Here is a 227,874-nt window from a genome sequence, read left to right on the forward strand (position 1 = left end):
GTGGGGGCGGCTCGGGGCGCGGACCACCGGCTCGACCGGGCGATCCGGGGACTCCTGGTGGAGCTGGCGGACATGGAGGGCATCGAGGCGCGGGCGCGGCGGCTCACGGAACGGCTCGCGCTGGTCCTGCAGGGCGCGCTGCTCGTGCGGTGGGCGCCGCCGGAGGTCGCGGACGCGTTCTGCGCGGCGCGCCTTGGCGGGGACGGCGGGGCGGCCTTCGGAACACTGCCGCACACCCTGGACCTGCGGACGGTGGTGGAGCGGGCGCGGGTGGAGATCTGAGGGCGGGGCCGGGCCCGGGGGCTGGCTCGGGGGCTGGCCCGGGGGCAGCCGGCCCGCCGAGGTCGTCGTCGCCGGCGTCACGGCCGCGACGGGCGACCGCGACGCGGAGCCCTCCGGAAGCCGGGAAGCTTCGGCCGGGCCTGCGGACGCCCGAGACCGACAGCCGGGGCGCCTCGTACCCCCTAGGCTGCCAAGCCGTGCGGCGGGGCGCCGTCGCGCGCGTACCAGGGGGCCTCAGGGGGTCGCCGCGCAGCGGAGGAGCGGGGGTGGTGCTGCGCCGACACGGCACCACCCACCGCTCGCACCACCTTCGCCCAGGGGGCCGGTGGCCGACCAGAGTTGCAAAGGGTTGCAGGATTACCCGAACCGGGCCTCGCCGGGCGGTCCCGAACGGCACGATGGGCACCGACACTCCGGACATCTGCCCTGTGCAGAACCGATACAGCACCCGGGTGGCTGGGAGAGACCGATGAACAACACGCAGCTCGACATGAAGCGCCTCGCCGCCATGGACGCCGCCCAGGCCACCCGGCTGCTCCACCGGGTGCGCGAGGCGATCCTGGCCGGCCGTACGCCCCCGATCGCGCCCCGTCCGGTGATCGACGCCTCCTGGCAGCGGATGGCCCGGCTCGGGCTCGACCCCGACCAGGGCACGAACAGTGTGCTGCTCCAGCGGGACGAACTGGAGGAGCGGCGGCGGTCGACGCTCCTCTCGGAGGTCATGCAGACGCTGAGCGGCGGACTCGCCGGCATCGCCGACACCTCGCTCCAGATCATGGTCGTCACCGACGAGCACGGCCGCGTGCTGTGGCGGCAGGGGAACACGGCGGTGATGCGGCAGGCCAACGGCATCTGTCTGGAGGAGGGCGCGGCCTGGACCGAGCACACCACCGGCACCAACGCGGTCGGCACGGCCCTCGCCATGGGCCGGGCGGTGCAGGTGCACTCCGCCGAGCACTACGTCCACACCCTCCACAACTGGACCTGCGCCGCCGCTCCCGTGCACGACCCGCGCGACCGCCGGCTGCTCGGCATCGTGGACGTGAGCGGCCCCGCGTCCACCTTCCATCCGGCGATGCTGGCCCTGGTCGACTCGGTGGCGCAGCTCGCCGAGGCCGAGATGCGGGAGCGGCACCGGAGGTCGGTCGAGCGGCTGCGGGCGGTGGCCGCGCCGATCCTGTGCCGGGTGGGCGGGCGGGCCGTCGCGGTGGACACCCACGGCTGGACGGCGGCGGTGACCGGGCTCGCGCCCGTGGACCGGATCCCGCTGCCGAAGTCGTTCCGTTCCGGCCGGCTGTGGCTGCCCTCGCTCGGGGTGTGCGCGGTGGAGCCGCTGCCGGGGGGCTGGCTGCTGCGGGTCGAGGAGGAGACGCGGGCCACGGAGCCGGGGGCGGAGGCGGCGAGCCGGGTGGTCCTCGATCTGCGCCGGCCGCGCCGCTGGACGGTGTCCGTCTCGGGGGCGGCGGGCAGTTGGCAGCAGGAGCTGAGCCCCCGCCACGCGGAGCTCCTCTATGTGCTCGCGGCGCACCCGGACGGGCGGACGGCGGCGGAGCTGGCGGAGGACGTGTTCGGTGACCGTACGCGCACGGTGACCGTACGGGCGGAGATGTCCCGGGTACGCCGGAACCTGGCCGGTGTCCTGGCGCACCGCCCGTACCGCTTCCGGGAGGAGGTCGCGGTGGAGGTCCTGCGCCCGGAACTGCCGGCGGACCTGCTGCCCCACTCCCTGGCACCGGCGGTACGGTCGGCCCGGCCGGGCCCGCCCGCGCAGGGCTCGTAGGGTCTCCCAACGGCGGGGCACACGCGCCTGAAGGCCCGGTCGTGTGACCGGGCCTTCGGGCGGGCGTCAAGGTGGCGCTGTCACGCGTGGCAGTCCGGGAGGCGGCCGTGAAAGGCGACCATCTCGCCCAAGACCCCGGCCACGTCCAGCGGACCGGCCGCCGGCCCGGGTGTCGAAGGGCAGGTAGGCCCGGTCCGGGTCGTCGCTGTCGCTGACCAGCCCGCCGGACAGGTGCGCGGCCCAGCCCCAGGGGTCGAGGGCCGAGCCGACGCCGCCGGTGACGACGAGCGGGGTGCCGAGCCGGCGGGACCTCCGGGCGTGGCCCAGCGCGTCCAGGCCGCCCGCCTGTTCGGCGACCAGCGCGGCTCCGGGGCCGCGCAGCTTGTGCCGGGCCGGGGCCCTGGCGTCCGGTGCGTGGTGTCCGCACGGCCGGTCACGGGCCGTCCACCGGGCCGGGGCCGGTCCGCTCGCGGTGTTTCACCCGCTTCCACCACTGCGGGTTCTCGCGGTACCAGGTGACCGTGGCCTCCAGGCCCTCGTCGAAGGGGACGAGGGGCTCGTAGCCGAGCTGTTCGCGGATCTTGCTGTCGTCCAGGGCGTAGCGCAGGTCGTGGCCCTTGCGGTCGGCGACCCGCCGGATCATGGACTCGTCGGCGCCGCACAGTTCGAGGAGCCGCCGGGTGAGGTCCAGATTGGTGGTCTCGTTGCCGCCGCCGACGTTGTAGATCTCGCCCGCGCCGCCGTGGGCGAGGACGAGCTGCACCGCCCGGCAGTGGTCGTCGACGTGCAGCCATTCGCGGATGTTGCGGCCGTCCCCGTAGAGCGGCAGGGGGACGCCCTCCAGGAGGTTGGTGACGAACAGCGGGACGAGTTTCTCGGGGTGCTGGTAGGGGCCGTAGTTGTTCGAGCAGCGGGTGATGGAGACGCCGAGCCGGTGGGTGCGCCAGTAGGAGCGGGCCACCAGGTCGGCCCCCGCCTTCGAGGCGGCGTACGGGGAGTTGGGCAGCAGGGGCCGGCTCTCCGTCCAGGAGCCCGTCTCGATCGATCCGTACACCTCGTCGGTCGAGACGTGGACGACCCGCTCGACTCCGGTCTCCACGCAGGCGTCGAGGACCGTCTGGGTGCCGCCCACGTTGGTGCGGACGAACTCGGCCGCGGACTCCACCGAGCGGTCGACGTGGGACTCGGCCGCGAAGTGGACCAGTGCGTCGTGGCCGGGGAACACGTCGAGCAGGAGGGGGAGATCGCAGACGTCGCCGTGGACGAAGTCCAGGCGGGGATGGTCGGCCGGGAGGTTCTCCCGGTTGCCGGCGTAGCTGAGTTTGTCGACGACGGTGATCCGCGCGTCCTCGTAGCCGGGGTAGCCTCCCGCCAGCATGGTGCGCACGTAGTGGCTGCCGATGAAGCCGGCGCCGCCGGTGACGAGCAGTCTCATGCCGCCACCTCGATGTGGGTGTGGTCGCCGATCACGAGGCGGTGGCCGTCACCCTCGGCTCCCGTTCCGATGACGGCGTTACGGCCGATCAGCGAGCCGCGCAGACCGGTCACCGCGGTGATGGAGGCGCCGTCCATGACGATGGAGTCGGTGAGGGTCGTGTCGCGCAGCCGGCAGTCGCGGCCGATCGAGGTGTGGGGTCCCACCGTGCTGTTCGCGATCTCGGTGCCGGCTCCGATGACGGCCGGCCCGGTGACGGTGGAGCCCACCAGACGGGCGCCGGCCTCGATCACGACGCGGCCGGTCACCACGCTGGCCGCGTCGACCTCGCCGTCGATCCGCGTGGTCTGTTCGCCGAGCATCGCCCGGTTGCAGGCGAGGACCTCCTCGGCCCGTCCGGTGTCCTTCCAGTAACCGTCGTACTCGCTCGCGGTGACGCGGGAGCCGTGGGTGACGAGCCACTGGACGGCGTCGGTGATCTCCAGTTCGCCGCGCGCTCCGGGTTCGATGGCGGCGACGGCGTCGTGGATGGCGGCGGTGAAGAAGTACACACCGATGAGCGCCAGGTCGCTCCGGGGGTGTTCGGGCTTCTCCACGAGCCGCAGCACACTGCCGTCGGGGGCGAGTTCGGCCACCCCGAACGCACGGGGATCGCGCACCTTGTGGACGACGACCTGGGCGTCGGGCCGGTCGACGGCGAAGTCGGCGGCGATGCCGGCGATGCCGCCGGGGAGCATGTTGTCGCCGAGGTACATCACGAAGTCGTCGTCGCCGAGGAAGGGCCGGGCGAGGGCCACACAGTGGGCGAGGCCGAGCGGCTTCTCCTGGGGGATCAGGGTGACGCGCAGTCCCAGGTGGGCCCCGTCGCCGATGACGTGGGCGATCTCCTCGGCCCAGTCGCCGACGATGACGCCGACCTCGGTGACGCCCACCGCCCGGACGTTCTCGAGGACGTGCTGGAGCACGGGCTTGTTGGCGATGGGGATGAGCTGCTTGGGCATCGAGTAGCTGAAGGGGCGCAGACGGGTGCCCGCTCCGCCGGACAGCACCAGGGCCTTCATGACCGGATCCCCTCGGTGAGAACCTCCCGCAGGGCGGAGATCACCTTGTCCTGGACGTCCTCGGAGAGCGAGGGGTACATCGGGAGGGAGAAGATCTCGCCGGCCAGCCGCTCGGTCACGGGCAGCGAGCCCTCGCCGTACCCGAGGTGCCGGAAGCCGCTCATCGTGTGCACCGGCCAGGGGTAGCTGATGTTCAGCGAGATGCCGTAGCCCTTCAGCCGCTCGATGATCTCGTCGCGGCGGGGGTGGCGGACCACGTAGACGTAGGGGACGTGGTCGTTGCCGTCGTTGACGCGGGGAAGCCGGAGCTCGCCCCGTCCGACGAGGTCCGCCAGGCCCTCCTCGTAGCGGCGGGCGACCGCGCGGCGTCCCTCGACGTAGCTGACGTAGGTGGTCATGGTGACCCTTCTGCGAGTGGTGGTCCGGAAGGGGACCGGCCGCTGGTGCGGTCGTCGGCGGGCCGCGGCGAGGCTCCGCCGGGCGTCGCCCGGCGGCCCGGCCCCCGCCGTCGCCCTACCAGCGTTCGGCGAGGAGGTCGGGGCCGGGCGGGGTGCCCGGCAGCGGGTCGTGGCCGGCCCGCAGCCCGTCGAGGGCGATGGCGATGACGCGGTGACGGGCGTTGCTCGCCGCCCCCGCGAGGTCTGTCCTGCCCTGCCCCTCGAACTGCTCGACCAGCGAGGACTTCCCGAGCTGCTCGATGAGCAGGGAGATGTCCACGGTCGTGGCGTCCGCCCGCAGCACCCCCGCCTCGTGGGCCCGCGCCACCAGCGCCCGCGTCAGCTCGTCGGACCTGGTGAACTTCTCGGCCATCTCGTCGGTGACCCGGATCGTGCCGGCCAGCGGCCCGAGCGCGCCGCCGCTGAACTCGATGGCGGCGGTGACGTAGTGGACGAGCCCCTCCCAGGGGTCGTCCTGGGCGAGCCCCTCCTCCGCCGCCTGGATCCACTGTCCGAGCGACAGCGCGCACAGGTGCTGGAACAGCTCCTCCTTGGTGCGGTACCGCCGGTAGAGGCTGGCGATGCCGACACCCGCGCGGGCGGCGATCGCCGCCACGGACGTATGGGCGCCGTCAACGGCGAGAACCTTCTTGGCGGCCTCCAGGAGGGCGCGGTCGTTGCGTTCGGCTTCTGCGTACCGGGGTGCTCGTCGGGCCATGCGCCCACTGTAGCCACTTGCGAAGCGAATCGCTCCGTTATACATTCCAAACGAAGTGAAGCCATCCGTTTGGAGGGGCGCCGTGCTGTCCGTAGTGATGGAGGAGTTCGGAGGACCGGAGGTCCTGCGGGCTCGACGTGTCGAGGATCCGGTGCCGGGACCTGGTCAGTTACTTGTCGACGTGGCGTACGCGAGCGTCACCTTCGTCGAGACGCAGGTGCGCTCGGGCAACGGCCCCTTCGGCCGTCCCCCTCTCCCCCGCGTGCCGGGCAACGGCGTGGGCGGCCGCGTCGTCGCCGTCGGACCGGGCACGGACCCCGCCCTGGTCGGTACGACCGTGGTCACCACGACCGGCGGCGAGGGCGGCTACGCCGAACGCGCTCTCGCCCGGGCCGACGAGGTGGTGCCTGTTCCGCCCGGCCTCGACCTCAAGGACGCGGTCGCGCTGCTGGCCGACGGCCGCACGGCGCTCCTGCTGTTCCGGCAGGCGGAGGTCAAGCCGGGCGAGAAGGTCCTCGTGGAGGCCGCGGCCGGCGGTGTCGGCAGCCTCCTCGTGCAGCTGGCCGTACACGCCGGCGCCCGTGTCATCGGAGCCGCGCGCGGCGAACGCAAGGCCGAGCTGGTCGTCTCGCTCGGCGCCGCCTACGTCGACTACTCGCGGGAGCAGTGGCTCCGCCGGGTCCGGGACGCGGCCGGCGGCGACCTCGACGTCGTCTTCGACGGAGTGGGCGGCGCGATCGGCACCGCGGCGGCGGGCGCCCTGGGCGCCGGGGGACGCATCAGCCTCTACGGCATGGCGAGCGGCGCGGACGCCGAGCTCGAGGAGGACGACCTCGCCGCCCGGCGGATCCGTACCCTCGGGCTCTTCGCCGCACCGGGCCCCGCCGAGACCCGCGCCTACATCGGTGAGGCCCTGCGGCTGGCGGCGGACGGCGTGCTGCGGCCGGTCGTCGGCCAGATCTTCCCGCTCGCCTCCGCGGCCGAGGCACACGCCGCCATCGAGGCACGGGCCACCGTCGGCAAGACCCTGCTCGCCGTCGGCGACCCGGACTCCGGCCGATGAGCGCCGCGCCCCGCGTCCCGCCGGAGCGGGCCGGCGCGAAGGAATGGACCGCGCTCGCGGTCCTCGGGGTTCCGGCCGTCCTCGTCATGATGAACATGTCGGTGCTCTACCTGGCGCTCCCGACACTCAGCCGGGACCTGGACCCCAGCGGCCCCCAACTGCTGTGGATCACGGACATCTACGGCTTCATGGTCGCCGGCGCCCTGATCACCATGGGCACGCTCGGCGACCGGATCGGGCACCGCCGGATCCTCCTCGCCGGGGCGGTCGCGTTCACCGGCGCCTCGGTCTTCGCCGCGTACGCGGACAGCGCCGGCATGCTCATCACCGCACGGGCGATCCAGGGCGTCGCCGCGGCCTCCCTCGCGCCCTCCTCGCTCTCCGTGATCCGCGACCGCTTCCGCGATCCCGGGCAGCGGACCCTCGCCATCACCATCTGGATGATGAGCTTCATGGGCGGCGGGGCGCTCGGTCCGCTCGTCGGCGGTGTCCTCCTGCAGTACTTCTGGTGGGGTTCGGTCTTCCTGGTCGCCGTACCGACCATGCTGGTCCTGCTCCTCACCGTCCCGTTCCTGGTACCGGAGTTCCGCTCGGCCGGGTCCGGGCGGCTCGACCTCGTCAGCGTCGCGATGTCCCTGACGGCCCCGCTCGTGATCGTGTACGGGATCAAGAGCCTCGCCGCGGACGGCGTCGGTGTCTCCTCGCTGGGCTTCATCGCCGCCGGTCTGGTCATCGGCGCGGTCTTCGTACGGCGCCAGCGGCGGCTCGACACCCCGCTGCTCGACCTGTCCCTCTTCCGGGTCCCCGCGTTCGCGGTCTCGGCCGGAGGAATGATCGTGGTCGGGATGCTCCTCTTCGGGACGAGCCTCCTCACCTCGCAGTACCTGCAACTGGTGCTGGGCTTCGAGCCGCTGGAGGCGGGCCTGTGGCAGCTGCCGACCGCCGTGGGCGGCACGGTGGTGGCCCTGTGGGCCTCCGGTCTCGCCGCCCGTTTCCAGCCCGCCGTGCTGATGAGCGCGGGCGCCGCCTTCGCCGTCCTCGGGCCGGTCATGCTCACCCAGGTCGACGGCGGTCCCGGCTTCGTGGTGGCCGGCTCGCTGCTGCTCTTCGCCGGACTCACGCCGTTCATGGCCCTGGGCACCGGCCTGGTCGTGGGCTCCGCACCGGCCGAACGGGCCGGCGCCGCCTCGGCCATCTCCGAGACGGGCGCGGAACTCGGCGGCGCGCTGGGCATCGCCACCCTGGGCAGCGTCGCCACCGCCGTCTACGGCGGCTACCTGGCCGACCATCTGCCCCGGGGCCTGCCGACGGAGCTGGCCGGCCCCGTCGGCGAGACGCTGCCCGCGGCCCTGGAGGCCGCTCGACAGCTCCCCGGGGCACTGGGCACCGCGCTGGCCGACACGGCCCGCGCCGGGTTCACCCACAGCCTGCACGTGCACGCACTCATCCTGATCCCGCTGCTCCTTGCCCTCTCCGCGCTCACGCTCACGCTGCGGCGGCGCGGCGGGGAGCCGGCGGAGAAGGAGGAGAAGGACCGGACGTCCCCCGACGACCGAGCCGCCGCTCCCGCTCCGGTCGCCGACTGAAAGGAGACCTGCTCATGCGGGTCGAGGTGTACTTCGACATCCTGTGCCCCTGGTGCTACATCGGGAAGAGGAGACTGGCGACCGCGCTCGCCGGACGCGAGGACGTGGACGTCGTCTGGCGCAGCTTCGAGCTCGATCCGGAGGGCAGCCCGACGGCGGGTCCGACGGCGGCCGAGGTCATCGCCCAGTACCAGAGCACTCCCGAGCGGGCCGCCGCGCGGGTGCGCCACATCCAGGCACTCGGCGAGGCCGAGGGACTGCGGCTCACCGTGACCCCGGTCGCCGCGCCGCACGGGCTCGTGATGCGATGGCTCCATGCGCATCACACTCACCACCTGGTCCCTCGAGCAGACCTCGCCGTCCGATCTCCGCCCCTCCCCCGCCCCCGAGGGTGGCGAGATCACGATCGCGCGGGCCGAGGTCCCCTCACCGGAGTTCAGCCGCTTCCTCTATACGGCGGTCGGCGGCGACATCCGCTGGGCCGACCGGCTGTCGCTGACCTACAAGCAGTGGCAGGAGATCGTCGAGAAGCCGGGCGCCGAGATCTGGGTGGCGTACGACAAGGGGACGCCGGCGGGGTACGTGGAGTTGGACCCGCAGGACGACGGTGCCGTGGAGATCGTCTACTTCGGCCTGATCCCGGCGTTCCGGGGGCGCCGGATCGGCGGCCACCTCCTCTCGTACGGGGTGGCCCGCGCCTGGGACCTGGCCGAGCGCTGGCCGGAGCGGGAGGCGACGAAGCGGGTGTGGCTGCACACCTGCTCCCTCGACGGTCCGCACGCGATGGCCAACTACGAGCGGCGGGGCTTCCGGCTCTTCGACACGAAGGTGGAGGAGGTCGAGGAGACCGAGGCCCCCGGCCCGTGGCCCGGCGCCCACTGAGCCGACGACAAAGAACCGTGAAGGGGCCCTGATCAGGGCCCCTTTTGCGTGACCCGCACCACACCGTCTCGCAAAGCGAGACGACTATGTCCGCATTCTGGACGATGCTGGACTGGGTCCAAAGTCCCGTGACACGCTTCCGTCATGTCTGGAACTGGAATTGCCTTGGTGAGTCGGCGGCACGTCGACCTCGGCCGCATGTCCAGCGCCATCTGTCCGGCGCGCTGAGAGAACCAGCACCGCCGCGATCACATTTCAGCACGACTCTGCCCCGCCCTGCTGCGCACTGACGCGCCACCCTCTGACCTGAGCGCCAGTGTGCAGGTCAGAGCCGCCCTCTCGCAGTCCCGAAGGACAAGACGCCATGGCCGCCACCCCGGAAAACCCCACTCCCGCCGCCGCCCGCCGCAAGGCCGGACGCCACCGTGGCGAGGGTCAGTGGGCCGTGGGGCACTTCACCCCCCTGAACGGCAATGAGCAGTTCAAGAAGGACGACGACGGTCTCAACGTACGGACACGTATTGAGACGGTCTACTCGAAGCGCGGATTCGACTCCATCGACCCCAACGACCTGCGCGGACGCATGCGCTGGTGGGGCCTCTACACCCAGCGCAAGCAGGGTCTGGACGGCACCAAGACGGGTGTCCTGGAGCCGGAGGAGCTGGACGACGAGTACTTCATGCTCCGCGTCCGCATCGACGGCGGCCGGCTGACCACCGAGCAGCTGCGGGTGATCGGCGAGATCTCCGAGGAGTTCGCCCGGGGCACGGCTGACATCACCGACCGGCAGAACGTCCAGTACCACTGGATCCGCATCGAGGACGTCCCCGAGATCTGGAACCGCCTGGAGGCGGTCGGCCTGTCCACCACCGAGGCCTGCGGTGACACCCCGCGCGTCATCCTCGGCTCCCCCGTGGCCGGCATCGCCGCCGACGAGATCATCGACGGCACGCCCGCCATCGACGAGATCTACCGCCGGATCGTCGGCAACAAGGACTTCTCCAACCTGCCCCGCAAGTTCAAGTCCGCGGTCTCCGGCTCGCCGCAGCTCGACGTGGCGCACGAGATCAACGACATCGCCTTCGTCGGCGTGCACCACCCGGAGCACGGCCCCGGCTTCGACGTCTGGGTCGGCGGCGGTCTCTCCACCAACCCCAAGCTCGGCGTCCGGCTCGGCACCTGGGTCTCCCTCGACGAGGTCCCGGACGTCTACGAGGGCGTCATCTCGATCTTCCGCGACTACGGCTACCGCCGGCTCCGCAACCGCGCCCGGCTGAAGTTCCTCGTCGCCGACTGGGGCCCGGAGAAGTTCCGCCAGGTCCTGGAGGACGAGTACCTCGAGCGGAAGCTCACCGACGGCCCCGCCCCCGAGCAGCCCGCGGGCCAGTGGCGCGACCACATGGGTGTGCACCGCCAGCAGGACGGCCGCTTCTACATCGGCTTCGCCCCGCGCGTCGGCCGGGTCGACGGCGCCACCCTGACCAAGATCGCGGGTCTGGCCGAGCAGCACGGCTCCGGCCGGCTGCGGACCACCGCGGACCAGAAGATGATCCTGCTCGACGTCGAGGAGGGACAGGTCGACTCGGCGGTCGCCGCCCTGGAGGCGCTCGACCTGCGGGTGAACCCGACCCCGTTCCGGCGCGGCACGATGGCCTGCACCGGCATCGAGTTCTGCAAGCTCGCGATCGTCGAGACCAAGGCACGGGGTGCCTCGCTCATCGACGAACTGGAGCGCCGGATCCCGGAGTTCGACGAGCCGCTGACGATCAACATCAACGGCTGCCCGAACGCCTGCGCCCGCATCCAGGTCGCGGACATCGGTCTCAAGGGCCAGCTGGTCCTGGACGACGACGGCAACCGCGTCGAGGGCTACCAGGTGCACCTGGGCGGCGCCCTCGGTCTCGAGGCCGGCTTCGGACGCAAGGTCCGGGGCCTCAAGGTCACCGCGGACGAGCTCCCCGACTACGTCGAGCGGGTCCTCAAGCGCTTCCAGGCGGAGCGCGAGACCGGCGAGCGCTTCGCGACCTGGGCGGCGCGTGCCTCCGAGGAGGCGCTCTCGTGAGCGAGCGTGCGGCCCCCTTCTTCTGCCCCTACTGCGGCGACGAGGACCTGCGTCCCAACGAGCAGGGCCACGGCGCCTGGGAATGCGCAGCGTGCAGCCGAGCCTTCCAGCTGAAGTTCCTGGGGCTGCTCGCCCCGGCGACTTCGAGGAACACCTCTGGGAGGAAAGACATATGACGGTCACTCAGGACGCCACCGCGGCCGACCTCAAGGCACTCGCCGAGCAGGCCGGCCGTGATCTGGAGGACGCCTCCCCGCTGGAGATCCTCCGGTGGGCGGTCGACACCTTCGGCGATGCCTTCTGCGTCACCTCCTCCATGGAGGACGCGGTCGTCGCCCACCTCGCCTCCCGGGTCCGGCCCGGCGTGGACGTCGTCTTCCTCGACACCGGCTACCACTTCGAGGAGACCATCGGCACCCGTGACGCCGTGGACGCCGTCATGGACGTCCACGTCATCACGCTGACCCCGCGCCAGACCGTGGCCCAGCAGGACGCCGAGTACGGGCCGAAGCTGCACGACCGCGACCCCGACCTGTGCTGCGCGCTGCGCAAGGTCAAGCCCCTCGAAGAGGGCCTGACCCGGTACAGCGCGTGGGCGACCGGCCTGCGCCGCGACGAGTCCCCGACCCGGGCGAACACCCCGGTCGTCGGCTGGGACGAGAAGCGGCGGAAGGTCAAGGTCTCCCCCATCGCCCGCTGGACGCAGGACGACGTCGACGCGTACGTCACGGAGCACGGTGTCCTCACCAACCCGCTCCTCATGGACGGATACGCCTCCGTCGGCTGCGCCCCCTGCACCCGCCGCGTCCTGGAGGGCGAGGACGCCCGCGCCGGACGCTGGGCGGGCCGCGCCAAGACCGAATGCGGGCTGCACGGATGACGGACACTCAGGAGATTCAGGAGAAGCGCGTGACGGGTGCCACCATCTGGCTCACCGGCCTGCCGAGCGCCGGCAAGACCACCATCGCGTACGAACTGGCCGGCCGGCTGCGCGGCGAAGGGCACCGCGTCGAGGTGCTCGACGGCGACGAGATCCGCGAGTTCCTCTCGGCGGGCCTCGGCTTCACCCGCGAGGACCGGCACACCAACGTGCAGCGCATCGGCTTCGTCGCGGAGCTGCTCGCCTCCAACGGCGTGAAGGTCCTCGTGCCCGTCATCGCCCCGTACGAGGACAGCCGCGAGGCGGTCCGCAAGCGTCACGCCTCGGAGGGCACCCCGTACGTCGAGGTGCACGTCGCCACTCCGGTGGACGTCTGCTCCGTGCGCGACGTCAAGGGGCTGTACGCCAAGCAGGCCGCGGGCGAGATCAGCGGTCTCACCGGCGTCGACGACCCGTACGACGAGCCGCGCAACCCCGATCTGCGGATCGAGTCCCACACCCAGACCGTGCAGGAGTCGGCAGCGACGCTCCACGCGCTGCTCACCGAGAGGGGTCTCGCATGACGACCGTCGCTCATGTTCACGACACCACGGACACACCGTTCGCGCTGTCGCACCTCGACTCCCTGGAGTCCGAGGCCGTCCACATCTTCCGTGAGGTGGCGGGTGAGTTCGAGCGGCCGGTGATCCTCTTCTCCGGCGGCAAGGACTCCATCGTCATGCTGCACCTGGCGCTGAAGGCCTTCGCCCCCGCGCCGGTCCCCTTCACGCTGCTGCACGTCGACACCGGGCACAACTTCCCCGAGGTCCTGGAGTACCGCGACCGAGCCGTCGCCCGACACGGGCTGCGGCTGCACGTCGCCTCCGTGCAGGAGTACATCGACGCCGGCAAGCTGCGCGAGCGCCCCGACGGCACCCGCAACCCGCTGCAGACCGTCCCGCTGACCGAGGCGATCCAGCAGCACCGCTTCGACGCCGTGTTCGGCGGCGGCCGCCGCGACGAGGAGAAGGCCCGCGCCAAGGAGCGGGTGTTCTCGCTGCGCGACGAGTTCTCTCAGTGGGACCCGCGCCGCCAGCGCCCCGAGCTGTGGCAGCTCTACAACGGCCGGCACGCGCCCGGCGAGCACGTCCGTGTCTTCCCGCTGTCCAACTGGACCGAGCTCGACGTCTGGCAGTACATCCAGCGCGAGAAGATCGAACTCCCGGAGATCTACTTCGCCCACGAGCGCGAGGTGTTCGCCCGCAGCGGCATGTGGCTGACGGCCGGCGAGTGGGGCGGTCCGAAGGAGTCCGAGACGGTCGAGAGGCGGCTGATCCGCTACCGCACCGTCGGCGACATGTCCTGCACCGGCGCCGTCGACTCCGACGCCACCACGCTGGACGCCGTCATCGCCGAGATCGCCGCCTCCCGACTGACCGAGCGGGGCGCCACCCGCGCCGACGACAAGATGTCCGAGGCCGCGATGGAAGACCGCAAGCGCGAAGGGTACTTCTAATGAGCACGTCCACCGAGCAGCTGTCCGAGCAGCTGGCGGCCACCACCCTGCTGCGTTTCGCCACCGCCGGCTCCGTCGACGACGGCAAGTCCACGCTGGTGGGACGGCTCCTCCACGACTCCAAGTCGGTCCTCACCGACCAGCTGGAGGCCGTGGAGCACGCCTCCCGCTCCCGTGGCCAGGAGGCGCCCGACCTGGCGCTCCTCACCGACGGTCTGCGGGCCGAGCGCGAGCAGGGCATCACCATCGACGTGGCGTACCGCTACTTCGCGACGACCCGCCGCCGCTTCATCCTCGCCGACACCCCGGGACACGTGCAGTACACCCGGAACATGGTGACCGGCGCCTCCACCGCCGAGCTGGCCGTGGTCCTCGTCGACGCCCGCAACGGCGTGGTCGAGCAGACCCGCCGGCACGCCGCCGTCGCCGCGCTCCTGCGCGTCCCGCACGTGGTCCTCGCCGTGAACAAGATGGACCTGGTCGACTACCGGGAGCCCGTCTTCGCCGCGATCGCCGAGGAGTTCACGACGTACGCCTCCGAGCTCGGCGTCCCGGAGATCACCGCGATCCCGATCTCGGCGCTCGCCGGCGACAACGTCGTGGAGCCGTCCGCGAACATGGACTGGTACGGCGGCCCGACGGTCCTCGAACACCTGGAGACCGTGCCGGTCAGCCACGACCTGACGGCCTGCCACGCACGGTTCCCCGTGCAGTACGTGATCCGCCCGCAGACCGCCGAGCACCCCGACTACCGGGGCTACGCCGGTCAGATCGCGGCCGGCGCGTTCCGGGTCGGCGAGGAGATCACCGTCCTGCCGTCGGGGAAGACCTCCACGATCACCGGGATCGACGCGCTCGGCGAGTCCGTGGACATCGCGTGGGCCCCGCAGTCGGTCACGATCCGGCTCGCCGACGACATCGACATCTCGCGCGGCGACCTGCTCGCCCCGAGCGGTGACGCCCCGGCGACGACGCAGGACATCGAGGCGACCGTCTGCCACGTGGCGGACCAGCCGCTCGCCGTCGGCCAGCGGGTGCTGCTCAAGCACACCACCCGCACGGTCAAGGCGATCGTCAAGGAGATCCCCTCGCGGCTGACCCTGGACGACCTCTCGCAGCACCCGAACCCGGGTCAGCTGGTCGCCAACGACATCGGCCGGGTCGTGGTCCGCACCGCCGAGCCGCTCGCGCTCGACGCGTACGCGGACTCGCGCCGTACCGGCTCGTTCCTGCTGATCGACCCGGCGGACGGCACCACGCTCGCGGCGGGCATGGCGGGCGAGTCCTTCGCCACGACCAAGACCGTCACGGTCGTCGAGGACGAGGAAGGGTGGGACTTCTGATGGCCGGTCAGGACGCGTACGCCACCTTCGCGAAGGAGGGCGGCCGGGTGGGCTCCGGCGCCCTCGGCGCGGGCCGGGGAGGTGTGGCGCGATGTGCGTGCTGACCTCGAAGCGCCGCACGCGCGGCGCTACCCCGCACCACCCGCTCCACGCCGAACGACATAGACGCAGACTTCGAAAACGCTGAATCGAGGGGAAAACCTCCCGTGCCTGCCACCACCCGTACCACCCTGCGCCGCGGTCTCGCCGCCGTCGCCGCTCTGCCGCTGCTGATCGGCGCACTCGCCTCCTGCGGCTACGGATCCCAGGCCAAGAACGACGAGAAGAAGGTGGCCGCCGAGGGCGCGAAGCTCTCCGCCGACACCGTACGGCTCGGGTACTTCCCCAACCTCACCCACGCCACCGCGCTCGTGGGCGACCAGGAGGGCATCCTCCAGAAGGAGCTGGGCGGCACCAGGCTGGTGCCCACCACCTTCAACGCCGGTCCCTCCGAGATCGAGGCGCTGAACGCCGGCTCGATCGACATCGGCTTCATCGGCCCCTCGCCGTCCATCAACGGCTACGTCAAGACCAAGGGCACCAACCTGCGGATCATCGGCGGCTCCGCCTCCGGCGGTGTGAAGCTCGTGGTGAACCCGGCGAAGATCAAGACCCTGGACGACCTCAGGGGCAAGCGGATCGCCACCCCGCAGCACGGCAACACGCAGGACGTGGCCTTCCTCAACTGGATCTCCGAGAAGGGCTGGAAGGTCGACGCCGAGAGCGGCAAGGGCGACGTCTCGGTGGTCCGCACGGACAACAAGGTCACCCCGAACGCCTACCTCTCCGGCGCCATCGACGGTGCCTGGGTGCCCGAGCCGACCGCGTCGAAGCTGGTCAGCGACGGGGCGAAGGTCCTGCTCGACGAGTCCGACCTGTGGCCGGACAAGAAGTTCGTGATCACGAACATCATCGTGTCGCAGAAGTTCCTGAAGGCCCACCCGGACGTCGTCGAGGCGTTCCTGCGCGGCTCGGTGAAGACCAACGCGTGGATCAACGCCAACCCGGACAAGGCGAAGGCCTCGGCCAACGCCAAGCTGAAGGACCTCTCGGGCAAGGCGCTCGGCGCGAAGGTGATCGACGCCGCGTGGCCGTCCATCCGGTTCACCGACGACCCGCTGGCGGCCACGCTCCAGGCACAGGCGGGCCACGCGGTGAAGGCCGGTCTTCTGGAGCAGCCCGAGCTCTCCGGCATCTACGACCTGAAGCCGCTCAACAAGGTCCTGAAGGCCGCAGGGCAGCCCGAGGTCTCCGACGCCGGTCTCGGCGCGAAGTAACAGTCCGCAGCTGATCCCCAGGAGGTGACGACCATGGCCACGACCGCGACGATCGCCAAGGCCGAGGACCGTGTGGCGGTGACCCATGCCGCCCGTATCCAGCATGTCTCCAAGTCCTTCGGCGGTCCCGCCGGCGGGCAGCTCGTCCTCGACGACATCTCGCTCGATGTCGCCCCGGGCGAGTTCGTCACCCTCCTGGGCGCCTCGGGCTGCGGCAAGTCGACGCTGCTCAACCTGGTCGCCGGGCTCGACCGGCCGTCCGTGGGGTCCATCGAGACCCCCGGCGGCCGGCCGGCCCTGATGTTCCAGGAGCACGCCCTGTTCCCGTGGCTGACCGCGGGCAAGAACATCGAACTGGCCCTGCGGCTGCGCGGGGTGCCCAAGACCCAGCGGCGGAACGAGGCCGAGCGCCTGCTCGACCTGGTCCGGCTCGGCGGCTCGTACGGCAAGCGGGTCCACGAGCTGTCCGGCGGCATGCGCCAGCGGGTCGCGCTGGCCCGCGCGCTCGCGCAGGACAGCGACCTCCTCCTGATGGACGAGCCGTTCGCGGCGCTCGACGCCATCACCCGGGACGTGCTGCACGACGAGCTGACCCGGATCTGGCGGGAGACGAAGCTGTCGGTGCTCTTCGTCACCCACAACGTGCGGGAGGCCGTACGCCTCGCCGAGCGTGTCGTCCTCCTCTCCTCGCGGCCGGGCCGGATCGCGCACGAGTGGACCATCGACATCCCTCAGCCGCGCCGCATCGAGGACTCCGACGTCGCGGAGCTGTCCCTCGAGATCACCGAGCACCTGCGTGGGGAGATCCGCCGTCATGGCCAGCACTGAAACCAGCACGAAGGCACGCAAGGCCGACGACCTGGCCGGCCTGGAGGCCGGTCTCGACGCCCTGGACAGCGTGCAGATCCAGCGGACCCCGGTCCGTGAGGTCCTGCTCAAGAAGGTGCTGCCGCCGGCCGTCGCCGTCCTGCTCGTCCTCGTGGTGTGGCAGCTGCTCGTCACCCTGAAGGTCACCGACGCGTACAAGCTGCCCGCCCCGTCCGCGGTGTGGGACAGCCTGACCACGATGTGGCTGGAGGGCACGCTCCTCGACGTCCTGTGGACCAGCGTGTCCCGGGCCCTCTTCGGCTTCCTCCTGGCGCTCGCCATCGGCACCCCGCTCGGACTCCTCGTCTCCCGGGTGAAGTTCGTGCGCGCCGCGATCGGCCCGATCCTCGCGGGGCTCCAGTCCCTGCCCTCGGTGGCCTGGGTGGCGCCCGCCGTCCTCTGGCTCGGCCTCAACGACAGCATGATGTACGCGGTGATCCTGCTGGGCGCCGTCCCGTCGATCGCCAACGGCCTCGTCGCCGGTGTCGACCAGGTCCCGCCGCTCTTCCTGCGGGCCGGGCAGACGCTCGGCGCGACCGGCCTGAGGGGCGCCTGGCACATCGTGATGCCGGCGGCGCTGCCGGGCTATCTGGCCGGACTGAAGCAGGGCTGGGCGTTCTCGTGGCGTTCGCTGATGGCCGCGGAGATCATCGCCTCCTCCCCCGACCTGGGCCTCGGCCTCGGCCAGCTCCTGGAGAACGGCCGCAACAACATCGACATGGCGGGCATCTTCCTGGCGATCATCCTGATCCTCGTCGTCGGCATCGCCATCGACCTGCTGATCTTCAGCCCGCTGGAGCGCGCGGTGCTGCGCCGCCGCGGCCTGCTCACGAAGGGCTGAGCCACCCCATGAACAGGCCGGTCCTCCTCGTCATCGCCCACGGCAGCCGCGACCCGCGGCACGCGGCGACCGTCCAGGCGCTGGTGCGCCGGGCCGGTGCGCTGCGGCCGGGGCTGCGGGTGGAGACGGCGTTCCTGGACTTCAACCTGCCGTCGGTCGCGGGGGTGCTCGACCGGCTCGCCGCCGAGGGGGTACGGGACGTGGTGGCGCTCCCGCTGCTCCTCACCCGGGCCTTCCACGCGAAGGCCGACATCCCCACCGTGCTGCGCCAGGCGCCCCTGTCCCTGCGCGTCCACCAGGCGGAGGTCCTCGGCCCTTCGCCGCTGCTGATCGCCGCGGTGGAACGGCGGTTGTACGAGGCCGGGCTCACGCCCGGCGACAAGAGCGCGACCGGGGTCGTCCTGGCCTCGGCGGGCTCCACCGACCCGGAGGCGATCGCGGTGATCGCAGAAACGGCGCGGGAGCTGCGGCGCACCGGTTGGTGCTCCGTGCGGCCCGCGTTCGCCTCCGCATCCCTTCCCCGTACGGAGGACGCCGTGCGGGCGCTGCGTACGGACCCGGGTGTCCGGCGGGTGGCCGTCGCGCCGTACGTCATCGCCCCGGGCCGGCTCCCGGACCGGATCGCGGCGGGCGCGGCGGACGCGGACGTCCTGGCGGACGTCCTCGGTCCCTCCCCCGAACTGGCGGCGCTGCTCGTGGAGCGGTACGACGGCGCGCTCCGTGCCGCGGAGCGCTTGGCCGTGGCGGCCGGTTAGCCGAAGTCGAGTCCGCCGGTGCGGGTCCGCTTGAGTTCGAAGAAGTCGGGGTGGGCGGCCAGGACGCGGAAGCTGTCGAAGAGTTCGGCCGCCCTCTCGCCGCGCGGGATCGCGCGCAGGACCGGGCCGAACCAGACGGTGCCGTCGACGTGGAGCGTCGGGGTGCCGACGTATCCCCCGGATTCCGGCTCCCTGCCGGCGTCGTGGCTGCGGCGGACGTCCTCGTCGTACGCCGGGTCGTGCGCGGCCTTCGCGAGGGCCGCGGAGAGGCCGAGTTCGGCGAGGGACTCGGCGACGACGGCGTCGAGGTCCTTCCGCTTCCGCTCGTGGATGCGGGTTCCGTACGCGGTGTAGAGCGGCCGCAGGATCTCCTCGCCGTGCTGTGCGGCGGCGGCCGCGGCGACCCGGACGGGGCCGATCGAGGCGTCGACGAGCTCGCGGTACCAGTCGGGCAGGGTGGCGCCCTCGTTGTGCAGGTACAGGCTCATGACCTTGAAGCGGAGGTCGATGTCCCGGTGCCGCTCGACCTCCAGGATCCAGCGGGAGGTGATCCAGGCGAAGGGGCAGGCGGGGTCGAAGTAGAAGTCGACGGTGGGACGGGACACGGTCGCGGTGGTCGTCATACCGGTGAATCTAGCCAGCGAGTGGCCTGCTTCCCTGGGCCAATCGGAGGCCCTCCGGGCGGGCCACTTTCGGCCGTCACTCCTCCCGTGTCATCTCCACCAGCTTGACCACGGTGTTCCAGTTGCGGGCCGTGACCACCAGGCCGTTGACGACGGACGGGCGGGTGAGGACGTCGGCAAGCCGGGACCGGCCCAGGCCTTCCGGGACGTGGAGATAGAGGACCCGGTCGCCGAGCGCGAACTCCTCCGGGAGGTACACCTCGCGGTCGATCGCGGCGAAGCGTCCGGGATCGGCGGGCCCCGAGAGGTAGAAGGCGTGGAGCTGCTTGCCCTGGAGTGCGGCGGCAGGGAAGGGGCAGGCCTCGGCGACGGCCGCGAGGTAGGCGCCGTCGCGGACGAGGCAGTCGACGCGGAAGCCGAAGTGCCGTTCGATCGCGTCCTCGACCTGGGTGGTGAGTTCGTCCTCGCCGGCGGCGGAGTCGGTGGTGAAGACGGCGTTCCCGCTCTGCAGATAGGTGCGGGCGTCGCGGTGCCCGAGCCCTTCGAGGACGGACCGGAGTTCCGGCATGGGGACCTTCCGGTGTCCGCTCACGTTGATGCCGCGGAGCAGGAGCGCGTAAGTCTTCGTCATGACGTCACCCTAGGGCGGCCACCGCGCCTCGTGGGGGGCGGCACGGTGGCCGGTTCGAACACTGTCCGATGGAGGGGAGCCCGGAGAAGACCCTTCACTCATCTGTGACTTATTCAACAAGGTTTCGTAATCACGAATCCATCATTTGCGCTGATAGCGGGCGAGCACCCGGTTGCCGTCCTCCACAAGCCGTCTGCGCAGCTCCCCGACGTCGATGGCGCCGCTGTAGTACTCCTGGAAGGCGGGGGTCGCCACCTTGTCCTTCCACTCCGGATAGCCCCGCACCGACTGCGCGGGGGCCGGCCGCAGGTGCGCGGCCACCGCGGCCCCGGTGGCCCAGCCGTCCTCGGCGGTGTGCAGGGAGGGGTGGGCGAGGGCCGCCGTCCCGGTGGGCAGCATCCAGTCGCCGCGCGCGAGCCGCACCATGTTCTCCGGCCGGAGGAAGAAGTCGAGGAACTCCGCCGCCTCCTTCTTGTACGGGCTGTCCTCGGCGATCGACAGGGTCTGCGGGGAGACGCCCTGGGTCGGCCCCGCGCTCCCGGCGGGGGCGGGCAGCACCGTCCACTCGAAGCCCTCGGGGGCCTGCTGCGCTATCTGCTGCCGGAAGGCGAAGCCCAGCGGGACCATGGCGTACTTGCCGGCGAAGAAGCCGGGCAGGGTGTCGGAAGCGCCGCTGCCGAGGGTGGTGCGCGGGGCGGTGCGGTCGGTGACGACCTGGTCGTGGACGGTGCCGGGGACGACGGCGTCGGCCTCGGTGAAGCGGACGGTGACCCGGCCGTCGTCCTCGCGGTGGAAGAGCCGGCCTCCGGCGGAGAGCCCGAGGTTGAGGCTGACGGAGACGGGCTCCTTGAGCGGCCAGGCGACGGCGTACCCGCCGGGGCCCATGGTGCGGGTGAGGTCCTGGGTGACCTGCCGGAACTCGGCCCAGCTCCAGGGCTTCTCCGGGGTGGGGACGCGGACTCCGGAGGATTCCAGGATCTTCCGGTTGGCGATGATCACGCGCGGTTCCTGGAGGAACGGCACGCCGTAGATCCCCTCGCCGAAGGTGGTCGTCTCCCAGCTGCGGGCGGGGATGTCGGCGCGGAGCCGCTCGGGCAGCAGCGTGCGCAGATCGGCGAGGTGGCCGCCGTAGGCGAAGTCGGCCAGGTCGTCGGAGGCGTCGTGGATGATGTCGGGCGCCTCACCGCCCTCGAAGGAGGTGAGGAGCTGGTCGTGGACGGAGTCCCAGCTGCCCTGGACGTAGTCGACCTGGACGTCGGGGTGGGCGGCGTTCCACTCCTTCACCAGCTGACGGTTGGCGTCGACCGACTCCTTCTGCCAGGCGAGGGACTGGAAGCGGAGCCGTACGACTCCGTCGTCGGGGCCCTCGTCCCCGGCGGTGCAGCCGGTGAGGAGCAGGAGGAGCGCGGTGGCCACGGTCAGGATCCGTCTCATGACTTCACCGCCCCGGCCAGCATCCCGCCGGTGATCCGTCTTTGGAGGAGGGCGAAGACGACGAGGGACGGCAGGGTCGCGAGGAAGGCCGCCGCGGCCAGCGGTCCGAGGTCGGCGACGCCCTCGGCGCCGAGGAAGTGGGTGAGGACGACCGGCAGGGTCTGCTTCTCCGGGGTCTTGAGGAGCACGAGCGCGAAGAAGAACTCGTTCCACGCGGTGACGAAGGCGAAGAGGGCGGTGGCGACGATGCCGGGGACGAGCAGCGGGGCGGTGACGGAGACGAGGGTACGGAGCCGCCCGGCGCCGTCGACGGCGGCGGCCTCCTCGAGTTCGGCGGGGACGGCCCGGACGTATCCCATCAGCATCCAGAGGGCGAAGGGCAGCGACCAGACCACGTAGACCAGGACGAGGCCGAGGACGCTGTTGATCAGGTGCAGGTTCTTGAGGATCAGGAAGAGCGGGATGATCACCAGGACGAAGGGGAAGGCCTGGCTGATCACCACCCAGCCGGTGGCGGCCGAGGCGAGCCGGCCCCGGTGGCGGGCCGTCACATAGGCGAGCGGGGTGGCGACGGCCACCGCGATCACGGCGGCGGAGACCGCGGCGATCAGGCTGTTCGCGGCGGCCCCGAGCAGCGGCTGTTCGTCGAAGGCCTGCCGGAAGTTGGCGAGCGTGGGGTCCTTCGGGATCCAGGTGGGGTGGAGCGAGGCCAGCTCGCGGGCGGGCTTGAAGGCGGTGGAGAGCAGCCAGAGGAAGGGGAAGGCGAGGAAGACCAGGTACGCGAGGAGGGCGAGGTACTGGCCGATCCGCGCGGGTCTGCTCGTCCGGAGTGCGCTCACCGGTCCTGGTCCCCTTTCAGCCGGCGTACGAGGGAGAGGGCGATGAGCACCGAGACGGCCGCGACCATCACACAGCCCATCGCGGCGGCGTAGCCGAACTGTCCGTAGCGGAAGGCCTCTTCGTAGGCGAAGAGCATGGGGAGCCGGGTCCGGCCGCCGGGTCCGCCGCTGGTGAGCACGTAGACCAGGGCGAAGGAGTTGAAGTTCCAGATGAGGTTGAGCGCGGTGATGGCGAGGGCGACCGGTCTGAGGGCGGGCCAGGTGACGGCGCGGAAGCGGCGCCAGGCTCCGGCGCCGTCGAGGGCGGCGGCCTCGTGGAGCTCCTTCGGGGTGTTCTGGAGTCCGGCGAGCAGGGCGACGGTGGTCTGCGGCATGCCGGCCCAGACGCCGACGACGATCACGGCGGGCAGGGCGGTGGCGAGGCCGGAGAGCCAGTCGTGGCCCTCGCCGAGACCGAGGTTCCTGAGGGTCTCGTTGAGGATGCCGGCGTCGGGGTTGTAGACCAGCCGCCACATGATGCCGACGACGACCTCCGGCATCGCCCAGGGAACGATGGCGAGGGCCCGCGCCAGCCAGCGGAGGCGGAGGTTCTGGTTGAGGAGGAGGGCGAGGCCGAGGGCGAGCAGGAACTGGGGGACGGTCACGCCGACGGCCCAGACCACGCCGATGCGGAACGAGTCCCAGAAGAGGGTGTCGTGCAGCAGGTCCTGGAAGTTGAGGGTGCCCACCCACCGGGTGGCCTGGGTGCGGCCCGACTGGGCGTCGGTGAAGGCGAGCGCGATGCCGTAGAGCAGCGGGCCGACGCTGAGGACCAGGATGGGCAGGAGCGCCGGGAGCACCAGGAACCAGGCGCCGAAGTCGGGGCCGCGCGGGCGTGCCCCGTGGGCGGAGCGCGGTGTGCGCGTCCCGTCCGGCCGCTTCGTCGCGGTCACCGAGCTCACCGATCCGACCCCCGTCCGCCCTCCCCGGCACCGCCGTGGGAATCCCGCCATGGTCCTGAGGGACCCGGAGGCCGTCAAGGCGACCTGCGTGGTGAGCTGCGTGGATGCGAGACTTTGGCTCAAACGCACAGGTGAGGGAGAGGTCGATGGACGAGGCGCGGGCGCGGGAGATCCTGGCTGCGGCGGAGCTGCCGGTCGCGGAGGCGCGGCTGCTCGCGCTCGGGGAGAACGCGGTCTTCGCCGTGGGCGGTCTCGCCGTGAAGGTCGGCCGGGACGCGGAGCTGTTCGAGCGGGCCGAGCGGGAGGTGGCGCTCGCGGGCTGGCTCGCCGGGGCGGGGATCCCGGCGGTGCGGGCCGCCGAGGAGAAGCCGCGTCTGGTCGAGGGGCATCCGGTGACCTTCTGGCATCGGCTTCCCGCTGCGGTGCGGCCCGCCGAGCCCCGTGATCTGGCGCCGCTGCTGCGGGCCGTCCACGCCCTGCCGGAGCCGACGGGGTTCACCCTCCCCCGCCGTGAGCTGCTCGGCGGGGTGGAGCGGTGGCTGCGGCTCGCGGGGGACGCGATCGATCCGGCGGACGCGGCGTTCCTGCGGGAGCGGCGTGACTCCTTCGCCCCGGCGGCGGCCGCCCTGACCCCGCGTCTGACGCCCGGTCCGATCCACGGTGACGCCCTCCCGCGCAACGTCCACGTCGGCCCGGACGGCCCGGTCCTCGTGGACCTGGAGACGTTCTCCTCGGACCTCCGCGAGCACGATCTGGTGGTCCTCGCGCTCTCCCGCGACCGGTACGGACTCGACCCTGCCGCCTACGAGGCGTTCACGGAGGCGTACGGCTGGGACGTCCGGGAGTGGGAGGGGTGCGCGGTGCTGCGCGGGGCCCGGGAGACGGCGAGCTGCGCGTGGGTGGCGCAGCACGCCCCGGGCAACCCGAAGGCACTGGCCGAATTCGAGCGGCGGGTGGCCTCGCTGCGGGACGGTGATCCCGAGGTGCGCTGGTACCCGTTCTGACATCATGATCCCCGGCGAACCGGCTTGACCGAACGGGGTGTTGTGATGCGTGTGGAGCTGTCCGAGGTGACGCTCGGCGTCGAGGTGAGCGGTGAGGGGCCGGTCGTGCTGCTGCTTCACGGCTTCCCCGACAGTCACCTGCTCTGGCGTCACCAGGTGCCGGCCCTCACGGCGGCGGGCTTCCGGTGCGTCGCGCCCACGCTGCGGGGCTTCGGCGCCTCGGACCGACCCGAGGGCGGCCCGGCGGCGTACCACCCGGCGAAGCACGTCGGCGACGTGCTCGAACTGCTCGCCCGGCTGGAGGTCGACCGCTTCCATGTGGTCGGTCATGACTGGGGCTCGGGCATCGCCCAGGGACTCGCCCAGATGGCGCCGGAGCGGGTGCGCAGCCTGGGCCTGCTGTCCGTGGGGCACGGGGCGTCGGTCTTCGGCGCGGGCTGGGAGCAGAGGCAGCGCTCGTGGTACATGCTGCTGTTCCAGCTGGCCGGGGTGGCCGAGGACTGGCTGGCGCGGGACGACTTCGCCAACCTGCGGGAGATGCTGGCCGAGCACCCGGACGCGGGGGCCGTGATCGAGCCGCTGCGCGCGCCGGGCGCGCTGACGGCGGCGCTGAACATCTACCGCGCGGGTCTGCCGCCTGAGGCCCAGTTCGGCGCGAGTCCGCCGCCCGTGCCGCTGCCGGAGCCGGTCCCGGTGATGGGCCTGTGGTCGACCGGCGACCGATTCCTCACCGAACGCTCGATGTCCGGAACGGGCGAGCACGTCGCCGGTACCTGGCGCTACGAGCGGGTCGAGGAGGCGGGCCACTGGCTCCAGCTGGACCAGCCCGAGAAGGTGAACGAGCTTCTGCTCTCCTTCCTCAAGGAGAACTCCTAGGACTCCTAGGCCTCCTGGCCGACGGGCGCGGCCACCGGGCCGCGCAGCGGCCAGACGGAGTCGACGACCGCTACCGTGTCGCCCTTGCGGCGCAGGAAGGCCTGGAAGTTCTCGGCCCAGGCGCGGTACCAGACGATCTGGCGCTCATGGAGTTCGGCGGGGTGCATCGCGGCGACCTCGGGGTGCCGCTCGGCTATCGCGACGGCGACCCGGACGGCGGCGAGCGCGTCGGCGGCGGCCTGGTGGGCGGTTTCGAGCACCACGCCGTACTCCCCGCAGACCGCTTCGAGGTTCCGCTTGCCGCGCCGGTAGCGGTCGACGGCCCGGTCGATGGTGTACGGGTCGACGACGGGCCCGATGCCGGCGCCGCCGAGGCGCTCGCTCAGCGAGGGCAGTCCGTGGCGGCGCAGCTCGGCGGAGAGGAGCGTCAGGTCGAAGGCGGCGTTGTACGCGACGACCGGAACGCCCTGCTGCCAGTAGCCGGTCAGGGTCTCCGCGATCTCGTCGGCGACCTCCCGCACCGGCCGGCCCTCGGCGGCCGCCCGCTCGCTGCTGATGCCGTGGATGGCGGAGGCCTGTTCGGGGATGCGGATGCCCGGGTCGGCGAGCCAGTCGCACTGCCGGACCACCCGTCCGCCGTGGAATCCGACGATCGAGGCCGTCACGATCCGGGCCTCCAGCGGATCGGTGCCGGTCGTCTCCAGGTCGAAGCCGACCAGTGGTTCCCCATGCCAAGCCATCGGGTCCTCCTTACGTGATCTCCCCCGTGGTGCTGACCACCCTCGCACGCACCACTGACAACGCCGCCGGGTCCCCCCGGCGCCGGACAGGCCCCCGGGGTCAGGAGACCGGCCGTGAGTCGAGCCAGACCGACTCGAACTCCTCCCGGTATGTCTCGAAAAGTCCGTGATCGCCGTCCCGCATGCCCTGCCCGTGGCGCACCACGTTCCGCCCGCCGCCGCGCAGCACGAGGACCGGCGCCTCCATGCCCCGGGCCCGGCGGAGGTAGGACTGCACGACACCGACCCCGTCGGGTCCGTCGCCGTCGACCAGGTAGGCGGTGAAGCGGGGGGTCTCGTCGAAGACGTGGATCTGGAAGGCGCCGGGGTCGCGGAGCTTGGAGCGGACCCGGCGCATGTGCAGGATGTTCATCTCGACGGAGCGGCTCAGCTCGCCCTTCTTGAGGCCGAGTTCGCGCTCGCGGCGCTTGACCGCGCTGCTCGCGGGGTTGAGGAACAGGAGCCGGGTCCGGCAGCCGGACTCGGCGAGCCGCACCATGCGGCGGCCGGAGAAGTTCTGCACGAGCAGATTGAGACCTATGCCGGTGGCGTCGAGGCGGCGGGCCCCGCCGAAGAGGTCCTCGGCGGGAAGCTGCCGCTGGAGCCGCACCCGGTCGGGGTGGACGGAGACCACGTCCGCGTACCGGTCCCCGACGAGGTCCTCGACCGCGTCCACGGGCAGCCGGTCGGCGGACGGCACCCCGGCGCCGCTGCCGAGGATCTCCAGGATGCGGGCGGAGGCCCGCTCGGACTGGGCGAGCACGGTCAGCGAGAGGGCCCGGTTGCGGGAGACCACGTTCCGCGTGACCTCCAGCTCGTCGAGGGCGAGCTCGACCTCGCGCCGGTCGTCGAAGTAGGGCTCGAAGCAGGGCCAGTGCTGCACCATCAGCTCCCGCAGCTGCGGAAGGGTGAGGAAGCTCAGCACGTTGTCGTCGGCCGGGTCGAGCAGGTAGCCCTTGCGCCGTGACACCTCGCGCACGGCGACCGCCCGCTGCACCCACTCCTGTCCCGCGGGGCCGGCCGCGGCCACCACCCACTCCTCGCCGTGCACGGGTTCGTACACGGGCCGGAGGACGGCGGCGACCACGGCGCGGAGCCGCTGTTCGACGAGATTCAGCCAGATGTAGGCCCGTCCGGCGCGCTGGGCGCGGGTGCGGACCTCGCTCCAGGCCTCGGCGCCCCAGTCGAGCTCCGCCCCGATCTCCACGGGCCGGGTGACGGTGACGGTGCCGGGCGGCACGGCGCCCGGAGGCGCGACCGCGCCCGGCGGCGCCTCCGCGGGGTCGGCGGGACCCCCCTCGCGACCCGCATCACCTGGGGGCAGCTCCAGACCTCCCGAGCTCACCCGCGCACCGCCTTCTGCTCCTGGACGCCCGTGTCGACCGGTCCGACAACGATCAAGGAAGGGTACTCCGGGAGCGGGAGGCGGTGCAGCAGGATCGTCAGGCTGCTTGCTCAACTCCCCAGATCCGGCTGCCCGTTCTGGGAGGCGAGATCGGCCGGAGTGAGCGGATTCATAGCGGTTACGTCCCTGGGCGCGAGCTGGAAGCCCTGCCAGTGGACCGGCATGGGCTGCTGGTCCTCGTCCCGGGCTATGTGGTGGAACCCGATGTTGACCCAGACCGACGGCTTGGTCAGCGTCTCGCCGTTGACCCACTTGTCGACGCTGTTGCCCGCGTTGGGCGCGCAGTTCCCGATGTTGTTGCTCGCGAACTGCTCGCAGGCGCGCGCCTGGGTGAAGTAGACGTCGTGCTTGGTGAAGCCGCGCCCGGCGTGGGTGTCGGTGTGGCCGGGCACGATCTCGTACGAGCGGGCGTGGCCGTCGGCGTTCTTGCCGGTGCCGCTGACCACGCGCCACCAGCGCATGTTCTTCGCGTCCCCGGCGAGCTCCTTGGTGACGACGGTGCGCTTGGTCTTCACGGTGGGGCTGCCGTCGCCGGTGGGCGGGGTGACGGTGGAGTCGAACTGCTCGATCCGGTCCTTGGTGGAGCCGTCGAGACCGAAGTCCAGCTTCCAGAAGACGTTGTGGGCGTGGCTGGTGGCGTAGGCGCGGGCGCCCTTGCCGATGGGCCAGCCGCGGCCGTCGGTGGCGTTGTAGTCGACGGGCGAGAGGCTGCCGGTGGCTCCGACGTTGGCGCCGATGGTCCCGTCGGCGGAGAAGCGCCACTCGGAGATGTACTCGTACCAGCCGACCTTGTTGACGGTGTAGACCAGCAGGTCCTTGGACTGGGTCTGATAGACCTTGGTGCCGGTGTCGCTGGCCATGCGGTACGCGTGGCCCCGCGCGCGCGTGGTGGTGCACAGGCCCTTGACCTGGCCGACCTCGGGCACCTTCACGGTGGTGAGGGTGCCGCCGGGGCACTCGGCCGGGTTGAGGTTCTGCAGGCCCCAGCCGAAGCCCGCGCCGGTGAGGTCGTCGTACTCGGCGTTGCCGTCGTCGTAGGGCACGTGGATCTGGGCGAGCCGGGCGCTGTTGAGGACCTTGACGGGCGCGGCGGCGCCGGGCGGCTGGTAGGTGACCTTGTCGAGCGTGAGCCCGGCGTCGGTGTCGTAGCGCCAGCACATGCGCCAGGTGGCGCCGCCTTCGAGCTTCTGTGTGATGCGGTACGCGGCGGAGCAGTCGGCCGGCGCCGGGGGCGCCGGGGCCGCGGGGCGCGGCGTGGCGGGGGCCGCGGTGGCGCCGGAGACGGGTCCGGCGGCGGCCGTGGCGGTGCCGAGCAGGGCGGCCGCGGTCAGGACGGCGCCCCGCCCGCGGGCGCGCCGGTTTCGCTGCGTTGACATGGGAACGTACTCCCTCGTACGGAGATGAGGCAGGAGAGGACCGGTGGCGGCGGTGGTCAGCCGACGCGGGTGACGGTCCTCGCGGAGAGGTCGACGATCAGGTTGCGGGTGTCGATCCAGGCCCCGTTGAGGACCTTGGTGACGAGCCGGACGCAGCGGTGCTCGCCGCAGCGGGCGAGCTGCGCGGGGACGTCCTTCTCGCGGTAGGTGCGGTAGACGTCGCCGTTGAACCAGAGCTGCGTGGTGGAGGTGAGCTCCTTGCCGGTGGCGTCCTTGTAGTCCTCCTTGACGCCCTTGCCGAGCGGGCTCGCGAGGATCAGCTCCAGGGCCTCGCGCAGCTCCTCGGGGTGGGCGGAGGGCTGGACGCCGCGCTGTGAGCCCGACGTCTCCACCTTCCCCGTGTCGAGGTTGACGATCCGGGTGAGGAGCTCGTCCCGCGCGTAGTCGTAGAGGCGGACCTCGGCGCGGCGTGTCGTGTCCCCCGGCACCGGGTCCGCGAGGTCGGTGCCCAGGTGCTGCGGCCCCCGGCCGCCCTCGACGTCCTGCCGGGCGGCGGCGCCGGGCGGGGTCAGCGCCAGGTCCTCGGCCCGTGCGAGCTCGTCGTCGGTGAGCGGGTCGCCGCCCACGCCCTTCTTCCCCTCGGCCGGGGCGGGCGCCACGGTCGCCGGCGCGGGCGGGGTGCCCGTGCTCCGCGCTCCGTCGCCGCCGGAGGTGCCGGCGGGCGACACGCCGTCCCCCGCCCCGCTTCCTCCGCCCCCACCGGTGACGCCGCCGGCCGTGGAACCCCCCACCGGCCTTGGCGCACCTTCCGCCGCCGGGCCTGCTCCCGCCTGGCCGGGCAGGCTGATCGCGACCGCGACGGCGGTCCCCGTCACCGCCATGGCCGCTCCGGCCACCACCTTCCCCAGATGGCGGCGCGCTATTTCGTACACACTTCCCCCTCTTTCCCCCTCTTGGTCTGCGGTCACCCGGTAGGACGGGGCGAAGTCCTAGGAGGTTGCCCCTCTTTCGGGCAGGATCTGGCCGAAGAACACCTCCAAAACCCGGACAGAAGAGGAATAGTCGTATCCATGCAGGTCTGGCCGGGACAGGCGTACCCCTTGGGCGCCACCTATGACGGAGCGGGAACCAACTTCGCGGTCTTCTCGGAGACCGCCCACAGGATCGAGCTGTGTCTGCTGCACGACGACGGCTCGGAGACGGCGGTGGAACTGCGCGAGACCGACGCCTTCGTGCGTCACGCCTATCTGCCGGGCGTGATGCCCGGCCAGCGGTACGGGTTCCGGGTGCACGGCCCGTACGCCCCGGAGCGCGGGCTCCGCTGCAACGCGGCGAAGCTGCTCCTCGACCCCTACGCGCGCGCGGTGTCGGGGCAGATCGAGTGGGGCGAGGCGGTGTACGGCTATCCCTTCGGGCGGCCCGACGCGCGCAACGACCTCGACTCGGGCCCGCACACCATGACGTCTGTCGTGGTCAACCCCTACTTCGACTGGGGCGACGACCGGCGGCCGCGCACCGAGTACCACCACACGGTGATCTACGAGGCCCATGTGAAGGGCCTGACGATGCTCCACCCGGACCTTCCGGAGGAGCTGCGCGGGACGTACGCGGGTCTCGCGCACCCGTCGGTGATCGGGCACCTGAAGGAGCTGGGGGTGACGGCGCTCGAACTGATGCCCGTACACCAGTTCGTGAACGACCACCGTCTGGTGGACGCGGGGCTCTCCAACTACTGGGGCTACAACACGATCGGCTTCTTCGCCCCGCACAACGCCTACGCGTCCTGGGGCGACCGGGGCCAGCAGGTCCTGGAGTTCAAGTCGGCGGTCCGGGCCCTGCACCAGGCGGGCATCGAGGTCATCCTCGACGTCGTCTACAACCACACCGCCGAGGGCAACCACCTGGGGCCCACGCTCTCCTTCCGGGGCCTGGACAACCCCTCGTACTACCGGCTCGGCGACGACCCCCGCTACTACTACGACACCACCGGCACCGGGAACTCGCTGCTCATGCGGTCCCCGCACGTGCTCCAGATGATCATGGACAGTCTGCGGTACTGGGTGACCGAGATGCACGTGGACGGCTTCCGCTTCGATCTGGCGGCCACCCTGGCCCGTCAGTTCCACGAGGTGGACCGGCTGTCCTCGTTCTTCGACCTGGTGCAGCAGGACCCGGTGGTGAGCCAGGTGAAGCTGATCGCCGAGCCCTGGGACGTGGGCGAGGGCGGCTACCAGGTGGGCAACTTCCCGCCGCTGTGGACCGAGTGGAACGGCATGTACCGGGACTGCGTACGGGACCTGTGGCGGGGCGAGCCGCGGACCCTCGCCGAGTTCGCGTCCCGGCTGACCGGATCCTCCGACCTCTACCAGGACGACGGCCGCCGGCCGCTCGCCTCGGTCAACTTCGTCACCTGCCACGACGGCTTCACCCTGCGGGACCTCGTCTCGTACAACGAGAAGCACAACGAGGCGAACGGCGAGGGCAACAGGGACGGCGAGAGCCACAACCGCTCCTGGAACTGCGGCGCCGAGGGCGACACCGAGGACGTGGGGATCGCGGAGCTGCGCGCCCGCCAGACGCGCAACTTCATCGCCACGCTGATGCTGTCGCAGGGCGTGCCGATGCTCAGCCACGGCGACGAGTTCGGGCGGACGCAGGGCGGCAACAACAACGCCTACTGCCAGGACAACGAGGTGTCCTGGGTGCGCTGGCCGAAGGCGGACAGCGAGGCGGAGACCACGCTCCTCCGGTTCACCCGGGCCATGGTGCGGCTGCGCCGGGACCATCCGGTCTTCCGGCGCCGCCGGTTCTTCCACGGGCGGCCGGTGGAGGGCACCCACGACGAGCTGACGGACATCGCCTGGTTCACGCCCGAGGGCGAGGAGATGACGTCCCGCGACTGGCAGGCGGCGCACGCCCAGGCGCTGACCGTCTTCCTCAACGGCAACGCCATCTCGGAGCCGGGCACCCAGGGCGAACGGATCGTCGACGACTCCTTCCTGATGATGTTCAACGCCTCGTCGAAGGAGCTGGAGTTCGCGGTCCCGGACAGCCACGGGGCCTGCTGGCGCACGGTGGTGGACACCTCCGACCCGGAGGGCATGCCACCGCACGAGGGCCCGGAGCTGGCGGGCGGCGAACGGGTGACGCTGGCGCCGCTCAGCCTGACCGTTCTGCGACGGCCGGCCTGAGCTCCCGTACGGGAGTCGTCACCCTGGCCGTCCAGGACAGCAGCGCGCAGGCCACGGCCGCCCCCACCGCCACCGCGAAGGCGGCGGGGGCGCCGTGGCTCTCGGCGAGCCTGCCGGAGACGGCGAGGGCGAGGGCCTGACCGCCGACGATCCCGCTGGTCAGGAAGGCCATGGACTCGGCGAGCCGTGCGGCGGGGACGGTCCGCTCGGTGAGCCCGAATACGGTGATCAGATGAGGGGCGTAGGCCGCGCCGAGGACGACGACGACCGCGTACAGCGCGCCGAGGGAACCGACGAAGAGCAGCGGTACGGAGAGGACGACGAGCCCGGCGGTCGCGGCGCGCCAGCGGGCCGTGAGCCCGATCCGCGCGGGCACCCCCGCCATCGAGAGGCCGACGGCGGCGCTCATCACCCCCATCGCCGCGTAGACGAGACCGGCCTGGGCGGGCGCGCCGAGCTTCTCGGTGAGCGCGGTGATCCCCGCCTGCGAGGCGCCGAACATGGCGCCCTGGAGGACCATCGTGGCGCGCAGGGCGTACGCCGATCCCGGCAGCCGCGTCCGTTCGGCGGCACCCGATCGGGTGGAGGTGCCGGGCGCGGGCGCGAGGGCCCGCGCCGTCGGATGCAGAGCGAAGGCCGTCCCACAGACGGCGAGCAGCAGCGCCGCGAGGAGGAGGGCGGCGGCCGGGTGGGCGAGGGCCGCGGCGAGGCCGACGAAGGCCGGACCGAGGACGAAGGACACCTCGTCGAGGGTGCCCTCGAAGGAGAGGACGGCGCCGACGGTCCTGTCGTCCGCGCCGGAGCGGCGGGCGAGGGCGACCGAGCGGGTCCTGGCGAGCGGCCCTACCTGGGGGACGGTGGCTCCGGCGAGCGCGCCGAGGACCATCAGCGGGCCGGTGGGGGCGCCGCCGAGGGCGGCGAGGACCAGGGCGGTGACGGCGACGGCGTTCGCGAGGGAGGCCACGAGGACGACCCCGCGCTGGCCGTGGCGGTCGGCGAGCCGGCCGATGACGGGCCCGGCGACGGTCTGCCCCGCGGCGAGGGCTCCGCCGGTGAGGCCTGCCGTGGCGAGGGAGCCGCTCGTCTCGGCGACCAGGAGCAGGCTGCCGAGCTGGCACATGGCGGTGGGCAGCCGGCCGAGGAAGGAGACGACCGGCAGGGCGGTACCGAGCAGCGACAGGGTGTCGCGATACATCCGGAGCATCAACCGAACGTAACGCGATGCACACGAACGGATGCATGGGGCGATGACACAGAAGCCCCCGCGCGGGGTACGTACGTTCGCATGACCTCCCTCCCGGCCCTTTCCGCCCTCCCCACCGCGACCTACCGGCTCCAGCTGCAGCCGGAGTTCCCGTTCGCCGCCGCCGAGCGGGCCGTGCCCCACCTCGCGGGTCTCGGGGTCTCCCACCTCCACCTCTCCCCCGTCCTTGAGGCGGTGCCCGGCTCGAACCACGGGTACGACGTCACCGACCACCGGTCCGTACGGGCCGAGCTCGGCGGCGAGGAGGGACTGCGGGCCCTCGCCGCGACCGCGCGGGCGCACGGGCTCGGGCTCGTCGTCGACCTCGTGCCCAACCACATGGCGGCCTCGCCCCGGTACAACCACGCGCTGCGCGCCGTGCTCCGGGACGGTCCCGGCTCGCCGTACGCCCGCTGGTTCGACATCGACTGGCGCGCGGGGGACGGACGGCTGCTGCTTCCGGTGCTGCCCGCCCGGCTCCCCGAGGTGAAGGACCGGCTGCGGGTCTCCGGCGGGGCGCTGTGTCTTGACGGCCAGGAGTTCCCGCTGCGCCCCGGCACGGAGGGCCTGCCGCTCGACGAGCTGCTCGACGCCCAGTGGTACCGGCTCGGCTGGTGGCGGCTGGCCCGCACCGAGCTCACCTACCGCCGCTTCTTCACCATCTCGGAGCTCATCGGGGTGCGGGTGGAGGACCCCGAGGTGTTCACGGCCACCCACGCGAAGATCGCCGAGCTGGTCCGGGACGGGGTGATCGAGGGGCTGCGCATCGACCACCCGGACGGGCTCGCCGATCCGCAGGGCTATCTGGAGGACCTGGCGGCGGCGACCGGCGGCCGCTGCTGGACGGTGGTCGAGAAGATCCTCACCGGGCAGGAGACGCTGCCCACCGCCTGGCCGGTCGCCGGCACCACCGGCTACGACGCCCTGCGCCACCTCGACGGCGTGTTCACCGACCCGCTCGGAGCCGACGAACTGACGGACATCTACCGGGAGTTCGTCGGCAAGGCCGCGGACAGGGGCGGCCACTGGGAGGCGACCGAACGGCGGGCCGCGTACGAGGTGGTGGGGCACGACCTGGCCGCAGAGACGGCCCTGCTCACCCGGATCGCGGAGCGGATCTGCGCCGCCGACCCCGCCCTGCGCGACCACGCCCCCTGGGCGCTGCGCACCGCGATCCGTGAACTCCTCGTCCGGGTCCCGGTCTACCGCCCGTACCGGACGGGCGGCGAGGAGGTGCTGACCCCGGAGGCGGCGCGCGGCGCGAAGGCCGCGTTCGCGGTGCCGGAGGAGGCGGCGGCGGTCGACGTCGTCCGCAGTCTCGCGCTCGGCACGCTCGGGGACGGGCCCGAGCACCGGGCCTTCCGGGCCAGGTTCGCGCAGACCTCCTCGGCCCTGCGGGCCAAGTCGGTGGAGGACACGGCCTTCTACCGGTACACCCCGCTGCTCTCGGCGAACGAGGTGGGCGGCGACGCCGGCCGCCCCGCCGTGTCGGTGGAGGAGTTCCACGCGTACTGCCTCCGGATCGCCGAGGACTGGCCGGGCACCGGCACCGTCCTCTCCACGCACGACACCAAGCGCAGCGCCGACGTCCGGGCGGCGATCGCGGTCCTCGCGCAGTGCCCCCAGGTGTGGGCGGAGCTGCTCGCGGAGGTGGCGGGGGTGCCCGCGCCCGACGCGCACGTGGCGTGGACGGCCTGGCAGACGGCCTTCGGCTTCGGCACCCCGGACGCGGAGCGGCTCACGCCCGCGATCCTCAAGTCCGTACGGGAGGCGGGCCTTCGGACCAGCTGGACCGAACCCGACACCGAGTACGAGCGGGCGGTGGCGGAGTTCGCGGCGGCCGGGCCCGGCCGCATCCCGCTCCGGTCGGCATCGGAGGCCGCCTTCGCCCTGGAGCCGCACATCAGGGCGCACGCGCTCGGCGTGCTCCTGGCGCAGCTGACGATGCCGGGGGTGCCGGAGCTGTACCAGAACACGGAGCGGGAGTACCGGGCCCTGGTCGATCCCGACAACCGTGCGCCGTTCGCGGTCGGTCCTGACGACGACCGTACGGCCCTGGTCCGGGCGGCCCTGCGGCTGCGCCGCGAGCGCCCGGCGGCCTTCGGCGCCCCGGGCACGTACACGCCGCTGACGGCCGAGGGCCCGGCCGCCGCCCACTGTCTGGCCTTCGCCCGCGCGGGCGAGGTGGTCACGGCGGTGACCCGGCTCTCGCTGCGCCTCGGCGAGGCGGGCGGCTGGCAGGACACGGAGCTGGTGCTGCCGGAGGGCCGCTGGGCCGATGTCCTGGACGGCGTACGGGAGTTCACCGGGGGCCCGGCGACGGAGCTGAAGCTCGCGGAGCTCTTCGAGGAGCGCCCGGTGGCGCTGCTCGCCCGGCTGCGCGACTGAACGGCTGAGCGACTGAACGGCTGAGCGCTCCCGGGGGAAACCCGGGAGCGCTCGGGCGATCAGAAGCGGGAGGCTCGCGTGACCTCGCACTTGGTGTACTCGGAACCGTCGCCGGTTCCGGCGTACGGGGTGGTCAGTTCGGCCTTCACGGACGCGCCCGACGCGACCGCGATGCCGGTCTCGACCGCGCTCATCGGGAGGACGTCGCTGCCGGCGCCGGTGAACTTCATCGAGACGATGTAGTCGTAGTCCGTCGCGTCGTCGTTCTTGATGGTGATCCGGCCGACGAGGTTCTTGGTCGCCGGGTCGTACTTGCACTCGTCGATGGTCACGTCGCGGGCCGCCTTGTCGGCGCTGCTGGAGCCGCCGGGCACGGAGCCGCCGGACGTACCACCGGAGGTGCTGTCGTTGTCGCTGTTGTTGTTGCTGGAACTGGAGCTGCCGCTGCTGCTGTTGTTGTCGCAGCCGCCGCCGTTCGAGCCGCGGGCACCCGTCAGGGCGACGACCGCGATGCCGAAGACAGCGATGGCACGGACATGACGCATCTTCATGTTTGAATCCCCGTTGAATGTGGTACTAAAAAGGGCTCCTTGACGAGCGCACGTCACCCTAGCAGCGGTCGGGGGGCCGCTCGCCACTCGTGGCCCCGGCCCCCGGATCAGCCGCCCGGGCGGACGATCAGACTGCGCGGCGCCCGGGTGATCAGACCCGCCGGTGTGGGCCGGAAGCCGTCGGCGAGCCGCAGTCGGGGCATGGCCGTGAACAACGCCCGCAGAGCGTACTCGGCTTCGAGACCGGCGAGGACGACGGCCGGGCAGAAGCCGGAACCGTACGTGAGCTGGCCCGGGTCGTCGCGGAACGGGTCGAAACGGTCGGGCTCCCGGAAGCGCTCCGGGTCGCGGCCCGCCGAGCCGACGAGCAGGGCGACGGACGCACCGGACGGGACGACACCGCCGCTGACCGGGACCTCGGCGCTGGTGCGGCGCACGGCGATCTGCACCGGCGGGTCCCGCCGAAGCGACTCGGTCCAGGCGCGGCCCACCAGGCCCGCGGGAGCGTCACGGAGGGCGGCGACCTGGTCGGGGTCGACGAGGATGTTCCCGAGGAAGGACGCGAGGGCCTTCTCCCGTACGGCGATCTGCCCGCCGCACTCCCCGGCGAGCGCCCCGGCCGCACGGCCGCGCACGAGCCGCATCATGTCGCGATAGGGCACGCCGACGGCGGCGGCGACGGTTCCTGCGGGCAGCCAGTGGCAGAAGTCCGCGACCAGGTCGACCTGTGTCCGCTCGGCAAGCCGGCGGGCCAGGACGTAGGCGGTGCGTTCGGTGACCGACCGCATGGCCTCGACGTCGACGTCGACGTGGGCCCGTGCGCACGGCGGGTCGCCGGGCCGGTGTCCGTGCGTGAAGCGGCTGTCGGTGAGGGCGGTGGCCACGTCCGCGTACCGGGAGAGCACCCAGGCCCGCAGCAGCGGGTCGTAGGTGAGCGGGAACTCCTCGCGGAGGGTCCGGTGGATCCGGTGCGGGTCACGCGAGGCGCCGGGGTCGAGGGGGCTCGGGGCGACGGTCCTCGGTCCGGGCGATCCGACCGCCCGGGGGGCCGAGGGAGCGGCGGAGCCCTTCCGCACGCGCCCCGGCACGGAGACGGGTCCGACGCGTCCGGGGGCCGCGGCGGACGGGCCCGAGCGGGTCCGGAACGCCCCCGATGTTCCGGCCGTCGGCCCCGAAGGCGCCGCGGGAGCCATGGACGGCAGTCGTGTCCAGGGGTCCCCGGCCCCGGGGGACTCCGGCCGGCCGCTCCCTATGCCCTGCTTCGGCTCGTCGCTCATGGCGCCCCCTGTCGATCGGCGGTGGGTGCCGCGGCCGGCAGATCGTGGCGCGCGTCCCCCCAGCCCATCACCGCACGCGCCGCGGCGCCCGCCGCGTACCGCCGAACGGGTGAACGCGCTCAGGGCCCGTCAGGGTGCCGGGCGCTCAGCCGTGGGACAGCCGGAACGACATCTGCCCAAAGCCGACGACGTCCCCCGCGCGCACCACGACCGCGCCCGTGACCCGCCGCCCGTTGACGGTCGTGCCGTTCGTCGAGCCGAGGTCGCGCAGCACCCACATCCCGCTCTGCAGCGAGAGTTCGGCGTGCATCCGGGAGGCGGTCTCATGGCTGAGCCGGAGCCCGTTGACCGGGTCGCGCCCTATCCGCAGGGGGTGCGGGCCGGGCAGGGGCAGCAGCAGCTTCGGCAGCCGCTCCGCGTGCCAGGCGCGCCCGAGCCTCGCCGTGAACGCGGACATCCGCTCGACCACGCCCACCACCCGCCGGGTCCAGGTGCCCTCGCTCCTCAGGTCGGCGGTGAGCAGGTCGAGTTCGTCCGGCCGCCGGGCCTGGAGCGCGCGCTCCATGCGGAAGAGGAACGTGTCGTGCGAGAGGCGGCCCTGAGCGGCGCCCTCACGGAGCAGCCCCAGCGCACGGTCCCGCTCGGCGTCGGTCAGCCGAGGTGAGTTCGCCGGAAGCTCGAAAGGGGTCGTCACACCCGTGATTGTCGGTCCGCCGGGCCCGAAGTGTCCAGAAGGGCCCCGCCAGGGCCCTTCACGGCCGTCGGGCCCGGCCCGGGAACTCCGTACGCGAGGGCAACCCGGCCGCCCGGGAACTCCGTACCCGATCCACAAGATCGCTGCTACGGTCTGCGGTTTCCGGACCAGAGATCCCCAGGGGGAAGTACCACGTGACAACGGCTGACTCGCCCACGCACGACCTCGTCATACGTCCGCTCGCCGGACCCGAGGAACTCGACCTGTTCCTCCGCCTCACCTACTCGCTCGACCACGAGCTCGCCGACGACCTCGCCACCGGCCTCCGCGTCCCCGAGTGGATGTGGGTGGCGCTCGACGGCGACCGTCTCCTCGCCCGCGTCGCCTGGTGGACCAACAAGGCGGGCGGCGAACCGCTGGCGCTCGACTTCTTCGACATCGCCCCCGAACTGTCCGGGGACGAGCGCGCGGACATCGGTCTGCGGCTCCTGGAGACCGCGACGGCCTCGGTCGTCCCGGCCGGTGAGCGGCGTCCCGAGTTCGGGCGTTTCATGCCCGCGGACTGGCGCGAGATCCCGGAGACCCGCTCCGTCCTGGAGTCCCTTTTCGACGTCCTGGAACGGACGGGCGCCCGTCCGCTGGTCGAGCGGCTCCGACTCGAGTGGCGGCCCGGCACCCCCGTACCGGAGCCGAAGGGCCGTCTGGAGTTCCGTCCGGTCCGGGACCGCGAGGACCTGGTCGCCCTCATGACTCCGGTGATGGAGGGCACCCTCGACGCGCACGGTCGGGCCGACCTGGCCTCCGGCCTCTCGGCGCGGGAGGCGGCGGAGCTGCACTACGACGAGGAGTTCGCGCACTACTCCTCGCCGCGTGAGTGGTGGCAGGTGGCGCAGCTGCCGGAGAGCGGCGAGCCGGTCGGCTTCGTCGTCCCCGCGCGCAACAACTACCACCACACCATCGCGTACATCGGTGTGCTGCCCGCCCACCGCGGCCACGGGTACATCGACGACATCCTGGCGGAGGGGACCCGGATCCTGGCCGCCGCCGACGTGCCCCGGATCCGGGCGGCGACGGACCTGGGGAACGTACCGATGGCGGCGTCCTTCGCCCGCGCGGGCTACGTCACCTTCGAGCGCGCGATCAACTACGTGTGGGACGCGCCGGACACCCCGCAGGGCTGACGCCCAGCGCCGGGCGGGCACGCCGAGGGGCCGCGTCGGAGCGCCGGGCCGGCACGCCGGCGGTCCTGTGTCGGAGCTCCGGGCACACCACGGGTCCTGCGCCCAAGCGCCGGGCGTGGCGGGGTCCCGGCTGCCAGGATGGACACGGTGGTCGTGCGCCGGTGCGCAGGGCCGCCGCGTGGTTGGTCCGTCGACGAGGGGATTTCCGTGCTCTTCGAGGTGTGGGCGCCGAACGCCCGTGACCGGGTGACGCTGGAGCTGAACGGCTCCGGCCGTCCCCTGGACCGGGACGCCGAGCGGGACGGCTGGTGGACGGGGGTCGTGGCCGCCGAGGACGGCGACCGGTACGGCTTCGCCCTGGACGGCGGGCCCGTCCTGCCCGACCCGCGCTCCCGCCGGCTGCCCGACGGGCCCGACGGGCTGAGCGCGGTCGTCGACCACTCCACGTACACCTGGCGGCACGACTCACCGCGGCTGCGGCTGCGCGGCGGAGTGCTGTACGAGCTGCACCTCGGGACGTTCACCCCGGAGGGCACGCTCGACGCGGCCGCCGCGCGGCTCGGGGAGCTGGCGGGCCTCGGCATCACCCATGTGGAGCTGATGCCGCTGTGCCCGTTCCCCGGGGTGCGGGGCTGGGGGTACGACGGGGTGGCGCCGTGGGCGGTGCACGAGCCGTACGGCGGTCCCGTGGCGCTGAAGCGGTTCGTGGACACGGCCCACGGGCTCGGCATGGGCGTCGTCCTCGACGTGGTGCACAACCACCTGGGTCCTTCGGGGAACCACCTTCCCGCCTTCGGCCCGTACTTCACGGACACCCATCACACCCCGTGGGGCGCGGCGGTGAACCTGGACGCGCCTGGTTCGGACGAGGTCCGGGCGTACTTCCAGGGCAGCGCGCTCGCCTGGCTGCGGGACTACCGGATCGACGGGCTGCGGCTCGACGCCGTGCACGCGCTGGCCGACACCCGGGCGCTGACCTTCCTGGAGGAGCTGTCGGCGGCCGTCGACGAGCTGGCAAGGGAGCAGGGCCGTACCCACTTCCTGATCGCCGAGTCCGATCTCGCCGACCCGCGCACCACCACCCCCCGCGCCCTCGGCGGGATCGGGATCCACGCCCAGTGGAACGACGACTTCCACCACTCCCTGCACACCGCCCTGACCGGCGAGTCCCAGGGCTACTACGCGGACTTCGCACGCGCCCCGATCGCGGCGCTCGCGAAGACCCTCACGCACGTCTTCTTCCACGACGGCACGTACTCGGCGTTCCGGGGCCGCCACCACGGCCGTCCCGTGGACCGGGAGCGGACGCCCGCGCACCGCTTCCTCGGCTACGCGCAGACCCACGACCAGATCGGCAACCGGGCCCTGGGCGACCGTCTTTCGGCCTCCCTCTCCCCCGGTCTGCTGGCCTGCGCGGCGACGCTCGTCCTCACCGGTCCTTCGGTGCCGATGCTCTTCATGGGCGAGGAGTGGGGGGCGACCACGCCCTGGCAGTACTTCACCGACCACACCGACCCGGAGCTCGCGGAGGCCGTACGGCGGGGCAGGCGGCGGGAGTTCGCGGAGCACGGCTGGGACGAGAACGAGGTCCCCGACCCGCAGGACCCGGTCACCCGGGACCGCTCGGTCCTCGACCGGTCGGAGCGGGAGCGGGACCCGCACAAGCGGCTGCTCGCCTGGCACCGCGAGCTCATCGCGCTGCGCCGCACGCAGCCGGACCTGACGGACCCCGACCTGGCGGGTGTGAAGGTCGCCTTCGACGAGGAGGCGCGCTGGCTGGTCTTCCGGCGCGGGGTGCTGCGGGTCGCCGTCAACCTGGGCAAGGAGCCGGCGGTGATCCCGCTGGGCACCAACGGCCGTGACCGGGTCCTGGCGGCCTGGGAGCCGGTCGAGACCCCGGCGGCGGACGGGGCGCTGCGGCTCCCCGGCGAGTCGGCGGTCGTCCTCACGGACGGCTGAGGCCGCCCGGCTACTCGACGATCGCCATCTCGCGCGGTGTGTGGTTGAAGCGGCGTCCCGCGCCGTCCTCGGTCGCCGTGACGATGTCCTCGATGCGGACGCCGAAGCGGCCGGGGAGGTAGACGCCCGGTTCGATGGAGAAGCACATGCCGGGGACGATCGGGAGCTCCTCGCCCTCGATCATGTACGGCGGTTCGTGCGTGGTGACGCCGATGCCGTGGCCGGTGCGGTGGATGAAGTGGGCGCCGTAGCCGGCGTCCGTGATGACCTCGCGGGCCGCCCGGTCGACGTCCTGGCAGGCCACCCCGGGCCGTACGGCCTCGAAGCCGGCCTGCTGGGCCTCCCGTACGAGGTCGTGGATCCGCCGCTCCTCGTCGGTGGGTTCGCCGACGTGGACGGTACGGGTGGTGTCGGAGCCGTAGCCGTGCTTGAGGCCGCCGAAGTCGAGGACGACCATGTCGCCGTGCTCGATGACCCGGTGGTCGGCCTCGTGGTGGGGGTCGGCGCCGTTGGGGCCGGAGCCGACGACGGTGAAGTCGACCTGGGAGTGGCCGGACTCCAGGAGCAGCCGGGCGAGGTCGGCGGCGACGTCGGTCTCCTTCCGGCCGGCGAAGCGGACCTTCAGGATCTCGCCGTACGCCTGGTCGGCGGCGGCTCCGGCGGCCGCGATCCGGGCCAGTTCGCGCGCGTCCTTGACGGCGCGGAGCATCGGCAGGGCCTGGGTGAGGGAGACGTACGAGGTGCCCGGGAGGGCCTGCTGGAGGCCCAGGAGGTGCATGGCCCAGGTGTTGTCGCTGACGCCGAAGCGGCCGTCGACGTCGAGGAGGGGCGCGGTGACGGCGTACGGGTCCTTGCCGTCGGTCCAGTCGCGCAGGGTGAGGGCGGCGGCCCCGGCGGCCCTCTCGGCGTCGGGCGCCTCCAGGGTGGGGACGACGAGGACCGGTTCCTGTCCGGCGGCGAGGACGAGGACGGTGAGCCGCTCGGTGATCGCGGTGGGCCGGTAGCCGGTGAGGTACACGAGGTCGGGGCCGGGGGCGACGACGACGCCCGCGAGTCCGGCGTCGGCGGCGGACTCGGCGGCGCGGGTCATCCGGGCACGGTAGTCGTCCGCCGTGAAGGGGACGGCCTCTTCCGGGACCGCACCGCTCGGCATGGGGACTCCTGGCATGGGGACTCCTTCTCGGCTCCGCTCGTGTCCCGGACGTACAGCATCCTGCCGGGCGGGCACTCGGCCCGCGACCGGTCAGGTGGTGGGGACCTCGGCGCCGACCGGTCAGCGGCGGTCGGGGCCCTGGGCGATGAGGTGTTCCAGGAGCTCCTGGAAGTCGTCGCCGACGACGATCCGCAGGTCCCCCCGCTCCTGGTCGTGCTCGCTGAGCTGCGTGAGCGTCCCGCCGCGCCACCAGAAGACGTACGGGCTGATGGCGCCCGGCACGTCCTCGTACCCGGAGGCGGCGAAGGAGGCCATCGCGCCGAGGGCCGGGATGATCGAGGTGTCGCGGATGGGGTGGAAGGCGAGCTGGTGCCGGAACGGCATCGCGACGAGGGCGCCGTGCTCACCGAGCGGCAGACCGGTGACCCGCCGGACCACCCCGTCCAGGTCGAGGACGCGGCTCGCGGTGTAGAAGGAGTCGCCGAGGATGATCTCGAAGCACATGCCGTCGGCGTCACGGACGGTCTCGTGCTCCTCGACGGGCAGCCCGCGCAGGTTGCGCAGGGCGCGGTCCCGGAGCTGGGCGTGGTCCCCCAGCCGTTCGAGGGCCTCGTCGGTGAGCATCATGACGCTCTCCGGCAGGTCGAGGGCGAGGATCTCGTAGAGGCCGGGGGCGACGGTCCGCGCGTAGCCGAAGGCGCCCGCGTCGATGCCGTCGCCGCTGACGACGCGCGGGTAGAGCTGGGAGCGGATCTGCTCGGGCGGCAGGGTGTCGAGCGCGGAGGGACCGTCCATGGCGCGGACGACGAGACTGATGTGCCGGTCGATCATGCCGGGCCAGACGCGGGGGCCGCGCCGGTCCTGGTGGCAGACGGCGGCGAGGTTGCCGAGGCCGAAGCGGCGTCCCTTGTCGTCGATGACGTGGTCGCCGTAGACGGTGACCTCCAGGCCCAGTTCGGCGAAGGTCTCCCTGACCTGCCGGCGGAAGAGCGCGGCCTCGCGCTCGGAGAAGTACGCGAACTCGGGGTCCCTCGGTGCGTCGTCGCCGTCCCGCCTGGGTCCTCGTCGCAGCCACCCCACGCCTGCCCGCCTTCCGTCGCCGTTGCGCACAGGGTAGCGACTGCGGGTGTCAGCTCCTGAGCCGTCGGGCGAACTCGGCCACCGGGCCGCTCGGTTCGGCGTGTGCGCCGCTCAGGAGGAGGAGTTCGGTGCGGTGGACGAGCCGGGGCGCGACCAGGGGGACGGCGGTGGCGCCGGGGACGCCCGTCGCCACGGGCAGGGGCAGCAGGGCGAGTCCGTGGCCGGCGGCGGCCAGAGCGGTGAGGGTACGGGTGTCGGTGCCCTCGTAGCGCAGGGCGGTCCGGAAACCGTGTCCCGCCGGTCCACCGTGGACGGCCCGCAGCCGGTCGAGCGGCACGCCGGCGGCGGGCGCGTCCAGCCAGCGGGCGTCGGCGAGGTCGTCGAGCCGGAGTCCGGAGCGCCCGGCGAGCGGATGCGCGCGGGGCAGGAGGACGGCGAGGGGTTCCTCGGCGACGCCGGTCGCGGTGAGCGGGGCGACGTCGGGCAGCCGCAGCGGGTCGCTGGGGGCGGCGATCCCGTCGACGAGACCGGCGTCGGCCTCACCGGAGGCGACGGCGGCGGGCACCCGCTCCGGGGGCAGGCCGCGCAGGGTGACGCCGGTGGCGGGGAGCGCGGCGAGCGTCCGGGCGTGGAGGGCGAGCGGGGAGGCGGCGACGCTCAGGGCCGCGCGGGGCGCGGCCGCGAACCGGTCGAGGTCGGCGCGGGCCGCGTCGATACGGAGCAGCAGGGCCCGGGCGTGCTCGACGAGCCGCTCCCCCGCCGGGGTCGGGGCGACGGGCCTGCGGGTCAGCAGGGGCAGTCCGAGGCCGGCCTCCAGGGCGGCGACGTGCTGGGAGACGGCGGACTGGGTGTAACCGAGCTCGCGCGCGGCCTCGGAGAAGGAGGCGTGCCGGGCGACGGTGACGTACGTACGGAGGAGGTGGGGGTCCATCCGGGCGCCGGCCCTCAGGACCCGTCGGGGGAGGTGAGCAGAGCGCGCGCGTAGTGGGCGAGCGAGCGGTTGTAGCGGGGCAGCAGGGGGGCGAGGGCGCCGAGGGCGAGGGCGGCGGCCTCGCGGTCGCGTCCGGTGTCGGCGAGGGCGAGGGCGAGGAAGGCGTCGACGGCTCCGGCGAGGGCGGTCTCGTCGGAGCCGAGCCGGTCGGCGGGGAGGGCGCGCTCGGCGGTGAGGAGTTCGACGCTGCGGTCGGGCCTGCCGAGGTTGCGCAGGCTGCTGGCGAGCTGGATGACGGCCCGGCGGCGGCGGAGCCCGCTGAGGCCGTGGTCGAGCGCCCGCTGGTAGTACCGGACGGCCTCCTCCGGCTGTCCGGTGGAGTCGTGGGCGGCGCCCTGCTCGAAGAGGGCGGCGGGGTCGTCGGCGGGCCGTTCGGCGGCGAGTTCGGCGGCGCGGGCGCGGAAGTCGGCGGGCTCGTGGGCGTCGAGGCTCTCCCAGAGGGCGGCGACGCGCTGCTCCCAGTCCTGATCGTTCGTCATGACGCTCACCCTATCCACCTGGTCATAAGCGTTCGTGATGGACGATGCGGGAATCATCGTTGGACGTGAAGTGGGGACGGCGCCAAGGATGGTGGCCATGCACACGAACACACTCCCCCGCCCCGTCCCCCGTATCGCTCTGGTCGGGGACCGCTCCCCGCACGTCCGCTCGCACGTCCGGATCCCGGTCCTCCTCGACGCGCTCGCCGAGCGGGACGGTCTCGCCCTCGACGCGTACTGGATCCCCACGGGGGACGCGGAGGCGCCCGGCGCGGTGCGGGGCTTCGACGCGGTGTGGGTGCTGCCGGGCAGCCCGTACGCGAGCGAGGCGGGGGCGCTGGCGGCGATCCGTACCGCCCGCGAGGACGGCGTCCCGTTCCTGGGCACCTGCGGCGGCTTCCAGCACGCGCTCCTGGAGTACGCGCGGAACGTCTGCGGCCTCACCCGGGCCGCGCACGCCGAGAACGACCCGGCGGCCGACCGGGGCGACCTGCTGATCGCGCCGCTGGCCTGCTCGCTCGTGGGCCACGAGGGGGTCGTACGGATCACCCCGGGCTCCCTCGCCGAGCGGGCCATCGGCGCGGAGCGGACCGTCGAGCGGTACCACTGCCAGTACGGCCCCGACACCCGCCACCTGGACACGCTGCGGGCGCACGGCCTGCGGTTCACGGGCGCGGACGAGGACGGCGGGATCCGCGTCGCGGAACTCCCCGCGCACCCCTTCTTCCTGGCGACCCTCTTCCAGCCGGAACTCGCGGGCGACGGCACGCGGCCGCATCCGCTGATCCGGGGGCTCGCGGCGGCGGCGGTGCGACACGCGGCGGACCGGTCGGCCGTGGCGCGCTGAGAGGCCGATCGGTTCAGTCCATCGTCACGACGAGGTGGGCGCGGGCGCGGCTGTCGGCCACCAGGCGGGCGTTCGCCTCGTCCGAGTCCTGGACCCAGCGCTCGGCGTGGGCCCGGTCCTTGCCGAAACGCACGTGCCGTTCCACGAGCCGGGGGACGCGGCGCCGCTCGTCCAGGTCCAGGTACCAGGCCTCGTCGAGCAGGGGCAGGACTCCGGCCCAGGCGCCCTCGCCGTACAGGAGGTAGTTGCCCTCGGTGACGACGAGCGGGACGTCGGGCCCGACGGGGATCGCCCCGGCGACCGGCTCCTCCAGGGCGCGGTCGAAGGCGGGCGCGTAGACGGTGGTGCCGGGCTCGGGGGCGCGCAGCCGGGCGAGGAGCGCGGTGTACCCGGCGGCGTCGAAGGTGTCGGGCGCGCCCTTCCTGCCGGCCCGGCCGAGACGTTCCAGCTCGGCCTGGGCCAGATGGAAGCCGTCCATGGGGACGAGGACGGCGAGCCCGCCGAGCCGGTCGACGAGCCGCGCGGCGAGCGTGGACTTCCCGGCCCCGGGAGCCCCGGCGAGCCCGAGGATCCTGCGGCGCCCGGGCAGGGCGAGGCTCCGCGCGCGGTCCACGAGCCGGTCGAATCCCTGTGCGTCCATGCGGGGGATTGTCGCATCGGGTGGGGGCGGGGGTACGGGCCCCGGGCACGCGGACCCGGCGCGGGAACGGGGAGGGGCGCGAGCACGACTCCGGGCCCCGGGCACGCGGACCCGGCGCGGGAACGGGGAGGGGCGCGAGCACGACTCCGGGCCGCCCCTTCCCCGACCCTCGGTCCGACCCCCCTCCCGTTCCTCTCCGCCCCCTCCCCGACCCTCGGTGCGACCCTCGACGGGACGAGGGTCGGGTCCGGGGCGGCGCGGGTCGACGCGAGTAGTTCCTGCCCGTTCCGCGTATTACGTTGGGGTAATGCCGTCCATCGCACTCGTGACCCTCGTCGTCCGTGACTACGACGAGGCCATCGCCTTCTACACCGACGCCCTCGGATTCGACCTGGTCGAGGACACCGACCGGGGCGACGGGAGCCGCTGGGTCGTCGTCCGCCCGCGCGGCGCCGCGGGGGTCGGGGGCCTCGGCAACGCCGGTCTGCTCCTGGCCCGCGCCAAGAACGACGCCGAGGAGGCCTCCGTCGGCAACCAGACCGGCGGCCGGGTCGGCTTCTTCCTCCACACCGAGGACTTCGCCCGGGACCACGCCCGGATGTCGGAGGCCGGTGTGAAGTTCCTGGAGGACCCGCGCCACGAGCCCTACGGCTCCGTCGCCGTCTTCGAGGACCTGTACGGCAACCGCTGGGACCTCCTCCAGCCGGCGGGCGCGTAGCCCTCGCGCCTACGCCTGCCCGGACAGCCGGTCGAGCCGGTCGAGCTGAGCCGGTGCCAGGTCCAGGTCGGCCGCCGCGACGTTCTCCTCCAGGTGCGCCGCCCTGGCCGTGCCCGGGATCGGGAGGATGACGGGTGAGCGGTGGAGGAGCCACGCGAGGGAGACCTGCGCGGGCGTCGCGCCGAGTTCGGACGCGAAGGCGGCGAGGGCGGCCGACGCGCCCGGCGTTCCTCCGGCGACGGGCCGCCACGGCAGGAAGGCGATTCCGGCCGCCTCGCAGGCCGCGAGCACGGGCTCGTGCTCTCGGTCGAAGAGGCTGTAACGGTTCTGCACACTGGCGACGTCGACGATCTCCCGCGCCCGTTCGAGTTCGGCGACGGTGACCTCGGACAGCCCGATCCGTCCGACCTTCCCCTCGGCCTGGAGCTCCCGCAGGGCCCCCAGCTGCTCCGTGAGGGGCACCCGCGGATCGATGCGGTGCAGCTGGAGCAGCTCGATCCGCTCGACGCGAAGCCGGCGGAGCGCGTGCTCGACCTGGCCGCGCAGGGCGTCCGGCCGTGCGTCGTGCCGCCACCCGTCCGGCTCGGGTGCCGGTGCGATGCCGACCTTGGTGGCGATGAGCAGCCCGTCCGCGTAGGGATGGAGGGCTTCGGCGAGGAGCTCCTCGTTGGCGCCCCAGCCGTACATGTGAGCGGTGTCGATCAGCGTGACGCCGAGCTCGACGGCCCGCCGCGCCACCTGGAGGGACGCCTCTCGGGCGGGCCCTGGCCCGGCCGGCAGGCGCATGGCCCCGAATCCGAGCCTCCGCACGCTCAGGTCCCCGCCGATGCGGAACGTGGTCGGTGTCATCTCTGCTCCCCGCCTCTCGATCAAGAAACCTCTCGATCAACGAACTTCTCGATCAAGATCCAAGGCTAACAACGCGGTTGGCGTGACCGGCGGGCGAAAACCGTTGTCGCACGGCCCGTTCGGCTCCCTACACTCACGTCTCGGCGCACCACTCGGTGCGCCGCGGAGCCGTAAGACCGAGGGGAGAGGACCGTGCGCAGCCATGACGCCGTCGCCGTGTCCTCCTCCCGTGCCCGGTACGACGTGATCCTCGCCTCCTCCGCCGAGCGGTGGCGGCTGCGCGCCCGCCATCGCCGCCCGTGACGACGTCCTCCTCCTGACGGAGGCTCGTCCGGGAATCGCGCTGCCCCGTTCTCCACGCAGCAGCGAAAGGCACGAGACCGTGCGTACCCCTGACAGCACCACCGTCCGCAACCTCGGCATCCTGGCCCACGTCGACGCGGGCAAGACCACCGTCACCGAGCGGTTCCTGTACCTCACCGGCGCCATCCACAAGCGGGGCGAGGTCCATGACGGCACGACCGTCACGGACTTCGACCCGCAGGAGCGGGACCGGGGCATCACGATCTCCGCGGCGGCCGTCAGCTGCGACTGGGCCGGACACCGGATCAACCTGATCGACACCCCCGGGCACGTCGACTTCTCCGACGAGGTCGAGCGTTCGCTGCGCGTCCTCGACGGCGCCGTCGCCGTCTTCGACGCCGTCGCGGGCGTCGAGCCGCAGAGCGAGGCGGTGTGGCGGCAGGCCGACCGGCACGGTGTCCCGCGCCTCGCGTTCGTGAACAAGATGGACCGCGCGGGTGCCGAGCTCGACACCGCCGTCGAGTCGATCCGTACCCGCCTCGGCACCGTCCCGCTGCCCGTCCAGCTGCCGATCGGCCGCGAGGACGGCTTCACCGGCGTCGTGGACCTGGTCCGGATGCGGGCGTACGTGTGGCCCGACGGCGCCGACTCGTACACCGAGCAGCCGGTCCCCGACGGGCTCCGCGACGAGGCCCGGCACCGCAGGCGACGCCTGGAGGAGACGGTGGCGGAGCTGCATCCCGGTGCCCTCGAGGAGTTCTGCGGGGAGGGCTCCGCGCTCTCCGACGGGACGCTCGCGGCGGCGCTCCGCGACCTCACCCTCTCGGGCGAGGCCGTGGTCGTCCTCTGCGGCTCGGCGTACCGCGACAGGGGCGTCGAGCCGCTGCTCGACGCCGTCGTCGCGTACCTCCCGGCGCCGCCGGACATGCCGCCGGTACGCGGGGAGGTGCCGGCGGACCCGGAGGCTCCGTTCACCGCGCTCGCGTTCAAGGTGAGCGCGACCGCCACCGGCCGCATGACCTATGTCCGCGTCTACGCGGGCACGATCGCGAAGGGGGACACCGTGCTCGACGCCGTCACCGGCCGCACCGAGCGGATCGCCCGCATCCTGCGGGTCCAGGCCGACCGGGCGACGGAGGTCGAGGTGGCGCGCGCCGGTGACATCGTCGCCGTCGTCGGGCCGAAGGCCGTCCGCGCCGGTGCGACGCTGTGCGCACCGGACGCGCCGGTCGTCCTCGAACCGCCGACGACCGCCGACCCGGTGGTCTCGGTCGCGGTGGAGGCCCGCCGCGGCACGGACACCGGCCGACTGGCCACGGCGCTCGCCCGGATGACCGAGGAGGACCCGTCGCTTGTCGTACGGTCCGACCCGGAGACGGGCCAGACCGTGCTGTCCGGGCTCGGCGAACTGCACCTGGAGGTCGCGGTGGAGAAGCTGCGGCGCGACCGGGGCCTTGAGGTCACGGTCGGCCGTCCGCAGGTCGCGTACCGGGAGACGGTGACGAAGGGCGTCGCCGGCCTGCTGTACCGCCATGTGAAACAGGACGGCGGCGCGGGCCAGTTCGCCCATGTCGTCATCGACGTCGAACCGCTGCCCGAGGGCGAGGAGTTCACCTTCGCGTCCACGGTCACGGGCGGCCGGGTACCGCAGGAGTACATCCGCGCGGTCGAGGCCGGCTGCCGGGACGCGCTCGTCGAGGGTCCCCTCGGCGGCCACCCGGTGACGGGTGTCCGGGTCACGCTCACGGACGGCGCCACGCATCCGAAGGACTCGTCGGAGATGGCGTTCAGGACGGCGGGCCGCTTCGCGCTCCGCGAGGCGCTCCGCGCGAGCGTGATGACGCTCCTGGAGCCGGTGGCCGAGGTGACGGTCACCGTCCCCGCGGAGTCCGTCGGCGCGGTCCTCGGCGACCTCGCGGCCCGCCGGGGCCGGGTGACGGACCAGACGACCCGCTCCGGTACGGCGGTGGTGGCGGCGACGGTCCCGCTGGCCGAACTCTTCGGCTACGCGTCCCGCCTGCGCGGCCGGACCCAGGGCAGGGGCACGTTCACGACCCGCCCGGCGGGGTACGCGGCGGCGCCGGACCGGGTGTCGGGCGTGTAGTCGACGGGTGCGTGCGAGTCGGCTCGTACGGGGTGACTCGCACGGGCTAACCCGTACGGGCACACTCGTACGGGGTGACTCGTGCGGGGTGATGCCCACCCGCTGGGGGCCGTCCGCCGGGAGCCTCCCGCCTGGGGGCCGCCCCCTGGGGGCCGTCCCGTCGCCGCCGGAGCGGCCGCCTCGGCGGCGCGGGCGGATCCGGTCGACGACACCTGTCGTCGACCGGTGCGCCGGCAACTCGACGATCTCGCCGAGTCCTACACGGCGCCCTTCCGAACGGGATCCTTGGCTTCCGGGTGATCCGGATCATCGGCCGGGGCGGCGGCACGCAGCGCCGCCTCGACCCGCCGGTTACCGGTCATGGTCGCCGTGACGGCGGTCATGGTGAGGAGGAGGCCGGCGGCGGCGTAGAGCGGGGTGCGTACGTCGTAGGTGGTGGCCAGCCAGCCGCCGAGGAAGGCTCCGAACGGGGCGGCGCACATGGCGAGCATGCGGGAGGTGGAGGCGACCCTGCCCATCAGGTGGGCGGGGACGATCGTCTGTCGGAGGGAGGGGCCGAGCACCATCGTGGCGCCCATGCCCGCTCCGCAGACGGCGAGCGCGAGGCCGGCGACGTAGGGGTTCGGGGCGGCGGCGAGGCCCAGGATCGCGAGTCCCTCGGCTGCGGCCGTGCAGGTGAGCGCGGTGCCGGTGCCGAGCCGCCGGCCGAGGAAGGAGGCGATGCCCGCGCCGAGCAGACCGCCGGTGGCCTCCGCCGTGAGGAGCAGGCCGAAGCCGAAGGTGCCGATGCCGAGACGGTCGTGCGCGAAGAGGGCGAGGACGGTCTCCACGGCGAGGAAGGCGATGTTCCCGACCGCCGGGCGCAGCGCGAGCCCCAGCAGCAGACGATCCTGGAACACGTACGAGGCGCCGGCCCGCGCCTGCCGCAGCAGCGACTCACGGGCCTGGGGTACAGGGCGGGGTGTGGCGGGCAGCGACCGTACGAGCAGTGCGGAGAGCGCGAACGACACCGCGTCGGCGAGCAGCGGAAACGCCCGCCCGAGCGCGAGCAGGGCACTGCCCGCGGGCGGCCCCGCGAAGCCGGACGCGGCGGTCTGGGTGCCGCGCAGGCGTGAGTTGGCGCGCTCCAGGAGCGCGGGGTCGCGGCCGAGCAGATCCGGCAGATAGGCCGTGGCGGCCGTGTCGAAGAAGAGCCCGCCGAGGCCGAGCAGGAAGGCGACGGCCGCGAGCAGCGGAACGCTCAGCACGTCGAGCACGGCCGCTGCCGCCGGTATCGCGAGCAGCACCGCACGCGCCGCGTCCGTGACCCACATCGTGCGCCGACGGTCCCAGCGGTCCACCAGCGCACCGCCGAGGACCCCGAAGAGCAGCCACGGCAGCGTTCCGGCCGCCGTGACGACGGCGAGCGCCATCGGATCCCGCGTCAGCGTCAACGCGAGCAGCGGCAGCGCGGCATGCGACACCCCGTCGCCGAGAGAGGACACCGTCTGCGCGGTCCACAGCCGCCCGAACCCGGTCGGCAACTTCCTAACCTCCGAGGTCACTTGGCGTCTCCTTCGGCCTGCTCGCGCGGTGCCGGGTGGAACAGGGCGAAGACGAGTGACGCGTCCGGCAGTGACGGATCGGACAGCTCCCGGTACTCGTCCGCCAGTGCCTGCAGCCGCGCCCCCAGCTCCGCGAACTGCTCCCCGGTGAGCCGCAGATGCGCCATCCGCACGTGCCGCTCGCCATCCGCCGGGGCTGCCTCCAGGTCCGCCACCGCATGCCGCATCAGCACGTCCGGGCCTCCCTCGCCCGGATCCGGCAGCACGATGGACCGCGCGGCCATCGCGTAGTACCGCTCGGTGACCCCCCGGACCTTCCGCGTTCGCACCACCTTCACCAGGCCGGCCCGTTCGAGCAGCCGCACGTGATAGCTGGAACTGCCCTTCGCCAGGCCCACTCGCTCGGCGATCTGCGTGATCGTCGCGGGCTCGAAGCGGAGCACGGCCATGATGCGGTGACGCGTGAGATTGGAGACGGCGCGCAGCTGCTCGTCGGTGGTGACATGGAACGTCTCGGGCAGTTCATCGGCAGGCATGACCCAATGGTCAACACTTCTTGACCATTGGGCAAGAGGATTTCGCCCGGGCTTCCGGATCGGCTGTCCCGCACGTGCTGCGGCTCCGCTCCCGCACCCTCCTTCTCGACCTCGCCCGACCCCGCACCCGGCTCAGCGGACAGGCTCCGCGCGCCGCCGGCGACGCATGACGACCGCCGACAAGACCGACAGGGCCGCGAAGAGCAGGGCGGCGGCTCCCGAGATCACGGCCAGTACGGCCGCCCCGCCACCGCTCACGTCCTCTTCACGGGCGACCACCTGGGGATCGTCCGCCCGGTACCGGACGTCCAGCAGGGTGCCTGCATCGCTGTACCGGCCGCCGCTCCCCATCGGCAGTGCCGCGACCACGGTCCGTCCCCCGGCCTCGAACGAGACCCTGCAACTGCCCGTCATGCAGGGGCCGTTCGTCAGCAGCGTCGCCTGAGCCCGCCGGCCGTCCTGGAGGGAGCGGAGGTGCTGGGCCGCGGGGAGCATCACCAGGCCCGACAGCGCGCCCAGGAGCACCGCGAGCACCAGCGACAACCAGAGGCCGGCCCGCGCGCTCAGGACTCCCTCGGCCGCGTCTTCCCGGCGTGCGCCGGTCCTGCCCGCGTGCGACATGTCCGCCACGTCTTCGCCCCTTCGGTCGTGCCCGTTCTCCGTGCCTGTCTCCTTGAGCACGATAGGCAGGCGATCCGGTGGCGTCGCGGGGCCGTGTCGGCACACCGGTCACAGCCCGGTTGCCCGATCTCGGCAATCAGGGCTGCCCGGGTCCCCACCTCGGGTTCAGTCCGTACGCCCGAGTCGTCTGCCAGGATGCGTGTATCCGCCCTCCACCGCACACGGACCGGGCGGGTACACGCACGACGCGAGGAGCGACATCGATGAGCATCACCCCCGCCGGCTACCTGGCCCACCTGTTCTCCCTCGAAGGCCGCACCGCCCTCGTCACGGGCGGCAGCTCCGGCATCGGCCGTGCCATCGCGGGGGCCCTGGCGCGCGCCGGGGCGAGCGTGGTGATCGTGGCCCGCAAGGAGGCCGAACTGGTCGCGACCGTCGGCGAGCTGACGGCCGACGGCTGCCGGGCCGCGTGGGTGAGCGCCGATCTGAGCACCCGTACGGGGATCAAGGAGGCGGCGGAGCGGGCGGCGGGCGTCTTCGGGGAGCCCGACATCCTGGTCAACTCGGCGGGCATCAACCTCCGGCCGCCGCTGGGCGAGCTGGACGAGGAGGTCTGGGACGCCACGATGGCCGTGAACCTGGAGGCGCCGTTCCTCCTCGGTCAGCGGTTCGGTCCCGGCATGGCGGAGCGCGGGTTCGGACGGATCATCCACGTCACCTCGCAGCAGGCGCACCGCGCGTTCGTGCAGAGCGGGGCGTACGGGGTGTCGAAGGGCGCCCTGGAGTCCCTCGCCCGCTCCCAGGCGGAGGCCTGGTCCCCGTACGGGGTCACCGCCAACACGCTCGTGCCCGGTTTCGTCATGACCCCGCTCAACCAGCGCCTCTCCTCCGACCCGGAGAAGGTCGCCGCCCTTGCCGCCCGCACGATGACCGGCCGCAACGGCCTGGCCGAGGACTTCGCGGGCGCGGCCGTCTTCCTGGCGAGCGCCTCCTCCGCGTACGTCACGGGCCACTCCCTCTTCGTGGACGGCGGGCTCTCGGTCCACTGAGTTCGCCCCGCCCGTCGCCCAACGAGATCCAGCCATCGCGGACGGCGGCGGGCCGACGGCTTTCGGTCATTGTTCGCGGAACCTCTGGCGCACCACGTGGTGCGTACTTGAATGGCTCCACGCGCGTACGGGGTGCGTACGGGAACAATCGGGGGAAGTCATGGATCCGTTGACGGCCATCGCCGCAGCAGGCGTCGCGCTCGTGGTCAAGGGTGCCTTGGAAGCCACGGGCCAGGAGGCCGGGCGGAGCGGCTGGACCGGTGGGGCGCGGCTCGTCGCCCGGATCCGGGAGCGCTTCCGCGGGGACGGCGACGCCCAGGCCGCGCTGGAGCGCGTGACCGAAGCGCCGGACGACGAAACCGGCCGGCAGGACCTGGAGCGGATGCTCACGGCGCACATGCTGCGCGACCGCGACTTCGAGAGCGACATCCGGCAGATGGTCGACGAGGCGGTGGCGGCCTCCGGCCGGGGCGGCCCGCAGGTCAGCGCCGCACTGATCAAGAACGCTCAGATCTTCAACGAGAAGGTCGAGATCAAGGGCGACTGGAACGTCTCGTAACGACGTCCGTCCCCGCTCAGAGAAGGCCGGCCGTGCTCGCGCCGCCCTTCGCCGACCCACCCCGGAAGATCTTGTGCCATGAGCGAGGAACCCACCGCCGACGTGCCGCCCGGTGGTAAGAGTGACCGCTCCGATCCCGCCCCCGCGACGCCCACCCCTTCCGACGCCCCGAAAGGCGCGTCGGAGGGTGAGCCGCGCGCGGGCGCGGCGGAGCAGGACGGCCCGGTCAGCGAGTCCGACGCCCTGCGTTCCCTCAAGGAGGGCTCGGCGTCCGACGACGCCGAGCGGTCCGATGCGCTGAAGGCCGGTGCCATCGCGGACCTCATCGCGCAGCGCCTCAACGCCGACGCCTCCGGCACGCGGATCGGCACGCTCGCTCTCTTCAACGACACGGTCAGTTTCGGTGGCGGCTTCCACTCCGGGGGCGAGCGGCACGGCCGCCCCGCGCACCGGGGCGGCGGGTCCGTGCTGCCGATCGGCGCGGCGGAACTGGTCGACCACACCGAGCTGTTCGTGCAGCCCGAGGGGTACGACTCCGCCCTCACCGTCCTGTGCGAGCGACGGCTCCTCGTCCTGACGGGGCCGTCCGGCAGCGGTCGTGAGGCCGCCGCCGTCAATCTGCTCGCCGAGGCCCTCGCCCTGGGCGGCGCCGAAGGCGGCGGCGCCTGCCACCGGCTCCTCGACCCGGTCTCCGTGCTCGTCCCCGACTGGGAACCGCCGGTCAGGGACAGTGGCTACCTGGTCGCGGTCGAGGACGGGGTCTCCGGCGCGAGGGACTTCGACGCGCTTCCCCGTCGGCTTCCCGCCGTCGTGGCGGCCCTGCGCGCCCACGGCTGCCACCTGGTCCTCACCGGTGGCCAGGACCTGGCGGTGGCCGTGCGCGGCGACGGCGCCGAGTCGGTGGCCGTCCACGCACTCGCGCCCGTCGATCCGGTGGCCGTCCTCGAACGGCGGGTGCTCGGCCACGGCGGCCCGCCGGAGGCCCGTGCCGAACTTCGGGCGATGCTCGACTCCGGCGGAGTCGTCACCGCCCTCCGGGAGATGCCGGCGGCCCGGCACGCCGCACGCCTCGCCGCCGACATCTCCGCCGGCCGGGACGTGGCCGCAGCGGCGGCGGCGCTGCGCGACCCGAGCGACCAGGTCAGGACGTGGTTCGACCGTCACAGGAACCCGGAGGCCGTGGCTTTCGCGCTCGCCGCCGCCGTCCTTGAGGACAGCGGCTATCTCACCGTCGCCGAGGCCGCCGTCAAGCTCCGGGCCGCTCTCACGACCCCCGAACCCGCCCCGCCGGACGTACGGTTCAGGGACCGGCTCGGCGACGAGCAGCAGTGGATCCGCCTCGACGCCGACGGCTTCGGGCCGCCCCGGGTGCGCTACCGGAACGCGATGCTCGGTCAGGTCGTCCTGATCTACGCCTGGACCGGGCTCGACGGCTGGCGCGAACCCCTCCTCTCCTGGCTTCGCCGGCTCCTCGACCACAGTGACCTGGAGGTCCGCGCCCGCGCGGCCGTCGCCGCCGGGATCCTCGCCTGGGCCGACCACCACTACGCGGTGCACCGCTTCCTCACCACCTGGGCGGCGTCGGACTCCTGGCAGCTCCGCCAGGCGGCGGCGACCGCCCTTGGCGTCGCCGGGAGCCGGGACGAGTCGGCCGACGCGGTGTGGCAGCTGCTTCACGGCTGGGCACGGGGCGGCAGCTCGGTCCGGCAGCGCCGCCTCGCCGGGACCGCCGCGAACACGGCGGGCGGGCTCCTCGGCCGGGAGGCGCCCGAACGCGCCGTGGCCGTGCTGCACGACGCCCTCGACCGGGACGACGACTGGGGCACCCTGCCGTCCGTGGCCTGGGGCGGCGTCCACCTCGTGCACCAGGGGCGGGCGAGGGAGCTCCTCGACGCCTATCTGGACTGGTCGGAGCCGCAGGACCTCTCCCCCATGGTCGTCAAGTCGCTCTCCGCGTTCCTCTTCGCGGCGGGACGGCCGTACGAACCGACCGTCGACGGACCGGTGGACGGCGTCTCCGGGGTGCCCCTGCTGCTGAGCGGCCTCCCCGACCACGAGGACGCGCTCGCGGAGCTGTGGGCGCGCGCGCTGGCCCGCCGCCCGATGCAGGAGACGGCGCTCCTCGCCCTGCGCGAGTGGATCGACGTCTACGCCGCCCGCGGCGGCCGGCGCACCCTTGAGGCCCTCAACCGCCTCCTGTGGGACATCTCCCGCAAACGGGGCTCCCACCGCGAGCGGCTCCTTTGGTGGCTCGACGCGTGGTCACGGGACCGCGAGGCCCCCTCCGCCAACGCCGCGCTGCTCCACGCGGCCCTGGCCCGTACGACCTGAGCGACACGCCCCGAGGAAGGGGGAGGAACCGGTGGAAGCACAGACCTACGACCCGGTGATGTCCTACGAGGAACTGCCCAAGTGGCGGCTGACGAGCCCCGTCCGGCCGCCGCGGCCCGGCCGTGCCCTGGTCCTGGTCCGGGACAGCGGCCCGTCCCTGACGATCCGCAGCGGGGAGGAGATCCCGTCCTCGCGCTTCGGCGCGTACAGCGGGATGTTCACCGTCGACATGAGCGAGCACCGGCTCGTGCTCGACATCCCGCTCCTCAGCCGTGACCCCACCTTCTCGTTCCGCAGCCGGGTCGACCTGGTGTGCAGGGTCGCGGACCCCGCCCAGGTCGTGGCGCGCGGCATCCGGGACATGAGCGCGACGCTCTTCGACTATCTGCGCAAGACGCTCCGCGAGGTCGCCCGGGACTACGACATCGCCGAGTTCCACCAGGCGGAGCGGGCGTTGAACGGGACGGTGGCCGGGTTCACCGGCGACGACGCCGTGCGCCTGCGGAACGTGCACGTCGAACTGCTCGTCGACGAGGACGAGATCGCCACCAGCGGCCGCGAGTTCCGGGACGTCGTCCGGGAGACCCGGCTCGCCGGGATGCGGCGCGGACGGCACCTGGACATGATCCGCGAGGAGGGCCTCGACGGCCTGATCGCCGAGATCATGGAGAAGGAAGGCCCCCGGGCGGCCCTCACCTGGATCGAGAAGAACGAGGCCGAGAAGCGCGAGGTGCGGCGCGAGATCATGCGCCTGGTCCTGGAACGCGGCGACTCGGACCGGGAGCCCTTCGAGCAGGCCGAACTGGAGCGGACCGTCCTTGAGGAGGTCCTGCGCGAGGGCGACGGCCTCTTCGACGGGGCCGCCCGCCGCGGACGGCTGCGCGGCTCGCTCGCACGCCCCGCGGACCCGGCGCCCGCGCTGGGGCCGGCACCCGCGAGCGGGGCGCTGCGCGGCGAGGTGGTCCGCGAGGAGGCCGAGGACCCACGGGGCACCGGCACCGGAGAGGCGGGGCCCGCGCGTCCCGGCAGCCGGGTGTCGGGGACGCACGGCGCGGGGCGCTCGGAGGGCTACGGCTCCGCCCGCCGCCCCGGTCGCGCGACGGACCCCGACGCACGGGACCGGGTCGGCGGGGCATCGCGGGGCACCGGCCGCTCCGGGCACTCCGCTCCGCCCGAGGACGAGCCGCTGCCGGACCCCAGCGTGGACCGGGGGCGGGACCGGGACAGGCCGGGACCCGACCCGAGCGCCGGCCGGGACAGGGACGGGGACCGGGATCGGCCGGGGCCGTCAGCGGCGCCCGGCACATCACCGGGAGCGCCGTCGGCGCCCGGGCCGCGTGACCCGGCGTCCGGCGCGACGCCACCCCGGGTGAGCAGGGTGCGGGGCACCACCAAGCGGGACACCCCTCGATCCGGACCCGACAGGGAGCGTTGATGGCAGACCACGACCACGGGGCGCGGCACGCCGGACCCTCACACCGCCCGGAGCCGTGGCAGCACGCGCCCGCGCCGCCCGCGCCGCCGGGACCACCGGGAGGGCTCCCGGTGACGGAACCGCCGCCCGCCTCCGTACCGCACATCGGTCCGGGTCCCATGGCTCCGCAGAGGACGGCACAGGCGCCTGCCGTGCCGGAGGAACAGCCGGTTCCGGTCGAACGCAGGCTGCCCCGCCAGGCCATCTGGTCGACGCCGGGAGGCATCAAGGGATTGCAGGCGCTCTCCGTGTGGACCGAGCAGGTTCCCGGTCACGGCGAGGACGCCGAGCCGTTCGTCGTCCACCACTGGGAGACGCACCAGGGCATGATCGCCGTGTTCGACGGTTCGGGCGGCGCGGGCGCCGCCCCCGTCTGGGAGGGGCCGGACGGCCTCCAGCACACGGGCGCCTGGGTCGGGGCCCGGGTCGCGCGCCTGGCCACGGACTGCTGGTTCCGCGAGCTGGCGCAGGAGACCGAGCCGGTCGGGCCCGAGAGTCTGCACACGTACCTGAACTGGTTCCTCTCCAAGGCACCCCAGCGGCGCAGCAAGATCGGCGGCACCATGCGCCGGCAGCTGCCGACCACCCTCGCCGGAGTGCACTACCGCGTGCACGGCCGGCGGGGCACGGTCGAGCTGCGCCCGCTGTGGGCCGGCGACTCGCGGGCGTACGTGCTCACCCCGGGCGGCGGACTGCACGTCCTCACCCGGGACCACACCCGCGAGAGTGACGCCCTCGAACTGCTCCGCAGCGACCCGCCGATGACCAACGTGGTCTGCGCGGACCGGGAGTTCACCATCGACACGCAGCACATCGCCTCGTTCGACATGCCCTGCGTCCTGATCGCGGCCACGGACGGCTACTTCGGCTACGTGCACACGCCGGCCGACTTCGAGTACCTGCTCCTCAGCACCCTGCGGCAGGCGAACAACGAGTACGAGTGGGCCGATCTGCTCCGCCGGGGAGTCCAGGAGTACACGGGGGACGACGCCTCGCTCGCTCTTCTGGCCCTGGGTCACGGCGACTTCGCGAGCCTGGTCGCCGCCCACGAGCAGCGGTTCTCCGAGCTGACCGAACGGCACGTACGGGGCCGTCCCCAGGTCCTCGACCGCACCTCACCCGGCGGGGGCGAGGGAGGGGCGGGGCAGGAGGACGAACGCGAGACGCACGCCCGCGTCCGCGCCTGGCAGGACCAGAGCTGGCAGACGTACCGCGCCGGATACGAGACCTATCTGCCGCCCGCGGCCGAGGAGTACCGATGAAGAAGGGCGACACGATCGCGGGCTACCGCATCGTCACCGATCCCACCAACGCCAACGGGGGCAAGTGCATCTGGGCCTTCGCGGAGAAGGACGGGGGCCAGTACTTCATCAAGCAGTTCCTCGAACCGAAGCGCCCCCGCGACGACGCCGCCGACTCGAAGAGCGTGCGGATCCGCCGCGAGGTGGCCCGGGAGTTCGAGCAGCGGCACCGCAAGATCATGAAGCGGCTGCGGCCGGACACGCTCGGCGGCGGCAACCTCGTGCTCGCCACCGACTTCTTCCACCAGGGCAGCACCTACTACAAGGTCACGGAGCGGATCGACACCTCCAGCCTGGAGCAGCCCGACGCCCTGGAGCCGCGGCCGAAGACGGTGCTGCTCAAGACGCTCGGAGCGAGCCTCAAGCAGCTCCACGAGACGGGTACGGTCCACGGGGACCTCAAGCCGCTGAACGTGCTGGTCCAGAAGCGGGAGGGAGCCGCGTTCCACTCGGCACGGCTCATCGACTTCGACGACTCCTACGACTCCGGGGACCCTCCGAAGCCGGACGACATCTCGGGCGACTCCGTCTACGGCGCCCCGGAGTGGCGGCGCTATCTCCAGGACGACGGCTCGGCGGGCCCGAAGGACCTCACCTGCGCCGTCGACATCTTCGCGCTCGGCCTCATGACCCATCTGTACGTGGTGGGGCAGCTCCCCTCGTACGACAAGAGGTTCGGCTCGCCCGCGGACGCCGTGAACGCCGGGGAGGAACTCCGGCTCGACGTGCGCCTCTCCGACGAGCTGCTCGGACTGCTGCGCCGGATGACCGACGCCGACCCCCGGGCACGGCCGGACATCTCCGCCTTCATGGCGGCGCTCTCCGACCCCGCCGTGTGCACGCTCCAGCACCGCCGGCCCGGCACGACGGCCCCGGGGATCCCGGCGTCCAGGCCCGAACCTGCGTCCTCGCCCACGTCCACCTCCCCGTCCACCTCCGCGCCCTCCACCGAGGAGCGGCGTCCGAGCCGTATCCGGTCCACCTTCGGCCGGCGGGCGGAGACCGCCGAAACCCCTCCGGCGGCGACGCCCGCCGCCCCCGCGCCCCCGCCTCCTCCCCCTGCGGCCGAGGAGCCGGCGGCGGCGCCCTCCCCCGCGCCGGGCACGTCCCGCGTCCGCATCAACCTCGGCGGCCGCCGCGGCGACCGCCGTACCCCCTGACAAGGAGAACCACCATGAACGACGCCCGCGGGCAGTACCAGGGCAATCTGCAGTACGCCGTCGACATCGCGCTGTGCATCGACGCGACCGGCAGCATGCACCCCGTCCTCGGCACGGTGAAGTCGAGCGCCCTCCAGTTCCACCAGCGGCTCGACGACGTGATGGCCAAGAAGGGGAAGTCCATCAGCCAGCTGCGGCTGAAGGTCATCGCCTTCCGTGACTTCGGCGACGACCCCACGGACGCGATCGAGGAGACCGACTTCCTCCATCTCCCGGCCCAGGCGGGCGAGTTCGAGCAGTTCGTCAGCGGCATCGAGGCCGGAGGCGGCGGCGACTACCCCGAGTCCGGCCTTGAGGCCCTCGCCCTGGCGATCAACTCCCCCTGGGAGACGGGGCTCGACCGCAGGCGCCATGTGATCGTGATGTTCACGGACGCGCCCGCGCACGCCCTCGGTACGGTCGGCGTGGACGCGGCCACCTACCCCCGGCACATCCCCCGCAGCATGGACGACCTCTTCGAGCAGTGGGGCTACGCCCGCAGTCAGACCTCGGTCATGGAGCAGTCCGCCAAGCGTCTCGTGCTGTTCGCGCCGGAGGAGGCCCCCTGGTCCGACCCGATCGCCGAGGAGTGGGACCTCACCCTGCACTTCGCCTCCAAGGCGGGCGAGGGTCTTGAGGAGTTCGAGATGGACGAGATCATCGAGACGATCGCGAACAGCCTGTGAGTCTGGAGTGGGACGGCTTCCACCTGTCCCTGGCGCCTGACGGCCTCCGGTTCCACTGGAGCGGCGGAGGGGCCTTCGACGTCGAGGCGACGAACTGCGTCGCGGCCTCCCTCCGCCCTCCGAAGGAGGCGGGCGAGGCGCACCGGCTCGTCTTCCGCTTCCGGTTCCCCGGCATGGCGGTCGGGACCGAATCGGTCGTGATCCGCGCGGACGTGCCCCCCGGCGAGGTGGAGCACGCCCGGCGCTTCGTGGGCGTGCTCTGGACGGACTACTCGGTACCCGACCAGGCCGGCGCGGACCTGGAGGCGGAGGGCGAGGCTCGGGCCGAGACCGAAGTCGAAGCCGAGGAGGAGCCGGACACCGACTCCGACGCGGGAACAGCGGCGGAGACCGCTCCGGACGATCCTGAACTGGAGCGGGTCCCCGAGGGCCGCGACTGGATCGTCAACCATGTCGGGCCGAGGTCCGAGGAACTCTTCCAGGACGTGATGGCACGCCTGGGGAACAGCGAACGCTAGGAGGGACGACGGGGTGGCGGGCTCTGCCAGATGGAAGTGCAAGGACTGCGGCAGCAACACCGAGGCGGGGCCGACGCCGTGCGGCATCTGCGACTCGGTCCGTAAGGAACCGATCCCGGCGGCCCCCGCCCCGTCGCGCCCGGCGGCGAAACGCCCGTCGCCCGCGCGCCCGTCCGGCGACTGGCAGTGCGCGGTGTGCCGCGCCACCAACCCGTCGCGCCGACTCGACTGCGCCGGCTGCGGCAAGAGCTGGAAGACGAGCGGCGGCCCCGCCCCGAAGAAGACGACGCCGAAGCCGACGACCGCGAAGCCGACGCCGACCAAGGCCACGCCGTCGAAGGCCTCGCCGTCCAAGGCGACACCGCCTGCCAAGAAGGCGGCTCCGAAGAAGGCGGCGCCGAAGAAGCCGACCCCGAGGAGGACGCCCCCGCCGCGCACCGGCGCCACGGGCGGGACCGGCACTCCCCCGACGGGTCTCCTCTACCCGCCGCCCAGCAGCACCGGTTACAGCCCGGCACCCCCGCGGACCCCGACTCCGCCCCCGTACACCCCGCCCGCCTACACCCCGCCCCGCACCCGGCCGCCGTACCGGCCGCCGGCGAAGAAGTCGAACGGCTGCATGATCAGCTGTCTCAGCGTGGTGGGCGGTCTCGTCCTGCTCGGCCTCCTGAACGGAGGGGTCACCGCGATCCTCGGCTCACTCGACGAGGCCGACCCGAAGCCGACGACGACCGCGGCGCCGACCGGCGCCGCCTGCCCGCCCCGTATCGCGGGCACGCTGCCGAGCGGCAAGGGCGCCAGGCTGGTCGAGGCGTTCCGCACGGACTACCACCGGATCACCCTCTGCCGCACGAAGGCGGGGAAGCTGTACTACTACGGCGAGTTCAGGGACGGGCGCGAGAAGGGCATCCCCATGCCGGCGACGAAGACGAGCGACGGGTACGAGGCGAAGAACAGCCCGTACCGGTACGTCATCAGCGGGAGCACCGTCTCCATCTACAAGTCGGGCACCCGCATCGGCCACGAGGAGCTCACCCCGGAACCCTCTCCGAGCTGAGCCCCCGCGTCCGGCACCCCCTAGGCCTGCGGCTCCAGCCGCAGCGAGATCGAATTGATGCAGTAGCGCTGGTCCGTCGGGGTGGGGTACCCCTCACCCTCGAACACATGACCGAGGTGCGAGCCGCAGCGTGAGCAGCGGACCTCGGTACGCAGCATGCCGTGGGAGCGGTCCTCGATCAGTTCGACGGCGGAGCTGTCCTTCGGGTCGAAGAAGGACGGCCAGCCGCAGTGGGACTCGAACTTCTCGTTCGACGTGAACAGCTCCGCGCCGCACGCCCGGCAGGAGTACACACCCTTGGTCGTGGTGTCCGTGTACTCGCCGCGGAAGGCGGGCTCGGTGCCCGCCTGGCGCAGCACCTGGTACTCCGCCGGGGTCAGCTCCGCACGCCACTGCTCGTCCGGCTTCTCGACGTCGTACGCCATGAGCTCGCTCCCTCTGCTGTTGCGACCGCTACTTCGACAGGTGGTCGAGGATCCGCGGACCGAGGTCCGTGACGTCTCCCGCGCCCATCGTCAGAACGAGATCGCCGGGGCCCGCCATTCCCGCCACGACCTCCGGCACGGCGTCCTTGTCGGACACGGGCGTCACGTCGGCGCCCGCCTGACGGGCGGCGGTGATGATCAGCTCGCTGGTGATGCCCGGGATCGGGTCCTCGCGGGCCGGGTAGATGTCGAGGACGACGGACGCGTCGGCGAGGGCCAGCGCGTCGCCCATCTCCTTGCCCAGCTCCTGGGTGCGGGAGAAGAGGTGGGGCTGGAAGACGACGAGGAGCCGGGAGGCTCCGGCGGCGCCCCGCATGGCCTCCAGGTCGGCGGTCATCTCGGTGGGGTGGTGCGCGTACGAGTCGATGACCTGGACGCCCCTGGCCTCGCCCTTGAGCTGCAGGCGGCGGCCGACGCCGGTGTAGGCGGTGAGGGCCTGGGCGAGCTCGGCGGGGTCGATGCCGACGCGGGCGCCGGCGGCGAGTGCCGCGGCGGCGTTGTGGGCGTAGTGACGGCCGGGGACGGAGACGGTGAAGGTGTGCTCGGCGCCGTCGAGGGCGACCGTCACCTCGCTCTTCATCCCGTTCGGGACGATCTTCAGGATCCGCGCGTCGGAGTCCTCGGTCTCACCGACGGTGACGATGTTCAGACCGTCGCGGTCCGCCACCCGGCGGGCCAGCTCGCGGGCGCCCGCGTGCTCGCCGACGACCAGGGTGCCGCCGGGGCGGATCTTGGCGGTGAAGGCCTCGAAGGACTCGTAGATCTCGTCCATCGAGGCGTAGTTCGCGTGGTGGTCCAGCTCGACGTTGAGGACGATCGCGACCTCGGGGTCGTACTTCTGGAAGCTGCGGTCGCTCTCGTCGGCCTCGGCGACGAAGATCTCGCCGTCGCCGTGCAGCGCGTTGGTGCCGGGGCCCGCGAGGTCGCCGCCGATCGCGTACGAGGGGTCCAGACCGAGCTCGGTGAGGGCGACGGCCAGCATGGAGGTGGTCGTCGTCTTGCCGTGCGTGCCGGCGACCGCGATGGCGCGCAGACCGTCCATGAGGGAGGCGAGCGCGTCCGAGCGGTGGACGACGGGGATGCCGAGCTCGGCGGCGCGCGCCAGCTCGGGGTTGTCGGCGCGGATGGCGCTGGAGACGACGACGGCGGAGGCGTCGTCGGCGAGGTGCTCGGCCGCGTGGCCGATGTGCACGGTGGCGCCCAGGGCGCGCAGGGACTCCGCGGTCGCGGACTCCTTGGCGTCGCTGCCGGCGACCTTGGCGCCGCGCTGGGCGAGGATCTTCGCGATGCCCGACATTCCGGCACCGCCGATGCCGATGAAGTGCGGCCGTTCCATGGCGGCAGGGATGGCGGGTGCCATGCGGATCTCTCCCCTGGGTGCGTCTTGTATCTGCTGCCCGTTGCGCGCGCATCGGGCAGGTGTGCGGAAGCCCCCAGCCTAGTGGCTCGGGCCGGGTGGCCCCGGCGTGCCACGGCGGGGCCGGTGCCGTACGGGGCCCGGGTCCGCGCCCCCGTGCGGGGGGGGCGGACCCGGGCCCCGGCTGTCTACTCGCTCACCTGCTCACTGTGGGCGAAGAGCTTGAGCACGGGGACCCCCACCTTGTGGCGGGCCCGGGACGCCCAGTCCCGGTGGAAGAACTCCTCCACGTAGTGCGGGGCGGTGAGCACGATCACCTCGTCCGCCTCCGACTCCTCGACCACCGCCTTCATCTTGTTGAGCGGGTGGTCCTCGACGACCTGGCCGACCGCTTCGCAGCCGGCGTCTCTCAGGGCCTGGAGCGAGTGCTCCAGGGCCTGCTCGGCGGGGACCCTGGCCTCCTTGCCCTCCGGTTCGTCGCCCTCACGGGCGGCTTCCTTCAGTTCGCCCATGGCTACGTCGTCGATGGCACGCAGCAGTACATCGGCCTGGTCACCACGCGGCTGCATCAGAACGATGAAGGACACGCCCTCGTCGCCGTGCAGCGTGGTGACGAACTCCACGTCGACGGACGTCAGGGGCTTCTCGATCATCAGAACGCTTGTGAACACCTCAGGAGCCCTTCTGCGGAAACCATCCTTCCCCGTGCCCGCACGGGGTCTGCGACAGTAAGTGTGCCCAGCGGACGGTAAGCGGAACGACAAATTCCGCGATTGTCAGATCCGAAGGTAGCGGGTGAAGAGGAAGCCGTCCTGCTCCAGCACGGAAGCCACCGAAAAGCGTGTCGGGACGGCCACCGCGGGGCCCCCGGCGATCCTCTGGGCGTCACCCGCCGTCATCGTCGGCGAGAGCGTCAGACACAGCTCGTCGAGGACGTCCGCCGCCACGAACTGACCGAGCAGCCGGGGCCCGCCCTCGGTCAGCTGCCGCCGGAGCCCGCGCTCCGCGAGCACCGCCGTCGCACGGGCCGGCTCCACCCCCGCCCCGTCGCCCGCCACGAGCACCTCGGCGCCCGCCGCGCGGGCCGCGGCGACCCGCTCGGGGGGCGCTGCGGCCCCCGTGAGGACCAGGGTCGGCACCAGCGGCTCGGTGAAGAGCGGCAGCGAGAAGTCGAGGGCCAGGGAGGCGCTGACCACGGCGATGACGGGCGCGGGGCCCTGTCCCGCGGCGGCGCGGCGGGCCGCGAAGGCCTCACGCGCGCGTGCCGGGCGGTAACCCTCCAGGCGTACCGTTTCCGCACCGACCACGACGACATCGGCCAGCGCCCGCAGGGTGCCGAAGATCCGCATGTCGGTCTCGGAGGAGAGCGGCTGGGAGCGTCCGTCGTGCTGACCCGCTCCGTCGAGCGAGGAGACCATGTTGGCCCGCAGCCATGAGCCCCGGGAGGAGAGCTCGGGGTACGCGTAGGCGTCGGCGAGCTCGTCGAGGGACCACTCGGGGCCACCGTCCGCACCGACGGCGGCCGGTCCGGTGGCCGTCCCCCCGCCCGTGGTCTCGTGGGCTGTCATGTCCGTCACAGGGAGCAGTCGTCGCATTCTCGCAGTCTGGCACGGCGCTTACAGTGGGGAACTGTGTCGACCCGTGCCCTCACCGAAGCCCCTTCCGCCTCAGCGGCCCCGCTCTCGCTCTGCTCCCGGGAGCCCCACGTCCCCGCCGACCGTCTCGTCGCGGAGATGGTGCCGCCGCCGCGCTTCGACTCCGTACGGTTCGACACGTATCTCCCCGACCCGAACCAGCCCAGCCAGACGGACGCCGTCAAGGCCCTGAGCCAGTTCGCCGAGGGCCTGGGCGGAGCGCACGCCTCCGGTGCCGGGAAGCGCCGCTGGTTCGCCCGGAAGCCGGCCGCACCCACCGGACCGCGCGGCGTCTATCTGGACGGCGGGTACGGCGTCGGCAAGACCCACCTGCTCGCCTCGCTCTGGCACGCCACGCCCGCCGAGCCCGCACTCAAGGCCTTCGGCACCTTCGTCGAGCTGACCAACCTGGTCGGCGCGCTCGGCTTCCAGCAGACGGTGAAGACCCTCGGCGAGCACCGTCTCCTCTGCATCGACGAGTTCGAGCTCGACGACCCGGGCGACACCGTCCTCGTCTCCAGCCTGCTCGCCAGGCTCGTCGAATCGGGTGTCGCGCTCGCCGCCACCTCCAACACGCTCCCCGGCAAGCTCGGCGAGGGCCGCTTCGCCGCCGCCGACTTCCTCCGCGAGATCCAGGGCCTCTCCGCCCACTTCATGCCGCTGCGGATCGACGGCGAGGACTACCGCCACCGTGGCCTGCCCGAGGCCCCGGCCCCGTACTCCGACCAGGTCGTCACGGAGACCGCGTACGCCACGCCGGGCGCCTCCCTCGACGACTTCCCGCACCTGCTCGAACACCTGGCCAGGGTGCACCCCAGCCGGTACGGCGCGCTGACCGACGACCTCTCCGCGGTCTGTCTCACCGATGTGCGGCCCGTCCCCGACCAGTCGACGGCGCTGCGGCTCGTCGTCCTGGCCGACCGGCTCTACGACCGCGAGATACCGGTCCTCGCCTCGGGTCTCCCCTTCGACCGGCTCTTCAGCGACGAGATGCTGAACGGCGGGTACCGCAAGAAGTACTTCCGGGCGATCTCCCGGCTCACCGCCCTCGCCCGCGACGCCAAGGGGCTTGTCCGGCAGTAGGTTGGTGGCCGTACCCGATCGAAAGGGATCCACCATGGCCACCGTGCGTCACGCCCACACCGTCTGGCAGGGCGACCTCCTCAAGGGCTCCGGCGTCGTCACCCTCGACTCCTCGGGTCTCGGCTCGTACGACGTCTCCTGGCCGGCCCGCACGGAGGAGCCGAACGGCAAGACCAGCCCCGAGGAGCTCATCGCCGCCGCGCACTCCTCCTGCTTCTCCATGGCCTTCTCCAACATCCTGGCCAAGGCCGACGCCCCGCCGGCCCGCCTGGAGACCAAGGCGGACGTCACCTTCCAGCCGGGGAAGGGCATCACCGGCATCCACCTCACCGTGCGCGGAGAGGTCCCCGGCATGGACGCGGACCAGTTCCAGTCGCTCGCCGAGGACGCGAAGAAGAACTGCCCGGTCAGCCAGGCGCTCACGGGCACGACGATCACGCTCACCGCCGAGCTGGTCTGACTATCCGACCTATCTGACCCCAGGTCAGAACAGGCGTCCCACGAGACCGTTGTGGCCCGCATGGTTCACGTGTCACCACCGTGCGTGATACACACATGCGGGTCACGCGTCACACACCTGTCCGCCAACAGGAAAAGTGGGTTGCTCATGTCCGCGACACGACGTCAGATCCTGTCCCGCACCGGCGCCGCCGCCGTCGGGATCGCCTTCACCGGCGCGCTCTCCGAACTCTTCGCCGGCAGCGCCGCCGCCGCCGGAAGCGGGGACGGCTACGGCCCGCTGGTCCCCGACCCGGACGGCCTCCTCGACCTCCCGGCCGGCTTCCGCTACAAGGTCCTCTCCCGGCAGGGCGATCCGCTCCGCTCCGGCGAGGGCCTCGTCCCCAGCAACCCCGACGGCATGGCCGCGTTCGCCGGCCGCCGCGGCCGGACGCACCTCGTCCGCAACCACGAGAACCGGGTCACCGGGAAGATCGGCGTCCCGACCGTCCCCGGTCTGACCTACGACCCGGCCGCCAAGGGCGGCTGTACGGCCCTGGAACTCGACGGCCGGAACAACGTGATCGACGAGCGGGTCGCCATCGCCGGGACCGCCGTCAACTGCGCGGGCGGGCCGACCCCGTGGCGCACCTGGCTGACCTGCGAGGAGACCGAGGACAAGGCCGGCACGAACGGCTACACCAAGGACCACGGCTTCGTCTTCGAGGTCGACGGCGCCGACCCGCACCGCACCGGGGCCGTCCCGCTCACCGCGATGGGCCGCTTCCAGCACGAGGCGATCGCGATCGACCCGGCGAACGGCATCGTGTACGAGACGGAGGACGCCTTCCAGCAGCCCTTCGGCCTCTTCTACCGCTTCCTCCCGCACAAGCCGCTCGGCGGCACCGGTTCGCTGCGCGCCGGCGGCGCCCTGGAGGCCATGCGGGTGCCGGGCGTCGCGGACCTCTCGGTGATACAGGAGACCGGCGCCCGCTTCGAGGGCGTCGAGTGGGTCCCCGTACCGGATCCGCAGGCGGTGGAGACCCCGATCAGGCTCCAGGACTTCGGCCCGAAGGGCATCACGCACGCGCAGAAGCTGGAGGGCTGCTACTGGGGCGGGAACGCCGTGTACTTCGTGTCCTCGTTCGCGCGCGTCAAGGACGGCTCCGGCGCCACGCACTTCGGGCAGGTCTGGAAGTACGAGCCGCACCGGCGCCGACTCACGCTCGTCGTCGTCTTCGGCCCGAGCACCGACATCCAGCTCCCGGGCGAGTCCCCCGACAACATCTGTCTCGCGCCGAGCGGGGGCCTGATGGTGTGCGAGGACGGCGACGGGGCGCAGCACGTCTACGGCGTCAGCAGGAAGGGCGAGGTGTACGCGCTGGCCCGGGGCGCGCGGAACATCGGCACGCCCGAGGCGCCGGAGTGGGGCGAGTTCGCGGGCGTCACCTTCTCGCCCGACCGGCAGACGATGTACGTGAACTGCTACACCCCGGGGACGACGTTCGCGGTCACGGGTCCGTGGTGCTGACGTCGCCGACGTCGCGTCGCGGGCATCCGCCCCTTTGATCGGTTAACTTCCGATCGTGAACACTTCTGTACGAAAGGTGGCGGCGCTCGGTCTTCTGGGCGCCGCCCTCCTCGGTTGCGGCGCACCAGCCGCCGAGACAGCCCCCATGAAGGAGCCGACCGCCGCCGGGAGCCCGCCGCCCCGGGCCGGCGCGACCGCCGCCGCCCCGAAGCCCGCGCGCGTCCCCGCCGCGCCGCCCACCATGGCACCGGGACCCGGCGGACTCACCCCCGTGTACGAGCGCCGCGCCAAGGGCGCGGAGAAGGTCGTCGCGCTCACCTTCGACGCCGACATGACCGCCGACCAGGGCCCCCGGGCCGCGCGCGGCGAACGCTTCGACAATCCGGAGCTCATCGCGACCCTCCGCCGGCTCTCGGTGGACGCGACCGTCTTCATGACGGGCCGCTGGGCCGAGGAGTACCCCGACCAGGCCAGGTCCATCGGCGGCGACCCGCGCTTCGAGATCGCCAACCACTCCTACAGCCACTACGCCTTCGCGTCCCCCTGCTACGGCCTGCCGACCGTCCCCGCACCCGACATGACGGCCGACGTCCAGCGGGCCTTCGACGCCTTCCGTGACGCCGGCGCCGTCAACGTCGTCCCGTACTTCCGCTTCCCCGGCGGCTGCTACGACGACGCGGCCCTGCGCGCGCTCGCCCCGGCCGGGGTGACCGCGGTCCAGTGGGACGTGGTCAGCGGGGACGCCTTCGCGAAGGACGCGGACGCCGTCGCCGAGCAGGTCATCGACGGGGTGAAGCCCGGCTCCCTGGTCGTCCTGCACTGCACCCGCAGCGCCGCCCCCGTGACCGAGCGGGCGATCCGCCGCATCGTCCCGGAGCTCAGGGCCCGCGGCTACCGCTTCGTGAAGGTCTCGGAGCTCATGAGCCGCTGAGGTCAGGACACCCCCTAGGGCCTCAGCCGGAGCAGGCCGTCCGCTCGGCCTCGCGCCACTCGCAGACGGGGCAGAGGGTGATGCCCTTCGTCGACTCCGGGTACTCGGTCGGCTCCTGGCACAGCACGCACGCGGCGAACGGTCCCTCGGCCGCCGGTTCGGGCTTCGGGCCGGGCTCGGGGGCACAGGAGAACGTGGTCTCGCTCATGTCTTCGAGCGTACTCACTCCAGGCGCCCGGTGGCCCGGCAGGCGCTGAACGCCGCCGCCGTCGCCAGGAGCAGGGCGGCCGCGGCGGCGAGCCACGGCGGAGCCGCCGTCGTCGTGCGGGCGCCGGTGATCAGGGCCGTCACGGCGTGCTTCGCGGGCGAGCCGCTGGTCACCAGGGCGAGGAGCGAGCCCAGGACGAGGACCGCGAGCGACCAGCCGGTGGCCCGGACGAACGGCCGGGAGGCCAGCGTGCCGACGGCGGCGCCCGTCAGCACACAGGCCGAGGCGGCGAGGAGACCCGTGGTCGCCGCGGCGATCGCCGTGACGCCCCGCCGGTCACCGGTCGCCGTCACCACGAGGACCGCGACCGCGCCGACGAGCGCCGGCAGGGCGGTCCCGGTGACCAGCGCCGCGAGATGCGCGCGCTCCCGGCCGCCTGCCGCCGCGACCACGCTCCGGGCCGCGGGTGGCTCCTGCGTCAGGCAGATCCGCACGGACCAGGCGGTCACCGGGAGGAGGGCGGCGGCGGTGACGCCGAGCGCGCCGAGCACGGGCTCGCCGAGGGAGATGCCGACGCCGAGGACGGCCGCGTACAGGAGGAGCGGTGCCAGCCAGCGCTGCGAGCGGAGCAGCAGACCCGTCTGGTAGCGCAGGAGCGCCGTCATACCCGTACGCCTTCGGTGGTGAGGTGATCGATGTGCCAGGAGGCCGCGAGGAGCGCCGTGAGCAGGGCGTCGGAGTGGGCGGCGTCCACGGTGAGGACGGTGGTGGTGTCACCGGGCCCCGGCGGGGTGACGACGGGACCGCCGGGCAGCCGCTCCGGGAGCGGCCGGCGGCCGCCGGAGACGGCGATCCGGACGCGGGGCGGGGGCTCGGCCTCCCCGTCGGTCGGGGTGACGTGCTCGTACGCGAGGCCGTACGCGTCCGGCTCCCCCACCTCCCGTACCCGACCACCGCCCACCGCGTACACCGCGTCCGCCTCGCCCGCGAGCCGGCGGGGGTCGTGGTCGACGAAGACGATCGTCGCGCCCGCCGCCCGCCGTTCGCGGACGGCCGCGTCCAGTTCCGCACGCGCGCCCGTGTCGAGGCCGGTCCAGGCCTCGTCGAGGACGAGCAGGGCCGGGTCGGCGAGGAGCGCCTGGGCGACGGCGACCTTCTGGCTGGTGCCCTTGGAGAGTTCCGCCATGGCCGTTCCCGCGTGCTCGGCGGCCCCGAAGCGCTCCAGCCACTCCCCCGCCGCGGTCCGCGCCGCCGCCCGGCCGAGGCCCTGGATCCGTCCCAGGTGGACCAGGTAGTCGGCGGCCATGAACGGCAGGGCGACCGGGAAGCGTTCGGGGACGTACGCGGTGCGGGCCGGGCGGCCCGTGACGCGGCCCTCGCTGGGCGCGTCGACTCCGGCGACCGTCCGGAGCAGGGTGGACTTGCCGGTGCCGTTGGTGCCGACGACCCGGACGAGGGTCGCCGCGGGCAGGTCGAGGCCGACCTCACGCAGGACCCACGGCCCCCGGAGGCCGTGCCGCCGGCCGACGCGCTCCAGCCTCAACCGGCCGAGTTCTTCTGCGGGGTGGCCTCGCTGGGCCGGACGACGACGAAGCCCTGGCCCTCCAGCTTGAGCTGCACCGCCTCGCCCGAGCCGCCGCGCATCATCGAGCCGAGCGACTGCGAACGGTGCAGCGAGGTGCGCAGCTGCTCGCTCCAGCCGACGACGGCGTCCGTGTCGACGTAGACCGGGGCCTGCGGGGAGACGGGAATGACGATCGGGGTGCCCTCGCAGATCAGGGCGACCTTGCCGTAGCCGGAGAAGACGGAGTTGAAGAGGCCTCCGCCGGTCATGCCGGCGCCCTTCACCGTCCTGATCTCGTAGTGGAGGCTGGCGTCGAAGCAGAGCACGTTGCGGCCGTTGACCGAGAACGCGTCGCCCTGCTCGATCTCGACGATGAAGCAGCTCTGCGCCTCGTGCGCGAACCACACCTCGCCCCGGCCGCGCACGGCCATCAGCGCGAGGCCCTCACCGGTGACGGCCCGCTTGAGCAGGCCGCCGATGCCCTGGCCCTTGCGCTCGAACTGGAGGTCGCCGCGGAAGGCGATCATCGAACCCTGGCGGGCGTGCATCTCGCCGTCGACCGTGTACTTGACCGACTTGGAGTTCTGCAGGGTCATGCCCGGGAAGGTGGCGGCCTCGGCGAGATGCTCGCCGGCAAAAAGATCGCTCTTCATGGGGGCATCCTGGCCCGGAAGGGACGATTCCCACAAGAACCGCTCGTCACGGCAGTGGCAGACTTGCTAGGTGAGCAGCAACGACACCGATTCCGCCGGCAGCACCGACCTCCGCGACGCCGAAGTCCCCGACGCCGATCTCCGCGACGAGAAGCCGCAGTTCGTCCTCCCGCTGGTCGTCCGCATCGAGCGGGACGCGCCGCCGGCCCGTACCGACGCGCTCGAGACCGCCGCGCGCGCGGTCCTGGAGATCCTGACCGACGACCGTTCCCTCGGCGAGGGCGAGTGGGCCCGGGTCATGACGGACTGGCAGGACGCCAGGATCCGCAAGGTGGTGCGCCGGGCGCGCGGCGCCGAGTGGCGGCGGGCCGCGGCGCTCCCCGGGATCACGGTCAGCGGTACGGAGGCGGAGGTACGGGTCTTCCCGCCGGTCCCCCTCGACGGCTGGCCCAAGGAGCTGGCCAAGCTCCAGGTCTCGGGCACCGACCTCGACGACCCGGCCGCGCCCGGACCCGTACCGGAGGGGACGGCGGTGCTGTGGTTCAACCCCGGGCTCGACATGTCGGCGGGCAAGGCGATGGCGCAGGCCGGGCACGGGGCGCAGCTGCTGTGGTGGGCGATGGCGGAGGCCGACCGCAAGGCCTGGCGGGAGGCGGGGTTCCCGCTCGCGGTACGGACGGCGCCGGAGGAGGACTGGGCAGGCCTGACGACGAGCGGCCTCCCGGTGGTGCGGGACGCGGGGTTCACCGAGATCGCGCCGGGCTCGTGCACGGTGGTCTCGGCGTTCCCGAACCTCAAATGAAGCTCTGAACGTCCCCCTCCTGGGGTTCGAACGTTCCCGCGAGGGTCATGACGTGGGTGACTGAGGACCGAAGGAGGGGGACATGACGGAACTCGGCATCGGCATCGGCTGGCGTCCCGAGATCGCTGAGGCGGTGGAGGGACTGTCCGGTCTCGACTGGGTGGAGGTCGTCGCGGAGAACATCTGCGCGGACCATCTGCCCGATTCACTGACCCGGCTCCGCGAGCGCCGCGTCACGGTCGTCCCGCACGGCGTCTCGCTCGGCCTCGGGGGTGCGGACCGGCCCGACCCGGCGCGGCTCGCCGCGCTCGGCGAGAAGGCGGTGGCGCTCGGCGCGCCGCTGGTCACGGAACACATCGCGTTCGTACGGGCCGGGGGGCCGCTCACGGCGAGCCCGCTGCTCGAAGCGGGCCATCTGCTTCCCGTGCCCCGGACGCGGGACGCCCTCGACGTGCTCTGCGAGAACGTACGGATCGCGCAGGACGCGCTGCCCGTACCGCTCGCCCTGGAGAACATCGCGGCCCTGATCGCGTGGCCGGGCGAGGAGATGTCGGAGGGACGGTTCCTGGCGGAGCTGGTGGAGCGTACGGGGGTACGGCTCCTCATCGACGTCGCCAACCTCCACACCAACCACGTCAACCGGGGCGAGGACCCGGCGCGGGCCCTGTCCGAACTGCCGGTCGACGCCATCGCGTACGTGCATGTGGCGGGTGGCGTCGAGCGGGACGGGGTCTGGCACGACACGCACGCGCACCCGGTGCCGAAGGCCGTCCTTGACGTCCTCGCGGACCTCGCGTCACGGGTGTCGCCGCCGGGCGTGCTCCTGGAGCGGGACGACGACTTCCCGCCGGCGGAGGAGCTGGCGGCGGAACTGGAAACAATCCGGGGGACCTTGACGGGTACGCCGCGGACAAGGACTCACCGGGGTACGGGTTCCAGCCAAGGGGCGCCGCGCTACGGGGCTGTGCCCACCCTCCCCCAGACTTCGTCCGGGGGGACCCCCACCGCCCCTGCGGAACGTATGCCCACAGCGGTGACGCAGCCGTTGCTCATCGGTGCCGGGGCCCGAGTCTCGGGCGGGGCGATGCCGAGCGCCCCCGTCGAGACGCCCCCCGCACCCACGCGGGCCGCCCGCCAGCGCCTCGGCCTCGCCCAGGCCTCGCTCCTCTCCGCGCTCGTCGCCGGAACCCCCGTCCCCGAGGGCTTCGACAGCCGTCGGCTCGGCGTGCAGAGCCGGGCGCTCGCGGCGAAGCGGGCCGGGGTGGTCGCGAAGGTCGCGCCGGAGCTGCCGGAGATCCTCGGCACGGGCTTCCGGCCGGCGTTCCTCGCGTACGCCAGGTCCCGTCCCATGACCGGCGGCTACCGCCGGGACGCGCTCGACTTCGCCGAACACCTGCTCGTGGCCGGGCGGCCGGAGGATCCGGTGGCACGGCGGCAGCTCACGGAGTGGTGGCAGGACCGTTCCGGCAGCCGTCCGCCGGGCCGCGCCACGCGGCTCGTGCGGGCCGCACGTCACGCACTCGTACGGAGATGAGGTGCCTGTGAACGTCCTGGTCACGCTCTACTACCTGGCCGGTGCCACCGGCATCGCGCTGCTCGTCACCCGGGTCGCCCGGGCCCGCCGGGGACCCGGCGGAGCCGTCCACGACCGTTACGAGGCCGCGTTCCTCAACGGCGGTCCCGCCAGGGTCGTCGACACCGCCCTCGCCGCCCTCCAGGCGGACGGCAGGCTCGCGGTGGGCGGCCCCGGCATCGTGGCCGTCCTCCGTCCCACCGCGTACGACCCGGTGGAGCGCGCCGTGCTCCAGGCGCATGCCGCCGCCCCGCACGGGGCCCTGCACCACCTCCGGCTCGCGGTCATGCGGCACCCTGCGGTCCAGGAGATCGGCGAGGGGCTCGCGGCGCGCGGGCTCGTCGTGCACCTGGCGGTCCGCCGCACCACGGTCCGGTGGTGCGTCGCCGTCGGCCTCACCGCCTTCGTGCTCTTCCCGGTGTCGGCCCTCCTCACCGCCGTGGACTTCGCCACCGACGCGGGGACGTCGGTCCCGTTCATCCTCAAGGTGCTGCCGGTGCTGTTCGCCTGCGTGATCACCGCCTTCGTCTGCGGGTCGCTCTCCGCCCGGCAGATCACCCCGGCCGGCCAGGCCGCGGTCTCCGCGTACGGACGGGCGCACGCCCACCTCGGGGACGCGGGCCTGCTCGTCGCCCTGCACGGGCTGCGGGCCCTGCCCGATCCGGTGCTGCGGGAGCAGCTCGTCGCCGCGGCCAGGTTCTCCGGGCCGGTCCGGCGACGCCGGAGCGGCGGCAGGCGTCCGGTGCGGCACGGGTACGCCGACACGGGCGACGACCTCGCGGCCGCCGTCGTGTGGTGCGCGGGGGTGAGCTCCTGCGGGGGCGGGGGCGGGGGAGGCTCGTGTTCCGGCGGCGGAAGCTCGTGCTCCGGCGGAGGCGCCGGCTGCGGGGGCGGAGGCGGGGGCAGCTCGTGCTCCAGCTCAAGCTCGTGTTCGAGCTCCAGCTCCAGCTCGTGCTCCAGCTCGAGTTCCAGCGGGAGTTCGTGTTCGAGCTCCAGCAGCTGACCGTCCGCCAAGGACGCCGGAAAGGCCCGGAAATGACGCCGGTGCGGCGCGCGTCACGCGCGCCGCACCCGGAGCCGGACCCGGTGTCGCTGGAACGGCAGGCAACGTTCCCGCCTGCCGTCTGATCTTCCGGGTCGAGGGGTGGCGCGCCCGGCCGGGAGCCGGGCCGCCACCAGGTTCGTACGGCCGTCAGGCCAGGCCCGCCACCAGGTCGGCGACGCTCTTGCGGCGACCGGTGTAGAAGGGGACCTCTTCGCGGACGTGCATCCGCGCCTCGGAGGCGCGCAGGTGACGCATGAGGTCCACGATGCGGTGCAGCTCGTCGGCCTCGAAGGCGAGGAGCCACTCGTAGTCGCCGAGGGAGAAGGAGGCGACCGTGTTGGCGCGGACGTCCGGGTAGCCACGGGCCATCTTGCCGTGGTCGGCGAGCATCCGGCGGCGGTCCTCGTCCGGCAGCAGGTACCAGTCGTAGGAGCGGACGAAGGGGTAGACCGAGACGTAGTCGCGCGGGTTCTCGTCGGCCAGGAAGGCCGGGATGTGCGACTTGTTGAACTCGGCGGGGCGGTGCAGCGCCATGTTGGACCAGACCGGCTCCAGGGCGCGGCCCAGCTTGGTGCGGCGGAAGAGGTTGTACGCCTCCTGGAGCTCGTCGCTCGTCTCGGCGTGCCACCAGATCATGACGTCGGCGTCGGCGCGCAGACCGGACAGGTCGTACGTGCCGCGGACGGTGATGTCCTTGGCCGCGAGCTGGTCGAACAGCTCCTGGACCTCGTCGGCGTAACCGCCGCGGTCCTCGGGCAGGACATCGCGCAGCTTGAACACGGACCACAGGGTGTAGCGGATGACCTCGTTGAGGTCCTTCGCCTTCTTACCGGCGTTCGGGATCTTTTCGGGCGCACTCATACGCCTATTCTCGCCCGTCACAGGGAGTGCCCCGCACCGGGGTCGGTCCTTTTCGACGTGGCGATGATCTCCTCCGCGATCTCGTCCGCCGCGCGGTGGGCGGAGGCGACGCAGGCGGGGATGCCGACGCCGTCGTACGCGGCGCCCGCGACCCGCAGGCCGGGGAGCGCGGCGACGGCCTCGCGGACCCGGGCGACGCGGTCGAGATGGCCGACGGGGTACTGGGGCAGGCCGCCGGTCCAGCGGATGACCGTGGTGGCGACGGGGCGCGCCCCGAGCCCGGTGGCGGCGGCGAGGTCCTTGAGGGAGGCGGCGACGAGGTCGGCGTCCTCGCGGTGGAGCTGCTCCTCCTCGCCGTGGCGGCCGACGGAGGTGCGCAGAACGAACAGGTCGGGGGCGCCGTCGGCGACCCAGCGCCACTTCTGCGAGGAGAAGGTGGAGGCCTTGATCGTGTGGCCGTCGACGGGGGGAACGAGGAAGCCGGATCCGGCCAGGGCGGGCATGTCGGAGCGGCGGAAGGCCAGGGTGACCAGGGCCATGGAGGCGTACGCGACGGTGTCGAGCTCGGCGGAGGCCGCGGGCGCGTGCGGGGCGAGGAGCCTGGCGGCGGGCCCCGCGGGGGTGGCGAGGACGACGGCGTCCGCGCTGAGGACCCGGTCGCCGCTGACGACCTGCCAGCCGGTGGGGCCGGTGCGGCGCAGTGCGGTCACGGGGGCGTCGGTGAGGATCTCGCCGCCCGCGGCGCGGATCGCGTCGGCGACCGCGCCCGGCAGGGTGCCGACTCCGCCCTCGACACCGAGGAAGACGGAGCCGCCGAGGCCGGTGGCGGCGCCCGCCGCGTCGGTGGGGACGGCGGCGCCGGCCCGCTGGACGGCGCGGACGGCGGCGGTGAGCGTGGGGTGGCTGCGGGCGGCCTCGAAGAGGGCGGGGACGGCGGCCCGCATCGAGATGCGGTAGGCGTCACCGGCGTACACCCCGCCGAGGAGGGGTTCCACGAGCCGGTCGACGACCTCGTGGCCCATGCGGTCGGCGACGTACGCGCCGATGGCGATGTCCTCGCCGATCTCGGTCGGGGGCAGCTCGCCGTCGCGTCCGATCCGGCGTACGCCCTCGTCGGAGAGGAGCCGGTCGACGGCGTGGGCGTCGCCGGGGACTCCCATGACGTGGCCCTTGGGCATGGGGACGAGCTCGCCGCGGGACCAGACGGACGCGGTGGTGGTGGCGGGGGCCTGGAGCCGGTCGCCGAGGCCGACGGCCCGGGCCAGAGCGACGGCCTCCGGGCGGCGGGCGAGCAGCGACTCGGCGCCGAGGTCCACGGGGGCGCCCGCGATCTCCCCGGCGAGGAGCTTGCCGCCGAGCCGGCTCCCCGCTTCGAGGAGGGTCACCCGGTGTCCGGCGACGGCAAGCCGGTGGGCGGCCGCGAGCCCGGCGATACCGCCTCCGGCGACGACGACATGGGATCCCGTGGTGTCCGCGTTCATGGCACCACTCTCTCAAATCGCCCGCCCGCTCCCGTTCCGAGGCCCGACCGTGACCGCATCGCTACCGCAGGAGGGCAACCCGTTCCGGGGGCCCGTACGTCGAAGAGGCATCGCAGTGGCGACACTCACCACCATCCCTGGGGGGACACGATGCGGAGCGCACGAACGACGGCGAGAACGACGCGCACACGTGCGGCGGCAACGGCAGCGGCCCTGCTCACGGCCGCCCTGGTCGTGACCGGCTGCGGCGCCGACGGCACCGACATGGGCGCGGACGGCAAGCGGGACCTGAGCGCGGCCGCCGGCGCGAAGGGCGGCAGCGGGGCCGAGGCCCCCGGGGCCGCTGACGGCTCCTCGGGCGCCGAGCAGGCCGGGAAGCAGTCGAAGGCGCCCGCCGAGCAGCACGTCATCCGTACCGCCTCCCTCTCGGTGGAGGTCGACGACGTGACGAAGGCCCTGGCCACGGCCCGCCGGGTGACGGCCGGCGCGGGCGGGCGGATCGAGAACGAGGCGACGGAACGGGTCGACGACATGTACGTCACCTCGCGGGTCGTGCTGCGGGTGCCGCAGGAGCGGTACGACACGGTGCTCGCCGAGCTCGCGGGCACCGGGAAGCTCCTCGGCCGCAAGGCGGACGCCAAGGACGTCACCGAGCAGGTGGTGGACGTGGAGAGCCGGATCGCCACCCAGCGCGCGAGCGTGGCACGGGTGCGGGCGCTGATGCAGCGGGCGGAGAAGCTGGCGGACGTGGTGACCTTGGAGGGCGAGCTGAGCCGCCGTCAGGCGGACCTGGAGGCGCTGCTCGCCCAGCAGTCCTCGCTGAGGGACCGGACGTCCCTGGCGACGATCACCCTGGAGCTGACGGAGAAGGAGAAGCCGCGGCCCGAGGAGCCGGAGGAGGGCGGTCCCGGCTTCGGGGACGCCCTGAGCGGCGGCTGGAACGCCCTGGTCGCCGCGGTGACCTGGATCGGCCTCATCCTGGCGGCCCTTGCCCCGTGGCTCGCGGTCGCCCTGATCGCGTTCGTCGTGTGGCACCGCCTGATCCGCCCGCGCCGCGCGGCACGGCCCCGTCCGGCCGCCCCTGCCCTGCCGGACACCCCGCGCAACGCCGCCGGGGCTGCCACGGCTCCCGAACACCCGGAGACCGGCGCGAAGTAGTTTCTTCTCATGACGGAACGACTGGTGGTCATCGGTGGGGACGCGGCGGGGATGTCCGCCGCGTCGCAGGCGCGCAGGCTGAAGGCCCCCGGGGAGTTGGAGATCGTCGCCTTCGAGCGCGGTCACTTCTCCTCGTACTCGGCCTGTGGCATCCCGTACTGGGTCGGCGGCGACGTCGCCTCCCGCGACGAGCTGATCGCCCGCTCCCCCGAGGAGCACCGGGAGCGCGCGATCGATCTGCGGATGCGGACGGAGGTGACGTCCGTCGACGTGCCCGGGCAGCGGATCCGTACGCGGGATCTGGAGAGGGGTACGGAGGCCTGGACGGGTTTCGACAAGCTGGTGATCGCGACAGGGGCGCGGCCGAAGCGCCCGGCGCTGCCGGGGATCGACGCGCCGGGCGTGCACGGCGTGCAGACCCTGGACGACGGGCAGGCGCTGCTCGACTCACTCGACCGGGCGCCGGGGCGGCGTGCGGTGGTGGTCGGCGCGGGCTACATCGGCGTGGAGATGGCCGAGGCACTGCTGGCCCGCGGCTACGAGGTGACGGTGCTGCACCGGGGCGAGCAGCCGATGGCGACCCTCGATCCGGACATGGGCCGCCTGGTGCACCGGGCGATGGACGGCCTGGGGATCACGACGGTCGCCTCGGCGGAGGTCACGAAGATCCTGACGGGTGAGGACGGCCGGGCCCGGGCGGTGGCGACGGAGGACGCCGAGTACCCGGCGGACGTGGTGGTCCTCGGGATGGGGGTGGTGCCGGAGACCTCGCTCGCGCGGGCGGCGGGCCTGCCCCTCGGAGCGCACGGCGGACTCCTGACGGATCTGGCGATGCGGGTCAGGGGCCACGCGAACATCTGGGCGGGCGGTGACTGCGTGGAGGTCCTCGACCTGGTCTCGGGCCGTGAGCGGTACGTGCCGCTGGGGACGCACGCGAACAAGCACGGCCAGGTCATCGGCGCGAACGTGGGCGGTGACTACGCGACGTTCCCGGGTGTGGTGGGCACGGCGGTGTCGAAGGTGTGCGACCTGGAGATCGCGCGGACGGGCCTGCGGGAGAAGGACGCCCGCGAGGTGGGGCTGCGGTTCGTGACGGTGACGGTGGAGTCGACGAGCCGGGCGGGGTACTACCCGGGTGCCGCGCCGATGACGGTGAAGATGCTGGCCGAGCGGCGGACGGGGCGGCTGCTCGGGGTGCAGATCGTGGGCCGGGAGGGTGCGGCGAAGCGGGTGGACATCGCGGCCGTGGCGCTGACGGCGGGGATGACGGCGGAGGCGATGACGGCCCTGGACCTGGGGTACGCGCCGCCGTTCTCGCCGGTGTGGGACCCGGTCCTGATCGCGGCGCGGAAGGCGACGGCGGCCGTTCGGGCGGCGGGATGACCCGAGCGGCAGAGTGACACGCGGTAATGACTTGCACGCGATCCGTCACCATGCGTCACTCTTCGCATGATCCGACACACCGCGCGTGCGCTCTGCGCCGCCTCTCTCGTCATCGCCCCCCTCGCCCTGGCCGCGGCCCCCGCGCACGCGGTGACCTCCTGCACCGTCAACGGGTCCCCCAGGTCCGGCCCGGTCGTGAACGGCACCGCGGGCAACGACTACATCGTGTGCTCGTCCGTGGACCCCGGCGATCAGGTCAACGGCCTCGGCGGCGACGACAACATCGTTCTGACCGGCCAGGCCGCCGGTACCGTCTCCGGCGGCCTGGGCCGCGACTACATCACGTCGCGCTCGAACGTCGTGGTGAGCGGAGTCCTCGCGGGTAACGAGGGCTCCGACTACCTCGTCGTCGACGGCCTGCTCGCCTCCGGCGGCGCCGTCCGGGGCAACTTCGGCAACGACTACCTCAGGGTCAACGTGAACGACGGCACCGCCGACGGCGGCACCGGCTTCGACGCCTGCCAGGTGAACACCGGCAACCCGCCGATCAACTGCGAGTACTGACCTCGACCGCCCCGCGCGCGGACGGCTCGCCTCAGCGGGCCGTCCGCGTGTGCACGTAGTCGACCAGACGGGACAGGGCGTCGGGGTCCATCGACGGCATGACGCCGTGGCCCAGGTTGAAGACGTGTCCTTCCAGGTCCCGCGCGGCGGCGAGCACCTCGTCCGTCTTGGCCTCGACGACCTCGCGTGAGGCGAAGAGCACGGCGGGGTCGAGGTTGCCCTGGAGCGCCTTGCCGGGGCCGACGCGGCGGGCGGCCTCGTCGAGCGGGACACGCCAGTCGACGCCGACGACGTCCGCGCCGGCCTCGCCCATGAGGCCGAGCAGCTCGCCCGTACCGACGCCGAAGTGGATGCGCGGGACGCCGTAGCCGGCGACCGCGTCGAAGACCTTCACGGAGGCCGGCATCACCGAGCGGCGGTAGTCGGCCGGGGCGAGGGCGCCGACCCAGGAGTCGAAGAGCTGGACGGCGGAGGCGCCGGCCTCGATCTGGACCTTCAGGAACGCCGAGGTGATCTGGGCGAGGCGGTCGAGCAGGTCGGCCCAGAGCTGCGGGTCGCCGTACATCATCGCCTTGGTGCGCTCGTGGCTGCGCGACGGGCCGCCCTCGACGAGGTAGCTCGCGAGGGTGAAGGGCGCGCCGGCGAAGCCGATGAGCGGGGTGTCGCCCAGCTCGCCGGTGAGCATCCCGATGGCCTCGGTGACGTAGGTGACGTCCTCGGGGGTCAGGTCGCGCAGCCGGTCGAGGTCGGCGCGGGTGCGGATCGGGTCGGCGACGACGGGGCCGACGCCGGGCTTGATGTCGAGGTCGATGCCGATGGCCTTGAGGGGGACGACGATGTCGCTGAAGAAGATGGCGGCGTCGACCTTGTGGCGGCGGACCGGCTGGAGCGTGATCTCGGTGACCAGCTCGGGCCGCATGCACGACTCGAGCATGGGGATGCCCTCGCGCACCTTCAGGTACTCGGGGAGGGAGCGCCCGGCCTGCCGCATGAACCAGACGGGGGTGTGCGGCACCGGCTCTCGCCGGCACGCCTTGAGGAACGCGGAGTCGTAGGTCCGCGACTGCTGCTTCGTCTGCTGGCCCGAGGGGCGGTCGTTGGCGCTCACGCCCAGAATCTTCGCATGTGGCGGGAAGCCGCTCGTCCGGGCAGGGTGTCCCTCCCTGCACGGAGGGCGCGTTCCGCCTACTCTTCCCCGCATGGCTGCGGCTCAGGGACATTTTTCCGATCATTCCGACGGCGATCGAGGGACGGACGAAACGGCGGACAGTACGGAGACGAACCCGGTGCCACCGGTGTTCCGGCGGGCGGTGGAGGCCCTGCGTTCGGCGCGGTTGCGGCCGGAGATCGAGATCGACCCGACGAGGCCGCCGCAGCGCCTCGCCCCTTACGCGTACGCGGTGGAGGCGGCCGTCGTGGACGGCGAGGAGGACCTGGCGGACGGGCGTCTGGTGCTGCTGCACGATCCGGAGGGGCACGACGCCTGGAAGGGCACGTTCCGGCTCGTGACGCTCGTCCGGGCGGAGCTGGAGCCGGAGATGGCGGCGGATCCGCTGCTGCCCGAGGTGTGCTGGTCCTGGCTGACCGGTGCCATGGAGGCCCGGGGGCTCGCCTACGGTGAGGCGAGCGGCACGGTGACGATGGCGGGCTCGCACTACTTCGGCGGTCTCGCGGACCGCAGGCCGGCGACGCAGATCGAGATCCGGGCGTCCTGGACGCCGCGCGAGGGCCTGGGCGGGGTGCCGGACACCGGGGCGCATCTGGCGGCCTGGTGCGATCTGCTGTGTCAGATCGCGGGCCTGCCGCCCGCGCCGGCGGAGCCGGTGGCGGGAGCGGCGGGGACGGTGTCGGGCGCGGGGATCGTCTCGCTGCCGCAGCGACGGGGTCCGCAGCAGACCTGAGGGGCGTGTTCAAGCCACCTCGCGGGGGTGTCCGAACGGCGGCTCCGGCGCTCCCCCGTGGGGGTGACGGGACGGGGTCCGCTCGTAGGATGATCGATCACGCGTCCGAATTGCCCTAATTGTTACTCACCAAATCGTGATCTTTCCCTAAAGGCGGGCGGCCCAGCTGCCGAAGGAGTGAGTGACCCCTTCACAGCACGGGTTCGCCCCCGGCTTCTTCCCCGAGCCGGCTCCGTCCCGCACCCTTCCCCCCAGGAGGCCTGGTGTCCGTTCTCCTCGAGCAGCCCGCAAGCCTGGTCGCCTACCGCCCGAACAAGCCGACGGCCATGGTCGTCGTGGCCGACCCGCGCGTCCGTTCCACCGTGACCCGCCACCTGTGGGCCCTCGGAGTACGTGACGTGATCGAGGCTTCGTCCATCGCGGAGGCACGTCCCCGCGTCGGCAACCCGCGCGACATCTGCGTTGCCGACGTCCACCTGCCCGACGGCAGCGGCCTGACCCTGCTGTCCGAGACCCGCGCCGCGGGCTGGCCCAACGGCCTCGCCCTCTCGGCCGCCGATGACATCGGCGCCGTACGGAACGCCCTGGCGGGCGGCGTGAAGGGCTATGTCGTCACCGGCACCCGGAACAACATCGGCCACCCCACCCGGCCCGGCGCCGCCCCCATCGGCGCCGCGGCCGCCCGTCTCGGCCACCGCCGCCCCCCGGGTGCCCCGAGCCACCCGGGCGGCTACCGCGAGCTCTCCGGCCGGGAGGTCGAGGTGCTCCGGCTCGTCGCGGAGGGCCAGTCCAACAAGGCGATCGGCGTCTCCATGGGCCTCTCGGCCCTCACCGTGAAGAGCCACCTCGCCCGCATCGCCCGCAAGCTGGGCACCGGCGACCGCGCCGGCATGGTCGCGGTGGCCCTGCGGACGGGGATCATCCACTGACAGACCGGCCCAGGACGAGCAAGCGCCTGTCGACGGAACGTTCCGTCGACAGGCGCTTGCCGTTCACCGATACCCTTGACACGTGACCGACGCCCAAGAGACCGCAGCAGACACAGCACTGCGCACCACCGGGGGCGGCCCCCCGGACGACGATGTCCCTGCGAATGGGCTTCCGATCCCGTTGCTGGAGCCCCGCGAGGGTGTTCCGCCCGTCGTCGAGACCGAGGACGCCCTCGCCGAGGTGATCGCCGCCTTCGCCGCAGGCAGCGGCCCCGTCGCCGTGGACGCCGAGCGCGCCTCCGGCTACCGCTACGGCCAGCGCGCCTATCTCGTGCAGCTCCGCCGCGAGGGCGCGGGCACCGCGCTCATCGACCCCGTGGGCTGCCCCGACCTCTCCGGACTCGGCGAGGCGCTCGCCGGGACCGAGTGGATCCTGCACGCCGCGACGCAGGACCTCCCCTGCCTCCGTGACATAGGCATGCTGCCGACCTCCCTGTTCGACACGGAGCTCGCCGGGCGGCTCGCGGGCTTCCCCCGGGTCGGCCTCGGCGCGATGGTCGAGTCCGTCCTCGGCTACGCCCTGGAGAAGGGCCACTCAGCGGTGGACTGGTCGACCCGGCCGCTCCCCGAGCCCTGGCTGCGGTACGCGGCCCTGGACGTCGAGCTCCTCGTCGACCTGCGGGACGCCCTGGAGAAGGAGCTCGACCGGCAGGGCAAGCTGGACTGGGCCCACCAGGAGTTCGACGCGATCGCAGCGGCCCCGCCCGCCCCGCCCCGCAAGGACCCGTGGCGCCGGACCTCCGGCATGCACAAGGTGCGCCGCCGTCGCCAGATGGCGGTCGTACGGGAGCTGTGGACGGCCCGTGACAAGGTCGCCCAGCGGCGGGACGTCTCCCCCGGCAAGGTGCTGAGCGACGCGGCGATCGTGGAAGCGGCGCTCGCGGTGCCGGTGAACCTGGCCGCGCTGACGGCGCTGCCCGGTTTCGGCCACCGGATGGGCCGCCGTCAGCTGGAGCAGTGGCAGGCCGCGGTGGACCGCGCCAGGGCCCTGCCGGAGAGCGAGCTCCCGCAGCCCGGCCAGCAGGTGGCGGGGCCGCCCCCGCCGCGCGCCTGGGCGGACAAGGACCCCGTCGCGGCGGCCCGCCTTTCGGCGGCGCGCGCGGCGGTCTCGGCACTCGCGGAGGAGCTGAACCTCCCGCAGGAGAACCTGATCACCCCGGACACCGTGCGCCGGGTCTGCTGGGAGCCGCCGTCCCCGGCCGGCGCCGAGGGCGTGGCGGAGGCCCTGGCGGGTCACGGCGCGCGCGCCTGGCAGGTCGAGCTCGTGACCCCGCTCCTGGTGAAGGCGCTGACGGCGACGGCGTGACCCCGTTCGAAGAGAGCCCCCGGCCCGTGTGCGGTCGGGGGCTCCGTCGTCTCGGGACAGGCCTACGGGACCGGGGTGAGGTTTCCGGCGGTGTCCATGGTGAAGACGCCCTGGGTCTTGCCCTCGACCTTGAGGTGCTTGAGCCAGTGCTTCGAGAGGTTGTGCACGTTCTTGTGCTGCATCTCCCACACCACCGAATGCCCCGCACAGGCCAGCTTCACCATCAGCTTGTGCGGGCCCGCGACGGCTTTGTAGAGCGCGGGGACCGAGAAGTTGAGTTCCGGGTTGGTGCTGGGCGGTGACGTGTTCACCTGGCTGTCGTGCTCCCCGTACACCATGAGGACGGGCACGCCGCCGCCGAGCACGCCGCCCTGCGCCGCGGTGGTGTTGTTCCATCCCCACCGGAAGAAGTTCCTGATCCGGTTGAGCCCCTCCGGGGGTCCCCAGGTGTGGCCGACCGGGTCGCACTTCATGATCGCGTCCCACGCCACGTCGGCGATGCCGGCTTCGCGCTGGCCGTCGCAGTGCACCTCGTTGCCCCAGGCCGTGATGAATCCCGTCTTCCCGCCGACGAAGGTCGGGAAGCCCGGAAGCGGCAGCGTGGCCGGCGGGTTCGACGTGCCGAGGGGCGGGAAGATCGGCGCGAGGAGGAAGAGGCTGGAGACCTTCTTCGCGTTCTTGACCGCGTACGGGCCCATCGTGAACGCGGCGGCGGACCAGCCGATGAAGGCGACCTTCTCCGCCTCGCACTCGGTGAGGATGAACTCCACGACGGTGTTCAGTTCGTCCCGGTCGCTGTTCGAGTTGGTCAGCTGGAACGGGTAAGGGGGCGGTCCCGGCGTGAATCCCACCGGCCTCGGCGTCAGCTGGCCCTGCTGGGCGGGGTTGACGTTGCGGGGGTCGTCCATCTGGGGGCGCGGCGAGAGCCCGGAGCCCTGCAGGTCCATCATGAAGACGTCGTAGCCGGCTTTCGCCAGCGCCTCCGCCCAGCTGTAGGACTTGTACGGGAGGTCGAAGCCCGCGAGCACGGGAACGCTCCGGCCGTGGAGCATCAGGACCGGGGTGCGCGTCCCTCCGCCGGGCGTGCCGTTCCGCTCCCGGACGAAGAGTCTGACCGTCTCCCCCTTGTTCGCGGGGACGGTGGACGTGTGGGTGACCTCGTGGTCGGTGGTGACGATCGCCATGGGAGCCCGTTCCGCTCGGTGGGTCCGGGGGCCGCGCCCCGGCCGGACCAGCCTCCGCCCGCCGGGGACCGCGCGCCACGGCACGGTTGCCGCCCTGGGCCCATCGGGGTGTGGGACCCTCCGATCGGACGCATGCGGGATGTGACCTTCGCCGCTTGCCCCCCAGGGGCTGGGCAGCCCGGTTACTCACAAGTAGCATGGGGGAAGCAAGCGCACGCTTAGGCGTGTGCCGCAGCAGCAGTGCCACCCCGCACCCTGGAGGAGAGCCATCGTGCCTCGTACCGTCAGGGACGTCGTCTTCGTCGACGGCGTCCGCACCCCGTTCGGCAAGGCGGGCCCGAAGGGCATCTACCACGAGACCCGCGCCGACGACCTCGTCGTCAAGGCCATCCGGGAGCTGCTGCGCCGCAACCCGGGCCTCGACCCCGCGAAGATCGACGAGGTCGCCATCGCCGCGACCACGCAGATCGGCGACCAGGGTCTGACGCTCGGCCGTACGGCGGGCATCCTCGCCGGGCTGCCGCAGTCGGTGCCGGGCTACTCGATCGACCGCATGTGCGCCGGTGCCCTCACCGCCGTGACGAGCGTCGCCGGCTCCATCGCGTTCGGCGCGTACGACGCCGTCATCGCCGGTGGCGTCGAGCACATGGGCCGTCACCCCATGGGCGAGGGCGTCGACCCGAACCCGCGCTTCGTGTCGGAGAAGCTCGTCGACGAGTCCGCCCTGTTCATGGGCATGACCGCCGAGAACCTGCACGACCGCTACCCGAGCATCACCAAGCGGCGCGCCGACGAGTACGCCGTGCGCTCGCAGGAGAAGGCCGCCAAGGCGTACGCCGACGGCAAGATCCAGCAGGACCTGGTGCCGATCTCGGTGCGCCGCACCGACGCCGCCGCCGGCGAGACCGGCTGGGGCCTGGTCACCGCCGACGAGCCGATGCGTCCGGGCACCACCCTGGAGTCGCTCGCCAACCTGAAGACGCCGTTCCGCGTCCACGGCAACGTGACCGCGGGCAACGCGGCCGGTCTCAACGACGGCGCCACCGCCTCGATCATCGCCTCCGAGGACTTCGCGCGGGAGAACGACCTCCCCGTCAAGATGCGCCTCGTCTCGTACTCCTTCGCCGGCGTCGAGCCCGAGGTCATGGGCTACGGTCCGATCCCCGCGACCGAGAAGGCGCTCGCCCAGGCCGGTCTCTCGATCGAGGACATCGGCCTCTTCGAGATCAACGAGGCCTTCGCGGTCCAGGTCCTGGCGTTCCTCGAGCACTACGGCATCGCCGACGACGACGCCCGCGTCAACCAGTACGGCGGCGCGATCGCCTACGGTCACCCGCTGGCCTCCTCCGGCGTCCGTCTGATGACGCAGCTGGCCCGCCAGTTCGAGGAGCACCCGGAGGTCCGCTACGGCCTCAACACGATGTGCGTCGGCTTCGGCATGGGCGCCACGGTCATCTGGGAAAACCCCCACTGGGAGGGCAAGTGAGCACCACCGCCGAGCTTCTGAAGGGCGCCGCCGAGCTCTTCCCGGACGAGGTCGTCACCAGCGCCCACGTACGGCACTTCGAACTGCCCGCGGGTGCGGGCCGGTTCGCGCTGATCACCCTGGACAACGGCTTCGACCACACCAAGCCGACCACCTTCGGCCCGCAGTCCCTCGCCAACCTGAACACGGCGATCGACCAGGTCGAGGCCGAGGCCGCGAACGGTGAGATCGTCGGCGTCGGCATCACCGGCAAGCCGTTCATCTTCGCCGTCGGCGCCGACCTCAAGGGCGTCGAGCTGCTCAAGAAGCACGACGAGGCGCTCGCCATCGGCAAGGGCGGCCACGACGTCTTCAAGCGTCTCTCCGCGCTCGCCGTGCCGACCTTCGCGTACTACAACGGCGCGGCCATGGGCGGCGGCGTCGAGGTCGGTCTGCACTGCAGCTACCGCACCGTCTCGAAGGCCCTGCCGGCCTTCTCGCTGCCCGAGGTCTTCCTCGGTCTGGTCCCCGGCTGGGGCGGCTGCGCCATCCTGCCGAACCTGATCGGCGCGGAGAAGGCCGTCTCGGTCATCATCGAGAACTCGCTGAACCAGAACCGTCAGCTCAAGGGCAAGCAGGTCTTCGAGCTCGGCATCGCCGACGCGCTGTTCGAGGGCGCGGACTTCCTGGAGCAGTCGCTGATCTGGACGGCCTCCGTCCTGAACGGCTCCGTGACCGTGGAGCGCCCCGCGATCGACCGCGGCGAGGCCTGGGACCAGGCCGTCGCCAAGGGCCGTGCCATCGCCGACTCCAAGGTGCACGGCGCCGCCCCGGCCGCCTACCGCGCCCTCGACATCATCGAGGCCGCCAAGGACGGCGACCTGCAGAAGGGCTTCGACGCCGAGGACCAGGCCCTCGCGGACCTGATCATGGGCGGCGAGCTGCGCTCCGGCATCTACGCCTTCAACCTGGTGCAGAAGCGCGGCAAGCGCCCCGCCGGCGCCCCGGACAAGTCGCTGGCCCGCCCGGTCACCAAGGTCGGTGTCGTCGGCGCCGGCCTGATGGCCTCCCAGCTGGCCCTGCTCTTCCTGCGCCGCCTTGAGGTGCCGGTCGTCCTGACCGACATCGACCAGGAGCGCGTCGACAAGGGCGTGGGCTACGTCCACGCCGAGATCGAGAAGCTGCTCGGCAAGGGCCGCATCAACCAGGACAAGGCCAACCGTCTCAAGGGCCTGGTCTCCGGCGTCCTCGACAAGGCCGAGGGCTTCGCGGACGCGGACTTCATCATCGAGGCCGTGTTCGAGGAGATGTCCGTCAAGCAGAAGGTGTTCGCGGAGGTCGAGGCGGTCGCCCCGGCGCACGCGATCCTCGCCACCAACACCTCCTCGCTCTCGGTCTCCGAGATGGCGTCGAAGCTCCAGCACCCGGAGCGCGTGGTCGGCTTCCACTTCTTCAACCCGGTCGCGATCCTCCCGCTCCTGGAGATCGTCCGCGGCGAGAAGACGGACGACGCCTCGCTGGCCACCGCGTTCGGTGTCGCGAAGAAGCTGAAGAAGACCGCGGTCCTCACCAAGGACGCCCCGGCGTTCGTCGTGAACCGCATCCTGACCCGCTTCATGGGCGAGATCCAGAACGTCATCGACGAGGGCACCCCGGTCGAGACGGCCGAGAAGGCCATCGAGCCGCTCGGTCTGCCGATGTCGCCGCTGGTGCTCCTGGAGCTCGTGGGCCCGGCGATCGGTCTGCACGTCTCCGAGACCCTGAACCGTTCCTTCCCGGACCGCTTCACCGTCTCGCCGAACCTCAAGCGTGTGGTCGAGGCCGGCAAGCGCGGCTTCTACGTCTACAACGCGGAGAACGGCTTCAAGCCGGAGCTCGACCCGGAGGTCGCCGCCCTCCTCGTCCAGGGCGACTCCGTCCTGACCGAGGAGCAGGTCCGCGACCGCGTCCTGGACGCGGTCGCGCAGGAGATCGGTCTGATGCTGGAGGAGGGTGTCGTCGCCGAGGCGCAGGACATCGACCTCTGCCTGATCACGGGTGCCGGCTGGCCCTTCCACCTGGGCGGCATCACGCCGTACCTGGACCGTGAGGGCGTCTCCGAGCGCGTCAACGGCAGGCGTTTCCTGGCGCAGGGCGTGGCGAGCGTCCCGGCGTAACCCCCCGGTACGTACGCGTACGGCCCCGGCACCTTCTCCAGGTGCCGGGGCCGTTCGCCGTTCCGCGGGCGGGTCAGGGGCGGGTTTCACCCTATGGAGCGCCAGCCCTCCAGGAGGAGCCCCTCCGCCGCCGCCTTCTGACGGGTGGTGAGCAGCGAGCTCCCGCCGGCGAGCGCCATCACGACGAGACGCCCGTCGAGGCCCCGGGTGAGGACGGTGTCGAGGTCGCCGCGGGCGTCGCCGGTCTCCGACCACGCGATGCCCCCCTCGCCCTCCCGCTCGCTCGGGTAGGCGGCGAGGGCGAGCCGGCCGTCGGCGGACTGCTGGGCGAGGACCGTGCAGTCGTGGCCGTCGATGAGGCAGCGGGTGACGGAGAGCCGTCCGGTGCCGGCCGCGTCGCCCAGCGGCGTGGGTTCGAGGGAGCGCTCGGGCGACCAGGCGCAGACCCGGCCGTCCTCGTCGAGGTAGAAGAGGGTGGCGTGCCCGGAGGGGCCGGTGGTGGCCGCCAGGGTGCCCATGGTCACCGAGGCCGGGACCAGCTCCTCGCGGATCGGCTTCGCGCCGGGCTCCCGCTGGACGTAGCGGACGAGGCCCTTGGCGTGCGAGCTGTACAGCTCGACGAGGCCGGAGCCGTTGGTGACGGCGGCGGGCGAGGGGTCCGTCCTGGAGCCGAGCAGGTCCCACCAGGGGTGCCAGCCGCCGGCGTCCTTCTGGGCCCGTACGCTCAGACCGCCGCCCCCGTTGCGCATGAAGACGTACGCGCGGCCCTGGGCGTCGACGGCGACCGCGGGGTTGCCGGTCCACGGCCCCTTGCCGTTGGAGTGCCCGATCGGCCGCCAGGCGACCGTGGGGCGGCCCGTCTGGAACTGGACGCTGTGCACCAGCTCGACGTGATCCTCTCCCCCGTCGGCCGGCCGCAGGGCGACGAGGTGGACGTACCGGTCAGGGCCCTGGCCCACCGCGAGGAAGGGCATCAGACCGTCGCCGCCGAGCGAGACGGGCCCGCTCCAGCGGCCGTCCTGCTCCTCGGTCCAGCGCACCACGTCCCCGTCCCGGGGCAGATAGGCGCTGAACCGGCCCTCCGCCCCTCTGGTCAGCCAGCGCCCCTGGAGCACGGGGGCGGTGGAGGAGCCGTGTGAACGGGCGGTGGGGGCCTGGGATCGATTCGCCATGGGGGGATCCAGCACTCCGGTCGTCGGAAGGAGTTCGGGTACGAACCGACTGTAGTCGCCCTTCCGGAGGGTCCCTCCCACGGCTGTCGCGTCACCCGCTCAGTAGCGGGCGTCCGGGCCCTCCCGCCCGAGCCGGCTGTGACCGCGCCCGTACAGGAAGTACACGACGATGCCGATCGCCATCCAGACGGCGAACCGGAACCAGGTCTCGCCGGGCAGGTTGAGCATCAGCCAGAGCGAGGCGGCGATGGAGAGGATCGGCAGCGCGGGCACCCAGGGGGTGCGGAAGGCGCGCGGCAGGTCGGGGCGGGTGCGGCGGAGCACGATGACGCCGAAGGCGACGAGCACGAAGGCGAAGAGGGTGCCGATGTTCACCAGGGTCGCGAGCTCGTTGATGCTGGTGAAGCCGGCGATGATCGCGATGAGCACGCCGAGCAGGATCGTGGGGCGGTACGGGGTCTTGAAGCGCGGGTGCGTGACGGAGAAGAAGCGCGGCAGCAGGCCGTCGCGGCTCATGGCGAAGAACACCCGGGTCTGGCCGAGGAGCAGGATCAGACAGACCGTGGTGAGGCCGACGGCGGCGCCGAAGCTGATGACGCCCGCGTAGAAGGGGTGTCCGGCGGCTTTGAAGGCGTCGGCGAGCGGGGCGCTCACGGACAGCTCCGTGTAGTGCTGCATGCCGGTGACGACCAGGGCGACGGCCACGTAGAGCACGGTGCAGATGAAGAGCGAGCCCAGGATGCCGCGGGGCATGTCCCGCTGCGGCAGTTTGGTCTCCTCGGCGGCGGTGGCGACGACGTCGAAGCCGATGAAGGCGAAGAAGACGACCGAGGCGGCGGTGAAGATGCCCATGACGCCGAAGTTGGTGGGCTCGTAGCCGAACAGCAGCTGGACGAGCGGGGAGTCCCAGTTGGAGCCGCCGCCCTCGGGGGTGACGGCCGGCGGGATGAAGGGCTTGTAGTTGTCGCCGACGATGAAGAAGAGACCGGCGATGATCACGATCATCACCACGGTCACCTTGATCGCCACGACGACCGCGGTGATCCGCGCGGAGAGCTTCATGCCGAGGACGAGGACCGCGGTGAGGACCAGGACGAGCACGAAGGCGAGGATGTCGAAGGTGCCGCCCTCCACGTCCGGACCCTCCATCCACGCCGGTAGGTGCCAGCCGGCGTTGTCCATGAGCGAGCGGACGTAGCCGGACCAGCCGACGGCGACCACCGCCGTGCCGAGCGCGAACTCCAGGACGAGGTCCCAGCCGATGATCCAGGCGGGCAGTTCGCCGATCGAGGCGTACGCGAAGGTGTACGCCGATCCGGCCACCGGCACCGTCGAGGCGAACTCGGCGTAGCAGAGGGCGGCGAGGGCGCAGACGATGCCCGCCGCGACGAACGCGAGGGCGGTGGCCGGGCCCGCGTTCTCCTTGGCGACCTTTCCGGTCAGGACGAAGATGCCGGTGCCGATGATGACACCGACGCCGAACACCGTCAGATCCCAGGCGGACAGGGATTTCCGGAGTGCGTGCTCCGGTTCCTCCGTGTCACGGATCGACTGTTCGACCGATTTGGTCCGGAACATTCCGGAGTTCGCCCGTGGCTGCTGGTCCGTGCTCACCGTCGTACCTCCCTGCCGTGGGGCTGCGGGCCCTGGGGGTGTCTTGTCGATCAGGCCGGGCTCACCCCTAGAGGTCAGAATGCACGCGAACGGGCCGGTCGGCACTCCGAAGAGTGAGCCGACCGGCCCGTGGGTGACGCGGGGTGACGCGAACCGTCAGTCGCGGGCGGGCTCCACGGCCTGCGCGCTGCTCTCGAACCTTCCGTCGAGGCGTGAGACCAGACCGGTGACCTGCCGGGCGATGTCCGGGGCGGTCAGTCCGATCTCGGCCATGACCTCGGCGCGGGAGGCGTGGTCGAGGAAGCGCGGCGGGATGCCGAAGTCACGCAGCGGTACGTCCACCCCGGCGTCGCGCAGCGCCTGCGCGACGGCCGAACCGACACCGCCGACGCGGCTGTTGTCCTCGACGGTGACGACGACCCGGTGACGCTCGGCCAGTGGGGCGAGGGCCTCGTCCACCGGCTTGACCCAACGGGGGTCGACGACGGTCGTGGTGATGCCCTGGCTGTCGAGGAGGTTCGCGATCTCCAGGCACATGGGCGCGAGGGCGCCCACGGAGACCAGGAGGACGTCCGGCCGGTCGCTGCCGGGCTCGCGGAGCACGTCCATGCCGCCGACCCTGCGTAGGGCGGGGACGGCGGGGCCGACCGCGCCCTTGGAGAAGCGGACGACGGTCGGCGCGTCGGTGACCTCGACGGCCTCGCGGAGCTGCGCGCGGACCTGGTCGGCGTCGCGCGGGGCGGCGAGCCGCAGGCCGGGGACGACCTGGAGGATCGACATGTCCCACATGCCGTTGTGGGAGGCGCCGTCGGTGCCGGTGACACCGGCCCGGTCCAGGACGAAGGTGACTCCGCACTTGTGCAGGGCCACGTCCATCAGGACCTGGTCGAAGGCGCGGTTGAGGAAGGTGGCGTACACCGCGAAGACGGGGTGCAGTCCGCCGGTGGCGAGGCCCGCGGCGGAGACCGCGGCGTGCTGCTCGGCGATGCCGACGTCGAAGACCCGCTCGGGGTAGGCCTTGGCGAACTTGTCGAGGCCGACGGGCTGGAGCATGGCCGCCGTGATGGCGACGATGTCCTCGCGCTCCTTGCCGAGCGCGACCATCTCCTCGGCGAAGACGCCGGTCCAGTCGGCGCCGGAGGAGGCGATGGGCAGGCCGGTGTCGGGGTGGATCTTGCCGACGGCGTGGAAGCGGTCGGCCTCGTCCTGGAGGGCGGGCTGGTAGCCACGGCCCTTCTCGGTGAGGCAGTGGACGATCACGGGGCCGCCGAAGCGCTTGGCGCGCGTCAGGGCGGACTCCAGGGCCTCGATGTCGTGGCCGTCGATGGGGCCGACGTACTTGAGGCCGAGGTCCTCGAACATGCCCTGGGGGGCGATGAAGTCCTTGAGGCCCTTCTTGGCGCCGTGGAGGGTCTCGTAGAGCGGCTTCCCGACGACGGGGGTGCGCTCCAGGATGTCCTTGCCGCGGGCGAGGAAGCGCTCGTAGCCGTCGGTGGTGCGCAGGGTCGCCAGGTGGTTGGCGAGGCCGCCGATGGTGGGGGCGTAGGAGCGCTCGTTGTCGTTGACGACGATGACGAGCGGGCGGTCCTTGGCGGCGGCGATGTTGTTCAGCGCCTCCCAGGCCATGCCGCCGGTGAGGGCTCCGTCGCCGATGACGGCGACGACGTGGTCGTCCTTCTTCAGGACCTCGTTGGCCTTGGCGAGGCCGTCGGCCCAGCCGAGGACCGTGGAGGCGTGGGAGTTCTCGATGACGTCGTGCTCGGACTCGGCCTGCGAGGGGTAGCCGGAGAGGCCGCCCTTCATCTTGAGCTTGGAGAAGTCCTGGCGGCCCGTGAGCAGCTTGTGGACGTAGCTCTGGTGGCCGGTGTCCCAGAGGACCCGGTCCTTCGGGGAGTCGAACACGCGGTGCAGGGCGATGGTCAGCTCGACCACGCCGAGGTTGGGCCCGAGGTGCCCGCCGGTCTTGGAGACGGCGTCCACGAGGAACGTCCTGATCTCGTCGGCCAGCTGGTCCAGCTGTTCCGGGGAGAGCCGGTCCAGATCTCGCGGTCCCCTGATACGGGTCAGCAGAGCCACCCGTTCCTCCTTGCGTTTGAGCTGGTCGAGCTTGCCGATTTGTCGAGTCTAATGTTCCGCCCTGGATCGCGGGCATCGGGCCACGGGGTGAGGCGTCACCCTCACGGCCTACGTGCCGCTGATCTGTACGGGCCTGTGCGTGCCGGTTCACTGCTCCGGACGCAGCAGTGCCCGGCGCCGGTTTCGCGGCGCCGGGCAGGTGTGGCGAGCGTTACGCGCGCGGGACGGGTGTCCCGAGAAGCTAGGCGCGTCCCGCCGTCTTCTGCGTCTTGCGGGAGACCGAGTCGATGATCACCGCGATGAGCAGGACCGCTCCGGTGATCATGTACTGGATCGCGTTGGAGGACAGGTTCATCTGGTTGAGGCCCTGGACGATCGACTGGATCACCAGGATGCCGAGGAGCGCCGACCAGACCTTGCCGCGTCCGCCGAACAGGGACGTACCGCCGATGACCGCCGCGGCGATGCACATCATCAGCTGGTTGCCGCCGCCGAGGGAGCGGTCGGCACCGCCGGTCGCGGAGGCGAGGAACAGACCGCCGATGGCGCCCATGGTGCCGGAGATCATGAAGACCGAGATCCGGATCCACGAGACGTTGATGCCGGCGCGGCGGGCGGCCTCGATGCCGCCGCCGACGGCGAAGACCTGACGGCCGTAGGTGGTGCGGCGCAGGACGAAGTCGGTGACGAGGAGGATCACCAGGAAGATCACGAGCGAGAGCGGCAGGCCCTGCTCCTGGTTGAAGCCGTAGGCGGCGACGAGGACGAGGACCGCGAGGACGGCGGTGCGCAGGATCATCTCGCTCTGCGGGCGGTGCGGCAGCTCGGCGGCCTTGCGGCGGCGGGCGTCGCGCAGCTGGGCGAGGTAGAACGCGGCGACGACGGCCACGGCGAGGCCGTAGGCGGCGGCGACGTCGGAGAAGTAGTACTTGGTGAGGTCGCCGACGAAGCTGCCGATGGGCGTCGGGATGGTCGACTTGTCGCCCATGACCCAGGTCTGGAGCCCGGCCCAGCCGAGGAAGCCGGCGAGGGTGACGACGAAGGCGGGCACGCCGATCTTCGCGAAGACCAGACCGTGGAAGGCGCCGAGCAGGGTGCCGGACAGGATGCCGAGGACGATCGCGAGGCCGTCGGGCATGTCGGTGCCGAGGACGCCCCAGACCGCTCCGGCCAGACCCGCCACGGAGCCGACGGCGAGGTCGATCTCGCCCAGCAGCAGCACGAAGACGATGCCGACGGCCATGATGCCGGGGCCGACCGCGTACAGCGTGATCTGGTCGAGGTTGTACGAGGTGATGAAGTTGCCGGTCAGGGCCTGGAAGACGATGCCGATGACGACGAGGCCGACGACGACGGGCAGCGAGCCGATCTCGCCGGAGCGGATCTTGCGCTTGAACTCGTCGACGTAGCCCTTGAAGCCCTGCTCGCGCACGAGGAGGCGGGGGTCGACGGCGGGGATCGCGGCGGCGGCCGGCGCCTCCTCGCTCGTACGGGGGTCGGGCACGGCGGCCTGGTCGCTCGCGGTGGAAGGGGTGTTGCTCACTTCGCTACCTCCGCGTTGCGGGCCTGACGGCGGGTCACGGCGTTGTCCGTGGCACCGGTGATCGCGGCGATGATCTCTTCGTGCGTGGTGGTGGCGACCGGGAAGGTGCCGTTGTTGCGGCCCAGGCGGAGCACCGCGACGGTGTCGGCGACGGCCTTCACGTCGGCCATGTTGTGGCTGATGAGGATGACGCCGAGGCCCTGCTCGCGCAGCCGCTCGACGAGGTCGAGGACCTGGGCGGTCTGCTCGACGCCGAGGGCGGCGGTCGGCTCGTCCAGGATCACGATCTTGGGGTTGCCGACCAGGGCGCGCGCGATGGCGACGACCTGCCGCTGGCCGCCGGAGAGGGCGGCGACGGGGATGCGGACGCTGGGGATGCGGATGGAGAGCGTGGAGAGCAGGTCCTTGGCCCGCTTCTCCATGGCGACCTCGTCGAGGACGCTGCCCTTCTTGATCTCGCGGCCGAGGAACAGGTTGGCGACGACGTCGAGGTTGTCGCAGAGCGCGAGGTCCTGGTAGACGGTCGCGACACCGAGGTTCTGGGAGTCGTGCGGGCGCTGGATCTCGACGCGCTCGCCCTCCCACTCGATGACGCCCTCGTCGATGGGGTGCACACCGGCGATCGTCTTGACGAGCGTGGACTTTCCTGCTCCGTTGTCGCCGACGAGCGCGACGACCTCTCCTGCGTGGACTTCGAGATCGACACCGGAGAGGACCTGAACCGCTCCGAACCGCTTGAAGATCCCGCGCAACGCCAGCACGGGCGTCTGGGACACGTGAACCAACTCCTTCGCCGCCCGCGGGCGGCGGCATGTCGCGCCGCCGGTGCAGCGCCGAAGTTTCGAGGGGGGCTGAGCTCGTCCGGCCCCCGGACCGACAGCGGGGTCTGGGTCGGCCGGGGGCCGGACGGGCGGGGGGACGGATCCGGTCATCGCGCCGGCCGCGGTTACCAGGGGTCTTCACCCTCTGTACGCGGGCCGTGGCGGCGGCCTCCCGGCCGCCCCGTCCGAGGGGCTGCCGGTGGGCCGTACGCGGGATCCGTGACACCGGGCCTCGGGAGGCCCGGCGGGTGGGGTCAGGTGTTACTTGACGCCCAGCTCGGTGCACTTGGCGGCGAGGTCCGAGGTGCAGAGGTCGGCGGCCTTGTAGATGCCGTCCTTGACGACGGTGGTCTGGATGTTGGTCTTGTCGACCACGACCGGCGGGAAGAGCGTCGACGGCACGCCGTCGGTCGCGCCCTGGGCGCCGAGCTCCTTGCCCTGGAGCAGGTTCACCGCGAACTTGGCGGCCTCGGGGGCCAGCTGGAGCGGCGACTTGTAGATGGTGAAGGTCTGCGTGCCGGCGATGATCCGCTGGATGCCCGCGACCTCGGCGTCCTGGCCGCCCACCGGGATGTTCTTGATGCCGGCGTTCTCGAGGGAGGTGATGATGCCGCCGGCCATGCCGTCGTTGGCGGAGTAGACCGCGCCGATCTTGTCCTTGCCGACCGAGGAGATCGCGGCGGACATCTTCTCGCCCGCGACCTTGGGGTCCCACTCGCCGGAGGCCTCGTAGGCGATCTTGCCGACCTTGCCGTCGAGGGCGGCGTGGGCGCCCTTCTTGAACAGCGCGGCGTTCGGGTCCTTCTCGTCGCCGTTGATCATCACGACGTTGGCCGACGCGGCCTTGCCGCCGAGGGCGGCGAGGAGCGCCTGGCCCTGGAGCTCGCCGACCTTGTTGTTGTCGTGGCTGACGTAGGCGTCGGCGCCCTTGACGGCACGGTCGTACGCGACGACCTTGACGCCCTTGGCCTTGGCGTCCTTGACCCAGCCCTCGGCCTTGGTGGCGTCGACCGGGTCGAGCGCGATGACCTTGATGCCGTCGGCGATCAGCTGGTCGAACTGCTGCTTCTGCTTGACGACGTCGGAGACCGCGTTGTTGTACACGACCTCGCAGTCGCCGCAGGCGGCCTTGACGGCCTTCTCGAACTGCGGCTTGTCGAGGGCCTCGTAGCGCGAGGTCTTGTTCTCCGGAAGGAGCAGGCCGATCTTGGTCGAGCTGCCCTTGTCTCCGCTGTCGTCGCCGCCGGCCTGGCCGCAGGCGGCGAGCGAGAGGGCCATCGAGACCGCGGCCGTTGCTATGACGGCACGACGCGTCACTGCGTTCATGTGGGGTTGCCTCCCTGACGAGGCCGCGACGTTGCGGCCGAGGTGGCACGAAGTCAACTCGGCTGCAACGTTGCCGTCAAGAAGTAAATTCTTAACGAGATGACAACGGTGGTGTTCGTTATCTAAGTGAAGGCAAGCCGGGAGACCGGCGCGGCGGCCGGCAGGGCGCTCTCCAACAGGGTCGAATCACCCATTTCGCTCAGTACGAGAGCGAGCGCCCCGAGTACCTCGGCGCGGCCGCCGAGGGCCCCCTGAGCGAGCGAGAGCTGCCGGGCCGCGCTGGGGATCGCGTACCGCGAGACGGAGTCCCTGATGGGCGCCAGGACCAGCTCACCGGCCTCTGCCAGGTCCCCGCCGAGGACCACCCGGCTGGGGTTCAGGAGGTTGCAGAGGTTGGCGATGCCGCTGCCGATGTGCCGCCCGACGTCGGCGATCACCCGGCGGCAGCCGGGGTCGCCCTCCCGGGCCAGCTGGACGACCCGTTCCATGGTCAGATCGGGGCCGTGGCTCGGCTGGAGCAGCGGCAGGACGTACCGCGCGGCGGTGAAGGTCTCCAGGCAGCCCCGGTTGCCGCAGCGGCAGACCGGGCCCGACTCGTCGAGCGTGATGTGCCCGATCTCGCCCGCGGTGCCGCCTGGCCCCCGGTAGACCCGCCCGTCGATGACGAGGCCCGCGCCGACGCCGCTGGCGACCTTGATGTACGCCAGGTCCTTGACGCCCCGGCCGCTGCCCCAGACCAGCTCGCCGAGGGCGCCGAGGTTGGCGTCGTTGTCGACGTGCACGGGGACGCCGAGGCGGCCGGAGAGCTCGTCGGCGGGGTTGATCCCGCTCCAGCCCGGCAGGATCGAGGTCGACCCGAGGGTCCCGGAGGAGACGTCGATCGGTCCCGGGACGCCGAGACCGACGCCGATCACCTTGTCCTGGCCGATGCCGGTGGCCCGGATCAGCCGCTTGACCAGCTGTTCCGCCCGGTCGAAGCCCTCGGCGGCGGAGGCGTCGACGTCGAGCGGTTCGGCCTCCTCGGCGAGGACCTGGTGGGCGAGGTTGCCGACGGCCACCCGGAGGTGGGTGTGGCCGAAGTCGACGCCGATCACGATGCCGGCGTCGCCGGAGAGCGAGACGCTGCGGGCCCTGCGGCCCCCCGCCGAGGTCGGTGTGACGTCGACGGTTCCGCCGTCCTTCAGCTCCCGGACGATGTTGGAGACCGTCGCGGCGGACAGGCCCGTCGCCCGGGCGATCTCCGCCTGGGTGAGCGAGCCGGCCATGCGCACCGCCCGGACGACCCGTTCGAGATTGGCCCTGTGCAGAGACGTCTGCGACCCCGGAGTCTCCATCGACTCACTCACTCCCACCGTTTTCTCCAACATGTGAACTCTAAGGGGACGCTTTCGGCTTGGTCCCCGTCAAGACCTTGAGTGACGGTCGGTCTGTGTCACATGCCGCCGGGGATGCCCGAAGGGCCCCCGGCGCGGGTGCGCGGGGGGCCCTTCGGGTACGGGCGGGAGGGTTACGGGATCACTTGACGGCGCCGGCGGTGAGACCGGCCACCACCTGCCGCTGGAAGATGATGTACGCGGCGAGGACCGGCAGCATGGCCATGACGAGTCCGGCGAAGAGCCCGGACCAGTCGCCCTTGTAGCCCTGGCTGACGGCGAGCTGGACGAGGCCCTGCGAGAGCACCTTCTTCTCCGGCTCGGTGTTGAGCACGGTCGGCAGCAGGTACTGGTTCCACTGGCCGAGGAAGTTGAAGATGCCGACGCTGATGAGGCCCGGCTTGGCCATCGGCAGCATCACCTGGAAGAAGGTCCGGGTGTGCGAGGCGCCGTCCACGAACGCCGCTTCCGCCACCGAGGTCGGCAGGGTGCGGAAGAAGGCGGTGAGGAAGAAGACGGTGAACGGCAGCGAGTACGCGATGTAGACGAGGATCAGGCCGTGCAGCGTGTTGAGCAGGGCCATGTTCTGCATCACGTAGAACAGCGGCACGAGCGCCAGGATGATCGGGAAGCTCATCCCTCCGATGAAGAGGAAGTAGATGAAGCGGTTGCCCGGGAAGTCGAAGCGGGCCAGGACGTAGGCCGCCATCGAGCCGAAGAGCAGGGTTCCGGCGAGCGATCCGCCGACCACCAGGATGGTGTTCAGGAAGTAGTCGCTCATGTGCGCTTCGGTCCAGGCGCGCGACCAGTTCTCGAAGTGCAGCCTGTCGGGCAGCGCCCACGGGGAGGTGAAGATCGCCCGGTCGGTCTTGAACGAGGTCATGACCGCCCAGAGCAGCGGCATCACGACCATGATCGCCCAGATGATCAGAACGCCGTGCGAGAAGACGTTGAGGGTGCCGCCCTCCTTCTTGGACTGCTTGACGGGGGCGGGCGCCGCGGTCTTGGTGACCACGGGCCCCGGACCGCCCGGGGAGTCGGGGGTCTCGACGCCGGTGGTGGTGGTCGTCTTCATCAGAACTCCAGCCGCTCGCGCCGGCCCACCTTCATCACGACGGCCGCGAAGGCCAGCGTGACGAGGAGGAGGGCGACGCCGATGGTCGTGGCGTAGGCGGCCTGACCGTCCCGGAACGCCTTCTGGTACACGTACAGCGGAAGGACGATGGTCGAGTAGTCGGGCCCGCCGCCGTTGGGGCCGACGGTCATGATCTGCACGACGGCGAAGGATTCCGCGCCGAGCGCGAGGATGCCCATGTAGATCCAGCCCGACTGCACGGTGTCCCAGAGCAGCGGCAGGGTGATCTTGAAGAACGTGGTGAAGCGGTTCGCGCCGTCGAGCAGGGCCGCCTCGTAGAAGTCCCGCGGAATGGACGCCATTCCGGCCGAGAAGAGGACGACGAAGAATCCCACGGTGGACCAGACGAGGACGACCATCACGCAGATGAGGGCGAGATCCGGATCTCCGAGCCAGTCGGGCTGGACGCTGCCGAGACCGACGCCCTTCAGAACGGAATTGATGGCTCCGCTGTTGGGGTTGTACGCGAACTGGAAGAGCAGCGCCACGATCGCGATCGACAGCACCTGCGGGAAGAAATACACGATCTTGTAGAAGGACGAGCCCCGCACACCCGCGATGGCCGCGCCCTTACGGCGCCGACCGCCGACATTGAGCATGAAGGCGAAGAACAGCGCGAGCCCGACGGTCACCAGCGGCAGCACCACCGCGAAGGTCAGACTGTGCTGGAGCGACTTCCAGAAGACCTCGTCGTCCAGCATCCTGCTGTAGTTGTCGACACCGACCATCGAGAATTCGGGACTCAGCCCGGTCCAGTCCGTGAACGAGTAGTAGATGGACTGGATGAACGGCCAGATGACGAAGAGCGCGTAGAGCGCGAGGGGGGCCGCCAGGAACCCCACGATGAAACGGTACTTGCCGTGTTGCATTCCTACCGACCCCGATCTTCCCGCGGAGGCGCGCCGCTGCTGTGGCGCGCGAGGGGGCCGGGGCCCGCTCCCGGTCGGCGGGAAGGGGCCCCGGCACTGCTCACTGGTGCTTGTAGTGCTTGATCGAGGAGTCCTTGGCCGCCTCGTCGGCGTACTTCTGGATCTTCTTGATCGTCTCGGCCGGGGTCGCGCGGCCGGCCATCAGCTCGCCGATGCCGGCGACACCGATCTTCTCCTTCTGGAGGGCGACGTACCAGTCCTGGAGGCGCGGGTTGACGACGTTCTGGCCGGCCTTCTCCAGCGCCGCGACGCCGGACTTGAGGCCGGGGGTCAGGTCGATGCCGTCGGTGCCGCCGTTGAGGGCCGTCAGGGACTTCACGGACTGGGTGAAGTTCTTGGAGGACGCCTCGCTGAGCATGATGCGCAGCTGCTCCATGCCGCCCTCGGGGTTCGCCGCCTTCGCCGGGACGATGAAGGGCTCGCCGCCGGAGGCCCAGATGGTGCCGAACGGCATCTTGTCCGAGGCGTCGAGGCCGGTCGGGGCCGAGACGGCCAGGTTGAAGTCGGCCGGCATGGTCTTCGCGGCCTCGTTCTCGACCCAGGAGCCGTTCGGGATGAACAGCGCCTTGCCCTCGGTCCAGGCGGTCTGCGACTGGATGTGGTCGAGGCCGGGCGTGCCCTTGAGGATGTAGCCCTTCCGGACGAGCTCGTAGTACGCCTCGAAGCAGGCCTTGACCGCGGGGTGCTCCCAGGCCTTCGGCTCCAGGTTGTCGATGGCGTCCAGGACCTCGCGGCCGCCGACCTTGCCGATCATCGGGTAGAGCGAGAAGGGGACGTAGTACGGGTGCTTGCCCGCGTACGTCCAGCCGGCGATGCCCTTCTTCTTGGCCTTCTCGCAGACGGCCAGCATCTCGTCCCAGGTCTCGGGGTACTTCGCGTCGAGGGAGTCGAGGAGCTTCTGCGAGTACCAGACGCCGTAGATCGTGTAGGCGTAGTACATGATCCAGACCGGGTCGCCGTCGAACTGGCCCATCTCGACGATGCCGGGCCGCAGGGTGTCGCGGACCTTCTTGCTCGGGTCGTCGACGGAGGGCGCGTCCAGGAGCGGGGTGAGGTCCGCCAGCTGCTTCTGGCCGACGAGGACGCCCATGTCCATCTGCTCGGCGCCGGAGTTGTCGATGAGGTCCGGCGGGTTGCCGCCGTTGAAGCGCGGCTGGAGCGTGGTGGTGATCTTCTGGGTCGGGGTGAACTTGACCTTCGCCTTGGGGTAATTCCCCTCGTAGATCTTGATCGCGTCCTTGGCGTACTGCTGTCCGAATCCGCCGTCGAAGAGGACGAAGTCGAGCGCTGCCGACTCGTTCACCCCGAGCGGGTTCTTGTCGGACTTCGTGCCCTTCTCGACCTTCTCGTTGCCGCTGTCACCGCTGCTCGCGCAGGCGGACAGGAAGCCCATCGTCGGCACCGAGATCAGACCGATGGCGGCAGAACGCTTGATCAGGTCGCGACGGCCAAGGCCCTCACCGTTGTGTGCGGAGGTGGATCCCATGCTCAAGTCCTCGCCTTCATTCAGGACTCAGGCGGTGTACCGGTCGCCCGTACTCGCTCGCCACAGGCGAAGGGCCCCGCCACCGCGGTCATTTGCAGCCGGGTCGTGCAGGCGTCGGGCCGTCGTGTGATGGATACGACAGGCTGGACGCCGACAGGTATAGTCCACTTCCCTTCGACTGAGCAAGATCGAAACCAGGTTTCGGCAGCCATCTTTCCCGAGTTGAGACCTCCGGGATAAGCACGGCGGATCTGCGGCGTTTCGTCCAAGCATTGGTTCGTCGACACCCTTGACAACGCCTCAGGCCTCCCCGTAGTAGGCAGCTTGAGGGCGCGGCCCGTGGCGCCGCGCGGACACGCGCGAACAAGGGGGACATACGGCCGGATCGAAACAGTTGTGTCACAGACCCCCTGCAAAGTAAGGATCCTGTGAGGACGACCGGCGATCATAGGGGGACCGCCGACCTCGTCCGTGTGTTCGGACGCCCGGCGGAACTGCTTTGTCCCTCTCCCCTATGGAGTACTACGTGGCCCACACTTCTGGCCTGAACCGCACGGGCGTCCTGTCCCGTGTCACGGTCGCCGCGATAACCGCCGCCCTGGTCGCCACCACGACGGCCGCGGTGGCGGCCGACGCGCCGCAGCCCACCGCCGCCGGCATCGAGCGGAGCTCGAACGCGACCACGTTCGCGGCCGCCGCCGCGACGCCGACGAACTTCCTCTTCGGCGTCAACAGCGCGGGCACCGTCTGGGGCTACGAGCCGGTCGGCGGGGGCACCATCCAGCGCCTCGCCGACAACTCCGGCACGGGCTGGTCGTCCCACAAGCACTTCAACCAGGTCGACCTGGACGGTGACGGCGGCTCCGACGGCTGGTACGCCGTCCGCAACGGCCGTCTGCACTACGCCGACAACGGCGCTCCCCGCGACCTCGGCGGCGGCTGGAACATCTACAACAAGATCATCTCCGCCTCCAACACCGGCGGCGGCGCGGCCGACGACATGCTCGCCCGTGACAGCGCCGGTGTGCTGTGGCACTACCTGGGCTACGGCAACGCCGCGCTGACCCAGCGCTACCGGGTCGGCACCGGCTGGAACGCGTACACCCAGATCGCCGGCAAGGGCGACCTGACCAACGACGGCAGGGCCGACCTCGTCGCCCGTGACCGTTCGGGCGTGCTGTGGCTGTACAGGGGCACCGGCAACTACAAGGCGCCCTTCACCACCCGCAGCCGCATCGGCAGCGGCTGGAACGGCTACAACTCGCTGGTCTCCTCGGGTGACCTGAACTTCGACGGCAAGGCCGACCTCGTCGCCCGCGACAGCGCCGGCGCGCTCTGGCTGTACAAGGGCACGGGCCGGGCCTCCGCCCCGTACACCACCCGTGTGAAGATCGGCACCTCGGGCTGGAACGGCTTCCGCGAGATGTTCTGATCGCCCCCAGGGCAGTACGAAAGGGCCCCGCTCCTCTTCCGAGGAGCGGGGCCCTTTCGTACTGCCGGACTACCGGACTACCGGACTACCGGATCAGATCGTGTCAGCCACGGATCAGGTTGCGGAGCACGTACTGCATGATGCCGCCGTTGCGGTAGTAGTCCGCCTCGCCGGGCGTGTCGATGCGGACGACCGCGTCGAACTCGACACCGGTGTCGGTGGTGACCTTGACCGTACGCGGGGTCGTGCCGTTGTTGAGCTCCTCGACGCCGGTGAAGGAGAAGGTCTCCTCGCCGGTCAGGCCCAGGGTCGCGGCCGAGGCGCCCTCCGGGAACTGGAGCGGCAGGACGCCCATGCCGATGAGGTTCGAGCGGTGGATGCGCTCGTACGACTCGGCGATGACGGCCTTGACGCCGAGCAGCGCGGTGCCCTTGGCGGCCCAGTCGCGGGACGAGCCGGAGCCGTACTCCTTGCCCGCCAGGATCGCGAGGGGGGTGCCCTGCTCGATGTAGTTGCGGGAGGCGTCGTAGATGAACGACACCGGCGCGTCGGGCTGGGTGAAGTCGCGGGTGAAGCCGCCCTCGGTGCCCGGCGCGATCTGGTTGCGCAGGCGGATGTTGGCGAAGGTGCCGCGGATCATGACCTCGTGGTTGCCTCGGCGCGAGCCGTAGGAGTTGAAGTCACGACGCTCCACACCGTGCTCGGTGAGGTACTTGCCGGCCGGGGTGTCGGCCTTGATGGCACCGGCCGGGGAGATGTGGTCGGTGGTGACCGAGTCGCCCAGCTTGGCCAGGACGCGGGCGCCGACGATGTCGGTGACCGGGGTGGTCTCCATCGTCATGCCCTCGAAGTACGGGGGCTTGCGGACGTAGGTGGACTCGGTGTCCCACTCGAAGGTGTTGCCGGTCGGAATCGGCAGCGCCTGCCACTGGGCGTCGCCCGCGAAGACGTCCTGGTAGGACTTGTTGAACATGTCCTCGCCGATGGCGTTGGCGACGACGTCGTTGACCTCGGCCTCGGAGGGCCAGATGTCCTTGAGGTAAACCGGGTTGCCGTCCTGGTCGATGCCCAGGGCGTCCTTGGTGATGTCCACCTTCATGGAGCCCGCGAGGGCGTACGCGACGACCAGCGGCGGGGAGGCCAGGTAGTTCATCTTGACGTCGGGGTTGATACGGCCCTCGAAGTTCCGGTTGCCGGAGAGGACCGAGGTGACCGCGAGGTCGTGCTCGTTGACGGCCTTGGAGACCTCCTCCGGCAGCGGGCCGGAGTTACCGATGCAGGTGGTGCAGCCGTAGCCGACGAGGTTGAAGCCGACCTTGTCGAGGTACGGGGTGAGACCCGCCTTGTCGAAGTAGTCGGTGACGACCTTCGAGCCCGGGGCGAGGGTGGTCTTGACCCACGGCTTGCGGGTCAGACCCTTCTCCACGGCCTTCTTCGCGACGAGCGCGGCGGCGACCATGACGTACGGGTTCGACGTGTTGGTGCAGGAGGTGATGGCCGCGACCGTCACCGCGCCGTGGTCGATCTCGTAGGTCGAGCCGTCGGGGGCGGTCACGAGGACCGGCTTCGACGGGGCGCCGTTCGGGGTGTTGGCCGGGGCGTCGGAGGCCGGGAAGGACTCCTTGCCCGCCTCGTCGACGTCGTCCACGTAGTTGCGGACGTCCAGGGCGAACTGCTGGGCGGCGTTCGCGAGGACGATGCGGTCCTGCGGGCGCTTCGGGCCGGCGATGGAGGGGACGACCGTGGAGAGGTCGAGCTCCAGCTTCTCGGAGAAGTCGGGCTCGGCGGCCGGGTCGAGCCAGAGGCCCTGCTCCTTGGCGTACGCCTCGACGAGCGCGACCTGCTGCTCGGAGCGGCCGGTCAGCTTCAGGTACTTCAGGGTCTCGCCGTCGATCGGGAAGATCGCGGCGGTGGAGCCGAACTCCGGCGACATGTTGCCGATGGTGGCGCGGTTCGCGAGGGAGGTCGCGGCGACGCCCTCGCCGTAGAACTCGACGAACTTGCCGACGACGCCGTGCTTGCGCAGCATCTCGGTGATCGTGAGGACCAGGTCGGTGGCGGTGGTGCCGGCCGGGAGCTCGCCGGTCAGCTTGAAGCCGACGACGCGCGGGATGAGCATGGAGACCGGCTGGCCGAGCATCGCGGCCTCGGCCTCGATGCCGCCGACGCCCCAGCCGAGCACACCGAGGCCGTTGACCATGGTGGTGTGGGAGTCGGTGCCGACGAGCGTGTCGGGGTACGCCTGGCCGTTGCGGACCATGACCGTACGGGCCAGGTGCTCGATGTTCACCTGGTGGACGATGCCGGTGCCCGGGGGGACGACCTTGAAGTCATCGAAGGCGGTCTGGCCCCAGCGCAGGAACTGGTAGCGCTCCTTGTTGCGGCCGTACTCCAGCTCGACGTTCTGGCCGAAGGCGTCCGCGGTGCCGAACTTGTCGGCGATGACCGAGTGGTCGATGACGAGCTCGGCCGGGGAGAGCGGGTTGACCTTCGCCGGGTCGCCGCCGAGCTCCTTGACGGCCTCGCGCATGGTGGCGAGGTCGACGACGCAGGGAACGCCGGTGAAGTCCTGCATGATCACGCGAGCCGGCGTGAACTGGATCTCCTGGCTCGGCTGGGCCTGCGAGTCCCAGCCACCGAGGGCCCGGATGTGGTCGGCGGTGATGTTCGCGCCGTCCTCGGTGCGGAGCAGGTTCTCCAGGAGGACCTTCAGGCTGTAAGGGAGGCGCGCGGAGCCCTCGACCTTGTCCAGCTTGAAGATCTCGTACGACTCGTCGCCCACGCGCAGCGTGCTGCGGGCGTCGAAGCTGTTCGCCGACACGACAGTCTCCTTCATCAGTGTGCGCGGTTACCGCGCAGCGACAATATGCGGCTGCCGCCGCGTGGTGCCGCCCGACTCCCCGCCGATCCGCTAAGGTAAGACTTAGTTAGGTAACCCTTACCGGGTGGGCGTCCGCGGTGCGCCGTAAGCAGTTATCTCGATGTCGAGATAACTCTAGTGCATCCCCGCCGCTCGGTCATGCCCGGCATGCCCCTGACCGCTGCCATCCAATCGAGGCGTGTGCCAGCGAACCCAGGCGTTTCGACTTCCTTGACAGCGAACCTAGTCGTACGAGGTGACGTGCTGGGGGGTGCTGGGTGGCCGTACCGGTCGGGGCGGATCTTGCGAAGCCGTACGTAGAGCTGTCGTACGTGGATGCGGTAAGCGAGCGTCGACGGCAGCCACTGCTGGACTGCGTAACGGCCCGGTTCGAGGAGGTGGCCGCCGTACGGCCGTTTCGCTGGTCGCGTGGTGAGCGTCACTTCTCCGGCTGGTACTGGGCGGCGACGACCGGGCGGCACGTCGGGTTCGAATCGTGGCTGGAGCGGGACCGGCTTCTGCTGATGGACTTCGATCCCAAGGTGGCGTGGATCGCCTCGCAACCGTTCTGGCTGCACTGGCACGACGGCAAAGGGGAACGTCGGCATGCTCCGGACTACTTCGTACGCCGCAGGGACGGCTCGGCAGTGGTCGTCGACGTCCGCGCTGATGAACGGATCGAGCCGAAGGACGAGGAGGCGTTCGAGGTCACCCGCCTGGCCTGCGGCCAGGCGGGGTGGAGCTTCGAGCGGGTCGGGGTGCCGGAGGCGGTGCTACTGGCAAATGTCCGGTGGCTGTCGCGCTACCGGCACCCGCGGTGCCTGCGCGGACCAGTCGTGGACCGGCTCCGGGAGGTTTTCGCGTTCCCGGCCCCCTGATGGTCGGCGCCGATGCCGCCGGCGACCGGTTGGAGACGCTCCCTGTCTTGTTCCATCTCCTCTGGCTCCAGGAGATGACCGCCGAGGGACTGGCGATCGAGTCGCTGGGGCCGTCCACCATCGTGCGCCTGGCGGATGAAGGTGGCCTGTGACGGGTAAAGGGCGGCGGGTGCCTCCGACAGGCAGGATCGCGGAATTCCCGGAGACCGCGGCTGAACAGGCCCGCTGGTGGGAGAGGCACATTCTGGAGGTTTTGGACGGCTTACCGTCAGATGCTCCTGCGGGGACGGCGCCGCGGCCAGAGTTCGATCCGGCACGGAACTCGCTGGCTCAGCGTGAGCGGGCCAAGGCTGCCGAGCTGACCGCGCCCGGGCACGCGATGACGGCCAGCGGCATCAAGCAGCGGCGCCAGCGCTACCAACGCGACGGGCTGATCGGACTGGCCGAGTCCGCTACCCCAGCACCGTCCCCTTGGCCGACCACCCGGACCTGGCCCTCCGCATCCACGAGACTGCCCAGTCCGGGACCGCGACCATCCGTGACCTGTCCAGACACCACCAACTGCCCTCCTGGACCACCCGCGCCATCCTGGAAATGCCAGCGCCGAGCACCTACAGGTCCAGGAAAGGACCCAAGACGGGGCAGCCAGCCAGACGGCCCGCCCCCGCGATCAACGACTCAACACGAACTCTGATTGACGCCATGCTCGGCCAACGCCTCGATCTCCGAGAGATCTGGAACCGGCTGTTGGACGACCACGACGTCTCCGTGTCCTACTCCTCCATCAACGCCTACTTCCGGTCCCGTCCGCATGTGGAACGTCACACAATTCCCCGTCAGCAGCGTCAGCTTCACGCAAGCGCTCGCCCCTGAGTCTCTCGCGCGCACATAGTGAGCCTTTTCCAACCTCCCGCGCGGGCTGGCAATTGGCCTGACAGACGGGTGCAGACGGGACGGTGCGTCACCCTTTCGAGGCCGGTGGGAGAAGTTGTCCATCGGCCAACAGGCCGTCAACCGGTCTCAGGCCAAGATCCGGGCACTGGTCGAACAAGCCATCGCCACCCTCAAGTCCTGGCGGCTCCTCCGCAAACTCCGGTGTTCAACGACCCGGATCACGAACCTCGTCCAAGCCGTCCTCACCCTCCAACTGGCCAGCTCAGACTAAGTCAGTCACCGAACTCGTATGATCTCGCGGTGAGGATCTGGACGGAGCACCCTGCCAAGGCGGACGTCGAAGCTGTCGTTCGCTGCTACTTCAGCCTGCTCCAATCCGGGAGGATCCCTGAGGCCGAACAGCTCATCGATCACGGCCCGGTCCGTCATGTGCTCAAGTCACTGTGGGCCGGGCCCGTCGAAGCGAGCGCCGCTGGGGGCGAGGCGAGCAGAAGCCCTGCTGCCGACGAATGGGAGCAGGATCTGTCCTGGCTCGGCGAACTCAATCTCGCGGACTTCCACTGGGGCGACACCGGCAGCCATTTCTACGTTGAGATCACCTACCGCGCGCAGATAATCGAGGTGGCTTTGAGCTTCTGGGTAAAGCCTGTCGACGCTGGCTGGGTCATCGCGGGACCGGGCACCCTCTGGTAGGACACACGAAAAAGCGGCACGATCCAGGTGTCGGCGCAATCCTCCCGCTGGCCGACCATCACAGGCTGCCGATCAAGGACCCGACCAGCCCGGGCACCCCGCACTCGCCCCACGCCAGCCCCGTGACCTGCAACCTCAGGTTGGAAAAGACTCAGTCACTGAAACGGCCCTCAGCAACCTCCGTATCTTGGTGCCATGACGGACGAGGATGAACCGAGGCTCTACGTGAACCGCTGGGGCGACACATCAGATCCAGCCCCGGAGCGGCGGGGGCCCCGCCGGGACGCGTGCTCGTGCTTCGACCAGTCCAGGCCGTAACCGCGAGCCCGCGTCGGGTTCCACACCGAACGGCAGGACACCTCCGCCCCGGGCTGGCAGCACCTGCTGGAGCTGGTCGATGAGGCCATCGCCGACGGGCGCGAAGAGTTCCGTCCCCTCACCGAGCTGAGCCCAGAAGAGCGGCGGCAGGTGATCACCCTGCCGCCGAGCATCGCCAGACTGACGGCGGTCAAACACCTGGTGCTCTACGGCGGCAACTTGGTCCGCATCCCGCCCGAGATCGGATCCATGACCAGCCTGGAGGAGTTCACCCCCTACACCTCCTACCGGCTGCACTGGTTTCCCTACGAGATCACGCGATGCCGGAAGCTGACCCGCAGCACAGTGAGCACGCGCGCGTTGTTCGGCAACGAGAAGCTGCGGCCGCCCTTCCCGAGGCTTCAGCCTGCCCAGGGCTCCGTCGCGGACATCGATCTGGAGGACCTGGATCCCCGGCGGTGGGGCGTACCGCCATCCATCGCCAGCGTCCGACTGGGACTGACCAGCCGACGTAACCGCCAGGGCCGCGACCGATCTCACGTGATCGTTTGCCAACAAACTTAGTCGTGTTCGGCGGTGGCGAGCAGGGCATGTCCGGCCGCTGAGGAGCGAGAGTCGAGATGTCAACCAGGGTTGACATCACCTTCGCTGTCAACGTAGGTTGACTTTATGAGCGATGCGACCGATCTCGCCACGCGAGCGGGTGACCGGGATCCCCGGGTCGGACTGCGGGCCGTCTCCGCGCTGCGGCGACTGCTCGAACAGCTGGAGGCCGTCCAGGTGCGCAGTGCGCGCAACCAGGGCTGGTCGTGGCAGGAGATCGCGACCGAACTGGGAGTCAGCCGGCAGGCCGTCCACAAGAAGTACGGGAGGCAGTGATGTTCGAACGGTTCACGAAAGACGCGCGGGCCGTGGTGAAGGGGGCGTTCGGGCACGCGGAGCGGGGCGGCGCGACCGTCGTCACCCAGGAGCACGTACTCCTGTCCCTGCTCGACCGGGAGGACTCCCGGGCCGCGGCCGCGCTGCGCCGGCTCTGCCCGCCGGACCGCCGGCCGTCCCTGGTGGCGGACCTCGCCGAGGCCCGGCGCCGGGCGGGGCTGTCCCGCGCCGACGCGAACGCCCTGGCGGACCTGGGCATCGACGTCGGGGCGGTCGTCGCGCGGGTGGAGGAGACCCACGGCACGGGCGCGCTCGCGGGCGACCGCAAGGACTCCGGCTGGTGGTCGGGCCGTCAGACCTTCTCCCGGGAGGCCAAGACCGTCCTGGAGAAGTCCCTCCGCGTGGCGCTGGCCCGCAAGGACCGGGAGATCGGCGACGAGCACATCCTGCTCGCGCTCACGATGACCGGCGGGGTCGTCGCTGAGGCCCTCGCGGACCATGGCGTGACGTATGCGGCGGTCGACAGCGCGATCGCCGGTCCGTCGGCCTGTTGACCCGCTGACCCGCGCTCGCCGACACGCCGACCCGGCGCCGGCCGGCCCTCACACGCCGGCGCGGGCCGCCGAGCGGCGGAACGTGCGGCGGTACGTGTCCGGGGGGACGCCGAGCGTGCGGTTGAAGTGGCGGCGCAGTGTCGTCGCCGTACCCATGCCCGTGGCCGCCGCGATGCTGTCGAGGCTGTCGCCGCTGGATTCGAGGAGTTCCTGGGCGCGCCGGATCCGCTGGGTCAGCAGCCACTGCAGCGGGGTCACGCCGGTCACCGACCGGAAGTGGCGGCCGAGGTGACGCGAGCTCATGTTGGCCCGGCGGGCCAGGTCCTCCACCGTCAGCGCCTGGTCGAGCCGCTCGATCGCCCAGGGGAACAGTTCGGCGAGCGGGTGGTCGTCCTGGGCCGGCACGGGCGCGGTCACGAACTGGGCCTGGCCGCCCGACCGGTGCGGCGGCACGACAAGGCGGCGGGCGATCGTGTTGGCGTGGGCCGAGCCGTGGTCGAGCCGGACCAGATGGAGGCACAGGTCCATCGCTGCGGCCTTGCCCGCGGAGGTGAGCACGCTGCCGTTGTCGACGTAGAGCACGTCCGGGTCGACCTCCACCAGGGGGTGACGGGTCGCCAGGACGTCGGTGTGCGCCCAGTGCGTGGTCGCGCGGAGGCCGTCGAGCAGCCCGGCGGCGGCCAGTACGAACGCGCCCGTGCACAGCGAGGCGACCCGCGCGCCCGCCTCGTGGGCGGCGCGGACCGCGTCGACGAGCTCGGCGGGCGGGTCCACGTCGACGTCGGCCCACCCGGGGACGATCACCGTGTCGGCGTGCGCGAGCCGGTCGAGCCCGGCGTCCGGCTCGAGCCGGAACCTGCCGAACCGCACGGGCCCCGGCCCGCAGACGGTGAGGTCGTACGCGTCGTCGTCGAACACCTCGTGGGCGATGGAGAGTTCGAAGTGCAGCATTCCGTCGGTGACCGCCAGCGCGACTGTTCCCATGTCCGTAATTGTACGGGGCGTGTCGTTCCGGACACTGGCTCGGGTCGACGGCCCCTGACAGGCTTCTCGTATCGGAAGACGACAGCGGGCGACGGAGGAAGTCATGGATTCGGTACGGACGGTCGCGGTGTTCGGCGCCTACGGGCACACCGGGCGATTCGTGGTGGCGGAGCTGCTGGACCGCGGGTTCGTCCCCGTTCTGTCCGGGCGTGACGCCGGCAAGCTGGCGGAGTTCGCGGCGTCCCGTCCGGAGCTCGCCGGCCTCGAGGTCCGGCCGGCCACGGTCGACGACCCCGCCTCGCTCGACCGGGCGTTCACCGGCGCCGCCGCCGTGATCAACTGCGCGGGGCCGTTCGCCTCGACCGCCGCCCCCGTGATCGAGGCCGCGCTGCGCGCCCGGATCCCGTACGTGGACGTGGCGGCCGAGATCGAGGCCAACGTCGACACGTTCGCCCGGTTCGCGGAGCCCGCCCGTGCCGCGGGCACCGTGGTGGTCCCCGCGATGGCCTTCTTCGGCGGTCTCGGCGACCTCCTGGTCACCGCGGCCCTCGGTGACCGGACGTCGGCCGACGAGGTGCACGTCGCGTACGGGCTGAGCAGCTGGCACCCCACGGCCGGGACCCGTACGGCGGGGGCGGTCTCGCGCGAGCGCAGGGACGGCCGGCACGTCCGCTTCACCGGGGGGCGTCTGGAGTACGGCGACGGGGCCCCGCCCGCGGCCGAGAAGTGGGCCTTCCCGGAGCCGCTGGGGGTCAGCTCCGTGATCGGCGACTTCACCATGGCCGATGTCGTCACGGTCCCCAGCCATCTGGACGTCCCCGAGGTCCGCACCTACATGGCCGCCGGGGCGGCGAAGGACCTGGCCTCCTCGGACACCCCGGCGCCGGCCGCGGTCGACGAGCGCGGCCGGTCCGCGCAGACCTTCCTGGTGGACGTGGTCGTGCGCTCAGGCGGCGAGGAGCGGCGCGCGGTGGCGCGCGGTCAGGACATCTACGCCGTGAGCGCGCCGCTCGCCGTGGAGGCCGTCGACCGGGTGCTTTCGGGGCGGACCAGGACGGTCGGGGTCGCCTCGGCCGGCGCGGTCTTCGACGCGGCCGACTTCCTGGGCGCCCTGTCTGCCCATGTGTCGGTCGAATTGCCGTAGCGCGTACGGAGGCGGGCGGCGGGGGCCGCCCCCGCCCCCCGTACGGGCGCGGAGCGATTGCCGTGGCCGTACGGCGGGTCGAGGATCGGGTCATGTTCAGCGGCGCGCATGTGATTCTGTACACCCGGAACGCCGAAGCGGACCGGGCCTTCCTCAAGGACGTCTTCGGCTTCGCGCACGTGGACGCGGGCGGCGGCTGGCTCGTCTTCAAACTGCCACCGGCCGAGATCGCGGTGCATCCCACGACGGAGGAGCCGAAACACGAGGTGTACCTCATGTGCGAGGACCTCACCGAGACGCTGACGGCCCTGGAGGACCGGGGCGCCGAGATCTCACGCGCCATCACCGACCAGGGCTGGGGACTGCTCGCCGCCGTCCGGCTGCCGAGCGGCACCGAACTCCCCCTGTACGAGCCGCGCCACCCCACCGCACACGGCCTGTCACCCTGACGGCCCACCCCGACGACGATCACCATCTCATATCTGAGATAACGTGACGCCATGGCAGACGACTACCTCGTACGCATCGGCAAGCTCATCCGTGACGCCCGTCAGCACCGCGGCTGGACGCAGACGCAGCTCGCCGAAGCACTGGCCACGAGCCAGAGCGCCGTCAACCGGATCGAGCGCGGCAACCAGAACATCAGTCTTGAGATGATCGCCCGGATCGGCGAGGCCCTCGACAGTGAGATCGTGTCTCTGGGTTACGCGGGACCGATGCACCTCAGGGTCGTGGGCCGCCGCAGACTCTCCGGCGCCATCGACGTCAAGACGAGCAAGAACGCCTGTGTCGCGCTGCTCTGCGCCTCCCTCCTCAACAAGGGCCGCACGGTCCTGCGCCGGGTCGCCCGCATCGAGGAGGTCTTCCGGCTCCTGGAGGTGCTCAACTCCATCGGCGTCCGCACCCGCTGGATCAACGACGGCGTCGACCTGGAGATCGTGCCCCCGGCCGAGCTGGACATGGACTCGATCGACGCGGACGCCGCGATCCGCACCCGCTCGATCATCATGTTCTTCGGCCCGCTGCTGCACCGCATGGACCGCTTCAAACTGCCGTACGCCGGCGGCTGCGACCTGGGTACGCGCACGATCGAACCGCACATGATCGCGCTGCGCCGCTTCGGCCTCGACATCACGGCCACCGAGGGCATCTACCACGCCCAGGTCGAGCGCTCGGTCTCCCCCGGCCGCCCGATCGTACTGACCGAGCGCGGGGACACCGTCACGGAGAACGCGCTGCTCGCCGCCGCCCGGCACGACGGCGTGACCGTCATCCGCAACGCCTCCTCCAACTACATGGTCCAGGACCTGTGCTTCTTCCTCGAGGCCCTCGGCGTACGCGTGGACGGCATCGGCACCACCACCCTGACCGTGCACGGCGTGCCCCAGATCGACGTGGACGTGGACTACTCCCCCTCGGAGGACCCGGTCGAGGCGATGAGCCTGCTGGCCGCGGCCGTGGTCACCGAGTCGGAGCTGACGATCCGCCGGGTCCCGATCGAGTTCATGGAGATCGAGCTCGCGGTCCTTGAGGAGATGGGCCTCGACCACGACCGCTCGGCCGAGTACCCGGCGGACAACGGCCGCACCCGCCTGGTCGACCTGACGGTCCGCCCCTCCAAGCTGGAGGCGCCGATCGACAAGATCCACCCGATGCCGTTCCCGGGCCTGAACATCGACAACGTGCCGTTCTTCGCGGCGATCGCGGCCACCGCCCAGGGCAAGACCCTCATCCACGACTGGGTCTACGACAACCGGGCCATCTACCTCACCGACCTCAACCGCCTCGGCGGCCGCCTCCAGCTCCTCGACCCCCACCGCGTCCTGGTGGAGGGCCCCACCCGCTGGCGCGCCGCCGAGATGATGTGCCCCCCGGCCCTGCGCCCCGCCGTGGTCGTCCTCCTCGCGATGATGGCAGCGGAGGGCACCTCGGTCCTCCGCAACGTGTACGTCATCAACCGGGGGTACGAGGACCTCGCGGAGCGACTGAACTCGATCGGCGCGCAGATCGAGATCTTCCGGGACATCTGAGGGGCTGCCAGAAACGGCCGGTCCGACCTCTCTGACCGCGACGCCGGAAACTGCGGCCACGCCGCGTGGGACTTCTCTGGGACTTCGCGCCCGAGTCGACCCACGCGGCGGGCCGGGTACGGACCCTGGCCGGCACGGCAGGCGCGGAGTCGCCCTCCTCGGCACCCTTCGGGAGGGGCTGCACGACCCACCCGAGTGCGTTCCCCGGACCTGTGCCTCACCAGCGCAGCTGCTGACCGGTACTGGTCGTGGAGGGTGCGGGGTCCGGTCTCTGGCGGCGGGGCGTCGGGGCGGAGCGTCCACTCGCGCGGGCAGTCGCCGTACGCCGCGAGTCTGCGCAGCTTGGCAGCGGGTTTCGGGCCCGAGAAGCCGAGGGTTTCGCTGCTCGACTTCGTGCACTATGTTCTCCTGGCGGCACGAGCCGTCTCGGGCGGGCAGCCCGGCCGTGTCGGTTTCACCGAGAGCAGCATGCTGATCGAATTCGTTCCGAAGGGCGAGGACCTGACGGTCCTGCGCTCGCGGGACCGCGTTCCCGGCTCGTGCGGAATTGCCGACTTCCTGGAAACCGCATTTCGTTGCTCCGCCGATGCCCTCGGCAGCATCGCGGAACCGTATCCCGAATTCCAGCGAAAAACGCACGGAGTTCTGGGGCGCATGGTGGGGGAAATGAACGGGGCAGCACAGTGAGAACGGTCTTCCGGATGCTGGGGGTGCTGGGGCTGGTCCTGATGGTGGGAGCGGTCGTGCACGTCCGCACCGGGTACACGACGGCCACGGTCTCGGGCGACGCCATGCGGCCGACGTACACGCCGGGGGATCGTGTCCTCCTGGAGCGCACCGAGGCCGGGTCGGTCCGGCGGGGCGATGTGGTGCTCCAGCGGTCCGCCGAGCGCCACGGCGGGCTCGCGGTGATCCAGCGGGTCATCGGCGTCGGCGGCGACCGGATCGCGCAGAGGCCCGGAGAGCCGGTGACCGTGAACGGTAAACCGCTGGCCGAGCCGTACGTCAAGGACGGCGACCCCTCGGGCATGGCTCCCGCGTACGACGTGGTGGTCCCCGCGGGACGGCTCTTCCTGCTCGGCGACCACCGGGCCAACGCCTACGACTCCCGGCACTTCCTGGACGACCGGTCGGGCACCGTCGCGGAACAGGCGGTCCTGGCGCGCGCGGTCGACGACCGCTCCGGCCTCGTCGGGGCCGGGCTGACGGCGACGCTCGGGCTCGTCCTCGTCCTCGGCGCGATCGCGACGGAGATCGCCGGGCGGAAGAGACACCCCGTCCGATGACGACGGTTCAGCCGACGACACCTTGGAGGAAGAGTTGCCCTCGATATCCCGCGTCCCCACCTGGGAGCCCCTGCGGCACGACAACGCCGGGCGGCTCGCCGCACCCGGCGGCTACGTGGCGATGAAGAGTCGGCTTCTGCGGTCCGCGGCAGGTCTGGTCGTCCTCGCCGCAGTGAGCGGCTGCGGGACGCAGCCCGTGGCGGGTCCGGGGGCCGGGAGCACGTCCCCGTCCGTGTCCGTGTCCGCGGCGTCAGTGGAAGCCTCCGCGGGCGCCTCGGAGGGCCCGGAGGACGGCCCGGCAGAGCTGCTGGCACGGGCGGAGGCGGCCATGGGCGCCGAGACCGGGTGGACCTTCGCGGTGACGGGCGAGGAGTCGCTTGAGCAGAGCGGCGCGCTGGAAGGGCAGGGCAGCTCCGCCTCGTACTTCGCCACGGTGGAGCGGACCGGCAGCCCGGAGGCCCTGCACCAGAGCGGCACGGTCGTCAGCAAGGGCAGGCGCAAGGCCGAGGAGGTGTTCGCCGTGGACGGCGTCGGGTACGTGCGGGAAGGCGCGCCCGGCACCCCGTGGACCGAGGGGCCCCTGACCGACCCGGAGATCGCCGCCAAGGTGGAGGACCCGTCGGCCGCGCTCGCCTCCTTCACCGCGTACGTCGAGCGGGGCGAGCGGATCGAGGTCACCAGGACGGGCGGCGAGATCAGGCTCCGGGTGCGGATCCCCGCCGCGCACCTGGCCGACCGCACGGAGCGGCCGGCCGTCGCGAAGGCCGCCCGGGAGTTCCGGCCCACCCTGGACAAGCTGCGGAGGGCAGGGGCCACGGCGGGCGAGGAGCGGATCGTACTGGCCGGGTTCGAGGAGACCCTCGTCCTGGACGCGCGCACCTACCGGATGGCCTCCCACCGGTCCTCCTTCGGATTCACCGTCCCGCACGAGGGCGGGCAGCTCCGGTACGAGCAGAAGCTCCGTGCGGACACACGAGGTGTCTTCACCGGCCGGATCGAGGTGCCCGACACCGCCCGTTAGACCTTTCCATCGAGATGCCAATGACGGTGGCGGGCTCGTCCCTGGTGCGTCCGCGGCGCCTGCCGCCGGAACGTCAGTCCCGCCATCTGTCCCGGCACAACCAGGTCAACCGCTCCGAGAAGTGGTGTCGCCAGAGCCACCATGGAAGTCGTCGGTGCGCGATGAAGGACCAGAGGTCGTCATCGGCCTCGTTGCCACGCGGGCAACCGCGCAGGAGATCGAGAGATCGTCGATCAACGGTCCGATGCAGACGGGCGACGTGTGCCAGAGCGACGACACCTTGGCGGCGGACCTCCGGGTCCTCGGCCTCCAGCGCCATGGCGACTCGGGGCAGAATCGCGTCCGCCTCCGGATGGTTGAGAGCGAGCGCGATCACAGCCACCCCGACGAGCGGATCGTCCCGGCCGAACGCGGCATCGACCTCCTCGGGCCGATCGATCCAGCGCAGGGTGGAGCCGTCCTGCCAGTTCAGGACAGGTGCCGGATCGACAGGGCCGCTCTTGTCCGGGTGCACGGCCCGACCCTACCGAGCCTCACCCGCAGAAACCCTGGGCGTCACTAGACGGCGTCCCTGTCGGCCGTTTCGTGGGGTGCTCGGGCGGGGCGGGTGGTCTTGGGGGTGTGGGGGCTGGTTGGTACGAGGGTGAGGCCGAGGAGGGGGGTGGTTGCGAGGAGGAGCCAGGGGGTGGGGCCCGGGTGGGTCAGGAGGGCGCCCGTCGGGGGTGACGCGGCGAGGACCGCCAGGCCTGCCAGGGAGGAGAGGGCGCCGGTGGCCAGGCCCAGGTGGCGTTCGTTCACCAGGTCCGGGAGGAGGGCGCGGGTCGCGGGCAGGATCAGCATCTGGCCGAGGGTGAGGAGGACGGTGAAGGTGACCGCCGCTCCGAGGCCCCCGTACGAGCTGAGGGCCGCCGTCGCGGCGAACGCGGCGGACGTCAGGAGCAGTCCCGCGCGGATCATGGCCGTGCTGTCGAGCCGGGCGGACGCGAGCCGTTCCAGGGGGCCCGAGCCGAACACGACGAGCGCCGAGGAGAGGGCGAACAGCCAGCCGAGGGCGGCCTGGGAGCCGGTGGCGCGGTCCAGTTCGGCGGGGAGGGCCAAGTAGAGCTGGTTGTAGGCGAGGAGGTAGGTCGCGTACGCGAGGGCGAGGCGGAGGAAGCGCCGCTCGCCGAGGACCGCCCGCCACTCCCCCGGGCTCCTTTCCTGGCCGCCGCCGCGCGGCATCAGCCGTACGGCGGCGGCGAGGACGAGGGCGAAGACGCCCGCCCCGGCCAGGCAGGCGGTGCGGAAGTGGCCTTCGCCCGCCCCGTACAGGAGCAGCGCGCCGATGACGGGGCCGAGGAGGGCGCCGGCCTGTCCGCCGGCGGAGAAGCGGGCCAGGGTCCGGGTGCGGCGGGGGCCGCCGGCGCGTTCGACGCGGAGCGCCTCGCGGGCGATCTCGGACTCGACGGCCGGGGAGAAGAGGGCCGCGGCGAAGCCGACGAGGACGACCGCTCCGACCACCGTCCAGGCGCTCGACGCGAACGCAAGCCAGACGAAGCCGGCGATCCGGAGGGCGCAGCCCACCAGGACCAGGGGTCGGGGGCCGTACCGGTCGGTGAGGACCCCGCCGACGACGAACAGGCCCTGCTGGCTGAACGTCCGCAGGCCCAGGACGAGTCCGACGAGCGCGCCGCCGAGTCCGAGGGCGCCGCCGAGGTGGTCGGCGAGGTAGGGGAGGACGGCGAAGAAGCCCACGTTGAAGGCGAACTGGCTGGAGATGAGCAGGCGGGCGAGGGGGGTCACGCGGTGAGCTTTCCGTCGTGCATGGTCAGGACGCGGTCGCAGGTGTGCCGCACCGCCGCCCTGTCGTGGGAGATGAGGAGGCAGCCGACTCCCAGGGTGTCCTGAAGGTCCATCAGGAGGTTGAGGACGCCGGCGCGCAGGGAGGGGTCGAGGGCGGAGGTCGGCTCGTCGAGGACGAGGAGTTCCGGGCCGGTGGCCAGGGCGCGGGCGATCCCGGCGCGCTGGCACTGCCCGCCGGAGAGTTCGTGGGGCAGCCGGTCGCCGTGCGAGGGGTCGAGGCCGACGAGACCGAGGAGTTCGGCGACGCGTGCGGGTCCTTCGGCCCGCGTCCAGCGTCCGTGCACCCGTAGGGGTTCGGCGATCTGGTCGCGGATGCGGCGGCGCGGGCTGAGCGCTCCGTACGGGTCCTGGAAGACCGGCTGGAACCGGGGGCGCAGCGGGCGCAGTTCGCGCTCCGGCAGGGTCGTGAGTTCGACGCCGTCGAACCGGACCGAGCCCGCGTCGGGGCGCAGAAGCCGCAGGACGGCCGCGGCCGTGGTCGACTTGCCGCAGCCGGAGGGGCCGACGAGGCCGACGGTCTCGCCGGCCGCCACGTCGAACGACACCCCGTCGACGGCGGTGCGGTCTCCGTACCGTACGACGAGGTCACGGACCTGGAGCAGGGCGTTCACGCGGTCTCCCCGAGGGGGTGGTGGCAGGCGACCCGGCGCCCGTGGACGGTCCTCGGTGGGGGGTCCTCGCGCCGGCAGAGGGCGGTGGCGTCCGGGCAGCGGGGCGCGAAGGCGCAGCCCTCGCCCGTGGCACCCGGGAGCGGTGGCGCTCCGGCGAGGACGGGCAGCCGGGAGCGGTGCGGCAGGCCGGCCGTGGGGAGGGAGGCGAGGAGGGCCCGGGTGTACGGGGCCGCCGGGCGCTCCAGTACGCGTTCCACGGGGCCGAGTTCGGTGACCCGGCCCGCGTACAGGACGGCCGTCCGGTCGGCGTGGCGGCGTACCGCCTCCAGGTCGTGGGTGACGAGCAGCAGGGCGGCGCCGGCCGCCGCGCACCGCTCCTTCAGGAGCGTGAGGATCCGCTCCTGGCGGTCGGGGTCGAGGGCCGTGGTCGGTTCGTCGGCGACGACGAGGTCGGGCTCGTTGACCAGGGCCAGGGCGATCACGGCGCGCTGGCGCATGCCGCCCGAGAGGGCATGCGGGTACGCGGCGGCGGCCTCCGGTGCGAGGCCGGTGTCGGCGAGCGCCCGACGGGCGGCCGCGCGCGCCTCGCGACGGCCGAGGCCCTGGACGGACCGTACGGCCAGGGCGAGTTGGTCCTCGACCCGGTGGACGGGTGAGAGGGCCGACAGGGCGTCCTGCGGGATCCGGGCGATGCGGCGGCCGAGGTCGGCCGGGGTGACGGGGGTGCCGTGGAGCAGGATCCTGCCGGAGACGGCCGCCGTGCGGGGCGCCATGCCGAGCAGCGCGCGGGCCGTCAGCGACTTGCCCGCGCCGGACTCGCCGACCAGGGCGAAGACCTCGCCCGCGGACACCTCGAATCCGATCCCGCGCACGACCTCGACGCCGGCGGGGGCGGCCCCGGGGAACGAGACGCGGAGGTCGTCGACGGAGAGGAGCGGTTCAGGAGACGGGGGCGGCAACGGAGCGGGCCTTCCTGGGGGTGGTGCGGGAGTTCACGCGGGCCGGGGCGGCGTGGGAGAGGCGGACGGCGAGGGCGGCGAGCAGGGCGAGGGCCACGGCCGGGGCGAGGGCGGCGACGGGGGCCCGTTCGACGTAGTCGGCCGACTCGTCGAGGAGCAGGCCCCACTCGGGCGAGGGCGGCTGGGCGCCGAGGCCGAGGAAGCCCAGCGAGGCGAGGGCGAGGGCGATGCCGGGCAGCCGCAGCACCGCGTGCCGGGCGACCGGGCCCGCCACCGAGGGCAGCACGTGCCGTGTCGCGATCCACCACGGGCCCGCGCCGAGGGCGCGTTGGGCCTGGAGGAAGCGGGAGGCGCGGACCTCCTGGGCCAGGGCGGCCGCGTGGGCCGCGAGCGGCGGCCAGGAGATCAGGGTGACGGCGAGCGCCGCCGTGCCCGCGCCGGGGCCGGTCACGGCGGCGACGAGCAGCCCGACGATCACCGGGGGCAGGGCGTTGGCGATGTCCGAGAGCCCGGCCGCCGTACCCGGCAGGAAGCCGAGCGCGAGGGCGATCACACAGCTCAGCGCGGTCACCGCGGCGGCGGTGCCGACGGTGGCGGCGGCGCCGTGCCCGAGGCGGGCGAGGACGTCACGGCCGAGCGCGTCCGCGCCCAGCGGGTGCGCGGCGGACGGGTCGGCGAGCCGGGAGGCGACGTCGACGGCGTACGGGTCGCGGAACAGGCCCCAGCCGATCACCCCCGCCAGCACGGCGGCCAGGAGCAGCGGGACCGCTGGGGACACCCGCGTCGGCCGGGGCGGCGGCAGGCTCAGGCCCGCCTCGCGCAACGCGGGGCCGAGCAGCCGGCGCCGTACGAGCGAGGCCGCGCCGCCGACCAGGAGGCCGAGGACGAGGAGGGCGAGCACACAGCCCTGGAGCAGCGGCAGGTCCTGCGCCTTCGCCGCGCCGAGCGCCGTACGGCCGATGCCGGGGACGGCGAAGACCGTCTCCACGGCGACGGCGCCGCCGGTGAGCCCGACGACCACGAGTCCGAACTGCGGGACGAGCGGCGGCAGGGCGCGGCGGAGCGCGGCCCGCGTGATCCGGGCGCGGCTTGTGCCGGCGCCGCGCCACAGCTCCACCCACGGCTCGTCGAGGACGGCGGGGACGGCGTCGGCGACGAGCCGGCCGAGGAGCGCGCCCGCCGGGACGCCGAGGGCCAGCGCGGGCAGCACCATGTGGGACGGTCCCGCCCAGCCGGAGGTGGGCAGCAGGCCGAGCCATACACCGGCGACGATCAGCAGCGTGAGGGAGAGCAGGAACTCGGGGAGCGACGTGAGCGCCGCGGCTACGGTGCCCGTCGTCGCCCGGCCTCGTACGAGTGCGGGCGCGGCGAGCAGCGCCCCGACGAGGGTCGCGACGACGAGCGCCGCGCCCATCAGGGTCAGCGAGACCCCGAGGCCGCCCAGGACGGCGGGCGCGACGTCGGTGCCGGAGACCCAGGAGACGCCGAGGTCACCCCGGAGCAGCCCGGCGGCCCAGCCGCCGAGGAGCCCCAAAGGGCCGGCGTCCAGGCCGAGATCGGCGCGGATGGCGGCGAGCGCCTCGGGCGTGGGCGCCTGCTCGGCGGACCGGGCGCGGAGCAGGCCGAGCGCGGGGTCCTTACCGGAGAGCCACGGCAGCAGCCCGACGACGGCCACGAGGAGGGTCAGGGCGACCCCTCGTCCACCGGCGGCCGCGAGGACGGGCCGCCAGGGGGCTGGGGATCCGGCGGGGCGCCGGCGGGACGGGGAGTCGGCGGGGCGCCGGCGGGACGGGGAGTCGGCGGGGCGCCGCCGGCCGGGCGCGCTCGCGGGGTTCATGGGCGGGCCTTCGTCAGGAGGGTTTTGAACGTCAGGGCCTTTGCCATCAGGGCCCGGGCGGCCAGGGTGGTCATCGACGGGGAGCTCACCGGATGTGGGTGTCCACGGTCACGAGTTCGCGTTCGCGCGGGTCGTGCGCGGCGTCCACGACGGTGGACGCGTCGCCCTGGATCACGCGTTCGTGCAGCATCGGCACGGCCGCGTCGGTGGCGAGTACGGCGGCCTCGGCGGCGATCACGGCCCGGCGGCGGGCGTCGCCGGTCGCCGTGCCGGTGGCGGTGGTGAGCGCCCGGTCGACGGCGGGGTCGGCGAGCTGGGCGATGTTGAAGGAGCCGTCGCCCGCGAAGTCGCTGTACAGGTACGCGGCGGGGTCGCCCGAGTCGAGGACCGTGGCGCGGGAGAGGACGAAGGCGTCGAACTTCCCGGCGAGCGCGTCGGCCTCGATGGTCGCGTACTCCCGTACGTCGAGCTTCACGGTGAAGCCGGCCTTCTGGAGCTGCTGCTGGAGGAGCTGGGCGACCTCGGGGAGTTCGGCCCGGTCGGTGAAGGTGCCGATGGTGATCGTGGCGCCCTTGGGGGCGGCGGGTTCCTGGGTGCGGCGGACGGGTGTGCGGAGTTCGGCCGCCCAGGGCAGGGCGGGGCCGAGGAGTCCGGCGGCGACGTCGGCCCGGCCTTCGTACACCCCCTCGACGAGGGCGCGCGCGTCCACCGCCTCGCGGGCGGCGGCGCGGAGGGCCGGGTCCTTGAACGGGCCCTTGCGGGTGTTGAGGTAGAGCGTGTTCGTCCGGGGCATGGGGACCTCGGTGATCAGCTCCGGGTCGAGGAGGCGGGCCTGGGAGACGGGGACGGCCTCGACGATGTCGGCCTCGCCGCTGCGCAGGGCGGCGGCCCGGGCGGTGCCGTCGGGGACGTACCGCACGTCGATGCCGGAGGCCTTCGCGCGGCCGCCCCAGTAGGAGTCGTACCGGTCGAGGGTCGCCGCGGCGGCGCCCTCGGCGCGGACCAGGACGAACGGCCCGGTGCCCGCGCCGACCGGGTTCACCGTCCCGCCCCGGTAGGCCTTGGCCGCGAGGATCGACAGCTGCGGCGAGCTGAGCCGCTGGGGGACGAGCGGGTCGGCGACGCCGGTGGTGACGGTGACGGTGCGGGGTCCTGTGGCCCGGGCGGTGAGGACGACGCCGTCGAGGATCCGGGGCTTGGGCGAGGCCTTGGCCGCGGTGGTCAGGGAGCGGACGACGGCCTCGGCGGTGAGGGGCGTCCCGTCGTGGAAGGTCACGCCCTCGCGCAGGGTGAAGGTCCACGTCGGGCCGGTCTGCCGCCAGGCGGTGGCGAGGGCGGGGACGGCGTTGCCGTCGCGGTCGAGCCGGACGAGGGTCTCGGCGGTCGACCACCGGGACAGCTTGAAGGCGTCGTCGGAGAGCGGGGAGAGGCCGGACCGGGGCGGCTGCATCATGGCGACGCGGAGGCGTCCGTCGTGGCCGGCGCCGGCGCTTCCGTCCCGTCCGGTGCCGCCCGTGCCGGCGAAGCAGCCGGTGAGGAGCGTCGCGGCCGCGGCGGTGAGGGCGAGGGCGGTCAGCGCCCGGCGGCGGGAGCGGGGTGCGGGGCTGTTTCCGGGCAGGCCGGAGCGTACGGGCAGGCGGCGCAAGGGAGGTCCTCGGAGGGCGTGGCGAGCGGGTGTGCGCCGACCATATCAGTATGACAATCGTTTTCATTACGCGGGATCCGCGCCGTCCTCCCGCCGCCACCGCACGCACGTTCCGCCCACGGCGAAGACGCGCCCGTCTCCATCCCGCCGTCACTACAGTCCGATCTCATGACGACTGTCACCACACGCACGGTCGAATACCCGGCCGACGGCCTCACGATGATCGGGCACCTCGCCCTCCCCTCCGGTACCGGACGCCGGCCCGCGGTCCTGATCGGACCCGAAGGGGCGGGCCTCAACGACTTCCAGCGCCGCCGGGCCGACGCCCTCGCCGAACTCGGTTACGTCGCCCTGGCCTTCGACCTCCACGGCGGCGGGCGCTGGTTCACCGACCCCCAGGAGATGCTGGCGCGCGCGATGCCGCTGCTCGCCGACCCCGACCGGTTGCGGGACATCGGCTTCGCCGCCCTCGACGTGCTGCGCGCCGAACCACGGACCGACCCCGACCGGATCGCCGCCATCGGCTACGGCACGGGGGGCGCCGTCGTACTGGAGCTCGGGCGCGCCGGCGTCGACCTGCGGGCGATCGGGACGATCAACGCGCTGGTCACCGGTCGGCCGGGCGAGGCGGCGCGCATCCGCTGCCCCGTGTGGGTGGGGGTCGGGTCGGAGGACCCGATCATGGCCGCCGCGCAACGGGACGCCTTCGCCGAGGAGATGCGGGCCGCGGGCGTCGACTGGCGTCTCACGGTCTACGGCGGCGCCCTGCACGCCTTCCACCACCCGCCGGTCGACCAGGAGGTGGTTCCCGGTGTCGGCCACCACCCGGTGCACGCGCGGCGGGCCTGGCGCGATGTCGTCGGCCTGCTCGAGGAGTGCGTCCCCGTCACGGACGGGACGCCCGTGACGGAGAAGGCGACGGAGTAGGGCAGGCGCTCAGCCGGGCGGCACCATCCCGCCCTTGAGGCGTTCGATGTCCGAGGCCCGGACCTGGATCACGAAGAGCGCGACCAGAGCGCCGACCACGGCGAACACCGCCGCCGTGACGAAGCCCGCGGAGACTCCGGAGGTCAGCACCTCGTCGGCCCACGGGGGCGGGAGCTGGCCGGTCCTGGCGAACTGGGACTTCTCCAGCGGGCCCGCCTGGGAGAGGAACGCGGGGACCTGCTTGTCCGCCTCCGTGCGGCTGGCCGTGCCGAAGACCGTGACCAGGATCGAGAGGCCCAGCGAACCTCCCACCTGCTGCGTGGCGTTGAGCAGGCCGGACGCGGCGCCGGAGTCCCGCTGTTCGACGTTCGACAGCGCCATGATGGTCAGCGAGACGAACATGAAGCCCATGCCGAAGCCGAAGACGAGGATCGGTCCGAGGATGCTGCCGAGATAGGTGGAGTCCACGTCGGTCAGGGTCAGCCAGGAGAGGCCGAGTGCGGCGAGCACCGAGCCCGTCACCATGAAGGGCTTCGGCCCGAACCGGGGCAGCAGGGTGGACGTGAGCCCCGCGGCGACCGCGATGATCGCGCTCACCGGCAGGAACGCGAGGCCCGTCCTCAAGGGGCTGAAGTCCAGCACCTGTTGCACGAAGAGCGTGAGGAAGAAGAACATCCCGAAGATCGCCGCCGCCAGGCAGAGCATGATGGCGTAGGTGCCGGAGCGGTTGCGGTCGCCGAACATCCGCAGCGGCGTGATGGGTTGCCTGGAGCGCCGTTCGACGAGGAGGAACACGGCGAGGAGCACCACCGCCGCGGCGAAGGAGCCGATCGTGTACGGGTCGCGCCAGCCCTCCTGGGCGGCGCGGATGAACCCGTAGACGAGCGCCACCATGCCGAGCGTCGAGGTGAGGGCGCCGGTGAAGTCGAAGTGGCCGGGGCGCCGCTCGGACTCCTTGACGTGGCGGGGGGTGAGGAAGGCGATGAGCAGGGCGATGGGGACGTTCACGAAGAAGATCCAGCGCCAGTCCAGCCACTGGACGAGCACGCCTCCCGCGACCAGGCCGATCGCGCTGCCGCCGGCCGAGACGGCCGCGAACACGCCGAAGGCCCGGTTGCGCTCCGGGCCTTCCTCGAACGTCGTGGTGATGAGGGAGAGCGCGGTCGGCGAGGCGATGGCGCCGCCGACGCCCTGGAGTGCCCGGGCCGCGAGGAGTTGCCATTCGCTCTGCGCGAGTCCGCAGAAGAGCGAGGCGAGTCCGAAGAGCAGCACGCCGAAGATGAAGACCCGCCGCCGGCCCAGGATGTCGCCGGCGCGGCCGCCGAGCAGCAGCAGGCCGCCGAAGGTGAGGGTGTAGGCGTTGACGACCCAGGCCAGACTGGTCGTGGAGAAGTCCAGGGCGCTCTGGATGTGTGGGAGCGCGATGTTCACGATCGTGATGTCGAGGACCACCATGAGCTGGCAGGACGCGATCACGAACAGGGCGATGCCCTTTCCGTCGCTGCCTTTCCTCTGGGTGGCGGTCTGTGCCGGTGTCGTCGGCTGGGGAGTACTCATGGTGGCGCCTCGGGGCTTCGCCTGCTGAGTGATCCGTGGGCCGGTCAGTCCACCTTTCGACACTAAGCCCGGCCCGCACGGGTGACCAGTTGATCAAGCGTGCGCCGTCTCGTCCAGGACAGCGAAGCCGTCGAGTTCCACGAGGGCCTGTTCGTCCCAGAGGCGTACGACTCCGATGACGGCCATCGCCGGGTAGTCGCGGCCCGCCAAGCGGCGCCAGACGCGGCCCAGTTCATGGGCGTGGGCGCGGTACGCGTCGACGTCGGTGGTGTAGACGGTGACGCGGGCGAGGTCGGCGGGGGTGCCGCCGGCGTGCCGCAGGGCGGTGAGGAGATTGGCGAGGGCGGTGGTGAACTGCTCGGTGAGGGTGTCCCCCACGACGGTGCCCGCCGTGTCGAGGGCGGTCTGTCCGGCGAGGAAGACCAGCCGGGTTCCGGTGGCGGTGACGGCGTGGGAGAAGCCGCTGGGCGGGGAGAGTTCGGCGGGGTTGTGCCGGTGCAGGCTCATGGGGACGGCTCCTCCTGGCTCCTGTCGGCGGTGCGCCGGTGGGACGCGTACAGCTCCTTCGCGATGATCGTGCGCTGGACCTCGGTCGCCCCCTCGTAGATCCGGGGTGCGCGGACCTCCCGGTAGAGGTGTTCCAGGAGGTGGCCGCGTTGCAGGGCGCGGGCGCCGTGGAGCTGGACGGCGGCGTCGACGACGTACTGGGCGGTCTCGGTGGCGAGCAGTTTGGCCATGGCGGAGCGCCGGGGCACATCCGGGTCGCCCTCGTCGTACGCGGTGGCCGCCGCGTACACGAGGAGGCGGGCGGCCTCGGTGCGGGTGGCCATCTCGGCGATCCGGTGGGCGACGGCCTGGAGGTCGGCGAGCCGGCCACCGAAGGCGGGGCGGGCGGCGGTGTGGGCGAGGGCGGCGTCCAGGGCGGCCTGGGCCATGCCGACGGCGAAGGCCCCGACGCTGGGCCGGAAGAGGTTGAGGGTGTGCATGGCGACCCGGAAGCCCTGGTCAGGTGCCCCGAGGAGGTCCTCGGGGCCGACGGGGACGCCGTCGAAGGTGAGGGTGCCGAGGGCGTGCGGGGCGAGCATGTCGAGGGGTTCGCCGCCGAGGCCCGGCCGGTCGGCGGGGACGAGGAAGGCCGTGACGCCCCGGGCGCCCGCGCCCCGGGTGGTGCGGGCGAAGACGGTGGCGAAGTCGGCTTCGGGTGCGTTGGAGATCCACTGCTTCTCGCCGTGCAGGCGCCAGCCGCCGCGTCCGTCGGGGACGGCGTCGAGGGCGAGGGCGGCCGCGTCGGAGCCGGCGCCCGGTTCGGAGAGCGCGAAGGCGGCGACGGCCCGTCCGGCGGTGACCTCGGGGAGCCAGCGGGCGCGCTGGGCGGGGCTTCCGAAGGCGGCGACGGGGTGGCCGCCGAGGCCCTGGAGGGCGAGGGCGGTCTCGGCCTCGGTGCAGGTCCTGGCGAGGGATTCGCGCAGGAGGCAGAGGTCGAGGGCGCCCGCGTCGAAGAGCCGGGCGAGGAGGCCCAGTTCGCCGAGGGCGGCGACGAGGGGGCGGTTGACCCGGCCGGGTTCGCCCTTCTCGGCGAGGGGCCTCAGGCGTTCGGCGGCGAGGGCGCGCAGCTCCGCACACCAGGTGATCTGTGCCGTATCGAGCGAGAATGCGGGCATGTGGGCCCTCTCCGACGCCCTCGGGCGTCCTCGTCCCTGCGCCGTCGGGCGTCTGCGTCCCGGCGCCGCCCGGCGCCGTCCTCCGGGTGCTCCCCGGCACCCTTGTCGCGAACCGTTGACTGCCGTCACCAACACGATACGCTCGTGGAGCGACGGGCGACCCCACCACGACAGGGGGACGAACTCATGGAGCTGACACCCTCGGCCCACCTCGACACCTTCGCCCGCGACCGGCTGCCGCCGCCGGACCGGTGGCCGCGTCTCCTCTTCGACCTCCCCGAGCTGGCCTACCCCGACCGGCTGAACTGCGGCGCCGAGCTCCTCGACCGTACGGTGGAACGATTCGGCGCCGACCGGCCCGCCTTCCACGACGGCGAGGGCGGCGTCTGGAGCTACGGGGAGCTCCAGGAGCGGGTCGACCGCATCGCCCACGTCCTCACCTCCGACCTGCGGGTCGTGCCCGGCAACCGGGTCCTGCTGCGCGGCCCCACCACCCCCTGGCTCGCCGCCTGCTGGCTCGCCGTGATGAAGGCGGGCGCGATCGCCGTCACCGTCCTCGCGCAGCAGCGCGCCCCCGAGCTGGCCGTCATGGCGGAGGCGGCCCGCTGCACCCACGCCCTCTGCGACGCCCACGCCGTCGACGAGCTCCTCGCGGCCCGGATCCCGGGGCTCCGCGTCACCCCCTTCGGCGGGGAAGGACCGGACGACCTCCTCGCCCTCGCGGCCCGCCGCCAGGGCCCGTACCCGGCGGTGGAGACGGCCGCCGACGACGTGGCCCTGATCGCCTTCACCTCCGGCACGACCGGGCAGCCCAAGGGCTGTGTCCACTTCCACCGGGACGTCCTGGCCGTCGCCGACACCTTCTCCGCGCACGTCCTGCGCCCGCTGCCCGACGACGTGTTCGCCGGTTCGCCGCCGCTCGCCTTCACCTTCGGCCTCGGCGGGCTCGTCGTCTTCCCCCTGCGGGCCGGGGCGAGCGCGGTCCTGCTGGAACAGGCCGGGCCGAAGCAGCTGCTCGCGGCGATCGAGCGGCACCGGGTGTCGGTGCTCTTCACCGCCCCGACGGCCTACCGGGTCATGCTCGGCGAGATGGCCCAGGGCACCGCCCCGGACGTGGGATCGCTGCGCCGCTGCGTCTCCGCCGGCGAGAACCTGCCGGAGGCGACCTGGAAGGCCTGGTACGCACGGACCGGCCTCCGCCTGATCAATGGCATCGGCGCCACGGAACTCCTCCACATCTTCATCTCCGCCGCCGACGGCGACGTCCGCCCCGGCACCACCGGCCTCCCGGTGCCCGGCTGGCAGGCCAGGATCGTGGACCGCGACGGCCGGGACGTGCCGGACGGCCAGGAGGGACTGCTCGCCGTGCGCGGGCCCGTGGGCTGCCGCTATCTGGCCGATCCCCGCCAGTCCGAGTACGTACGGGAGGGCTGGAACGTCACGGGTGACACGTACGTCCGCGAGCCCGACGGCTGGTTCCGCTACGTCTCACGGGCCGACGACATGATCATCTCGGCCGGCTACAACATCGCGGGGCCGCAGGTCGAGGAGGCACTCCTCGACCACCCCGACGTGGTGGAGACCGCCGTGGTGGGCCGCCCTGACGAGCTGCGCGGCCAGGTCGTCGTGGCGTACACGGTGGTACGGGACGGGGTGCCGCGCGACGCGACCACGGCCTCCGCGCTGCGGGCCTTCGTCCGCGCCCGGCTCGCCCCGTACAAGTCGCCCCGCGAGATCGTCTTCCTCGACGCGCTGCCGCGCACGGCGACGGGCAAGCTCCAGCGCTTCCGGCTGCGGGACGCCCCGTCCGGGCACCCCCTAAAGTGATCACGTGGCCGAGCAGCACACTCCCCGATCCCTCATCGTCTCCCTGTACGGCGCGTACGGTCGTGCGCCCGACGGGTCGCCGGTGCCGGTGGCCGCGCTCATCCGGCTCCTCGCGGTGCTCGGGGTGGACGCGCCCTCCGTGCGCTCCTCGGTGTCGCGCCTGAAGCGGCGCGGGCTGCTGCTGCCGCGCCGGACGGCGGACGGCGCCGCCGGATACGCCCTCTCCGAGGACGCCCTCCGGCTCCTCGACGACGGTGACCGCCGCATCTACGCCCGTACCGAGCCGAAGCTCTCCGACGGCTGGGTCCTCGCCGTCTTCTCGGTCCCCGAGGCCGAGCGGCACAAGCGCCATCTGCTGCGCTCCCGGCTCGCCCGGCTCGGCTTCGGCACGGCGGCGCCGGGCGTCTGGATCGCACCGGCGCGGCTGTACGAGGAGACCAGGAACGCCCTGGAGCGCCTGGAGCTCTCCCCGTACGTGGATCTCTTCAGGGGCGACCACCTGGGGTACGCGGCGACGGCCGGGGCGGCGGCCCGCTGGTGGGACCTGCCGGCGATCGCCGCGCTCCACGAGGAGTTCCTCACGGCCCACGAGCCGGTGCTGCGGGCCTGGCGGACGGCGCCCGCGGGCCCCGAGGACGCCTACCGTGACTACCTCCTCGCCCTCGACTCCTGGCGCCGGCTGCCGTACGCCGACCCCGTGCTCCCGGCGGAGCTCCTCCCGGACGACTGGCCGGGCAGACGCTCGGCGGAGGTCTTCACGGCCCTGCACGAGCTGCTGCGGGACCGGGGCGCGGAGTTCGTGCGGGGCTTCTTCGGGGAGTGGACGGGGGACCGGCCGCCGGGACAGGACACATCTCCCCGCCAGGCCTAGAGTCGTCAGTAGGAGGCATTCCGGCCACCGCGTCATCGTCATCGCGGACCACGGGAACGGAGTGCGGGGCGCGGGACTTCGTACGGTCGGCCGGCCACGGCCCATGGGGGATCAGCCGCGCCGTCCGGCCCCGAGTGCAGGGATCCGATGCGCCATGGCTGACGTGAACGTCGTGTGGACAGGGCTTGAGTGCCAGATCAGGCAAGAAGAGGAAGACGACATCGTCGGCAGCGTCCAGGTGATCCCCGGGACGACTCCGCAACCGCCGCTGAAGTTCCCGGAGACCGGCGAGCTGAAGTTCGGTCCTCCGGGGCTGAGGATCTTCAGCGCCCAGCGTCTGCTGTACTCCGGACCGGCGAAGGATCTCAGCGTGTCGCTCGCACTCGTGCAGGTGGACGCCGGTGACGCGGAGCAGGAGAAGCAGGCCGTCGCCAATGCCATCTCCGCGGCGGCGACCGCGGCCGTCGCCAAGTTCACCGGCGGCGCCGGTGTCGTGCTCAAGCCCTTCATCCAGCTCCTCTCGGAGGCCCTGGTCGAGGGCGTGAGCGACCTCCTCGGCCTCGACGACAACCCGTTCAACCCGGCGGCCGTCTTCATCCCGAAGGACAGGCTGCTGGACGCGAACAGCCGGCGCCGGATCCGCCAGCGCTCCGACGACCCGCGCGTCCTGCACTTCACCGACGAGATCCTCTGCACCGGTACGGACGATGACGGAGACCTGGGGCAGTACGTGATGTACCTGGACGTCCAGCCGGTGGGAACCCCGGGCGGCGGCACGCCTCCCCCCGTGGACGACGGCATCGGCACGCCCACCCTGAGCAGGGGCTCCCACGGAGCAGCGGTGGACAAGCTGCAGCGGCTGCTGAACGCCCATGTGCCGGACCTCCTGCCCCTGGAGGTCGACGGTGACTTCGGTTCCGTGACGGACGAGCGTGTCCGCGTGTACCAGCGCCGGGTCGAGATCGAGGTCGACGGCGTCGCGGGTCCGCAGACCTGGGGCATGCTGACCGGCGGCGAGCTGGCACAGGAGGCCGCAGCCGGGACGCCGGCCCTGAGCAGCGGTTCGCGCGGCCCGGCGGTCCGCAGACTCCAGCGGCTGTTGAACGCCCGCGTGCCGAACGTCCAGGCCCTCGCGGTCGACGGGGTCTTCGGTCCCGTCACGGAGGCCCACGTCCGCAAGTTCCAGGCCCGCCTCGCCATCGTCGTCGACGGCGTCGTCGGTCCTCAGACGTGGAGCGCCCTCTCGCTCTGACGTGCCGGCGCGGCGTCCGGCCGTCAGGCCCTGCCGGTCGGGGGGCGACGGGAGCCCGCGCGGTACGGGGCGGGCCACGGGGCGGCCGGGCCCTGGTAGTCCTGCTCGGCCGCCGCGTGCAGGGTCCAGTGCGGGTCGTAGAGGTGGGGGCGGGCCAGGGCGCAGAGGTCGGCGCGGCCCGCCAGGAGCAGGGAGTTGACGTCGTCCCAGGAGGAGATCGCGCCCACCGCGATCACCGGGACCCCGACCTCGTTGCGGATGCGGTCGGCGTACGGCGTCTGGTACGAGCGGCCGTAGGCGGGGGTCTCGTCGGGGACGACCTGGCCGGTGGAGACGTCGATCGCGTCGGCGCCCCGGTCCGTGAAGGCGCGGGCGATGGCGACGGCCTCCGCGTCGGTCGTGCCACCCTCGGCCCAGTCGGTGGCCGAGATGCGGACGGTCATGGGGCGGCCGGCCGGCCACACCTCCCGTACCGCGTCGAAGACCTCCAGGGGGTAGCGCAGCCGGCCGTCGAGGTCGCCGCCGTAGGCGTCGGTGCGGTGGTTGGTGAGCGGGGAGAGGAAGCCGGAGAGCAGGTATCCGTGGGCGCAGTGCAGTTCGAGGAGGTCGAAGCCGCAGCGGGCCGCGCGCCGGGCCGCGGCCGTGAACTCCTCGCGTACGGCGGTGAGTCCGGCTCGGTCGAGGGCGCCCGGGGTCTGGTTGACGCCGGGCCGGTACGGGAGGGGTGAGGCGGCGACCAGCGGCCAGTTGCCCTCGGGCAGCGGCTGGTCGATGCCCTCCCACATGCGCCGGGTGGAGCCCTTGCGGCCGGAGTGGCCGAGCTGGACGCCGAGCGCGGTGCCGGGGGCGGAGGTGTGGACGAAGTCGGCGATCCGGGTCCAGGCGGCGGCCTGCTCGCCGGTCCAGAGGCCGGTGCAGCCGGGGGTGATACGGCCTTCGGGGCTGACGCAGACCATCTCGGTCATGACGAGTCCGGCGCCGCCGAGGGCCCTGGCGCCCAGGTGGACGAGGTGGAAGTCGCCGGGGACGCCGTCCTCGGCGACGTACATGTCCATGGGAGACACGACGATCCGGTTGCGCAGGGTGAGTCCGCGGAGCCGGAACGGGGTGAACATCGGCGGGGTGCCGGGCGGGCAGCCGAAGTCGGCCTCGACGGCGGCGGTGAAGGCCGGGTCGCGGAGCCGCAGGTTGGCGTGGGTGACGCGGCGGCTGCGGGTGAGGAGGTCGAAGGCGAACCTGCGGGGCGGCCGGTCGACCCGGCCTGCGAGCTCCTCGAACCAGTGGAGGCTGGCGGCGGCCGCGCGCTGGGTGGAGGCGACGACCGGCCGGCGCTCGGCCTCGTAGGCGGCGAGGGCGTCCGGGAGGGCGGGGTGGCGACCGATGCTCCGCGCGAGGGCCAGGGCGTCCTCGACGGCCAGTTTGGTGCCGGAGCCGATGGAGAAGTGCGCGGTGTGGGCGGCGTCGCCGATGAGCACGGTGTTGCCGTACGACCAGTGGTCGTTGACGACGGTACGGAACGCGGTCCAGGCGGAGTTGTTCGAGCGGAGCTCCCGGCCGCCGAGCGCCTCGGAGAAGATCTTCGCGCAGCGGACGGTGGACTCGGCCTCGTCGAGCTCGTCGAAACCGGCCGCCCGCCAGACCTCCTCGCGCATCTCGACGATGGCCGTGGAGGCACCGGCCTCGTAGGGGTAGGCGTGCAGCTGCATCACGCCGTACTCGGTCTCGGCGGTCTCGAAGCGGAAGGCGTCGAAGGCGAAGTCGGCGGCGAGCCAGATGTAGCGGCAGCGGTGGGTGGTGATCCTGGGGCGGAAGTGCGCGGCATGGGTCTCGCGGGTGCCGCTGTGGACGCCGTCGGCGGCGACGACCAGGTCGTGGCCGGCGGCGAGGGCGGCGGCGGGCGGGGCCTCGGTGCGGAAGCGGAGCCGTACGCCCAGGTCGGTGCAGCGGGTGTGGAGGATCTCCAGGAGCCGGCGGCGGCCGAGGGCGGCGAAGCCGTGGCCGGTGGAACGGGTGCGGTGACCCCGGTGGACGACGTCGATGTCGTCCCAGCGGACCAGGTCGCGGCGGAGTGCCTCGTACACGACGGGGTCGGCGTCCCGGATGCCGCCGAGGGTCTCGTCGGAGAGGACGACGCCGAAGCCGAAGGTGTCGGAGGGCGCGTTCCGCTCCCAGACGGTGACGTCGCGGGCGGGGTCGAGCCGCTTGAGCAGGGCGGCGGCGTAGAGCCCGCCGGGGCCGCCGCCGACGACGGCGATCCGCGAGGGCCCGGGCGTGGCCGGTGGCTCCGCCGTGGCTCGCGAGTCCGCCGGCGCCGGCGGGCCTGCTATGGCCTGCGAGTCCGCCGGGGCCGCCGGCCCCGCCATGACCGGCTGACCGGCCATGGCTAGCGGCCCTGCCATTTCGGGGGCCGTTTCTCGGTGAAGGCGGCGTGGAACTCGGCGTAGTCGGCGCCGTTCATCAGGAGTGCCTGGGTGGCCGCGTCCATCTCGATCGAGGCAGCGAGCGGCATGTCGAGCTCGGCGGTGAGCAGGGCCTTGGTCTGGGCGAGGGCAAGCGCCGGGCCGTCGGCGAGACGGCGGGCGAGTGCGGTGGCCCGCTCGGCCGCCCCGCCCTCCTCGGTGAGCTCGGAGAGCAGGCCGATGCGCTCGGCCTCCTCGGCGTGGACGGGGTCGCCCAGCATGAGGAGCCGGGTCGCGTGCCCGAGTCCGACGACCCGGGGCAGCAGATACGCCGCGCCCATGTCGCCGCCGGAGAGGCCCACGCGGGTGAAGAGGAAGGCGAAACGGGTGGTGGGGTCGGCGATCCGGAAGTCCGCGGCGAGGGCGAGGACGGCCCCGGCACCGGCGGCGACGCCGTGGAGGGCGGCGACGACCGGGAACGGGCATTCGCGGAGGGCCCGGACGACCTGGCCGGTCATCCGGTTGAAGTCGAGGAGCTGGGCGGTGTCGAGGGAGAGGGTGGCGCCGATGATCTCGTCGACGTCCCCGCCGGAGCAGAAGCCGCGCCCCTCGCCGTCGAGGACGAGGGCGCGGACGGTCCGCTCGCGGGAGAGCTCGGCGAGGAGGTCACGCAGGTCGGCGTAGGCGCCGAAGGTGAGGGCGTTGAGTTTCGCGGGGCGGGCGAGGGTGACGGTGGCGACGCCCCGGTCGATGACGAGGCGCAGATGCCGCCAGTCCGCGGTGCGGGGCGTGGAGCCGGTGAACGGGCTCATGCGGAAGGGCCTCCTTCCTCCGTTCGGAGGGTATCACCGTACTGTGACTGTCGTCACGAGCACGCGATAGAGGTGGGCATCCGTAGGTCCTGGGCAGGAGGTGACGAAAGACCCTGTCCCTGGGGGAGGGGTGCCCCTGGCGAGAAGAATTGCGCACCGTAAGGTTGAAACCAGGACGTCTCGGGACGCCCCGCCCGCTCGTCCGCACCGCCCGCCCCCACGGGGTGAAGGGAGCCCTGCCCCCATGCCCGAAGCCAGCGGACCCACGGCCGACGTACGCGCGGCCGCCTCCCGGCGCATCCGGCTGCCCCACACCACCGCCGCCGTGCCCATCGCCCGCGCGCTCATCCGTACCGCGCTGACCGAGATCGGCCCCGGGGCCGGCGACCGCCCCGACCGTGACACGGCGGAGCTCCTCACCGCCGAGCTCGTCGCCAACGCCGTCGAGCACACCGGCGGCCGCGGCCCCATCGAACTCGTCGTCGAGCTGCTCCCGGGGCCCGGCGGCTGCCAGATCGAGGTCCACGACTCCCAGCCCGCCGGCCCCGGCGAGCTCGTCTGCCCGGACCCGGAGACCGAGATCGACCCGTGGCAGGAGCACGGCCGCGGGCTCTTCCTCATCCGCGCGCTCAGCAGCGACTGCGGACACCGCCCCACCGCCCAGGGCAAGGCGGTCTGGTTCACCCTGCCGGGGATACCGGCCCAGCGGCGTCCGGGGCCGTGACGGGGGCGGGAGCGACGGGCGCTCGCAGGCGACCGGGCGGCATGGATGGGCGCCCGGCACGCGGAACTAGGCCGCAGGCCCCGCCAGTGTCGCGACCAGGACCGCCTTGATGGTGTGCATCCGGTTCTCGGCCTCGTCGAAGACGACCGAGTGGGCCGACTCGAAGACCTCGTCGGTGACCTCCAGCTCGGTCAGGCCGTGCCGGGCGTGGATGTCCCGCCCGACCGCCGTGCCCAGGTCGTGGAAGGCCGGCAGGCAGTGCAGGAACCTGACGTCCGGGTTCCCGGTGGCGCGCAGCACGTCCATGGTCACGGAGTACGGGGCGAGGGCGGCGATCCGCTCGTCCCAGACCTCCTTGGGCTCGCCCATGGAGACCCAGACGTCGGTGGCCACGAAGTCGGCGCCCCTGACCCCCTCCGCCACGTCCTCGGTGAGGGTGACGGTCGCGCCGCTGACCTCCGCGAGCTTGCGGGCGGCGGCGACGACGTCCTCGGCCGGCCAGTACGCCTCGGGGGCGACGATCCGTACGTCCATGCCGAGCAGGGCGCCGGTGACCAGGTAGGAGTTGCCCATGTTGAAGCGGGCGTCACCGAGGTACGCGAAGGTGACCGCGTCCAGGGGCTTGTCCGTGTGCTCGGTCATGGTGAGCACGTCGGCGAGCATCTGGGTGGGGTGCCAGTCGTCGGTGAGCCCGTTGAAGACCGGGACGCCCGCGAAGGCGGCGAGCTCCTCGACGGCGGCCTGGCTGTCACCCCGGTACTCGATGCCGTCGAACATCCGGCCGAGGACGCGGGCGGTGTCCTTGACCGACTCCTTGTGGCCCATCTGGGACCCGGAGGGGTCCAGGTAGGTGGTGGAGGCGCCCTGGTCGGCGGCGGCGACCTCGAAGGCGCAGCGCGTGCGGGTGGAGGTCTTCTCGAAGATCAGGGCGATGTTCCTGCCCCGCAGCCGCTGGACCTCGGTGCCCGCCTTCTTGGCGGCCTTGAGCTCGGCCGAGAGCGCGATCAGGGCGCGGAACTCCTCGGCGGTGAAGTCCAGCTCCTTGAGGAAGTGGCGGCCGATGAGGTCTGTGGCCATGGGACGCGCTCCTATGGGTACGGTCGGAGGACGGGCGGTCAGGGACGTTGGAAGTGTATACGCACGTCAACATTTATATACAGCCCCCCTGTGGTGACCCGGACCTCCTCCCGCACGGCCCTCCTGTGCTCAGGCGGCGTCCCGCACCACCGGGCAGCTCATACAGCGCGGCCCGCCCCTCCCCCGGCCCAGCTCGCTGCCCGGGATCTCGATCACCTCGATGCCCTGCTTCCGCAGATGTGTGTTGGTCGTGGCGTTCCGCTCGTACGCGACGACCACGCCCGGCTCCACGGCCAGCACGTTGCACCCGTCGTCCCACTGCTCGCGCTCGGCCGCGTGCACGTCCTGCGTCGCCGTCAGGACCCGGATCTCCCGGAGGCCGAGCGCCTCGGCGATGGCGCTGTGCATCTGCTCCGGCGGATGGTCCGTGACCCGGAGGGGATGGCCCTCGTCCGCCCCCGGTTCGATCGTGTACGAGCGGAGCATCCCGAGCCCCGCGTACTGGGTGAACGTGTCCTCGGCGACCATCGTCATCACCGTGTCCAGGTGCATGAACGCACGCCGCTTCGGCATGTCGAGCGCGACGATCGCGCGCGCCGAACCGGCCGCGAACATGCCCCTGGCCAGCATCTCCACCGCCTGCGGGGTCGTCCGCTCGCTCATCCCGATGAGCACGGCGCCGTTGCCGATGACCAGGACGTCCCCGCCCTCGATGGTCGACGGGTAGTCGGCCTGCCCCTCCGACCAGTGGTGGAAGACGCCCGCCTCGGGGCCGGTGAAGAGCGGATGGTGTTTGTAGATCGCCTCGAAGTGGACGGTCTCGCGCTGCCGGGCCGGCCAGCGCATCGCGTTGATCGAGACGCCGTCGTAGATCCAGGCCGAGGTGTCCCGGGTGAAGAGGTGGTTCGGCAGCGGGCCGAGGAGGAAGTCGTCCAGGTCCAGGGCGTGGAAACGGACCGAGGTCGGCTCGCGGTGCGCCGCGAGGAACTCCCGCTTCGTCATGCCGCCCACGAGCGCCTCCCGCAGCGCGACCGCGTCGAGCGAGTCGAACGCCTCCCGTAGGTGATCGGCGGCGAGCGGCCCGTACGCCTTCTCGTCGAAGACCCGGTCGAGCACGAGCGCGCGGGCGGCCGGCACCTCGAGGGCCTCGCTCAGGAGGTCCCCGAAGAGGTGCACCTCCACTCCCCGGTCACGCAGCACGTCCGCGAACCCGTCGTGCTCCTGCCGGGCCCGGCGCACCCACAGCACGTCGTCGAAGAGGAGGGCGTCCTTGTTGGTGGGCGTGAGCCGCTTCAGCTCCAGATCGGGCCGGTGCAGGATGACGCGGCGCAGCCGCCCGGTCTCGGAATCGACGTGGAATCCCATGCGCTCCATCCTGACGGAGCCGGGCGTCCGAGGCCCAGGTTTCGGAGGAGGCGGGGGTGGGCGCCGTGACGATGGCGCGGATCCGGGCACCGACGCCTGGTGGGTGCGGCAGGGACGTGTCGCGTGTTCGGAAGGCCGGGACCTGTGCCCGAGCGATTGCCCTTACAGACCTGGCGGCAGGGGGTCGCGACAGGGTGGTGTGGGCTGTGTCCCTTCGCTGAAAGGTTCTTCCGTTGGTACAGCATGAACGCCGCTCTGATCAGACGGCTGCCGCCCAGGCCCCCAGCCCCCGGAAGCCCGAGCCGGTGGACGCTGCCGGCCTCCTGGCGCTTCAGCGCAACGCGGGCAACACCGCCGTTGTGCGGATGCTTCAGCGTTCCGGTCACCCTTATGCCCAGCCTTCCGTCCAGCGCGAGGACCACACGCAGGAACAGCACGTGCACGGCGCGGGCTGCGGCCACCAGCAGGACTCCCCCGGCCGGCCCGCCGTTCAGCGTTCCGCCGTCCACGATGTCCTCGCCGGAACCGGCCGCCCCATGGACGCCCCGCTCCGCGAGGAGATGGAAGCCCGCCTTGGCGCCGACTTCTCCGACGTCCGCATCCACGACAACAGCTCCGCCCGCGCTTCCGCCGCCGAAGTCGGCGCTCGCGCTTACACCAGTGGCAGCAACGTCGTCATCGGCGACGGTGGGGGCGACAAACACACCCTCGCCCACGAACTCACCCATGTCGTCCAGCAGCGCCAGGGCCCCGTCTCCGGCACCAACAACGGCAACGGCCTCAGCATCTCCGACCCCGGCGACCGCTTCGAACGCGAAGCCGAAGCCAATGCGGCGAGAGTCATGGCTGGTGAACCCTCGGCGGTGCGATCGGCCGGTGACACACCAGAACACTCGGCAGCGGCGATTCAGCGAGCACGCGACAAGAACAGCGGAAAGAAGAACAGTAAAGCACCCCAAACCACCGCTGTCGCGACCGCTCCAGCCGCGAAGACAATCAAATTTCCCGACCAGGAGCCACAGGTGATCGGCCAGACATTCGACTCACGAGAGGCGTCACTGGGGGTGCACAAGGTAGGCAATCACGTCTACAAGGTATTCGGTGGAGGGACGTTGGTTAAACCCCCTTCCGGGTACACCAAAGCAGTGAAGGCTCTGGAAGAATTCAATAAACAGGGCCTGGGCAGCCAAATCGCCGGCGCCGAAGCAGCAGGGCGCCTCACATTTTCCGACGGGGGTTCGGACAAGGTTGGCTGGGCTGTCAGAATGGACTTCGTCACCGGTACGCGCTGGCAGATTGGGAAGCCGGGAGGGGATACGATTTTCGACAATGAGATCCGGGGTCTCACGTTGCCCCAGCTTCAGGGGATCAGGGAAAGTCTCCTGAAGGCCAAGAAGGCGAAGGTCAACGACCTTCAGGGGGTCATCAACGGCGGAGTCATGCACTTCCTGGATCTCCACATCGGAGGAAGTGGCTTCCAAGCGGACGTTGCTGTGGAATTTGTTGATGCCAGAATTGCACAGCTGCAGCAGCCGTAAGCGCCCGCGTTCCACGGGGCACGGGCCCGCTGGGCGGCTCTGTCAGGTGAGCAGCCCCCACGCGGCGATCAGGACGATCGCGACCACCAGGCCGCCGAGCAGCATCCCCGCGCGCCGCAGGAAGCGGCGGGTGTAGCCGTTGCCGGGGTCGCCGGAGGGCTGGGGCGCGGCTCGTCGCGGGCGGGGGGCCGTGCGCGGTATGCCGTACGCCTCCTTGAGGAGGGTCAGCCAGACCGTCTCCGGCAGGCCGGGGCGCTCGCCGTCGACGATCAGCCAGAAGGCCTCACGGGCCGAGGGCGCCGGGCTCGTACGGAGCCGGGAGAGCAGCTCGGCGACCGTGCCGACGGGGGCGTCGCCGCGATCGAGGAGAGGGCTCACCGCCCAGCGGTGCAGCTCGGCGGCGTTCGCCGCGCGCTGCTCCTCCGGCGGGTCGGACGGATCGGCCTCGCCGCCCGGGGGCGCGACGGCCCAGAGCTCCTGGCCCAGGACCGCCTCGCACAGCTCCCTGCGCAGCGGGTGCTCCCAGGACGGCAGGCGCCGGGCGGTCTCCCGGAGGAGAAGGGTGAGGACGACGTACGCCTGGGGGCGGCGCAGCGCGTCGAGCAGCTCGCGGCTGCCGCCGCGCTCGACGAGCTCCCGCGCCTCCTCCACGGTGCGCGCGATCGGCAGCTTGTGCACGAGCCCGGTCTCGACCTCCCGTTCCCTGCCGCGCGGCCTCACCCAGGACCGCCCCACGCCCGCACCGGGCCCGGTCCACACGGGCGCGACCTGGGGCAGCACGGGGCGGGGATACGGGTCGGCCCCGGGCCGCCACGGCGGCGCGCCCGCCTGCCCCTCGGATCCGCCGCCCGACGGTACGTCGCCCACCGGGGGCACCGACCGGCCGCCGGGCTCCGAAGAGCGCCGCTTCGACAGATCGGCCGGGTAGGCGGGTTCGGCCGTGACGGACGGGTACGAGCGGACGTCGGGGTCGGGAGGACGGGGGGCGGCTGGGGGGCGAGGGTCGGGGACGGTCGGGTGGACGCCCTCGGGGGCGGCCGGGGCAGCGGGGTCGTGGAAGGCCCGTCGGTCACGGTCCGGGACGGTCGGGTGGAGCGGGGCGGGGGCGGCTGGGTGTGCGTTCCCCGGGGCGGTCGGGCGGTGGCGGTCGGAGACGGCCGAGGGCGACGGCGTCTCCGTCTCCGGCCCGTACGCGGTGGGCGGGAGTTCTCTCGTGGGAGGGTCCGTCCGCTCCTCCTCCGGCGGCTCCTGGCGGAACCACAGGTCCGGGCGTTCCGCCGGGCCCGGACGGTCGGTGCCTCGGAGCCCGCCCGCCGGCGGCGGGGCCTCGCGTCCGGAGGGCGGCGCCTCCTCGGCGGTCCGGCCGCCCGGATTCCTGCCCCACCGCCTTCCCGTGGGCCTCGGGGCCGGGGCGCCCGCGCTGTCGGGGGCGCGCGTGGGCCTCGGGGTCTGCGAGGTCGGGGCGCCCGCCTCGCCGTCCAGGGTCTGGAGGGCTCGCGTGACCGTTTCGAGGAGGGGGGCGCGGCGGGCGGCGGAGGCCGTGTGGAGGGCGCTGCCGACCGCGTACTCCCTGCCCTCGCCCTCCGCGACCCCCCGCAGGTGGTGGCGGACGAGCCGGTCCGCGACCTCCTCCGCCCGGTCGCCGATCCGCTCGCGCGGGTCGACGCGGCGGCGCTCGGTGTTGTGGCTGGCCGCGCCGGACCAGCGGCCCACGAACACGTAACGCAGCGCGGGGAGTTCGACGGTGTCGTGGGTGGCGAAGGTCCACCGGCGGTCGGTGAGCGTGCCGAACATGCTGTGCAGTCCCCAGAGCACGGGGCAGGCGGTGTCACCGTGTTCGTCGAGGACGGTGAAGCGTTCCTCGGGGTGGCGCAGCAACTCCGCGACCGCGCCGGTGAGTTCCTCGGCCACGTACGCCAGGGTCCGGTCGAGCTCCCCCTGTCCCCGGCCGGTCGCCGGGACGAGTACCTCCTCGGGGACGGCGGGCAGCCGCCCGCGCGCGCCGGCGGCGTCCAGGTCCGCGCCCTCCCAGTTCCAGGCGTGCAGCCCGAGGCAGACGGAGGGGTCGAGGAGCGCGGGCGAGCCGACGAGGGCGTGGCAGAGCACGGAGGCCCCGCCGCCGGCGTCCGTGAAGGGGACGCGCCGGATCAGCATCACGTCGGCACGCCGCTGGAGCCGGATCAGGGCGGGCCGGGTCTCCTCGCCGCTCGCGCGGAGCATGGGGCCCGAGATCCGGAAGAGGTTCTCCGCCTCGTCGCGGGGGCCCGACCAGGCCACGGGGCCGAAGCCGGTGCTGCCGGAGAGGTTCTCGCTGTCCCAGCGGAAGACGATCTGGTCGACCTCGTTCTCCGACCGTGTCATCGGACGATCCCCTCCGTAGGTCTCGCGGGTTCCGCCCCGGGCAGCAGCCCGCACATGGCGAAGAGAGAGAGCAGTGGCGCGAGGACCCGGCGCGGCCGGGCCCCGTGCGGGAACCGGTCGCCGCGCGCCTGTCCGCCGGTCGCGGCGACGAAGTGCAGGGTGCAGTCGGCGCAGTCGTCGAAGGGCTTCAGCCAGGCGGCGCCGGCGTGCTCGGCGAGGAAGGCGTACGCGTCCTGGCTCTCGGCCCGTGAGGCGCCGGGTTCGTGGCGGCCGGGCAGGGCGCGGCCGAGCCAGCGGTCCACGACCGGTTCGAAGCGCACCAGGTCGCTCTTGTTGACGGCGAGCGCGGCCGGGGCGGCGACGAGCCCGCCGCGCTGCCGGGGGATGCGGTTCAGGACGGTGGTGAACGCCTCGTCGCCGAGCTCGCGCCGGTGCAGTCCGCTCTGTCTCCTCACCGGGTCGAGGGAGGGCAGCCGGAGCGCGCGCAACGGGTCGAGGACGAAGACGAACGCGTCGACGCCCATCAGGAAGCGGCCGACCTCGCTGTCCTGGGCGAGGTCCTCGCCCGCGAGGTCGAAGAAGACGACGGGCCGGGGCGTCGCGCCGCCCGCCGAGACGAGCAGACCGTCGGCGAAGCGGGCGAAGGTCTGCTGTCCGGTACGGCCCAGCTGCCGCCCCTGGTGCAGGCTCTGCACGCGTTCGCGCAGATAGGTGCGGTGTACGTCGGGGTTGAGCGGCCGGCATTTCAGACCGTACGGTTCGAGGCCGCCGAGCTCGACCTCGCCGAGCATGGCGGCGAGGAGGTGGGTCTTGCCGACGGAGGAGCTGCCGACGAGGGCGATGGACAGCGGTTCCCCGTTGGTCAGGTAGGGCACGGGGAGTTCGTGTCCCTCGTCGCCGTCCCGTGTGTGCGGGCAGAGGTGGTACGCCTTGCGCAGGGCGTCCGTCCGGTGGCCCGGCCGGCGTTCTGCGCTGAGGTCGAGGGGGATCCGGTTGCCCTTGGTGTCGATGGTGACGAGCAGCCGTTCGTCGTACTCCACGGGGAGCAGGCAGTGCGGGCACATCCGGCTCCGTGACGGCGGCGCCGGTACCGGTTCGGGCGGCGCGGCCACGACGGGGCGGGCCGCTTCGCCACCGCCGAGGACCCGGCGGAACACGGAGGTACGCGAGGGCCGCGGGTCCCGGTTCTCCGGGGGTTCGGCGGCCGGTGCCGCACCCGGCGGGGCTCCTCCGGACAGCGCGCGTTTCCGCGCGATCTGGGTGTCGTACTCGGCGCGCCACCGGTCGAGCGGGTCCGCCGCGCCGACGCCGGTGGCGAGCGGGTCGGGGACGTTGAGGAGCCGCAGCAGCTCGGCCGCGTGAGGGCGCTCCGCCGCGTGCGGGGAGAAGAGGCCGCTGTGCCCGAGGGCCGCGAGTCGCCGGTAGTCCGCCAGGTCCTCCGGCGGGCCCTCGCCCCGGTCGGGGCGGCCGGAGAGCAGCCAGTAGGCGAGCGCGGCGACGGACCACAGGTCGTCGCGGGGGTCGGCCGGGCCGCGCCCCGCGCGCTGTTCGGGCGAGGCCCAGGGGGCGGTGCCGAAGGGCTCGCGGGTCTCACCCGCGCGCAGTGCGGCGAACGGTTCGCAGAGCCGTACCCGCGCACCGTCCCACCGCACGGTGTCGGGCGTGATCGCCCGGTGCACGAGGTCGAGCTCGCCCAGGAGGCGTACCGCCATGGCGAGTTGACCGGTGATCGCCTCCGGGTCGTCGGCACCGAGGCGGCCGGCCCAGGCGGAGAGCGGACGCCCGCCGGGCGGCCGGTACAGCACGAAGGGTTCGGCGGCGGTGAGGTCGAAGCCGACGATCCGGGGCAGGACGGCGACGAACTGCGCCGTGCCGTACCGCCGTTCCAGGGCGACGGCGGCGGCCACCTCCCGCTCCAGGAGCCCGTACGCGTGGGGGTCGCCCTGCGCGGACGAGGTCAGCCGGTACTGGAGGACCGGCACCGCCCCCGCCCCCAGGACCGCCCGGCGCGCGAGGACCCCGGGGCGGCCGGGGGGCCTGTGGTCCTCCCCGTACCGCACGGCGAACCGGAGCTGCGCCTCCTGGGGGGTGAGGAACTCCAGCTCCTGGTAGTACGGGTGGGGCGGCGGGCTCGGCTCGCTGAGGTGGTCGGGATGGTCGGGCCCGAGGGGGTGACGGGGGTCGGGCGGGCGGTTCGAACGGTTCGGGTCGTTCGGGTCGTTCGGGTCGTCGTTCGGGTGGTTCGGGTCGGTCACGGTTCTCCCGCCTCCTCGGCGCGGACGGTGTGCACGACGTCCGCGCGCAGCGGTACGAGACGGAGGATTCCGGCGTGGCGTCCCGCACCGGTCCATACGACGTCCTCGGCGGTGCCCCGCCAGACGTCGTCCCCCGCGGCCCCGCGCCGCATCGCCTCGGGCACGAAGCGGACCTGCCGGGCGGCGAGGGGGTCGTGGGAGAGCAGCCGCAGGTGCTCGGGGCCGCAGAGCGCGACCGTGCGGGCGGGGGCGTCCTCGGACAGGAGCAGCAGGGCCACCGCGTCCGGGGCGACACCGGTGAGCCGGGCGGCGTCGGGCCGGTCGGAGCGGTCGGCGAGGGCGGTGAGGCCGGCGAGCGCGTCCGGGTCGCGGAGACCCTCGTACCGGGGCGGCGGCGAGGCGGCGACGTCCCGCTCCAGGCGGAGGCGGGTCTCGTCCAGGAGCTCCGCGATCCGCCGCTCGTGGACGGCGGACGCGAGGGCGCCCGGGTCGCGTTCGACGCCCGCCCAGCACCGGTCGAGGATCAGCAGGGTGCCGGCGACCAGATCGCCGACGAGCGTGTCGACGAGGAGGGGTCCCCCGTCGCCGTACCGCCGCTCCAGCCACTCGGGCGCGGCGGCCGACCCGTCGGACGGGGCGGGGACGGGGGCGGCGTGGTCCGTGTCGTACGGGCCGGACACATCGGACGGAGGCGGCGCGAAGGTCTCCGCCGGCGCGGGTTCCTCGTCCATGTCCGACCAGACGTCCTCCTCCGCGCCGTCCGTCCAGTCCTGCCAGCTCCAGGACGCCGTCGCGCCGTCCTGGCCCGGCGGTGGCTCCTCCGCGCGGGCCCTCTCCTCGGGTGGCTCGTACGGCTGCCCCTCCGCGTACACCCGCCCGTGTGCTTCGGCCGTCTCCGCGAGGCCCCTGAGCAGCCGGGACACCGCCCCCGCCCCCGCCGAGCAGTGGTGCCGCACCTCGGCGAAGAGCCAGTCGTGCACGGCGGTCGCGACGACGAGCGTCTGGGTCTCCCGCAGGATCCGCCAGGCTTCCTCCGGGTCCGCCAGCGCCCACCAGTCGTCCACGGCCCGCGTCCAGTCGCGCAGCGCGAGGAGGACGACGGCGGTCAGGGACACGGCGAGCGCCACCGCCGCCAGCCACGACGGCGGGCCGAGGAACTGGCCGAGCCCGGCCCCGGCGAGACCGCCGAGCAGACCGCCGAAGAGGCGGGGCGCCGCACCCGTGGAGCCGCCGCCGTCGATCCGCCCGTCCGGTGAGCGGTTGGGCCTGCGCCGCAGCATCAGATGGGCGAGTCCGGCGGCCAGCACGCCGACGGCCGGGCCGAGGACCCAGCCGAGGACCGGCCACACCCCGGCGAGCAGGGCGAGGGCCCCCGTCACGGCGAGGGCCACGGGACGCGAGCCACCGGCCGTGAACGGGTACCGGCCACCGAGCCTCCGCAGCCGCTCGGGCCCGCAGATCGCGTCGAGCCGGGCCAGCCGGGCGTTGCTGCCGACGGGTGCGGTGCGCGCGGAGAGCGCGGCGAGCCGGGCCGCCACGGAGCGGAGCGGGAGCCCCTTGCCGATCAGGTCGTGGGTGTGGTCGCGCAGGGCCGGGACGATCCCCGCCCGCGAGATCTCCCTGGGCAGCTCCGGCAGTTCGATGCCCCGGTCACGCAGCACGCCACGGTGCTCGGCGGTGAGCCGGCTGCCGCCCGCGGCGCCGAACGCGTCCGCGACGGCCGTACGGAACCGGGCCAGCTCCTCCGTCACCCGCTCGATGTCCCCCGGCAGGTCGACGGCGCGGCCTGCCCCGGTGAGGAGGCCCGCCGCGCCCCGCACCCGCCGGTAGCCGTCGACGGCTGCGCCGACGGCCTCGTCGCAGGCCGCGAGCCGGGCCCCCGCCCTGCCCTGCGGAGGCAGCCAGCGATGGCCCGAGAGGGAACGGGGGACGCCCTCGTCGAGGAGCAGGGCAAGGGAGCCCGGCACCTGCTCGGCGGCGGACGCGGAGGCGGTGCCGGCCGGGACGTCCGGGCCGGTCAGCCCCTCCACCGCCTGCCGCCAGGCGCGCGCCCTCGCCTCGTCGGTGAGGTCGTGCTCCAGGACGCGTACGGCGGGCACGGCGACGCCGTGCACCACCTCGCCGAGCGCGCGGAGGACGGCGTCGAAGACCTCGGGGGTGGCCAGGACGTCGACGAGCGGGCGCAGGACGGCGTCGCCGGGGACGCCGTCCTCCACCGTGTCGAACAGCCACAGGACGCCGGCCGCGGGCGGGCGGAGGGTGAGGGAGCGGCGCAGGCTCCGCTCGCCGCGGGCGCCCACGGCCAGACAGACGATGTGGGCGGGTCCGTAGGAGGAGAGGCGTTCGTACAGCAGCTGGTGGGCGACGAGCCGGTCGGCCTCGTCGAGGACGAGGAAGCGGCGCTCGCCGCCGGGCTGCGGGGTGTCGAGGGCGGCGCGGACGGCGGCGTCGTGGTCGGGCGCCCCCGCCGTCCGCAGGTCGAGGCAGACCGCGTGGCCGGGCAGTGGTCGTTCGGGCAGGACGCGCGGGCTCACACGGCCTCCCCGGGCTCGTCGTCGAACTCGGGCCCGAAGTCCGGCTCGGGTTCCAGCTCCCAGTCGCCCTCGTAGACGGACGGGCCGCTCGCTGCCGCGGGCTTGGGGGCGGGGGTGGTGCCGTAGCCGGTACGGGGGTCGGGCGGCGCGCCGTTCCCGTGCCCGGGCGCGGGGGGCTGCGCGGCGCCGTGCCCGGACCCGATCCCGTGGCCGGACCCGGCCCCGATCCCGGACCCATGCCCGGACCCGGAGGCCGGCCCGGCGCCGTTCACGTGGCCGGAGCCAGGGACGTGGTGGCCGTCGGTGGACCCGTGGCCGGGCCCGGGGACGTGGCCGGCCCCGGAGGACGGCCCGGCGCCGTTCACGTGGCCGGAGCCAGGGACGTGGTGGCCGTCGGTGGACCCGTGGCCGGGCCCGGGGACGTGGCCGGGCCCGGCGTCCGGCCCCGGGACGTACCCGGCGCCCGGCCCAGGGACGTACCCGGCGCCCGGCCCCGGGACGTGCCCTGCGCCGTACCCATGGCCGTATCCGCCCTGCCCCTGCCCCTGCCCGCTCCCCTGCCCCTGGCCCTGTGTCTGTCCCGCTCCCGGGCCGTGCCGTTCGTACAGGGCCCGCAGGGTGGGCCTCGTCGCGTGGGCCGACTGGGAGAAGCGCATGCCGAGGGCGCCCGGGTAGGTGACCGACCAGAAGTGGCGCAGGGGGGTCAGCCATTCGCTGTCCGTCTCGCCGTACTCCCCGTACTCGGCGACGAGCGCGTCGATCAGGGCGAGCTGGCGCGGGGCGACCTGCTCCACGAAGTGGGTGAAGAGCGGGGAGGGGGCCGCGGGGACCTGCGCGAGGCCCTTGGGCAGGGCCTGCATGAGGCGTTCGCAGAACTGCTCGATGATCTGGCCCTCGTCGAGCAGCGCCCACCGCTCGTACGCGCGCAGCAGCCCCGCCCAGCTGGAGAGCGAGCCGTCGTAGCCCTCCAGGCGCAGCGACATGGTCGCGGACTCGCCGTCCTGGAGGCGGATGCGGACGACGTGGGGCGATCCCGCCGGGCCCTCGGCGGCGACGTGTCCGTTCCACATCGCGCAGAGCAGCCGGTGCAGGATGCGCTGCCGGTCCTGTTCGGTGGAGACCAGCCAGTCGTCCTGGTAGCCGAGCCGCTGCCGCCAGTGCAGGAAGTCGTCCTCGCCGGCCGCGTCGCGGGCCTCGGCCCAGAGGCCGAGGACGCCGCGGACCTCGGAGATGTCGGTGAGGTTCATGCCGCTGCGGAAGAAGACGACGGTGATGGAGTCGGTGTCGCCCGCCCGGCTCTCCGGGGTGACCCGGGCGGGGAGGTTGAGTTCCTGCTCCAGGTAGTCACGGGCGCGGCCGTCGGACTCGCTCGCCGGGTGCACGATGAGGATCTTGAGCGGGCCGCTGCCGTCGGGGACGAAGCCCACCGGGATGAGTCCGGCGAGGCGGGCCCTGAACTGGTCGAGCCAGCGCGGGTCGACCTTCGCCTCGGCGGTCTCGTCGCCGGACGCGGCGCGCAGGAGCAGTTCCATGGAGGGCAGCAGGGGGCGCGCGAAGGCGTCCTCGTTGGCCTCGCCGAAGAGCCGCTTGACCCGCCGCTCCACGACCTGCTTGATCTCCTTGACCGCCGCGCCGGAGGAGCGGCGGACCGCGTCGAGGGCCCGCCGCCAGTCGTCGGGGCCGACCAGCCGGCCGAGGAGAGTCGCGGCGTCGGCGGACTCGGGCAGGCCCAGGCTCTGGGCGAGCCGGTCGACGACGTCGTCGTAGAAGGCGCGCAGGGTGTTCTGCGGGGGCAGCAGATAGGCGATGCCGGCCCGGTCGTCGCGGTAGAGGTCGCGGCGGCGGTCGGCGAAGGACTTCGCCTCGTCGTGCTCGTGGGCGCGGAGCGCCTTGGCGAGTTCGGCGACCTCGACGGTGACCCGGTTCAGGGACGGCCGCCACTGGGCCTCGCCGGCCTGCCAGCCGCGGTGCCAGAGGGTCCTGGCCCGCCACTGGTACCAGGCCTCCTGGGCGGCGAGGGCCTCCTGCACACCGGGGTCGCTCCACCGGGCGGGCACGATGCCGCCGATGGTGCCGCTGATCGGGGGGATGGGCGGGGCGAAGGCCTGGACGTTCGGGGGGCGTTCGGGTTCGTTGCGGCGGTTGTCGAGCATGCCGGTGAAGCCCTCCCTGGCCACCCGGTCGGGGTGGCCGGGCAGGCCGCCGAGGACGACCTCGACCTGGAAGGGGTCCATGTGGCCGAGGAGTTCACGGACGCCGGCGCTCGGCCTGAAGTCCTCGGTGAGGCGGGGGATCTCCCGGGCGAGGCCGCTGTCGAGGCGGCGCAGGGCCTCCTCCATGTCCCCGAGGCGGTTCCGCAGCTCCTGGGTGATCTTCCCCTTGCCCCGGGGGAGTTGCTCGGGCGCGGGGACGTCGGGGGCCTCCCGGGTCCAGAGGCGGCCGATGCCGGAGCGGGTGAACAGTTCCCTGACCTGGTTCTGCCCCTCCCGGTCGGGCCGCCGGGCGCGTTCGGACATGCCGCGTACCGCCTGGGCGAGGAGGCGGGCGGCGACGATCTCGGCGAGGTCGTCGACGGGCACGGTGAGGGAGGCGGCGAGGCTGGTGGACATGCCGCGGTAGCCGATGCCCGTACGGGCGGGGGTGGAGCGCTCCACGCTCTTGTTGATGAAGCTGGCGGCGAAGGACTGGTAGTCCTCCTCGACTCGGGTCGCCGAGCCGTTGTCCACGCCGAGGTCGGTGCCGATCAGCGACATCACCATGGCGGCGATGGAGCGGCGCAGGTCGTCGCTGCCGATGACGGACGGCTTGGAGAAGAGGAAGGCGGTCTGCATGGTGGCGGGGCGCAGGGCGACGACGCCGTCGCCGGGGTACGTGACGCTGAGCCGGCCGCGGTCCTCGACGTCGCCGACCTGGTCGACGGCGTCGGGCACGTTCTGGTCGTCGACGAGCCGCGAGAGGTCCACCAGGGCGCGGGCCGAGTTGAGTTCGGCCTCGCGTCCGCCGCCGGCCTCGGGCGGGAAGGCGGAGGGCATGACGACGAGCGGGTAGATCTTCACCCCGGGGACCCGGGCGTTGCGGAACTCGTGGCCGATGAGGTGGATGAAGTCGTAGAAGATGCCGGCTCCGGTGCCGCCGGCGACGGAGAAGGCGACGAACACGTCGCAGCCCCGGATCCGGCCGCCGCCGACCCGCCGGAGGTCGCCCGCGGACTGCCCGATGGCTCCGATGGCCTCGCGGAGCTGGCGCAGGACGGGTTCGAGCCCGGAGCGCAGGGTCGCGAAGAGCGCGGCGCGGCCGACGGTCGGGAGCTGTCCCGCGCCGTTGTTGAGGGGGGCGACGCGCGGCTGGCGGGCCTGCGGCGGCAGCCAGAGCCGGGTCTCCTCGGGGACGGAGACGCGCAGCATGCGGGTCACCTCGGGCGAGGAGTCGAAGTCGGTGGGCAGCAGGTCGCGGACCATCCGGGAGGTACGGGCGAAGGCGGCGCCCTCGGCTCCCTTCGCCCGGAACTGGGGCTGGCTCAGCAGTTCGCCCTCGCTGAAGTCGGCGTAGACGAACTGGAGGCAGTCGGGCAGCTGGAAGGGGAGACGGCGGCCGCCGTCGACGAGGTCGGTGCCGTCGGGGCCGCAGAGCTCCCGGCGCAGGCTGCGTTCGAGTTCGCTGCCGATGCGTCCGCCGGTGCCGCCGAGTCCGACGAACAGCATGGGCTGGTAGATCTTCATGTCGTTCTCCTCGGTGACCCGTTCAGAAGTTGCCGTCGTAGTCGCTCGCGCCCGGGGAGCCGTCCGGGTCCCCGGTGACGGGTCCGGAGCCGCCCGGGTCGCCCGCTCCCCCGGCCCTGGTGCCGGGGCCGGTGCGGGGCGGGCGGCGGGACCACGGGGTGGCGCGGGCCCCGCGCGGTGCCGGGCGGCCGCCCCGTACGACGAGTTCGTGTGCGCCGAGGCCGGTGGGCTCGCCGGTCCTGACGGGGATCTGCGCGCCGCCCCTGGGGCGGAGCAGCAGCTCGCCCGCGCCGGTGCGGCGCAGGACGTGGGCGGTGGCGGAGCCGCCGGGGATGCGGCGGAGGGTGGGCGGGGCCCCGTACGGTTCGTCGACGGCGAAGGCGTAGGCGCCGCCAGGGCTCTGGCCGCGGCGGACGGTCAGCGAGTCCAGCGGCCGTCCGTCCTGGCACAGTTCGAGAGTGACGCCGGTGAGGTCGCGGCGGCGGAACCAGGCCACGAGCTGGATGCCGACGAGGGCGCCGATGACGAGGACGGCGGCGGCCGCGCCGGCCACGGTCTTCCACCACCGCTCCCACCAGCTCGGCGGCGCCACCACCCGGATGTCGAGGAAGGCGCCGCGCAGGACGCGGTCGCCGTCACCGGTGTCCACCACCGTGATCCGGCCGCCGAGTTCGCCGAGGGGCGTGCCGTCGCCGACGGTGACGGTGAAGGGGATGCGGGCGCTGCGGTTCGGCTGGGCCGTGACGGTCGCCGGGGTGACGGCGAGCTCCGCGCCGGGGGTCTGGTCCCCGAGGGCGAGCCGCAGGGTGCGCGGCGCCGCGTCGTTGTTGGTGACGTCGAGGGTGCCGTGGACGGTGCCTCCGGGGTGCACCGTGGCCTCGTCGACGGTGAGGGCGGCGGTCACGAGCGGTGCGTCCGTGGCGACGACGGCGTGCAGCGGCCGCCGGTCGGAGGTGATCCCGGGCGCCTCCATGCGGGTGACGAGCTCCAGGGCGCCGGTGGCTCCCGCGGGGACGGTGAGCGTGCCGGTGAACCGCACGTCGCCCGCCTTCGCGTCGGGGGCCTTCCCGTCGTCGGCGAGCCGGAAGGCGACGGGCTCGAAGCCCTCGCCGCTCAGGTCGGCGGCGACCGAGAGCCCGGCGAGCTGCTTCGGGTCGGTGATGACGACTCCGCGCCGGGTCTGCATCCGTACCTCGACCTTCACCTGCTCCCCGGCGCGCGGGGACGCCGGGTCGAGGACGACGGTGGAGCGGAGGCGGCCCTGCCAGAGCGCCCGGACGGCGACCTCGCGGTCGCGGTGGCCCTCGGGCGCCTCGATGTGGACGCGCCAGCGGCCCGGCAGCGGGTTCTTCACGCGCAGCGCCTCGACCGGGCCGTTCTGACCGCTGACCTCGAAGGCGGAGCCGTCGAACTCGCCCCGTACGGGCACCTTGCGGCCCGCCGGGTCGAAGTACGTGACCCTCACCTTCGGGTCGTGCTTGGCGACCGTGAGGGAGCCGTCGGTGGCGATGGGCGGGATGACGACGGTCAGGTCGGCGGGCGGCTTGCCGACGGTGCCGTGCGCGATCCGGGCGCAGCGGGCGGCGGCGAAGGTCTCCTGGAGGGCCTTGTCGATCTCGGCGGAGGTGTCGACGACCCGCATGCGGGGCACGGAGCCGGGGATCTCGGAGCAGCCGCCCAGATAGCCGCCGGCGGCCATGGCGGTGAGCGCGGCCCGGTCGATCTCGCTGCCGAAGCCGAGGGGCCAGATCTGCACGCCGGCCGCGCGGGCCCGGGCGAGTTCCTCGGTGAGCCGCCGTGCTCCGTTGGCCTGGCGGCTGTCCCGGTCGGGGCCGTACTCGGGGCTGTCGGCGACGTCCAGCCTGCCGTCGGTGAGCAGGAAGACGACCCTGGGGGCGGCGCCCTTCCCGGCCTTGCCGGTGCCCTTGGGGGTGCCGGTGAGGCGGGTGACGGCCTGGCGGATCGCTGCGGGGAAGTCGGTGCCCGGTCCCGTACGGGCGGGGTCACGGCGGTTCAGTTCCTGGACGCAGTCGCTGAGCCGTTCGCGGCCGGCGGCGTCGGCGACGGTGAGCGGGCAGACCTCGCGCACGGGCGACTGGCCGGGCCTCTCGGAGCTGCCGAAGCCGATGACGGTGGCCCGGGAACGCTCCGATATCTCGCCCTGGCTGAGCAGCGCCGCCGCCTCGGTCTCACGCGCGAGGTCCTTGTCGGCGAGGCTCGCCGACTGGTCCACGACGACGGCGAAGTCGATCGGGTCGGGCCCCTCGACGAGTGCGTCGGGCCCTTCGGCGGGTGCGGCGGCGGTCCTGTCGGCGGGGGTCCGGGGCGTGCCCGAGGCGGTGGTCGCCGTGAGCGGGCCGGAGAGCGCCAGGAGCGCCCCGGCGAGGAGCAGGGCGCCCCCCTTGCTGTTCCACTGCATGTTCTCTCTCACCACAGTTCGCTGAAGAGGGCCAGGAGGGCGCCGAGCACGAGCGCGGACACGCCCAGGCGCAGCCACCGGTACTTCGCCGCGAGCACGAGTCCGTGCACGCTGGCCTGTTCGAGGAGCCAGCCGGTGGCGTCCGCGCCGGAGGCGGTGAGCCGCTCGCGGAGCGCGGGCTCGGACGGCCCGGCCGTCAGCTCGCGCAGCAGCGTGCGGTCCGCCCCGACCCGGGTGCGGGGCAGCACGACCGAGACGAGCATCAGGACGCCCGCCGTCCACAGCGCGCCCGAGAGCAGCAGGAACGCGAGTCCGGCACCGGCGGTGGGCAGCGGGCCCCGGTCCGCGGAGAACACGACGGCGAGGAAGGCGAGGGCGCCGGAGAGCAGGATCGCGGCCTTGGTGTCGGCACGGCCGATGTCCTCACGGACGGTCGCGAGCAGCCGCTCCGCCATGAACCGGAGCTCTTCGGGCGGTACGGGGGCGGGCGCGGGACCCGGGGCGGGGGCGGGACTCGGTACGGGGGTGAGCTCGGGCCCCGGGGTGGGCGCGGACACGGGGGCCGGGTCCCGTGCGGGATCGGCGGCCGGGCCCCGTACGGGATCGGCGTCGGCGTTCGGTGCGGGGCTTCCCGCCGGGCCCGGGGTCGTGGTCATGCGTCGTCCCAGTCGTCGAACTCGGAGCTGGGCCGGGCCGGGCGGGCGGACCGCCGGGGACGCTCGCGGCGTTCGCGGTCGTACGGGTCGTCGCGGTCGTACCGGTCGTTCCGCTCGTACGCGTCGCGCCGCTCGTAAGGGTCCTCCTCCGCGTACCGCTCGTGCCCGTCGTCGTGACCGTCCCCGTAGGGGTCGCGCGACCGGCCCCGGTCGCGGGGGTCGCCGTCACGGCCCCGCTCGCGCGCCCTGTCCCGCTCCCGTTCGCGGTCCCGTTCGCGCTCGGAGCCGGACTCGACCCGGGTCGGCTCGTACACCCGGGGGTCGCGCGGGGCCTCCCCGTGGTCCTCGTCCCAGTCGGGGCGGCTCGGCTCCGGCAGCGCGTCCTCCAGGGCGAGGCGGCGCGGCGAGGTGCCGCCCGAGGGGTTGAGGACCCGGGCGGTGATGCCGTCGAGGACGGTGCCGGTCTGGGTCCGCAGGTACATGAGGACCTGGTACATCTGCTCGCCGATGTCGTGCCGTTCCAGGACCCCGGTGTCCAGGAGCCGGTTGAACACGGCCAGATAGTCCTCCTGGCCCTCGCGCCGCTCCCGCTGGAGCTGGGTGCGGATCTCCCACTGCTTGTCCGGGTGCATCGCCATGTGGTGGGCGATCTGGGCCGCGTCGCCGCGCCGGAAGAGGGCCTCCATCTCACGGGCGCGGTCGGCGATCAGGACCCGCTCGGCGGCCTCCCTGCGCCGCTCCGCCTCGGCGACGCGCTCGTCGGCCTCCATGGTGACGCCGACCCGGTCACGGCGGGAGACCTCGGCCTTGACGGATTCGTCGAGGTCGATGAAGACGAGGACGCGGGTCCGAAGCCCGATGTCCCGGCCGAAGCTGAGGCGTCCGGCGCTCAGTTCCTCCCGTACGGCCTCGTCGGCGCGCTGCGCCTCGGTGATCCGGAACCTCCTGGAAAGCCTGCGCAGTCCGTCGAGGAGCTCGTCGTGGAGCAGCTCGGCGACGTCCTCGACCTGTTCCCTGACGACGAGGTGCGGGTCGGTCACGACCCACTGGACCTTGGCGACGGCCTCGAAGAAGACGCCGTCCCCCGCGGCAGGCAGCTGGAGCCTGAACTCGGTGACGTTACGGCCGAGCTGGACCTCGAAGACGGTGTACGGGGAGCCGAACATCGGCTTGTTCACGTCCTCCGTGCGGTCCGGCCACACCACCCGGTGGCCGCCGTTGCGGTAGAGGAGCACGGCGGCGACCCGGCCGCTCCGACGGCGGTACGGGGGTGCGTACTCGCCGATCAGCGGTCCGCGCGGACGCCCGCCGGATCCGGGGCCGGACCCCGGCTCGGAGCCGTCGGTCTCCCCGCCCCACCGGCGCTGCCCCTGTCCCCGTCCGCGCGCCTCCTCCTGGTCCTGGTCCTGGTCCCGCTCGCGGTCCGTGTCCAGGCCCTCGTCGTCGTCGCGGCCCCCGGCACGCCGGCCGCCGTCCTGACCGTCGTACCGCTGTTGTTCCCGGCCGTCGTACCGCTGCCGTTCCCGGCCGTCGTACCGCTGCCGCTCCCGGCCGTCCCGGACCCGCTCGTCCCGTCCCCGCCCGTCGCGTGCCCGCTCGTCCGCGCGTGCCCGCTCGTCCGGCCGGGCGTTCCTGTGCTGCTCGGGTCCGGTCATCGGTTCGCTCCTTCCGTCACGGCGTCCCACATCCGGCGCGCCGCGGCTCTGTCCAGGGGCCGGTCACGGTCCCGGACCAGTTCGTTCAGCAGGCCCCTGAGCCGGTCCCGGTCCCTGCGGTCCACCGCGAGCCGCGGCAGGAAGGCGCAGACGTGCCCCAGGGACTCCGGGTCCTTCGCCGCCCGCCGGAGCAGACCGCCGAGGGCCTCCAGGGCGGCTTCTCCCGAGCGGGCCGTGGCGAGGGTGTGCCGCAGCAGCGACGCGAGCTCGGGCGCGAGCTCGGGCCGGGTCGCGAGCAGGGCGACGAACAGGGGGCGGGCCGCGTGACCGTCGAGTTCGGGCACCTCGCGCAGTCCCCACAGATGGGTGGTCCGGGTGCTCAGGGCGCGGATGACGGCGAGGTGGACCAGGTTGGCGAGGTTGAGCCGGCCGTCCTCGAGCCACTGCCGGAGCCGCCGGAGCACGGGCGCGGGCTCACCGGAGGCGAGGAGCCGGGCCACGCTGAAGGAGCCGGGCACGAGGACCCCGGCGTCGGTCGCCTCACGGGTCCTGACGACCCGGGCGAGGGCGTCGAGCGAGCCGGGGACGCCGCCGGCGGCCAGGACGTAGCCGTGGGCGAGCAGGGCCGTCCTGACGAGCGTGTCCTCTCCCGACCGCGCCCAGTTCTTGAGCACGGCGGCGACGGCGGGCCGGACGCGCGGGTCGCGCGCGGCCTCGGCGAGCGCGGTGGCGGCGGCCATGCGGGCGACCGGCTCGTCCGTCACGGCGAGCGGCACCACCAGCTCGCGGAAGCCGTGGATCCAGTCCCAGGAGCAGAGCACGCCGGCCGCGATGGAGGCCCGTACCCACACCTCGGGGCGCGGGTCGTCGCAGAGCGCGCGCAGCCAGCGGGCCACCGGGCCGCGGACGTTGTGGTAGCCGTGCCAGACCTCGCCGAGGACGGCTGCGGCGAGGGCCTCGCCCTGGAAGCGGACGGCGCGCACCGGCACCTTGGCCGGGCCGAGGTCGAGCTCGCCGTCCTCGAGGACGGCGCGGGCCTGTACGGGCCGGTGTTCGGCGTGCGTCCCGAACAGGCGGCGGCCCGGGGCGTGTTCGGGGTCGAGGGTGACCGCGAGTTCCCAGGCGAGGAGTTCGGCGGCCTCGGCGGCGAGGCTGTAGGCCGAGCCGTCGAAGACGGCGACGGCGATGCGGAACGCCCCGGCGCTCAGGGCCGGAAGGGCCTCGGGGAGCGCGCCGGGCCGGTCGGCGCCGGCGAACCACTCGCGGGCCTGGGAGCGGACGAAGGAGGCGCATTCGGCGAGGAGCTGCTCGTCGGTCACCTCGCCGCGCCAGTGCCGGGCGAGGTGGTCGGCGAGCCGGGCGGCCTCGCGGGGCCGCAACTCCTCGAGCCCCAGGGCTTCGGCGACGTCCCGGCGCGCGGCGCGCGCCCGCGCGGCACCGAGGGCTTCGTCGGGCTCGGCGCGCAGCCGGTGCCAGAGGTGGCGGTGGAGGACCTCGTCGGCGGGCGGCGGCGCGCAGTACATGCCGTACCGTCCGCGCAGCAGCCGGTCGGCGAGCTCCCCGTTCTCGACGAGGACCACGCCGTACGCGTCCCGGCCGCGCAGCAGGTCGCCGAAGCGGTCGAGGTGCAGTTCGGAGAGGCGGGCGGCGGGGCGGCGGGCGGTGCCGGTGTGCTCGCCCCGACCGGAGCGGGAGTGCCGCGGTTCGTTCTCGGCGGGGACGTCCTCGGTGAGCAGTTCCAGGAGGTGGCCGCCGCTCTCCTGGAGGGCGTCCTCGGTGATCTCGTCGACGCCGTGGCGCGGGTCGAGGCGGAAGACCTTGCCGCCGGTCAGTTCGTCGAGCAGGGCGAGCGCGGTGGCCTTGCGGCCGCTGCCGGGTTCGCCGCAGAGGACGAGCACCCGGTGGTCGCGGAGCCGGTCCCGCATCCGCCGGTAGCCGGCGGCCGCGCAGTAGACCCGGCCGAGGTGGTCGAGCGTCTCGGGCGGGACGGGACCCTGGACGAAGTGCGGGGAGCGGTCGGAGCCGTACAGGGCGAAGATCTGGTTGCCCTCGAAGACGGTGCCGTCGCCGTGGATGGTGGTGAGGCGGTCGGCGCCGGCGCCGGCCCAGGTGCGGACGGCCCGGCGCGCGGTGGCGGCGCCGCCGGTGTCGCTCTCGCCGCCGAGGGGTCCCCGGTCGGCGACCTCGAAGACGCTCGGCTCGCGGGACTGCTCGCCGGCGGCGTCGGACCGGTCGGTCCCGGCCGCCCGGTCGCCGTCCCGGTCCGCGCGCTCGCCACCACGGTCGGAGCCCCGGTCCGAGCCGCGGTCGCTCCCCCTGTCCCCTCCCCGGTCGCTTCCCCGGTCGCCTCCGCGGTCCTGTGCGTCCGCCCGGTCGCCGTGGCCCTGCCCGTCGTCCGGTCCGTCGTCGTGGGGCGCGGACTCGTCCTCGTCGCTCACTCCGTCTCACCCGCCCCGGAGCCGGCCCCCGGACCCGGGTCGGCTCCGCCGCCCTTGCTGATTCCGGTGAAGCCGCCGTGGATGGTGTTGCCGTGGACGTCGAGCAGGTCGCCCCCGACGTGGTACGTACGGCTCCCTCCCCCGGTCCGGGGCGTTGGGCCGTCCCCCCGCGACGGCCCAACGCCGGTCCGTGAACCCGCCGGTACCGGCTCCCCCGCGACGGCGGGTTCCCCCTCGGGCCCGATGAGCGGCGGCGCGGGTCGGCGCGGTACGTGGAACCAGGCGGTCTCGTCGGTCTCCTTGGAGCGGATGCGGGCCTGCCGGTAGTGGTCCGGCTCCACGTATCGGCCGCCCTCGGCGACCACGTTCGCGTACAGCCAGTCGGAGACGACGACGAGCAGGTCGACCTCGGGGGCCTCGTTCATGATCCGCTTGGCCGGGGGGCTGTCGCAGAGCCGGGCGGCGAGGTCCACCGCCCGCCCGACGAGCCCGTGCGGGTCCTGGACCACGAGTCCCGCGTTCATGCCGATCCGCAGCCGCAGCGGCCGCGTCCGGCCCTTGTTGTGGGCGCGCAGGCTCTCGTACAGGGTGTCGATCCACCGGCCGACCATGAGGGTCGGCGGCACGTCGGGGCGCAGGGCGGCGAGGATGCCGTCCCCCCGGTCCTCCTGGTGGAAGGTGCCGGGCTCGACGCCGACGGAGCTGTACGCGTCGTCGAACGCGGCGTACATCGCCGCGCGCTGCAGTCGCTTCTCGGCCATGTCCAGGGATCCGGATCCGCAGATGTCGCCGAAGACGACGAACCGGTGGATGCCGCCCGCCCCTCCGCCTCCTGCTCCGCCCGCTTCCCCGTTCGCTCCCGCAGTGCTCACTCGGACTCCCTGTGTGATGCCCTGGTGCCGTTGGTGCCGTGGTGGTGCGTGTCCAGACTGGCCGCGTTCCGCGACCGGCGATGTAGCCGTTTACACACCCGGAGGAGATTCGTCCGCCGGGTCTCCGCCGGGGCGTGCGCGCCCCTCCGCGAGCAGGACGAGGACCCGCATGTCGATGACGACGACGGTGCGGTGCGCGGTGCGGACCACGTCCTGTTCCCTGAGCAGCCGCAGCGCCTTGGCCACGGCCTCCCGGGTGGCTCCGACGGCCGCCGCCAGGTCGTGCTGGGGCAGCGGGAGTTCGAGTACGGTCCCCGTGTCGCCCCGGCGTCCGGCGCGCTCGGCCAGTTCGACGAGCCGGGCCGCGAGGCGCTGGAGGACGGTCTCGGACGCGAGCGCGCGGCGCTCGACGTCGGCGCTGCGCAGCCGGGTGGCGAGCTGGCGCATGATCAGCGCGGTGGCGTGGGGCCGGGTGGCGAGGAAGCGCCGGAACCGGTCACCCGAGATGGCCACCGCCTCGACCGTGCCGAGCGCGGTGACGCTGGCGCTGCGCGGGCGCCGGTCGACGGCGGAGAGGTCGCCGACGACCTCGCCCGCGCCCCGCAGGGCGAGGATGAGCCGCGAGCCGCGCTCGGTGCCGACGGAGACGACGGACCAGCCGGTGAGCAGGGCGAGGACGTAGGCGCTGGTGTCGCGTTCGCGGATCATCACCTCCCCGGGTTCGTAGACGCGCCGGGCGCCCTCGGCGAGCAGGGACCGCCGGTCGGCCGCCGGGAGGGCGTGGAGGAAGGAGCGGTCCTGGCCGAAGAGACTCACCGACCGCTCACCCCCGTACCGTCCTCGGGCCCTCCGGGAAGACCGCCCGCCGGTGTGCGACCGGCGCGTTCACGTGTGCGCTTCCGCCTCATGCGGCGTACCCCGCCACGTTGTTGACGCTGTGTCACGTCGTGGGGTGAAGAACGCTAGAGGGTGCGGAAGAAACGCGTCAACGGGCACGGGGGGCGCAGGGGAGCGCCGTTCCCGGCACCCCTGCGCCCCCCCGTCGGAGTCACGGCCTCCGGCACCCCCGCCCGGCCCGGGGGCGCCGTGTCGATCGGGCCGGAGCCCGGCCCGGTCGGCACGACGTCCCCCGGGGCGTCAGAGCCTCGGGTCCACCGGCTCCGATTCCAGGGCGAGGACCGCGAAGACGGCCTCGTGGACCCTCCAGAGGGGTTCCCCCTCCGCCAGGCGGTCGAGCGCTTCCAGGCCGAGGGCGTACTCGCGCAGGGCCAGCGACCGCTTGTGGCCGAGGAAGCGCTGCCGCAGCCGCTCCAGGTTCTCCGGCCGGGTGTACTCGGGGCCGTAGATGATCCGGAGGTACTCCCGGCCGCGCACCTTCACGCCCGGCTGGGCGAGCCGGCCCTTGGTGTCGCGGACGAGCGCGGCCAGCGGCTTGACCACCATGCCCTCGCCGCCCGCGCCGGTCAGCTCCCGCCACCAGTCGACGCCCGCGCGGACGGACGCCTCGTCACCGGTGTCGACGACGAGCCGGCGGGTGACCTGGACGAGTCCGGTCGGGTCGTGTTCCACGAGCCGGTCGAGCCAGGCCAGCTGCGCGTCGTGGGGCACGGCGGCGAGCGAGCGTCCGCGCGCGGCGAGCAGCTGGAAGGGGGCGAACCGCACGCCCTCCAGGCCCTCGGTCGGCCAGCAGTACCTGCGGTACGCCTCGGTGAACGCGGCCGCGTCCGCCGCCCGCTCCCGCTGCTTGGCGAGCAGCCCGTCGATCCCGTCGACCCCGCGGGCCACCGCCTGTTCGAGGGCGGTGACGGCGCCGGGGAAGACGGCGCCCGAGGCGGCGCCGACGGCCGCGTACTGCGCGCGGAGGAGCCCGGCCGACTTGAGCGACCACGGCATCAGCTCGCCGTCGAGCAGCAGCCAGTCCCCCGCGCCGGACGCGCCGCCCGGCGTGGCGAGTTCGTCCCAGAGCCCGGCGGCGCCGATCGCGGTCCGCAGCCGGCCGAGGACCTCCTCGGTGACGGCGGGATCGTCGAAGAAGGGCCGTCCGGTGCGCGTGTACAGCGCACCGGTCACCCCGTCGACACCGAAGCACTCGCGGGCGGCGTCGGCGTCCCGGCAGACCAGGGCCACGGCCCGGGAGCCCATGTGCTTCTCCTCGCACACGACCCGTTCGACGCCGTCCGCCCGGTACTGGGCGAAGGCCTCGGCCGGGTGCTCCAGGTAGCCCTCCTCCTTCGAGGTGGCGGTCGGTGCCATCGTCGGCGGCAGGTAGGCGAGCAGCCGCGGGTCGACCGCGAACCGGCTCATGACCTCCAGGGCCGCGGCCGCGTTCTCCTCGCGCACGGCGACGTTGCCGAGGTGCCGGGTCTCCACGATCCGCCGGCCGTGCACGTCGGCGAGGTCCAGGGGGCGTCCCTGGTGGCCGCCGGGCGCCTCGGTCGCGAGCGGCCGGGCCGGCTCGTACCAGACGCGCTCGGCGGGTACGTCGACGAGTTCGCGCTCCGGCCAGCGCAGGGCGGTCATCTTGCCGCCGAAGACGGCTCCGGTGTCGAGGCAGATCGTGTTGTTGATCCACGAGGTGTTCGGCACGGGCGTGTGTCCGTAGACGACGGCGGCCCGTCCCCGGTACTCCTCCGCCCACGGGTAGCGCACCGGCAGCCCGAACTCGTCGGTCTCGCCGGTGGTGTCCCCGTAGAGCGCGTGCGAACGCACCCGCCCCGAGGTCCGGCCGTGGTACTTCTCGGGCAGCCCGGCGTGGCAGACGACGAGGTCGCCGCCGTCGAGCACGTAGTGGCTGACGAGTCCTTCGATGAACCTCCCGACCTCGGCCCGGAACTCCTCGCTCTCGTGCCCCAGCTGCTCGATCGTCTCGGCGAGGCCGTGGGTCTCCTGCACCTTGCGGCCCTTGAGCCAGCGGCCCAGCTTGTTCTCGTGGTTGCCGGGAACGCACAGCGCGTCGCCCGCGGCGACCATGCCCATCACCCGGCGCAGGACGCCGGGCGAGTCGGGTCCCCGGTCGACGAGGTCGCCGACGAAGACCGCCGTACGCCCCTCGGGGTGGTGGCCGTCGACGTAGCCGAGCTTCGCGAGGAGGGTCTCCAGCTCGGAGCGGCAGCCGTGGATGTCACCGATGATGTCGAAGGGGCCGGTGAGGTGGCGCAGGTCGTTGAAGCGGCGCTCCAGGACGACCTCGGCCTCCTCGACCTCTTCGACGGACCGCAGGACGTGCACCTTGCGGAAGCCTTCGCGCTCCAGGCCCTTCAGGGAGCGGCGGAGCTCGCGGCGGTGGCGCTGGATGACGTGCGCGGGCATGTCGGCGCGGTCGGGACGCCCGGCGTTCCGGCTGCGGCACACGTCCTCGGGCAGGTCGAGGACGATCGCGATGGGCAGCACGTCGTACGACCGGGCCAGCTGGACGAGCTGCCGCCTGGCCTCCTGCTGCACGTTGGTGGCGTCGACGACGGCGAGCCGGCCCGCGGCGAGCCGCTTGCCGACGATGTAGTGGAGGACGTCGAAGGCGTCCCTGCTGGCGGACTGGTCGTTCTCGTCGTCGGCGACGAGCCCCCGGCAGAAGTCGGAGGAGACGATCTCGGTGGGCTTGAAGTGGCGCCGCGCGAAGGTGGACTTGCCGGAACCGGTGGCACCGACGAGCACCACGAGGGACAGGTCGGTGACGGGGAGCGTACGGGTCATGCCGCGACCTCCTTCGGGGTCTCGCCGGCGCGGGTGGCGTGGGTACGGGTGGCGTCGGTACGGGTGGCGTCGGTACGGGTGAAGACGGCCATCTGGGTGGGCGGCCCGACCTCGGGGTCGTCGGGGCCGACGGGGGTGTACGCGACGTCGTACCCGTACCGCTCGGCCACCGAGGCGGCCCAGCTCCGGAACTCCTCACGGGTCCACTCGAACCGGTGGTCACGGTGCCGGACGTGCCCCGCGGGCAGCGTTTCCCAGCGCACGTTGTACTCGACGTTCGGCGTGGTCACGAGGACCGTACGCGGACGGGCCGAGCCGAACACCGCGTATTCGAGGGCCGGCAGCCTCGGCAGGTCGAGGTGCTCGATGACCTCGCTGAGCACGGCCGCGTCGTAGCCGGTCAGCCGCTTGTCGGTGTACGCGAGCGAGCCCTGCACCAGTTTCACGCGGGCCGCCTGCCGCTCGCCCATCCGGTCGAGCCGCAGCCGGCGCGCGGCGACGGTCAGGGCGCGGACGGACACGTCGACACCGACGATCTCCGTGAAGCGGACGTCCTTGAGCAGGGCCTGCACCAACTGGCCCTGGCCACAGCCCAGGTCGAGGACGCGGCTCGCGTCCGCCGCCGTCAGGGCGGCGAGGATCGCGTCCCTCCGCTGCTCGGCCAGCGGCACCGGCCGCTCCTCGGTGTCGGTCGACTCGTCGACGGCGTTGTCGACGTCGTCGACGTCCAGACCCTCGGCCTCGGCGAGCCGGACCAGTTCGAGGCGCTCCGTGGCCTCCCGGGCGAGGCCCCAGCGGCGGGAGAGGTAGCGGGCCGTGATCAGCTTCCGCTCGGGGTGCCCGGCGAGCCAGCCGTCACCGGCGCGCAGCAGCTTGTCGACCTCGTCGGGCGCGACCCAGTAGTGCTTGGCGTCGTCGAGGACCGGCAGCAGGACGTACAGGTGGTTGAGGGCGTCCGCGAGCCGCAGCTCGCCCTCCAGGACGAGCCGCACGTACCGGGAGTCGCCCCACTCGGGGAACTCCGGGTCGAGGGCCACCGGCTCCGCGTCCACCGTGTCCCAGCCCAGCGGCCCGAACAGGGCGCGCACCAGATCGGCGCCGCCCCGCGCGGGCAGGACGGGGACCTCGACGCGCAGCGGCAGCGGCGCGGCGGCCCGCTCGGGCATCGCCTTGCAGACGCCGTGCAGCGCCGTCTTGAAGACCGTGGCGAGCGCGACGGCGAGCAGCGACGAGGCCGCGTAGGGCCGGTCGTTCACGTACTGCGCGAGCGCCGAGTCGGGGGCGCCGCCCCGTCCCTTGCCCTTGCCGCGGCGCACCAGCGCCACGGGGTCCACCTCCAGGAGGAGTGCCGCCGTGCACCGCTCGGTGCTCGCCTCGGGGTAGAGGACGTGCGCGGTGCCGTGCGAAGTCGAGAACGTCTGCGCCCGCTCGGGATGCTTGTGCAGCAGAAAGCCGAGATCGGTCGCGGGACGCTCCTGGTCGCCGGTCGTACTGATCGTCAGGAACACCCGTCCGAGTATGGTTCCCCTCTCCCCTCCCGACCAGGCATTTTCCCGAGGGCTCAGCCCCTGCCGCGATGGGCGGTGGAGGCGGCGATGAGCCGAGGGCTCAGTCCCTGCCGCGGACGGCCGTGGAGGCGGCGAGGAGCCGGGCTCAGCCCCTGCCGCGGACGGCCGTGGAGGCGGCGAGCGCGGCGATCACGTCCGGGCCCACCCTGCAGCAGCCGCCGATGAGCCGGGCGCCGGCCGCGGCCCAACCGGTGGCGCGGGCCGGGTCGAAGGCCACGTCCCCGTGCCAGCCCCGCGCGCGGGCGTCCCACCGCTCGCCGCTGTTGGGGTAGACCACGGCCGGCTTCCCGGTCACGGCCGCGGCGAGCTCCACGGCGGGCCCGGCCTCCGCCGGGTCGCAGCAGTTGACCCCGACCGCGACGACCCGCTCGTCCCCTGCGGCGACCGCGAAGGCCTCCGCCAGGTCCTGCCCGGCCCGGGTCCGCCCGCCCCCGACCGTGTACGAGAGCCACACGGGCACCCCGCACCCCTCGGCCGCCCGCAGCAGCGCCTCCGCCTCCACCACGTCCGGCACCGTCTCCAGGGCGAGCACGTCCGGCTCCGCCGCGGCGAGCGCCTCGATCCGGGGCCGGTGGAACGCCTCAAGGTCCCGCACGGACAGCCCGTACCGCCCCCGGTACTCGCTGCCGTCCGCGAGCATCGCGCCGTACGGCCCCACGGAGGCGGCGACCCAGACCTCCTCCCGCACGCCCTCGGCCGCCGCCCGTGCCAGCTCCACGCTCCGCGCGAGGAGCCCGGCCGCCTCGTCCCGGCCCACGCCCCGCCGGGCGAAGCCCTCGAAGGTGGCCTGGTAGCTGGAGGTGATGAGCACCCGGGCCCCCGCCCGTACGTACGCCGCGTGGGCCGCCTCGATCTGCTCGGGCGCGTCGGCGAGGAGCCGCGCGGACCAGAGCGCGTCGGAGAGGTCGCAGCCCTGCGCCTCCAGCTGGTTGGACAGGCCGCCGTCGAGGACGAGGACGTCCGCCCCCAAGGCCTCGGCGAGCGTGCGCACCGGCTTCACGCGCGTACTCCTCTCATCCCAGCTGCGACTGGACCCGCGCGGAGATCAGCTCCAGGTGGTCCAGATCGTCCAGGTCCAGGACCTGGAGGTAGACCCGGGAGGAGCCGACGGCCGCGTACCGCCCGAGCTTCTCGACGACCTCGGCGGGCGAGCCCGCGAGGCCGTTCGCCTTCAGCTCGTCGACGTCCCGCCCGATGGCGGCGGCCCGCCGGGCGACCTCGGCGTCGTCCTTGCCGACACAGACGACCAGGGCGTTGGAGTACACCAGGTCGCCGGGCGCCCGCCCGGCCTCCTCGGCCGCGGCCCGGACCCTGCCGAACTGCCGCTCGCTCTCCTCCACCGATCCGAAGGGAAGGTTGAACTCGTCCGCGTACCGCGCGGCCAGGCGGGGCGTGCGGCGCGCGCCGTGCCCGCCGATCAGCACCGGGACCTTGTCCTGGGCGGGCTTGGGCAGCGCGGGAGAGTCCGTGAGCTGGTAGAACTCCCCCTCGTAGCTGAAGGACTTGCCGACCTCGGTCTCCCACAGACCGGTGACGATCGCCAGCTGCTCCTCCAGCCGGCCGAACTTCTCCTTCGGGAACGGAATGCCGTACGCCTTGTGCTCCTCCTCGAACCAGCCCGCGCCGAGGCCGAGTTCGACCCGGCCGCCGGACATCCGGTCCACCTGGGCGACCTGGATGGCGAGGACACCGGGGAGCCGGAAGGTGCCGGCGGTCATCAGCGTGCCGAGGCGGATCCGCTTGGTCTCCCGGGCGAGCCCGGCCAGCGTGATCCAGGCGTCCGTCGGTCCGGGCAGCCCGTCGCCGGAGCCCATGCTCAGATAATGATCGGACCTGAAGAAGGCGTCGAACCCGAGCTCCTCGGTGGCCCGCGCCACCGCGAGGAGAGTGTCGTAGTCGGCCCCCTGCTGGGGCTCGGTGAAGATACGAAGATCCATGCCCTCCATCCTGCACCGCCGGGTCCGCATCAGCCTCCCCGCCGGGCCCCTCCTGCGGCCCCTCCTGCGGCCTCTCCGTCAACCTCCTTGTCAGCCCCTTGATCGCCCCGGCTCGGTCGGGTGAATAACCGGCCCCCTGGCGGGCCGCGTCCGCCCTGGCCAGTGTCCGGGGCCCGGCGCCCGTCGTTGGCTCGGGCGGAGCCGGACCGCCCGGCCCGCGTGCCGGCGGCCGCTGCCGGTGCGTCGCTCTCTCTCGTGGCCCCGTCCTCGGCGGTGGGGCCCGGGCCGAGGAGGCCGCCATGTCCCAGGAAGCCGCGCCGGAGCGGGCCGTGCCCGAGCAGCAGCCGGTGCCGCAGTCCGTGCCGGAGCAGAAGGGCACCGGTGCGCCCAAGGGTCTGCTGCAGCAGATGGAGGAGCTGATGGCGGCGCTCTCCGCCGACCTCTCCCAGCTGGACGCCGACCTCCAGTCCACCGCCGACCGCCACGAGCCGAACCGGCACGACCCGAACCAGCACGAGGCCGAGCAGGAGCCACAGGAGCAGCGCGGGCAGGAGCAGCGCGGGCAGGAGCAGCGCGGGCAGGAGCAGCGCGGGCAGGAGCAGCGCGGGCACGACCAGCTCCGGCAGGAGCAGCTCGGGCGGTTCGGTCCCGAGCGCCGCTCCCTCTAGGGCCTCCGCTTCCCCGGCCGGTCGCCGGGCGCCGTTCACCACCGGCCCCGTCCGGGGCCCGCGCGGTCTCGGGCGGCGTCGGGCGGGCGGGCCCGCTCCCCGTCACGTACGGCCAGGCGCCGCAGCATCCCGCGCACCCGGTCGCTCGACTCGTCGGCCGCGTCGATGGCCTCGATGCACTGCCAGTAGAGCCCTTCCTCGTCGGTGACGCAGGCCACGCCGACCAGCGCGATGCCCACCTCCCCGAGCAGCTCCCCCAGCAGGGTCAACGCCCCGGCCGGGTCGGCCACTTCGGTCAGCTGGGCCGCTCGCGGCCCGCCGGAGCCCCATGCCGGGTACTCCCCGATCTCGCTGAGGCCGCGCGCCTCGCCGCGCAGCTCCTGCGGTCCACAGAGCGCGAGATGGTTTCCTATCGCCTGGGCGAGCGCCTGGGCCTGCCAGGCCTCCGCCACGATGCCTTCCGCCGTCCCGCTCTCCGCCAGCGCGTGCCGGCCAAGCGCGATGAGTCGCTCCGCTTCCATCAACGCCGCCCCCGTTCGTACGACTTATCTGCCCACTCAGTCCACTACCCAGAGTGAGGCCGCCTGAGCCACGTCACCAGGGGAATTCGGAAATCTGTGGACAGGAGGCTCGACGGGGAAAAGCCGATCACTCCGCAGAGTGACAATCTCCCGTCACGCCCTCTTCCTGTCCCCTTCTCCGCCCCTTTCTCCGCCCCTTTCGTCTCCCCTTTCCTCGCCGCCTCCCGGGCCTCCTGGCCCTCCTTCGCCCCGCCTACGGGCCGGAAACCGGACCTCGTTCCGGTCGATCTTCGCCGCGAGCGCGGTCAGGGGATCGACCCCGAGCACCTCGCAGAACTGGAGCAGATAGGCGAGGACGTCCGCGACCTCGTCGGCGACCCGGTGCGCCGACTCGGGGTCGTCCATCACCCGCTCCGCCTGCTCGGGCGTCAACCACTGGAAGATCTCCAGGAGTTCGGCCGCCTCCACGCTGAGGGCCGCCGCCAGGTTCTTGGGCGTGTGATAGGGCTGCCAGTCCCGGGCGGCCGCGAACTCGGCCAGCCTGCGCTGGAGTCCCGCTACATCGTTGTCGGTCACGCCCCCAGGTCTACCACCGTGCTCCTCGGGCGCTCAGGTCCACCACCGTCACCCCGGGCGTCCGGCGTGCCTCCCCCGCCGCCCGGTCGCCGACCGTGCCGGCGACCCGGACGTGTCCGTCGGCGGCGATGCCCGTCGCGAGTCCGAGCAGTTCGGTCACCTGCCGTCCGTCGAGGCCCCGGTCGAGGCCGTCGGCGAGCAGCGTCAGGGACTGCATGGCGTCGGGCACCTCGGCGATCCGGTCCATCGCCAGCACGCCGGGGCCGGTGAGCAGGGTGAGCGCGAGCGCCAGGTAGCGCAGTTCCCCGTCTCCGAGGCGGCCGAGCGGAGTGGCGGGCCTGCCTCCTCGTTCGAGGACCGCCCGGACCGTGCCCTCGGGGAGCTGCTGCACCGCGAGCCCGGTGACGGACCCCGCGCAGCCCGCGCCCGCCACGGACGCGAGGCGGTGGTGGCGGCGCGGGCAGTCCGTGTGGGTGCGATGCAGGACCTCGGCGAGGTTGCCGCAGCCGCGCCGCAGCCGGCCCTCGCCGGGGAGGACGGGGGCCCGCATCCGCTCGGGCCGTGGGTCGCAGGCGAAGGCGGACCGCAGCCCGATGACCACCTGCTCGGCGGCGGCCAGGACCTCCAGCTGGCCCGGGGTCTTCCCGGCGACCCGCAGCGGCAGCAGAGCCGTACCGAGGAGGTCGTCGGGGAGCGGCGCCCGGGTGACGGGGGTGGAGCCGGCCGTGTGCCACTCGGCCTGGACGGTGGTGCGGCCGGGGTCGCGCAGCGCGGTGGCGAGCAGGGTGCGGCCGCGGCCGGTGAGGCGCTCGCCGACGATGCGGAGCCGGGGTTCGGCCTGGACGGCGAGGTCCAGGTGGACGGGGCCTTCCGGTCCGTCGACCGTGCATCCGATGCGGAAGCCGCGCCTTCCCTGGGCGTCGGGCCTGGCCCGCTCGGGGACGCAGTCGGCGGCGTCGGGGAACACCTCGCCGAGCGGGTCGCCCGCGCCGAGCCGGGCCAGTGCCTCGTACGCCCTCAGGGTGGTGGACTTGCCGCTTCCGCTGGGTCCGGCGAAGAGGGTGACCGGTCCGAGCGCGTGCACGGCGGCGCGGTGTCCGGCGAAGGCGGACAGGCGGAGCTCGGTGACGGCCGGCCGGGCGCGGAGCGCTCCCTCGTCTCCCTCACCGGCCGGCCGGGCGCGGAGCCCTCCGTCGTCTCCCTCACCGGCCGGGCCGTCCTCCGGCCTCCGGCCGCTCCGGCCCCGAGGCCGGTGCTCCGACGCGGCCGGGCCGCGCGCCTCGGGGACGGAGACACGTGCGCCGGGGAAGGGCGCTACGGAGGAGGAGTGGTCGAGCGTGAAGCCGCCGGTGAGGTCCATGCCCGGACCGTACGCAGTTCATTCCCTGACGAACCGTTACGTCGAGATGACCTTCCTACGATCGGGGGACCCCGGCCGTCCTGCCGCCGACGGTGCTCGCCCCTTCCTCCCCCTCCGAGCCCTCGACCTCCGTACCGGCCGGGGCGAGGAGAAAAACGTTCCGGTCGACGCGGTGCATCACGCTGCCGAGACCGAAGACGACACCGCTGCTGAAGTCGAGGATGCGCTTGGCGACCTCGGTGTCGGCGCTCGTCAGGTCGAGGAGCACCGGGATCTGGGCGATCAGGTACTCGGCGACCTCACGGGCGTCGGCGAACACCTGCACGCGGAGCACGACCATGCGGCGCTGCTCGGCGGATTCGTACTGCTCGGGGATCGTGCGGTGGTCGACCCTGGACGGCCATTCGTCACGGCCGCGCAGGGGCACGACCTGGGCGAGGCCCTCCCACTGCTCGTCGGTGACGTCGTACCTCTCGTACCTACTCATGGGCACATCCTCCCGCTCCTCACCCGTTCGGCCCAACAACGACACGAGGTGATGCCCGGATGGCGGAGCCCGGTCTGACCGACAGGACGCCCCCTAGCGGCCCATGCCGTAGATCTGCGAGGTCGGGGTGGGGCGGGCACGGGACAGTTTCGCGGCCGTGCCGCGGGCCGCCTCGAAGGCCGTGACCGGGTTGCCGTCCTTGCGCCAGGGCTGGGCTCCGCACCACGGTCCGATCAGGCGGAACTGTTCCAGGGCGGGTGCGTACAGCATCGACCGGAGCATGTAGTGCGCGAGGAGGTGGCGCAGGACCGGCAGGCGTTCGTCGTCGGCCGGGACCTTGTCGAACGAGGCGGCGACCTTCTTCAGGGTGCTCCTCGTCATGGGGGTGACGGGCAGCGCGACGGCGGCGGAACGGTCGGTGAGTTCGTTCAACGCGTGCAGGTAGATCCCCGCGAGCGGGCTGCCGGCCGGGGCCTTGCGGACCGCCTGGCGGGCGAACCGCATCATCCGCCGGTCGCTGCCGAACCACTTGGCGCACCAGTACTGCAGGGCCTGCCAGTGCCCTTCGTAGTGGTGGGGCGCTCGGGCGACGAGCCCCTCCCAGAGCGGTCCGAACTGCGCGCGGGTGTACTGCGCTCCGCGTGCCGCCGTGATCATGACGACCCAGGGGCCGGGGTTGGCGGGGTCGAGCAGCGCGGCCCGCCGGGCCTCCTCGATCGCGGCCGGGAGCATGGCGCGGAAGCGGTTCATGTCCGAGGTCATGACCTCGTGGGCGTACCCGCTGCCGCGGATCTTCCAGGCGCGGTGGACCATGAGGCTCGCGTGGAGGGTTGCCGCGTCGCAGTTGCCGGGCTCGGCGGCGCGCCAGGCGTCGAGCCAGGTGTCGTCCTCCTTGGCGACCTGCTGCAGGAGTTCGAGCCGGTCCCAGCGCTCGTCCCAGTCCTCGCCCGCCGCCCGGACGTAGCGCTCGGCGGCGCTCCAGTCCCCGCGCCACGCGGCTTCGGCGACGGCCTGCCGCTTCTCCGTCCGGTGGGCCGGCGGGGGCGGGCCGGGGCGTTCGGGGTCGAGCTGCCCGCGGGGCGGCAGGCCGTAGTCGGACGCGACGAAGTGCGCTCCGACCCAGCCGTCGACCCGGCCGGGGTTGACGAGGACGCGGTGGAGCACGACGAGCAGCACGCCGAGTACGACGACGAGGGAGAGAGTCACGGCGGGGAATCATCCCGGAACCGGTCACTCTCCGCAACACCTCAGGCCAAGGCTTGGGCGAGGTCAGCGCGGTGTCGGTGGGTCACCTCACCCGTCCCTGCCGGGCCGTGCGCGGCCGACCGGTTCGTCGCGGGCGTCGGCCCACAGCGACCGGACGTGCCCGAGGTGGCGGCGCATGCACGCCTCCGCGCCGCGCGCGTCGCCCGCGATCATCAGGTCGAGGAGTTCGAGGTGCTCCTCGGCGGAGGAGACGAGCTTGCCCGCCTCGTCGAGGCCCGTCAGACCGTAGAGGCGGGAGCGCTTGCGCAGCTCCCCCACCGTCTCGACCAGACGCTCGTTGCCGGAGAGGGCGAGCAGCGCGAGATGGAAGCGGCGGTCCGCCTCCAGATAGCCGATGAGGTCGTGCTCCCGGGCGCGGGAGACGATCTCCTCGGCGACCGGGCGCAGCGCCTCCAGCTGCTCCCGGCCGGCCTTCCTCGTGACGCGGCCGATGGTGGGGACCTCGATGAGGGTGCGCAGTTCGGTGAACTGGTCGAGGTCCCGTTCGCTGACCTCGGTGATGCGGAAGCCCTTGTTGCGGACGGGTTCGACCAGGCCTTCCCTGGCCAGGTCGAGCATGGCCTCGCGGACCGGCGTGGCGGAGACGCCGAGGTCGCCCGCGAGGCCGGGGGCGGAGTAGACCTGGCCGGGCCGCAGTTCGCCGGCGATCAGGGCCGCTCGGAGGGCATGCCCGACCTGGTCGCGGAGCCGTTCCTGCGCTCTGACGAGGCCGTACTGCTTCAGGTCACCCATCGTGCGTCCTCCGAGAAGTCACGGAGGAGCATCGTACAATGTCACGTTTCTCCTTCCGGGCGGCGGGAGTTGCCCGCCCCCTGGGACCGGTGTACGCGCGCGTCCGTCGTGGTCAGAGCAGGAAACCGGCGGGGAAGGGGTCCTCGGGGTCGAGGAAGTACTGGGCCGTGCCCGTGATCCACGCGCGGCCCGTGACGGTCGGGACGACGGCCGGCCGGCCCGCCACCTCCGTCTCCTCGACGATCCGCCCCGTGAACTCGGTGCCGATGAAGGACTCGTTGACGAAGTCGGCGCCGGGGGCGAGCAGTCCCCTGGCGTGCAGCTGCGCGAGCCGGGCGCTCGTTCCCGTGCCGCACGGCGAGCGGTCGAACCAGCCCGGGTGGATGGCCATCGCGTGGCGCGAACGGACCGCGTCGGAGCCGGGCGCGGCCAGATAGACGTGTTTCACCCCGGCGATGTCCGGGTTCTCCGGGTGGACGGGCCGGTCGGGACCCGCGTTCACCGCCTCCATGACGGCGAGCCCGGCGGCGAGCAGCTCGTCCTTGTGGGCCCGGTCGTACGGCAGCCCCAGGGATTCCAGGGCGACGAAGGCGTAGAAGTTGCCTCCGTAGGCGAGGTCGTAGGTGACCGTGCCGTATCCGGGCACGTCCGCCTTGAGGTCGAGACCGGCGGCGAACGCGGGCACGTTGGTGAGGGTGACGGAGCACGCCCGGCCGTCCTCGACGCGGACGTCGACGCTCACGAGCCCCGCCGGTGTGTCGAGACGGACGGTGGTGACCGGCTCGACGACCGGCACCATGCCCGTCTCGACGAGGACGGTGGCGACGCCGATGGTCCCGTGACCGCACATCGGGAGGAGCCCCGACACCTCGACGAAGAGGACGCCGTAGTCGGCGTCCGGGCGGGTGGGCGGCTGGAGGATCGCGCCGCTCATCGCCGCGTGCCCGCGCGGCTCGTACATGAGGAGGGTGCGGACGTGGTCCAGGTGGGTGGCGAAGTGATGCCGCTTCTCGGCCATCGTGGCGCCGGGGACGACCCCGACGCCGCCGGTGATCACCCGGGTGGGCATGCCTTCGGTGTGGGAGTCCACCGCGTGGTAGACGTGACGGGTGCGCATGGGGTCCCTTCGGGTCTACGGCTGAAGGCGTACGTACGGGGAAGGCGTACGTACGGAGACGGTGTAGGGGCACAGGCGGTGTACGTACAGCGGAGAGGCGTACGTGCAGGGGGCGGGTGGTCCTCGCGTCGCCTACGCGTGACCCTCGGCCAGGACCTTCTCCGTCGCGGCGCGCACGACGGCCTCCTGCTCCGGTGTCAGCGGGACGCGGGGGGCGCGGGTGGGTCCGCCGGGGCGGCCCGCCAGGTCCATGGACAGCTTGATCGCCTGCACGAACTCGACCTTGGAGTCCCAGCGGAACAGCGGGTGGAGGGACCTGTAGAGCGGGAGCGCGGTGTCGAGGTCCCCGGCGACGGCGGCGCGGTAGAGCGCGGCGCAGGTGCGCGGGAGGGCGTTGGGGTAGCCGGCGATCCAGCCGACCGCTCCGGCGAGGGCGAGTTCGAGGAGGACGTCGTCGGCGCCGACGAGCAGGTCGAGTCCCGGGGCCAGTTCGGCGATCTCGTAGGCGCGGCGGACATCTCCGCTGAACTCCTTGACCGCGACGACGCTGCCGTCCGCGTGCAGGCGGGCGAGGAGGTCGGGGGCGAGGTCGACCTTGGTGTCGAGGGGATTGTTGTAGGCGACGACGGGCAGGCCGGCTTCGGCGACCTCGGCGTAGTGGGCGCGTACGGAACGCTCTTCGGCCCGGTAGGCGTTGGGCGGCAGGAGCAGGACCGAGCCCGCTCCGGCCTCCGCTGCCTGCTCGGCCCAGCGCCGGGCCTCGGCGCTGCCGTACGCGGAGACGCCGGGCATGACCCGCGAGCCGTCGCCGGCCGCTTCGACGGCGGTCCGTACGACCTGGGCGCGCTCCTCGCCGGTGAGGGTCTGGTACTCGCCGAGGGAGCCGTTCGGGACGACGCCGTCGCAGCCCTGGTCGATGAGCCAGGCGACGTGACGGGCGTAGGCGTCGTGGTCGACGGAGCCGTCCTCGCGCAGCGGGAGGGCGGTGGCGACCATGATCCCGTGCCAGGGGCGGGTGCGGTGCACAGGGGCTTGCTCGTGAGCCATGAAGAACTCCCTTGTGTGGTGTGTGACATTTTATTGATGGGTGCGGGGATCACAAGAGCGCGGCGGGGCGCCGTTCTTGACGGGCAATCAGGTCGTGGTGTCCGTCGGCAGCTCGGCCAGGTGGCGCAGGGGGACGGGGCAGGACAGCGGGCGGCGGTCCGGGGGCAGGGCGGACTCGCCGACGGCGTCCGTCTCACGGTCGGCGCACGGGGGCCGGCCCGCCAGTGCCGCCACGGCGGGCCCGCACGTCCGGCCCTGGCACCAGCCCATTCCGGCCCGGGTGAGCAGCTTGACCGTACGGGCGTCCCGGGCGCCGAGCGTGTCGACGGCCTCCGTCACGCGGGCGGCGGGCACCTCCTCGCAGCGGCAGATCTCGGTGTCCTCGCGCAGCCACCGGGTCCAACCGGCGCCGGGCCTGTGCACGGCCCCCATCGCCTCCGCGAATCCGCGCAGCCGGTCACGGCGGCGCCGGGCGGCCGCGTCGCTCGCGCGGAGCCCGGGACGGCGGGCACCGAGCAGCGTCCGGGCCACGGACTCCGCCGCCGACTCGCCCTCCAGGACGGCCAGTCGGGCGCCTCCGACGCCGCCGGTCTCCCCGGCCGCCCAGATGCCCGGAACGGAGGTCGACTGATCACTGTCGAGGACGAGCGCGGGCGTCCCGTCGGCGGTCGCGCGGGTGGCGCAGCCGAGGCCCGTCGCCAGCTCCAGCTGGGGTACGAGCCCGTGGCCGACCGCGACCGTGTCGCAGGGGATCCGGCGGCCCGTGCCCGGCACGGGCCGCCAGTCCGCGTCGAGCCGAGCGACGGTCACCGCCTCCACGCGGTCGGTGCCGTGCGCCTCGACGACCGCGTGGCGGGCGAGGAGCCTGACCCCGTGCCGCATCAAGGCGCCGCCGTGTACGGCTCCTTCGGCGAGTTTGGCCGGGTTGCGCAGGAGGGCGCGGGCGAATCCGGCGTACCCCAGATACGTTCCGGCCTCGACGACGGCGGGGACGCGCGCGCCCGCCGCCGCGAGGGAGCCGGCGACCGCCAGGAGCAGCGGGCCGCTGCCGGCCACGACGGCCCGGCGGCCCGGCAGGACGAGCCCGCCCTTGAGCATGGCCTGCGCTCCGCCGGCGGCGACGACGCCGGGCAGGGTCCAGCCGGGGAAGGGCAGTTGACGCTCGTACGCGCCCGTGGCCAGGAGCACCGCACGGGCGCGTACGGTCACGGCGGTGTCGTCGCCGGTGACCAGGGCGTGCAGCCGCCAGGCGGAGCCCTCGGGCACCACGGTCCAGACGTGGCATCGCGGGCGGTAGGTCACCCGGCCGGAGCGGACGAGGCCGTCCAGTGCCGCCGTCCGCCGGGTGAACTCCCGCCAGCCGTGGTGCAGCGCCCCGGGCCGGAGCGCGCCGAGTTCGGGCGCCGGGTGCCGGTGGTACTGGCCACCCGGGCGGTCCCCGGCATCGACCAGGACGACACGGAGCCCGAGCCGGGCCGCCGCCACGGTCGCGGCGAGGCCGGCGGGACCGGCACCGACGACGGCGAGGTCGACGAGACCCTCCTCAGACGGTGAGTTCCGCATGGCCGGTGCCCTCCTGGGTCGTGACGGTGTCCCCGGGGCGGGCGGGGGTGAGGCAGGCGCGCTGGTTGGGCCGGCCGTTGACGGTGACGAGACAGTCGTAGCAGCTGCCCATCCCGCAGAACACACCCCGTGGGGCGCCCGAGACGCGTGTGGTGCGCCAGGTCAGGATGCCCGCGCTCCACAGGGCGGCGGCGAGGGACTGCCCGGCGAGCGCGGGCAGCGGGCGCCCGTCGAACGCCACGGTGAAGGTGTCCTTCGCCCGCCCGCCGACCAGGGAGCGCGGGGTGCGGGCGTTGGAGGCGGTGCGGCGGCGTCGTCTCATGGTGCGGTCTCCCGGAGGCCGGAGGCAGGGTCGGAGCCGAGGTCGGGGTCGGGATCGAAGTCGGGGTCGGCGGCGAACCGTTCCGGCCGGAACGGGAAGGGGTCCACCACCGGGGCCTCCCCCGTCAGCGCGGCCGCCACGAGCAGTCCCGTGGCCGGGGCGAGGCCGATGCCCGCGCCCTCGTGGCCGCAGGCGTGGTGAAGGCCGGGGACGCGCGGGTCGGGGCCGATGGCCGGCAGGTGGTCGGGCAGGTACGGGCGGAAGCCGTGGTAGGCGCGCAGCACCCGTACGTCGGCGAGGACCGGGAAGAGCGCCGCCGCCTGGGTGGCGAGTCTGCGCAGGGCCTCGACGGAGAGGGCGCGGTCGAAGCCGACCCGTTCCCGGGTGGCACCGATCAGCACCGGCCCCGCGGGGGTGCCCTCGACGACGGCCGAGGACTGGAGCGCGGCGGAGCCGCTGGCCACGTCGGCGATGTAGTCGGCGGCGTACACCTTGTGCCGTACGACCCTGGGGAGGGGTTCGGTGACGAGCACGAACCCGCGCCGCGGCCGCACCGGCAGGTCCGTGCCGGCCAGCGCCGCGACGGCCCCGCCCCAGGTGCCCGCCGCGTTGACCACGGCGGGGGCGGCGAGTTCGCGGCGGGCCGTGCGGACTCCGCGTACCGCTCCGGCCGGGGTGAGCGGGATGCCGGTGACCTCCTCGCCGAGGTGGACGGACGCGCCGGAGGCGGCGAGGAGGCGGGCGGCCGCGCGGGCGGGCTGGATCTGGGCGTCCTGCGGGTAGTGGAAGCCGCCCGCGAGCCCGTCCGCGAGGTGCGGTTCGAGGGTGCGCAGGGTGGCGCCCGCGATCTCGGCGGCCTCGACGCCGACGGCCCGCTGGCTCTCGGCGTAGCCGCGCAGGGCCTGGAGCGTGGCGGGGTCGGGGGCGACCACGAGGCCGCCCTTGGTCTCGTACTCGGTGTCCTGCGGGAGGGTGGCGGCGAGTTCGCTCCAGAGGCGTACGGAGAGGAGCGCGAGGTCGAGTTCGGGGCCGGGCTCCTTGTCGGAGACGAGGAGGTTGCCCTCCCCGGCGCCGGTGGTGCCGCCGGCGACGGGGCCCCGGTCGACGACGGCGACGGAGAGTCCCGCGCGGCCGGCGAAGTACGCGCAGGCGGCTCCGACGACGCCCGCGCCGATGATCACGGCGTCCAGGCTCTGTCTCTTGGGCACGGCGGTAAGATGTCACATTCTTCTAGAGGGGAACAGGGCGCGGAGTTCGTCCGGCTCCGCGCCCTTCGGATGAGCTGGTGGCCGGGGTCAGCCGCGCAGCGGTCCCTCGCAGCGGTAGTTCGACGTTCCCGCGCGCCCGCCGGTCCAGATGTCGACGGGGCCGAAGGAGCAGTTCATGTCGGCCAGGTTGTTGGAGGCCGTGCCCGCCCGGTCGAGGAGGAAGTAGTCGACCGTCTCGGACATGTCCTCGAAGACCTGGTCGGCGCTGCCCGCGTTCGCGAGGTTGGCCGTGACGCGTCCCGTACAGGTGAAGCGGCGTCCGCCCGGCGTACCGCTCTCCGTGCAGACGGGGGTGTTGGACGTCGCGGAGGCGAACGAGGCGGCGACGTCGGCGGCCCGGGAATCCCGCAGTTGGGCGACGGGTGTGAACGTGGTGGCCGGGACGAACAGCCGGTCGACGTCGGCGATCGCCGCGTCGAGGAAGCTGTCGTAACCGCGCTGTACCGAGGTGTCCGCGCTCAGCCGGGCGCGCCAGGCGTCGTACGCGGCGACGTCGTTGCCGCGCAGGTGCTTGTACATCTCGCGCAGCGCCGACGGCCTCTCGGTCCAGAGGTACTCGAAGAAGGTGCCGGCGTACGCGTAGAAGCGGAAGCCGTCGCCGTCGTAGGTGGCGTGCAGGATCTGTCGTACGGTCATGCGCGGGCCGCCGCCGGCCGTGTCGGCGATGACACTGCGGACGAGGGACTTGCGGACCCTGACGCCGTCGTCGCGGGTGGCCCCGTCGAAGAACTCGGCCGTGCCCTCGTCCATCGCGGTGGTGCGGTCGTCCTGGTACCAGGGGCCCTCACCGAAGAAGCCGGGGACGGCGTACCGGCCGTTGAGGTAGTGCGTGTACTCGTGCCGGAAGAGCTCTTCGAGGGTCAGCGACGAGTCCTGCGGGACACGGCGCTCGTACGTGTAGAAGGTGGCGCCGCGCTCGATGTAGATGCCGCCGTTGTCCGTGCCCATCCCGGTGAGGATCGGGTGGTACGTCTCGTAGTCGGCGCGGGAGGCGTAGAGGACGATGTTCAGCGAGGTGTTGGGGTCGCCGGTCAGCGGCTCCTGGGTGCCGAGGACCCGGTGGAACTGCGCCGCGACCTGCTTGCTCGCGTAGTACAGGGTGTCGACGGTGGTGCGCGGAAGGCCGGTGCGGACCTTGATCGCGCCGCTGTCGTAGGTGTACGTGTACGGGAAGATCCGGCGCTCGATGTCCGCCTTGCACACGGCGTACGGGGCGCAGGCCTCGTAGACGTTGAGCCAGGAGACCAGCGAGGCCCACTGGGCGCTGCCGGTGCCGAAGGCGGTCTCGGTGGGGCCGAGGAGGGCGCCGAGGTCGGCGACGACGGCCGGGCGCAGGCCCGCTATCTGGCCGAAGCGGCCGTACTCGCTCAGGGCGTCACGGGCGACCCAGCTGTTGGCGGTCCCCTTCAGGTGGCCGTATCCCGCGAAGGCCTTGAAGGCCGCGCGGTACGCCGGGTCGGCGGCGGCCGCCGTGTGGAAGGCGGTATCCCGGTTGCCGGGGTAGACGCCGAGGTAGTTGACGGAGAGCCCGGCGAGCGCGGCGCCCGCCCAGGCGGGGTCGAGGCGGGTGGCCGGGTGGTCGGCGTCCATGGTGGCGAGCACCTTGCGGATCAGGGGCAGTTGGTGGTGGCGGAGCCCGGGGGCGCTCGCCGCGTACAGGGCCTCGCGGAGCGTGTCGGCGTTGGTGACGGTGGCGTCGAAGGTGCGCGGGGCCGTGCCGAAGGCGGCGACGGCCCGTCGTACGGCGTCGACGGTCGGGGCGTCGCCGGTGTCGATCTCGTCGCGCGAGAAGTCGTGGTAGGCCACCGCGTGGAGGTAGGTGAACATCTCCTCCAGGTGGGTGGAGTTGGTGCCGTCGTGGGTGGCGGCGAGGGTGGTGGCGCGGCGGGCGACGGCCTGGACGTGGGCGTCGGACATGACCGGCGCGAGCCGGGCGTCCCAGGTCCAGACGAGGCCGCGCAGACAGTCGTCGGCGGTCACGGCGGGGTCGGCGAGGAAGTCGGCGAAGCGCTCGGGGGTGAGGCCGGTGACGCCGTCGAGGGTGCAGGGGGCGGCGGCCTGCCGTCGTGCGTGCGGCGGCTCGGCGGCGGGGTCGGGGGCGGCGCCGGGTATCCGGCCGGCTGCCGCGCCGCCCGGGGCGGGCGCCGGGGCCGCGACGGCCGGGGGCGCGGAGGCGAGGCGGTCGACCTCGTCATGGGGGTGCGGCTGCGAGGCGGCCGGCGGGGTCGGTGAACCGGTCGGCTCGGCCGCCTGGCTGACGGTCTGTCCGAGGGGGACGAGCAGGCCGACCGCGAGTGCGGAGGCGAGGAGGGCGCTGCGCACGGATCTGTGCTGGGACACCGGGGCTCCTGTGGGAGGGAGGGACGTGGGGGTGGTTCCCGGTCAACTCATGTGGTCGTGCGTCGAGTTGACGTTGTTTCCAGCGGTGGTGCGAGCAGTACCATAGTAATGTGAAATTGCACTGACAAGGGGCTTGCGGGAACCCGGCACAGAAGAGGCCGGGGGGTCCTCCTTCGAGGACCCCCCGGAACGAGCCGTTCCTCAGACGCGGTCGGAGGCCGCCTCGGGCGCCGGGACCGCCTCGGGCGTCAGGGGCTCCACGGGCGGCACGCTCTTCCGGCGGCTCCGCGTGAGGCGCGCGGCGACGGGCTCGGTGAAGCGGGCCGTCAGCGGGCCGATGACCACCAGGATCAGGACGTACGCGGTGGCGAACGGCCCCAGCTGCGGCTGCACCCCCGCCGTGACGGCGAGGCCCGCGATGACGATGGAGAACTCGCCGCGCGCCACCAGGGTGCCGCCGGCCCGCCACCGTCCCTTGGTCCCGATCCCGGCGCGGCGCGCCGCCCAGTACCCGGTGGCGATCTTCGTCAGTGCCGTGACGACGGCCAGGGCGAGCGCCGGGAGGATCACCGGCGGGATGCTGGCGGGGTCCGTGTGCAGACCGAAGAAGACGAAGAAGACGGCGGCGAACAGGTCGCGCAGCGGACTCAGCAGGGTGTGGGCGCCGTCGGCGACCTCCCCGGAGAGTGCGATGCCGACGAGGAACGCCCCGACGGCCGCGGACACCTGGAGCTGCTGGGCGACGCCGGCGACGAGCAGGGTGAGCCCGAGGACCACGAGGAGCAGCTTCTCCGGGTCGTCGCTGGAGACGAAACGGGAGATCAGACGCCCGTAGCGGAGGGCCACGAAGAGGACGGCGCCGGCCACGCCCAGGGCGATGGCGAGCGTCGCGCTGCCGGCCGCGAGGCCGACCCCGGCGAGGAGGGCCGTGATGATGGGCAGATAGACGGCCATGGCGAGGTCTTCGAGGACCAGGATGCTGAGGATCACCGGTGTCTCGCGGTTGCCCAGGCGTCCCAGGTCCCCCATGACCTTGGCGATGACGCCGGACGAGGAGATCCAGGTGACGCCGGCGAGGACGACGGCGGCGACCGGCCCCCAGCCGAGCAGCAGCGCCGCGGCGGCGCCGGGGAGGGCGTTGAGGGCGAAGTCGACGAGACCGGCGGGGTACTGGGTCTTGAGGTTGGAGACGAGATCGCTCGCGGTGTACTCGAGGCCGAGCATCAGGAGCAGGAGGATCACCCCGATCTCGGCGCCGATGGCGACGAACTCCTCACTGGCGCCGAGCGGCAGGAGGCCGCCGTTGCCGAAGGCGAGCCCGGCGATGAGGTAGAGGGGGATCGGGGAGAACCGGAACCGGCCGGCCAGGCGACCGAGCAGGCCGAGGCCGAGGATGATGGCGCCGAACTCGATCAGGAAGACCGCGGAGTGCACGCCGCCCTCACTCCCGACCGAGGATCGCGGCGGCCGCGTCGACGCCCTCGCGGGTGCCGATGACGATGAGGGTGTCACCGCCGGCGAGCCGGAAGGCGGGCGTCGGGGACGGTATCGCCCCGGAGCGGCGGAGCACGGCGACGACGGAGGCCCCCGACTCCGTCCGCATCCGGGTCTCGCCGAGGACCCGGCCGTTCCAGTACGCGTGGGCGGACAGCTCGATGCGTTCGGCGACGAGCCCAAGGTCGGTGGTGTGCAGCACGGTGGGGCTGTGGTGGGCGGGCATCAGCGCGTCGATCAGCGAGGCCGTCTCGGCCTCGGTGAGGTGCAGCGACTGCGCGCAGGCGTCGGGGTCGTCGGCCCGGTACACGTTCACGGTGCGGGTCCCGTCGCGGTGCGCGATGACCGACAGCTGGCGGTGCTCCCGGGTCGTCAGGTCGTACTGGACTCCGATGCCGGGCAGGGGTGTCGTTCTCATCCGCGGAGCAGGCACAGGGCCGTCCCCTCCTGTCGATCGTGGGCGGTCGTGACGCGTGCCATGGTGTCATCCGCCCTTCCGGAGCCCCGGAACACGGGTGTCACGCGCGACCGCCCCGAACCCACCCGTGACGCGACCCGGGTGAGGCCGGTCGAACCGTGGGTAGGCTGCGGTCCTGTGATCGAGGAACTGATACCCGCGCCCGCGAGCGCCGCCCACACCTTCCTCGACAGCGAGTCGGCCGTCAGCGCCCTGTTCCCCGAGGAGGCCGCCGCCGTCGCGCGCGCCCTGCCGAAACGACTGCACGAGTTCGCCGCCGTCCGCGTGTGCGCCCGGCGTGCGATGAGCGCGCTCGGGGTGGCGCCGGTGGCGCTCGTACCGGGGGAACGCGGCGCTCCGCGGTGGCCGGCCGGGCTCGTGGGCAGCATGACCCACTGCGCCGGATACCGCGCGGCCGTCGTCGGTCGCGACTCCGACTACCGCGGGCTCGGCATCGACGCCGAACCGAACGCGCCGCTGACGGACGACGTCCTCGAGGTCGTCTCCCTCCCGGGGGAACGCGCCCGGCTCCGCCAACTGGCCGCCGCCGCGCCGGAGGTCAGCTGGGACCGGCTGCTGTTCAGCGCGAAGGAGTCCGTGTTCAAGGTCTGGTACCCGCTGACCGGCCGCGAGCTGGACTTCGGGGACGCGGACGTCCTGATCGACCCGGACGCGGGGACGTTCACCGCGCACGTCGGCGTCCCGGACGACGGCCCGGACGGCGACCGTCTGAAGGTCCTCGAAGGGCGCTGGCTCTGCCGCGCCGGCCTCGTCGTGACGGCCCTCGCCCTCTCGCGCGCGTAGGAAGCGGCCGGCACCTCCGGGCCCGTGGCGGGCGCGACGCGCGGGGGTTGGATGCGTCGCCGCCGGGGCCCGGAGGGGCCGGGGTCATTCCGCGGGCCGGCCCGTCAGATGCGCGAAGACATCGTCCAGGGTCGGCCTGCGCACGGTGAAGTCGCTGACCTGGATGCCCGCGTCGCGCAGCGCGACGGCGACGTCGGCGACATCGCCGAGACCGTCGTCGAGCTGGATCGCGAGCGTGCCCTTGGCGGCGTCCACCGTCGGCACCGTCGTCAGCGCCGTTCCGAGGGCGGTGAGGACCGCGCCCACGTCCGAGGGGGACGGCACCGTCACTTCGAGCCACTCCCGGCCGACCTTGCGTTTGAGGGCGTCGGGGGTGCCGTCGGCGATCACCCGGCCGGCGTCGACCACCGCGATCTGGTCCGCGAGGAAGTCGGCCTCCTCCAGGTACTGCGTCGTCAGGAGCAGGGTGACCCCGCTGTCCACCAGCTCGCGGACCAGCTCCCACAGGGCCATCCGGCTGACCGGGTCGAGACCCGTGGTCGGCTCGTCGAGGAACAGGACGGGAGGCGAGGTGATCAGGCAGCTCGCCAGGTCGAGCCGCCTGCGCATACCGCCGGAGTAGGTGCGGGCCGGCCGATGGGCGACGGCCGTGAGACCGAAGCGTTCCAGGAGCTCGTCCGCCCGGCGGCGGGCCGGCCGGCGGCCGAGGTGCAGCAGCCTGCCGAGCAGCGTCAGGTTCTCGTGCCCGGTGAGGACCTCGTCGACGGCCGCGTACTGGCCCGCGAGGCCGATGCGCCGGCGTACCTCGTGCGGCTGCCGGGCCACGTCGAAGCCGGCGACCTCCGCGTGCCCGCCGTCCGGTGCCACGAGCGTCGTCAGCACCTGCACGGTGGTCGTCTTTCCCGCCCCGTTGGGGCCGAGCAGGCCGAGCACCGTGCCGGCGCGCACCTGGAGGTCGATGCCGGAGAGCGCCTCGACGTCCCGGTACCGCTTGCGCAGGCCCTCGGCCCTGATGGCCGTGTCCACCTCTGCCGCCCCCACCGCGCTCAGCGCACCGGGTCCGGGGCCTGCTCCCGCAGGCTGCGCGGGCGCATGTCCGTCCAGTGCTCCTCCACGTACGCGAGGGCGGTGTCGTGGCTGCTCTCGCCGAGCGCCACGGTCCAGCCGTCGGGGGTCCGCGCGAACGCGGGCCAGAGGCTGTACTGCGCCTCGTCGTTCACCAGGACGAGGAACGTGCCGTTCTGGTCGTCGAAGGGGTTCGGCATGTGGTCACTTCCCATCTGTCGCGGACTCGCGGGTCCGCTCGACTGTTGCAGGGGGCGCTGACACCGGGCTGATGCCGGTGCCGTGCGGGGCGGGCCGGTCGATGCGGACCGGGAGGCTGGTGTAGCCGTACACGAAGTTCGAGTGGAGCAGGCGGGGGCTGCCGAGGAGTTCGATGTGTCCGGCCCTGTCCCGGAGGGCCCTGAGCATCGCCTCGACGTGGGTGCGGCCGAGGAACGCGCCGATGCAGAAGTGCGGTCCGTGTCCGAACGCCACGTGCTTGTTGGGCGTACGGGCCAGGTCGAAGCGCTCCGGGTCGGCGAAGACGTCCTCGTCGAAGTTGGCGGCGCTGTTCCACAGGGTGACGACGTCGCCCGCGGTGATCGTGCGGTCGCGGATCTCCACGTCGGTGAGGGCGCGCCGGCCGAAGTGCATGGCCGGGGTGGTCCACCGCAGCACCTCCTCGGTGGCGGTGGCGGTGTCGACGGCCCCCTCCTTCAGCGCCTTCCACTGGTCGGGGTGTTCGGCGAGGGCGATCACGGCGCCGACGGACGACATCCGGCTGGACTCGTCGCCGCCGAGGATGAGGCTGTAGCAGTTGAAGACGATCTCGTCCTCGGTGAGGAGCCGCCCGTCGACGGTGCCGGTGGCCAGGGCGCTGATCACGTCCTCGCCGGGGTGCCGGCGCCGCTGGGCGGCGAGACCGGAGAAGTACAGGAGGATCTCGTTGCGCGCGAGCCACTCCTCCTCCGCCCCGTGCTCCTCGCTGGTACGGGAGAGGGTCATGGTGTTCCAGTGGACGAGCTGCTCGCGGTCGGCCACCGGCACGTCCATGAGGTCGCCGATGGTGTTGATGGGGATGTGGTCCGCGAGGTCGGCGACGAAGTCGAACGCGCCGCGGTCCAGGGCCTCGTCGAGCAGGGCGGCCGTGCGGACGTTCACGCCCTCGACGACCGGAGCGAGGACGCGGGGCGAGAAGGACTTGAGCATGAGGTTGCGGATCTCGCGGTGCCGGGGCCCGTCGGTGACGGCGAGCATCTTCCCGGACGCCGAGTCCTCGCCCTGGAGCAGGGTGGCGAGGACGTTGCCGCGCTCGGACGTGAACCGCTTGTCGTCCCGGTAGACCGCGACGACGTCGGCGTGGCGGGAGAGCACCCAGAAGGCGGGTGCGCCCGGGGTGGCGCGGTGGCGGTGGACGGGCCGTTCGGCGCGGAACCTGGCCCACATCGCCCGCAGGTCGGGGCGGGTGAAGGTGCGGGGGTCGGTGAGGTCGACGCTTTCGGGGTCGGGGACCTCCGGTCTCTCGGATCTCTCGGGGTCGGAGGACTGCGGTGCGGTGGGTCTCATGGCGGGTGCTCCCTTCGGAACACGGCGGAGAGGTTGCGGTGGGACCGCGGCGCACGGCGAAGGTGGTACGAGCTGTGTCGGACAGTGGGGCGGTGGTACGGGGTTCGGGGCCGCGGCGCTCGTGCGTCGCGGCCCCGGTCTCACGATGCCGCCGTGCGGAAGCGGCGGAGGCTGAACAGCACGGTGAGGACGAACACGGCGCCCAGGGAGATGGCGACCGCGAGGGACGCGTGCTCTCCCGGGAAGCTCCCGCCGGTGGCGGTGGGATTGCCCCACAGCTCGCGGGTCCAGGTGACCACGGCACTGACCGGGTTCCAGTCGGCGACCGGACGCAGCCAGACCGGCAGCCGGTCGACGGACTGGAAGGCGTTGGACAGGAAGGAGAGGAGGACGGTGACGAGACCGGCCACCACGTTGATCGTCTCCATGTTCCGGGAGAACAGGCCGAGGAGGACGCCGACCCAGAGCATGGCGTACATGAACACGGCGAGGAGCACGAAGCCGGCGAGCACCGGCAGCGGTCCGCGCTCGGGCCGCCAGCCGAAGAGCACGCCGATGGCCGTGACGACGGCGAGCCCGATGAGGCCGACGGCCAGGTCACCGAGGGTGTGGCCGAGGAGGACCGAGGGCCGGGCGATCGGCAGGCTGCGGAACCGGTCCACGAGTCCGCCCCGCAGGTCGGTGGCGACGGCCACGGCGGTGGGGCCGATGCCGGCGAGCCCGACCTGGGCGGCGACGCCCGCGAACATGTACGTCTGGTAGTCGGAGCCGCCCGTCACCGACAGCGACCCCTGGAAGAGGTAGCCGAGGACGATCATCGACACGAGCGGGTTCATGATGATGCCGATGAGGCGGCCGGGGGCCCGGCGCAGCCGGTTGAGTCTCCGGCCGGCGACGGCGAGGGACTCCACGGCGAGCGCTATGGGCGGCGCGGGCCTGCGGACCTGGGTGAGGGTCGTCATGCCGGGTCACCGCCCCTTCTTCTCGTCGAGCGCGTCGAGCGCGTCGAGCGCGGCGTCGACGGCGCGGCCGACGACGGCCTGGGGGCCGGGGTGCATCAGGTACTCGTGGCCGCAGTCGACCGGGTGGATCCGGAGGTGTCCGTCCACGTGGTGCTCCCATCGTCGGGTCTGGTCGGCCAGCTGGTCCGCCGTCCATTCGCGGAGGGCGGTGAAGAGGTGCATGTCGCCGGTGAACCGGCCCGCGGCGAACCGTTCCATCAGCTCGCCGTGGGTCCGGGACAGCCGAAGGAGGCGTGGGACGCCCCGCTCGCCGAGCTCGGCGAGGGGATGGTTCTCCCGCCGCAGGACGTCGACGAGCACGGCCGGGGTGAGCGGGCGGCCGGCGAAGGCGGCCCGGCTGTGGCCGAGCGCTTCGAGGGCCCGCAGGAGCAGTTCCCGCTCGTCGTCCTCCTCGTCGCGTCCGGTGCTTCCGAGGTAGCCGTCGAGGTTGGCGAGGAAGTCGACCTCCTCGCCTGCCCGTTGCAGCTGTACGGCGATCTCGTGGGCGAGCACGCCGCCGTAGGACCAGCCGAGGAGGCGGTACGGGCCCTGCGGCCGGATCCGCCGGATGTGACCGATGTACTCGGCGGCCACGGCGCGGATGTCGTCCGGGACCGGGGAGGCGCCGCCGACGGCCGGTGACTGGAGGCCGTAGAGGGGGTGGCGCCGGTCGAGGTGCCGGGCGAGTCCGACGTACGGGAGGCTGAAGCCGAGTCCGCTGTGCACGAGGAAGACGGGGGGCCCGTCACCGCCCGGCCGGATGGGGAGCACGGTGGAGAAGGGGTCGAGGGTGTTCTCCTGGTCGGGTCCCGTCTTCTCGGCGCGGGTGGCGAGGGCGGCGACGGTGCGGTGCAGGACCACATCGGCGACGCTGAGCCGCAGTCCGGCGGTCCCGGCCCGGCTGACGAGGCGGACGGCGAGGAGGGAGTGGCCGCCGAGTTCGAAGAAGCTGTCGTCGATCCCGACCCGGTCCAGACCGAGGACCTGCGCGAACAGCGCGCACAGCACCTCCTCCACCGGATCACGCGGAGCCCGCGAGGACACCACCACACCGAAGTCCGGCGCCGGCAGCGCCTTGCGATCCACCTTCCCGCTCGGCGTCAACGGCAGCACATCCAGGACCACCACCACCGGCACCATGTACTCCGGCAACGACCGCGCCACAAACGCACGCACCGCACCCACATCCACCGACTCACCCGCCGCCGGCACCACATAACCCACCAACACAGCCCCACCAGGCCCGTCCGAACGCGCCACCACCACCGCGCGCCCCACCGACGGATGCCCGAGCAGCACCGCCTCCACCTCACCCGGCTCCACCCGGAAACCACGCACCTTCACCTGCTCATCAGCACGCCCCAGGAACACCAGACGACCATCCGCCGCCCACCGCACCACATCACCCGTGCGATACATCCGCGAACCATCCACCCCGAACGGACACGCCACGAACCGCGAAGCCGTCAACCCCGCACGACCCACATACCCCCGAGCCACACCCGCACCCGAGAGATACAACTCACCCGCCACACCCACCGGCACCGGCCGCAACCCCGCATCCAACACGAACACACCCGTGTTCCGGATCGGACGGCCGAGGGTCACGGGCTCGTCCGCGACGAGCTGGGTGGCGGTGGACCAGATGGTGGTCTCGGTCGGGCCGTAGAGGTTGGTCACCTCGGCGGCGTGCGCGGTCAGCGTCTCGGCGAGCGCGGTCGGTACGGCCTCTCCGCCGACGAGGACGCGCAGCCCGCGTACGGCCTCCGGTTCGCGGGCCACCAGTTCCTGCCAGAGGGCGGGGGTCGCCTGCATGACGGTGACCCCGGCCCGTTCGACGAGCGCGGTGAGGGCCTCGGGGTCGAGGACGAGTCCGTCCTCGCCGACGACGACACCGGCGCCGGACAGCAGCGGGACGTACACCTCGAGGCCCGCGATGTCGAAGGACCAGGTGGTGACGGCGAGGAGCCGGTCCCGGGCGTCCATCGGGAAGCGCTCGGCCATCGCGAGCAGGAAGTTCATCAGGTTCCGGTGCTCGATGGCCACGCCCTTCGGCCGGCCCGTGGAACCCGAGGTGTAGAGGACGTACGCCGTGTGCGCGGGGTGGAGCGGGGTCGCCCGTTCCGTGTCGTCGAGGTCGGCGGCGTCCTGTGCGGACACGGCCGCGGCCGTGTCCGGTGCGTCGAGGACGAGCCGGGGAACCCCCGTGTCGGGGAGCCTGCCGGCGATCGCCGTGTCGGTGACCAGGAGGGCCGGCCGGGCGTCGCCGAGGACCAGGTCGATCCGCTCGGCCGGGTGGGCGGGGTCGACGGGGAGGTAGGCGGCGCCGGACTTGAGTACGGCGAGGAGCGCGACGACCATCTCCTCGGTGCGGGGCAGCGCGAGCGCCACAAGGCGCTCGGGGCCCGCGCCGAGACCGATCAGCTGCCGGGCCAGGCGGTTCGCCCGCGCGTTCAGCTCCCCGTACGACAGCTCCGTACCGCCGCACACCACCGCGACCGCCTCCGGTGACCGTGCGGCCTGCCGCTGGAAGGCCTCGGGGAGGGTGACGGGCGGCTGCGGGTGGGCGGTGTCGTTCCACTCGGTGAGGATGCGATGGCGTTCGTCCTCGGTGAGCAGTTCGATGCCGCTGACGGGGAGGTCGGGGTCGCCGGCGACCTGCTCCAGGAGGCGCCCGAGCCGGTCGGCGACCGAGGCGGCCGTCGACTCGTCGAACACGTCGGCGCTGAACTCCAGGAACCCTTCGAGGCCGTCGGGCGTGCCGTCGTCGTCCTGTCGCTCCACGAGCGTGAGGGACAGGTCGAACTTGGCGGTGTCGGCCCCGACGGGCTCCGGGGCGACGGTCAGACCGGGCAGGTGGAGGTCGGTGTGCTCGTTGTTCTGCAGGGAGAGCATGACCTGGAAGAGGGGGTTGCGGCCCATGGACCGCTCCGGGTCGAGCACCTCGACGAGCCGCTCGAAGGGCACGTCCTGGTTCTCGAACGCGCCGAGTGCCGTGTCGCGGGCGCGGTCGAGGAGTTCACGGAAGGCCGGGTCCCCTGACACGTCGGTCCGCAGGACCAGGGTGTTCATGAAGCAGCCCACCAGCTCGTCCAGGGCGTCGTCGAGACGACCCGCCACCGGCGAACCGATCGGCACGTCCTCCCCCGCACCGAGGCGCGACAACAACGCGGCCAGACCGGCCTGGAGCACCATGAACACCGACGCACCCGACTCACGCGCCAACCGCACCAGCGCCCCATGCGCCTCCGCGTCGACCCGGAAGGGAACCGTCCCGCCCCGGTGCGACATCACCGCGGGCCGCGCACGGTCGAACGGCAACGCCAACTCCTCCGGCATCCCCGCCAACCGCTCGCGCCAGAAGCCGACTTGGCGTGCCGCGACACTGGAGGCGTCGGCCTCGTCGCCGAGCAGCTCCCGCTGCCAGACGGCGAAGTCGGCGTACTGGACGGGCAGCACGGGCCAGGTCGGAGCGTCGCCCGAGCACCGTGCCGTGTAGGCGCGTGACACGTCGTGGGTGAGCGGGGCAACGGACCAGCCGTCGGCCGCGATGTGGTGGACGACCAGAAGCAGCAGGTGCTCGCCGGGGGCCGTGCGGTAGAGGTGGGCGCGGAGCGGGATCTCGGTCGTCAGGTCGAAGCCACGGCCCGCGCGGGCCGCCGACACCGCCGCCGCGTCGGCCGCGTCCACCTCGGTCACGTCCAGACCCGGCCACACCTCCGTCGCGTCCAGCACCACCTGCCGCGGCTCACCGTCCACCTCAGGGAACACCGTCCGCAGACTCTCGTGCCGCCCCACCACATCCGCGAGAGCGGCATCGAGCGCCGCCACATCGAGGGCGCCCGAAAGCCGCACGGCGAAGCGCATGTTGTACGCGGCGGACTCGGGGCCCTCAAGGCGGTTGAGGAACCACAGACGGCGCTGTGCCGAGGAGGTCGGCAGGGTGCCGGTGCGCGGTACGGCGGCGAGCGGGGGCCGGTCGCTCCTCCCGGAGCGTGAGCGGGCCCGGTCGGCGAGTGCGACGACGGTGGGTGCCTCGAACACGTCCCTGATCGAGAGGGAGGTGCCGAGGGCGGAGCGGGCCCGGCTGACGAGCCTGGTGGCGAGGAGGGAGTGGCCGCCGAGTTCGAAGAAGCTGTCGTCGATGCCGACCCGTTCCAGACCGAGGACCTGCGCGAACAGCGCGCACAGCACCTCCTCCACCGGATCACGCGGAGCCCGCGAGGACACCACCACACCGAAGTCCGGCGCCGGCAGCGCCTTGCGATCCACCTTCCCGCTCGGCGTCAACGGCAGCACATCCAGGACCACCACCACCGGCACCATGTACTCCGGCAACGACCGCGCCACAAACGCACGCACCGCACCCACATCCACCGACTCACCCGCCGCCGGCACCACATAACCCACCAACACAGCCCCACCAGGCCCGTCCGAACGCGCCACCACCACCGCGCGCCCCACCGACGGATGCCCGAGCAGCACCGCCTCCACCTCACCCGGCTCCACCCGGAAACCACGTACCTTCACCTGCTCATCAGCACGCCCCAGGAACACCAGACGACCATCCGCCGACCACCGCACCACATCACCCGTGCGATACATCCGCGAACCACCCATCCCGAACGGACACGCCACGAACCGCGAAGCCGTCAACCCCGCACGACCCACATACCCCCGAGCCACACCCGCACCCGAGAGATACAACTCACCCGCCACACCCACCGGCACCGGCCGCAACCCCGCATCCAACACGAACACACCCGCGTTGCGGATGGGACGGCCGATCAGGGTGGCCGTGCCGAGGGTGACGTCGTCCTCGGCGCCGTGGGTGGCGACCGCTCCGACCTCGGAGGCTCCGTAGAAGTTCACGAGCCGGGCGGAGGGCAGGCAGGTCCTGAACCGCTCCACGGTCGCGGCGGGCAGCTGCTCCCCGCTGCAGATCCAGACCGTGCAGCCGGCCATGCGCGGCAGTTCGCCGCTGTCGATGAAGGCCTCGAGGAGGCTGGGGACGACGGTGAGCCGGGCGATGCCGTGCCGCACGACGGCGTCCGCGAGTTCGGGGACGCTGCGGGCGGTCTCGGCGTCGACGAGGACCGTCGAGCCGCCGGAGAGCAGCGGGGCGACGAGTTCGGTGATGCCGTCGATGACGCTGACCGGCGACTTGGCGAGGATGGCGGCCGTGCGCTGCTCGGGGAACTCCTCGGCGAACCAGGTGAGCCGGTTGACGAGGGCCCGGTGCAGGCCGGTGACGCCCTTGGGCCGGCCCGTGGAGCCGGAGGTGTAGATGACGAAGGCGGGGCGGTCGGGGCCAAGGGGCGCGGTCCGCTCCCGGTCGGTGACGTCGGCGCCGGGCAGGTCCGCGCGCGCCGCCGCCGTGCCGGGGTCGTCGAGGAGCAGCCGTGGCAGGTCCGTGCCGGGCAGGGTGCGGTCGGTCGGCCCGTCGGTGAGCAGCAGGGCCGGCCGGGCGTCGTCGAGCATGAGCGCGATCCGCTCCGCCGGGTAGGCGAGGTCGACGGGGAGGTAGGCGGCGCCGGACTTGAGCACCGCGAGGAGTCCGACGACCATCTCCTCGGTGCGGGGCAGCGCGAGCGCCACAAGGCGCTCGGGGCCCGCGCCGAGACCGATCAGCTGCCGGGCCAGGCGGTTCGCCCGCGCGTTCAGCTCCCCGTACGACAGTTCCGTACCGCCGAAGGTGACGGCGACGGCCTCGGGTGTCCGGGCGGCCTGGGCCTCGAAGAGGACGGGCACGGTGGTGGCGGGGTTGCCGCCGGTGGTGCCGCTCCACTCGGTGAGGATGCGGCCGCGTTCGGGCGCGGAGAGGACCTCGATGCCGCTGACGGGGAGGTCGGGGTCGCCGGCGACCTGCTCCAGGAGGCGCCCGAGCCGGTCGGCGACCGAGGCGGCCGTCGACTCGTCGAACACGTCGGCGCTGAACTCCAGGAATCCTTCCAGACCGTCAGGCGTGCCGTCGTCGTTCTGCTGCTCGACGACGAAGAAGTTCAGGTCGAACTTGACCGAGTCGACAGCCGGGGGCTCGAACGCGGCGCGCACGCCGGGGAGTTCGAGGTGGGCGGTCGCGTTGTTCTGGAGTACGAGCATGACCTGGAAGAGGGGGTTGCGGCCCATGGACCGCACCGGGTCGAGGACCTCGACCAGGCGCTCGAAGGGGACGTCCTGATGGGCGTAGGCCGACAGGGAGGTCTCGCGGGCGCGGTCGAGGAGTTCACGGAAGGCCGGGTCCCCTGACACGTCGGTCCGCAGGACCAGGGTGTTCATGAAGCAGCCCACCAGCTCGTCCAGGGCGTCGTCGAGACGACCCGCCACCGGCGAACCGATCGGCACGTCTTCCCCCGCGCCAAGGCGCGACAACAACGCGGCCAGACCGGCCTGGAGCACCATGAACACCGACGCACCCGACTCACGCGCCAACCGCACCAGCGCCCCATGCGCCTCCGCGTCGACCCGGAACGGAACCGTCCCGCCCCGGTGCGACATCACCGCGGGCCGCACACGGTCGAACGGCAACGCCAACTCCTCCGGCATCCCCGCCAACCGCTCGCGCCAGAAGCCGACTTGGCGTGCCGCGACACTGGAGGCGTCGGCCTCGTCGCCGAGCAGCTCCCGCTGCCAGACGGCGAAGTCGGCGTACTGGACGGGCAGCACGGGCCACTCCGGGACACCGCCCCCGCACCGCGCCGCGTACGCCCGTGACACATCGCGGACGAGAGGGGCGACGGACCAGCCGTCCCAGGCGATGTGGTGGACGACGAGCTGCAGGAGCCGCTCGTCGGGGCCGGTGCGGTAGAGGTGGGCGCGGACGGGGATGTCCGTCGTCAGGTCGAAGCCACGGCCCGCGCGGGCCGCCGACGCCGCCGCCGCGTCGGCCGCGTCCACCTCGGTCACGTCCAGACCCGGCCACACCTCCGCCGCGTCCAGCACCACCTGCCGCGGCTCACCGTCCACCTCAGGGAACACCGTCCGCAGACTCTCGTGCCGCCCCACCACATCAGCCAGCGCGGCATCGAGCGCCGCCACATCGAGGGCGCCCGAGAGGCGTACCGCGAAGGAGACGTTGTAGGCGGCCGACTCGGGGTCGAGCCGGTTGAGGAACCACAGGCGTGTCTGGGGGAAGGAGAGCGGCAGATGGCCGCCGGCGTCCTCGCGGGGGGTACGGGCGAGCGCGGGCCTGACCGTGTCGCCGCCGCCGAGACGGGCGACGACTCCGGCGACGGTGCGCGCCTCGAAGAGGGTACGGATGGGCAGCTCGACGTCGAGCGCCGTGCGGGCCCGGCTCACCACGCGGGTGGCGAGGAGGGAGTGGCCGCCGAGCTCGAAGAAGTCGTCGTCGATGCCGACGTCGGAGATCTGGAGCAGTTCGGCGAAGATGCCGCAGAGGATCTCCTCGACCGGGGTGCGGGGACCGCGGCCGCGTCGCGCCCGGGTCTCCTCGGGGTCGGGCAGCGCCTTGCGGTCCAGCTTGCCCTGGGGGGTGAGCGGGAGTTCGTCGAGGCTGACGATCGCGGCGGGCACCATGTACTCGGGCAGGACGGCGGCGAGCGCTTCCCGCAGGGCGGTGGCGTCGGCGCCGCCGGGGGTCGCGGGGACCACGTAGGCGACGAGCCGGTCCTCCTGGCCGGGGGCGCTCCGGACGACGGCGGCGGCCTGGCGGACCTCCGGCCGGGCGGCGAGCTCGGTCTCGATCTCGCCGAGTTCGACGCGGAAGCCGCGCAGCTGCACCTGGTCGTCGGCGCGGCCGACGTAGTGGAGCTGTCCGTCGGGTCGCCAGTTCGCCAGGTCGCCCGTGCGGTACATGCGGGCGCCCGCGGGGCCGTACGGGTCGGCCACGAACCTCTTCGCGGTGAGGTCGGGCCGGTCCTTGTAGCCGCGGGCGAGGTTGCCGCCGACGTACAGCTCGCCGACGGCTCCGGCCGGGACCGGCCGGAGGGCGTCGTCGAGGACGTAGACGCGGTGGGCGGCGGTGGGGCGGCCGATCGGCGGGTGGCCCGCGGTGCCCAGCGGGTCGCTGACCGTGGAGGCGAGCACGGCCTCGGTGGGTCCGTAGCCGTTGAACATGCGGACGTGTCCGGCCCAGCGTTCCACGACGTGCGGCGGGCAGGCCTCGCCGGCGACGATCAGGGTGAGGTCGTCGGGGAGCGTGGAGCCCTCGGGCAGGGCGCCGACGACGACGGGCGGCAGTCCGGCCAGGTTGACCCGGTGGCGGTGGAGCAGGTCGACGAGGGGCCGGCCGGGGACCCGGCAGTCCTCGTCGGCGACGACGAGGGTGCCGCCGGCGAGCAGGGAGAGGCTGAGTTCCCACACGGAGGCGTCGAAGCTGAACGAGGCGAACTTCAGGACGCGGGCCCGGTGGTCGACGCCGAACTTCTCGACGAGGCTCGCCACCATGGCGGCGAATCCGGCGTGGTCGACGGTGACGCCCTTGGGCCGGCCGGTGGAGCCCGACGTGTAGATGACGTACGCGGGGTGCCGGGGGTCGAGTGCCGTGGGCCGGTCGCCGTCCTCGGGGGCGTGGCCGGGCAGGGCGGCCAGGGCGGCGGCCGTGTCCTCCGTGTCGAGCAGGAGGACGTCGCAGTCGCCGGCGGGCAGTCGCCCGGCGAGCTCCGTGCTGGTCACGAGGGTGGCGGGGCCGCTGTCGGCGAGCATGTACGCGATGCGGTCGGCGGGGTACTTGGGGTCGATGGGCAGGTAGGCGGCGCCGGCCTTGAGGACGGCGAGGAGCGCGGCGGTCATCTCCAGCGGGTCGGACAGGGCGAGGGCGACGGTCCGCTCGGGTCCGGCTCCCCGGGCGAGGAGCAGCCGGGCCAGCCGGTTGGCGCGCCGGTCCAGCTCCTCGTACGTGACCTCGGTGTCCCCGGAGACGATGGCGACAGCCGTCGGGTTCTCGGCGACGCGGGACTGGAACAGGGCGGGGATGACGGGCCTGGGCGTGTCGTCGGCGCGGCCGCCCCACTCCTGGACGAGCCGCCGGTGCTCGGCGGTGTCGTCGAGGGTGAGCCGTCCGACGGGGGTCGCGGGGTGGGCGACGGCGGTCCCGACGACGTCGACCAGCTGCCGGAGCGTCTCCTCGACGGCGGACCGTTCGTGCGCGGCGGGCCGGTACTGGAGGGTGAGCGTGAGCCGGGGGCCGGGGTGGACGAGGACGGCGAGGCCGCGTTCGGCCGCGAGGCGTGTGGTGCCGTCGCCGAGGCGCAGTGCGGGCACGAGCGCGTTCAGTTCGGCCAGGTCGGCCCGCGGCTGGTTCTGGAAGCTGAACACCGTGTCGAAGAGGTCGCCGGCGCCCGCGAGCCGCTGCACCTCGCCCAGGCCGATGTGCTGGTGCTCCAGGAGGTCGGTCTGCTGGGCGTAGAGGCGCCGTACGAGGTCGGTGAAGGGCTCCGCCGGGTCGAGGACGACCCGCTGCGGCAGCATGTTGAGGAAGAGGCCGACCATGCCCTCGACGCCGGGGAGCTCCGGCGGGCGGGCGGAGGAGACGGTGCCGAAGACGATGTCGCCGCGTCCGGTGCGGCGGCCGAGGACGACGGCCCAGCAGGCCTGGAGGACCGTGTTGAGGGTGACGTTCCGCTCGCGGGCCCAGGAGGTGAGCCGCCGGGTGAGGTCCTCGGGCAGTTCGTGGACGAGGGACTCGGGCGGCCGGGAGCCTTCGGTGTGCCCGGCGGTGGACAGCCGGGTGGGTTCGGTGACGCCGGTGAGCGCGGTCCGCCAGGCGGCCCGCGCCGCTTCCGTGTCCTGGGCGGCGAGCCAGCCGAAGTAGTCGCGGTAGGGCGGTGCGGGCGGCAGGACGGAGGCGTCGCCGCCCGCGGCGTAGAGGGTGAAGAGTTCGCGGGCCAGGATGCCCATGGACCAGCCGTCGGCGAGGAGGTGGTGCAGCGTCCACAGGAGCCGGACGCGCTGTCCGGGCAGGCGGATCGCGGTGAACCGCAGCAGCGGCGCGGTCGTCAGGTCGAAGCCCCGCTCCCAGTCGGCCTCGGTGAGGCGGGCCGACTCGGCGTCCCGTTCGGCCTCCGACGCCGTCCCGGTGAGGTCGACGTCGATCCAGGGGGCGCGCACCCGGCCGGCGACGGACTGCACGGGCTGCTCGTCGGGCGCCGCGTCGGGGAAGCTCACGCGGAGTCCCGGGTGGCGGTCGAGGAGCGCGTCGGCGGCGGCGCGGAACGCGTCGGTGTCGAAGGGGCCCTCGATGTCGAGGACGGTCTGGAGCAGGTAGCTGTCCGTGCCGTGCCGCTCCAGTTCGGCCTGGATGAGCAGGCCCTGCTGGAGCGGGGAGAGCGGCAGGATCTCGGGGCGGGGCCCGCGCTCGGCGACCTCTGCGGTGTGCCGGGCGAGGGTCTTCAGGGCGCGGAACCAGGTGCGGGCGATGTCCTCGGCGTCGGCGTCACGGAACAGCTCGCCGGCCCAGATCCAGTCCGCGACCAGGTGCGGTCCGTCGGCGCGGTCCTCGGTCACCGGGGTGACGGCGAGGACGTGCCGCAGCGGCATGCGCGGGTGGACGCCGGTGCCGATGACGGCGTCCTCGGTCACCAGGGACCAGTCGCCGCTGGGGGCGTCGGTCTGGAAACGGCCGAGGTAGTTGAAGCCGATCTCGGGCACGCCGTGGCGGGCGAGCGCGGGCAGCGTCTGCGGGTTGAGGTGGCGCAGCAGACCGAAGCCGAGGCCGTGGTCGGGGAGCCGGCGCAGTCGGCGCCCGACCTCCTGGAGGGCGGTGCCCGCGGTGTCGCCGCCGGCCCACAGGTCGTCCCAGTCGACGGCGGGGCCGGGGCCGAGGAGGACGGGGTAGACGCTGGTGAACCAGCCGACGGTACGGGACAGGTCGACGTCGTCCGTGAACTGCTCGCGGCCGTGGCCCTCCAGCTCGACGGTGATGTCGGACGGGTCGCCGCCGCTGCGGCGGCGCCAGTCGGCGACCGCCATGCCGAGGGCGGTGAGCAGCAGGTCGTTGATCTCGCCGTCGTGGATGCCTCGGACGCCGGCGAGCACAGCGGCCGTCGCCCGGGTGTCGAGCTCGAGACGGAGCCGGTGGGCGGTGCCGTAGACGTCGCGGGCCGGGTCGAGCGGGCGGTCGCCGAGGGGGGCGGTGCCCGCGAACTGTTCCTTCCACAGAGGGAATTCGGCGACCCGTCCGGCGGTCCTCGCCTGGGCGCCGAGCAGACTCGTCCACTCGCGGTACGAGGTGGGGACCGGGTCCGGGGTGTCGCCGGCGACGGCGGCGGCGAGGTCGGTGACGAGGACGCGCCAGGAGACGCCGTCGACGCAGAGGTGGTGGGTGAGCCAGACCAGGCGGCCGGAGCGGCCGGGGCCCCGGTCGAGCAGGACGAGCTGGGTCACGTGGCCGGTGTCCGGGGAGAGCCGGGCGCGGGCGAGCCCGGTCTGCTCGCGGACGGCGTCGGCCAGGGCACGGGGGTCGTCCCCGAGGTGGGAGGCGTCGACGTGGCGTACGAGGTCGGCGGCGGCGACCGCGCCCCTCGGGAGCGCTTCGAGGGACCAGAGTCCCTCGACGGGGACGGTGAGCCGGCTGCGCAGGGCGGCGTGCCGGTCGAGGAGGGCGTCGACGGCGGTACGGAGGGTGTCGGCGCCGAGCCCGGCGGGGGTGCGCAGGACGACGAACTGGCTGTACTCGCGGGAGCGTTCGTCGAGGGCGGCGAGGTCCTCGCGCAACTGGTGGGCGACCGGGGCGAGTTCGATCTCGCCCGTGCCGTCGTGGAGGGGGGCGGCGGGGCGCCCGGGTCCGTCGGCGGGGGTGGCGGCGGCGACGGCGCGGGGGGTGCCGTGCTTGCGGATGAGCAGCGGGGTGACGGCGAGACCGGCCTTGCGGGCGTGGCTGACCGCCTGGATGGCGGTGATGCTGTCGCCGCCGAGTTCGAAGAAGTTGTCGTCGGGTCCCGCGGGGACGCCGAGGACCTCGGTGAAGACGGCGCGGAGGATCTCCTCGCCCCGGGAGCGGGGGGCGCCGGGGTCGTGCGCGGCGGTCGCGCTTCCGGTGCGGGGCTCGGGCAGCGCCTTGCGGTCGACCTTGCCGTGGGCGGTCAGCGGGAGGGCGTCGAGGACGAGGAGGTGCTGCGGCACCATGTACTCCGGCAGGGTCGCCGCCAGGTGGGCGCGGAGCGCGCCGGTGTCGAGGACGGTGTGCTCGCGGGCGACGCAGTGGCCGACGAGGTGCCTGCCGCCGGAGGCGTCGCCCATGACGGTGACGACGGCGTCGGCGACGTCCTGGTGGCGGCGGAGGGCGGTCTCGATCTCGCCGAGCTCGATGCGGTGGCCGCGGATCTTCACCTGGTGGTCCCTGCGCTCCAGGAAGACGAGTTCGCCGTCGTCGTCCCAGCGGACGCGGTCGCCGGTGCGGTACATGCGGGTTCCGGCGGGGCCGTACGGGTCGGGGACGAAGGTGCCCGCCGTACGGGCCGGGTCGGCGAGGTAGCCGCGGCCGACGCCGGTGCCCGCGACGTACAGCTCGCCGGGTGTGCCGTGCGGCAGGGGCCGCAGGTCGTCGCCGAGGACGTACAGGCGGGTGTTGCGGACGGGCCCGCCGATGGGCACGGGCCCGTCGGAGGCCGGGGCGCGCCGGATGTGCGCGTGGGTGACGTCGTCGGAGCACTCGGTGGGTCCGTAGGCGTTGACGAGGGGCGTCGCGGGGTGGCGGGCGAGCCAGCGCCGGCAGAGGTCGGCGGGGAGCGCCTCGCCGGTGACCATGAGGTGGCGCAGTCCCGGCAGGTCCACGCCGGTGCCGGTGACGTCCCAGGCGTCGAGGGCGGCGCGCAGCAGCGAGGGCACGACCTCCAGGACGGTGACGCCCTCGGCGGCGGTGAGCGGGAAGAGGAGGTCGGGGTCGGCGGCGGTGTCGCGGCCGACGACGCGCACCCGGCCGCCGACGACGAGCGGGGCGAGCATCTGCCAGACGGAGATGTCGAAGGTGACGGGGGCGTTCTGGACGAGCGTGTCCCGCTCGGTCAGCGCCAGGTCGTCGACCTTGGCGAGCAGGTGGTTCACCATGCCCGCGCGGTGCACCATGGCGCCCTTGGGCTGCCCGGTGGAGCCGGAGGTGAAGATCACGTACGCCAGGTCCTGGGGCGCGCCCGCCGGCGGCGCGAGGCCGTCCAGGGGGTCCTCGGCGCCGTCGGGGGTGACGATCCGCACGGTCCGTCCGGCGGCCGCGGCGGCCTGCTCGGCGAGGGGGCGGTGCGGCGCGTCGGCGATGAGGACGCCGATGCCGTTGTCGGCGAGGAGGGCGGCGGTACGGGCGACGGGGGCGTGCGGGTCGAGCGGTACGTACGCGGCGCCGGCGCCGATGACGGCGAGCACCGAGGTCACGTAGCCGGCGCCGGGGGTGGCGAGGACGCCGACGAGACCCGTGCCGGGCAGGGTCCGCGACAGCGCGGAGGCACGGGCGACGAGGGAGGCGTACGTGGTGCGGGCGTCGTCGTCCTCGACGGCGACCGCGTCGGGGCGGCGGGCGGCCTGCTCCCGTACGCGCTCGACGACGCAGGTGAAGGCGGCGGGGCGCTCGGGGCCGGAGGCGGTGCGCAGCCAGGCGGGGCGGTCGTCGGTGGAGGGGGCTCCGGGGTGGCTTCCGGCGGAGGAGGTGCCGGTCGGGCCGGCGGAGTGGCCCTCGGCCGAGAGGGTCTCGGGCAGGGCGGCGGAGGGGCTTTCGGTCGCGAGCGTGCCCTCCGGAGAGCCGGGGTGGCCTTCGGCCGCGAGCGGGCCCGCCAGGTCCGCCGGGATGTCCATGCTGCCGACGCGTTCCTCGCCCGCCGCCGCGGCGAACCGTCCGACGAAGGCCGCGAGTCGGGCGAGGTGACGCTCGGTCTCGGGGTCGGTGTAGCGGTCGGGGCTGCCGTTGAGGTGGATCTCGATGCCGTCGCCCGGCGTCTCGACGAGGGTGACCATCAGGTCGTCGACGAGGCCGGTGGACAGGTTGTGCACCTCGGCCGTGCACGGGCCGAGCTCCAGGCCGGTCTGCTGCGGCAGCAGGTTGACGAAGGGGCCGAAGGGGCGGCGGTCGTCGCTGCGCAGCCCCATGCCGCGGCGGATCGCGCTGACGCGGTGCCGCTGGTGCCGCAGGACCTGGGCGAGCTCGCGGGAGGTGAGCCGGAGCAGCTCCGCCTTGGTGAGGGTGGGCCGCACCGGTACGCGCAGGGGCAGGTAGTTGGCCATCATGCCGGGCACGGCCCGCTGGCGGGCGTTCATCCGGGCGGTGGCGGGCAGGGTGAGCAGCACCTCGTCGGTGCCGGACGCCCGCTGGGTGTAGAGGGCGACGGCGGCCATCGCCACCGTCGGCCAGGTGACGTCCGAGCGGCTCGCGCTCTCGCGCAGGGCCCGTACCGTCTCGTCGGGCAGGACGACGGAGTGGCGCAGGAACCCGCTGGGGAGCCCGGGGGCGGGGGGCCGGCGGGACAGCGTGACCGGTTCCGGCGGCTCGGGGAAGCGCCGCTGCCAGAACTCGGCGTCGCGGCGGGCGGCCGTGGACTCGCGGTACGCGGTCTCGGCGTCGGCCAGGTGACGCAGGGGCGGCAGCGCCGCGCCGGGCGCGGTGCCGTCCGGGTCCGCGGCGTACAGCTCGGCGAGCCGGCGCCACAGGACCGTCTGGCTGAAGCCGTCGCACAGCAGGTGGTGTACGCACAGGTAGAAGAAGGCGCGGCCGGGGGCGACGGTGAGGACGGCGGTCCGCATCAGCGGGAACTCGTCGAGGTCCAGGGGGACGGCGAGGTCCCGCCGCATCCACTCGAGGGCCGCCTCGACGGGGTCGTCCGCGTCCCGCAGGTCGACCTCGGTCAGCGGCGGTTCGGGGAGCGGTTCGACGCTTTGGTGGGGTTCGCCCTCGTGGTCGGTGAAGCGGGCCCGCAGGCATTCGGCCTCGTCGACGAGACGGCGGAGCGCGGTGCGGAAGCGGCCGGCGTCGAGCGGGCCGCTGATGTCCAGGTATCCGGCCGAGTTGTAGGCGCTGCTGCGTCCGGCGGCCCGCGCGTCGAGCCAGATCTCCACCTGGCCCGCGGTGAGCGCCGGTCCGGCGCCCGGAGTCGATGTCATCACAGGCTCCCAGTGGTGGTCGGGCCGACCCGGGCGGGATCGGCGGGGTGGTGCGGGGCGGGCTGGACGGGGGCGGGCCCGCGGCCGGAGATCCCGGGGGTGGACGGCGGCCCGAAGGGCTCGTCGGTGAGGGTGTCCGGGCCGAACGCCTCGTCGACCCAGGCGTCGTCGTAGACGGTGTCCAGATACCGCTCGCCGAGGTCGGGGGCGATGGCGACGGCGGTGAGGTCGGTGGCGCCGGGGCGGTTCTCGCGCAGCCAGCGGACGGCGCCGCTGAGCACGGTGCCGGTGGAGCCGCCGAGCAGGAAGCCTTCGTGGAGCAGCGCACGGCAGGCGCGCACGGTGTCCCGCTCGGGGACGAGCACGACGTCGTCGACGAGGGACGCGTCGAGGAGGGCGGGCCGCACGCTCGTGCCCACGCCGGGGATGAGCCGGGGGGCGGGTTCGCCGCCGAAGGTGACCGAGCCGGCGGCGTCGACGGCGACGATGGTCACGGCCGGGCTGTGCTCGCGGAAGAAGCGCGCGCAGCCCATCAGGGTGCCGGTGGTGCCCGCGCCGACGAAGAGGACGTCGAGGTCGGGGAAGGCCTTGGCGATCTGCGGGGCGGTCGACTGGTAGTGCGCGGTCCAGTTGCCCGTGTTGGCGTACTGGTTGAGCCAGTGGAAGTCGTCGTGCTCCTGGCACAGCCGGCGGACCAGGTCGAGGCGCGCCCCGAGCAGTCCCCGCTCCGGGTGCGGCCGGGAGACCACGCGCACGTCGGCGCCGAGCCGCTGCATCAGCCTGCGGGACGCCTGGGTGCACCGTGAGTCGGTGACGCAGACGAACCGGTAGCCCCGGCTGACGGCGACCAGGCTGAGGGCGACCCCCAGGTTCCCGGACGAGCTCTCGACGATGGTCATGCCGGGGCGGAGCGCCCCGGTGCGCTCGGCGGACTCCACCATCTCGTTCGCGGCGCGGAGTTTGACCGAGCCCGCGAAGTTGAAGCCCTCGCATTTCAGATAGAGGGGATATCCGGTGACCCGCCGGACGTCGACGAAAAGGTCGTCGACGTCGAATTCCTGCGGCGTCGTGATGACTGGCATGCGTCTACTCCCGCCCGATGCGCGCGTGTTCAGCCCGTGGTGGTCTGCCGCTGTCCGTAGCGGTCCAGTTCGTGGAAGAAGTCGTCGATCACCCGGAGTTCTCCGGCGTCGCGGACGAGGTCGTGGACGTACTTGCCGACGGCGAGGTCGAGCACCCCGAGCCCGAACGGGGAGAAGACCAGCGGCAGCGACGGATCGGGCCGTACGGACCCGGTGATCACGTCGTACAGGGTGCCGGTGAGGAAGTCCCGGTTGCCGGTGCGCTGTTCGGCGAGGTGGACCGAGGTGTCGGCCTTGAGGCAGTGCTCGACGTCGTCGACGATGTTGGCCGAGGCCAGGATGATCTCGGGGGCCAGGTCGCGCAGGGACACGTTCAGGACGAGCGGGCGGTGCGCGAAGAGCCCGGGGTCGGTGACGTGCGGTGTGCCGGCGACGGTGGCGAAGACGATGAGGTCGGAGGAGCGCAGCAGGTCGTCCGAGGTCTCGTGGACGGTGACGGGGGCCCGCTCGCCGGACTGCTCCAGGTAGGCGCGGAACTCGCGCGCGTACTCGGGGCGCAGGTCGTGGACGCCGACGTGCTCGAACTCCCAGCCGGTGGCGGCGAGGAAGGTGTGGACGTAGCGGGCGATGAGTCCGGTGCCGACGATGCCGAGCCGCAGCGGCCGGGGGCGGCCCTGGGAGAGCCGGTCGGCGGCGAGCGCGGCCGAGGCGGCGGTGCGGACGGCGCTGATGATGGAGCCCTCCACGCAGGCGAACGGATAGCCCGTGACGGGGTCGTTCAGGAGGAGGGCCGCGGAGGCGCGGGGCAGGCCGGAGGCGATGTTGCCGGGGAAGCTCGATATCCACTTGATGCCGTCCACACCGATGTCACCGCCGCAGGAGGCGGGCAGCGCGATGATCCGCGCGTCGGGCCGGTCGGGGAAGCGCAGGAAGTACGAGGGCGGGTTGACGGTCCTGCCCGCTCCGTGGAGCCGGTAGGCGTCCTCCACGAGCTCGACGAGCTGTTTCTCGCGGCCGGAGAGGGCGGTCTTGACCTGCGCGCCCGGTATCACTGCGAAAGCCGGGGACGGCTTCTCCATGGCTGTGTCCACCTTTTCAGACGATGACATGCTCGGCTCGGCCGAGGACGATGAGTTGCATGGTCGCGCCGGGCCCTGACGAGGGGCTGATCCACCGCTGACGGCACGGCGTTCTCAGCGCGTGGCGAGGGGTGGTGCGGCGCGGTCGATCTTTCCGCCGAGCAGCCCCTGGAAGAGGTTCAGTCGCTGCATGTGCGCGGTGCCTTCGAGGAACTCCATCGCCCGGGCGTCCCGGGCGAGTTTGTCGAGCAGCGGGTGGTCGATGCGGGCGCCGGGGCCGAAGAAGGAGCAGGCCGCGAGGGTGGTGTCCTCGGCGAGCCGGGCGGTGCGCAGTTTGGCGGCGGAGGCCAGGTGGCCGTCCGTGCCGCGGGCGTCGACGGCGGCCGCGGCGTGGTGCACGAGGAGGCGTGCCGCGTCGACGCGGCGGCCGAGGTCGTCGAGCCGCTCCCGTTCGGCGGCGCGCAGGGTGCCGCGGTGGGTGGTGACGTACTCGATGGCGGCGCGGGCGATGCCGACGGAGATGGCGGCGACGCCGGGACGCAGCAGGTTGAACGTCTGCACGAAGGCCCATACGCCGCGCCGGGTGGCGGGCAGGTGCCGGCCGAGGAAGCGGTCCTCGGGGACGGCGACGCGGTCCATGACGATGGAGCTGATCCGCGCGCCGCGCAGTCCGATCATGTCGAGCGGTTCGGCGCGGAATCCGGGGTCCGCGGTGTCGACGAGGACGGCGGTGATGCCGAGCGGTCCCGGCCTGCTGCGGGCGAACACCACGCCGAGCTGGGCGCGCGAGGCATTGCCGACGTACCGTTTCTCCCCGCTCAGCAGGGCCCCGTCCGGGGTGGGGGTGAGGGTGCTGCGCAGCGCCGCGGCGTCCGATCCTCCGTCCGGTTCGGTCAGGGCGAAGCAGGTCCACAGCGGCTCGCTGAGCATCCGGCCGTAGAACCACCGCTTCTGGGCCTCGTCCGCGAAGAGGCCGACGGCGACCCCGGCGAGGAGCGGCCCCGGGGCGGCGACGAGCGTGCCGACGTCGGCGCAGGCCAGCTCCTCCATGACGACGGCGCGTTCGAGTGCGGAGTCGCCGTAGAAGCGGTACCCGTCGATCTTCTCCGGCTCGTGCCCGTACGCGGCGGGGATGCCCATGGTGGCCAGATGGCGTACGGCCGGCAGGTGGAAGTGACGGCGGACGGCCTCCGGGTCGCGGTCGATCTCCAGCGCGAGCGGGCGCAGGTCCGCACCCCAGGCGCGGACCCGGCCGCGGAGCGCCGCCAGGCGGGTGTCGACATGGGTCATGGCGTGCCCTCCCCGCCGGTGTGGGCCTCGGCGAGCAGCTCCGAGACGTAGACGGTCATGCCGGGGCTGTCCCTGAGGTAGCCGGAGGCGCCGAGCAGCCGTACCTGCGCGCGGTCGGCGGCGGTGATCCGGCGGTGCAGGTGACGCAGCATGCCGGCGTCGAGTCCGCCCGGGACCGCACCCGTGAGAACGGCCCTGACCTCCAGGTGCTCGACGAGGACGTCGGCGATGGTGCCCTTGACCAGCTGCTGCTGGAGCAGGGTGGAGTCGCCGGTCCGCCGGTGGGCGAGATGGGCGACGCAGGCGGCCCGCAGGCCCTCGGAGAGTCCGAGGCGCAGCCACACCAGACCCAGGGCGTACGCGGCGCTCCGGGTCTCGTCGGCGGCGTCCCGCCGGTCGTCGTCGGCCGGGCCCGGCCGGGTGACGCGGGTCGTGACGACGGTGCCGCCCGGCAGGACGGTCTCGGCCGGCGGGGTCTCCCGCCGGCGCTCGCGGGGAACGCGCAGACCGTCGAGCCACACCTCCTCGGCCTCCGCGTGGGTCCGCGCGTCGACCAGGGCGTGCCCGCCCGGTCCGCAGGGCAGCAGGCCGGGCAGGACGGCGGAGCCGAGCGCGGCGAGCGCGGGGGCGAGGCCCTCGTGCCGGGCGATGCCGTGGAGGTGTTCGGCCGGCGCCGTGCCGTCGGGCGCGAGCGTGGTCATGCGTCCCTCCGGAGCAGGCAGGCGCTGAGTTCGCCGGTCTCCGGGTCGTGGTCGAGCAGGGCGAGGCGGTCCTCGTGCGGTGCCCGCCGCGCCTCGGCGAGCAGTTCGGTCAGGGTGGCGGAGGCCGGGAGCCCGCCCGGGGCCCGCAGCCGGCGGCCGGTGTGGCCCGGGAGTCCGGGGCCCGCGCCGAGGCCGGGGCCGAGGACGAGCGGGACGCCGGGACCGCAGCCGAGGCCGTCGAGGAGCGCCGGGGCCAGGCCCGGCACGTCCTCGGTGCCGACACCGGAGGCGCGGCGCACGCTGATCTCTCCGGCCGCGCCGTCGGCGGTGAAGAGCAGGGCGACTCCGGCGTCACCGGCGAGGTCGCGGCCCGTCTCGTACGGCAGGGTCGACTGGTCGAGGACGAACACGGCCGCCGAGCGGTAGCCGTGCCGCCGGATGTACCGGGCGGCGAGCTCCAGGGCGACGAAGGGCGCGGCGGAGCCGCAGTCGGCGACCGTGAGCACCTGCGGGTCGCCGGGGACGAGGACCGACAGGGCGGTGACCGCGGCGAGCCGGCAGTCGAGGTCGGGGGTGGCGTGGGCGACGACGACGAGTTCGGCCTCCACGGGTCCGGCCGACAGGTCGGCCAGGAGCGCGGCGGCCATGACCGCGAAGGTGTTGCCCGTGCCGCGGGCGGCGACCTCGGGGCGGTGCTCGACCCCGTAGAGGGTGGTGAGGTCGGCGAAGTGCCGCCCGGAGAAGGCGTCGTCGATCCGTGCCGTGCCCTCGGGGAAGGTGCGGCGCGTGGCCGCCGCGAGCCGCAGCGGGAACACTCCGGTGTCCTCGGCGGCGCGGGGTGCCTGGGCGGGCTGCACGGTCATGCCCTGGCACCCGTTTCGGCGGCGATGAAGTCGGTCAGCGAGCGCACGCTCGCGAAGTGCGCCATCTCCAGGGAGTCCGTGTCGAACTCGATGTCAAGGGACTCCTCCAGACGCATCAGCATCTCGAAGACGCCCGTCGAGTCGAGGCCCAGTTCGTCGAAGAGCCGCGAGTCCTCGGTGAGTTCGGGCAGGTCGTAGTCGAGGACGTCACGGAGGGCCGCGGAGATCTCGGAGACGATCCGGGTGCGGTCGGTGGTGGTCGGAGCGGTCATGGCGGGAGGTCCTTCCGGCGGTGTCGGGGTCGGTGGGCGTGTCAGTGGGCGGTGGTGGCGCGTGCCTGGAGCACGGCCGCCGGGAGCCGCTGCTTGCTCAGCAGGTCCTCGGGGCCGTCGGGCTCCCGGACGAGGTGGGCGTGTCCGTCGACGACGAGCACCTCGGCGGGGTAGCCGTGGCTGAGGAAGTTCACGGGCGAGGCGGTGGGGCCGTACGCGCCGGAGCGGTCCACGCCGAGCAGGTCGCCGGGGGCGAGCGGCGGCAGCTGGACCTTCTTGGCGAGGGTGTCGTTCGGCGTGCAGAGCGGCCCCGTGACGTTCCACGTCTCCGTGCCGGTCTCCTCGCCGGCGCCGCTGATCAGGCGCATCGGGAAGTTCCGCTTGACGAAGGAGCCGATGCCGACCGCCGCCATGTGGTGGTGGGTGCCGCCGTCGGTGACGGCGAAGCGCTCCCCGAGCGAGGTCTTCACGTACCGGACGCGGAGGACGTACGTGCCCGCCTCGGCCGTCAGGTAGCGGCCGAGCTCCATGACGAGCCGGGTGCGGGGATGACGGTCGGCGAATCCGGCCACCACGGGGTTGAGGTCCTTCGCGAGGACGGACAGGTCGAGGTCGTTCTCGCCGTCGAAGTAGGCGACGCCGAGGCCGCCGCCGATGTCGACGAGCTCGAGCTCGAAGCCGAGCGCGGCGGAGAGGCGTTCGGCGAGATCGAAGATGCGGACGGAGTTCTCGACGACGGACTGCTCGCTGAGGATCCGGGTGCCCATGTACACCTGCACGCCCATGAGACGGACGTGCGGGAAGCGCTCGGCGAGGTCGGTGTCGGCGAACAGCTGGGCCTCGTCGATGCCGAACTGGCGGGGCTTGCCGCCCATGGTGAGCCCGGAGCCCTTCACCGAGAAACCGGGGTTGACGCGCAGGGCGACGGGCGCCCGCTCGCCGCGCTCCCGGGCCAGCTCGTCGATGACGGCGAGCTCCTGGAGCGACTCGCAGACGACGGCGGCCACGCCCTCGTCCAGGCAGGCGGCCAGTTCGGCTCGGCTCTTGCCCGGGCCGAGGAAGATGATGTCCTCGGGGGCGACGCCGGCCCGGCGGGCCGTGAGGAGCTCGGTCAGCGAGCAGACCTCGGCGCGGGCGCCGTGCGCGTGCAGCAGGGCGCAGACGGCGACGTTGGGGTTGGACTTCAGGGAGAAGAAGATCTCGAGCCGGGTGTCGAAGGCCTCGCGGAGCTCCCGCATGCGGCCTTCCAGCGCGTCCCCGTCGTACAGGTAGAAGGGGGTGCCGTAGGTCTCGGCGAGTTCGGCGACGGGGATTCCCTGGACCTCGTGTCGTGTGGTCATGCCGCGTTGTCCTTCCGTGCCGCGAGTCGCGCGGCGATCTCCGTGTCGAGGGCGCCGACGCGGGCGTCCGATTCCTCCACGAGGACCCCGTACAGGCGTCCGTCGACGGTCCGCGCCTCCCGCTCCGCCGTCTCGGCGAAGCCCGCGTTGACCGTGGCGTGGTTGTTGACGAGCAGGCCGGTCCCCCGGTCCTGGTCGAAGAGGAGCCCGTCGAGCAGGTCCCGGGTCTCCGCGAACGACAGGGGCGCGGCGAGCCGGAGCGGGTAGTGACGGGCGACGGCGATACGGCCGTCCCGGACGAACCGCTCCTCCAGGCCGACCTGGTAGGTCGACATGTTGTGCCGGGCGTTGATCTCCACGACCGGGTAGAGCCCGCCCTCGGGGTCCACCATGGCGTCCACGCCGACCACACCGACGTAGCCGTCGGCGGCGAGGCGCTTGCCGAGCCGCTCGGCGGCGTCGCGGACCGCGTCCCGCTGGACGGCGGAGAGCCGGGCGGGCATCCGGTGGCCCTTGTGCACCCCGCCCTCGGTGAGCTGCTCCTTGACGAAGTCGAAGCGTACGGAGCCGTCGCGGCCGACCGTGAACTGGTAGTTCAGGTCGGTCTCCTTGGCCACCCACTCCTCGACGACGAACGCGACGGAGCCGTTCCCCGTGCGCTCGGCCTGCTTGCGGACCATGCCGAGGATCCGGTCGGCCCTGCGCGGGCTCTCCAGTACGGCGATGCCCTTGCCGGAGACGCCGAACGCCTCCTTCACCACGTACCGCGTCCCGCTGTCGTCCGTGGCGGCGGCGAAGGCGGCGGCGAGTTCGTCGAGCGTCTCGCAGGCCCAGCCACGGGGCTGGCGCAGCCCGAGCTCGTCGGCGACGCGGCGGCTGTACACCTTGCTGTTGACCGCCTTGCAGACGTCCGGGCCGGGGCCGGCGAGCGGCAGGCCCGTCGCCTCCGTGAAGCGCCGCTCGTCCGCCGAGATGCCGTGCGCGGTGACCTGGCAGCCCTGGGCCGACAGCGCGGACAGGGCCGCGAGCAGCTCCGGATCGTCGAGGGCGTCCTCGGTGACCGTGCGCTGCGGGTCCTGCCGGCCGGGGACGTGGATCCGGGGCAGGTCGACGCCGAGACCGGTGAGGAAGGCGAGGTAGTCGTCGTCCGGGCGGGTCTTGAGGACGACGTGGTCGTCGGCGCCGCCGAGGAACAGGGCGAACTCGTCCATGTGGTTGACCACGGCGCCCGCCGTGGCGGCCGACAGGCGTGGCAGGGTGTGCTCGCCCTTCGCCCACTGCTGCTCCACCTCGAAGTTGCCGAGGAACAGCAGCGGGGTGTCGGCCGCCCCGGTCAGGGCTGTCGCGAGCCGTGCCCGGAAGCCCGGGAGTGTGCCGCTCATGTGCCGTCCTCTCGGTGTCAGTGCTGGAGCACGGCCGCCGCGAACGACTGGCCGAGGCCGGCGGAGGTCATCAGGTAGAAGCCTCCGGGCCGCAGCAGGCCGCGTTCGCGCGCGGACTGGTAGTTGACGAAGGGGTCGGCGCAGAAGCAGTGGCCGGTCTTCGCGATGTTCTCCAGGAAGATCCGGTCCTGGGAGATGCCGAGGTTCTTCGCGGCGACCGTCCACGAGACGCGGTTGACGTTGTGCGGGAGCACGAGGTCGAGGTCGCCGATGCCGATGCCGGCGGCGGCGAGCGCGTCGTGGATGACCTCGGACATGACGTCCTGGTAGATGCGCTTGGCCTCCCTGGCCCCCTCGGGGTCCAGGTCGATCACGCCGTCGTCCCGGCCGATGATGCGGGCCCGGTAGCCGAGGACCCGGTCGCGGGGGCCGTCGGCGCTGACGAGCAGGGCCGTCATGCCCTCGCCCATGATGGAGACGTCCTCGACCCACTGGGAGAACGGGGTGAACGTCTTGTCGCCGGCCAGGACCAGGGCGAGTGCGCGGGGGTCCGGGTCGGCGGCCAGCAGGGTGCCCGCCACGTCGAGGGCGAGCAGTCCGGTCGCGCAGCCGTGGTCGGCCACGGAGAACACCGTCGCGTGGCGCAGTCCGAGCGCCTCGCGGACCTGCTGGAGGGGGCTGACGGGATAGGGCGCGGTGGTACGCAGCCCCTTGGCGCGCACCACGTAGCGCACGCGGTCTTCCTGGCCTGCGAGGGCCTCCAGCTTCCCGGCCGCCGCGAGCAGCAGCTCGGCCTCGGACTGGTCGGGCGCCTGGCAGATCCGCTCCAGGCCGTAGAGCCTGGTGAACCTGCGCACCTGCTGGTCCGTGAGGCCCAGCGGTTCACGCAGTTCTTCCACGGGTATGGCGGGTGGCAGATAACTCGACACCGCTTCGAGCGAGGTCATGCGCCGGGCCTCCTTGAGTGGTCGGAGCCACTCAAGACTCTTCAGAGGCGCTGACAGGGGGCTGACGTCTCGCTGAGACGGGGGTACTGGGACGGGGCGGGGCTGGGGGCGGGCGGGCCGGAGCCCGCCCGGTCTCAGCTGTTCCTGACGGTGATGTCGCCGTTGCTGGTGCGGACGCCGAGCTCGTACTCGCCGGCCGGGTCGCTGGCCACGTCGATGGTCTGGTCACCGTTGTTGGAGTCGACGGTCACCTTGTAGCTGGCCTTCGGCACGGTGAGGGTGACGTCGCCGTTGGAGGTCTGGGCGCGGACGTCGGCCGGGGTGTCGGGGGCCAGGTTGATCTTGCCGTTGGAGGTCTGGGCCTGGATCCGGTCGCCCTTGATGCCGGTGCCGTTGATCTGGCCGTTGGAGGTCCGCACCTGGACGGTGCCGGTGACCCCGTTCATCTCGACGCGGCCGGAGCTGGTCGTCACCTCGACCGAGCCGACCTGGGCGAGGCGGATCGCCCCGCTGGAGACCTCGCCGCTGACGGGGACGCCGGCCGGCACGTCGACGGTGTAGTTGACGGAGCAGCGGTTGCCGCAGCCGCCGAGGATCAGCACGCCGTTCTCGATCCGGTGGGTGGCTCCGGTGGGCCGCTCGCCCTGGAACTCGACCTTGCGGTGCAGGGCGAAGGCCCCGTCCTTGACGCCGTTGACCGTGACACCGCCCGAGCCGTTGTCGAGGCGCACCGAGGTGATCTTGCCGGAGAGGGTGCTGTCGTCCTCGTACGTCTCCCCCTTGACGAGTCCGCAGGAGGCGAGCGAGCCGGCGGCGATGCCGGTGACGGCGAAGATCCCGAGGCCGCGGAGTAACTGACGCATGAGAGTCCCTCAGTTCTGGAGTGTGGCCCGAACGGGCACGAGGAGAAACGCCGGTCCGGACCCCTGGTGGGCCCGGCGCTCTGCGACGCTATCGCACCTGCAACGGAGCGACCATGGGGCAAACCCCCGGGTCCCGGCGCGGGTTGCCCGTACCCCCGGAGCGGTGACCGGGGGCCGTGCGGCGGCCCGTCGGCGGAGTGGTCAGCGGCGTGTCAGCGGGGTGTCAGCGGCGGGGCCCAGCATCGTCCCATGACTGCGGCGACCACCCTGTCCCCGGGCAGAACGCTGGGCGTACTCGGCGGAATGGGGCCCGCGGCGACCGCGGAGTTCCTCCGTCTCCTCGCCGCCGACGTGCCGGCCTCGCGGGACCAGGACCACCCCCGGATCGTCATGCTCTCCGACCCCACCGTCCCCGACCGCACGGCGGCCATCCTCGGCGACGACACCGAGGCCGCCCGGCGCATTCGCAAACATCTGTTCACCCTCGTCGAATGGGGAGCCGATCTCCTGGCGATCCCCTGCAACACCGCGCACGCGCTGCTCGACGACATCGCCTCCGAACTCCCCGCCCCGCTCGTCGACATCGTCGACGCGACCCTCGACGAGGCGGTACGGCTCAGCCCCGAGGGCGGCTGGCTCACGGCCACCACCGGAACGGTGGCCAGCGGCCTCTACCAGAAGCGGGCGGCGACCCGGGGATACCCGCTGCACGTGCCGGGGGACGCGGAGCAGGAGCGCGTCCACGCGGCCGCCGGTCTCGTGAAGGCCGGGCGGACCGAAGAGGCCGCCGACGCCTTCCAGGACGTGGTGGAATCCCTGTGGCGGCGGCACTCCCTGCCGGTGCTCGCCGCCTGCACCGAACTCCCGCTCGCCCACCGGGCCTCCGCGCTGCCGCCGGAGTCCATGGTCTCCAGCCTGCGGGCGCTCTCCCGCGCCTGCGTCACCGCACTGCTCTGAGGAGGGCCCGTGCCCTGGACCCGTACGACCGCACCGCGGGCCTCGGCCCCGGTGCGGCTCTTCTGCTTTCCGCACGCCGGCGGCTCCCCGGTGTTCTTCCGGGGGTGGGGTGCCGCGCTCGCCGACGCCGAGGTGTACACCGTCTGCTATCCGGGGCGCGCCGAGCGTCTCGACGAGGAGCCGTCCCGTGACCTGTGCGCGATGGCGCGCCTGATCGCCGGGGAGATCGCCGGGGCGGACGACGGGCGGCGGGTCGTCCTCTTCGGGCACAGCATGGGCGCGCTCGTGGCGTACGAGACGGCGGCCGTCCTCGAGGAGCGCGGTGCGCCGGTCTCCGGGCTCGTCGTCTCGGGCGCGCGGGCCCCGCACCTGCCGCGCTCCGACGCGCCCGTGGGCCCGGAGGGCGCCCTGCGGACCCTGGTCGAACTGGGCGGGACCCCGCCCGAGTTGCTCGCCGACCCGGACTTCCGCGCGCTGATCCTGCCGGCGCTCACCGCCGACTTCGCCATGCTCGGCGGCTACGCGCAGCCGGCCCGGCCGCCGCTGTCCTGTCCCGTCACCGCGCTCGTCGGGGACGCCGATCCCCGGGTGACCCCCGCGCAGGCGGGCGCCTGGAAGGAGGCGAGCCGGGGAGCCTTCCGGCTGCGGACGGTGCCCGGCGACCACTTCTACCTGGCCGCCGAGCCCCCGTTCGACGCGCTCAGGGACGGCTGCCGGGCCTGAGCGTCGCCGGACGCTCGCGGTACATCTCGGCGAGCAGGAAGGCCAGGTCGAGGGACTGGTCGTGGTTGAGCCGGGGATCGCAGGCGGTCTCGTAGCGCCGGTCCAGGTCCTCGGCGCGGACGGCGTTGCCGCCGCCCACGCACTCGGTGACGTCGTCGCCGGTGAGTTCCACATGGACGCCGCCGGGGTGGGTGCCCAGGGCGTGGTGGACCTCGACGAAGCCGCGTACCTCGTCGAGGATGGCGTCGAACCGGCGCGTCTTGTGCCCGCTCGGCGCCGTGAACGTGTTGCCGTGCATCGGGTCGCTGACCCAGCAGACCTGGGCCCCCTCCGCGGTCACCTTCTCCACCAGAGTGGGCAGCACGTCACGGACGCGGTCGGCGCCTGCCCGGACCACCAGGGTCAGCCGGCCCGGTTCGCGCGCGGGGTCGAGGCGGTCGATGAGACCGAGGACGTCGTCGGGCGAGGCGGTGGGGCCGAGCTTGACCGCGATGGGGTTGGCGAGGCCGGCGAAGTACTCGACGTGCGCGCCGTCCAGGTCCCTGGTCCGCTCGCCGATCCACAGCAGGTGCCCGCTGGTGGCGTACGAGCGGCCGGTCTCGGCCTCGACGCGGGTGAGGGCGTGTTCGTAGTCGAGGAGCAGCCCCTCGTGGCCGACGAAGAACTCGGCGCTCGTCAGCTCCCCGAGGCCGACCCCGCAGGCCTCCATGAAGGCGAGGGTGCGGTCGATCTCGTCGGCGATCCGCTCGTAGCGCCGGCCCGCCGCCGAGCCCGCCACGAATCCCTGGTTCCAGTCGTGCACCTGGCGCAGGTCGGCGAAGCCACCGGTGGTGAGCGCCCTGACCAGGTTGAGCGTGGTCGCGGACGCCTCGTACATCCGCCGCATGCGCCACGGGTCGGGCGTACGGTCCCGCTCGGTGAACGCGGCGCCGTTGACCGCGTCGCCCCGGTAGGACGGGAGCGCGAGTCCGTCACGGAGCTCGACAGGACTGGAGCGGGGCTTGGCGTACTGCCCCGCCATCCGGCCCACCTTCACCACCGGCAGGGCGGTGGCGTGGGTGAGGACGACGGCCATCTGGAGCAGGGTCCTGAGCTTGCCGCGCACCCCCTGGGCGGTCGCCTCGCCGAAGGTCTCCGCGCAGTCGCCGCCCTGGAGGAGGACGGCCTCGCCCCGGGCCACCGCCGCCATCCGCTCGCGCAGCCGGTCGCACTCGGCGGCGAGGACCAGCGGCGGCGCCTGGGTCAGCCACCGCGTCACCGCGCGCACCTCACGGCCGTCCGGCCAGTCCGGCTGCTGGGCGGCGGCGCGCGTCCGCCAGGACCCGCCGGATTCTCTGGATTCCCTGGATTCCCTGGATTCTGTGGAGTCGCTGTCCATGGTCCGAGCTCCTTCCCGTGCACCGATTCGGAAACCTCGAAAAGAACAGTCCATTACGGCGCCCGGGGTCAAGGAATTCGGAAGTGGTCCGTATCGGCGGGACGCGATTGGTCTGGCACGCCGGGGGGATCACACGGTTCTCTTTCATCGTCGGGATGGATCGACCGCCGCCCGGGACGATTTCGAGAATTCGACGGGAGTTCACCATGACGAAGATGACGGAGAGTGAATCCATCGCGGTACGGGTCGTGGCGGACGAACTGCCGTGGCACGACCCGCTCGACCTGTACACCGGTCTGCGCGAGGCGCTCGGCGGCTCGGAGATCTTCCTCTTCGAGGACCTGAGCGGCGAAGGCCCCCGGCAGCGGCGGTCGGCCGCCGTCGGGGTGGGCCGGCTCGCGGAGATACGCGGCTTCGCCGGCCACGTGGAGATCGACGGGGCGACGGAGGTGGTACGCGCGCTCGTGGCGGCCGCCGAGGCGGCGGGCCTCGCCCCGGAGGCGCACCCGGAGTCGGGTGCGGAGGCCGGTGGGGGTGCGGAGGCCGGTGCGGGTGCGGCGGCCGGTGCCGTGGCGTACCCGGACAACGGTGTGCGCCGGCTGCGGCTGACCCGGGCCGGGCAGCTGTGGGACCTGGCGGCCCGTGCCCAGCGGCTCTTCGCCGTGGACACCGAACTCCCCGCCGACGACTACGCCTTCGGCTTCCTGACGTCGTTCGCGTACGAGTCCGCCTGGCACATGGAGGAGCTGCCGCCCCGCACCAAGGAGACGGACGGCCCCGACGTGACCCTGACGCTGTTCCGGGACACCGTCCGCTACGGGCAGGACGGGGCGCGTCTGCTCGGCGCCGAGAGCGCGGCCTTCCCCCCGCGCCCCCCGCACCTGGACATCGCCCTGGAGGTCTGGGCCGCGGCCCAGCGCCCCGACAGCGGCCCTCGGTCGACCGTGCCGGCGGCCCCGGTGCCCCGGGAGGTCCGCGACAGCGTCAGCCGTTCGACGTTCCTCGACTGGGCCGGACGCTGCCTGGAGCACATCGGGGTCGGTGACATCTACCAGATCCAGATCGGCCACCGCATCGACGTGACGACCGCCCTGGGCCCCGTCGACGTCTACCGCCGGCTGCGCGGCCGCAACCCCTCGCCGCACATGTACCTCCTGCCGCGCGCCGGAAGCACGTTGATCGGCGCGAGCCCCGAGCTGTTCCTGCGGATCGAGGACGGCAGGATCGTGATGCGCCCCATCGCCGGCACGGCCCCGCGCTGCCCCGACGACCACGAGGAGAACCAGCGGCGGGTGAAGGAGCTGCGCGAGAGCGAGAAGGAACAGGCCGAGCACATCATGCTGGTCGACCTGTGCCGCAACGACATCGGGCGGGTCTGCCGGCCGAGCGTCCAGCCCGTCGACCGGCTGATGGCGGTGGAGACCTTCTCGCACGTCTTCCATTTGGTGTCCTCCGTCTCGGGCGAGCTGGAGCCCGGGGTGGACCCGTGGCAGGCCGTACGGGCGACGTTCCCGGCCGGCACCATGACCGGCGCCCCCAAGCTCCGCGCGATGGAGATCATCGACGGTCTCGAACAGGAGCGGCGCGGCGCCTACGCCGGGGCCGTGGGCCTGGTCGACGTGCGCGGCTGGAGCGAACTCGCCCTGTGCATCCGCACGATCGAGTACGACGGCGCCGTGTACTCCACGCAGAGCTCGGCCGGTCTCGTGGCGCAGTCCGACCCCGAGGCGGAGTGGCGCGAGACCCTGGCCAAGATGGGCGCCGCCTACTGGGCGCTCACCGGGACCGAGCTCTCGGAGTGACCCGCCGGCCGCCGCTCCCCCGCCCGCTCCCCCACTCGTTCCCGCCCCCGACGCCGCCCTGGAGACGACCGGTATGAAGGTCCTGCTGATCGACGCCTACGACAGCTTCGTCCACATCATCGACCAGTACCTGCGCACCCTCGGGGCGGACACCGAGGTCGTACGGTCCCGCACCCGCACCCCCGACGAGCTGGCCGCCGCCCGCCCCGACGCGGTGGTCCTCGGCCCCGGCCCCGGCCACCCCCGGGACTCCGGGCACGTCGAGCTCGTCCACCGCTTCGCCGGCCGGGTGCCGCTGCTCGGCGTGTGCCTCGGCCACCAGGCCATCGCCCTCGCGTACGGCGGCCGGGTGGAGGTCGCCGACCAGATCATGCACGGCCGGATCAGCACGGTCCGGCACGACGGCGCGGGCATCTACCAGGGGCTCGGCCACACCCTCGAGGCCACGCGGTACCACTCGCTGGTCGTGGCGGAACCGCTGCCCGAGGAGCTGACCGTCACCGCGGTCGCCGCCGACCACGGCTATGTGATGGGGCTCAGGCACCGCTCCCTGGCCGTGGAGGGCGTGCAGTTCCACCCGGAGAGCATCATGACGACGGCCGGCCTCACGCTCCTGGAGAACTTCCTCTCCACGAGCGGCTCCCCCGTGTCCGGGCAGGACGCCGGGCTCACGGACAGCTCCCCCGCGTCCCGGCAGGACGCCGGACTCACGGACGGCTCCCCCGCGTCCCGGCAGGACGCCGGACTCACCGGCGCACGGCCACGCTGATCTCCCGGACGGCCTCGGCCACGCCCGAGCGCGGCAGGTGGCTGTGCCCGACCACGAGCGCGGGCGCGCCCCGGAGCGGCCGGGCGTGGTAGGCCGCCGCGCCGCGCACGAGGACCGACCGGCCGAGGGCTGCGGTGACGTACGCGGCTTCGTCGGCGTACCGGGGCAGCCGTACGTACGCGTGGTGCCCCGCGGCCCGGCCGGTGGCCTCAAGGCCCGGCAGGTGGCGGCGCACCGCCTCGTCGAGCGCCTCACGGCGGCCCCGGCAGTGGGCGTTGAGCCGGCGCAGGTGCCGGTCGAACATGCCGCTGCGCAGCAGCTCCCCGAAGGCCAGCTGCGTCAGCGTCTCGGTGCCCAGGTCGTGGCGGGCCCGTCCGCGCAGCAGCGGCTCCACGAGCTCGCCGGGGACGGCGAGCCAGCCCAGCCTGAGGCCGGGCGCGAGCGTCTTGCTGGCGGTCCCGGCGTAGAGCACCCGGTCGGGGGCGAGGCGCTGGAGCGCGAGCGGGCGGGGAGTGCGCTCGTACCAGAGGCCGCCGTCGTAGTCGTCCTCGATCACCCAGCCGCCGACCGCCCCGGCCCACCGGACCAGGGCCTCGCGCCGCCGCTCGCTCAGGGTCACGCCGGTGGGGAACTGGTGGGCGGGCGTCACGAGGACGGCCCGGGCGCCGCTCGCGGCCAGGGCATCGACGTCGAGGCCCTCCTCGTCGACGGGGATCGGCACGGGGGTCAGCCCGCTCTCCCGCAGGAACCTGCGCTGCCCCGGGTGGCCGGGGTCCTCGATGGCCAGCCGGTCCACGCCGTGCCACGGCAGGACGGAGCAGAGCAGCCCGAGGGCGTGTCCGAAGCCGGCCACCACCATGATCGTGTCGGCGTCGGCACGGACCCCGCGCGACCTGCCCAGATAGTGGGCGAGCTCGGTCCGCAGGGCGGGTTCGCCGGCCGGCGGCGGATAGTCGTGGTCGGCGGGCGTGGCCGCGTCGAGGACGCGCTGGTAGCAGGAGAGCCACTCACGTCTCGGGAAGGCGGGCAGATTGCGGCCGCCCGCCCGCAGGTCCCAGCGGGTCGCGGGGCCCCGGCCGGCGTCGAGGAGTGCCGGTACGACGGCCTCCTCGCCGACGTGCGGGCCCACCCGGGTGCCGGCGCCCCGCGTCGCCTCCAGATACCCCTCGGCGACGAGCTGCCCGTACGCCTCGACCACCACGCTCCGTGACACGTCGAGGTCGTCGGCGAGGGCGCGGCTGGAGGGCAGCCGGGTGCCGGGATGGAGAACTCCCTCCGATATCTCCTTCTTGATGAATCGCTGGATCTGTGCCGTCAGGGAAACCTCGGAATCCCTCGCGATGTCGACGGACATGTGCAGTGCCACAGCACTTCCCTCCCTCTGGCGGGTTTCCGGGAATTGGACCGTACGGCCCGGCGGACAGTGGTCTGGAACGGCGGTCGGACGGTCAGCAGAATGACGTACGACACGTATTCGGATGTCGGGCTGAGGAGAATTCCATGAGCGCCGAACCGCTGACGCACAGCTGGCCGGATCTGCTGGACGCCCTGCTGAACGGCCGGAGTCTTACCGCGCGGGACACGGAATGGGCGATGGACGACGTCATGTCGGGCCGCGCCGGGCCCGTACGGCTCGCCGGCCTCATGGTGGCGCTGCGGGCCAAGGGCGAGACCGTCGAGGAGATCGAGGGGCTGGTACGGGCCCTGTACCGGCACGCGGTGCGCCTGGAGGTCCCGGGGCCCACCCTGGACATCGTGGGCACGGGCGGTGACGGCTCGAACAGCGTCAACATCTCGACGATGTCGGCGATCGTGGCCGCCGGCGCCGGCGCCCGTGTCGTCAAGCACGGCAACAGGTCGGCGTCCTCGGCCTGCGGCTCGGCGGACGTCCTGGAGGAGCTGGGCGTCGCGCTGCGCCTCGAACCGGCCGAGATCGCGGAGGTCGCCGAGGACGTCGGCATCACCTTCTGCTTCGCGCCGGAGTTCCACCCGGCGCTGCGGCACGCGGCCGGGCCGCGCCGGGAGCTCGGCATCCGCACGGTCTTCAACGCGCTCGGCCCGCTGGTGAATCCGGCCGCGCCGACCGCCTGCGCCGTGGGCGTCGCCGATCCCCGGCTGGCCCCGCTGCTCGCCGGGGTGCTGGCCCGGCGGGGGGTGTCGGCGCTGGTGTTCCGGGGCGACGACGGCATGGACGAACTGACGGTCACCACGACCTCCACGGTCTGGTCGGTGCACGGCGGCGAGGTGCGCGAGGAGCGTTTCGACCCGCGGGGCGTCGGCATCCCCCGGGCGGACGCGGCCGCGCTGCGCGGCGGCGACCGGACGCACAACGCGCGGGTGGCCCGCGAGGTCCTCGCCGGTGCGCGCGGGCCCGTGCGAGACGCGGTACTGCTGTCGGCGGCCGCGGGACTGGCCGCCCTCGAACCGTCCCCACGCCCCTTCACCGAACGCCTGTCCCCGGCCCTGCTCCGCGCGGCCGACTCCATCGACTCGGGCGCGGCGACGGCCGTCCTCGACCGCTGGCGCACGATCACCGCGAAGCGGGCGACGGGAGGCTGAACCCCGGTCAGGGCCGGGCCCCGAGGGCCCGGCCCTGACCGTCCGTCCGTCCGAGGTGGTCGCGAGTGCGGCGGTTCGGCCGGGACGGCGGACGCGGGCAGCGCACCACCGGCCGCCATCGGCGCCGTTGGTGCGCTGCCCGTACGGCCCGCCGTCATCAAGGCCCGTACCGCTTCACGTGGGGCGCCGCCGCCGAGGCACCGCCGGGAGCTTCACCGGACGCTCCGTCGGACGCTCCGTCGGACGCGCCCGGCCACGGCCGGCCGTCCGCCGTGGCCCGGGCTCACCCGCAGCCCCCGGCATGACCGTCGTCCGTGGACCGGGCGCCGAGTCCGACGGCGGCGGCCACCGGTTCCGGCAGGCGTGGGGCCGGGACCTTCCGGTCCCGGAGGTGGCCGAGGAAGTCGGGGAGCCGGTCGAGGCCCCAGAACCGGCTGTACCCGTGGACGAAATAGGGCACGCCGAACACACCGTCCGCGTCGATGTCGAGCAGCAGCCGCACGCCCTCGCGCCGCAGCTCCGGGTCGGCGGCGGCGCCCGCCGCCGCGTCGCCGTCCACGCCGACGCCGTCGGCGATCTCGGCCACGACGGCCGGGTCGCAGATGTCGCGGCCCTCCTCCCAGCGTGCCCGGTAGGCCGCCGCGACGTACTCGCGGCCGCGTCCCTCGCGCAGCGCGACGAGGTACGCCAGGTGCGGGACCTCCCACACCGGCGCCTTGTCGACCGGCCATGTCACCCGCAGGCCCCGGGCCTTGGCCAGGCGCCCGACGTCCTGGAGGACGTACAGGTGCTTGGCGCGGGACATGGGCGTGTACGGGAAGGAGCCGCCGGCCTCTTCGAGCATCCGCTCGCTGACCGGGTCCGGCTCGAAGAACGGCCGCCACTCGAGGGCGGCGGCGACGTCGGGGTGTTCGTCGACCAGCGTGCGGTGGGCGAGCCACGAGTAGGGGCTGCGCAGCGAGAAGTAGAACCGCGGGGTCCTGTCGGCCGCCATGTCAGATCACCAGGCCGCCGTCGACCCCGAAGACCTGCCCGGTGATGTACGAGGCGCGGTCCGACGCCAGGAAGGACACCAGGTCGGCGACCTCCTCGGGGCGGCCGAAGCGGCCGAGCGGGACGCGGGCGGCCAGCCGCTCGCCCGCGTCCTCGCCGAGCGCCGAGGTCATGTCGGTCTCGATGAAGCCGGGGGCCACGCTGTTGACGCGGATGCCGCGGGGCGCCACCTCCTTGGCCAGGGCCTTGGAGAAGCCGATGATGCCGGCCTTCGACGCCGAGTAGTTGGTCTGGGTGGCGTTGCCGTACACCCCGGCCACCGAGGACATGGTGATGACGGACCCGGTCCGGCGCTTGAGCATGGCGAAGACGGCGGCGCGGCAGATGTGGTAGGTGCCGTCGAGGTTGACGCGCAGCACCTCCTGCCAGGACTGGCCGTTCATCAGGATGAGCGGGTTGTCGCGGACGATGCCGGCCGAGGAGACGACGACGTGGACGGGGCCGAGCTCGCGCTCGGTCTCGCGGACGAAGTCCTCGGCGTCGAACTGCTCGGCCACGTCGACCTGCCGGGCGAGCACGGTCGCGCCCGCGGCCTCGGCCTCCTTGGCCACGGCCCGCGCCTCCTCCTCGCGTGAGCGGTAGCAGAAGGCGATGTCGTATCCGTCGGCTGCGAGGCGCTGGACGACGCTGCGGCCGATGCCCCGGGAGCCTCCCGTGACCAGGGCGACGCGGTTGTCTGCGGACATCATGACCTCTCGTCGGTTGTCTTCGCGGTGGTGCCGGCCGCCGGGCCCAGGGTCCCGGCCGGCCGCAGGGCGAGCGTCAGCTGCCCCACCTCAAGGACCGGCCTGTCCCCCACGACGGTGGTGCCGGTGGTGAGGACGGTGTCGCCGAGGTCCCGCACGACGCGGACCTCGTGGACGAGGAGCGCGCCGGGCTCCACGGGAGCCAGGGCGCGCACGTCGCGCACCCCGGCGAGGAGGGCGACGTTCCCCTCCAGGACGTCCGGGTTCGGCCGCTCCCAGCAGGCGAGCAGGACGGCGGCCTGGGCCCAGGACTCCAGGAGCAGCCCGAGGGCGAGGGACGCGTCGGCGTCCCCGCCGGGCTGGTCGGGCCCGGGGTGGAAGCCGGGCCCCGCGGCGGCCGTCCGGTGGGCGACGAGCCGCCGGCCTGGCTCGACGTCCACCACCCGGTCGACCAGCAGCGCCGGGGGGCGGTGCGGGATGACGGAGGTGACGCGGGCGGACGCCGTCATGGGCTCACCGGCCGACGTGGACGCGGAGCCCTCCGTCGCGGTCGTCGTGGGGTGTTCCTGGGGCGTCTTCACGGGGTCTCCTGCGGATCGTGGGGCTCCCGTGGGTAGTGGAGCGTGATCTCGGCGGCCGGGCGGGCGTCCGCGCTGACGGCGGCGACGGCGCGGACCCCGTCGGCGGTCCGCTCGATCCGCGCCTCGACGACCATCTCCTCGCCGGGCCGCACCGGGCTGAGGAACCGCGCCTTGCGGACGACGACCGGATGGTCGCGCGGCGCCCCGGCGGAGGCGGCCAGCTCGTACACGTACTGGACGAGGCTGAAGCCGGGCACCAGCGGGAAGCCGGGGTAGTGGCCCGCGAGGAACGGGTCGTCGGCGGGCACGGCGAACGAGCTCCGTACGGTGGACTCGGCCGGCCCGGTCCCCTCGGGACCTTCGACCGCCCGCGGGCGGTCCTCCACCAGGCCGAGGGCCTCTTCGAGCGTCATGGTCGTCTCCTCATCCGCTCAGCAGCGCGCAGCCGACCGTGCCGTCCCGGTCGATGCCGGTGACGAGCGCGAGCTGCCCGGCCGGCAGTCCGCCCCCGGCCGCGAGGGCGAGGACGGCCGCGGTCTGGAAGCCGGTCGCGGCGGCCGAGGTGTCGCCGAGCAGCGGCCGGCAGCGGATCCACTCGGGCTCCCGCCCGGCCGGCAGGGCCTCCCGTACGGCGTCCTCCTCGCCCTCGGTGCCGAGCGGCACCACGAAGCGGACGTCGGCCGGATCGGCACCGGCCTCGTCGAGCAGGGCGCGTACGCACCGGGTGAGGGCGTCGCCGGCCTCGTCGGGCCGGTGGTAGGCGCGGAAGCGGGTGCCCCGGAGCCGGGCGAGCGGGGTGCGGCCCGCGTCCCGCGCGGCCTCGGCGGATTCGAGGAGCCAGGCGGCGCCGCCCTCGCCGAGCGGGGTGCGGGCGCCGCTGTCGGCGGCGTGCCACTCCAGCCAGGCCCGCTGTTCCGAGTACTCCTCGGCGACCCCGCACAGCACGCGCTCGCAGTGTCCGCCCCGGTGGAGCCGCCCCGCGTAGCCGAGGACGAGCAGACCGGTCAGCCAGCCGCCCGCGACGGTGGTGTTGGGGCCCTTGATGCCGTGCCAGATGGCGCTCTGGCCGGCCGCCCTGTTCATCACCGTGTTGGGGAAGCGGGCCGGGTCGACGAGATAGGGCCGGTCGCCGGTGAGGGAGTCGCGGGTGAAGTCCATGATGCTCTGGACGCTGCCGGACCCGGTGCCGAGCACGAGGGCGACGCTCTCGGGGCGCTCGACGAGGGCGGGTCCGCACGCGTCGAGGAGTCGGCCGAAGGTGGAGACGGCGAGTGCGGTGACCCGGTCCATCGTGCGGGTCCCCTTCTTGCCGAGGGCGCCCGCCGCGGTGAAGTCCGGTACGAGCGCGCCCTGCCGGTAGGGCCCGGGGAAGGCCTCGGGGTCGAGGTCGGCCAGCGCGCTCGCCGCCGTCCGTATCCCCTCGGCGTACGCGGCGGCCTCCATGCCGTACGGGGAGACCGACGACCAGGCGGTGAAGACGAGTTCGTCCGTCGGCTCGGTGCGGGCGGTGGGCCCGGACGGCCGGCTCGCGACGTCCGCCGCGGTCATGCCGTCCCCCGGCCGACCGCCTTGCCCGCCTTGCCGTTGAGCGCGTTGATCAGGCGGTCGTCGAAGTCGACGAGGCTCCAGTCGGCGCGGTTCTCGATGACGGCCCAGCCGTGGGTGATGCGGCCGGTGGTGGTGGGGACGAGGACGCCGTCGCGGAGCACGTAGGTGTCCATGCGGGCGGTGTACGTGTAGCGCTTGAAGACGTTCTCGACGGTGAAGACGGTGTAGAGCGTCTCCTCCATGCGGGCCTCGTCGAGGACGGTGATCCGCGAGTGCGGGACGACCGGGATCCAGTCCTGCTCGTCGAGCAGCGTCTTGATGGAGACCCCGCGGTCCTCCAGGAAGAGGTCGACGACCTCCTCCATCTGCCGCAGGTAGCCGGACATCTGCACGCGCTCGGTGAAGTGGCAGTAGAAGTACGGCATCCGCCAGGCCCAGCCGAAGGCGTTGCGACCCTCGGTCAGCAGCTCCAGCGGGTCGGCGCCCTCCGGCACCGGGACGGCCTCGGCGCCGGCGCCGAGCCGGTCGACGACGTACGCGGCGAGCTCGGCCGGCGCCTCCTCGGCCGCGTGCCCCCGGGGGTCGAAGCGGAGCTGGACGGCGACCTTGGAGACGACGGCCTTCACGGGCTCGCCGTCGCGCTCGGTCGTCATCTCGACGGTGAGGCGCAGCCCGTCGCCCTTGCCGGGGGCGGGCCGCACGACGGCGGTGGCGACGCTGTCGATGTGGAAGGCGGTGAGGATCTTGGTGTCGAGGTCGGTGATGTCGACACCGAGGCCGTACCGCTCGTACAGCTCGCCGGCGGGGAAGCCGCGCTGCCGCAGGTGGTCGTAGACGGCCTCCTCGACCATGTAGTTGACGTGCTTGAAGCCGATCCAGGTGCAGATGTTGGACCCCTCGTAGCGGGGCCGGATCTCCAGGCGGGTGCTGCCGTCCGTGGTGGCGGGCGTGCTGCTGCTCATGTCATCTCCAGTCGGGGAACGGGGGCTGCGGCGGCGTGCCGCGCCGGACGGGGTCCTACGGCGAGGAAGTCGTGCACGAGACGGGTGACGAGGTCCGGGTCCTCCACCATGGGGAAGTGCCGGCAGTCGTCGAGGAGTTCGAAGCGGGCGCCGGGCACGGCCGCGGCGAGGGCTCGGCCGTCCGCTGCCCGCGCCGCGATGTCCTTCTCGCCGGACAGCACGAGCAGGGGGGAGCGGACGGCGGCCAGATCGAGGAAGGGCGTGCGCAGATACGACTCGAAGAACCGCATCCAGCCGTATGGGCCGATCTGGTCGCGCAGCCGCAGTGCCATCCAGTCGCGGTGCGTCTTGGCGAACCGCTGGGTCTCGCCGACCTCCAGCGCCTCCTCGAAGACGCGGTGGAAGTCGTTGAGGTAGTACGAGATCACCGACCAGTCGAAGTCCCGGGGACTGGAGCGGTAGAAGGGGCTGATGAGGACGGTCGGCCGGGGTGCGACGAGACCTGCGGCCCCGGCCTCGGTGAGCAGGTTGGCCGCGTACGAGTGGGCCACGACCGCGTCGTAGGGCTCCTGGAGCAGTTCGACGAGGCACTGGGCGGGCTGGGGCAGGGAGCCCCAGCCCTCGCTGTCGGCCATGGCCCGCCAGGGCAGTTCGGCGTCCCACAGTTCGAGGCGTCCGTCGGCGCGGGCCGCGAACGGGTCCCAGACCGAGGGGCGGCCGCCGAGACCGTGCAGCAGGAGCACCCGCAGCGGGGCGTCGTGCGTGGCGGCCCGTCGCAGCCGCGGGGTCACGGCTGTCATGCGGCCGTTTCCGGTTCGTACGGGCCCGCCGTCTCCGGGGCGGACCGGTCGGCGGTGCCGGGGGCGGACCCGTCGGCGGCGTTCGGTTCGTACCGGGCGAGGATCACCACGGCGTTGTTGCCGGCGAAGGCGAGTGCGTTGTTCTGCACGACGCGCACGTCGGCGGGGCGTGCCTCGTTGGGCACCGGGTCGAGGCCGCACTCGGGGTCCGTCCGCCGGTGGTTGATGGTCGGCGGGATGAACCCCTCGGTGATGGCGAGGGCGCAGGCGGCCGAGGCGAGGGCGCTGGCGGCGCCCATGGTGTGGCCGAGCATCGCCTTGATGGACACCGTGGGCGGGGGGTCGGCGAACACCTGGCGGATGGCTCCCGCCTCGGTGACGTCGTTGGCCTTCGTCCCGGTGCCGTGCGCCGAGATGAAGTCGATGTCCTCGGGCTTGACCCCGGCGTTGCGGTGGGCCAGCTCGATGCAGGCGGCGAGGCTGTCCCGGTCCGGGGCGACCGGGTGGTGGGCGTCGCAGTTCAGACCGTAGCCGAGGATCTCGGCGTAGATCCGGGCACCGCGGGCGAGGGCCGATTCCAGGCTCTCGAGGAACAGGATGCCGGCCCCCTCCCCGGTGAGGATGCCCTGCCGGTCGGCGTCGAACGGCTGGCACACCTCGGGTGCGATGGTGCCGAGCCGGTAGAAGCCGGTGAAGGTCTTGCGGCAGACGGCGTCGGCCCCGCCGGACAGGGCCACGTCGACCTCGCCCGACCGGATCGCGTCGAAGCCCGACCCGATGGCGTAGTTGCCGGCGGCGCAGGCGGTGGGGATGGTGACCGCCTCCACGTCACGCAGCTCCAGCTCGCGGACGATGCTGCTGGACAGCATCCCCGCGGCGGACCGGCGTGCCACCACCGGATCCAGGTGCTCGGGTCCGGTGGCGAGCTGGCTCTCCATCAGACCGTCGAGATCGTGCGACTCCCCGTCGGTGGTGCCGACGGAGACCAGCACCCGGCGGGCGCGCAGCTCCTCAAGGCCCATTCCGGCGTCGGACACGGCCATTCTGGCCGCGGCCACCGAGAACTGGCCGGCCCGGCCCAGCTCCCCGGGATCGACGCGCTCGATCCACTCGGAAGGGTCGA

Annotated in this window: 189 protein-coding genes and 4 pseudogenes (2 of these 193 running past the window's edge); 76 read left to right on the forward strand and 117 right to left on the reverse strand. The window is 73.0% G+C overall.

Features of this window, described 5'->3' with window-relative positions:
- Nucleotides 1-282, forward strand: partial view of an acyl-CoA dehydrogenase family protein gene (locus tag ACZ4VK_RS13330; RefSeq protein ID WP_468351616.1) — the final stretch only. Its footprint begins 1,356 nt before the window's first position; only the last 282 of its 1,638 coding nucleotides appear in the window; the start codon falls outside the window, past its left edge; its stop codon occupies nt 280-282.
- A gap of 469 nt (nt 283-751) precedes the next feature.
- Entirely contained in the window at nt 752-2,062 is a 1,311-nt protein-coding gene (locus tag ACZ4VK_RS13335; RefSeq protein WP_468351618.1) for a GAF domain-containing protein, read from the forward strand.
- Between the two features lie 66 nt (nt 2,063-2,128).
- On the opposite strand, the gene ACZ4VK_RS13340 is transcribed toward ACZ4VK_RS13335, so the two are convergent.
- From ACZ4VK_RS13340 to ACZ4VK_RS13360, 5 genes and pseudogenes are all read right to left on the reverse strand, one after another.
- The gene (locus ACZ4VK_RS13340) at nt 2,129-2,443 is read right to left on the reverse strand and encodes a beta-ketoacyl synthase N-terminal-like domain-containing protein (RefSeq protein WP_468352056.1); all 315 of its coding nucleotides are present in this window, start codon (nt 2,441-2,443) and stop codon (nt 2,129-2,131) included.
- A gap of 52 nt (nt 2,444-2,495) precedes the next feature.
- A complete protein-coding gene (gene rfbB, locus ACZ4VK_RS13345) occupies nt 2,496-3,497 on the reverse strand; it encodes a dTDP-glucose 4,6-dehydratase (protein ID WP_468351620.1) in 1,002 nt (333 codons plus the stop codon).
- On the reverse strand, nt 3,494-4,558 hold the full coding sequence (locus ACZ4VK_RS13350; RefSeq protein ID WP_468351622.1) for a glucose-1-phosphate thymidylyltransferase: 1,065 nt from the start codon (nt 4,556-4,558) through the stop codon (nt 3,494-3,496). Before ACZ4VK_RS13350 ends, rfbB begins: the two co-directional genes overlap by 4 nt.
- A pseudogene (locus ACZ4VK_RS13355) lies at nt 4,555-4,938 on the reverse strand (DegT/DnrJ/EryC1/StrS family aminotransferase); the annotation flags it as partial. The gene ACZ4VK_RS13350 and the pseudogene ACZ4VK_RS13355, both read right to left, overlap by 4 nt.
- Before the next feature lie 133 nt (nt 4,939-5,071).
- Nucleotides 5,072-5,713: a TetR/AcrR family transcriptional regulator gene (locus ACZ4VK_RS13360; protein ID WP_468351624.1), complete on the reverse strand. Its 642-nt coding sequence runs from the start codon at nt 5,711-5,713 to the stop codon at nt 5,072-5,074.
- Nucleotides 5,714-5,795: 82 nt separating this feature from the next.
- On the opposite strand from ACZ4VK_RS13360, the gene ACZ4VK_RS13365 reads away from it, so the two are divergent.
- The 15 genes and pseudogenes from ACZ4VK_RS13365 (at nt 5,796) to ACZ4VK_RS13435 (ending at nt 18,803) form a co-directional block, all read left to right on the forward strand.
- Nucleotides 5,796-6,776, forward strand: a complete 981-nt coding sequence (locus tag ACZ4VK_RS13365; protein WP_468351626.1) for a zinc-binding dehydrogenase — start codon at nt 5,796-5,798, stop codon at nt 6,774-6,776.
- A complete protein-coding gene (locus ACZ4VK_RS13370; RefSeq protein ID WP_468351628.1) occupies nt 6,773-8,362 on the forward strand; it encodes an MFS transporter in 1,590 nt (529 codons plus the stop codon). The genes ACZ4VK_RS13365 and ACZ4VK_RS13370 overlap by 4 nt, the downstream gene beginning before the upstream one ends.
- A 14-nt stretch (nt 8,363-8,376) precedes the next feature.
- Nucleotides 8,377-8,598 (forward strand): annotated as a pseudogene (locus ACZ4VK_RS13375) (DsbA family protein); the annotation flags it as partial.
- Between the two features lie 79 nt (nt 8,599-8,677).
- The gene (locus ACZ4VK_RS13380; RefSeq protein ID WP_468351630.1) at nt 8,678-9,244 is read left to right on the forward strand and encodes a GNAT family N-acetyltransferase; all 567 of its coding nucleotides are present in this window, start codon (nt 8,678-8,680) and stop codon (nt 9,242-9,244) included.
- A 144-nt stretch (nt 9,245-9,388) separates the two neighbouring features.
- Nucleotides 9,389-9,472: a putative leader peptide gene (locus tag ACZ4VK_RS13385; protein WP_310591794.1), complete on the forward strand. Its 84-nt coding sequence runs from the start codon at nt 9,389-9,391 to the stop codon at nt 9,470-9,472.
- A gap of 136 nt (nt 9,473-9,608) precedes the next feature.
- The gene (locus tag ACZ4VK_RS13390) at nt 9,609-11,306 is read left to right on the forward strand and encodes a nitrite/sulfite reductase (protein WP_468351632.1); all 1,698 of its coding nucleotides are present in this window, start codon (nt 9,609-9,611) and stop codon (nt 11,304-11,306) included.
- The gene (locus ACZ4VK_RS13395) at nt 11,303-11,482 is read left to right on the forward strand and encodes a hypothetical protein (RefSeq protein ID WP_468351634.1); all 180 of its coding nucleotides are present in this window, start codon (nt 11,303-11,305) and stop codon (nt 11,480-11,482) included. The genes ACZ4VK_RS13390 and ACZ4VK_RS13395 overlap by 4 nt, the downstream gene beginning before the upstream one ends.
- Nucleotides 11,479-12,186, forward strand: a complete 708-nt coding sequence (locus tag ACZ4VK_RS13400; protein ID WP_468351636.1) for a phosphoadenylyl-sulfate reductase — start codon at nt 11,479-11,481, stop codon at nt 12,184-12,186. Before ACZ4VK_RS13395 ends, ACZ4VK_RS13400 begins: the two co-directional genes overlap by 4 nt.
- A complete protein-coding gene (cysC, locus tag ACZ4VK_RS13405) occupies nt 12,168-12,749 on the forward strand; it encodes an adenylyl-sulfate kinase (protein ID WP_468351638.1) in 582 nt (193 codons plus the stop codon). Before ACZ4VK_RS13400 ends, cysC begins: the two co-directional genes overlap by 19 nt.
- Nucleotides 12,746-13,681, forward strand: a complete 936-nt coding sequence (gene cysD / locus ACZ4VK_RS13410; protein WP_468351639.1) for a sulfate adenylyltransferase subunit CysD — start codon at nt 12,746-12,748, stop codon at nt 13,679-13,681. The genes cysC and cysD overlap by 4 nt, the downstream gene beginning before the upstream one ends.
- Entirely contained in the window at nt 13,681-15,024 is a 1,344-nt protein-coding gene (locus ACZ4VK_RS13415; protein WP_468351641.1) for a sulfate adenylyltransferase subunit 1, read from the forward strand. The genes cysD and ACZ4VK_RS13415 overlap by 1 nt, the downstream gene beginning before the upstream one ends.
- Before the next feature lie 206 nt (nt 15,025-15,230).
- Complete coding sequence (locus tag ACZ4VK_RS13420; protein ID WP_468351643.1) at nt 15,231-16,340, forward strand: aliphatic sulfonate ABC transporter substrate-binding protein; 1,110 nt, start codon at nt 15,231-15,233, stop codon at nt 16,338-16,340.
- Between the two features lie 33 nt (nt 16,341-16,373).
- The gene (locus ACZ4VK_RS13425; protein WP_468351645.1) at nt 16,374-17,168 is read left to right on the forward strand and encodes an ABC transporter ATP-binding protein; all 795 of its coding nucleotides are present in this window, start codon (nt 16,374-16,376) and stop codon (nt 17,166-17,168) included.
- Nucleotides 17,155-18,048 carry an ABC transporter permease gene (locus tag ACZ4VK_RS13430; RefSeq protein ID WP_468351647.1) on the forward strand — a complete coding sequence of 298 codons (894 nt, stop codon included), beginning with the start codon at nt 17,155-17,157 and terminating at the stop codon, nt 18,046-18,048. Before ACZ4VK_RS13425 ends, ACZ4VK_RS13430 begins: the two co-directional genes overlap by 14 nt.
- An 8-nt stretch (nt 18,049-18,056) precedes the next feature.
- Nucleotides 18,057-18,803: a sirohydrochlorin chelatase gene (locus ACZ4VK_RS13435; protein WP_468351650.1), complete on the forward strand. Its 747-nt coding sequence runs from the start codon at nt 18,057-18,059 to the stop codon at nt 18,801-18,803.
- On the opposite strand, the gene ACZ4VK_RS13440 is transcribed toward ACZ4VK_RS13435, so the two are convergent.
- The 5 genes from ACZ4VK_RS13440 to ACZ4VK_RS13460 form a co-directional block, all read right to left on the reverse strand.
- On the reverse strand, nt 18,800-19,426 hold the full coding sequence (locus tag ACZ4VK_RS13440; protein ID WP_468351652.1) for a mycothiol-dependent nitroreductase Rv2466c family protein: 627 nt from the start codon (nt 19,424-19,426) through the stop codon (nt 18,800-18,802). The genes ACZ4VK_RS13435 and ACZ4VK_RS13440 overlap by 4 nt on opposite strands.
- A 76-nt stretch (nt 19,427-19,502) precedes the next feature.
- On the reverse strand, nt 19,503-20,057 hold the full coding sequence (locus tag ACZ4VK_RS13445; RefSeq protein ID WP_468351654.1) for a DUF1697 domain-containing protein: 555 nt from the start codon (nt 20,055-20,057) through the stop codon (nt 19,503-19,505).
- Nucleotides 20,058-20,198: 141 nt separating this feature from the next.
- Nucleotides 20,199-21,491, reverse strand: coding sequence for an ABC transporter substrate-binding protein (locus tag ACZ4VK_RS13450; RefSeq protein WP_468351656.1), 1,293 nt, complete (start codon nt 21,489-21,491; stop codon nt 20,199-20,201).
- Complete coding sequence (locus ACZ4VK_RS13455) at nt 21,488-22,330, reverse strand: carbohydrate ABC transporter permease (RefSeq protein WP_468351658.1); 843 nt, start codon at nt 22,328-22,330, stop codon at nt 21,488-21,490. Before ACZ4VK_RS13455 ends, ACZ4VK_RS13450 begins: the two co-directional genes overlap by 4 nt.
- On the reverse strand, nt 22,327-23,322 hold the full coding sequence (locus tag ACZ4VK_RS13460; RefSeq protein ID WP_468351660.1) for a carbohydrate ABC transporter permease: 996 nt from the start codon (nt 23,320-23,322) through the stop codon (nt 22,327-22,329). Before ACZ4VK_RS13460 ends, ACZ4VK_RS13455 begins: the two co-directional genes overlap by 4 nt.
- Nucleotides 23,323-23,417: 95 nt before the next feature.
- On the opposite strand from ACZ4VK_RS13460, the gene ACZ4VK_RS13465 reads away from it, so the two are divergent.
- Nucleotides 23,418-24,275, forward strand: a complete 858-nt coding sequence (locus ACZ4VK_RS13465) for a phosphotransferase enzyme family protein (RefSeq protein ID WP_468351662.1) — start codon at nt 23,418-23,420, stop codon at nt 24,273-24,275.
- A 45-nt stretch (nt 24,276-24,320) separates the two neighbouring features.
- Nucleotides 24,321-25,151 (forward strand): alpha/beta fold hydrolase, encoded by an 831-nt coding sequence (locus ACZ4VK_RS13470; RefSeq protein WP_468351664.1) that lies wholly within the window; start codon nt 24,321-24,323, stop codon nt 25,149-25,151.
- Between the two features lie 5 nt (nt 25,152-25,156).
- Here ACZ4VK_RS13470 and ACZ4VK_RS13475 read toward each other — a convergent pair whose 3' ends face one another.
- From ACZ4VK_RS13475 to ACZ4VK_RS13490, 4 genes are all read right to left on the reverse strand, one after another.
- Nucleotides 25,157-25,891: an exonuclease domain-containing protein gene (locus ACZ4VK_RS13475; protein ID WP_468351666.1), complete on the reverse strand. Its 735-nt coding sequence runs from the start codon at nt 25,889-25,891 to the stop codon at nt 25,157-25,159.
- A gap of 100 nt (nt 25,892-25,991) precedes the next feature.
- Nucleotides 25,992-27,275: an SAV2148 family HEPN domain-containing protein gene (locus ACZ4VK_RS13480; protein WP_468351668.1), complete on the reverse strand. Its 1,284-nt coding sequence runs from the start codon at nt 27,273-27,275 to the stop codon at nt 25,992-25,994.
- A gap of 110 nt (nt 27,276-27,385) precedes the next feature.
- A complete protein-coding gene (locus ACZ4VK_RS13485; RefSeq protein ID WP_468351670.1) occupies nt 27,386-28,711 on the reverse strand; it encodes a copper amine oxidase in 1,326 nt (441 codons plus the stop codon).
- 56 nt (nt 28,712-28,767) lie between these two features.
- Nucleotides 28,768-29,592 carry a Tat pathway signal sequence domain protein gene (locus ACZ4VK_RS13490; RefSeq protein ID WP_468352058.1) on the reverse strand — a complete coding sequence of 275 codons (825 nt, stop codon included), beginning with the start codon at nt 29,590-29,592 and terminating at the stop codon, nt 28,768-28,770.
- Between the two features lie 189 nt (nt 29,593-29,781).
- On the opposite strand from ACZ4VK_RS13490, the gene glgX reads away from it, so the two are divergent.
- Nucleotides 29,782-31,902, forward strand: a complete 2,121-nt coding sequence (gene glgX / locus ACZ4VK_RS13495; RefSeq protein ID WP_468351672.1) for a glycogen debranching protein GlgX — start codon at nt 29,782-29,784, stop codon at nt 31,900-31,902.
- Here the strand turns inward: glgX and ACZ4VK_RS13500 are convergent.
- Nucleotides 31,871-33,097, reverse strand: a complete 1,227-nt coding sequence (locus ACZ4VK_RS13500; protein ID WP_468352060.1) for an MFS transporter — start codon at nt 33,095-33,097, stop codon at nt 31,871-31,873. The genes glgX and ACZ4VK_RS13500 overlap by 32 nt on opposite strands.
- 90 nt (nt 33,098-33,187) lie before the next feature.
- Here ACZ4VK_RS13500 and treY point away from each other — a divergent pair, with 90 nt between their 5' ends.
- Nucleotides 33,188-35,533: a malto-oligosyltrehalose synthase gene (gene treY / locus ACZ4VK_RS13505; RefSeq protein WP_468351674.1), complete on the forward strand. Its 2,346-nt coding sequence runs from the start codon at nt 33,188-33,190 to the stop codon at nt 35,531-35,533.
- 59 nt (nt 35,534-35,592) lie between these two features.
- Here treY and ACZ4VK_RS13510 read toward each other — a convergent pair whose 3' ends face one another.
- The 3 genes from ACZ4VK_RS13510 to ACZ4VK_RS13520 form a co-directional block, all read right to left on the reverse strand.
- Nucleotides 35,593-36,084 (reverse strand): hypothetical protein, encoded by a 492-nt coding sequence (locus ACZ4VK_RS13510; RefSeq protein ID WP_468351676.1) that lies wholly within the window; start codon nt 36,082-36,084, stop codon nt 35,593-35,595.
- A gap of 107 nt (nt 36,085-36,191) precedes the next feature.
- Nucleotides 36,192-37,361: a cytochrome P450 gene (locus ACZ4VK_RS13515; protein WP_468351678.1), complete on the reverse strand. Its 1,170-nt coding sequence runs from the start codon at nt 37,359-37,361 to the stop codon at nt 36,192-36,194.
- Nucleotides 37,362-37,506: 145 nt separating this feature from the next.
- Nucleotides 37,507-38,055, reverse strand: coding sequence for an FHA domain-containing protein (locus ACZ4VK_RS13520; protein ID WP_468351680.1), 549 nt, complete (start codon nt 38,053-38,055; stop codon nt 37,507-37,509).
- A gap of 194 nt (nt 38,056-38,249) precedes the next feature.
- Here ACZ4VK_RS13520 and ACZ4VK_RS13525 point away from each other — a divergent pair, with 194 nt between their 5' ends.
- Together ACZ4VK_RS13525 and treZ are read left to right on the forward strand one after the other, a co-directional pair.
- Nucleotides 38,250-39,236 (forward strand): GNAT family N-acetyltransferase, encoded by a 987-nt coding sequence (locus ACZ4VK_RS13525; RefSeq protein ID WP_468351682.1) that lies wholly within the window; start codon nt 38,250-38,252, stop codon nt 39,234-39,236.
- A 207-nt stretch (nt 39,237-39,443) separates the two neighbouring features.
- Nucleotides 39,444-41,195, forward strand: coding sequence for a malto-oligosyltrehalose trehalohydrolase (gene treZ / locus ACZ4VK_RS13530; RefSeq protein WP_468351684.1), 1,752 nt, complete (start codon nt 39,444-39,446; stop codon nt 41,193-41,195).
- 10 nt (nt 41,196-41,205) lie between these two features.
- Here the strand turns inward: treZ and ACZ4VK_RS13535 are convergent, their stop codons facing one another.
- The 4 genes from ACZ4VK_RS13535 to ACZ4VK_RS13550 all read right to left on the reverse strand — a co-directional run bounded on the left by ACZ4VK_RS13535 (nt 41,206) and on the right by ACZ4VK_RS13550 (nt 44,898).
- Nucleotides 41,206-42,348, reverse strand: a complete 1,143-nt coding sequence (locus tag ACZ4VK_RS13535; RefSeq protein ID WP_468352062.1) for an aminopeptidase P family protein — start codon at nt 42,346-42,348, stop codon at nt 41,206-41,208.
- A gap of 120 nt (nt 42,349-42,468) precedes the next feature.
- Nucleotides 42,469-43,428, reverse strand: a complete 960-nt coding sequence (locus tag ACZ4VK_RS13540; protein WP_468351687.1) for a DUF1444 domain-containing protein — start codon at nt 43,426-43,428, stop codon at nt 42,469-42,471.
- A 49-nt stretch (nt 43,429-43,477) separates the two neighbouring features.
- A complete protein-coding gene (locus ACZ4VK_RS13545; RefSeq protein WP_468351689.1) occupies nt 43,478-44,359 on the reverse strand; it encodes a LysR family transcriptional regulator in 882 nt (293 codons plus the stop codon).
- Between the two features lie 14 nt (nt 44,360-44,373).
- Nucleotides 44,374-44,898 carry a tetratricopeptide repeat protein gene (locus tag ACZ4VK_RS13550; RefSeq protein WP_468351691.1) on the reverse strand — a complete coding sequence of 175 codons (525 nt, stop codon included), beginning with the start codon at nt 44,896-44,898 and terminating at the stop codon, nt 44,374-44,376.
- A 97-nt stretch (nt 44,899-44,995) separates the two neighbouring features.
- Between ACZ4VK_RS13550 and ACZ4VK_RS13555 the strand changes: the two genes are divergently transcribed.
- The gene (locus ACZ4VK_RS13555; protein ID WP_468351693.1) at nt 44,996-45,745 is read left to right on the forward strand and encodes a CTP synthase C-terminal region-related (seleno)protein; all 750 of its coding nucleotides are present in this window, start codon (nt 44,996-44,998) and stop codon (nt 45,743-45,745) included.
- 13 nt (nt 45,746-45,758) lie between these two features.
- On the opposite strand, the gene ACZ4VK_RS13560 is transcribed toward ACZ4VK_RS13555, so the two are convergent.
- Complete coding sequence (locus ACZ4VK_RS13560; RefSeq protein ID WP_468351695.1) at nt 45,759-46,385, reverse strand: nucleoside/nucleotide kinase family protein; 627 nt, start codon at nt 46,383-46,385, stop codon at nt 45,759-45,761.
- 307 nt (nt 46,386-46,692) lie between these two features.
- Here ACZ4VK_RS13560 and ACZ4VK_RS13565 point away from each other — a divergent pair, with 307 nt between their 5' ends.
- The gene (locus ACZ4VK_RS13565) at nt 46,693-47,103 is read left to right on the forward strand and encodes a VOC family protein (RefSeq protein WP_468351697.1); all 411 of its coding nucleotides are present in this window, start codon (nt 46,693-46,695) and stop codon (nt 47,101-47,103) included.
- Nucleotides 47,104-47,112: 9 nt separating this feature from the next.
- Here the strand turns inward: ACZ4VK_RS13565 and ACZ4VK_RS13570 are convergent, their stop codons facing one another.
- Complete coding sequence (locus ACZ4VK_RS13570) at nt 47,113-47,952, reverse strand: aldo/keto reductase (RefSeq protein ID WP_468351700.1); 840 nt, start codon at nt 47,950-47,952, stop codon at nt 47,113-47,115.
- Nucleotides 47,953-48,334: 382 nt separating this feature from the next.
- On the opposite strand from ACZ4VK_RS13570, the gene fusA reads away from it, so the two are divergent.
- Nucleotides 48,335-50,359, forward strand: a complete 2,025-nt coding sequence (gene fusA, locus ACZ4VK_RS13575; RefSeq protein ID WP_468351702.1) for an elongation factor G — start codon at nt 48,335-48,337, stop codon at nt 50,357-50,359.
- A gap of 257 nt (nt 50,360-50,616) precedes the next feature.
- On the opposite strand, the gene ACZ4VK_RS13580 is transcribed toward fusA, so the two are convergent.
- From ACZ4VK_RS13580 to ACZ4VK_RS13590, 3 genes are all read right to left on the reverse strand, one after another.
- The gene (locus ACZ4VK_RS13580; protein ID WP_468351705.1) at nt 50,617-51,903 is read right to left on the reverse strand and encodes an MFS transporter; all 1,287 of its coding nucleotides are present in this window, start codon (nt 51,901-51,903) and stop codon (nt 50,617-50,619) included.
- Nucleotides 51,900-52,439: an ArsR/SmtB family transcription factor gene (locus ACZ4VK_RS13585; RefSeq protein ID WP_468351707.1), complete on the reverse strand. Its 540-nt coding sequence runs from the start codon at nt 52,437-52,439 to the stop codon at nt 51,900-51,902. The genes ACZ4VK_RS13580 and ACZ4VK_RS13585 overlap by 4 nt, the downstream gene beginning before the upstream one ends.
- Nucleotides 52,440-52,571: 132 nt before the next feature.
- Nucleotides 52,572-53,060, reverse strand: coding sequence for a hypothetical protein (locus ACZ4VK_RS13590; protein WP_468352064.1), 489 nt, complete (start codon nt 53,058-53,060; stop codon nt 52,572-52,574).
- Between the two features lie 263 nt (nt 53,061-53,323).
- On the opposite strand from ACZ4VK_RS13590, the gene ACZ4VK_RS13595 reads away from it, so the two are divergent.
- From ACZ4VK_RS13595 to ACZ4VK_RS13635, 9 genes are all read left to right on the forward strand, one after another.
- On the forward strand, nt 53,324-54,109 hold the full coding sequence (locus ACZ4VK_RS13595; protein ID WP_468351709.1) for an SDR family NAD(P)-dependent oxidoreductase: 786 nt from the start codon (nt 53,324-53,326) through the stop codon (nt 54,107-54,109).
- Between the two features lie 160 nt (nt 54,110-54,269).
- Nucleotides 54,270-54,668, forward strand: a complete 399-nt coding sequence (locus ACZ4VK_RS13600; protein ID WP_468351711.1) for a hypothetical protein — start codon at nt 54,270-54,272, stop codon at nt 54,666-54,668.
- 78 nt (nt 54,669-54,746) lie between these two features.
- Nucleotides 54,747-56,999: a hypothetical protein gene (locus ACZ4VK_RS13605; protein ID WP_468351713.1), complete on the forward strand. Its 2,253-nt coding sequence runs from the start codon at nt 54,747-54,749 to the stop codon at nt 56,997-56,999.
- Nucleotides 57,000-57,030: 31 nt separating this feature from the next.
- Nucleotides 57,031-58,434, forward strand: a complete 1,404-nt coding sequence (locus tag ACZ4VK_RS13610) for a hypothetical protein (protein ID WP_468351714.1) — start codon at nt 57,031-57,033, stop codon at nt 58,432-58,434.
- Nucleotides 58,435-58,625: 191 nt separating this feature from the next.
- Nucleotides 58,626-59,735: a serine/threonine protein phosphatase gene (locus tag ACZ4VK_RS13615; RefSeq protein WP_468351716.1), complete on the forward strand. Its 1,110-nt coding sequence runs from the start codon at nt 58,626-58,628 to the stop codon at nt 59,733-59,735.
- Nucleotides 59,732-60,934 carry a protein kinase domain-containing protein gene (locus ACZ4VK_RS13620; protein WP_468351718.1) on the forward strand — a complete coding sequence of 401 codons (1,203 nt, stop codon included), beginning with the start codon at nt 59,732-59,734 and terminating at the stop codon, nt 60,932-60,934. The genes ACZ4VK_RS13615 and ACZ4VK_RS13620 overlap by 4 nt, the downstream gene beginning before the upstream one ends.
- A gap of 14 nt (nt 60,935-60,948) precedes the next feature.
- A complete protein-coding gene (locus ACZ4VK_RS13625; RefSeq protein WP_468351720.1) occupies nt 60,949-61,659 on the forward strand; it encodes a vWA domain-containing protein in 711 nt (236 codons plus the stop codon).
- Nucleotides 61,656-62,177 (forward strand): hypothetical protein, encoded by a 522-nt coding sequence (locus tag ACZ4VK_RS13630; protein WP_468351722.1) that lies wholly within the window; start codon nt 61,656-61,658, stop codon nt 62,175-62,177. The genes ACZ4VK_RS13625 and ACZ4VK_RS13630 overlap by 4 nt, the downstream gene beginning before the upstream one ends.
- A gap of 13 nt (nt 62,178-62,190) precedes the next feature.
- The gene (locus ACZ4VK_RS13635; protein ID WP_468351724.1) at nt 62,191-63,234 is read left to right on the forward strand and encodes a hypothetical protein; all 1,044 of its coding nucleotides are present in this window, start codon (nt 62,191-62,193) and stop codon (nt 63,232-63,234) included.
- Nucleotides 63,235-63,254: 20 nt separating this feature from the next.
- Here ACZ4VK_RS13635 and msrB read toward each other — a convergent pair whose 3' ends face one another.
- The 4 genes from msrB to ACZ4VK_RS13655 all read right to left on the reverse strand — a co-directional run bounded on the left by msrB (nt 63,255) and on the right by ACZ4VK_RS13655 (nt 66,671).
- Nucleotides 63,255-63,659, reverse strand: a complete 405-nt coding sequence (gene msrB / locus ACZ4VK_RS13640) for a peptide-methionine (R)-S-oxide reductase MsrB (protein WP_468351726.1) — start codon at nt 63,657-63,659, stop codon at nt 63,255-63,257.
- A gap of 28 nt (nt 63,660-63,687) precedes the next feature.
- On the reverse strand, nt 63,688-65,079 hold the full coding sequence (gene murC / locus ACZ4VK_RS13645) for a UDP-N-acetylmuramate--L-alanine ligase (protein ID WP_468351728.1): 1,392 nt from the start codon (nt 65,077-65,079) through the stop codon (nt 63,688-63,690).
- Between the two features lie 185 nt (nt 65,080-65,264).
- Entirely contained in the window at nt 65,265-65,747 is a 483-nt protein-coding gene (locus tag ACZ4VK_RS13650) for an indole-3-glycerol phosphate synthase (protein WP_468351730.1), read from the reverse strand.
- A 105-nt stretch (nt 65,748-65,852) separates the two neighbouring features.
- A complete protein-coding gene (locus ACZ4VK_RS13655; RefSeq protein ID WP_468351732.1) occupies nt 65,853-66,671 on the reverse strand; it encodes a pyrimidine reductase family protein in 819 nt (272 codons plus the stop codon).
- Nucleotides 66,672-66,707: 36 nt separating this feature from the next.
- On the opposite strand from ACZ4VK_RS13655, the gene zapE reads away from it, so the two are divergent.
- The 4 genes from zapE to ACZ4VK_RS13675 all read left to right on the forward strand — a co-directional run bounded on the left by zapE (nt 66,708) and on the right by ACZ4VK_RS13675 (nt 70,693).
- Nucleotides 66,708-67,793, forward strand: a complete 1,086-nt coding sequence (gene zapE / locus ACZ4VK_RS13660; protein ID WP_468351734.1) for a cell division protein ZapE — start codon at nt 66,708-66,710, stop codon at nt 67,791-67,793.
- Between the two features lie 34 nt (nt 67,794-67,827).
- The gene (locus ACZ4VK_RS13665) at nt 67,828-68,253 is read left to right on the forward strand and encodes an OsmC family protein (protein WP_468351736.1); all 426 of its coding nucleotides are present in this window, start codon (nt 67,828-67,830) and stop codon (nt 68,251-68,253) included.
- A 147-nt stretch (nt 68,254-68,400) separates the two neighbouring features.
- Nucleotides 68,401-69,762: an alkaline phosphatase PhoX gene (locus ACZ4VK_RS13670; protein WP_468351738.1), complete on the forward strand. Its 1,362-nt coding sequence runs from the start codon at nt 68,401-68,403 to the stop codon at nt 69,760-69,762.
- Between the two features lie 76 nt (nt 69,763-69,838).
- Nucleotides 69,839-70,693, forward strand: coding sequence for a polysaccharide deacetylase family protein (locus ACZ4VK_RS13675; protein ID WP_468352066.1), 855 nt, complete (start codon nt 69,839-69,841; stop codon nt 70,691-70,693).
- 22 nt (nt 70,694-70,715) lie between these two features.
- Here ACZ4VK_RS13675 and ACZ4VK_RS13680 read toward each other — a convergent pair whose 3' ends face one another.
- Genes ACZ4VK_RS13680 through ACZ4VK_RS13695 form a run of 4 tightly spaced genes read right to left on the reverse strand, consistent with a single transcriptional unit; the run spans nt 70,716 to nt 73,118 of the window.
- Nucleotides 70,716-70,901, reverse strand: coding sequence for a hypothetical protein (locus ACZ4VK_RS13680; RefSeq protein WP_389681213.1), 186 nt, complete (start codon nt 70,899-70,901; stop codon nt 70,716-70,718).
- A 14-nt stretch (nt 70,902-70,915) separates the two neighbouring features.
- Nucleotides 70,916-71,566, reverse strand: a complete 651-nt coding sequence (locus ACZ4VK_RS13685; protein ID WP_468351740.1) for an ABC transporter — start codon at nt 71,564-71,566, stop codon at nt 70,916-70,918.
- Complete coding sequence (locus tag ACZ4VK_RS13690; protein ID WP_468351743.1) at nt 71,563-72,444, reverse strand: ATP-binding cassette domain-containing protein; 882 nt, start codon at nt 72,442-72,444, stop codon at nt 71,563-71,565. The genes ACZ4VK_RS13685 and ACZ4VK_RS13690 overlap by 4 nt, the downstream gene beginning before the upstream one ends.
- On the reverse strand, nt 72,441-73,118 hold the full coding sequence (locus ACZ4VK_RS13695; RefSeq protein ID WP_468351745.1) for an AIM24 family protein: 678 nt from the start codon (nt 73,116-73,118) through the stop codon (nt 72,441-72,443). The genes ACZ4VK_RS13690 and ACZ4VK_RS13695 overlap by 4 nt, the downstream gene beginning before the upstream one ends.
- 70 nt (nt 73,119-73,188) lie before the next feature.
- Between ACZ4VK_RS13695 and ACZ4VK_RS13700 the strand changes: the two genes are divergently transcribed.
- From ACZ4VK_RS13700 to ACZ4VK_RS13710, 3 genes are all read left to right on the forward strand, one after another.
- Nucleotides 73,189-73,920, forward strand: coding sequence for a peptidyl-tRNA hydrolase (locus ACZ4VK_RS13700; RefSeq protein ID WP_468351746.1), 732 nt, complete (start codon nt 73,189-73,191; stop codon nt 73,918-73,920).
- 82 nt (nt 73,921-74,002) lie between these two features.
- Nucleotides 74,003-75,454: an MbnB/TglH/ChrH family RiPP precursor modification enzyme gene (locus ACZ4VK_RS13705; protein ID WP_468351748.1), complete on the forward strand. Its 1,452-nt coding sequence runs from the start codon at nt 74,003-74,005 to the stop codon at nt 75,452-75,454.
- A 1-nt stretch (nt 75,455) separates the two neighbouring features.
- On the forward strand, nt 75,456-76,496 hold the full coding sequence (locus tag ACZ4VK_RS13710) for a TIGR04222 domain-containing membrane protein (RefSeq protein ID WP_468351749.1): 1,041 nt from the start codon (nt 75,456-75,458) through the stop codon (nt 76,494-76,496).
- A 189-nt stretch (nt 76,497-76,685) separates the two neighbouring features.
- On the opposite strand, the gene hemQ is transcribed toward ACZ4VK_RS13710, so the two are convergent.
- Nucleotides 76,686-77,399 (reverse strand): hydrogen peroxide-dependent heme synthase, encoded by a 714-nt coding sequence (gene hemQ / locus ACZ4VK_RS13715; RefSeq protein WP_468351751.1) that lies wholly within the window; start codon nt 77,397-77,399, stop codon nt 76,686-76,688.
- A 17-nt stretch (nt 77,400-77,416) separates the two neighbouring features.
- Entirely contained in the window at nt 77,417-78,880 is a 1,464-nt protein-coding gene (hemG, locus tag ACZ4VK_RS13720; protein ID WP_468351753.1) for a protoporphyrinogen oxidase, read from the reverse strand.
- Between the two features lie 150 nt (nt 78,881-79,030).
- Between hemG and ACZ4VK_RS13725 the strand changes: the two genes are divergently transcribed.
- From ACZ4VK_RS13725 to ACZ4VK_RS13735, 3 genes are all read left to right on the forward strand, one after another.
- The gene (locus tag ACZ4VK_RS13725) at nt 79,031-80,038 is read left to right on the forward strand and encodes a DUF4349 domain-containing protein (RefSeq protein WP_468351754.1); all 1,008 of its coding nucleotides are present in this window, start codon (nt 79,031-79,033) and stop codon (nt 80,036-80,038) included.
- Nucleotides 80,039-80,047: 9 nt separating this feature from the next.
- A complete protein-coding gene (locus tag ACZ4VK_RS13730) occupies nt 80,048-81,421 on the forward strand; it encodes an FAD-dependent oxidoreductase (RefSeq protein WP_468351756.1) in 1,374 nt (457 codons plus the stop codon).
- Nucleotides 81,422-81,487: 66 nt separating this feature from the next.
- Nucleotides 81,488-81,985 carry a hypothetical protein gene (locus ACZ4VK_RS13735; RefSeq protein WP_468351758.1) on the forward strand — a complete coding sequence of 166 codons (498 nt, stop codon included), beginning with the start codon at nt 81,488-81,490 and terminating at the stop codon, nt 81,983-81,985.
- 31 nt (nt 81,986-82,016) lie between these two features.
- Here the strand turns inward: ACZ4VK_RS13735 and hemE are convergent, their stop codons facing one another.
- On the reverse strand, nt 82,017-83,093 hold the full coding sequence (hemE, locus tag ACZ4VK_RS13740; protein ID WP_468351760.1) for a uroporphyrinogen decarboxylase: 1,077 nt from the start codon (nt 83,091-83,093) through the stop codon (nt 82,017-82,019).
- Nucleotides 83,094-83,184: 91 nt separating this feature from the next.
- Here hemE and ACZ4VK_RS13745 point away from each other — a divergent pair, with 91 nt between their 5' ends.
- From ACZ4VK_RS13745 to ACZ4VK_RS13755, 3 genes are all read left to right on the forward strand, one after another.
- Entirely contained in the window at nt 83,185-83,886 is a 702-nt protein-coding gene (locus tag ACZ4VK_RS13745; protein ID WP_468351762.1) for a DUF3000 domain-containing protein, read from the forward strand.
- 263 nt (nt 83,887-84,149) lie between these two features.
- Nucleotides 84,150-84,815: a response regulator transcription factor gene (locus ACZ4VK_RS13750; RefSeq protein ID WP_073817496.1), complete on the forward strand. Its 666-nt coding sequence runs from the start codon at nt 84,150-84,152 to the stop codon at nt 84,813-84,815.
- A gap of 82 nt (nt 84,816-84,897) precedes the next feature.
- A complete protein-coding gene (locus ACZ4VK_RS13755) occupies nt 84,898-86,181 on the forward strand; it encodes an HRDC domain-containing protein (protein WP_468351764.1) in 1,284 nt (427 codons plus the stop codon).
- A gap of 62 nt (nt 86,182-86,243) precedes the next feature.
- Here the strand turns inward: ACZ4VK_RS13755 and ACZ4VK_RS13760 are convergent, their stop codons facing one another.
- A complete protein-coding gene (locus tag ACZ4VK_RS13760) occupies nt 86,244-87,365 on the reverse strand; it encodes an alpha/beta hydrolase (protein WP_468351766.1) in 1,122 nt (373 codons plus the stop codon).
- Between the two features lie 271 nt (nt 87,366-87,636).
- Between ACZ4VK_RS13760 and ACZ4VK_RS13765 the strand changes: the two genes are divergently transcribed.
- The gene (locus ACZ4VK_RS13765) at nt 87,637-88,851 is read left to right on the forward strand and encodes a thiolase family protein (RefSeq protein WP_468351768.1); all 1,215 of its coding nucleotides are present in this window, start codon (nt 87,637-87,639) and stop codon (nt 88,849-88,851) included.
- A complete protein-coding gene (locus ACZ4VK_RS13770) occupies nt 88,848-90,986 on the forward strand; it encodes a 3-hydroxyacyl-CoA dehydrogenase NAD-binding domain-containing protein (RefSeq protein ID WP_468351770.1) in 2,139 nt (712 codons plus the stop codon). Before ACZ4VK_RS13765 ends, ACZ4VK_RS13770 begins: the two co-directional genes overlap by 4 nt.
- An 86-nt stretch (nt 90,987-91,072) precedes the next feature.
- Here the strand turns inward: ACZ4VK_RS13770 and ACZ4VK_RS13775 are convergent, their stop codons facing one another.
- From ACZ4VK_RS13775 to ngcE, 10 genes are all read right to left on the reverse strand, one after another.
- Nucleotides 91,073-92,158, reverse strand: a complete 1,086-nt coding sequence (locus ACZ4VK_RS13775; protein WP_468351772.1) for a PLL family lectin — start codon at nt 92,156-92,158, stop codon at nt 91,073-91,075.
- Nucleotides 92,159-92,257: 99 nt separating this feature from the next.
- Nucleotides 92,258-93,736 (reverse strand): amino acid permease, encoded by a 1,479-nt coding sequence (locus ACZ4VK_RS13780; RefSeq protein ID WP_468352068.1) that lies wholly within the window; start codon nt 93,734-93,736, stop codon nt 92,258-92,260.
- A gap of 192 nt (nt 93,737-93,928) precedes the next feature.
- Entirely contained in the window at nt 93,929-95,848 is a 1,920-nt protein-coding gene (gene dxs, locus ACZ4VK_RS13785) for a 1-deoxy-D-xylulose-5-phosphate synthase (protein WP_468351774.1), read from the reverse strand.
- Between the two features lie 241 nt (nt 95,849-96,089).
- Complete coding sequence (locus tag ACZ4VK_RS13790) at nt 96,090-97,391, reverse strand: sugar ABC transporter permease (protein WP_468351776.1); 1,302 nt, start codon at nt 97,389-97,391, stop codon at nt 96,090-96,092.
- Nucleotides 97,388-98,176, reverse strand: coding sequence for an ATP-binding cassette domain-containing protein (locus ACZ4VK_RS13795; RefSeq protein WP_351219763.1), 789 nt, complete (start codon nt 98,174-98,176; stop codon nt 97,388-97,390). Before ACZ4VK_RS13795 ends, ACZ4VK_RS13790 begins: the two co-directional genes overlap by 4 nt.
- A 297-nt stretch (nt 98,177-98,473) precedes the next feature.
- Nucleotides 98,474-99,538: a sugar ABC transporter substrate-binding protein gene (locus ACZ4VK_RS13800; protein WP_468351780.1), complete on the reverse strand. Its 1,065-nt coding sequence runs from the start codon at nt 99,536-99,538 to the stop codon at nt 98,474-98,476.
- 122 nt (nt 99,539-99,660) lie between these two features.
- Nucleotides 99,661-100,872: an ROK family transcriptional regulator gene (locus ACZ4VK_RS13805; protein WP_468351782.1), complete on the reverse strand. Its 1,212-nt coding sequence runs from the start codon at nt 100,870-100,872 to the stop codon at nt 99,661-99,663.
- Between the two features lie 181 nt (nt 100,873-101,053).
- Nucleotides 101,054-101,986, reverse strand: coding sequence for a carbohydrate ABC transporter permease (locus ACZ4VK_RS13810; protein WP_468351784.1), 933 nt, complete (start codon nt 101,984-101,986; stop codon nt 101,054-101,056).
- Nucleotides 101,986-102,915, reverse strand: a complete 930-nt coding sequence (locus tag ACZ4VK_RS13815; protein ID WP_468351786.1) for a carbohydrate ABC transporter permease — start codon at nt 102,913-102,915, stop codon at nt 101,986-101,988. The genes ACZ4VK_RS13810 and ACZ4VK_RS13815 overlap by 1 nt, the downstream gene beginning before the upstream one ends.
- A 100-nt stretch (nt 102,916-103,015) precedes the next feature.
- Nucleotides 103,016-104,461, reverse strand: a complete 1,446-nt coding sequence (gene ngcE, locus ACZ4VK_RS13820; RefSeq protein WP_468351788.1) for an N-acetylglucosamine/diacetylchitobiose ABC transporter substrate-binding protein — start codon at nt 104,459-104,461, stop codon at nt 103,016-103,018.
- Nucleotides 104,462-104,987: 526 nt separating this feature from the next.
- Here ngcE and ACZ4VK_RS13825 point away from each other — a divergent pair.
- The gene (locus tag ACZ4VK_RS13825) at nt 104,988-105,893 is read left to right on the forward strand and encodes an FG-GAP repeat domain-containing protein (protein ID WP_468351790.1); all 906 of its coding nucleotides are present in this window, start codon (nt 104,988-104,990) and stop codon (nt 105,891-105,893) included.
- A gap of 103 nt (nt 105,894-105,996) precedes the next feature.
- On the opposite strand, the gene acnA is transcribed toward ACZ4VK_RS13825, so the two are convergent.
- Complete coding sequence (gene acnA, locus ACZ4VK_RS13830) at nt 105,997-108,714, reverse strand: aconitate hydratase AcnA (RefSeq protein WP_468351792.1); 2,718 nt, start codon at nt 108,712-108,714, stop codon at nt 105,997-105,999.
- Nucleotides 108,715-109,031: 317 nt separating this feature from the next.
- On the opposite strand from acnA, the pseudogene ACZ4VK_RS13835 reads away from it, so the two are divergent.
- The 6 genes and pseudogenes from ACZ4VK_RS13835 (at nt 109,032) to ACZ4VK_RS13860 (ending at nt 112,969) form a co-directional block, all read left to right on the forward strand.
- Nucleotides 109,032-109,783 (forward strand): annotated as a pseudogene (locus tag ACZ4VK_RS13835) (TnsA-like heteromeric transposase endonuclease subunit).
- A gap of 789 nt (nt 109,784-110,572) precedes the next feature.
- Nucleotides 110,573-110,796: pseudogene (locus ACZ4VK_RS13840) on the forward strand (transposase family protein); the annotation flags it as partial.
- A gap of 29 nt (nt 110,797-110,825) precedes the next feature.
- Nucleotides 110,826-111,218 carry a hypothetical protein gene (locus tag ACZ4VK_RS13845; protein WP_468351793.1) on the forward strand — a complete coding sequence of 131 codons (393 nt, stop codon included), beginning with the start codon at nt 110,826-110,828 and terminating at the stop codon, nt 111,216-111,218.
- A 468-nt stretch (nt 111,219-111,686) separates the two neighbouring features.
- Entirely contained in the window at nt 111,687-112,100 is a 414-nt protein-coding gene (locus ACZ4VK_RS13850; RefSeq protein ID WP_468351795.1) for a hypothetical protein, read from the forward strand.
- Nucleotides 112,101-112,205: 105 nt separating this feature from the next.
- The gene (locus ACZ4VK_RS13855; RefSeq protein ID WP_360315884.1) at nt 112,206-112,415 is read left to right on the forward strand and encodes a helix-turn-helix domain-containing protein; all 210 of its coding nucleotides are present in this window, start codon (nt 112,206-112,208) and stop codon (nt 112,413-112,415) included.
- Nucleotides 112,415-112,969 (forward strand): Clp protease N-terminal domain-containing protein, encoded by a 555-nt coding sequence (locus ACZ4VK_RS13860; RefSeq protein ID WP_468351798.1) that lies wholly within the window; start codon nt 112,415-112,417, stop codon nt 112,967-112,969. Before ACZ4VK_RS13855 ends, ACZ4VK_RS13860 begins: the two co-directional genes overlap by 1 nt.
- Nucleotides 112,970-113,017: 48 nt before the next feature.
- Here ACZ4VK_RS13860 and ACZ4VK_RS13865 read toward each other — a convergent pair whose 3' ends face one another.
- Nucleotides 113,018-113,953, reverse strand: coding sequence for a helix-turn-helix domain-containing protein (locus tag ACZ4VK_RS13865; RefSeq protein ID WP_468351800.1), 936 nt, complete (start codon nt 113,951-113,953; stop codon nt 113,018-113,020).
- A gap of 103 nt (nt 113,954-114,056) precedes the next feature.
- On the opposite strand from ACZ4VK_RS13865, the gene ACZ4VK_RS13870 reads away from it, so the two are divergent.
- The 6 genes from ACZ4VK_RS13870 (at nt 114,057) to ACZ4VK_RS13895 (ending at nt 119,434) form a co-directional block, all read left to right on the forward strand.
- Nucleotides 114,057-115,097: a saccharopine dehydrogenase family protein gene (locus ACZ4VK_RS13870; protein ID WP_468351802.1), complete on the forward strand. Its 1,041-nt coding sequence runs from the start codon at nt 114,057-114,059 to the stop codon at nt 115,095-115,097.
- Nucleotides 115,098-115,189: 92 nt separating this feature from the next.
- Nucleotides 115,190-115,546, forward strand: a complete 357-nt coding sequence (locus ACZ4VK_RS13875; RefSeq protein ID WP_468351804.1) for a VOC family protein — start codon at nt 115,190-115,192, stop codon at nt 115,544-115,546.
- 51 nt (nt 115,547-115,597) lie between these two features.
- Nucleotides 115,598-117,127 carry a helix-turn-helix domain-containing protein gene (locus ACZ4VK_RS13880; RefSeq protein WP_468351805.1) on the forward strand — a complete coding sequence of 510 codons (1,530 nt, stop codon included), beginning with the start codon at nt 115,598-115,600 and terminating at the stop codon, nt 117,125-117,127.
- Nucleotides 117,128-117,469: 342 nt separating this feature from the next.
- Nucleotides 117,470-117,814 carry a hypothetical protein gene (locus ACZ4VK_RS13885; protein WP_468351807.1) on the forward strand — a complete coding sequence of 115 codons (345 nt, stop codon included), beginning with the start codon at nt 117,470-117,472 and terminating at the stop codon, nt 117,812-117,814.
- Nucleotides 117,815-117,828: 14 nt separating this feature from the next.
- Complete coding sequence (gene lepB, locus ACZ4VK_RS13890) at nt 117,829-118,413, forward strand: signal peptidase I (RefSeq protein WP_468351809.1); 585 nt, start codon at nt 117,829-117,831, stop codon at nt 118,411-118,413.
- A gap of 34 nt (nt 118,414-118,447) precedes the next feature.
- Nucleotides 118,448-119,434, forward strand: coding sequence for a hypothetical protein (locus ACZ4VK_RS13895; RefSeq protein WP_468351811.1), 987 nt, complete (start codon nt 118,448-118,450; stop codon nt 119,432-119,434).
- A gap of 73 nt (nt 119,435-119,507) precedes the next feature.
- Here ACZ4VK_RS13895 and ACZ4VK_RS13900 read toward each other — a convergent pair whose 3' ends face one another.
- The 6 genes from ACZ4VK_RS13900 to ACZ4VK_RS13925 form a co-directional block, all read right to left on the reverse strand.
- The gene (locus ACZ4VK_RS13900; protein WP_468351813.1) at nt 119,508-119,948 is read right to left on the reverse strand and encodes a hypothetical protein; all 441 of its coding nucleotides are present in this window, start codon (nt 119,946-119,948) and stop codon (nt 119,508-119,510) included.
- 44 nt (nt 119,949-119,992) lie between these two features.
- The gene (locus tag ACZ4VK_RS13905) at nt 119,993-121,300 is read right to left on the reverse strand and encodes an MFS transporter (RefSeq protein WP_468352070.1); all 1,308 of its coding nucleotides are present in this window, start codon (nt 121,298-121,300) and stop codon (nt 119,993-119,995) included.
- A complete protein-coding gene (locus ACZ4VK_RS13910; protein WP_468351815.1) occupies nt 121,213-121,887 on the reverse strand; it encodes an ATP-binding cassette domain-containing protein in 675 nt (224 codons plus the stop codon). The genes ACZ4VK_RS13905 and ACZ4VK_RS13910 overlap by 88 nt, the downstream gene beginning before the upstream one ends.
- A complete protein-coding gene (locus tag ACZ4VK_RS13915) occupies nt 121,884-122,846 on the reverse strand; it encodes an ABC transporter ATP-binding protein (RefSeq protein ID WP_468351817.1) in 963 nt (320 codons plus the stop codon). Before ACZ4VK_RS13915 ends, ACZ4VK_RS13910 begins: the two co-directional genes overlap by 4 nt.
- Nucleotides 122,827-124,683 (reverse strand): ABC transporter permease subunit, encoded by a 1,857-nt coding sequence (locus ACZ4VK_RS13920; protein ID WP_468351819.1) that lies wholly within the window; start codon nt 124,681-124,683, stop codon nt 122,827-122,829. The genes ACZ4VK_RS13915 and ACZ4VK_RS13920 overlap by 20 nt, the downstream gene beginning before the upstream one ends.
- A gap of 85 nt (nt 124,684-124,768) precedes the next feature.
- The gene (locus ACZ4VK_RS13925; RefSeq protein WP_468352072.1) at nt 124,769-126,259 is read right to left on the reverse strand and encodes an ABC transporter substrate-binding protein; all 1,491 of its coding nucleotides are present in this window, start codon (nt 126,257-126,259) and stop codon (nt 124,769-124,771) included.
- A 237-nt stretch (nt 126,260-126,496) separates the two neighbouring features.
- Here ACZ4VK_RS13925 and ACZ4VK_RS13930 point away from each other — a divergent pair, with 237 nt between their 5' ends.
- Nucleotides 126,497-127,255 (forward strand): dienelactone hydrolase family protein, encoded by a 759-nt coding sequence (locus ACZ4VK_RS13930; protein WP_468351821.1) that lies wholly within the window; start codon nt 126,497-126,499, stop codon nt 127,253-127,255.
- A 9-nt stretch (nt 127,256-127,264) separates the two neighbouring features.
- On the opposite strand, the gene ACZ4VK_RS13935 is transcribed toward ACZ4VK_RS13930, so the two are convergent.
- The 3 genes from ACZ4VK_RS13935 to ACZ4VK_RS13945 form a co-directional block, all read right to left on the reverse strand.
- A complete protein-coding gene (locus ACZ4VK_RS13935; protein WP_468351823.1) occupies nt 127,265-128,812 on the reverse strand; it encodes an MFS transporter in 1,548 nt (515 codons plus the stop codon).
- Nucleotides 128,813-128,905: 93 nt separating this feature from the next.
- Nucleotides 128,906-129,319, reverse strand: a complete 414-nt coding sequence (locus ACZ4VK_RS13940; RefSeq protein WP_468351825.1) for a RidA family protein — start codon at nt 129,317-129,319, stop codon at nt 128,906-128,908.
- On the reverse strand, nt 129,316-130,473 hold the full coding sequence (locus ACZ4VK_RS13945; protein ID WP_468351827.1) for an acyl-CoA dehydrogenase family protein: 1,158 nt from the start codon (nt 130,471-130,473) through the stop codon (nt 129,316-129,318). Before ACZ4VK_RS13945 ends, ACZ4VK_RS13940 begins: the two co-directional genes overlap by 4 nt.
- A gap of 186 nt (nt 130,474-130,659) precedes the next feature.
- Here ACZ4VK_RS13945 and ACZ4VK_RS13950 point away from each other — a divergent pair, with 186 nt between their 5' ends.
- From ACZ4VK_RS13950 to ACZ4VK_RS13960, 3 genes are all read left to right on the forward strand, one after another.
- Nucleotides 130,660-132,300, forward strand: coding sequence for an AMP-binding protein (locus tag ACZ4VK_RS13950; protein WP_468351829.1), 1,641 nt, complete (start codon nt 130,660-130,662; stop codon nt 132,298-132,300).
- 4 nt (nt 132,301-132,304) lie between these two features.
- A complete protein-coding gene (locus ACZ4VK_RS13955) occupies nt 132,305-133,171 on the forward strand; it encodes a PaaX family transcriptional regulator (protein ID WP_468351831.1) in 867 nt (288 codons plus the stop codon).
- Nucleotides 133,172-133,325: 154 nt separating this feature from the next.
- Complete coding sequence (locus tag ACZ4VK_RS13960; RefSeq protein WP_468351833.1) at nt 133,326-134,423, forward strand: peptidoglycan-binding domain-containing protein; 1,098 nt, start codon at nt 133,326-133,328, stop codon at nt 134,421-134,423.
- Between the two features lie 23 nt (nt 134,424-134,446).
- On the opposite strand, the gene ACZ4VK_RS13965 is transcribed toward ACZ4VK_RS13960, so the two are convergent.
- Nucleotides 134,447-136,822: a bifunctional salicylyl-CoA 5-hydroxylase/oxidoreductase gene (locus ACZ4VK_RS13965; RefSeq protein WP_468351835.1), complete on the reverse strand. Its 2,376-nt coding sequence runs from the start codon at nt 136,820-136,822 to the stop codon at nt 134,447-134,449.
- Nucleotides 136,807-137,634, reverse strand: coding sequence for an enoyl-CoA hydratase family protein (locus ACZ4VK_RS13970; RefSeq protein WP_468351837.1), 828 nt, complete (start codon nt 137,632-137,634; stop codon nt 136,807-136,809). Before ACZ4VK_RS13970 ends, ACZ4VK_RS13965 begins: the two co-directional genes overlap by 16 nt.
- Nucleotides 137,635-137,878: 244 nt before the next feature.
- Between ACZ4VK_RS13970 and ACZ4VK_RS13975 the strand changes: the two genes are divergently transcribed.
- Nucleotides 137,879-138,358, forward strand: coding sequence for an ATP-binding protein (locus ACZ4VK_RS13975; RefSeq protein WP_468351839.1), 480 nt, complete (start codon nt 137,879-137,881; stop codon nt 138,356-138,358).
- A gap of 66 nt (nt 138,359-138,424) precedes the next feature.
- Here ACZ4VK_RS13975 and argF read toward each other — a convergent pair whose 3' ends face one another.
- Together argF and ACZ4VK_RS13985 are read right to left on the reverse strand one after the other, a co-directional pair.
- Nucleotides 138,425-139,435 (reverse strand): ornithine carbamoyltransferase, encoded by a 1,011-nt coding sequence (argF, locus tag ACZ4VK_RS13980; RefSeq protein ID WP_468351842.1) that lies wholly within the window; start codon nt 139,433-139,435, stop codon nt 138,425-138,427.
- Nucleotides 139,436-139,564: 129 nt separating this feature from the next.
- On the reverse strand, nt 139,565-140,800 hold the full coding sequence (locus ACZ4VK_RS13985; RefSeq protein WP_468351844.1) for an arginine deiminase: 1,236 nt from the start codon (nt 140,798-140,800) through the stop codon (nt 139,565-139,567).
- Nucleotides 140,801-141,105: 305 nt separating this feature from the next.
- On the opposite strand from ACZ4VK_RS13985, the gene ACZ4VK_RS13990 reads away from it, so the two are divergent.
- The gene (locus ACZ4VK_RS13990; protein WP_468351846.1) at nt 141,106-142,338 is read left to right on the forward strand and encodes an eCIS core domain-containing protein; all 1,233 of its coding nucleotides are present in this window, start codon (nt 141,106-141,108) and stop codon (nt 142,336-142,338) included.
- A 42-nt stretch (nt 142,339-142,380) separates the two neighbouring features.
- Here ACZ4VK_RS13990 and ACZ4VK_RS13995 read toward each other — a convergent pair whose 3' ends face one another.
- The 14 genes from ACZ4VK_RS13995 to ACZ4VK_RS14060 all read right to left on the reverse strand — a co-directional run bounded on the left by ACZ4VK_RS13995 (nt 142,381) and on the right by ACZ4VK_RS14060 (nt 168,442).
- A complete protein-coding gene (locus ACZ4VK_RS13995) occupies nt 142,381-144,699 on the reverse strand; it encodes a hypothetical protein (protein WP_468351848.1) in 2,319 nt (772 codons plus the stop codon).
- Nucleotides 144,696-146,954: a hypothetical protein gene (locus tag ACZ4VK_RS14000; RefSeq protein ID WP_468351850.1), complete on the reverse strand. Its 2,259-nt coding sequence runs from the start codon at nt 146,952-146,954 to the stop codon at nt 144,696-144,698. Before ACZ4VK_RS14000 ends, ACZ4VK_RS13995 begins: the two co-directional genes overlap by 4 nt.
- Nucleotides 146,951-149,488: a hypothetical protein gene (locus ACZ4VK_RS14005; protein WP_468351852.1), complete on the reverse strand. Its 2,538-nt coding sequence runs from the start codon at nt 149,486-149,488 to the stop codon at nt 146,951-146,953. Before ACZ4VK_RS14005 ends, ACZ4VK_RS14000 begins: the two co-directional genes overlap by 4 nt.
- Nucleotides 149,485-153,207: a tubulin-like doman-containing protein gene (locus tag ACZ4VK_RS14010; RefSeq protein WP_468351854.1), complete on the reverse strand. Its 3,723-nt coding sequence runs from the start codon at nt 153,205-153,207 to the stop codon at nt 149,485-149,487. Before ACZ4VK_RS14010 ends, ACZ4VK_RS14005 begins: the two co-directional genes overlap by 4 nt.
- A gap of 22 nt (nt 153,208-153,229) precedes the next feature.
- On the reverse strand, nt 153,230-155,638 hold the full coding sequence (locus ACZ4VK_RS14015; protein ID WP_468351855.1) for a VWA domain-containing protein: 2,409 nt from the start codon (nt 155,636-155,638) through the stop codon (nt 153,230-153,232).
- Nucleotides 155,635-156,282 carry a Pycsar system effector family protein gene (locus ACZ4VK_RS14020; RefSeq protein WP_468351857.1) on the reverse strand — a complete coding sequence of 216 codons (648 nt, stop codon included), beginning with the start codon at nt 156,280-156,282 and terminating at the stop codon, nt 155,635-155,637. The genes ACZ4VK_RS14015 and ACZ4VK_RS14020 overlap by 4 nt, the downstream gene beginning before the upstream one ends.
- Complete coding sequence (locus tag ACZ4VK_RS14025; RefSeq protein ID WP_468351859.1) at nt 156,279-157,937, reverse strand: hypothetical protein; 1,659 nt, start codon at nt 157,935-157,937, stop codon at nt 156,279-156,281. Before ACZ4VK_RS14025 ends, ACZ4VK_RS14020 begins: the two co-directional genes overlap by 4 nt.
- Nucleotides 157,934-160,375 (reverse strand): hypothetical protein, encoded by a 2,442-nt coding sequence (locus tag ACZ4VK_RS14030; protein WP_468351861.1) that lies wholly within the window; start codon nt 160,373-160,375, stop codon nt 157,934-157,936. The genes ACZ4VK_RS14025 and ACZ4VK_RS14030 overlap by 4 nt, the downstream gene beginning before the upstream one ends.
- The gene (locus ACZ4VK_RS14035; protein WP_468351863.1) at nt 160,372-161,247 is read right to left on the reverse strand and encodes a nucleotidyl cyclase domain-containing protein; all 876 of its coding nucleotides are present in this window, start codon (nt 161,245-161,247) and stop codon (nt 160,372-160,374) included. The genes ACZ4VK_RS14030 and ACZ4VK_RS14035 overlap by 4 nt, the downstream gene beginning before the upstream one ends.
- Nucleotides 161,248-161,337: 90 nt before the next feature.
- Nucleotides 161,338-162,063 (reverse strand): Crp/Fnr family transcriptional regulator, encoded by a 726-nt coding sequence (locus tag ACZ4VK_RS14040; protein WP_468351865.1) that lies wholly within the window; start codon nt 162,061-162,063, stop codon nt 161,338-161,340.
- A gap of 321 nt (nt 162,064-162,384) precedes the next feature.
- A complete protein-coding gene (locus tag ACZ4VK_RS14045; RefSeq protein ID WP_468351867.1) occupies nt 162,385-164,937 on the reverse strand; it encodes a polynucleotide kinase-phosphatase in 2,553 nt (850 codons plus the stop codon).
- On the reverse strand, nt 164,934-166,445 hold the full coding sequence (locus tag ACZ4VK_RS14050) for a 3' terminal RNA ribose 2'-O-methyltransferase Hen1 (protein ID WP_468351869.1): 1,512 nt from the start codon (nt 166,443-166,445) through the stop codon (nt 164,934-164,936). The genes ACZ4VK_RS14045 and ACZ4VK_RS14050 overlap by 4 nt, the downstream gene beginning before the upstream one ends.
- A gap of 145 nt (nt 166,446-166,590) precedes the next feature.
- Nucleotides 166,591-167,505, reverse strand: a complete 915-nt coding sequence (mmuM, locus tag ACZ4VK_RS14055; RefSeq protein WP_468351871.1) for a homocysteine S-methyltransferase — start codon at nt 167,503-167,505, stop codon at nt 166,591-166,593.
- Nucleotides 167,506-167,518: 13 nt separating this feature from the next.
- Nucleotides 167,519-168,442 (reverse strand): LLM class F420-dependent oxidoreductase, encoded by a 924-nt coding sequence (locus tag ACZ4VK_RS14060; RefSeq protein ID WP_468351873.1) that lies wholly within the window; start codon nt 168,440-168,442, stop codon nt 167,519-167,521.
- Nucleotides 168,443-168,741: 299 nt separating this feature from the next.
- Here ACZ4VK_RS14060 and ACZ4VK_RS14065 point away from each other — a divergent pair, with 299 nt between their 5' ends.
- Nucleotides 168,742-169,110: a hypothetical protein gene (locus ACZ4VK_RS14065; protein WP_468352074.1), complete on the forward strand. Its 369-nt coding sequence runs from the start codon at nt 168,742-168,744 to the stop codon at nt 169,108-169,110.
- Between the two features lie 35 nt (nt 169,111-169,145).
- On the opposite strand, the gene ACZ4VK_RS14070 is transcribed toward ACZ4VK_RS14065, so the two are convergent.
- From ACZ4VK_RS14070 to ACZ4VK_RS14135, 14 genes are all read right to left on the reverse strand, one after another.
- The gene (locus ACZ4VK_RS14070; RefSeq protein ID WP_468351875.1) at nt 169,146-169,631 is read right to left on the reverse strand and encodes a DUF6099 family protein; all 486 of its coding nucleotides are present in this window, start codon (nt 169,629-169,631) and stop codon (nt 169,146-169,148) included.
- Nucleotides 169,632-169,784: 153 nt separating this feature from the next.
- Nucleotides 169,785-170,207: a nucleotide pyrophosphohydrolase gene (locus ACZ4VK_RS14075; protein WP_468351877.1), complete on the reverse strand. Its 423-nt coding sequence runs from the start codon at nt 170,205-170,207 to the stop codon at nt 169,785-169,787.
- 10 nt (nt 170,208-170,217) lie between these two features.
- On the reverse strand, nt 170,218-171,567 hold the full coding sequence (locus ACZ4VK_RS14080) for an AAA family ATPase (protein WP_468351880.1): 1,350 nt from the start codon (nt 171,565-171,567) through the stop codon (nt 170,218-170,220).
- A gap of 55 nt (nt 171,568-171,622) precedes the next feature.
- Nucleotides 171,623-172,054, reverse strand: coding sequence for a cell division protein SepF (locus tag ACZ4VK_RS14085; RefSeq protein ID WP_468351882.1), 432 nt, complete (start codon nt 172,052-172,054; stop codon nt 171,623-171,625).
- Between the two features lie 93 nt (nt 172,055-172,147).
- Nucleotides 172,148-173,260: a hypothetical protein gene (locus ACZ4VK_RS14090; RefSeq protein WP_468351884.1), complete on the reverse strand. Its 1,113-nt coding sequence runs from the start codon at nt 173,258-173,260 to the stop codon at nt 172,148-172,150.
- Between the two features lie 87 nt (nt 173,261-173,347).
- A complete protein-coding gene (locus ACZ4VK_RS14095; protein WP_468351886.1) occupies nt 173,348-174,052 on the reverse strand; it encodes a GntR family transcriptional regulator in 705 nt (234 codons plus the stop codon).
- Between the two features lie 112 nt (nt 174,053-174,164).
- Nucleotides 174,165-175,169: a proline racemase family protein gene (locus tag ACZ4VK_RS14100; RefSeq protein WP_468351889.1), complete on the reverse strand. Its 1,005-nt coding sequence runs from the start codon at nt 175,167-175,169 to the stop codon at nt 174,165-174,167.
- Nucleotides 175,170-175,301: 132 nt separating this feature from the next.
- Nucleotides 175,302-176,216: a dihydrodipicolinate synthase family protein gene (locus tag ACZ4VK_RS14105; RefSeq protein WP_468351892.1), complete on the reverse strand. Its 915-nt coding sequence runs from the start codon at nt 176,214-176,216 to the stop codon at nt 175,302-175,304.
- 87 nt (nt 176,217-176,303) lie between these two features.
- Nucleotides 176,304-177,779, reverse strand: coding sequence for an FAD-dependent oxidoreductase (locus tag ACZ4VK_RS14110; protein ID WP_468351894.1), 1,476 nt, complete (start codon nt 177,777-177,779; stop codon nt 176,304-176,306).
- Nucleotides 177,760-178,101 (reverse strand): (2Fe-2S)-binding protein, encoded by a 342-nt coding sequence (locus ACZ4VK_RS14115; RefSeq protein ID WP_468351896.1) that lies wholly within the window; start codon nt 178,099-178,101, stop codon nt 177,760-177,762. Before ACZ4VK_RS14115 ends, ACZ4VK_RS14110 begins: the two co-directional genes overlap by 20 nt.
- The gene (locus ACZ4VK_RS14120) at nt 178,098-179,309 is read right to left on the reverse strand and encodes an NAD(P)/FAD-dependent oxidoreductase (protein WP_468351898.1); all 1,212 of its coding nucleotides are present in this window, start codon (nt 179,307-179,309) and stop codon (nt 178,098-178,100) included. The genes ACZ4VK_RS14115 and ACZ4VK_RS14120 overlap by 4 nt, the downstream gene beginning before the upstream one ends.
- A gap of 87 nt (nt 179,310-179,396) precedes the next feature.
- Nucleotides 179,397-181,709: a collagenase gene (locus tag ACZ4VK_RS14125; protein ID WP_468351900.1), complete on the reverse strand. Its 2,313-nt coding sequence runs from the start codon at nt 181,707-181,709 to the stop codon at nt 179,397-179,399.
- 201 nt (nt 181,710-181,910) lie between these two features.
- Nucleotides 181,911-183,143, reverse strand: a complete 1,233-nt coding sequence (locus ACZ4VK_RS14130; protein WP_468351902.1) for a cation:proton antiporter — start codon at nt 183,141-183,143, stop codon at nt 181,911-181,913.
- 7 nt (nt 183,144-183,150) lie between these two features.
- Nucleotides 183,151-183,636, reverse strand: coding sequence for a cation:proton antiporter regulatory subunit (locus ACZ4VK_RS14135; RefSeq protein ID WP_468351904.1), 486 nt, complete (start codon nt 183,634-183,636; stop codon nt 183,151-183,153).
- A 162-nt stretch (nt 183,637-183,798) separates the two neighbouring features.
- On the opposite strand from ACZ4VK_RS14135, the gene ACZ4VK_RS14140 reads away from it, so the two are divergent.
- The gene (locus tag ACZ4VK_RS14140; RefSeq protein WP_468351906.1) at nt 183,799-184,464 is read left to right on the forward strand and encodes a 4'-phosphopantetheinyl transferase family protein; all 666 of its coding nucleotides are present in this window, start codon (nt 183,799-183,801) and stop codon (nt 184,462-184,464) included.
- An 84-nt stretch (nt 184,465-184,548) separates the two neighbouring features.
- Here ACZ4VK_RS14140 and ACZ4VK_RS14145 read toward each other — a convergent pair whose 3' ends face one another.
- From ACZ4VK_RS14145 to ACZ4VK_RS14215, 15 genes are all read right to left on the reverse strand, one after another.
- A complete protein-coding gene (locus ACZ4VK_RS14145) occupies nt 184,549-185,490 on the reverse strand; it encodes an ATP-binding cassette domain-containing protein (RefSeq protein WP_468351908.1) in 942 nt (313 codons plus the stop codon).
- A gap of 20 nt (nt 185,491-185,510) precedes the next feature.
- Entirely contained in the window at nt 185,511-185,729 is a 219-nt protein-coding gene (locus tag ACZ4VK_RS14150) for an MbtH family protein (RefSeq protein WP_468351910.1), read from the reverse strand.
- A 4-nt stretch (nt 185,730-185,733) separates the two neighbouring features.
- Nucleotides 185,734-187,074: a cytochrome P450 gene (locus tag ACZ4VK_RS14155; protein ID WP_468351912.1), complete on the reverse strand. Its 1,341-nt coding sequence runs from the start codon at nt 187,072-187,074 to the stop codon at nt 185,734-185,736.
- A gap of 140 nt (nt 187,075-187,214) precedes the next feature.
- Nucleotides 187,215-188,036 (reverse strand): ABC transporter permease, encoded by an 822-nt coding sequence (locus ACZ4VK_RS14160; protein WP_468351914.1) that lies wholly within the window; start codon nt 188,034-188,036, stop codon nt 187,215-187,217.
- Between the two features lie 6 nt (nt 188,037-188,042).
- Nucleotides 188,043-203,114, reverse strand: a complete 15,072-nt coding sequence (locus ACZ4VK_RS14165) for a non-ribosomal peptide synthetase (RefSeq protein WP_468351916.1) — start codon at nt 203,112-203,114, stop codon at nt 188,043-188,045.
- A complete protein-coding gene (gene sbnA / locus ACZ4VK_RS14170; RefSeq protein WP_468351918.1) occupies nt 203,114-204,196 on the reverse strand; it encodes a 2,3-diaminopropionate biosynthesis protein SbnA in 1,083 nt (360 codons plus the stop codon). The genes ACZ4VK_RS14165 and sbnA overlap by 1 nt, the downstream gene beginning before the upstream one ends.
- Before the next feature lie 29 nt (nt 204,197-204,225).
- Complete coding sequence (gene sbnB / locus ACZ4VK_RS14175; protein WP_468351919.1) at nt 204,226-205,275, reverse strand: 2,3-diaminopropionate biosynthesis protein SbnB; 1,050 nt, start codon at nt 205,273-205,275, stop codon at nt 204,226-204,228.
- A gap of 114 nt (nt 205,276-205,389) precedes the next feature.
- Nucleotides 205,390-206,565 carry an acyl-CoA dehydrogenase family protein gene (locus ACZ4VK_RS14180; RefSeq protein WP_468351921.1) on the reverse strand — a complete coding sequence of 392 codons (1,176 nt, stop codon included), beginning with the start codon at nt 206,563-206,565 and terminating at the stop codon, nt 205,390-205,392.
- Nucleotides 206,562-207,266 (reverse strand): hypothetical protein, encoded by a 705-nt coding sequence (locus ACZ4VK_RS14185; RefSeq protein WP_468351924.1) that lies wholly within the window; start codon nt 207,264-207,266, stop codon nt 206,562-206,564. Before ACZ4VK_RS14185 ends, ACZ4VK_RS14180 begins: the two co-directional genes overlap by 4 nt.
- Nucleotides 207,263-208,129, reverse strand: a complete 867-nt coding sequence (locus ACZ4VK_RS14190) for a hypothetical protein (protein WP_468351926.1) — start codon at nt 208,127-208,129, stop codon at nt 207,263-207,265. The genes ACZ4VK_RS14185 and ACZ4VK_RS14190 overlap by 4 nt, the downstream gene beginning before the upstream one ends.
- Entirely contained in the window at nt 208,126-208,401 is a 276-nt protein-coding gene (locus ACZ4VK_RS14195) for an acyl carrier protein (RefSeq protein WP_468351928.1), read from the reverse strand. The genes ACZ4VK_RS14190 and ACZ4VK_RS14195 overlap by 4 nt, the downstream gene beginning before the upstream one ends.
- Nucleotides 208,402-208,442: 41 nt before the next feature.
- Complete coding sequence (locus tag ACZ4VK_RS14200; protein WP_468351930.1) at nt 208,443-209,741, reverse strand: type III PLP-dependent enzyme; 1,299 nt, start codon at nt 209,739-209,741, stop codon at nt 208,443-208,445.
- Nucleotides 209,738-211,123 (reverse strand): preATP grasp domain-containing protein, encoded by a 1,386-nt coding sequence (locus ACZ4VK_RS14205; protein WP_468351932.1) that lies wholly within the window; start codon nt 211,121-211,123, stop codon nt 209,738-209,740. Before ACZ4VK_RS14205 ends, ACZ4VK_RS14200 begins: the two co-directional genes overlap by 4 nt.
- Before the next feature lie 17 nt (nt 211,124-211,140).
- Nucleotides 211,141-212,070 carry a 3-oxoacyl-[acyl-carrier-protein] synthase III C-terminal domain-containing protein gene (locus ACZ4VK_RS14210; protein ID WP_468351934.1) on the reverse strand — a complete coding sequence of 310 codons (930 nt, stop codon included), beginning with the start codon at nt 212,068-212,070 and terminating at the stop codon, nt 211,141-211,143.
- A 134-nt stretch (nt 212,071-212,204) separates the two neighbouring features.
- Nucleotides 212,205-212,933, reverse strand: a complete 729-nt coding sequence (locus ACZ4VK_RS14215; protein WP_468351936.1) for a DUF4097 family beta strand repeat-containing protein — start codon at nt 212,931-212,933, stop codon at nt 212,205-212,207.
- A 249-nt stretch (nt 212,934-213,182) separates the two neighbouring features.
- On the opposite strand from ACZ4VK_RS14215, the gene ACZ4VK_RS14220 reads away from it, so the two are divergent.
- On the forward strand, nt 213,183-213,890 hold the full coding sequence (locus tag ACZ4VK_RS14220; protein ID WP_468351938.1) for an aspartate/glutamate racemase family protein: 708 nt from the start codon (nt 213,183-213,185) through the stop codon (nt 213,888-213,890).
- Between the two features lie 9 nt (nt 213,891-213,899).
- Nucleotides 213,900-214,613, forward strand: coding sequence for a thioesterase II family protein (locus ACZ4VK_RS14225; protein WP_468351940.1), 714 nt, complete (start codon nt 213,900-213,902; stop codon nt 214,611-214,613).
- Here ACZ4VK_RS14225 and ACZ4VK_RS14230 read toward each other — a convergent pair.
- A complete protein-coding gene (locus ACZ4VK_RS14230) occupies nt 214,591-215,991 on the reverse strand; it encodes a class II 3-deoxy-7-phosphoheptulonate synthase (protein WP_468351942.1) in 1,401 nt (466 codons plus the stop codon). The genes ACZ4VK_RS14225 and ACZ4VK_RS14230 overlap by 23 nt on opposite strands.
- Nucleotides 215,992-216,197: 206 nt before the next feature.
- Here ACZ4VK_RS14230 and ACZ4VK_RS14235 point away from each other — a divergent pair, with 206 nt between their 5' ends.
- Nucleotides 216,198-217,793, forward strand: coding sequence for an anthranilate synthase component I family protein (locus ACZ4VK_RS14235; protein ID WP_468351944.1), 1,596 nt, complete (start codon nt 216,198-216,200; stop codon nt 217,791-217,793).
- A gap of 73 nt (nt 217,794-217,866) precedes the next feature.
- Entirely contained in the window at nt 217,867-218,562 is a 696-nt protein-coding gene (locus ACZ4VK_RS14240) for an anthranilate synthase component II (protein WP_468351946.1), read from the forward strand.
- Here ACZ4VK_RS14240 and pdxR read toward each other — a convergent pair.
- Nucleotides 218,540-219,928 (reverse strand): MocR-like pyridoxine biosynthesis transcription factor PdxR, encoded by a 1,389-nt coding sequence (gene pdxR / locus ACZ4VK_RS14245; protein ID WP_468351948.1) that lies wholly within the window; start codon nt 219,926-219,928, stop codon nt 218,540-218,542. The two genes, ACZ4VK_RS14240 and pdxR, sit on opposite strands and share 23 nt — an antisense overlap.
- 134 nt (nt 219,929-220,062) lie before the next feature.
- Here pdxR and trpD point away from each other — a divergent pair, with 134 nt between their 5' ends.
- Nucleotides 220,063-221,121 carry an anthranilate phosphoribosyltransferase gene (gene trpD, locus ACZ4VK_RS14250; protein ID WP_468351950.1) on the forward strand — a complete coding sequence of 353 codons (1,059 nt, stop codon included), beginning with the start codon at nt 220,063-220,065 and terminating at the stop codon, nt 221,119-221,121.
- 283 nt (nt 221,122-221,404) lie between these two features.
- Here trpD and ACZ4VK_RS14255 read toward each other — a convergent pair whose 3' ends face one another.
- The 8 genes in view from ACZ4VK_RS14255 to ACZ4VK_RS14290 are tightly spaced (at most 10 nt apart) and all read right to left on the reverse strand, a layout consistent with a single transcriptional unit that may run on beyond the window.
- Entirely contained in the window at nt 221,405-222,115 is a 711-nt protein-coding gene (locus tag ACZ4VK_RS14255) for a DsbA family protein (RefSeq protein WP_468351952.1), read from the reverse strand.
- A 1-nt stretch (nt 222,116) separates the two neighbouring features.
- Entirely contained in the window at nt 222,117-222,863 is a 747-nt protein-coding gene (gene fabG / locus ACZ4VK_RS14260; protein ID WP_468351954.1) for a 3-oxoacyl-[acyl-carrier-protein] reductase, read from the reverse strand.
- Complete coding sequence (locus ACZ4VK_RS14265; RefSeq protein WP_468351956.1) at nt 222,860-223,441, reverse strand: 3-hydroxyacyl-ACP dehydratase FabZ family protein; 582 nt, start codon at nt 223,439-223,441, stop codon at nt 222,860-222,862. The genes fabG and ACZ4VK_RS14265 overlap by 4 nt, the downstream gene beginning before the upstream one ends.
- Entirely contained in the window at nt 223,438-223,854 is a 417-nt protein-coding gene (locus ACZ4VK_RS14270) for an ApeI family dehydratase (protein WP_468351958.1), read from the reverse strand. The genes ACZ4VK_RS14265 and ACZ4VK_RS14270 overlap by 4 nt, the downstream gene beginning before the upstream one ends.
- Before the next feature lie 10 nt (nt 223,855-223,864).
- On the reverse strand, nt 223,865-224,989 hold the full coding sequence (locus ACZ4VK_RS14275) for a beta-ketoacyl synthase N-terminal-like domain-containing protein (protein WP_468351960.1): 1,125 nt from the start codon (nt 224,987-224,989) through the stop codon (nt 223,865-223,867).
- Nucleotides 224,986-225,951 (reverse strand): acyl-CoA thioesterase family protein, encoded by a 966-nt coding sequence (locus ACZ4VK_RS14280; RefSeq protein WP_468351962.1) that lies wholly within the window; start codon nt 225,949-225,951, stop codon nt 224,986-224,988. Before ACZ4VK_RS14280 ends, ACZ4VK_RS14275 begins: the two co-directional genes overlap by 4 nt.
- A complete protein-coding gene (locus ACZ4VK_RS14285) occupies nt 225,948-226,751 on the reverse strand; it encodes an alpha/beta fold hydrolase (RefSeq protein WP_468351964.1) in 804 nt (267 codons plus the stop codon). Before ACZ4VK_RS14285 ends, ACZ4VK_RS14280 begins: the two co-directional genes overlap by 4 nt.
- Nucleotides 226,748-227,874 carry the 3' portion of a beta-ketoacyl-[acyl-carrier-protein] synthase family protein gene (locus ACZ4VK_RS14290; RefSeq protein WP_468351966.1) on the reverse strand. 181 nt of this gene lie beyond the right edge of the window, so only the last 1,127 of its 1,308 coding nucleotides appear in the window; its start codon lies off the right edge, out of view; the stop codon is at nt 226,748-226,750. The genes ACZ4VK_RS14285 and ACZ4VK_RS14290 overlap by 4 nt, the downstream gene beginning before the upstream one ends.

This window comes from Streptomyces sp. NPDC028711 (assembly GCF_055565415.1).

Excerpts from the sequence above, each read along its gene's own strand:
- ACZ4VK_RS13335 (WP_468351618.1), top strand. The coding sequence starts at position 752 with ATGAACAACACGCAGCTCGACATGAAGCGCCTCGCCGCCATGGACGCC.
- rfbB (WP_468351620.1), bottom strand. The coding sequence starts at position 3,497 with ATGAGACTGCTCGTCACCGGCGGCGCCGGCTTCATCGGCAGCCACTAC.
- ACZ4VK_RS13350 (WP_468351622.1), bottom strand. The coding sequence starts at position 4,558 with ATGAAGGCCCTGGTGCTGTCCGGCGGAGCGGGCACCCGTCTGCGCCCC.
- ACZ4VK_RS13360 (WP_468351624.1), bottom strand. The coding sequence starts at position 5,713 with ATGGCCCGACGAGCACCCCGGTACGCAGAAGCCGAACGCAACGACCGC.
- ACZ4VK_RS13370 (WP_468351628.1), top strand. The coding sequence starts at position 6,773 with ATGAGCGCCGCGCCCCGCGTCCCGCCGGAGCGGGCCGGCGCGAAGGAA.
- ACZ4VK_RS13380 (WP_468351630.1), top strand. The coding sequence starts at position 8,678 with ATGCGCATCACACTCACCACCTGGTCCCTCGAGCAGACCTCGCCGTCC.
- ACZ4VK_RS13385 (WP_310591794.1), top strand. The coding sequence starts at position 9,389 with ATGTCTGGAACTGGAATTGCCTTGGTGAGTCGGCGGCACGTCGACCTC.
- ACZ4VK_RS13390 (WP_468351632.1), top strand. The coding sequence starts at position 9,609 with ATGGCCGCCACCCCGGAAAACCCCACTCCCGCCGCCGCCCGCCGCAAG.
- ACZ4VK_RS13400 (WP_468351636.1), top strand. The coding sequence starts at position 11,479 with ATGACGGTCACTCAGGACGCCACCGCGGCCGACCTCAAGGCACTCGCC.
- cysC (WP_468351638.1), top strand. The coding sequence starts at position 12,168 with ATGCGGGCTGCACGGATGACGGACACTCAGGAGATTCAGGAGAAGCGC.
- cysD (WP_468351639.1), top strand. The coding sequence starts at position 12,746 with ATGACGACCGTCGCTCATGTTCACGACACCACGGACACACCGTTCGCG.
- ACZ4VK_RS13415 (WP_468351641.1), top strand. The coding sequence starts at position 13,681 with ATGAGCACGTCCACCGAGCAGCTGTCCGAGCAGCTGGCGGCCACCACC.
- ACZ4VK_RS13425 (WP_468351645.1), top strand. The coding sequence starts at position 16,374 with ATGGCCACGACCGCGACGATCGCCAAGGCCGAGGACCGTGTGGCGGTG.
- ACZ4VK_RS13430 (WP_468351647.1), top strand. The coding sequence starts at position 17,155 with ATGGCCAGCACTGAAACCAGCACGAAGGCACGCAAGGCCGACGACCTG.
- ACZ4VK_RS13435 (WP_468351650.1), top strand. The coding sequence starts at position 18,057 with ATGAACAGGCCGGTCCTCCTCGTCATCGCCCACGGCAGCCGCGACCCG.
- ACZ4VK_RS13440 (WP_468351652.1), bottom strand. The coding sequence starts at position 19,426 with ATGACGACCACCGCGACCGTGTCCCGTCCCACCGTCGACTTCTACTTC.
- ACZ4VK_RS13445 (WP_468351654.1), bottom strand. The coding sequence starts at position 20,057 with ATGACGAAGACTTACGCGCTCCTGCTCCGCGGCATCAACGTGAGCGGA.
- ACZ4VK_RS13450 (WP_468351656.1), bottom strand. The coding sequence starts at position 21,491 with ATGAGACGGATCCTGACCGTGGCCACCGCGCTCCTCCTGCTCCTCACC.
- ACZ4VK_RS13460 (WP_468351660.1), bottom strand. The coding sequence starts at position 23,322 with ATGGCGGGATTCCCACGGCGGTGCCGGGGAGGGCGGACGGGGGTCGGA.
- ACZ4VK_RS13465 (WP_468351662.1), top strand. The coding sequence starts at position 23,418 with ATGGACGAGGCGCGGGCGCGGGAGATCCTGGCTGCGGCGGAGCTGCCG.
- ACZ4VK_RS13470 (WP_468351664.1), top strand. The coding sequence starts at position 24,321 with ATGCGTGTGGAGCTGTCCGAGGTGACGCTCGGCGTCGAGGTGAGCGGT.
- ACZ4VK_RS13475 (WP_468351666.1), bottom strand. The coding sequence starts at position 25,891 with ATGGCTTGGCATGGGGAACCACTGGTCGGCTTCGACCTGGAGACGACC.
- ACZ4VK_RS13485 (WP_468351670.1), bottom strand. The coding sequence starts at position 28,711 with ATGTCAACGCAGCGAAACCGGCGCGCCCGCGGGCGGGGCGCCGTCCTG.
- ACZ4VK_RS13490 (WP_468352058.1), bottom strand. The coding sequence starts at position 29,592 with ATGGCGGTGACGGGGACCGCCGTCGCGGTCGCGATCAGCCTGCCCGGC.
- glgX (WP_468351672.1), top strand. The coding sequence starts at position 29,782 with ATGCAGGTCTGGCCGGGACAGGCGTACCCCTTGGGCGCCACCTATGAC.
- ACZ4VK_RS13500 (WP_468352060.1), bottom strand. The coding sequence starts at position 33,097 with ATGTATCGCGACACCCTGTCGCTGCTCGGTACCGCCCTGCCGGTCGTC.
- treY (WP_468351674.1), top strand. The coding sequence starts at position 33,188 with ATGACCTCCCTCCCGGCCCTTTCCGCCCTCCCCACCGCGACCTACCGG.
- ACZ4VK_RS13510 (WP_468351676.1), bottom strand. The coding sequence starts at position 36,084 with ATGAAGATGCGTCATGTCCGTGCCATCGCTGTCTTCGGCATCGCGGTC.
- ACZ4VK_RS13515 (WP_468351678.1), bottom strand. The coding sequence starts at position 37,361 with ATGAGCGACGAGCCGAAGCAGGGCATAGGGAGCGGCCGGCCGGAGTCC.
- ACZ4VK_RS13535 (WP_468352062.1), bottom strand. The coding sequence starts at position 42,348 with ATGCCGAGCGGTGCGGTCCCGGAAGAGGCCGTCCCCTTCACGGCGGAC.
- ACZ4VK_RS13545 (WP_468351689.1), bottom strand. The coding sequence starts at position 44,359 with ATGGACCCCCACCTCCTCCGTACGTACGTCACCGTCGCCCGGCACGCC.
- ACZ4VK_RS13550 (WP_468351691.1), bottom strand. The coding sequence starts at position 44,898 with ATGACGAACGATCAGGACTGGGAGCAGCGCGTCGCCGCCCTCTGGGAG.
- ACZ4VK_RS13555 (WP_468351693.1), top strand. The coding sequence starts at position 44,996 with ATGCACACGAACACACTCCCCCGCCCCGTCCCCCGTATCGCTCTGGTC.
- ACZ4VK_RS13560 (WP_468351695.1), bottom strand. The coding sequence starts at position 46,385 with ATGGACGCACAGGGATTCGACCGGCTCGTGGACCGCGCGCGGAGCCTC.
- ACZ4VK_RS13565 (WP_468351697.1), top strand. The coding sequence starts at position 46,693 with ATGCCGTCCATCGCACTCGTGACCCTCGTCGTCCGTGACTACGACGAG.
- ACZ4VK_RS13570 (WP_468351700.1), bottom strand. The coding sequence starts at position 47,952 with ATGACACCGACCACGTTCCGCATCGGCGGGGACCTGAGCGTGCGGAGG.
- ACZ4VK_RS13585 (WP_468351707.1), bottom strand. The coding sequence starts at position 52,439 with ATGCCTGCCGATGAACTGCCCGAGACGTTCCATGTCACCACCGACGAG.
- ACZ4VK_RS13590 (WP_468352064.1), bottom strand. The coding sequence starts at position 53,060 with ATGTCGCACGCGGGCAGGACCGGCGCACGCCGGGAAGACGCGGCCGAG.
- ACZ4VK_RS13595 (WP_468351709.1), top strand. The coding sequence starts at position 53,324 with ATGAGCATCACCCCCGCCGGCTACCTGGCCCACCTGTTCTCCCTCGAA.
- ACZ4VK_RS13600 (WP_468351711.1), top strand. The coding sequence starts at position 54,270 with ATGGATCCGTTGACGGCCATCGCCGCAGCAGGCGTCGCGCTCGTGGTC.
- ACZ4VK_RS13605 (WP_468351713.1), top strand. The coding sequence starts at position 54,747 with ATGAGCGAGGAACCCACCGCCGACGTGCCGCCCGGTGGTAAGAGTGAC.
- ACZ4VK_RS13620 (WP_468351718.1), top strand. The coding sequence starts at position 59,732 with ATGAAGAAGGGCGACACGATCGCGGGCTACCGCATCGTCACCGATCCC.
- ACZ4VK_RS13625 (WP_468351720.1), top strand. The coding sequence starts at position 60,949 with ATGAACGACGCCCGCGGGCAGTACCAGGGCAATCTGCAGTACGCCGTC.
- msrB (WP_468351726.1), bottom strand. The coding sequence starts at position 63,659 with ATGGCGTACGACGTCGAGAAGCCGGACGAGCAGTGGCGTGCGGAGCTG.
- murC (WP_468351728.1), bottom strand. The coding sequence starts at position 65,079 with ATGGCACCCGCCATCCCTGCCGCCATGGAACGGCCGCACTTCATCGGC.
- ACZ4VK_RS13655 (WP_468351732.1), bottom strand. The coding sequence starts at position 66,671 with ATGCGACGACTGCTCCCTGTGACGGACATGACAGCCCACGAGACCACG.
- ACZ4VK_RS13665 (WP_468351736.1), top strand. The coding sequence starts at position 67,828 with ATGGCCACCGTGCGTCACGCCCACACCGTCTGGCAGGGCGACCTCCTC.
- ACZ4VK_RS13670 (WP_468351738.1), top strand. The coding sequence starts at position 68,401 with ATGTCCGCGACACGACGTCAGATCCTGTCCCGCACCGGCGCCGCCGCC.
- ACZ4VK_RS13680 (WP_389681213.1), bottom strand. The coding sequence starts at position 70,901 with ATGAGCGAGACCACGTTCTCCTGTGCCCCCGAGCCCGGCCCGAAGCCC.
- ACZ4VK_RS13685 (WP_468351740.1), bottom strand. The coding sequence starts at position 71,566 with ATGACGGCGCTCCTGCGCTACCAGACGGGTCTGCTGCTCCGCTCGCAG.
- ACZ4VK_RS13695 (WP_468351745.1), bottom strand. The coding sequence starts at position 73,118 with ATGAAGAGCGATCTTTTTGCCGGCGAGCATCTCGCCGAGGCCGCCACC.
- ACZ4VK_RS13705 (WP_468351748.1), top strand. The coding sequence starts at position 74,003 with ATGACGGAACTCGGCATCGGCATCGGCTGGCGTCCCGAGATCGCTGAG.
- hemQ (WP_468351751.1), bottom strand. The coding sequence starts at position 77,399 with ATGAGTGCGCCCGAAAAGATCCCGAACGCCGGTAAGAAGGCGAAGGAC.
- hemG (WP_468351753.1), bottom strand. The coding sequence starts at position 78,880 with ATGAACGCGGACACCACGGGATCCCATGTCGTCGTCGCCGGAGGCGGT.
- ACZ4VK_RS13725 (WP_468351754.1), top strand. The coding sequence starts at position 79,031 with ATGCGGAGCGCACGAACGACGGCGAGAACGACGCGCACACGTGCGGCG.
- ACZ4VK_RS13730 (WP_468351756.1), top strand. The coding sequence starts at position 80,048 with ATGACGGAACGACTGGTGGTCATCGGTGGGGACGCGGCGGGGATGTCC.
- ACZ4VK_RS13735 (WP_468351758.1), top strand. The coding sequence starts at position 81,488 with ATGATCCGACACACCGCGCGTGCGCTCTGCGCCGCCTCTCTCGTCATC.
- ACZ4VK_RS13745 (WP_468351762.1), top strand. The coding sequence starts at position 83,185 with ATGGCTGCGGCTCAGGGACATTTTTCCGATCATTCCGACGGCGATCGA.
- ACZ4VK_RS13760 (WP_468351766.1), bottom strand. The coding sequence starts at position 87,365 with ATGGCGATCGTCACCACCGACCACGAGGTCACCCACACGTCCACCGTC.
- ACZ4VK_RS13775 (WP_468351772.1), bottom strand. The coding sequence starts at position 92,158 with ATGGCGAATCGATCCCAGGCCCCCACCGCCCGTTCACACGGCTCCTCC.
- ACZ4VK_RS13780 (WP_468352068.1), bottom strand. The coding sequence starts at position 93,736 with ATGTTCCGGACCAAATCGGTCGAACAGTCGATCCGTGACACGGAGGAA.
- ACZ4VK_RS13800 (WP_468351780.1), bottom strand. The coding sequence starts at position 99,538 with ATGAACGCAGTGACGCGTCGTGCCGTCATAGCAACGGCCGCGGTCTCG.
- ACZ4VK_RS13805 (WP_468351782.1), bottom strand. The coding sequence starts at position 100,872 with ATGGAGACTCCGGGGTCGCAGACGTCTCTGCACAGGGCCAATCTCGAA.
- ACZ4VK_RS13810 (WP_468351784.1), bottom strand. The coding sequence starts at position 101,986 with ATGAAGACGACCACCACCACCGGCGTCGAGACCCCCGACTCCCCGGGC.
- ACZ4VK_RS13815 (WP_468351786.1), bottom strand. The coding sequence starts at position 102,915 with ATGCAACACGGCAAGTACCGTTTCATCGTGGGGTTCCTGGCGGCCCCC.
- ngcE (WP_468351788.1), bottom strand. The coding sequence starts at position 104,461 with ATGGGATCCACCTCCGCACACAACGGTGAGGGCCTTGGCCGTCGCGAC.
- ACZ4VK_RS13855 (WP_360315884.1), top strand. The coding sequence starts at position 112,206 with ATGAGCGATGCGACCGATCTCGCCACGCGAGCGGGTGACCGGGATCCC.
- ACZ4VK_RS13860 (WP_468351798.1), top strand. The coding sequence starts at position 112,415 with ATGTTCGAACGGTTCACGAAAGACGCGCGGGCCGTGGTGAAGGGGGCG.
- ACZ4VK_RS13865 (WP_468351800.1), bottom strand. The coding sequence starts at position 113,953 with ATGGGAACAGTCGCGCTGGCGGTCACCGACGGAATGCTGCACTTCGAA.
- ACZ4VK_RS13870 (WP_468351802.1), top strand. The coding sequence starts at position 114,057 with ATGGATTCGGTACGGACGGTCGCGGTGTTCGGCGCCTACGGGCACACC.
- ACZ4VK_RS13875 (WP_468351804.1), top strand. The coding sequence starts at position 115,190 with ATGTTCAGCGGCGCGCATGTGATTCTGTACACCCGGAACGCCGAAGCG.
- ACZ4VK_RS13880 (WP_468351805.1), top strand. The coding sequence starts at position 115,598 with ATGGCAGACGACTACCTCGTACGCATCGGCAAGCTCATCCGTGACGCC.
- lepB (WP_468351809.1), top strand. The coding sequence starts at position 117,829 with ATGCTGGGGGTGCTGGGGCTGGTCCTGATGGTGGGAGCGGTCGTGCAC.
- ACZ4VK_RS13920 (WP_468351819.1), bottom strand. The coding sequence starts at position 124,683 with ATGAACCCCGCGAGCGCGCCCGGCCGGCGGCGCCCCGCCGACTCCCCG.
- ACZ4VK_RS13930 (WP_468351821.1), top strand. The coding sequence starts at position 126,497 with ATGACGACTGTCACCACACGCACGGTCGAATACCCGGCCGACGGCCTC.
- ACZ4VK_RS13935 (WP_468351823.1), bottom strand. The coding sequence starts at position 128,812 with ATGAGTACTCCCCAGCCGACGACACCGGCACAGACCGCCACCCAGAGG.
- ACZ4VK_RS13940 (WP_468351825.1), bottom strand. The coding sequence starts at position 129,319 with ATGAGCCTGCACCGGCACAACCCCGCCGAACTCTCCCCGCCCAGCGGC.
- ACZ4VK_RS13945 (WP_468351827.1), bottom strand. The coding sequence starts at position 130,473 with ATGCCCGCATTCTCGCTCGATACGGCACAGATCACCTGGTGTGCGGAG.
- ACZ4VK_RS13950 (WP_468351829.1), top strand. The coding sequence starts at position 130,660 with ATGGAGCTGACACCCTCGGCCCACCTCGACACCTTCGCCCGCGACCGG.
- ACZ4VK_RS13960 (WP_468351833.1), top strand. The coding sequence starts at position 133,326 with ATGGCTGACGTGAACGTCGTGTGGACAGGGCTTGAGTGCCAGATCAGG.
- ACZ4VK_RS13965 (WP_468351835.1), bottom strand. The coding sequence starts at position 136,822 with ATGGCAGGGCCGCTAGCCATGGCCGGTCAGCCGGTCATGGCGGGGCCG.
- ACZ4VK_RS13970 (WP_468351837.1), bottom strand. The coding sequence starts at position 137,634 with ATGAGCCCGTTCACCGGCTCCACGCCCCGCACCGCGGACTGGCGGCAT.
- ACZ4VK_RS13975 (WP_468351839.1), top strand. The coding sequence starts at position 137,879 with ATGCCCGAAGCCAGCGGACCCACGGCCGACGTACGCGCGGCCGCCTCC.
- argF (WP_468351842.1), bottom strand. The coding sequence starts at position 139,435 with ATGGCCACAGACCTCATCGGCCGCCACTTCCTCAAGGAGCTGGACTTC.
- ACZ4VK_RS13985 (WP_468351844.1), bottom strand. The coding sequence starts at position 140,800 with ATGGGATTCCACGTCGATTCCGAGACCGGGCGGCTGCGCCGCGTCATC.
- ACZ4VK_RS13995 (WP_468351848.1), bottom strand. The coding sequence starts at position 144,699 with ATGACACGGTCGGAGAACGAGGTCGACCAGATCGTCTTCCGCTGGGAC.
- ACZ4VK_RS14010 (WP_468351854.1), bottom strand. The coding sequence starts at position 153,207 with ATGAAGATCTACCAGCCCATGCTGTTCGTCGGACTCGGCGGCACCGGC.
- ACZ4VK_RS14020 (WP_468351857.1), bottom strand. The coding sequence starts at position 156,282 with ATGACCACGACCCCGGGCCCGGCGGGAAGCCCCGCACCGAACGCCGAC.
- ACZ4VK_RS14025 (WP_468351859.1), bottom strand. The coding sequence starts at position 157,937 with ATGACCGGACCCGAGCAGCACAGGAACGCCCGGCCGGACGAGCGGGCA.
- ACZ4VK_RS14045 (WP_468351867.1), bottom strand. The coding sequence starts at position 164,937 with ATGACCCGTACGCTCCCCGTCACCGACCTGTCCCTCGTGGTGCTCGTC.
- ACZ4VK_RS14060 (WP_468351873.1), bottom strand. The coding sequence starts at position 168,442 with ATGGATCTTCGTATCTTCACCGAGCCCCAGCAGGGGGCCGACTACGAC.
- ACZ4VK_RS14065 (WP_468352074.1), top strand. The coding sequence starts at position 168,742 with ATGTCCCAGGAAGCCGCGCCGGAGCGGGCCGTGCCCGAGCAGCAGCCG.
- ACZ4VK_RS14070 (WP_468351875.1), bottom strand. The coding sequence starts at position 169,631 with ATGGAAGCGGAGCGACTCATCGCGCTTGGCCGGCACGCGCTGGCGGAG.
- ACZ4VK_RS14080 (WP_468351880.1), bottom strand. The coding sequence starts at position 171,567 with ATGGACCTCACCGGCGGCTTCACGCTCGACCACTCCTCCTCCGTAGCG.
- ACZ4VK_RS14085 (WP_468351882.1), bottom strand. The coding sequence starts at position 172,054 with ATGAGTAGGTACGAGAGGTACGACGTCACCGACGAGCAGTGGGAGGGC.
- ACZ4VK_RS14095 (WP_468351886.1), bottom strand. The coding sequence starts at position 174,052 with ATGGGTGACCTGAAGCAGTACGGCCTCGTCAGAGCGCAGGAACGGCTC.
- ACZ4VK_RS14100 (WP_468351889.1), bottom strand. The coding sequence starts at position 175,169 with ATGCGCACCCGTCACGTCTACCACGCGGTGGACTCCCACACCGAAGGC.
- ACZ4VK_RS14105 (WP_468351892.1), bottom strand. The coding sequence starts at position 176,216 with ATGGCTCACGAGCAAGCCCCTGTGCACCGCACCCGCCCCTGGCACGGG.
- ACZ4VK_RS14110 (WP_468351894.1), bottom strand. The coding sequence starts at position 177,779 with ATGCGGAACTCACCGTCTGAGGAGGGTCTCGTCGACCTCGCCGTCGTC.
- ACZ4VK_RS14115 (WP_468351896.1), bottom strand. The coding sequence starts at position 178,101 with ATGAGACGACGCCGCCGCACCGCCTCCAACGCCCGCACCCCGCGCTCC.
- ACZ4VK_RS14150 (WP_468351910.1), bottom strand. The coding sequence starts at position 185,729 with ATGCCGAACCCCTTCGACGACCAGAACGGCACGTTCCTCGTCCTGGTG.
- ACZ4VK_RS14155 (WP_468351912.1), bottom strand. The coding sequence starts at position 187,074 with ATGAGACCCACCGCACCGCAGTCCTCCGACCCCGAGAGATCCGAGAGA.
- ACZ4VK_RS14160 (WP_468351914.1), bottom strand. The coding sequence starts at position 188,036 with ATGACGACCCTCACCCAGGTCCGCAGGCCCGCGCCGCCCATAGCGCTC.
- ACZ4VK_RS14165 (WP_468351916.1), bottom strand. The coding sequence starts at position 203,114 with ATGACATCGACTCCGGGCGCCGGACCGGCGCTCACCGCGGGCCAGGTG.
- sbnA (WP_468351918.1), bottom strand. The coding sequence starts at position 204,196 with ATGCCAGTCATCACGACGCCGCAGGAATTCGACGTCGACGACCTTTTC.
- sbnB (WP_468351919.1), bottom strand. The coding sequence starts at position 205,275 with ATGGAGAAGCCGTCCCCGGCTTTCGCAGTGATACCGGGCGCGCAGGTC.
- ACZ4VK_RS14180 (WP_468351921.1), bottom strand. The coding sequence starts at position 206,565 with ATGACCCATGTCGACACCCGCCTGGCGGCGCTCCGCGGCCGGGTCCGC.
- ACZ4VK_RS14185 (WP_468351924.1), bottom strand. The coding sequence starts at position 207,266 with ATGACCACGCTCGCGCCCGACGGCACGGCGCCGGCCGAACACCTCCAC.
- ACZ4VK_RS14190 (WP_468351926.1), bottom strand. The coding sequence starts at position 208,129 with ATGACCGTGCAGCCCGCCCAGGCACCCCGCGCCGCCGAGGACACCGGA.
- ACZ4VK_RS14195 (WP_468351928.1), bottom strand. The coding sequence starts at position 208,401 with ATGACCGCTCCGACCACCACCGACCGCACCCGGATCGTCTCCGAGATC.
- ACZ4VK_RS14200 (WP_468351930.1), bottom strand. The coding sequence starts at position 209,741 with ATGACCACACGACACGAGGTCCAGGGAATCCCCGTCGCCGAACTCGCC.
- ACZ4VK_RS14205 (WP_468351932.1), bottom strand. The coding sequence starts at position 211,123 with ATGAGCGGCACACTCCCGGGCTTCCGGGCACGGCTCGCGACAGCCCTG.
- ACZ4VK_RS14210 (WP_468351934.1), bottom strand. The coding sequence starts at position 212,070 with ATGACCTCGCTCGAAGCGGTGTCGAGTTATCTGCCACCCGCCATACCC.
- ACZ4VK_RS14215 (WP_468351936.1), bottom strand. The coding sequence starts at position 212,933 with ATGCGTCAGTTACTCCGCGGCCTCGGGATCTTCGCCGTCACCGGCATC.
- ACZ4VK_RS14220 (WP_468351938.1), top strand. The coding sequence starts at position 213,183 with ATGACTGCGGCGACCACCCTGTCCCCGGGCAGAACGCTGGGCGTACTC.
- ACZ4VK_RS14230 (WP_468351942.1), bottom strand. The coding sequence starts at position 215,991 with ATGGACAGCGACTCCACAGAATCCAGGGAATCCAGGGAATCCAGAGAA.
- ACZ4VK_RS14235 (WP_468351944.1), top strand. The coding sequence starts at position 216,198 with ATGACGAAGATGACGGAGAGTGAATCCATCGCGGTACGGGTCGTGGCG.
- ACZ4VK_RS14240 (WP_468351946.1), top strand. The coding sequence starts at position 217,867 with ATGAAGGTCCTGCTGATCGACGCCTACGACAGCTTCGTCCACATCATC.
- trpD (WP_468351950.1), top strand. The coding sequence starts at position 220,063 with ATGAGCGCCGAACCGCTGACGCACAGCTGGCCGGATCTGCTGGACGCC.
- ACZ4VK_RS14255 (WP_468351952.1), bottom strand. The coding sequence starts at position 222,115 with ATGGCGGCCGACAGGACCCCGCGGTTCTACTTCTCGCTGCGCAGCCCC.
- fabG (WP_468351954.1), bottom strand. The coding sequence starts at position 222,863 with ATGATGTCCGCAGACAACCGCGTCGCCCTGGTCACGGGAGGCTCCCGG.
- ACZ4VK_RS14270 (WP_468351958.1), bottom strand. The coding sequence starts at position 223,854 with ATGACGCTCGAAGAGGCCCTCGGCCTGGTGGAGGACCGCCCGCGGGCG.
- ACZ4VK_RS14275 (WP_468351960.1), bottom strand. The coding sequence starts at position 224,989 with ATGACCGCGGCGGACGTCGCGAGCCGGCCGTCCGGGCCCACCGCCCGC.
- ACZ4VK_RS14280 (WP_468351962.1), bottom strand. The coding sequence starts at position 225,951 with ATGAGCAGCAGCACGCCCGCCACCACGGACGGCAGCACCCGCCTGGAG.
- ACZ4VK_RS14285 (WP_468351964.1), bottom strand. The coding sequence starts at position 226,751 with ATGACAGCCGTGACCCCGCGGCTGCGACGGGCCGCCACGCACGACGCC.